At 61.4% G+C, this 230686-nt stretch carries 191 protein-coding genes and 4 tRNA genes (2 of these 195 running past the window's edge); 80 read left to right on the top strand and 115 right to left on the bottom strand.

The features are described 5' to 3' along the window. Positions 1–6017, top strand: partial view of a non-ribosomal peptide synthetase gene (locus FXO12_RS01300; protein ID WP_160049506.1) — the 3' portion only. Its footprint begins 253 nt before the window's first position; only the last 6017 of its 6270 coding nucleotides appear in the window; its start codon lies beyond the left edge, outside the window; the stop codon is at positions 6015–6017. A 289-nt stretch (positions 6018–6306) separates the two neighbouring features. Continuing rightward, positions 6307–6429 (top strand): hypothetical protein, encoded by a 123-nt coding sequence (locus FXO12_RS28860; RefSeq protein WP_254914268.1) that lies wholly within the window; start codon positions 6307–6309, stop codon positions 6427–6429. A 365-nt stretch (positions 6430–6794) separates the two neighbouring features. On the opposite strand, the gene FXO12_RS01310 is transcribed toward FXO12_RS28860, so the two are convergent. From FXO12_RS01310 to FXO12_RS01320, 3 genes are all read right to left on the bottom strand, one after another. Further along, entirely contained in the window at positions 6795–8312 is a 1518-nt protein-coding gene (locus FXO12_RS01310; protein ID WP_057974984.1) for a glycosyltransferase family 39 protein, read from the bottom strand. 28 nt (positions 8313–8340) lie between these two features. Beyond that, on the bottom strand, positions 8341–9996 hold the full coding sequence (gene arnT, locus FXO12_RS01315; protein WP_160049508.1) for a lipid IV(A) 4-amino-4-deoxy-L-arabinosyltransferase: 1656 nt from the start codon (positions 9994–9996) through the stop codon (positions 8341–8343). Between the two features lie 181 nt (positions 9997–10177). Continuing rightward, positions 10178–10858, bottom strand: a complete 681-nt coding sequence (locus FXO12_RS01320; protein WP_034128177.1) for a histidine phosphatase family protein — start codon at positions 10856–10858, stop codon at positions 10178–10180. Positions 10859–11132: 274 nt separating this feature from the next. On the opposite strand from FXO12_RS01320, the gene FXO12_RS01325 reads away from it, so the two are divergent. The 4 genes from FXO12_RS01325 (at position 11133) to FXO12_RS01340 (ending at position 16923) form a co-directional block, all read left to right on the top strand. After that, entirely contained in the window at positions 11133–11801 is a 669-nt protein-coding gene (locus tag FXO12_RS01325; protein WP_020301318.1) for an ABC transporter ATP-binding protein, read from the top strand. A 1-nt stretch (position 11802) separates the two neighbouring features. Continuing rightward, positions 11803–14265, top strand: a complete 2463-nt coding sequence (locus tag FXO12_RS01330) for an FtsX-like permease family protein (RefSeq protein WP_057974982.1) — start codon at positions 11803–11805, stop codon at positions 14263–14265. Then, positions 14255–15319: a lipocalin-like domain-containing protein gene (locus FXO12_RS01335; RefSeq protein ID WP_054897424.1), complete on the top strand. Its 1065-nt coding sequence runs from the start codon at positions 14255–14257 to the stop codon at positions 15317–15319. Before FXO12_RS01330 ends, FXO12_RS01335 begins: the two co-directional genes overlap by 11 nt. Before the next feature lie 167 nt (positions 15320–15486). Then, positions 15487–16923, top strand: a complete 1437-nt coding sequence (locus tag FXO12_RS01340) for a hypothetical protein (protein WP_054897425.1) — start codon at positions 15487–15489, stop codon at positions 16921–16923. 65 nt (positions 16924–16988) lie between these two features. Here the strand turns inward: FXO12_RS01340 and FXO12_RS01345 are convergent, their stop codons facing one another. Beyond that, positions 16989–17660 carry a sterol desaturase family protein gene (locus tag FXO12_RS01345; protein ID WP_057974981.1) on the bottom strand — a complete coding sequence of 224 codons (672 nt, stop codon included), beginning with the start codon at positions 17658–17660 and terminating at the stop codon, positions 16989–16991. A gap of 330 nt (positions 17661–17990) precedes the next feature. Between FXO12_RS01345 and FXO12_RS01350 the strand changes: the two genes are divergently transcribed. The 6 genes from FXO12_RS01350 (at position 17991) to FXO12_RS01375 (ending at position 24948) form a co-directional block, all read left to right on the top strand. After that, complete coding sequence (locus tag FXO12_RS01350; RefSeq protein ID WP_057974980.1) at positions 17991–18914, top strand: substrate-binding domain-containing protein; 924 nt, start codon at positions 17991–17993, stop codon at positions 18912–18914. Positions 18915–18977: 63 nt separating this feature from the next. Continuing rightward, entirely contained in the window at positions 18978–20486 is a 1509-nt protein-coding gene (locus FXO12_RS01355; RefSeq protein ID WP_057974979.1) for a sugar ABC transporter ATP-binding protein, read from the top strand. Further along, positions 20452–21444, top strand: coding sequence for an ABC transporter permease (locus FXO12_RS01360; RefSeq protein ID WP_054897444.1), 993 nt, complete (start codon positions 20452–20454; stop codon positions 21442–21444). Before FXO12_RS01355 ends, FXO12_RS01360 begins: the two co-directional genes overlap by 35 nt. A gap of 25 nt (positions 21445–21469) precedes the next feature. Beyond that, the gene (locus tag FXO12_RS01365) at positions 21470–22549 is read left to right on the top strand and encodes an alcohol dehydrogenase catalytic domain-containing protein (RefSeq protein ID WP_034128169.1); all 1080 of its coding nucleotides are present in this window, start codon (positions 21470–21472) and stop codon (positions 22547–22549) included. 1 nt (position 22550) lies between these two features. Next, the gene (locus tag FXO12_RS01370; RefSeq protein WP_057974978.1) at positions 22551–24083 is read left to right on the top strand and encodes an FGGY-family carbohydrate kinase; all 1533 of its coding nucleotides are present in this window, start codon (positions 22551–22553) and stop codon (positions 24081–24083) included. A 139-nt stretch (positions 24084–24222) separates the two neighbouring features. Then, complete coding sequence (locus FXO12_RS01375; RefSeq protein WP_057974977.1) at positions 24223–24948, top strand: SDR family oxidoreductase; 726 nt, start codon at positions 24223–24225, stop codon at positions 24946–24948. On the opposite strand, the gene FXO12_RS01380 is transcribed toward FXO12_RS01375, so the two are convergent. The 14 genes from FXO12_RS01380 to FXO12_RS01445 all read right to left on the bottom strand — a co-directional run bounded on the left by FXO12_RS01380 (position 24945) and on the right by FXO12_RS01445 (position 41203). Then, positions 24945–25949 (bottom strand): LacI family DNA-binding transcriptional regulator, encoded by a 1005-nt coding sequence (locus FXO12_RS01380; protein ID WP_034128167.1) that lies wholly within the window; start codon positions 25947–25949, stop codon positions 24945–24947. The genes FXO12_RS01375 and FXO12_RS01380 overlap by 4 nt on opposite strands. Positions 25950–26007: 58 nt before the next feature. Beyond that, the gene (locus FXO12_RS01385; protein ID WP_057974976.1) at positions 26008–26871 is read right to left on the bottom strand and encodes a LysR family transcriptional regulator; all 864 of its coding nucleotides are present in this window, start codon (positions 26869–26871) and stop codon (positions 26008–26010) included. Between the two features lie 551 nt (positions 26872–27422). Beyond that, positions 27423–28826, bottom strand: a complete 1404-nt coding sequence (locus tag FXO12_RS01390) for an amidase (RefSeq protein WP_057974975.1) — start codon at positions 28824–28826, stop codon at positions 27423–27425. Further along, a complete protein-coding gene (locus FXO12_RS01395) occupies positions 28823–30091 on the bottom strand; it encodes a Zn-dependent hydrolase (protein ID WP_057974974.1) in 1269 nt (422 codons plus the stop codon). Before FXO12_RS01395 ends, FXO12_RS01390 begins: the two co-directional genes overlap by 4 nt. Before the next feature lie 13 nt (positions 30092–30104). Beyond that, positions 30105–30800, bottom strand: coding sequence for an ABC transporter ATP-binding protein (locus tag FXO12_RS01400; protein ID WP_003192343.1), 696 nt, complete (start codon positions 30798–30800; stop codon positions 30105–30107). Then, positions 30800–31549, bottom strand: a complete 750-nt coding sequence (locus tag FXO12_RS01405; RefSeq protein WP_014719039.1) for an ABC transporter ATP-binding protein — start codon at positions 31547–31549, stop codon at positions 30800–30802. Before FXO12_RS01405 ends, FXO12_RS01400 begins: the two co-directional genes overlap by 1 nt. After that, positions 31546–32556, bottom strand: coding sequence for a branched-chain amino acid ABC transporter permease (locus FXO12_RS01410; protein ID WP_057974973.1), 1011 nt, complete (start codon positions 32554–32556; stop codon positions 31546–31548). Before FXO12_RS01410 ends, FXO12_RS01405 begins: the two co-directional genes overlap by 4 nt. Position 32557: 1 nt before the next feature. Next, positions 32558–33418 (bottom strand): branched-chain amino acid ABC transporter permease, encoded by an 861-nt coding sequence (locus tag FXO12_RS01415; protein ID WP_003192337.1) that lies wholly within the window; start codon positions 33416–33418, stop codon positions 32558–32560. A 57-nt stretch (positions 33419–33475) separates the two neighbouring features. Continuing rightward, positions 33476–34678 carry an ABC transporter substrate-binding protein gene (locus tag FXO12_RS01420; protein ID WP_057974972.1) on the bottom strand — a complete coding sequence of 401 codons (1203 nt, stop codon included), beginning with the start codon at positions 34676–34678 and terminating at the stop codon, positions 33476–33478. 235 nt (positions 34679–34913) lie between these two features. Next, entirely contained in the window at positions 34914–35681 is a 768-nt protein-coding gene (locus FXO12_RS01425) for a FadR/GntR family transcriptional regulator (protein ID WP_034127984.1), read from the bottom strand. Between the two features lie 112 nt (positions 35682–35793). After that, complete coding sequence (locus tag FXO12_RS01430) at positions 35794–36549, bottom strand: hypothetical protein (protein ID WP_057975027.1); 756 nt, start codon at positions 36547–36549, stop codon at positions 35794–35796. A gap of 107 nt (positions 36550–36656) precedes the next feature. Next, positions 36657–38069 (bottom strand): efflux transporter outer membrane subunit, encoded by a 1413-nt coding sequence (locus FXO12_RS01435; RefSeq protein ID WP_057974971.1) that lies wholly within the window; start codon positions 38067–38069, stop codon positions 36657–36659. Then, entirely contained in the window at positions 38062–40032 is a 1971-nt protein-coding gene (locus FXO12_RS01440; RefSeq protein ID WP_057974970.1) for a MacB family efflux pump subunit, read from the bottom strand. The genes FXO12_RS01435 and FXO12_RS01440 overlap by 8 nt, the downstream gene beginning before the upstream one ends. Position 40033: 1 nt before the next feature. After that, a complete protein-coding gene (locus FXO12_RS01445; RefSeq protein WP_057974969.1) occupies positions 40034–41203 on the bottom strand; it encodes an efflux RND transporter periplasmic adaptor subunit in 1170 nt (389 codons plus the stop codon). Positions 41204–41529: 326 nt separating this feature from the next. Here FXO12_RS01445 and FXO12_RS01450 point away from each other — a divergent pair, with 326 nt between their 5' ends. The 4 genes from FXO12_RS01450 (at position 41530) to FXO12_RS01465 (ending at position 45755) form a co-directional block, all read left to right on the top strand. Beyond that, a complete protein-coding gene (locus FXO12_RS01450) occupies positions 41530–42012 on the top strand; it encodes a sigma-70 family RNA polymerase sigma factor (RefSeq protein ID WP_057974968.1) in 483 nt (160 codons plus the stop codon). Positions 42013–42131: 119 nt separating this feature from the next. Next, positions 42132–43469, top strand: a complete 1338-nt coding sequence (locus tag FXO12_RS01455) for a lysine N(6)-hydroxylase/L-ornithine N(5)-oxygenase family protein (protein ID WP_057974967.1) — start codon at positions 42132–42134, stop codon at positions 43467–43469. Between the two features lie 187 nt (positions 43470–43656). Then, the gene (locus FXO12_RS01460) at positions 43657–44877 is read left to right on the top strand and encodes a putative DNA modification/repair radical SAM protein (RefSeq protein WP_014719028.1); all 1221 of its coding nucleotides are present in this window, start codon (positions 43657–43659) and stop codon (positions 44875–44877) included. After that, positions 44874–45755 (top strand): TIGR03915 family putative DNA repair protein, encoded by an 882-nt coding sequence (locus tag FXO12_RS01465; protein ID WP_057974966.1) that lies wholly within the window; start codon positions 44874–44876, stop codon positions 45753–45755. The genes FXO12_RS01460 and FXO12_RS01465 overlap by 4 nt, the downstream gene beginning before the upstream one ends. 126 nt (positions 45756–45881) lie before the next feature. Here FXO12_RS01465 and FXO12_RS01470 read toward each other — a convergent pair whose 3' ends face one another. The 7 genes from FXO12_RS01470 to ctlX all read right to left on the bottom strand — a co-directional run bounded on the left by FXO12_RS01470 (position 45882) and on the right by ctlX (position 51797). Beyond that, a complete protein-coding gene (locus FXO12_RS01470; RefSeq protein WP_003192319.1) occupies positions 45882–46379 on the bottom strand; it encodes an Lrp/AsnC family transcriptional regulator in 498 nt (165 codons plus the stop codon). Between the two features lie 4 nt (positions 46380–46383). Beyond that, positions 46384–47214, bottom strand: a complete 831-nt coding sequence (locus tag FXO12_RS01475) for an ABC transporter ATP-binding protein (RefSeq protein WP_003192318.1) — start codon at positions 47212–47214, stop codon at positions 46384–46386. A 3-nt stretch (positions 47215–47217) separates the two neighbouring features. Then, complete coding sequence (locus FXO12_RS01480) at positions 47218–47931, bottom strand: ABC transporter permease (protein ID WP_014719024.1); 714 nt, start codon at positions 47929–47931, stop codon at positions 47218–47220. Next, a complete protein-coding gene (locus FXO12_RS01485; protein WP_014719023.1) occupies positions 47928–48629 on the bottom strand; it encodes an ABC transporter permease in 702 nt (233 codons plus the stop codon). Before FXO12_RS01485 ends, FXO12_RS01480 begins: the two co-directional genes overlap by 4 nt. A 176-nt stretch (positions 48630–48805) precedes the next feature. Further along, positions 48806–49585, bottom strand: coding sequence for an ABC transporter substrate-binding protein (locus tag FXO12_RS01490; protein WP_032896457.1), 780 nt, complete (start codon positions 49583–49585; stop codon positions 48806–48808). A gap of 227 nt (positions 49586–49812) precedes the next feature. Then, positions 49813–50859, bottom strand: coding sequence for an ornithine cyclodeaminase (locus FXO12_RS01495; RefSeq protein ID WP_054917425.1), 1047 nt, complete (start codon positions 50857–50859; stop codon positions 49813–49815). 11 nt (positions 50860–50870) lie between these two features. Next, the gene (ctlX, locus tag FXO12_RS01500; RefSeq protein WP_057974965.1) at positions 50871–51797 is read right to left on the bottom strand and encodes a citrulline utilization hydrolase CtlX; all 927 of its coding nucleotides are present in this window, start codon (positions 51795–51797) and stop codon (positions 50871–50873) included. Positions 51798–52020: 223 nt separating this feature from the next. On the opposite strand from ctlX, the gene FXO12_RS01505 reads away from it, so the two are divergent. Further along, positions 52021–52914, top strand: a complete 894-nt coding sequence (locus tag FXO12_RS01505) for a GNAT family acetyltransferase (RefSeq protein ID WP_082631481.1) — start codon at positions 52021–52023, stop codon at positions 52912–52914. 271 nt (positions 52915–53185) lie between these two features. Here FXO12_RS01505 and FXO12_RS01510 read toward each other — a convergent pair whose 3' ends face one another. From FXO12_RS01510 to FXO12_RS01530, 5 genes are all read right to left on the bottom strand, one after another. After that, on the bottom strand, positions 53186–54205 hold the full coding sequence (locus FXO12_RS01510) for a branched-chain amino acid aminotransferase (RefSeq protein WP_003192309.1): 1020 nt from the start codon (positions 54203–54205) through the stop codon (positions 53186–53188). A 193-nt stretch (positions 54206–54398) separates the two neighbouring features. Continuing rightward, complete coding sequence (lpdA, locus tag FXO12_RS01515) at positions 54399–55778, bottom strand: dihydrolipoyl dehydrogenase (RefSeq protein ID WP_057974964.1); 1380 nt, start codon at positions 55776–55778, stop codon at positions 54399–54401. Positions 55779–55782: 4 nt separating this feature from the next. Then, positions 55783–57048 (bottom strand): dihydrolipoamide acetyltransferase family protein, encoded by a 1266-nt coding sequence (locus FXO12_RS01520; protein ID WP_034127972.1) that lies wholly within the window; start codon positions 57046–57048, stop codon positions 55783–55785. Continuing rightward, the gene (locus tag FXO12_RS01525; RefSeq protein ID WP_005789444.1) at positions 57049–58107 is read right to left on the bottom strand and encodes an alpha-ketoacid dehydrogenase subunit beta; all 1059 of its coding nucleotides are present in this window, start codon (positions 58105–58107) and stop codon (positions 57049–57051) included. It abuts the gene before it with no gap. Position 58108: 1 nt separating this feature from the next. Next, positions 58109–59344 carry a 3-methyl-2-oxobutanoate dehydrogenase (2-methylpropanoyl-transferring) subunit alpha gene (locus FXO12_RS01530; RefSeq protein ID WP_014719015.1) on the bottom strand — a complete coding sequence of 412 codons (1236 nt, stop codon included), beginning with the start codon at positions 59342–59344 and terminating at the stop codon, positions 58109–58111. Positions 59345–59539: 195 nt separating this feature from the next. On the opposite strand from FXO12_RS01530, the gene bkdR reads away from it, so the two are divergent. Further along, positions 59540–60028, top strand: coding sequence for a Bkd operon transcriptional regulator BkdR (gene bkdR, locus FXO12_RS01535; protein ID WP_003174877.1), 489 nt, complete (start codon positions 59540–59542; stop codon positions 60026–60028). A 147-nt stretch (positions 60029–60175) separates the two neighbouring features. On the opposite strand, the gene FXO12_RS01540 is transcribed toward bkdR, so the two are convergent. Next, a complete protein-coding gene (locus FXO12_RS01540; RefSeq protein ID WP_057974963.1) occupies positions 60176–61039 on the bottom strand; it encodes an MBL fold metallo-hydrolase in 864 nt (287 codons plus the stop codon). A 94-nt stretch (positions 61040–61133) separates the two neighbouring features. On the opposite strand from FXO12_RS01540, the gene FXO12_RS01545 reads away from it, so the two are divergent. From FXO12_RS01545 to FXO12_RS01570, 6 genes are all read left to right on the top strand, one after another. Further along, positions 61134–61469, top strand: a complete 336-nt coding sequence (locus FXO12_RS01545; RefSeq protein WP_057974962.1) for a helix-turn-helix transcriptional regulator — start codon at positions 61134–61136, stop codon at positions 61467–61469. A 51-nt stretch (positions 61470–61520) separates the two neighbouring features. After that, complete coding sequence (locus tag FXO12_RS01550) at positions 61521–62765, top strand: FAD/NAD(P)-binding oxidoreductase (protein WP_057974961.1); 1245 nt, start codon at positions 61521–61523, stop codon at positions 62763–62765. Beyond that, on the top strand, positions 62766–63572 hold the full coding sequence (locus FXO12_RS01555; protein WP_057974960.1) for a sulfite exporter TauE/SafE family protein: 807 nt from the start codon (positions 62766–62768) through the stop codon (positions 63570–63572). It begins immediately after the preceding gene. 137 nt (positions 63573–63709) lie between these two features. Then, complete coding sequence (locus FXO12_RS01560) at positions 63710–68983, top strand: SET domain-containing protein-lysine N-methyltransferase (RefSeq protein ID WP_057974959.1); 5274 nt, start codon at positions 63710–63712, stop codon at positions 68981–68983. Positions 68984–69160: 177 nt separating this feature from the next. Beyond that, complete coding sequence (locus FXO12_RS01565; RefSeq protein WP_034127966.1) at positions 69161–70804, top strand: MFS transporter; 1644 nt, start codon at positions 69161–69163, stop codon at positions 70802–70804. After that, entirely contained in the window at positions 70801–71946 is a 1146-nt protein-coding gene (locus tag FXO12_RS01570) for an HlyD family secretion protein (protein WP_003192298.1), read from the top strand. The genes FXO12_RS01565 and FXO12_RS01570 overlap by 4 nt, the downstream gene beginning before the upstream one ends. Before the next feature lie 121 nt (positions 71947–72067). On the opposite strand, the gene FXO12_RS01575 is transcribed toward FXO12_RS01570, so the two are convergent. From FXO12_RS01575 to copC, 9 genes are all read right to left on the bottom strand, one after another. Further along, positions 72068–72928: an aldose 1-epimerase gene (locus tag FXO12_RS01575; protein ID WP_057974958.1), complete on the bottom strand. Its 861-nt coding sequence runs from the start codon at positions 72926–72928 to the stop codon at positions 72068–72070. A 145-nt stretch (positions 72929–73073) separates the two neighbouring features. Beyond that, positions 73074–74354 (bottom strand): TRAP transporter large permease, encoded by a 1281-nt coding sequence (locus FXO12_RS01580; protein WP_032903436.1) that lies wholly within the window; start codon positions 74352–74354, stop codon positions 73074–73076. A gap of 1 nt (position 74355) precedes the next feature. Next, positions 74356–74883, bottom strand: coding sequence for a TRAP transporter small permease (locus FXO12_RS01585; RefSeq protein ID WP_054898249.1), 528 nt, complete (start codon positions 74881–74883; stop codon positions 74356–74358). 65 nt (positions 74884–74948) lie between these two features. Next, a complete protein-coding gene (locus FXO12_RS01590; RefSeq protein WP_003192291.1) occupies positions 74949–75911 on the bottom strand; it encodes a TRAP transporter substrate-binding protein in 963 nt (320 codons plus the stop codon). Positions 75912–75956: 45 nt separating this feature from the next. Continuing rightward, positions 75957–76832 carry an SMP-30/gluconolactonase/LRE family protein gene (locus tag FXO12_RS01595; RefSeq protein ID WP_057974957.1) on the bottom strand — a complete coding sequence of 292 codons (876 nt, stop codon included), beginning with the start codon at positions 76830–76832 and terminating at the stop codon, positions 75957–75959. 26 nt (positions 76833–76858) lie between these two features. After that, positions 76859–77677: an NAD(P)-dependent oxidoreductase gene (locus FXO12_RS01600; protein ID WP_054898252.1), complete on the bottom strand. Its 819-nt coding sequence runs from the start codon at positions 77675–77677 to the stop codon at positions 76859–76861. A gap of 230 nt (positions 77678–77907) precedes the next feature. Continuing rightward, positions 77908–79170 carry an OprD family porin gene (locus tag FXO12_RS01605; RefSeq protein ID WP_034127961.1) on the bottom strand — a complete coding sequence of 421 codons (1263 nt, stop codon included), beginning with the start codon at positions 79168–79170 and terminating at the stop codon, positions 77908–77910. A 276-nt stretch (positions 79171–79446) separates the two neighbouring features. Beyond that, on the bottom strand, positions 79447–80304 hold the full coding sequence (gene copD, locus FXO12_RS01610; protein ID WP_057974956.1) for a copper homeostasis membrane protein CopD: 858 nt from the start codon (positions 80302–80304) through the stop codon (positions 79447–79449). Between the two features lie 3 nt (positions 80305–80307). After that, a complete protein-coding gene (gene copC / locus FXO12_RS01615; RefSeq protein WP_034127959.1) occupies positions 80308–80673 on the bottom strand; it encodes a copper homeostasis periplasmic binding protein CopC in 366 nt (121 codons plus the stop codon). A 116-nt stretch (positions 80674–80789) separates the two neighbouring features. Here copC and FXO12_RS01620 point away from each other — a divergent pair, with 116 nt between their 5' ends. Next, positions 80790–81410: a TetR/AcrR family transcriptional regulator gene (locus tag FXO12_RS01620; RefSeq protein WP_014719000.1), complete on the top strand. Its 621-nt coding sequence runs from the start codon at positions 80790–80792 to the stop codon at positions 81408–81410. Positions 81411–81534: 124 nt separating this feature from the next. Here the strand turns inward: FXO12_RS01620 and preA are convergent, their stop codons facing one another. The 3 genes from preA to hydA form a co-directional block, all read right to left on the bottom strand. Continuing rightward, on the bottom strand, positions 81535–82809 hold the full coding sequence (preA, locus tag FXO12_RS01625; RefSeq protein ID WP_034127958.1) for an NAD-dependent dihydropyrimidine dehydrogenase subunit PreA: 1275 nt from the start codon (positions 82807–82809) through the stop codon (positions 81535–81537). Then, on the bottom strand, positions 82809–84176 hold the full coding sequence (locus FXO12_RS01630; protein ID WP_057975026.1) for an NAD(P)-dependent oxidoreductase: 1368 nt from the start codon (positions 84174–84176) through the stop codon (positions 82809–82811). The genes preA and FXO12_RS01630 overlap by 1 nt, the downstream gene beginning before the upstream one ends. 105 nt (positions 84177–84281) lie before the next feature. Next, positions 84282–85721, bottom strand: a complete 1440-nt coding sequence (hydA, locus tag FXO12_RS01635; protein ID WP_057974955.1) for a dihydropyrimidinase — start codon at positions 85719–85721, stop codon at positions 84282–84284. A gap of 593 nt (positions 85722–86314) precedes the next feature. Between hydA and FXO12_RS01640 the strand changes: the two genes are divergently transcribed. Next, the gene (locus FXO12_RS01640) at positions 86315–87802 is read left to right on the top strand and encodes an NCS1 family nucleobase:cation symporter-1 (RefSeq protein ID WP_057974954.1); all 1488 of its coding nucleotides are present in this window, start codon (positions 86315–86317) and stop codon (positions 87800–87802) included. Between the two features lie 147 nt (positions 87803–87949). Then, a complete protein-coding gene (locus FXO12_RS01645; protein WP_057974953.1) occupies positions 87950–89233 on the top strand; it encodes a Zn-dependent hydrolase in 1284 nt (427 codons plus the stop codon). 128 nt (positions 89234–89361) lie between these two features. Here FXO12_RS01645 and FXO12_RS01650 read toward each other — a convergent pair whose 3' ends face one another. Genes FXO12_RS01650 through FXO12_RS01660 form a run of 3 tightly spaced genes read right to left on the bottom strand, consistent with a single transcriptional unit; the run spans position 89362 to position 95141 of the window. Further along, positions 89362–90777, bottom strand: a complete 1416-nt coding sequence (locus FXO12_RS01650; RefSeq protein ID WP_057974952.1) for an efflux transporter outer membrane subunit — start codon at positions 90775–90777, stop codon at positions 89362–89364. Beyond that, positions 90761–91930: an efflux RND transporter periplasmic adaptor subunit gene (locus tag FXO12_RS01655; RefSeq protein ID WP_057974951.1), complete on the bottom strand. Its 1170-nt coding sequence runs from the start codon at positions 91928–91930 to the stop codon at positions 90761–90763. Before FXO12_RS01655 ends, FXO12_RS01650 begins: the two co-directional genes overlap by 17 nt. After that, positions 91920–95141: an efflux RND transporter permease subunit gene (locus tag FXO12_RS01660; RefSeq protein WP_057974950.1), complete on the bottom strand. Its 3222-nt coding sequence runs from the start codon at positions 95139–95141 to the stop codon at positions 91920–91922. The genes FXO12_RS01655 and FXO12_RS01660 overlap by 11 nt, the downstream gene beginning before the upstream one ends. 206 nt (positions 95142–95347) lie before the next feature. Between FXO12_RS01660 and FXO12_RS01665 the strand changes: the two genes are divergently transcribed. Beyond that, positions 95348–95758, top strand: coding sequence for a hypothetical protein (locus FXO12_RS01665; protein ID WP_034127951.1), 411 nt, complete (start codon positions 95348–95350; stop codon positions 95756–95758). Here FXO12_RS01665 and FXO12_RS28690 read toward each other — a convergent pair. Continuing rightward, positions 95755–95916, bottom strand: a complete 162-nt coding sequence (locus FXO12_RS28690) for a hypothetical protein (protein ID WP_164919344.1) — start codon at positions 95914–95916, stop codon at positions 95755–95757. The two genes, FXO12_RS01665 and FXO12_RS28690, sit on opposite strands and share 4 nt — an antisense overlap. 212 nt (positions 95917–96128) lie before the next feature. Here FXO12_RS28690 and FXO12_RS01670 point away from each other — a divergent pair, with 212 nt between their 5' ends. Next, positions 96129–96794, top strand: a complete 666-nt coding sequence (locus FXO12_RS01670; RefSeq protein WP_057975025.1) for a peptidase C39 family protein — start codon at positions 96129–96131, stop codon at positions 96792–96794. 113 nt (positions 96795–96907) lie between these two features. On the opposite strand, the gene pbpG is transcribed toward FXO12_RS01670, so the two are convergent. Both pbpG and folD read right to left on the bottom strand, forming a co-directional pair. Then, complete coding sequence (gene pbpG / locus FXO12_RS01675; RefSeq protein WP_057974949.1) at positions 96908–97831, bottom strand: D-alanyl-D-alanine endopeptidase; 924 nt, start codon at positions 97829–97831, stop codon at positions 96908–96910. Between the two features lie 207 nt (positions 97832–98038). Then, on the bottom strand, positions 98039–98893 hold the full coding sequence (gene folD / locus FXO12_RS01680; RefSeq protein ID WP_003192259.1) for a bifunctional methylenetetrahydrofolate dehydrogenase/methenyltetrahydrofolate cyclohydrolase FolD: 855 nt from the start codon (positions 98891–98893) through the stop codon (positions 98039–98041). Between the two features lie 275 nt (positions 98894–99168). Between folD and FXO12_RS01685 the strand changes: the two genes are divergently transcribed. From FXO12_RS01685 to FXO12_RS01730, 10 genes are all read left to right on the top strand, one after another. Further along, positions 99169–99245, top strand: a tRNA-Arg gene (locus tag FXO12_RS01685). Positions 99246–99277: 32 nt separating this feature from the next. Further along, positions 99278–99353 (top strand) — tRNA-His (locus FXO12_RS01690). A 57-nt stretch (positions 99354–99410) separates the two neighbouring features. Beyond that, positions 99411–99495, top strand: a tRNA-Leu gene (locus tag FXO12_RS01695). A gap of 77 nt (positions 99496–99572) precedes the next feature. Then, positions 99573–99648 (top strand) — tRNA-His (locus FXO12_RS01700). A gap of 401 nt (positions 99649–100049) precedes the next feature. After that, positions 100050–101360 carry a trigger factor gene (gene tig / locus FXO12_RS01705; protein ID WP_034127949.1) on the top strand — a complete coding sequence of 437 codons (1311 nt, stop codon included), beginning with the start codon at positions 100050–100052 and terminating at the stop codon, positions 101358–101360. Positions 101361–101451: 91 nt separating this feature from the next. Next, a complete protein-coding gene (gene clpP, locus FXO12_RS01710) occupies positions 101452–102087 on the top strand; it encodes an ATP-dependent Clp endopeptidase proteolytic subunit ClpP (RefSeq protein ID WP_003192255.1) in 636 nt (211 codons plus the stop codon). 112 nt (positions 102088–102199) lie between these two features. Beyond that, positions 102200–103483 carry an ATP-dependent Clp protease ATP-binding subunit ClpX gene (clpX, locus tag FXO12_RS01715; protein ID WP_003192254.1) on the top strand — a complete coding sequence of 428 codons (1284 nt, stop codon included), beginning with the start codon at positions 102200–102202 and terminating at the stop codon, positions 103481–103483. Positions 103484–103671: 188 nt separating this feature from the next. Next, positions 103672–106068 carry an endopeptidase La gene (gene lon, locus FXO12_RS01720; RefSeq protein WP_034127948.1) on the top strand — a complete coding sequence of 799 codons (2397 nt, stop codon included), beginning with the start codon at positions 103672–103674 and terminating at the stop codon, positions 106066–106068. Positions 106069–106217: 149 nt separating this feature from the next. Continuing rightward, positions 106218–106490 (top strand): HU family DNA-binding protein, encoded by a 273-nt coding sequence (locus FXO12_RS01725; RefSeq protein ID WP_003174819.1) that lies wholly within the window; start codon positions 106218–106220, stop codon positions 106488–106490. Positions 106491–106718: 228 nt separating this feature from the next. After that, a complete protein-coding gene (locus tag FXO12_RS01730; protein ID WP_057974948.1) occupies positions 106719–108593 on the top strand; it encodes a SurA N-terminal domain-containing protein in 1875 nt (624 codons plus the stop codon). Between the two features lie 200 nt (positions 108594–108793). Here the strand turns inward: FXO12_RS01730 and nhaA are convergent, their stop codons facing one another. Together nhaA and FXO12_RS01740 are read right to left on the bottom strand one after the other, a co-directional pair. Beyond that, a complete protein-coding gene (gene nhaA, locus FXO12_RS01735; RefSeq protein WP_057974947.1) occupies positions 108794–110137 on the bottom strand; it encodes a Na+/H+ antiporter NhaA in 1344 nt (447 codons plus the stop codon). Positions 110138–110255: 118 nt separating this feature from the next. Then, positions 110256–111437, bottom strand: coding sequence for an MFS transporter (locus tag FXO12_RS01740; RefSeq protein ID WP_054917370.1), 1182 nt, complete (start codon positions 111435–111437; stop codon positions 110256–110258). A gap of 118 nt (positions 111438–111555) precedes the next feature. Here FXO12_RS01740 and FXO12_RS01745 point away from each other — a divergent pair, with 118 nt between their 5' ends. Next, the gene (locus tag FXO12_RS01745) at positions 111556–112455 is read left to right on the top strand and encodes a LysR family transcriptional regulator (RefSeq protein WP_173647455.1); all 900 of its coding nucleotides are present in this window, start codon (positions 111556–111558) and stop codon (positions 112453–112455) included. An 88-nt stretch (positions 112456–112543) separates the two neighbouring features. Further along, complete coding sequence (locus FXO12_RS01750; protein ID WP_034127943.1) at positions 112544–113335, top strand: DUF2242 domain-containing protein; 792 nt, start codon at positions 112544–112546, stop codon at positions 113333–113335. A gap of 366 nt (positions 113336–113701) precedes the next feature. On the opposite strand, the gene FXO12_RS01755 is transcribed toward FXO12_RS01750, so the two are convergent. Both FXO12_RS01755 and FXO12_RS01760 read right to left on the bottom strand, forming a co-directional pair. After that, positions 113702–114736, bottom strand: coding sequence for an AraC family transcriptional regulator (locus FXO12_RS01755; protein WP_019819480.1), 1035 nt, complete (start codon positions 114734–114736; stop codon positions 113702–113704). Positions 114737–114740: 4 nt separating this feature from the next. Next, positions 114741–115871: a carbon-nitrogen hydrolase family protein gene (locus tag FXO12_RS01760; RefSeq protein WP_057974945.1), complete on the bottom strand. Its 1131-nt coding sequence runs from the start codon at positions 115869–115871 to the stop codon at positions 114741–114743. A gap of 211 nt (positions 115872–116082) precedes the next feature. Between FXO12_RS01760 and FXO12_RS01765 the strand changes: the two genes are divergently transcribed. Together FXO12_RS01765 and FXO12_RS01770 are read left to right on the top strand one after the other, a co-directional pair. Beyond that, on the top strand, positions 116083–118122 hold the full coding sequence (locus FXO12_RS01765) for an NADPH-dependent 2,4-dienoyl-CoA reductase (protein ID WP_034127940.1): 2040 nt from the start codon (positions 116083–116085) through the stop codon (positions 118120–118122). A 56-nt stretch (positions 118123–118178) separates the two neighbouring features. After that, positions 118179–119120: a 1-aminocyclopropane-1-carboxylate deaminase/D-cysteine desulfhydrase gene (locus FXO12_RS01770; RefSeq protein WP_057974944.1), complete on the top strand. Its 942-nt coding sequence runs from the start codon at positions 118179–118181 to the stop codon at positions 119118–119120. A gap of 68 nt (positions 119121–119188) precedes the next feature. Here the strand turns inward: FXO12_RS01770 and FXO12_RS01775 are convergent, their stop codons facing one another. From FXO12_RS01775 to FXO12_RS01785, 3 genes are all read right to left on the bottom strand, one after another. Further along, positions 119189–119743, bottom strand: a complete 555-nt coding sequence (locus FXO12_RS01775; RefSeq protein WP_057974943.1) for a cytochrome b — start codon at positions 119741–119743, stop codon at positions 119189–119191. A 114-nt stretch (positions 119744–119857) separates the two neighbouring features. Next, a complete protein-coding gene (phnX, locus tag FXO12_RS01780; protein ID WP_057974942.1) occupies positions 119858–120685 on the bottom strand; it encodes a phosphonoacetaldehyde hydrolase in 828 nt (275 codons plus the stop codon). Positions 120686–120782: 97 nt separating this feature from the next. Beyond that, entirely contained in the window at positions 120783–121907 is a 1125-nt protein-coding gene (locus tag FXO12_RS01785; protein WP_054917360.1) for a 2-aminoethylphosphonate--pyruvate transaminase, read from the bottom strand. Between the two features lie 112 nt (positions 121908–122019). Here FXO12_RS01785 and FXO12_RS01790 point away from each other — a divergent pair, with 112 nt between their 5' ends. Next, positions 122020–122874 (top strand): LysR substrate-binding domain-containing protein, encoded by an 855-nt coding sequence (locus tag FXO12_RS01790; RefSeq protein WP_057974941.1) that lies wholly within the window; start codon positions 122020–122022, stop codon positions 122872–122874. Here the strand turns inward: FXO12_RS01790 and FXO12_RS01795 are convergent. Continuing rightward, positions 122850–123740 (bottom strand): LysR substrate-binding domain-containing protein, encoded by an 891-nt coding sequence (locus tag FXO12_RS01795; protein WP_034127935.1) that lies wholly within the window; start codon positions 123738–123740, stop codon positions 122850–122852. The genes FXO12_RS01790 and FXO12_RS01795 overlap by 25 nt on opposite strands. 258 nt (positions 123741–123998) lie before the next feature. Here FXO12_RS01795 and FXO12_RS01800 point away from each other — a divergent pair, with 258 nt between their 5' ends. Beyond that, positions 123999–125324: an MFS transporter gene (locus FXO12_RS01800; RefSeq protein WP_057974940.1), complete on the top strand. Its 1326-nt coding sequence runs from the start codon at positions 123999–124001 to the stop codon at positions 125322–125324. Positions 125325–125433: 109 nt separating this feature from the next. Beyond that, positions 125434–126138, top strand: a complete 705-nt coding sequence (locus FXO12_RS01805) for a YebC/PmpR family DNA-binding transcriptional regulator (RefSeq protein ID WP_003192227.1) — start codon at positions 125434–125436, stop codon at positions 126136–126138. A 122-nt stretch (positions 126139–126260) separates the two neighbouring features. On the opposite strand, the gene FXO12_RS01810 is transcribed toward FXO12_RS01805, so the two are convergent. Then, positions 126261–127559: a protein kinase gene (locus FXO12_RS01810; protein WP_060773018.1), complete on the bottom strand. Its 1299-nt coding sequence runs from the start codon at positions 127557–127559 to the stop codon at positions 126261–126263. Positions 127560–127596: 37 nt separating this feature from the next. Continuing rightward, on the bottom strand, positions 127597–128691 hold the full coding sequence (gene zapE, locus FXO12_RS01815; RefSeq protein ID WP_057974938.1) for a cell division protein ZapE: 1095 nt from the start codon (positions 128689–128691) through the stop codon (positions 127597–127599). Positions 128692–128881: 190 nt separating this feature from the next. Here zapE and FXO12_RS01820 point away from each other — a divergent pair, with 190 nt between their 5' ends. From FXO12_RS01820 to FXO12_RS01850, 7 genes are all read left to right on the top strand, one after another. Continuing rightward, positions 128882–129373 carry a spore coat U domain-containing protein gene (locus FXO12_RS01820; protein WP_087149522.1) on the top strand — a complete coding sequence of 164 codons (492 nt, stop codon included), beginning with the start codon at positions 128882–128884 and terminating at the stop codon, positions 129371–129373. Beyond that, positions 129367–129912: a spore coat protein U domain-containing protein gene (locus FXO12_RS01825; RefSeq protein WP_034127930.1), complete on the top strand. Its 546-nt coding sequence runs from the start codon at positions 129367–129369 to the stop codon at positions 129910–129912. Before FXO12_RS01820 ends, FXO12_RS01825 begins: the two co-directional genes overlap by 7 nt. Positions 129913–129930: 18 nt before the next feature. Then, the gene (locus FXO12_RS01830) at positions 129931–130473 is read left to right on the top strand and encodes a spore coat protein U domain-containing protein (RefSeq protein WP_003192220.1); all 543 of its coding nucleotides are present in this window, start codon (positions 129931–129933) and stop codon (positions 130471–130473) included. Between the two features lie 2 nt (positions 130474–130475). Continuing rightward, on the top strand, positions 130476–130964 hold the full coding sequence (locus tag FXO12_RS01835; protein WP_014718968.1) for a spore coat U domain-containing protein: 489 nt from the start codon (positions 130476–130478) through the stop codon (positions 130962–130964). A gap of 25 nt (positions 130965–130989) precedes the next feature. Then, positions 130990–131778 carry a molecular chaperone gene (locus tag FXO12_RS01840; RefSeq protein WP_057974936.1) on the top strand — a complete coding sequence of 263 codons (789 nt, stop codon included), beginning with the start codon at positions 130990–130992 and terminating at the stop codon, positions 131776–131778. Between the two features lie 72 nt (positions 131779–131850). Continuing rightward, on the top strand, positions 131851–134199 hold the full coding sequence (locus FXO12_RS01845; RefSeq protein ID WP_057975024.1) for a fimbria/pilus outer membrane usher protein: 2349 nt from the start codon (positions 131851–131853) through the stop codon (positions 134197–134199). Further along, a complete protein-coding gene (locus FXO12_RS01850) occupies positions 134196–135197 on the top strand; it encodes a spore coat U domain-containing protein (protein WP_173647454.1) in 1002 nt (333 codons plus the stop codon). Before FXO12_RS01845 ends, FXO12_RS01850 begins: the two co-directional genes overlap by 4 nt. On the opposite strand, the gene FXO12_RS01855 is transcribed toward FXO12_RS01850, so the two are convergent. Both FXO12_RS01855 and FXO12_RS01860 read right to left on the bottom strand, forming a co-directional pair. Continuing rightward, complete coding sequence (locus FXO12_RS01855) at positions 135194–135931, bottom strand: anti-sigma factor (RefSeq protein WP_057974934.1); 738 nt, start codon at positions 135929–135931, stop codon at positions 135194–135196. The genes FXO12_RS01850 and FXO12_RS01855 overlap by 4 nt on opposite strands. Further along, entirely contained in the window at positions 135928–136434 is a 507-nt protein-coding gene (locus FXO12_RS01860; protein WP_034127925.1) for a sigma-70 family RNA polymerase sigma factor, read from the bottom strand. The genes FXO12_RS01855 and FXO12_RS01860 overlap by 4 nt, the downstream gene beginning before the upstream one ends. Before the next feature lie 167 nt (positions 136435–136601). On the opposite strand from FXO12_RS01860, the gene FXO12_RS01865 reads away from it, so the two are divergent. Together FXO12_RS01865 and FXO12_RS01870 are read left to right on the top strand one after the other, a co-directional pair. Next, on the top strand, positions 136602–137684 hold the full coding sequence (locus FXO12_RS01865; protein ID WP_057974933.1) for a catalase family peroxidase: 1083 nt from the start codon (positions 136602–136604) through the stop codon (positions 137682–137684). Beyond that, a complete protein-coding gene (locus tag FXO12_RS01870; RefSeq protein WP_032896571.1) occupies positions 137681–138220 on the top strand; it encodes a cytochrome b in 540 nt (179 codons plus the stop codon). Before FXO12_RS01865 ends, FXO12_RS01870 begins: the two co-directional genes overlap by 4 nt. Positions 138221–138377: 157 nt before the next feature. On the opposite strand, the gene FXO12_RS01875 is transcribed toward FXO12_RS01870, so the two are convergent. After that, positions 138378–139529, bottom strand: a complete 1152-nt coding sequence (locus tag FXO12_RS01875) for a M14-type cytosolic carboxypeptidase (protein WP_054897275.1) — start codon at positions 139527–139529, stop codon at positions 138378–138380. Positions 139530–139993: 464 nt separating this feature from the next. Then, on the bottom strand, positions 139994–140287 hold the full coding sequence (locus FXO12_RS01880; RefSeq protein WP_054917372.1) for a DUF6124 family protein: 294 nt from the start codon (positions 140285–140287) through the stop codon (positions 139994–139996). 178 nt (positions 140288–140465) lie between these two features. Here FXO12_RS01880 and FXO12_RS01885 point away from each other — a divergent pair, with 178 nt between their 5' ends. Next, positions 140466–141101: a LexA family transcriptional regulator gene (locus FXO12_RS01885; RefSeq protein ID WP_054917332.1), complete on the top strand. Its 636-nt coding sequence runs from the start codon at positions 140466–140468 to the stop codon at positions 141099–141101. Here the strand turns inward: FXO12_RS01885 and FXO12_RS01890 are convergent. From FXO12_RS01890 to FXO12_RS01905, 4 genes are all read right to left on the bottom strand, one after another. After that, positions 141098–143023 (bottom strand): acetyl/propionyl/methylcrotonyl-CoA carboxylase subunit alpha, encoded by a 1926-nt coding sequence (locus FXO12_RS01890; protein ID WP_057974932.1) that lies wholly within the window; start codon positions 143021–143023, stop codon positions 141098–141100. The genes FXO12_RS01885 and FXO12_RS01890 overlap by 4 nt on opposite strands. Then, positions 143020–143826 (bottom strand): gamma-carboxygeranoyl-CoA hydratase, encoded by an 807-nt coding sequence (locus FXO12_RS01895; RefSeq protein WP_034127920.1) that lies wholly within the window; start codon positions 143824–143826, stop codon positions 143020–143022. The genes FXO12_RS01890 and FXO12_RS01895 overlap by 4 nt, the downstream gene beginning before the upstream one ends. Before the next feature lie 161 nt (positions 143827–143987). Then, positions 143988–145592 carry a carboxyl transferase domain-containing protein gene (locus FXO12_RS01900; RefSeq protein WP_160049510.1) on the bottom strand — a complete coding sequence of 535 codons (1605 nt, stop codon included), beginning with the start codon at positions 145590–145592 and terminating at the stop codon, positions 143988–143990. 105 nt (positions 145593–145697) lie between these two features. Continuing rightward, positions 145698–146861, bottom strand: a complete 1164-nt coding sequence (locus FXO12_RS01905) for an isovaleryl-CoA dehydrogenase (RefSeq protein WP_034127918.1) — start codon at positions 146859–146861, stop codon at positions 145698–145700. A 150-nt stretch (positions 146862–147011) separates the two neighbouring features. On the opposite strand from FXO12_RS01905, the gene FXO12_RS01910 reads away from it, so the two are divergent. Continuing rightward, positions 147012–148643, top strand: coding sequence for an AMP-binding protein (locus FXO12_RS01910; protein WP_057974930.1), 1632 nt, complete (start codon positions 147012–147014; stop codon positions 148641–148643). A gap of 642 nt (positions 148644–149285) precedes the next feature. Here the strand turns inward: FXO12_RS01910 and FXO12_RS01915 are convergent. Genes FXO12_RS01915 through FXO12_RS01925 form a run of 3 tightly spaced genes read right to left on the bottom strand, consistent with a single transcriptional unit; the run spans position 149286 to position 151580 of the window. Next, positions 149286–150188: a hydroxymethylglutaryl-CoA lyase gene (locus FXO12_RS01915; protein ID WP_034127916.1), complete on the bottom strand. Its 903-nt coding sequence runs from the start codon at positions 150186–150188 to the stop codon at positions 149286–149288. A 16-nt stretch (positions 150189–150204) separates the two neighbouring features. Beyond that, positions 150205–150597, bottom strand: coding sequence for a MerR family DNA-binding transcriptional regulator (locus tag FXO12_RS01920; RefSeq protein ID WP_003192195.1), 393 nt, complete (start codon positions 150595–150597; stop codon positions 150205–150207). Positions 150598–150650: 53 nt separating this feature from the next. After that, the gene (locus FXO12_RS01925; RefSeq protein ID WP_057974929.1) at positions 150651–151580 is read right to left on the bottom strand and encodes a LysR family transcriptional regulator; all 930 of its coding nucleotides are present in this window, start codon (positions 151578–151580) and stop codon (positions 150651–150653) included. 151 nt (positions 151581–151731) lie between these two features. Between FXO12_RS01925 and FXO12_RS01930 the strand changes: the two genes are divergently transcribed. Beyond that, the gene (locus FXO12_RS01930) at positions 151732–152961 is read left to right on the top strand and encodes an acyl-CoA dehydrogenase (protein ID WP_034127914.1); all 1230 of its coding nucleotides are present in this window, start codon (positions 151732–151734) and stop codon (positions 152959–152961) included. 134 nt (positions 152962–153095) lie between these two features. On the opposite strand, the gene FXO12_RS01940 is transcribed toward FXO12_RS01930, so the two are convergent. Then, positions 153096–154427 (bottom strand): substrate-binding domain-containing protein, encoded by a 1332-nt coding sequence (locus FXO12_RS01940; protein WP_057974928.1) that lies wholly within the window; start codon positions 154425–154427, stop codon positions 153096–153098. Between the two features lie 193 nt (positions 154428–154620). After that, positions 154621–155433 carry an exodeoxyribonuclease III gene (xthA, locus tag FXO12_RS01945; protein WP_057974927.1) on the bottom strand — a complete coding sequence of 271 codons (813 nt, stop codon included), beginning with the start codon at positions 155431–155433 and terminating at the stop codon, positions 154621–154623. Between the two features lie 168 nt (positions 155434–155601). Between xthA and FXO12_RS01950 the strand changes: the two genes are divergently transcribed. From FXO12_RS01950 to FXO12_RS01980, 7 genes are all read left to right on the top strand, one after another. Beyond that, positions 155602–156252 (top strand): N-acetyltransferase, encoded by a 651-nt coding sequence (locus FXO12_RS01950; protein ID WP_034127911.1) that lies wholly within the window; start codon positions 155602–155604, stop codon positions 156250–156252. Positions 156253–156316: 64 nt separating this feature from the next. Further along, positions 156317–158044: an autotransporter assembly complex family protein gene (locus FXO12_RS01955; protein ID WP_057974926.1), complete on the top strand. Its 1728-nt coding sequence runs from the start codon at positions 156317–156319 to the stop codon at positions 158042–158044. Continuing rightward, positions 158044–161730 carry a translocation/assembly module TamB domain-containing protein gene (locus tag FXO12_RS01960; RefSeq protein WP_082631480.1) on the top strand — a complete coding sequence of 1229 codons (3687 nt, stop codon included), beginning with the start codon at positions 158044–158046 and terminating at the stop codon, positions 161728–161730. Before FXO12_RS01955 ends, FXO12_RS01960 begins: the two co-directional genes overlap by 1 nt. Positions 161731–162006: 276 nt before the next feature. Next, positions 162007–162480: a MarR family winged helix-turn-helix transcriptional regulator gene (locus FXO12_RS01965; RefSeq protein ID WP_014718945.1), complete on the top strand. Its 474-nt coding sequence runs from the start codon at positions 162007–162009 to the stop codon at positions 162478–162480. Next, the gene (locus FXO12_RS01970) at positions 162477–163928 is read left to right on the top strand and encodes an efflux transporter outer membrane subunit (protein ID WP_054897284.1); all 1452 of its coding nucleotides are present in this window, start codon (positions 162477–162479) and stop codon (positions 163926–163928) included. Before FXO12_RS01965 ends, FXO12_RS01970 begins: the two co-directional genes overlap by 4 nt. A 15-nt stretch (positions 163929–163943) precedes the next feature. Continuing rightward, positions 163944–165143, top strand: a complete 1200-nt coding sequence (locus tag FXO12_RS01975; protein ID WP_034127907.1) for an efflux RND transporter periplasmic adaptor subunit — start codon at positions 163944–163946, stop codon at positions 165141–165143. Then, entirely contained in the window at positions 165143–166672 is a 1530-nt protein-coding gene (locus FXO12_RS01980; RefSeq protein WP_057974923.1) for a DHA2 family efflux MFS transporter permease subunit, read from the top strand. The genes FXO12_RS01975 and FXO12_RS01980 overlap by 1 nt, the downstream gene beginning before the upstream one ends. A gap of 133 nt (positions 166673–166805) precedes the next feature. On the opposite strand, the gene lpxH is transcribed toward FXO12_RS01980, so the two are convergent. Beyond that, a complete protein-coding gene (gene lpxH / locus FXO12_RS01985; RefSeq protein WP_014718941.1) occupies positions 166806–167555 on the bottom strand; it encodes a UDP-2,3-diacylglucosamine diphosphatase in 750 nt (249 codons plus the stop codon). Next, positions 167552–168055 (bottom strand): peptidylprolyl isomerase, encoded by a 504-nt coding sequence (locus FXO12_RS01990; RefSeq protein WP_003174772.1) that lies wholly within the window; start codon positions 168053–168055, stop codon positions 167552–167554. The genes lpxH and FXO12_RS01990 overlap by 4 nt, the downstream gene beginning before the upstream one ends. A 237-nt stretch (positions 168056–168292) precedes the next feature. On the opposite strand from FXO12_RS01990, the gene FXO12_RS01995 reads away from it, so the two are divergent. Continuing rightward, the gene (locus tag FXO12_RS01995; RefSeq protein ID WP_160049511.1) at positions 168293–169993 is read left to right on the top strand and encodes a glutamine--tRNA ligase/YqeY domain fusion protein; all 1701 of its coding nucleotides are present in this window, start codon (positions 168293–168295) and stop codon (positions 169991–169993) included. 15 nt (positions 169994–170008) lie between these two features. Continuing rightward, a complete protein-coding gene (gene cysS / locus FXO12_RS02000; protein ID WP_034127906.1) occupies positions 170009–171391 on the top strand; it encodes a cysteine--tRNA ligase in 1383 nt (460 codons plus the stop codon). 200 nt (positions 171392–171591) lie between these two features. Here cysS and FXO12_RS02005 read toward each other — a convergent pair whose 3' ends face one another. The 7 genes from FXO12_RS02005 to FXO12_RS02035 all read right to left on the bottom strand — a co-directional run bounded on the left by FXO12_RS02005 (position 171592) and on the right by FXO12_RS02035 (position 179290). Then, positions 171592–171930, bottom strand: a complete 339-nt coding sequence (locus tag FXO12_RS02005; protein WP_057974921.1) for a Na+/H+ antiporter subunit G — start codon at positions 171928–171930, stop codon at positions 171592–171594. Beyond that, positions 171927–172205, bottom strand: a complete 279-nt coding sequence (locus tag FXO12_RS02010; RefSeq protein WP_003192168.1) for a K+/H+ antiporter subunit F — start codon at positions 172203–172205, stop codon at positions 171927–171929. The genes FXO12_RS02005 and FXO12_RS02010 overlap by 4 nt, the downstream gene beginning before the upstream one ends. Further along, the gene (locus FXO12_RS02015) at positions 172202–172690 is read right to left on the bottom strand and encodes a Na+/H+ antiporter subunit E (protein WP_014718934.1); all 489 of its coding nucleotides are present in this window, start codon (positions 172688–172690) and stop codon (positions 172202–172204) included. Before FXO12_RS02015 ends, FXO12_RS02010 begins: the two co-directional genes overlap by 4 nt. Then, positions 172687–174369 carry a monovalent cation/H+ antiporter subunit D gene (locus FXO12_RS02020; RefSeq protein WP_034127904.1) on the bottom strand — a complete coding sequence of 561 codons (1683 nt, stop codon included), beginning with the start codon at positions 174367–174369 and terminating at the stop codon, positions 172687–172689. The genes FXO12_RS02015 and FXO12_RS02020 overlap by 4 nt, the downstream gene beginning before the upstream one ends. Continuing rightward, complete coding sequence (locus FXO12_RS02025) at positions 174366–174710, bottom strand: Na+/H+ antiporter subunit C (RefSeq protein ID WP_003192163.1); 345 nt, start codon at positions 174708–174710, stop codon at positions 174366–174368. Before FXO12_RS02025 ends, FXO12_RS02020 begins: the two co-directional genes overlap by 4 nt. Next, positions 174710–177631, bottom strand: a complete 2922-nt coding sequence (locus FXO12_RS02030; protein ID WP_057974920.1) for a monovalent cation/H+ antiporter subunit A — start codon at positions 177629–177631, stop codon at positions 174710–174712. Before FXO12_RS02030 ends, FXO12_RS02025 begins: the two co-directional genes overlap by 1 nt. A gap of 729 nt (positions 177632–178360) precedes the next feature. Next, positions 178361–179290, bottom strand: coding sequence for a DMT family transporter (locus tag FXO12_RS02035; protein WP_054897286.1), 930 nt, complete (start codon positions 179288–179290; stop codon positions 178361–178363). Between the two features lie 92 nt (positions 179291–179382). Here FXO12_RS02035 and FXO12_RS02040 point away from each other — a divergent pair, with 92 nt between their 5' ends. Both FXO12_RS02040 and FXO12_RS02045 read left to right on the top strand, forming a co-directional pair. Beyond that, a complete protein-coding gene (locus FXO12_RS02040; protein ID WP_057974919.1) occupies positions 179383–179946 on the top strand; it encodes a helix-turn-helix domain-containing protein in 564 nt (187 codons plus the stop codon). A 22-nt stretch (positions 179947–179968) separates the two neighbouring features. Beyond that, positions 179969–181363, top strand: coding sequence for an FAD/NAD(P)-binding protein (locus FXO12_RS02045; RefSeq protein ID WP_057974918.1), 1395 nt, complete (start codon positions 179969–179971; stop codon positions 181361–181363). A 170-nt stretch (positions 181364–181533) separates the two neighbouring features. Here the strand turns inward: FXO12_RS02045 and FXO12_RS02050 are convergent, their stop codons facing one another. The 4 genes from FXO12_RS02050 to FXO12_RS02065 are packed head-to-tail and all read right to left on the bottom strand — an operon-like array spanning position 181534 to position 186160. Beyond that, positions 181534–182796, bottom strand: coding sequence for an efflux RND transporter periplasmic adaptor subunit (locus FXO12_RS02050; protein ID WP_057974917.1), 1263 nt, complete (start codon positions 182794–182796; stop codon positions 181534–181536). After that, positions 182786–184264 (bottom strand): TolC family protein, encoded by a 1479-nt coding sequence (locus tag FXO12_RS02055; RefSeq protein WP_057974916.1) that lies wholly within the window; start codon positions 184262–184264, stop codon positions 182786–182788. Before FXO12_RS02055 ends, FXO12_RS02050 begins: the two co-directional genes overlap by 11 nt. After that, a complete protein-coding gene (locus FXO12_RS02060) occupies positions 184257–185456 on the bottom strand; it encodes an ABC transporter permease (RefSeq protein ID WP_057974915.1) in 1200 nt (399 codons plus the stop codon). Before FXO12_RS02060 ends, FXO12_RS02055 begins: the two co-directional genes overlap by 8 nt. Then, positions 185453–186160, bottom strand: coding sequence for an ABC transporter ATP-binding protein (locus FXO12_RS02065; protein ID WP_034127896.1), 708 nt, complete (start codon positions 186158–186160; stop codon positions 185453–185455). Before FXO12_RS02065 ends, FXO12_RS02060 begins: the two co-directional genes overlap by 4 nt. 355 nt (positions 186161–186515) lie before the next feature. Here FXO12_RS02065 and FXO12_RS02070 point away from each other — a divergent pair, with 355 nt between their 5' ends. Further along, entirely contained in the window at positions 186516–187247 is a 732-nt protein-coding gene (locus FXO12_RS02070) for a TetR/AcrR family transcriptional regulator (RefSeq protein WP_034127895.1), read from the top strand. Positions 187248–187255: 8 nt separating this feature from the next. Continuing rightward, positions 187256–187423 carry a hypothetical protein gene (locus tag FXO12_RS02075; RefSeq protein ID WP_157717986.1) on the top strand — a complete coding sequence of 56 codons (168 nt, stop codon included), beginning with the start codon at positions 187256–187258 and terminating at the stop codon, positions 187421–187423. Positions 187424–187528: 105 nt separating this feature from the next. On the opposite strand, the gene FXO12_RS02080 is transcribed toward FXO12_RS02075, so the two are convergent. Further along, positions 187529–188590, bottom strand: a complete 1062-nt coding sequence (locus tag FXO12_RS02080; RefSeq protein ID WP_057974914.1) for an FUSC family protein — start codon at positions 188588–188590, stop codon at positions 187529–187531. Positions 188591–188753: 163 nt separating this feature from the next. Continuing rightward, positions 188754–190370: an NADP-dependent glyceraldehyde-3-phosphate dehydrogenase gene (locus FXO12_RS02085; RefSeq protein ID WP_034127893.1), complete on the bottom strand. Its 1617-nt coding sequence runs from the start codon at positions 190368–190370 to the stop codon at positions 188754–188756. A gap of 138 nt (positions 190371–190508) precedes the next feature. On the opposite strand from FXO12_RS02085, the gene FXO12_RS02090 reads away from it, so the two are divergent. Further along, positions 190509–191369, top strand: a complete 861-nt coding sequence (locus tag FXO12_RS02090) for a Dyp-type peroxidase (RefSeq protein WP_054898718.1) — start codon at positions 190509–190511, stop codon at positions 191367–191369. Between the two features lie 31 nt (positions 191370–191400). Here the strand turns inward: FXO12_RS02090 and FXO12_RS02095 are convergent, their stop codons facing one another. After that, a complete protein-coding gene (locus FXO12_RS02095) occupies positions 191401–191922 on the bottom strand; it encodes a DUF3087 family protein (RefSeq protein ID WP_057974913.1) in 522 nt (173 codons plus the stop codon). Between the two features lie 114 nt (positions 191923–192036). On the opposite strand from FXO12_RS02095, the gene FXO12_RS02100 reads away from it, so the two are divergent. Next, positions 192037–192216, top strand: a complete 180-nt coding sequence (locus tag FXO12_RS02100; RefSeq protein WP_160049512.1) for a hypothetical protein — start codon at positions 192037–192039, stop codon at positions 192214–192216. 12 nt (positions 192217–192228) lie between these two features. Then, a complete protein-coding gene (locus FXO12_RS02105; RefSeq protein WP_032902837.1) occupies positions 192229–192429 on the top strand; it encodes a DUF6021 family protein in 201 nt (66 codons plus the stop codon). Positions 192430–192459: 30 nt separating this feature from the next. Here the strand turns inward: FXO12_RS02105 and FXO12_RS02110 are convergent, their stop codons facing one another. After that, positions 192460–192696, bottom strand: a complete 237-nt coding sequence (locus tag FXO12_RS02110) for a DUF6555 family protein (RefSeq protein ID WP_003192128.1) — start codon at positions 192694–192696, stop codon at positions 192460–192462. A 120-nt stretch (positions 192697–192816) separates the two neighbouring features. On the opposite strand from FXO12_RS02110, the gene FXO12_RS02115 reads away from it, so the two are divergent. Continuing rightward, positions 192817–193650, top strand: a complete 834-nt coding sequence (locus tag FXO12_RS02115; RefSeq protein WP_060773016.1) for an arylamine N-acetyltransferase — start codon at positions 192817–192819, stop codon at positions 193648–193650. 125 nt (positions 193651–193775) lie between these two features. Next, the gene (locus tag FXO12_RS02120; RefSeq protein ID WP_034127889.1) at positions 193776–194528 is read left to right on the top strand and encodes an outer membrane beta-barrel protein; all 753 of its coding nucleotides are present in this window, start codon (positions 193776–193778) and stop codon (positions 194526–194528) included. A 349-nt stretch (positions 194529–194877) separates the two neighbouring features. On the opposite strand, the gene nuoN is transcribed toward FXO12_RS02120, so the two are convergent. The 22 genes from nuoN to FXO12_RS02230 form a co-directional block, all read right to left on the bottom strand. After that, positions 194878–196341 carry an NADH-quinone oxidoreductase subunit NuoN gene (gene nuoN, locus FXO12_RS02125; RefSeq protein ID WP_003174731.1) on the bottom strand — a complete coding sequence of 488 codons (1464 nt, stop codon included), beginning with the start codon at positions 196339–196341 and terminating at the stop codon, positions 194878–194880. Between the two features lie 7 nt (positions 196342–196348). After that, positions 196349–197881 (bottom strand): NADH-quinone oxidoreductase subunit M, encoded by a 1533-nt coding sequence (gene nuoM, locus FXO12_RS02130; protein WP_014718913.1) that lies wholly within the window; start codon positions 197879–197881, stop codon positions 196349–196351. 55 nt (positions 197882–197936) lie between these two features. After that, a complete protein-coding gene (nuoL, locus tag FXO12_RS02135; RefSeq protein ID WP_014718912.1) occupies positions 197937–199790 on the bottom strand; it encodes an NADH-quinone oxidoreductase subunit L in 1854 nt (617 codons plus the stop codon). After that, complete coding sequence (gene nuoK / locus FXO12_RS02140) at positions 199787–200095, bottom strand: NADH-quinone oxidoreductase subunit NuoK (protein WP_003174727.1); 309 nt, start codon at positions 200093–200095, stop codon at positions 199787–199789. The genes nuoL and nuoK overlap by 4 nt, the downstream gene beginning before the upstream one ends. Before the next feature lie 2 nt (positions 200096–200097). Next, positions 200098–200601, bottom strand: coding sequence for an NADH-quinone oxidoreductase subunit J (nuoJ, locus tag FXO12_RS02145; RefSeq protein WP_003174726.1), 504 nt, complete (start codon positions 200599–200601; stop codon positions 200098–200100). A 9-nt stretch (positions 200602–200610) separates the two neighbouring features. Beyond that, entirely contained in the window at positions 200611–201159 is a 549-nt protein-coding gene (gene nuoI, locus FXO12_RS02150) for an NADH-quinone oxidoreductase subunit NuoI (RefSeq protein WP_003174725.1), read from the bottom strand. 11 nt (positions 201160–201170) lie between these two features. Then, positions 201171–202178 (bottom strand): NADH-quinone oxidoreductase subunit NuoH, encoded by a 1008-nt coding sequence (gene nuoH, locus FXO12_RS02155; protein WP_003174724.1) that lies wholly within the window; start codon positions 202176–202178, stop codon positions 201171–201173. Next, the gene (nuoG, locus tag FXO12_RS02160) at positions 202175–204889 is read right to left on the bottom strand and encodes an NADH-quinone oxidoreductase subunit NuoG (protein ID WP_057974911.1); all 2715 of its coding nucleotides are present in this window, start codon (positions 204887–204889) and stop codon (positions 202175–202177) included. Before nuoG ends, nuoH begins: the two co-directional genes overlap by 4 nt. 136 nt (positions 204890–205025) lie before the next feature. Next, entirely contained in the window at positions 205026–206384 is a 1359-nt protein-coding gene (gene nuoF / locus FXO12_RS02165) for an NADH-quinone oxidoreductase subunit NuoF (protein WP_057974910.1), read from the bottom strand. Next, positions 206381–206878 (bottom strand): NADH-quinone oxidoreductase subunit NuoE, encoded by a 498-nt coding sequence (gene nuoE, locus FXO12_RS02170; RefSeq protein ID WP_003174721.1) that lies wholly within the window; start codon positions 206876–206878, stop codon positions 206381–206383. Before nuoE ends, nuoF begins: the two co-directional genes overlap by 4 nt. 2 nt (positions 206879–206880) lie before the next feature. After that, positions 206881–208665 carry an NADH-quinone oxidoreductase subunit C/D gene (nuoC, locus tag FXO12_RS02175; protein WP_003192111.1) on the bottom strand — a complete coding sequence of 595 codons (1785 nt, stop codon included), beginning with the start codon at positions 208663–208665 and terminating at the stop codon, positions 206881–206883. A gap of 72 nt (positions 208666–208737) precedes the next feature. Further along, positions 208738–209412, bottom strand: coding sequence for an NADH-quinone oxidoreductase subunit B family protein (locus tag FXO12_RS02180; protein ID WP_003174719.1), 675 nt, complete (start codon positions 209410–209412; stop codon positions 208738–208740). A 10-nt stretch (positions 209413–209422) separates the two neighbouring features. Beyond that, positions 209423–209836, bottom strand: coding sequence for an NADH-quinone oxidoreductase subunit A (locus tag FXO12_RS02185; protein WP_003192109.1), 414 nt, complete (start codon positions 209834–209836; stop codon positions 209423–209425). Between the two features lie 643 nt (positions 209837–210479). Next, positions 210480–211805, bottom strand: coding sequence for an isocitrate lyase (gene aceA, locus FXO12_RS02190; protein WP_003174717.1), 1326 nt, complete (start codon positions 211803–211805; stop codon positions 210480–210482). Between the two features lie 493 nt (positions 211806–212298). Continuing rightward, entirely contained in the window at positions 212299–213036 is a 738-nt protein-coding gene (locus FXO12_RS02195; protein ID WP_014718909.1) for a secretin N-terminal domain-containing protein, read from the bottom strand. A gap of 227 nt (positions 213037–213263) precedes the next feature. After that, positions 213264–213686 carry a GNAT family N-acetyltransferase gene (locus FXO12_RS02200; RefSeq protein ID WP_003192105.1) on the bottom strand — a complete coding sequence of 141 codons (423 nt, stop codon included), beginning with the start codon at positions 213684–213686 and terminating at the stop codon, positions 213264–213266. Then, positions 213679–214845: a cupin domain-containing protein gene (locus FXO12_RS02205; RefSeq protein ID WP_014718907.1), complete on the bottom strand. Its 1167-nt coding sequence runs from the start codon at positions 214843–214845 to the stop codon at positions 213679–213681. Before FXO12_RS02205 ends, FXO12_RS02200 begins: the two co-directional genes overlap by 8 nt. Positions 214846–214929: 84 nt before the next feature. Next, complete coding sequence (gene purB, locus FXO12_RS02210; RefSeq protein ID WP_014718906.1) at positions 214930–216300, bottom strand: adenylosuccinate lyase; 1371 nt, start codon at positions 216298–216300, stop codon at positions 214930–214932. Between the two features lie 125 nt (positions 216301–216425). Further along, a complete protein-coding gene (hflD, locus tag FXO12_RS02215) occupies positions 216426–217049 on the bottom strand; it encodes a high frequency lysogenization protein HflD (protein WP_003192101.1) in 624 nt (207 codons plus the stop codon). Beyond that, positions 217046–218170 carry a tRNA 2-thiouridine(34) synthase MnmA gene (mnmA, locus tag FXO12_RS02220; protein ID WP_034127883.1) on the bottom strand — a complete coding sequence of 375 codons (1125 nt, stop codon included), beginning with the start codon at positions 218168–218170 and terminating at the stop codon, positions 217046–217048. Before mnmA ends, hflD begins: the two co-directional genes overlap by 4 nt. Before the next feature lie 59 nt (positions 218171–218229). Continuing rightward, positions 218230–218676, bottom strand: a complete 447-nt coding sequence (locus FXO12_RS02225; protein WP_057974909.1) for an NUDIX hydrolase — start codon at positions 218674–218676, stop codon at positions 218230–218232. Positions 218677–218966: 290 nt separating this feature from the next. After that, on the bottom strand, positions 218967–221192 hold the full coding sequence (locus tag FXO12_RS02230; protein WP_057974908.1) for an NADP-dependent isocitrate dehydrogenase: 2226 nt from the start codon (positions 221190–221192) through the stop codon (positions 218967–218969). A gap of 483 nt (positions 221193–221675) precedes the next feature. Here FXO12_RS02230 and icd point away from each other — a divergent pair, with 483 nt between their 5' ends. Then, positions 221676–222932, top strand: a complete 1257-nt coding sequence (gene icd, locus FXO12_RS02235; RefSeq protein ID WP_160049513.1) for an NADP-dependent isocitrate dehydrogenase — start codon at positions 221676–221678, stop codon at positions 222930–222932. A 63-nt stretch (positions 222933–222995) separates the two neighbouring features. On the opposite strand, the gene cspD is transcribed toward icd, so the two are convergent. Continuing rightward, entirely contained in the window at positions 222996–223280 is a 285-nt protein-coding gene (gene cspD / locus FXO12_RS02240) for a cold shock domain-containing protein CspD (protein WP_054899045.1), read from the bottom strand. A gap of 225 nt (positions 223281–223505) precedes the next feature. Here cspD and clpS point away from each other — a divergent pair, with 225 nt between their 5' ends. Further along, positions 223506–223874 carry an ATP-dependent Clp protease adapter ClpS gene (gene clpS, locus FXO12_RS02245; RefSeq protein WP_005789091.1) on the top strand — a complete coding sequence of 123 codons (369 nt, stop codon included), beginning with the start codon at positions 223506–223508 and terminating at the stop codon, positions 223872–223874. 29 nt (positions 223875–223903) lie between these two features. After that, the gene (gene clpA, locus FXO12_RS02250; RefSeq protein WP_003192090.1) at positions 223904–226174 is read left to right on the top strand and encodes an ATP-dependent Clp protease ATP-binding subunit ClpA; all 2271 of its coding nucleotides are present in this window, start codon (positions 223904–223906) and stop codon (positions 226172–226174) included. Positions 226175–226418: 244 nt separating this feature from the next. Here clpA and infA read toward each other — a convergent pair whose 3' ends face one another. The 3 genes from infA to aat all read right to left on the bottom strand — a co-directional run bounded on the left by infA (position 226419) and on the right by aat (position 228182). Continuing rightward, positions 226419–226637, bottom strand: coding sequence for a translation initiation factor IF-1 (gene infA, locus FXO12_RS02255; protein WP_002553999.1), 219 nt, complete (start codon positions 226635–226637; stop codon positions 226419–226421). A 100-nt stretch (positions 226638–226737) separates the two neighbouring features. Beyond that, positions 226738–227445, bottom strand: a complete 708-nt coding sequence (locus FXO12_RS02260) for an arginyltransferase (protein WP_003192088.1) — start codon at positions 227443–227445, stop codon at positions 226738–226740. A gap of 56 nt (positions 227446–227501) precedes the next feature. Further along, positions 227502–228182 (bottom strand): leucyl/phenylalanyl-tRNA--protein transferase, encoded by a 681-nt coding sequence (aat, locus tag FXO12_RS02265; RefSeq protein WP_034127879.1) that lies wholly within the window; start codon positions 228180–228182, stop codon positions 227502–227504. Between the two features lie 476 nt (positions 228183–228658). On the opposite strand from aat, the gene ftsK reads away from it, so the two are divergent. Next, positions 228659–230686 carry the 5' portion of a DNA translocase FtsK gene (ftsK, locus tag FXO12_RS02270; protein ID WP_032896677.1) on the top strand. The gene runs 381 nt beyond the window's last position, so only the first 2028 of its 2409 coding nucleotides appear in the window; the start codon lies at positions 228659–228661; the stop codon falls past the right edge of the window.

The following is a 230686-nucleotide window of genomic DNA, read 5'->3' on the forward strand; positions in this document are numbered from 1 at the left end:
AGGTGGAAATGGCGCTGCATGATTTCTCCGCGCTGCCCGACCCATCCGCGGCAAGCCAAACCTTGATGCAGGCGCAAATGGCTCGGCCCTACGCCCTGAGCGGCGAGCCACTGTGCCGTTTTTTCCTGGTCAAACTTGATGATGATCACTACCGCCTCGGTACCCAGGCTCATCACCTGATCCTCGACGGCTGGGGCTTCGGCCAGATGCTGCAATCCCTCGCGCAGCTCTACAGCGCCCTGGAGCAGGGGCACGCCACCGAGCCACTGGCGCCTTCCTACATCGACTTTATCGACACCGACCAACGCTACCTGCAATCGGCCCGCTACGCCCGCGACCGTGATTATTGGCTGGGCAAATACCAGGTGCTGCCCGAGCCGCTGCTCACCCCCAGGCACAACACCAAGACGTCGAGCAACACCTGGGTGCAGGGCTTTCCGGTGCAGTTGCTCAACCGCATGGAGCAGGTTGCCAACCACTACCAGGCGTCGGCCTTTCATGTGTTGCTGGCGGCGATGTATGTGTATTTCACCCGCACCAGCCAACGGCAGGAATGGGGAGTAGGCCTGCCGATTCTCAACCGCTCCAACGCGCGTTTTCGCGCCACTGTGGGCCTCTTCACCCAGGTCAGCGCGGTACGTTTTGCGTTCAACGAGGGCGTGTCTTTCGGTGCTCTGGTACGGGGCATCCGTGATCAGCTCAAGCAGGATTTTCGTCATCAGCGCTTCCCGTTGAGTGAGATGAACCGCGAGCTGGGCTTGCGCCGAACAGATCGCGGGCAACTCTTCGACGTGTCGGTATCGTTCGAGCAGGACGACCACGACCTGCGCTTCGGTCAGGTCCAGGCCCGCGCGATCAAGGTCTCCAATCACCATGAAGCGCTACCGCTCGCCCTTCATCTGCGCAGCAACCGTTACCAGGACAATGCGTGGCTGCATTGCGTCTACAACGAGGCGTATTTCCAGGCGCACGATGTGCAGGCGTTGGCCCAGCGTTTCATCGGGCTGCTGGAGCAGGGGTTGGAGGACACTGCGCTGCCCATCGGCGAGTTTTGCATGCTGCTGCCCGAGGAGCAGGCCCGACTGCTGCACTGGAACGCCACCGCGCAGCCCAACGCCACGCCGCAAACCCTGCACCAGCGTATCGAGGCCCAGGCCGCACGCACGCCCCACGCGATTGCGGCGGTGTTTCAGGACCGTTCACTGAGCTACACCCAACTCAACCGCCAGGCCAATGCACTCGCCCATCAACTAGTGGCGCTCGGCGTACAGCCCGATGACCGTGTCGCAATCCTGGCCCGGCGTGGCCTTGACACCCTGGCGGGGCTGTTGGCGATCCTCAAGGCCGGCGCCTGCTACGTGCCGCTTGACCCGGCCCATCCCGGCGAACGCCTGGAGTACCTGCTGCACGACAGCGCGCCCGCGGCCATCCTGACTCAGCGCGATTTACGCCAGCGTCTGCCCGTCTCGACGGTACCGGTGATCGCGCTGGAGCCTGGTAGCGCATCCATCGACAGTAACCCTCAGGTTGCCGTCACGCCGTCGAACCTGGCTTACGTGATTTACACCTCGGGTTCCACCGGGTTGCCCAAGGGTGTGATGGTCGAACATCACAGCGTGTCGAACCTGGTGGACTGGCATTGCCAAGCGTTCGACCTGCATGCGGGCAGCCACACTGCCAGCGTCGCCGGCTTCGGTTTTGATGCCATGGCCTGGGAAGTCTGGCCGGCGTTGTGCGTGGGGGCGACCTTGCACCTGCCACCGGCCCATGAAGGCGCGGAAGATATCGACGCGTTGCTCGGCTGGTGGCGCTCGCAACCATTGGATGTGTGTTTCCTGCCCACGCCTGTGGCCGAATATGCGTTCAGCCAGGGGCTGGGGCATCCTACCTTGCGCACCTTGCTGATCGGCGGCGACCGCCTGCGCACCTTCCCCCAGGCACAGACGTTCGCGGTGGTGAACAACTATGGCCCCACCGAAGCCACCGTTGTGACGACCTCGGGGCGCGTTGAGGTGGGCCAGCCGTTGCATATCGGCGCGCCGGTCGCCAATGCCCGCGTCTACCTGCTGGACGCGCAGCAACGCCCGGTGCCGATTGGCGTGGCGGGGGAGTTGTATGTCGGCGGCAAGGGCGTGGCGCGGGGGTACCTGAACCGTGCCGAGTTGAGTGCCGAACGGTTTATCGACGACCCTTTCAGCGGCGCTCGCATGTACCGCACCGGCGACCTGGCGCGCTGGCTGCCAGACGGCAATCTCGACTACCTGGGGCGCAATGACGACCAGGTAAAAATCCGTGGCGTGCGCATCGAGCTGGGGGAAATCGAGTCGGCCCTGGCCAGCCATCCGGCGCTTCAGGATGCAGTGGTGCAGTTTCGCGACGGGCAATTATGGGCGTGGTTTGTGCCACGTCAGCCTGTGGAAATCGAAGTGCTGCGCACTCACCTGCAAGCCTCGCTGCCGGACTACATGCTGCCGGCGGCTTACGTGTGCCTCGACGCGTTGCCCCTCACCGCCAACGGCAAGCTCGACCGCCGAGCCTTGCCGTCACCGACCCAGGAAGCCTTTATCACCCGCCGCTTCGAAGCGCCCCAAGAGGGCGTGGAGACCACACTGGCGCAGATCTGGGCCGAGTTGCTGCACGTGCAGCCAGTGGGCCGCCATGACCATTTCTTCGAGCTGGGCGGGCATTCGCTGTTGGCGGTGCAACTGGTGCAGCGCATGCGCGAGGCCGGCCTGCGCGCCGATGTGCAAGTGCTGTTCGGCCAGCCCACCCTGGCGGCGCTGGCGGCGGCGTGCGTCGGTCACGAACAGGCGGTGCCGGCCAATCGAATCCCGGCCGGTTGCACCCATATCACCAAGGATTTGCTCGTTCTTGCCGAACTTGACCAAACCAGCCTCGACCGCATCGTCGCCGGCATCCCTGGCGGCGCCGCCAACGTGCAGGATATCTATCCGCTGGCGCCGTTGCAGGAAGGGTTGCTCTACCACCACCTCACCGACGCGCACGACCCGTACCAGCAACAAGCGCTGTTCAGCTTCGCGCGCCGCGAGCAGTTGGATGCCTTCGCCAGTGCCCTGCAACAGGTGATCGATCGCCACGATATTTTGCGCACCAGCCTGGTGTGGGATGCCCTGGAACAACCGATGCAGGTGGTGTGGCGCCAGGCGCAGCTGCGGGTTGAAGTGCTGCGCGAACCGGCGCAACCCCTGGACTTGCGCCAGGCGCCGCTGATGGCCCTGGATTACGCCGAGGAGCCCCAGCACCAGCGCTGGGTCGCCAGGCTGCGCTTTCATCATCTGGTCAACGATGCCACGTCGACCACGCTGCTGGTGGACGAGATTCGTGCCCATCTGCTGGGTCAACAGGCGCAACTGCCTGTGCCCGTGCCTTATCGCAACATGGTCGCGCAGTCCCGCTCAACGGCTCGCCAGGCGGCGCACGAGGCGTTCTTTCGAGAGCGTCTGGCGGATGTCGATGAGCCGACCTTGGCGTTCGGCCTACAGAAGCGTCAGGCCCTGCGTGCCGAGACCGAAGAGGCGCAGCGCTCGCTCAGCGACGCGCTCAATCTGCGCCTGCGCAGCCAGGCCCGAGCCCTGGGGGTCAGTGCCGCGAGCCTTTTTCACCTGGCCTGGGCTCAGGTGCTCAGCCGTGTCGCCGGCCGCGAAGATGTGGTGTTCGGTACCGTGCTGCTCGGCCGCTTGCAAGCCGGCGAGGGGGCCGAGCGGGCCTTGGGCATGTTTATCAACACCTTGCCGCTGCGCCTGCGCCTGGCCGGGAAAAACGTGGCGGATGCGCTGCACGATACTCACGCGCAACTGAGCGCTTTGCTCGCCCATGAACAGGCGTCCCTGGCGTTGGCCCAGCGTCGCAGCGGCGTGCCGGAACTGTTCAACAGTTTGCTCAACTATCGTCACACCTCCGCGGACCCTGGACTGAACCTTGTGCCGGGCATTGCCTTGCTTAGCAGTGAAGACATCCTCAGTTACCCGTTGATGCTTACGGTGGACGACACGGCCAGCGGCTTCCGGCTCAAGGTCATGGCCCCGGACACAGTGGGCGCTGAACCTGTCTTGAGCTACTTCGACACCGCGCTGAACGGCCTGCTGGACGCATTGGAAAGCACGCCGGATATGCCGCTGCGCGGTATGCAGGTGCTGCCCGCGAGCCAGTTGCACACTCTATTGGTGGACTTCAACGCAACCTCCACCGACTACCCACAAACGCTGACCGTGCAAGCGCTGTTTGAAGCCCATGCGCGGCGAAACCCCGATGCCATTGCGGTGCAGGCGGGTCAGCACGCATTGACCTACCGCCAACTCAACGAACGTGCCAACCAACTGGCTTTTCACTTGCGTGAGCACGGCGTACAACCGGACTCGCGGGTGGCGTTGTGCGTGGAGCGTGGGTTGGACTTGGTGGTGGGCTTATTGGGAATTCTCAAGGCGGGCGGCGCCTACGTGCCGCTCGACCCAGGTTACCCACGCGAGCGCCTGGCCTACATGCTCACAGACAGCCAGCCAGTGGCGCTGTTGGTACAAGCTGCCACTCGCGAAGGGGTGGGCGATGTCTCGATCCCGCTGATCGACTTCGACCACTGCACCTGGAATCAGGCGCCAATCGACAATCCAAGCGTGCCAGGCTTGAGCGTCGCCAATCTCGCCTACGTGATGTACACCTCGGGCTCCACCGGCACGCCCAAGGGTGTGATGATCGAGCACCGTGGCCTGGGCAACCTGTTGCATTGGGGCTCGCAACTGTGCCCGAACGCCGAAGGCGGCGCCTTGTTGCAGCGCGCGCCGTTCAGCTTCGATGGTTCTGTGTGGGAGCTGTTCTGGCCGTTGAGCAACGGCATGCGCCTGGTGTTGGCGCGGCCCGATGGGCACCGTGAACCGGCGTACCTGACCCAGGTGATTCGTGAGCAGCAGATCAGGGTGATCCAGTTCGTGCCCGCCATGTTGCAGCAGTTTCTGGACCTGGACGAATCGGCCCTGTGCACCAGCCTCACTGATATAGTGTGCGGCGGCGGCGAACTCACCGCCGTCTTGGCCCGTGGCGTGCAGGCGCGCTTGCCCACGGTGCGCTTGCATAACGTGTACGGCCCCACCGAAGCCACGGTAGACAGCTGCGCCTGGACCCTCGAACCCGACGCGCCGGTGCCCGCCTTGCAACTGCCGATTGGCCGCGCCATCAACAACACCCGCCTGTATGTCCTGGACGCTCATGATGCGCCGGTGCCCATGGGTATCAGCGGCCAACTGCACATCGGCGGCGTCGGCGTTGCCCGTGGTTACCTGGGCTTGGAACAGCTGACCGCCGAACGTTTCATCGAAAGCCCCTTCGTGCCCGGCGACCGCCTGTATCGCACCGGCGACCTGGTGCGCTACCTGCCAGACGGCACTCTTGAATTCCTTGGGCGTAACGACTTCCAAGTCAAGCTGCGCGGTGTGCGCCTGGAGCTGGGAGAGATCGAAGCACACCTGGCCGCCCACCCGGCGCTGCACGAGGTGGCGGTATTGATTCGCGATGAGCGCCTGGTGGCCTACTTCACCCTGCGCGGCCAGGCGCCGAGCCTGCAAGCCTTGCGTGACCATGTGCTGGAGCACCTGCCGGAATACATGGTGCCGGCCGCCTTCGTGCAACTCGACGCACTGCCCCTCAACCCCGCCGGCAAACTCGACCGCAAGGCCCTGCCGGCGCCAGGGCTGGAGGCCGTGCTTAGCCGAGCCTACGAAGCGCCAGTGGGCGAGGTGGAAACCCTGATGGCCGGGATCTGGGCTGACGTGTTGAAGCTCGAACGGGTAGGGCGCCATGACCACTTCTTTGAACTGGGCGGGCACTCCCTGTTGGCAGTGAACCTGGTAGCCCGCCTGCGCAAGGCCGGGCTGGACGTGGACGCACGCACCTTGTTCAGCCAGCCCACGCTGGCACAACTGGCCGCGAAAACGGCGGCGCAGGCCCCGCGCGTGGAAGCTCCCCAAGCCGCCATCCCCCAACTCAACCGCCGTCGACGGATTTAGCTGACTTGTGGTGAGGGGAGCTTGCGGTGGAAGCGGCTTGCTCGCGAAAGCGGCCTGACAGCCGGCATTGATCCAACTGATGCCCTGCGAACCCATGTGGGAGCTGGCTTGCCTGCGATGGCATCGACCCGGTGCGCCTGAACTACCAAGGTATTTGCATCAATACCACTGTAGGCGCGAGCTTGCTCGCGAAACACCTCAACGATAACGCGGGCTTTCTGAATAAACGCGGCGCCTGTGAGTTTTTCGCGAGCACGCTCGCTCCTACAGAGAGCGATCCACCGTAGTCTTGGCAATCGCCTACAAATGCCACACGGCCAGCATCTTCGCCCGCCCTGGGCTATCCAACAACTCGCCACAATCGAGCGCCGTGGCCGAAGCGCTGTCGAGCAAGCTGGCGGTGCAAGCCTGACGCTTGTCAGTTGAGACTGACCCGGTCACTGTGGCGAGGGAGCTTGCTCCCGTGACGGCCTGACAGCCGACATTGAATCAACTGATGCCCTGCCAACCCATGTGAGAGCTGGCTTGCCTGCGATGGCATCGACTCGGTGCGCCTGAACTACCAAGGTATTTGCATCAAAACCACTGTAGGAGCGAGCTTGCTCGCGAAACACCTCAACGATAACGCGGGCTTTCTGAATAAACGCGGCGCCTGTGAGTTTTTCGCGAGCAAGCTCGCTCCTACAGAGAGCGATCTACCGTAGTCTTGGCTATCTCCAACAAGTGCCACACGGCCAGGTTCTTCGCCATGAAAAAAGGCCAGCAAGCAACAGTACCTCAGCGTATCCCCGGAACAAACGCCACACTCCCTCCCTCACGCGCCTTGAACAACCGCTCCCCATTATCCGGTTGCGTCGTCACCACTTGATGATCCACCCCCAGGAACGCCAACGGCGCGGGCTCGTCCTTGGAATACTGCGCGACGATTATCGTGCGTTGCGGATCAAACCCCTGGCCGCTGGTTTTCTCCAGCCAGGCCATGAATGCGGCGCTGTCGCCCTGGCGCGGGAAGTCCTGGCTTTCGCTGACGTAGTAGAAAGGTTTGCCGTGGTTTTGCAGGTACATGGGCAGTTTGTTGTCGACCTCTACCAGCACCAGTTGCCATTGGTTCCAGGGTGCGCTTTTTTCTGCCTGGGCTTGCAGGTCGGCGGCGAAGCGGGTGACGCCGCCGTTGCCGTTGGTCCAGGGGTAGATCACGCCCAGCACCAGCAAGAGCAGGCCTGCGCTGAGGCCAATGCCTGTTTGCCAGCGCGGCCAGCTCGAAGGTTTTTTGTGCAGGCGTTCACTCAGCCACCAGGCGGCGAGCAGTTGGGCGAAGGGCACCAGCGGCAACACGTAGTAGCTGCGGCGGCTGCCGCTGGCGGTGAAGAATACAAACAACAGGCCCAGGCCCCACACTAGCCAGCGTACGTTGGGCGGCGCCCTGCGCCAGTTGCGCACGGCCAGCCACAGGCCAAGTAACCAGCAAGGTGCCCAGGGCAGGGTGTAGACCGGCAGGTAGATCAGGTAGGTGTAGATCGGCCCCATATGGTCGAAGGGGTCGAAGAAGCGCACCACGTTTTCGCGGAACACCAGCTCCAGGCCGCTCTCGCCGTAAGTGGGGGCGCCGTAGCGGTGGGACAGTACAAAGGGAATCGCGTACACGATGCCTGCGATGAGCAGGGCCAGCACCAAGCGCAGGTTGAGGTGGCGTTTGTAGCGGTGTTCGCTGAGCAAGTGTGGCAACAGCACCAGGCCTGGCAGCACCACACCGATCAAGCCCTTGAACAGTGAGGTGGCGGCCAGCAACAGGAAAAACACCGTGTAGCGCCCCAACCGCGTGTCATCCGGCCCACGCCAATACCACCACACCGCTGCCAGCACGCCGCACACGGTGAGGACATCGGCGGTGGCCACGCGGGCCCAGAACAGGAAGTAGAAGGTGGTGGCGAGCATCCACCCGGCAATCAGCCCGGTGCCTTTACGAAACAGGCGTTCACCGATCAGGTACACCAGCCAGATGCTCAACCACGCGGCAATCACCGATGACAGGCGCAGCGACCACGGGCCGAGGCCGCCGAGCAGATGGGCAAACCCGGTGATCAGCCAGTAGGAGGGCAGGGGTTTGTCGTAATACGGCGTGCCTTTGAGGTATGGGTCGAAATAGTCACCGCTTTGCAGCATCTGCAAGGCGATATTCGCCCAGCGCGTTTCCGGCCCCCACAGTTCGCGGCTGCCCAGGCCCAGCAAGAGCAGCAAGGCCGAGGTGCCCAGCAGTAACACCAGGGCGCCGCGTTCGGTTTTCCAGAAACTCATGGGATGTTCCCCGTGGCAGGCGCTGCATTCAAGGTTGTTGGGAGTAAATCGTCAGTACCAGGTTGCCCTTGCGATAGCGTTTGCCGCCGGGCGGCAACTGCCCTTCTTCACGGTGTTCGCTGGTGCTCTTGACCTGCATCAGCACGCCGACCGACCCGTGTTGGCGGGCCTCGGCCAACCAGGCCTGAACACTGTCCGGCGTGACCTTGCGCTGTGCCGCGTCTTCGTAGTTCAAGCCATAGCGCAGCTCTCCCTGGGTGTTATAAAACGCCACATCGGGCCGGCGCAGGCGCCAGGTCAAGGCCGATGCCAGGCCCAGGTCATTGCTCAGCAAAGCACGGGTAGGTTGCAGTTCGTCCAGATGTTCCAGCACGAACTGGTCGGGCATCTCGTTATCTTCGATCAGAGCCGGCATGCCCGCCGGTAGCAATGCCACCAGCAAACCAATGCCCAGGGCAGGCATCGCCCACAACGTCAGCGGGCGCACCGCTTGCAACAGGTTGGCGAGGATCCAGCCCAGCAGCACGATAAACGTCAGGGACAGGTTGAACATCTCAGCATGGCTATTGCTGTACAGCGGGCGGGTGATTTGCAGGTAGATCAGCACCACCATGGCCGTCATGCCAAGCACGAAATTGAGCGCGCCGTTGATGACTAGCGTGCGCGCCTTGCCTTGCTTGATCAGGTCGATCAGACCGTGGCCCATTAACAAGGCCAGGGGCAACAGGCACGGCATGATGTAGGTCGGCAATTTGCCTTTGCTCAGGCTGAAAAAGCCCAGGGGAAGCAGCAGCCACAGGGCGAGAAAGGCAATCGCCGGCTGGCGCTTTTCCTGCCAGGTTTTTAGCAGGGTGCCGGGTAGCAAGGCAGCCCACGGCAGGCACGCCACCACCATGATTGGCAGGAAGAACCACAGCGGCCGAACATGCTGTGCGTTGTCGGCGGCAAAGCGGCGGATATGCTCATGCCAGAAAAAGAAATGCCAGTAATCCGGTTCGCGCAGGTGGATCGCCAGGGCCCATGGCAGGCACACCAGCACGGCAACCAGCACCGCCAGCGGCCCGTAGCGCATCAACTCACCGACGCGCCGCTGCCAGACCAGATAGGGCACGGCGATCAACACCGGCAACAGCCAGGCCAGGAACCCTTTGGTCATGAACCCCATGGCGCAGGCCACGCCCAACACCGCCCAGGCACCCAGGCGTTCCCATGGCGTGCGGCAGTCCAGGGCAAACCACAACGCCACCAGGCTCAGGTTCACCCACAGGGTGAATTGCGGGTCGAGATTGGCATACCCGGCTTGCCCGGCCACCAGGCCAAAACTCAGGTAGAGCAGGGCGCAGGCAAAGCTCTTGCGCGGCTCGTTCCACACGCGACGGGCGAGCAGGTAGGCCAGCACCACACTCAGGCCCGTGCTCAGCACTGAGGCGATGCGCACGCCGAACAGGTTTTCACCGAACACCGCCTGGCCAAGGGCGATCAGCCAATAGCCGGCGGCGGGCTTCTCGAAATAACGCACGCCCATGAAGTGCGGCGCCACCCAGTTACCGCTCATCAGCATTTCCTGGCTGACCTGGGCGTAGCGGGTTTCGTCCGGCGTCCATAAACCGTGAAAGCCCAGGGGCAACAGGAAGAACACGGCAACGCCCAGCAATAGCCAGGACACAGGGTTTATGCGGGGCATGCGCACATCGCTCCATAACGTTCAAGTACGGGCAATGGCGGTATTAACTTAATAGGGCGAAGCATCGTAAGGATCACTAAGTTGTTGTTGGAGAGCATAACTAACAGGCGCGGCTAAACATGCCAGAGTGGGGCTGTCATTTTGCTGAACGTCTCAAGGCTTAATATGTAAACAAGTGTAATTAAAGTTGTTTAAGTGCGGCGGTCCACTCTTCGCTGTTCATGGTGCCCATGGCCTTGAAGGTGCCGTTGGGCAGCACCTTGACGAACAGTGCGCTGCCGTACTCTGCAGCGGCTGCGTGAGGGAAGCCGAGGCTGGTCTGGAAGTCGCTCATGCAGGCGCTGTGGGTGATCAGCATCAGGTTGCGTCCCGGCTGTTTGTGGCCGAGGATTTCACCGCCCATGGCGTCGCCGCAGATGGCCAGCGGGCCGGGGGACAGCTCGGTCTTGCCGAACATGAACAGTGACGTCTGGGCGGTTCGCGTGGTGGGGCTGCTGAGCACGTCGGTCAGAGCCATGCCCAATGAATCAAAGGCTTTGCCCAGTTCAACGGCGCGTTCAGTGCCGTTGATGGTCAGGCCATCGGCAGGGCCGAAGCAGGGGTTGGCCGAGCGGTCGCAGCGCTCCTCATGGCGCACCAGCACCACCAGCTCACCCTCACGCCAACTGGCGAGCACCCCGGAGGTCACCAGGCGATTGCCCACGCCCAGGTCCAGGGGCGAGCTGGGCCAGAATAAAAAACCCGTCAACAACAAGGCGGTAACGCTGATGCCAAGCAGGTGCAGGCGGTATTTTCTCAGGCGTTTTAACCTTGACCTTTTGGGTTGGGGATTGGCCAGGATCATGTCTGCCACGCGGTTCATCCTCGGCACTGTTTATTGTGTTTATAAAAAGGCTGCACGACTGGGCAGTTGCCCTTGGTGAGGCAGGAGACTGTCACAGCACCGCTGTCTTTTTGCTGAACACTTGCATGTTAAGAGTGTCACTTGGATTAACTAATAAGTTGTGGCTTACCACGAGTTGGCGGGCACTTTAAAGTTCGGTGGATGGGCAGACGGTGAAATCCATGTGAAAAATTTGCGTGGGCAGCAGCGTCAGCCGTTATTCTCATTGCTGGTCCTTCAGATGAGCGTTCTTATGTTGCAGGTGCAAGGTGTTGTTAAAAACTACGCGACCCCGCAAGGCCCGCTGACCGTTCTGGCTGGCGTCGACCTGCACCTGGGTGAACGCAGCAGCCTGGCGCTGATGGGCGAATCGGGCAGTGGCAAAAGCACCTTGCTGCACCTGGTGGCTGGGTTGGACCGAGTGGACGCTGGCAGCATCCGCATCGGCGAGCAACGCCTTGACCAACTCAACGAAGGGCAACTGGCCCATTGGCGCCGCACGCAAATCGGTCTGGTCTTCCAGCAGTTCAACCTCATCGGCAGCTTGCGCGTGGAAGACAACCTGGCGTTCCAGGCGCGGCTGGCGGGGCGTTTCGACCCGCACTGGCAAGCGCAATTGGTGGAGCGCCTGGGGCTGGGCGACTTGCTCCGGCGTTACCCCGAGCAACTCTCCGGTGGCCAGCAGCAACGGGTTGCCGTCGGGCGGGCGCTGGCCTCGCGGCCGGGTTTGTTGCTGGCTGACGAACCCACCGGCAACCTCGACGAAGCCACCAGCGATGAAGTGCTGCAACTGCTGTTGGACCTGCTGCGGGACAGCCCCACCAGCCTGCTGATGGTCACCCACAGCCCGCGCCTGGCCGCACGGCTTGACCGGCAAGTGGTGCTGCACCGTGGGCGTGTCGTGCCGATGGACGCTCGCTGAGATGGCGCTGTTTTACTGGACGCTGCGCGCGTTGCTGAGCCACTGGCGGCGTCATCCGGTGCAATTTTTCAGCGTGCTCACCGGCCTGTGGCTGGCCACCGCGCTACTGACCGGCGTGCAGGCCCTCAACAGCCAGGCGCGGGACAGCTACGCACGTGCCAGCCAATTGATCGGTGGCGAACCCCAAGCCAGCCTGGTTGCGCCGGACGCCGCCAGTTTCCCCCAGGCACTGTTTGCCGAGCTGCGCCGCGCCGGCTGGCCGGTATCCCCGGTGGTGCAGGGGCGGGTGGTGCTCCAGGGGCGTGAGCAGCAGCGTCTGCAACTGATGGGCATCGACCCGGTGTCGTTACCCGGCAGCGGCAGCGTGGCGGGGCAACGCTTGAGCCAGGCGCAGATGCTGGCGTTTTTCGAGCCGCCGGGGCGTACCTGGGTCGCTGCGCAAACGTTAGAGGCGCTGGGGTTGCAGGCGGGCGAGCAGCCGCTGACGTCCACCGGGCAACGCCTGCCACCGTTGCAGGTACAGGCCGATATGGCGCCCGGCCTGCTGCTGACCGATATCGGCTTTGCCCAACCCCTGCTTAACATGCCTGGGCGCCTGTCGCGCCTACTGTTGGACAACACCTTCGCCGCCCACCACCCCACGCCACCCGCCGCGTTGCAACTCAAGCAGGGCGAGGACAGCAACCTGTCACGCCTCACCGAAAGCTTTCACCTGAACCTGGATGCGGTGGGTTTTTTATCCTTTGTGGTGGGGCTGTTTATCGTGCATGCGGCCATCGGCCTGGCCCTGGAACAGCGCCGTGGCCTGCTGCGAACCTTGCGCGCTTGTGGAGTCAGCGCACGCATGCTGATCCTGAGCCTGGGCGTCGAATTGGGCGCTTTGGCGGTGTTGAGCGGTGTGCTCGGTATCGCCAGCGGCTACCTGCTGGCCAGCCTGTTGCTGCCGGATGTCGCCGCCAGTTTGCGCGGCCTGTACGGCGCCGAAGTCGCCGGCCAATTGAACTTGAGCCCCTGGTGGTGGCTGGCCGGCCTGGGCGTGAGCCTGCTCGGCGCGTTGCTCGCCGGAGCCAGCAGCCTGTGGCGCGCAGCGCGTTTGCCGTTACTGGCGCTGGCCAACGCCCAAGCCTGGCATCAAGCCCATGGGCGCTGGCTGCGGCGCCAGGGGTGGGTGGCGTCCGCGGCCCTGGCGATCGCGTTATTGGCGCTGTGGCTGGGCGATAGCCTGGCCGCCGGGTTTGTGCTGATGGCGGCCTTGCTGTTGGGCGCGGCGTTGGCATTACCGGTGCTGCTCAACGGGTTATTGAAAGCCGTGCTGGGGCGTAGTCGCTCGGTACTGGGCCAGTGGTTCCTGGCCGATTGCCGCCAGCAACTGCCGGCCTTGAGCCTGGCGCTGATGGCGTTGCTGTTGGCCCTGGCGGCGAATATCGGCGCCGGCTCCATGACCTCGGGCTTTCGCCAGACCTTCACCCATTGGCTGGAGCAACGCCTCACCGCCGAGCTGTACCTCAACCCGCAAAATCCGCAGCAGGCCGAGCAACTGAAGACGTGGTTGACCCGCCAACCCCTGGTGCAGGCCGTATTGCCCGCCTGGCAGGTATCGGTGCAACTGCAAGGCTGGCCCGCCGAGGTGTTCGGCGTGGTCGACAACCCCACTTATCGTCAACACTGGCCGTTGCTGGAGGCAGTGGACGCGCCCTGGGACCGCTTGCTGCAAGACGACAGCCTGATGCTCAGCGAACAACTGGCGCGACGCCTGAAGGTGCAACTGGGCGACACGGTTTCCATCCCCACCCCGCAGGGCACCTGGGCGCCGAAGATCGTCGGCATCTACGCCGACTACGGCAACCCCAAGGGCCATCTGCTGGTCAATGCCCGGCACCTGTTGGCGCATTGGCCGACGCTCTCACCGGCACGCTTCAACCTGCGGGTAGCGCCTGCCGACGTGCCGTCGCTGATCCGTGAAGTGCAGCGTGAGTTCGCCCTGGAAGACAGCCGCATCGTCGACCAACAGCAACTCAAGGGGTGGTCCAGCCAGGTCTTCGAACGCACCTTCGCTGCCACCGCCGCGTTGAACAGCCTGACCCTTGGCGTCGCTGGCGTGGCGCTGTTCATCAGCCTGCTGACCCAGAGCCAAAGCCGACTCGGCCAACTCGCGCCGTTGTGGGCGCTGGGCGTGACTCGCCGACAATTGATGCTGCTCAACCTCGGCCAGACCTGGCTGCTGGCGGTACTCACGTTGATCCTGGCGTTGCCGCTGGGGCTGTTGCTGGCGTGGTGCCTGGATGCGGTGATCAACGTGCAGGCCTTCGGCTGGCGCCTGCCGCTGCAGGTATTCCCCGGGCAGCTTGCGCAATTGCTGGGGCTGGCGATGCTTGCCACCTTGCTCGCGTCGGCCTGGCCCTTATGGCAGTTGTACCGCAGCCGTCCGGCGGATTTGTTGAGGACGTTCGCCCATGAAGATTAAGGCATTGGCGTGCATCGCCTGGTTACTGCTGAGCGGCTGCGACCAGGCGCCCGCACCCGAGGACAGTTTCGCCGGGCTGGGCAGCGATGCGGCGGACTTTGCCCAGGTGGTGCCCGGCAAAGTCTTCAGTTTTCCCGAGGACCACGGGCCCCACGACGGCTTTCGTATCGAATGGTGGTACGTCACGGCCAACCTCAAGGATGCCCAGGGCAATGTCTTCGGCGTGCAATGGACGCTGTTTCGCAACGCATTGAAGGCCGGCCCCGTCCAACCGGGCTGGCGCGATTCAACCGTGTGGCTCGGCCACGCCGCCGTCACCTCCGCCACCCGCCACTACGCCGCCGAACGCCTGGCCCGGGGTGGCGTCGGCCAGGCGGGGGCTCAGGCAGAGCCGTTCAACGCCTGGATCGACGACTGGAACTTCGCCACCCGCCCCGGCGCCGCCAGCCCCCTGGCTGACATGCAACTCAAGGCCAGTGGCGCGCAATTTGCCTACGACCTGCACCTGACTTCCAGCCGCCCGCTGGTGCTGCAAGGCGACCATGGCTACAGCCGCAAATCCGACCAGGGCCAGGCGTCGTACTACTACAGCCAGCCGTTTTTCACCGCCAGCGGCAGCGTCAACCTCGACGGCCACACCTACCAGGTCAGCGGCCCAGCCTGGCTCGACCGCGAATGGAGCAGCCAACCCCTTGCCGCCAGCCAGACCGGCTGGGACTGGTTCTCCCTGCATCTGGACCGCGGCGCGCAGCTGATGCTGTTTCGCGTGCGGCAGAAAGACAGCGACGGTTACCTCACCGGCACCTGGATCGACGCCCAGGGCCACACCGAGACCTTGCACAACAGCGATATCCAACTCACACCGCTGACCACCACGGCCATCGACGGGCGCAACATTCCCACACGCTGGTCGCTGAAAATTCCCGGCAAACAGCTGGACATCACCACCGAGGCCGTCAACCCGAAGGCGTGGATGGACCTGGGTATACCGTACTGGGAAGGGCCGGTGCGGTTTGAGGGTGGGGTGGGGTATTTGGAGATGACGGGGTATTAGGGGGTATAGCAGGGTAGTTTTGCCCTACGACTCGACGGGTAATACTCGTACAGGCTTTTCAAAAAAAATACTGTACATGCATACAGTCTTATCCTACAGTCCATCCCAGGTGACCGGATGTCACCGGTTACCTGAGCTTCAATTTTTTAACTATGGATGGATAAAAAATGAAATCGAAAAAAGCCTTTATGCTAGGCGCGGCCATGATGGCCTCCTGCTTCGTTTCGGCCTTTGCCCTGGCTGATCAAGCGCCTGCGAAACTCAGTGCCGAAGCGGTCAAGCAGGCCGTGAACAAAGCGCTCAAGTCCGGCGGCAAGCTGGACGCCTCGAAGGTTTCGACCGAACTCAAGAAAAAACTGCTGGTGGCCAAGTCTGGTCAGTCCAAGGCCGTGACCCGATCCCTCAAGTCCGAGCCGTTCGACAGCGTGGTGAGTGAGTTGAAAAAGCCGGCGCAAGGCGCGTTGAAAGGTGCGGCTATCGCGGCGTTTGAACCGCTGTTTCCAACCCTGGATATCAACACGCTTTACACCGTCGATGCGGTGCAGGCCGGTAACGAGTTTGCCTACCACTTCAACCTGCCGCAGAACGCACGAGTGCAGGTGCAACTGGTCAACCAGAGTGCAGGCGCGGATATGTCGCTGACCCTGTTTCAGGATGACGGCCAGGGCAACCTGAGTGTGGTCGGTTCGTCGGATGCCGCAGGCAATGCCGATGAATACCTCAACGGTGTGCTGCCGGCAGGCGACTACTACTGGTACATGGTGGCCAAGGTCGCCGATAACGCGCAGTTCAGTTTCGGCGTGGCGGTGGACAGCAACATCGACGCGTTCGAGCCCAACGACAGCGCGCAAACCGCGTTCGTATTGCCCGATTCGATGAACAAGGTCAGCGGCAATCTCGACAGCGCCAACGATGTCGATTACTTCGACTTCACGGCGGTCCGTGGCCAAAGCGTGAGCATGTACCTGGCGGGCGACGAGAACGGCAGCCGAAACCAGTGGATCTTCGACCGCTTTGATGGCGCCAACTGGGTCACCGTGCCGGCCGGTTCTACCTCGACCTACCCGAGCGTCGCGCCGGGCACCACGGTGAAGGTGCGTGTACGGGCCAACCCGGCGGTGGCGCAGGACCCGAGCAAGTATTACCAACTGAGCCTGGGTTCCACACCGCGCTTGAACACCAGCAGTGTCAAAGGTGACAACATCGTGCGGGTGACGGAAGTGTGGCTGGCCACGCAAACCGCTCGGCTGTTGAACTGGTCGACCCAATGGTCGGACTCCACCGGCGCGCCGCTGCTGGGGGTCACGCCGGTATTGCGCGTCGATAACCACTTCGTCGACTTGAACTACCGTTGGGTTGACTACAAAGCGACTACCAACAGCGCGGGTGTATCAGAGGCCACGGCTAATATCGGTACGTGCTTCGGTGACTACACAACGGTGATCAACGACAGCAGCACTGGTGTGCCGTACAAGTGGCGTACCACCTACAACGAGGGTGGCTGGCGCATTGAGCTGGCTGAGTTCCCTGGTGTGGGCGTTGGCGGTGAGAATGTGCAATACGTCAGCCTGGGGCATATCTGCACTCAGGACATCATCCACTGACAGCGTGATGTGAAGTAGAAGGGGCGGCCTCTAGAGGCTGCCCCTTTTTTGTGGCTTTTTCCTGATCATTTCTGGCTATCGTGAGAACGCGGCTCCCAATACAAAGTGCCAAACAGATAGTCCATCAATGGCAGCACGATGTTGAAATTACGCCCCTGCATCAGCTCGCGACGGTGGTGCAAGGCATGCAGGCGGTGCATCTGGCGAATCCATGGCAGGCGTGCCACCGGGTGTTCGGCAGGCAGGTGTTCGCAGGCATGGAACACTTCGTAGAGCAGGTAGCCAAGGATCATGCAGCCTGCAAACAACCCGGCAACGTTGGTGCTCAGTTGGCTGAGCAGCCACCAGGCGGGAAGGGTGATGGCCAGGCTGTGCAGCATGATCAGCCAGGCTGGAAAGAGGATGACGCGCCAGTCCCGGGGGCTGTCGTAAGTCATGTGATCAGGGGTGAAGAAGCTGTGGTGATCGCCGGTGTGGCGTGCGTAGAACAGCCGGGCGAATGCATGTTTGTGATGGCCCAGGTGGCGGTGCACGAGGTAGATGCACAGGTTGAAGAACAGCAGGGTCAGGGGCACGGTCAGCCACTGCAGGGCGGTGATATCGGCGGTGGAGGACCAGGCCAGCGTGATGCAGGCGATGCCGTAGCCAAGCACGAATGCGGCGTGCAGCCAGGGGTTGTAACGCGGGTTGACGCTTGCGCGGTAACGGTCGCGGAAAGTCTCGGTCGGGTGGGGCATGGCCGGCTGCTCGCTGTGTTTTTATTTGAGGCTGAGCTTAGTTGGCGTAAGCGGATGTGCGAGTTTTTACTGACCACCTCATCCCCCCTGTAGGAGCGAGCTTGCTCGCGAAAAATGTCAACGATAACGCGGGCTTCTGAATAAACGCGGCGCCTGTGAGTTTTTCGCGAGCAAGCTCGCTCCTACAACCGGAGGGCAAGCCAGCTCCCACGTTTTTGCCCGAGACCGACCAGTGGAGGCTTGCACAGGTCTGAATTACTTGTTAGCTTCTGGCAAAATGTTAACGATAACATTTGCTCTAAAAATAAAAACAAAACAGAGACCCACGCCATGAAAATGCTCCCGAAAACCCTGTGTTTACTGGTCGCCAGCATCACCCTGGGCAGTGCGACCCCCGCGTTTGCCGACGCTGCCAAGCCCATCCGCATCGGCGCCTCGTTCCAGGAAATCAACAACCCCTATTTCGTCACCATGAAAAACGCCCTGGAAGAAGCCGGCGCGACCATCGGTGCCAAGTTGATCATCACCGACGCCCGCCACGACGTGTCCAAGCAGGTCAGTGATGTCGAAGACATGCTGCAAAAGGGCATCGACATCCTGCTGATCAACCCCACTGATTCCGTCGGTGTGCAATCAGCTGTCAAGTCGGCCCATGCTGCCGGCGTCGTAGTGGTGGCGGTGGATGCCCAGGCAGATGGCCCGTTGGATTCGTTCGTGGGGTCGAAGAACTTCGACGCTGGTTTCCAGGCCTGTGAGTATCTGGCTAAAACCATCGGTGACAAAGGCAATATCGCCATCCTTGACGGCATCGCCGTGGTGCCGATCCTCGAACGTGTACGCGGCTGCAAAGAGGCGGTGGCCAAGCACCCGGACATTAAGATTGTCAGCATCCAGAACGGCAAACAGGAACGCGATCAGGCGCTGACCGTCACCGAAAACATGTTGCAGGCCCAGCCTACCCTCAAGGGCATTTTCAGCGTGAATGACAATGGCTCTCTCGGCGCGCTGTCGGCCATCGAAGCCAGCGGTATGGACGTGAAGCTGGTCAGCGTCGACGGTGCGCCGGAAGCGATCAAGGCGATCCAGAAACCCGGCAGCCATTTCATCGCCACCTCGGCCCAATACCCCCGCGACCAGATCCGCCTAGCACTGGGCATCGCCCTGGCCAAGAAGTGGGGCGCCCAAGTACCGGCCAGCGTGCCGGTGGACATCACCCTGATCGACCAGGCCAAGGCCAAGGACTTCAGCTGGTAACCCCCCCAGGCCCCGCGTAGTTCGTGGGGCCCAGGTCTTCCTTCTGAGTGCGAGGTCGGCGGTATGAGCAGTCTTCTGAAGCTGGAAAACATCTGTAAGCGTTACCCTGGGGTGCAGGCCCTCAAGGCCATCAACCTGCAAGTGGAGCGCGGCGAAATCCACGCCTTGCTCGGGGAAAATGGCGCGGGAAAATCCACCCTGATGAAGATTCTAGGCGGGGTCGAGCATCAGGACGAAGGGCAAATTTTTATCGACGGGCAGGCCCGAAAATTTGCGACCTATCGGGATGCGATTGCCGCCGGGATTGGCATTGTGTTCCAGGAATTCAGCCTGATTCCCTACCTCACGGCGGTAGAAAACATCTTCCTCGGCCATGAGCTGAGCAACCGCTTCGGCCTGTTGCGCAAGCGCGAAATGGCCGAGGCGGCGCATGCGTTGTTCGAGCGCCTCGGGGTCAGCATCGATCTGCACTGCGCGGTCAAGCACCTGAGCGTGGCCGAGCAGCAGTTTGTCGAAATCGCCAAGGCACTGGCTTTGGACGCACGCCTGCTGGTGCTCGATGAGCCAACCGCGACGCTGACCCCCAGTGAGGCCGAGTTGCTGTTTGGCATCATGCGCGAACTCAAGCGCCAGGGCGTGGCGGTGATTTTTATCTCGCACCACCTGGAAGAGATTTTCCAGGTCTGCGACCGCATCAGCGTGCTTCGCGACGGCGGCAATGCGGGCGTCACCGAGGTGGCCGACAGCGACATCGACCGCCTGGTCGAGATGATGGTCGGCCGCCGCCTGGAGTGCAGTTTTCCGCCTAAACCCACTACCGCACGCGGCCCGTTGCTGCTGGAGGTCAAGGATATCCAGCTGGTGCGCAACGGTCCCCACAACCGTTTCAATTTGCATAAAGGCGAGATCCTGGGCTTCGCCGGCCTGGTGGGCTCGGGCCGCACCGAGCTGGCCCTGGGCATGATGGGCGCGCTGCCCACGGTGAGCAAAGACGTGTGGCTGCGCGGAGAAAAAGTCAGCCTCGATGACCCGGCCCAAGCCCTGGCCTGCGGCATCGGCCTGCTCCCCGAAAGCCGCAAGAGCGAAGGGCTGATCACCGCCTTCAGCATTCGCGAAAATATCTCGCTGAACAATTTGCCCAAGTATCAGCACGCCTCGGGCCTGATCGACAAGGTCCGCGAGTGCGCCAGCGTCGAAGCGCTGATGCGCCAGCTGTCGATCAAGGCACCCAGTGGCGAAAGCCTTGTGGTGAACCTCAGCGGCGGCAACCAGCAAAAAGTCGTGATCGCCCGCTGGATCAACCACCACTGCGACGTGCTGGTGTTCGACGAACCCACACGCGGCATCGACGTGGGTGCCAAGGCGCAGATCTACGCGCTGATGCGCAGCCTCACCGAACAGGGCTACGCGATCATCATGATTTCCTCCGAGCTGCCCGAAGTCATCGGCATGTGCGACCGCGTCGCCGTGTTCCACAAGGGCGCCATCGTCAAGGTACTGGAAGCGTCCGCCGTCAATCCTCAAGAGGTCATGCGCCATGCAACAGGGGGCTCAAGTGAATACGTCCATTAACACCGCCGGCACCGGCCGCTTGCGCCTGAACCTGGCGCGGCTGCTGCGTTCGCCGGCGTTTTATCCCTTTGTCGGGCTGGTGGTGGTGACCCTGGTGATGATCCTCGCCAGTGACACCTTCCTCACTGCCAGCAATCTCTCCAACATCGCCCGCCAGGTGTCGATCAACGCAATCATCGCGGTGGGCATGACCTGCGTGATTCTCACCGGTGGCATCGACTTGTCGGTGGGGCCGGTGATGGCGTTGTCCGGCACCTTGACCGCCGGGCTGATGGTCGCCGGGTTGCCGCCGGGCCTGGCGATTGGCGCCGGGCTGCTGGTGGGCGTGGCCTTCGGCATCGGCAACGGGCTGTTCGTGGCGTACCTGCATATGCCGCCGATCATCGTCACCCTGGCGACCATGGGTATCGCCCGCGGGTTCGGGCTGATGTACACCGACGGCTACCCGATTTCCGGCTTGCCAGAGTGGTTCGCGTTCTTCGGTCGCGCCAGTGTGTTTGGCCTGCAGGTGCCGATCCTGATCATGCTGATCACCTACCTGGCGGCCTATGTGCTGCTGCAACACACTCGCATCGGCCGCTACATCTACGCCATCGGCGGCAATGAAGAAGCGGTGCGCTTGTCCGGGGTGCGAGCGGCGCGTTTCAAGCTGCTGGTGTACGGCATCAGCGGCTTCACCGCCGCGATTGCCGGGCTGGTGCTCACCTCGCGCTTGATGAGCGGCCAGCCGAATGCCGGCGTGTCGTTCGAGCTGGATGCGATTGCCGCCGTGGTACTGGGTGGTGCGTCGATTGCCGGCGGCCGCGGAGTGATCATCGGCACCTTGCTCGGCGCCATGCTGCTGGGCGTGTTGAACAACGGTTTGAACATGCTTGGCGTGTCGCCCTACGTCCAGAGCGTGATCAAGGGCGGGATCATCTTGCTGGCGATTTTCATCAGCCGTCAGCGCCATCGTTAATACCTCACTACACAGGACCGAACACATGGACAAGCACACTCACATGCAAGCCGTCGTCTGCCACGGCCCGAAAGACTACCGCCTGGAGCGCATCGGCAAACCCCAGGCGCGTGCCAATGAGCTGGTGATCCGTATCGCCGCCTGCGGCATCTGCGCCAGTGACTGCAAGTGCCACTCGGGCGCTGCGATGTTCTGGGGCGGCGACAACCCCTGGGTCAAGGCGCCGGTAGTACCGGGCCACGAATTTTTCGGCTACGTGGTCGAAGCCGGCGAGGGCGCCGAGGAGCACTTTGAGGTCAAGGTCGGTGACAAGGTCATCGCCGAACAAATCGTGCCGTGTGGCAAGTGCCGCTTCTGCAAATCAGGCAAATACTGGATGTGCGAAGTGCACAACATCTTCGGCTTCCAGCGCGAAGTGGCCGAAGGCGGCATGGCCCAATACATGCGCATTCCCAAGACCGCCATCGTGCACAAGATCCCTGAGTCGGTGTCCCTGGAAGACTCGGCGCTGGTGGAGCCGATGGCCTGCTCGATCCATACCGTCAACCGTGGCGATATCCAGCTCGACGACGTGGTGGTGATTGCCGGCGCGGGCACCCTGGGCCTGTGCATGGTCCAGGTCGCCGCGCTGAAGACCCCGAAGAAGCTGGTGGTGATCGACATGGTCGATGAACGCCTGGAGCTGGCGAAAAAATTCGGCGCCGATGTGGTGATCAACCCCGCCCGTGACAACGCTCGCGAGATCATCAACGGGCTGACGGACAACTACGGCTGCGACGTCTATATCGAAACCACGGGCGTACCGGCCGGCGTCACCCAGGGCCTGGACCTGATCCGCAAGCTCGGGCGCTTTGTCGAGTTCAGCGTGTTTGGCGCCGAGACCAGCGTGGACTGGTCGATCATCGGCGACCGCAAGGAGCTCGACGTGCGCGGCGCGCACCTGGGCCCGTATTGCTACCCGATCGCCATCGACCTGTTCGAGCGTGGCCTGGTCACCTCCCAAGGCATTGTCACCCATGATTTCCCGCTGGACGACTGGGCCGAGGCGTTTGAACTGGCCAATTCGACCAAGTCGATCAAGGTGCTGTTGAAGCCGGTGCTCTGAGATGGACTACGTCATCGGTGTAGACATTGGCACCCAGAGCACCAAGGCGCTGCTGGTGGATGCCCAAGGCACGATCATCGCCCAGCATAGCCAAGGCTACCGGGTGGACACCCCGAAAGTGCGCTGGGCCGAGCAGTGGCCGCAGGTGTGGCTGGATGCTGTCGAAACGTGCGTGGCCCAGTGCATGGCCAAGGCCGGGGTACCGGCGCCGCAGGTCAAGGCGCTGTGCATCAGCAGTTTGTACGGTGGTTCGGGCATTGCCGTGGATGCGCAGATGACGCCGCTGCACCCGTGCCTGATCTGGATGGACCGCCGCGCCGGCGAGCAGGTGGCCTGGGTGCGTGAGCATGTGGACCTGGAGCGCTTGTTCGCCATCACCGGCAATTCGGTGGACAGCTACTACGGCTTCACCAAGATGCTCTGGCTCAAGCAGCACCAGCCTCAGGTGTGGGCGAATACCCGTTACCTGTTGCCGCCCAACAGCTACATCAATTGGTGCCTGACCGGCGAGTTGGCGGTGGACCACAGCAGCGCCGGGAATATCGGCGGTGTCTACGACGTGGCGGCGCGCAACTGGTCAGGCGAGATGCTGGAGGCGTTGGGTATCGCGCAGTCGATGATGCCCGAGCGGTTGCTGTATTCCGGCGAGGTGGTGGGTGGTTTGCTTGCAGACTGGGCCGCACGCCTGGGCTTGCAGGCGGGCACGCCGATCCTCGCTGGGGGCGTGGACGCGGCCATGGCGACCCTGGCGGCGGGTGTCACTCAGCCAGGCAATCATGTGGCGATGATCGGCACCAGCATGTGCTGGGGCTACCTGAACCAGCAGGTGGATGCACGTCACGGTTTGGTGAGCATGCCCCACGTCTACAACGGCCACCGCGACCTGTACATCTTCGGCGGTGCGATCACCGCCGGGGCCTCGGTCAGCTGGTTTCGCGAGCAGTTCTGCCAGGCCGAAGAACAGCAGGCCCAGGCCACGGGGCAAGACAGCCTGGCGCTGCTGGAGCAGAGCGCGATGAAGATTCCGGCAGGCAGCGAAGGCGTGGTGTTTTTGCCTTACTTGATGGGCGAGCGCAGCCCGGTGTGGGATGACCGCGCCAGCGGCAGTTTTGTCGGGCTCAACCTCTACCACAGCCGCTTTCACCTGTACCGCGCGGTGCTGGAGGGCGTGAGTTTTGCCCTGCGCCACAATATCGAAGCGGGCAGCCAGGGCGCGCATTCCCTGGACCCGCGCTTGATTGTGGTGGGCGGGGCGAGCCATTCGGACCTGTGGATGCAGATCATCGCCGACGTCACACGCTACCCGGTGTACACGATCGTGCAGGAGGTAGAAGCAGCCCTGGGCGCGGCGTTGTTGGCGGCGCATACGATGGGGTTGGTGAGTGATGGGCAGATGGACACGGGTTGGGTGCAGTTGCAATTGCGGGCGCAGCCCAAGCGGGAGAATGTCATGAGCTATGACCGGGCGTTTGCCGAGTACCTGAAGCTGTATCCGGCCCTGAAACCGGTCATGCACAACCTGCAAGCCACCTGATTCAACACCGTCCAAAACTGTGGGAGCTGGCTTGCCTGCGATAGCGGTGTATCAGCACCCGATAAGGAGACTGACACTCCGCTATCGCAGGCAAGCCAGCTCCCACAGTGGGTCTTCATTGGTTTTGAGATCTTTATTTATGTCTACCACCTTCGACTTTTCGTACCAGCGCATCCTCGTCACCGGTGCCAGCAGCGGCATCGGTCGCGAAATTGCCCAGCAACTGATCGCCAGCGGCGCCGAAGTCTTCGCTCTCGGTCGCGATGCCCAGGCGTTGGCGGCATTGGGGTGCCGCACCTTGTGCGTGGATATCGCTGACAGCATCGCCCTCGATAAAACCCTGCAAGATTTGCCGCCTCTGCACGGCCTGGTCAACTGCGCCGGTATCTCACGCCTGGAGCCTGCCGCGGCCATCAGCGCCAACGCCTTCGACCAGGTAATGCAAGTCAACGCCCGCGCCGCTGCGCAAGTGGCCAGCCGGGTCGCGGCAAAGATGATCGAGGCGAACATGGCCGGCAGCATCGTCAACGTCTCCAGCCAGGCGTCGTTGGTGGCGCTGGACGATCACCTGAGCTACTGCGCCTCCAAGGCTGCACTGGATGCGATCACCCGCGTGCAATGCGCCGAGTGGGGCCGTTTTGGCATACGCGTCAACAGCGTCAACCCCACCGTGACCTTGACGCCGATGGCGGCCATGGCCTGGTCCGACCCGGCCAAGCGCGACCCGGCGCTGGCAGCGATTCCTTTGGGGCGTTTTGCGCAACCGGCGGAAGTGGCGCTGCCGGTGCTGTTTTTGCTTAGCGACGCGGCGAGCATGATCAGTGGCGTGAGCCTGCCGGTGGACGGCGGCTACACCAGCCGCTAGCCGTTTTCCAACTGCCCGGCGATAACCACTTTGTCCCGTGGCTTGTGCGGGTCTTGCAGGCGATCAAGCAGCAGGCGCACCGCACTGCTGCCGGCCAGGGACGCGTCGTGGGCCACGCAGGCAATCGGCACGCCAAAGATATCGGCGAAGGGCAGGCGGTCGATGCCGCAGATGGTCAGGCTGTCATGGGCGATGTTATGCATGCGCAACGCACGCAGGGCGCCCAGGGTGATCAACTGGTTGAAACCCATGATCGCGTCCGGTGCCGAGTGCGCGGCCAGGTAATCGAGGGTATGCAGGTAAGCCGGCATCAGCGTGTAGTCGCCCGCTTGCACCTCGACCTGAATGTCGGGGTGTGCGGCCAGCACTTCCCGCAGGCCTTTGAGGCGTTCCACGCTGATACGCGAGTGCTCGGGGCCGGTCAGCACCAGCAGGCGCTTGAGGTTCGGGGTTTGGCGTAACAGGTAGTGCGCGGCTTGCAGGCCGCTGTGGTAGTTGTCGAGCACCACGCGGCTGAACGGGCTGTCGTGGATCGTGCGATCGAGCAGCACCACCGGGGTCTTGCCGTTGCCCAGGCGCTCCAGGTAGTCGGGCTGGTAGCTTGGCTCGTCGGAGACCGGCGACAGGATGATCCCCGCCACGCGATAGCCCAGCAGGGTATCGACCGCCTTGCTTTCGAGTTCTTCCAGCTCATCGGTGTCCACCAGCATGATGGTGTAGCCGTGCTTTTTCGCCTCGCGGGAAATCGCCTTGATCATCTCGCTGTAGAACGGGTTGTCTACCGATGCGGTGATGACCCCGATGATCAGGCTTTCACTGCGCTTTAGCCCACGGGCGAAGGCGTTGGGCACGTAGTCCAGCTCGCGTGCCACTTCCAGGATGCGCGCCAGGGTGGCGGGTTTGACCAGGTCGGGTTTGCTCAAAGCGCGGGACACCGTAATGGTGGTCATGCCGACCCGTTTGGCAATGTCGCTGATGGTGACGGACTTTTTCTTGTTCATCGGTAAGACTGCGAGAGTAAACACCAGCAGGCTAGCATGTGCGCAAGCGTAGAGTGATTCAAATCAGCGGATCCCAGCGTTGCGACCAGTCGCCTTCGGCCTTCACCACTTCGCGTAGCAGTTCCAAGGCCTGCTGCAACACCGCTGAATCTCGCGCCCGTGAATACACCAGGTAGGTCGGAAAGCTGAATTCCGGCGCCTTGGCCACGCGCTGCATGACGCCGCTGTCCAGGTAGCTCTGCACCACCCGCGTGCGGAAGTAACCAGCCCCGCCATTCTCCAGGATGTACTGCAACGCCAGCGGCCCCAGGTTGAAACTCAGCGCGGCACGCGCACGGTCGGGCAGGGCGGCGTCGTGTTGCTGGCGAAAACCCTGGCCCCAGTCGATATACACGTAGGGCGAGGGTTTGCTCGCCAGTTGCACCAGAATCAGTTTTTCTTCCAGCACCTGCTCCACCTGCAAGCCGGGCCAGTATTGCGGCTGGAACACCAAGGCGGCGTCGAGCACACCCAGCTCCAGTTGGCGCAGCAGGTACTCGCCTTCACGCACTTCGGTGCGCAGCGCGTGGCCTGGTATGTGCTCGCGCAGCGCCTTGGCCCAGCCGAGCATCAACGGGTTGCACAGGCTGACTTCACCGCCGATATGCAGCACATTGCGATAGCCATCGGGCAATGGCAGGTCACGACGGGCGGCTTCCCAGGTCTGCAGCAACTGGTTGGCATATACCACGAAGGCCTCGCCGTCGGCGGTCAGCCGCGCACCGGCACGATTGCGCACGAACAGCGTGCAGCCGAGCTGGTTCTCGAGGTTTTTGACACGAGCGGTGATGGCGGTCTGGGTGACGTGCAGTTTCTCGGCCGCCGCGGCCAGGCTGCCGCAGCGGGTGATTTCGAGGAAGGTGCGTGCCAGTTCGATGTCCATGAAGCCCCCGGGGATGAATGGGGGACAGTGTAAAGGAATGCGGTCAAACCTGTGGGAGCGGGCTTGCTCGCGAAGGCGGCCTGGCAGTCAACACAGTTGGATGGTGTACATATCCATTGCTGCGGTAACGGCCACTTAGGGTTCCGCCCTGACGGCGGCTCACTTTGCAAAAGCGGCAAAGTAAGCAAAACGCTCTTGCCCCACCACTCGGCACCTCGCTTAGGCTCGGTGTGCCCGTAATCCGCCAGTGATTTGGGGGGCCGCCGCCACGCGCCATCCATGGCGCGGGGCGGCTAAACCGGCATCCCTGCCGGTTTACCCCCCAAATCCCTGTCGAATTCCGGCCAGCGTGGTTTAACGGGGCGCCTGAGATCAAGATCAAAAGCAGATCAAGAGCAAGATCAAGAGCGGCTCGCTTCGCATCGTGGTTACCGTTGGCTGCTACAACCTACAAAATTGTGTAGAAGCTGCGACGGCGGTGTGTCAGGGGCCAATGTGCTGACTGAACCTGTGCTATCGCAGGCAAGCCAGCTCCCACAGTTGTAGGTATTTCAGGTCGGGATTTTCGGTGTGTGCAAGTGCGCTGTGGGGAATGCCTGTGCATACACGTGACACACCCTAAGTACCTGCTCATCGGCAAACCGAGCGCCCACCACATGCAAGCCCACTGGCAAGCCATTTGCCGCCAACCCGCAGGGCACTGACGCCGCCGGTTGTTGGGTGAGGTTGAACGGGTAGGTGAACGGCGTCCATTCCATCCACTCAGTCATTCCCGAATCCGGCGGTACGTTGTGCCCGGCTTCGAACGCGGTGATCGGCATCATCGGTGACACCAGCACATCGTAATGCTCATGGAAAGCTGCCATCCGTGCAACCAGCGCCGCCCGGGCTTCCAGGGCTGCGTTGAAATCATCCAGGCTCAAGCGCTCGCCCCGTTGTGCAATGCGTAGCAACCCGGGGTCGAGCAGTTGCTTTTGCGCTTGGCTCATCGCGCCGGTCAGGCGAGCGGCACCGGCGGCCCACAAGGTGCTGAAGACATCCAACGGGTCGCTGAAGCCAGGGTCGATCTGCTCGACATGGGCGCCCAGTTGCACCAGGCCCTGCACAGCCTGATCCACCACCTGGGCAACTTGCGGGTCGACTTTCACATAGCCGAACGTGGGGCTATAGGCGACACGCAACCCTTTCAAGTCCGTCCCTGGAACGAGCCAGGGCGTGGTTCGCGGCGCGCCGATCAAGCCGTCCCGTGCATCCGGTCGCGCCACGGCTTGCAGCATCAGCACACTGTCTTGCACGGTGCGCGTCATCGGCCCCAGGTGCGACAGGATCGTCATGGAGCTGGCCGGCCATTGCGGCACATAGCCGAACGTCGGCTTGATCCCGAAGGTGCCGGTAAACGCACAGGGAATACGGATCGAGCCGCCGGCGTCGCTGCCCTGGTGCAGCACGCCGAGGTTCAATGCCGCCGCCGCAGCGGCGCCCCCGGACGAGCCACCGGCGGTGGTGCGCGTGTCCCACGGGTTGCGGGTGATGCCGTACAGCGGGTTGTCGGTCACGCCTTTCCAGCCGAATTCCGGGGTGGTGGTCTTGCCCAGCAGCACCGCGCCAGCCTTGCGCATGAAGGCCGAGAAGGGCGCGTCCACGTCCCACGGGCCCTCGGCACTGGAGGTGCGTGAGCCTTTGCGCGTGGGCATACCGACTGTCAGCGTGAGGTCCTTGATCGACGCCGGCACGCCATCCAGGGCGCCGCAAGGTTCGCCCTTGAACCAGCGTTGTTCCGACGCCCGCGCAGCGTCCAGGGCGCCTTGCGGGTCGACATGGCAGTAAGCATTCACCACCGGGTTGTAGCGCTCGATGCGCAGCAACGCGTCTTCGGTGACCTCCACGGGCGACAAGGTCTTGTCACGAAAGTGTTGCAGCAGTTGCACCGCCGTCAATTGGCCGATCTCACTCATGCTTGAACTCCCTGCGCCGCGTTGACCATGGCGCGCAGCAACACCGCGCAGCCTGCGGCCAGATCATCCGGCGCGGCGTTTTCGATTTCGTTATGGCTGATGCCGCCTTCGCACGGCACAAAGATCATCCCGGCCGGGCCCAGTTCAGCGACGAAGATCGCGTCATGCCCGGCGCCGCTGACAATGTCCATATGGCTCAAGCCCAATGCCTGGGCAGCCTCGCGCACGGCATTGACGCAGGCCGGGTGGAAGTCCAGCGGCGGGAAGTCGGCAGTCGGCGTCAGTTCAAACGTCAAGCCGTGGCGGGCGGCCGCGTCTTCGATCACTGCGCGCACTTCATCGACCATGGCTTGCAGCTTGTCGGCGTGCAGGTGACGCAGGTCGATGGTCATGTGCACCTGGCCGGGGATCACGTTGCGCGAGCCAGGGTGCAGGTTAAGGCAGCCGACGGTGCCGCAGGCGTGAGGCTGATGCTGATGGGCGATACGGTTGACCGCGCTGACCACCTCGGCAGCACCCACCAGGGCATCCTTGCGCAGGTGCATGGGTGTAGGGCCCGCATGCGCCTCGACGCCGGTGAGGGTCAGGTCGAACCACTTCTGGCCCAGGCAGCCCATCACAACCCCCAGGGTAATCGCCTGGTCCTCCAACACCGGGCCTTGCTCGATATGCGCCTCGAAATAAGCGCCCACCGGATGGCCCAGCACCACACGCGAACCGGCATAGCCGATGCGCTGCAATTCGCTGCCTACCGACAGGCCCTGGTCGTCGAGTTTGTCGAGAGTCTCCTGCAAGTCGAACTTCCCGGCAAATACCCCGGAGCCCATCATGCACGGCGGGAAGCGCGAGCCTTCTTCGTTGGTCCACACCACCACTTCGATGGGTGCCTGGGTTTCAATCTGCAAGTCATTGAGCGTGCGGATCACTTCCAGCCCGGCCATTACCCCGTAGCAACCGTCGAACTTGCCGCCGGTGGGCTGGGTGTCGATATGGCTGCCGGTCATGACCGGGGGCAGGGCGGGGTTGCGTCCAGGGCGCCGCGCGAAAATATTGCCGATGGCATCCACACTGACGCTGCACCCGGCGGCTTCGCACCACTGCACGAACAGGTCGCGGGCCTGGCGGTCCAGGTCGGTGAGGGCCAGGCGACACACGCCGCCCTTGGCCGTGGCGCCGAGCCGGGCCAGGTCCATCAGTGACTGCCACAAGCGGTCGCGGTTGATCAGCGGGGCATTGCTCTGGAGCGGTTGCGCAAGACTGTTCATCAGGAATCTCCACTCAGGCACTCAAGGCCAGGTAACGGTTTTTGATCGTCGGGTCGGCGCGGAAGTCAGCGGCGCTGCCCTCGTACACCACGCGGCCCTGTTCGAGCACATAATGGCGGTCGGCGAGCTTGTCGCAGACCATCAGGTTCTGTTCCACCAGCAACACCGGCAGGCCCTCGTCCTTGACCTTGCGCAGGATCTTCACCAACTCGTCAACGATCACCGGGGCCAGGCCTTCAGTGGGTTCGTCGAGGATCAGCAGCTTGGGGTCGTTCAGCAGGGCGCGGGCGATGGCGAGCATCTGCTGTTCGCCGCCGGACAACGCATGGCCGGCGTTTTTGCGCCGCTCCTTGAGGCGCGGGAACATGGCGTACACGTCTTCCAGTTGCCAGCGGCTGTGCTTGCGGGCGGCGATGCGCAGGTTTTCCTCCACCGTCAGCAGGCGGAAAATCCCGCGGTTTTCCGGCACCAGCGCCAAGCCCTGGCGCGCAATTTCAAAGATCTTTTGCCCCACCAACGCCTGGCCGTTGAAGTGGATCTGACCCTGGCGCGGGCAGATGATGCCGAGGATGCTGCGCAGGGTGGTGGTCTTGCCGGCACCGTTACGGCCGAGCAGGGTCACCAGTTCGCCGGGGTTGACGCTCAGCGACACGCCTTCAAGCACATGGCTTTTGTCGTAGTAGGAATGGATATTCTCGACGATCAGCATCAGGCAGCCTCCCCAAGATAGGCAGTACGCACACGTTCATCGGCGCGCACGAACTCCGGCGTGCCTTCCACCAGGATCTGCCCATGGCTCATCACCGTGATGCGCTGGCTGATGGACATGACGATGCTCATGTTGTGTTCGATCAACAGCACCGTATGGTCGCGCCCAAGGTCGCTGATCAGTTGGGTCATGATCGGAATATCGTCGATGCCCATGCCCGAGGTGGGCTCGTCGAGCATCAACAGTTTGGGTTTGGAGCAGATCGACATGCCCACCTCCAGCACCCGTTGCTGGCCGTGGGACAACTCACCGGCCAGGGTGTCGGCGCGTGCCGTGAGTTGCAGGCGTTCCAGCACCTGGTCGGCCATCTCCAGGTGTTCGCGCTGGCTGTCCACCCGACGCCAGAAGTTCAAGGCACGCGAGCCATCGCGGCCTTGGGCGGCCAGGCGCAGGTTTTCGCGCACGCTGAGGTTCTGGAACAGGCTGGTGAGTTGGAACGAGCGCGCCATGCCCAGGCCGACGCGGCCGTGGGCGGGCTTGCGCATCAGGTTCTTGCCGTCGAAATGGATCGCCCCGGCGGTGGCCTGGCGTTCACCCGTCAGGCAGTGGAACAGGCTGGTCTTGCCCGCGCCGTTGGGGCCGATGATGGTGTGGATGGTGCCGGCTTCGACCTTGAGGTTGACGCCATTGACCGCATGGAACGCGCCGTAGGCCAGCTCCAGGTTCTGGGTTTCCAGCAAGATACTCATAGCCCGTCCTCCTTGGCGACGACCGCGGGTTTGCGCGCGCCGCGCACCTTCTCGAATAGCGACGCGAGGCCGCCCCACAAACCGCCGCGCATGAAGATCACCACCAGGATCAGGATTACCCCCAGCAGCATCAGCCAGCGCGGCCACAGGTCGGAGAGAAAGTCGCCCAGCAGCACGATGGAGCCGGCGCCCAGCAGCGAGCCGAACAGCGAGCCGGTGCCGCCGACGATGGTCATGATCAGGATGTTCTCGGACATTGCCAGGTCGATATTCGACAGCGGCACAAAGTGCAGCAGCATGGCGTACAGCGCCCCGGCAATCCCGGTGACCGCACCGGACAGCACGAACACCAGGATCTTGAAGTGGCGCGTGTCGTAGCCGATGGCCGAGGCGCGGGTTTCGTTCTCGCGGATCGCCATCAGCGTACTGCCAAACGGCGAAGCGATGACCCGGCGTGCGCCGATGAAGATCAGCAGGAACAGCACCGCGACAAAACCATAGAAGGCACGGGCATCGGCCAGGGACAGCAGCACGGTGTCGCCCACACGAATTTCCGGGCGCGGCACGCTGAGCAGGCCGTTGTCGCCGCCGGTCCAGTCGCTCAGGGTGTAGGCGACGAAGTACGCCATCTGGCTGAACGCCAACGTGAGCATCACGAAGTAAATGCCCGTGCGCCGAATCGCCAGGGCGCCCACCAGCAGCGCCAGGAAACCACCGGCAATCGCCGCGCCGAGCAACGCGGTGAACAGGCCCAGTTGCAGGTGGATCATCAACAGCGCCGCACAATAAGCACCGGCACCAAAGAAGATGCCTTGGCCGAAGGACAGCAGCCCGGTGTAGCCCAGCAGCAGGTTGCAGGCCAGGGCGGCCATGGCAAAGATCAGAATCTCGGTGGCCAGGGTCGCCGAGGGCAACACCAACGGCAGGCCGATCAGCACGGCCAACACCCACAGCAACATGGCTCTGGATTGGGTCTTGGCAAACGGCAGGGGGTTTTTCTCGCTCATGTCAGGCTCTCCCGAACAGGCCGTAAGGGCGTACCAGAATCACCACGGCCATGGCGCCGTAGATCATCAGGCTCGCACCCTGGGGCCAGAGTGTGGTCATCAGGCTTTGCACCACGCCCACCAGCAAACCGCCGACCAGCGCACCGCTGAACGAGCCCATGCCGCCGATCACCACCACCACGAAGGCGATGCCGAGAATCTCCGGGCCGACGAAGGGCTGGGCGCCGCGCAAGGGCGCGAACAACACCCCGGCGACACCGGCCAGGGCGACGCCGAGGGCGAAGGTCATGGAGAACAGGCGGAAAATATTGGTGCCCAGTAGTGACACGGTTTCGGTGCTTTCACTGCCAGCGCGCACCAGAGCACCGAAGCGCGTACGCTCCAGCAGCAGCCACAGGCCCAGGCCCACCAGCCCGGAAAACACGATAAGGAACAGGCGGTAGTAGGGGTAGACGAAATCACCTACCACCAGCACGCCGCGCAACAGTTCCGGCACGGCGACGCTTTTGCCCACCGGCCCCCAGATCATCACGCTGGCTTCCTGGATGATCAGGGCGATCCCCAGGGTCACCAGAATCTGGAACATGTGTGGCAAGTGGTAGATGCGCTGGATGAGCAAGCGCTCGATCACCCAGGCCAGCGCGGCCACCACCAGCGGCGCGATCAGCAGCGCCAGCCAGAAGTTGCCGGTGAGGCTCACCGCGGTGTAGCAGATGTAGGCGCCGAGCAGGAAGAACGCGCCGTGGGCGAAGTTGACGAAGTTGAGCAGGCCGAAAATGATCGTCAGCCCTACCGCGATCAGGAAGTAGATCATCCCCAGCCCAAGGCCGTTGAGAATCTGGAACAGGTACAAATTAAGCATGCAGGCACCCTCCGCAGACGGCCGCTTGCACGGCCCTGCGCGACAAAAGTTAAGCGGTCAGCCGAGCGCGCAGCCCGTCGCCTCGACTGCGGGGAACGATTGGCCAGCGCTGAGCACTTTGGCCAGGTCGTCCTTGTCGGCCATGTCGCCGCTGGCCTTGCCGATCAGTAGGTAGTAATCCTTGATCACCTGGTGGTCGCCGGCGCGGATTGACTCCTTGCCGGTCGGGCCTTCGTAGCTCAAGCCTTGCAGGGCCTTGGCCACGGTCGGGCCGTCGAAGCTGCCGGTGGCAATGATGGTGTCGAGCATGACTTTGGTGCTGATGTAGTCGGCGGCCAGCGGGTAGGTGGGGTTGATGCCGTACTGGGCCTGGGTCAGCTTGACCAGTTCACGGTTGAGCGGGGTGTCGACCTGGTGCCAGTACTGTGCGCCGAGGTACACGCCCTCGAGCACATCGCTGCCCAGTTCCTGGAACTGATCCAGGCCGGCAGACCACACCAGCAGCACCTTCATGCGCTCCTTGATGCCGAAGTTCACGGCCTGGCGCAGGGTGTTGGACGATTGGCTGCCAAAGTTGAGCAGCACCAGCACATCGGGCTTGGTGGAAATGGCGTTGGTCAGGTAGCCGGAGAATTCCTGTTCCTGCAACGAGTGGTAGCTGTTGCCCACGTGTTCCAGGCCATGCTCCTTGAGCACGTTTCTGGCGCCTTCGAGCAAGGCTTCGCCGAACACGTATTGCGGGGTGATGGTGTACCAGCGCTTGGCGTCCGGCAGCAGCTTGATCAGCGGCACCATGGTTTCGCGTATCGCGCCGTAGGTGGGCACCGACCAGCGGAAGGTCGCCTTGTTGCAGTCCTTGCCTGTCACTTCATCGGCGCCCACCGGGGTCATGAACACGCCGCCGACCTTGTCCACTTCCTTGGCCACTGCCAGCGCGGAAGACGACAGCGTGCATCCCTGGAAGAACCGTGCGCCGTCCTGCGCGATGGCCTCCTGCACCTTGCGCACTGCCTTGCCGGCGTTGCCTTCGGTGTCGATGACCTTGTAGTTCAGTGGGCGGCCGAGCAATTCGGGGTGTTGCTGCACCGCCAGGCGCGAACCCATGTCGGCAAATTTGCCATAGCTGGCAAAGGCGCCAGACATGGACTTGAGGCCGTAAAAGGTAAAGGGCTCGGCGGCGAATGCCGAACGCACGCTCAGCGGAAGGCTGAGGGCGGCGGCCGCGGTGAGGCTGGCTTTCAATAACGTACGACGCTGCATGGGGTGACTCCCTGGTTTAGTTATTGGCAGGAGCGGCAAGGGCGATACGGTGGAGCAAGGGCCTGTGGGCAGGCTTGTTATTGGATAACTCGATTTCGCGGGTGAACGGGTCAACTGTGGGAGCTGGCTTGCCTGCGATGGCATCGACTCGGTCCCCTGTAACACCGAGGCGCCCGCATCGCAGGCAAGCCAGCTCCCACATTGATCGGGTTCCCACATTGGATTGTTGGCGTGTTTAAGGGTGGTCGAACTCCAGTAGGAAATGCGGGCTCACCTGGCCTTCCAGCGCGGTCATATGGTGTTCGGCATCGCACATGTGTTCATGCATCAAGCTGCGCACCGCGCTTTCGTCCCCGGCGCGAAAGGCGATCAGCAGTTGCTTGTGATAGTCGAGGTTGGCCGCGTCGAACTGCTTGCGTTTGGGCTTGTAGGCTTTTTTCAGCACCACCAGGTCGCGCAGCAAGTCATTGAGAAACTGCGCCATGAAGCTCAGCAGCGGGTTGGGGCAGGCCCGGGCCAGCAGGTTGTGGAACTCCAGTTCCGCCAGGCGCTGTTCGCGCTGGCCGGCTTCGCTGTCTTCGGGGGCGCTGCAAAAATCCACATTGGCTTGCAGGGCGGTGTAATCGTTTTCGCTCAAACGCCCGAGCACCGACACCGCCAATTCCACTTCGATGACCTTGCGCAGTTGGTAGACCTGCTCGCCGTCAAGGTGCTGGAAGTGCAAGTAATTGCGCAAGGCGCGGCTGGCCGGCTCGGTGCCGGCCTGGTTCAAGTAAGCCCCGCCGCTGGGGCCGGTGCGCGTGCTCACCAGGCCCTCCACTTCCAACGCCTTGAGCGCTTCGCGTGCCGAACCCTTGGAACACTGGAAGCTTTCCATCAGCTCGCGTTCGGTGGGCAGGCGGTCGCCGGGCTTCAAGGCGTCGGTGACGATCGAGCGCTTGACCGACTCGACAATCACATCGGACAGCTTCTGGCGTTTGCGGCGTAGCGGGCGAGTCAACATGGCGGTGATTTATCGTATTAATGCGGATAAATAGCACTTAATAACGATTGGGGAAGTGCGTCAACGCAGGCTGTCGTTTTTGGTGGCAAGAGGTCGTAAATGCGTGGGCTACTTACTCCCAGGCGCTGAGGTCGAGACAGCGCGTGGACGCCGGCGGTTGTCTACCATAAGCGAGAAAATCCCCCAGCCAGCGGTTGACGCAGCCGTCGGCGCCTGCGCGCGCCGACTCCTTGAGCAAGAGTTGCTCGACACCGGTGGCGACTGCTTCGCCAGGCTCGGCATTGATCAGCACCATGCGCCCGACACGCTCGGGAAACAGCGTGCCGTAGCGGCTGCCGAGGCGGGTGGCAGCGGCGTTGCCCAGGTAGTTGAGGCGCGCCTCGTCAAGTTGCCCGCGCACGAACTCCATGTCCCGCGCGGCCTGTTCCACGGCATTGCCCTCGCGCAGGTCGCGGGCGCTCAGCTCGATGACGTCATAACGGTCGACCAGGGTGCGATAGGCCTGGGTGGCAAGCGACTCCCAGCGGCTGGCGAGGTGAAGAACGAAAGGCGCGTCCTTGGCCTGGAGGGGTTCGCCGGCCTGGATGAACACGACACCTTCACGGTTGAGCGGTTGCCGTGCGCCTACCCGTGTCACGCTCAAGCTTAGGCGGCCGCGCTGGGGGGCGGCATGGTCGCGGGGGACGTTGACCAGGCCGCATTGGGTGCGGCCAACCACTTGCGGGTTCAAGTGCGCCGTCGTGGTGAGGGGGCAGTCCAGCAGCCAGTCGATTGCGGTGGGGGCGATCAAGGGCTTGGCCAGCGCCAGGTTCGGTATCAACCAGCAGCCAATGCAGGCCAGGCCTTTTACAACAACGCTGGGTTTCATCATGAGGTCCCGGGCTTCCGTGTGATAACGGCTTTTTTACCAAGGACCTTGAGGTGGAGAATGTAGGGTGAAGAAACAACTCGTGTATGAAATATGAGTTTCGTTTATCAGATGTTGGTTTTCCAGCCACCGCCTAATGCCTTGTACAGGGCGATGCTGGCTTGTAGGCGCGACAGGCGCAGTAGCACGTTCTGGTCCTGGGCGCCGTACAAAGTGCGCTGGGTTTCCAGCACCGTGAGCAGGTCTTCGGCACCGGCTTCGTAGCGGCTCTGGGCAATCTGAAACGCGGTCTGCGCCTGTTGCAGCTCCTCGCTTTGCCACTGGCGTTGCTGGTCAAGGCGGGTGATGCTGCTGAGGGCTTTTTCCACATCGGCAAAGCCATTAATGATCGCCCCGCGGTAGGTTTGCAGCAGTTCATCCTGGCGTGCCCGAGCCTTGTCGCGCTCGGCGCTCAGCCGGCCATTGTTGAAGATTGGCGCCATCAGGCCCGAGGTCAGGGTGTAGAAGGGGCTGCGCAAGACCTCTTGGGCCTTGTATGCGCCAGAGCCGAGGGTCGCGCCCAATGTCACTGAGGGCAGCATCGCTGCACGGGCCACCGTGACGTCGGCACGGGCCGCTGCCAACTGGGCTTCGGCCTGGGCGAGGTCGGGGCGCCGGCGCAATAACTGGCTCGGTACACCGGGCCCGATACTCGGCCAGGTCAATGCCTGGAAGGGTTCAGCGCCCAGGTCCAGGGCCTGTACGGGTTGACCAAGCAAGGCGGCCAAAGTGATTTGCGACTCTTCGACCGATTGCTGGATCAGCGGCAATTGCCGTTGCTGGCTGGCCACCAGGCTCTTCTGTTGTGCCAGTTCCAGGGCTGTGGCGGAACCGGCGTCGTGGCGGGTCTGTACCAGGTTCAGCACATTGCGCGCATTCGCCAGGTTGAGCTCGGCAATCTGCAGGCGCTGGCGTGCGGCCAGGGTTTGCGCGTAGCGGTCGGCGACATTGCTGAGCAGGGTCAGCTCCACGTTGGCCTGATCGAACTCACTGGCGTGCAGGCTCTGCACGGCGCTGTCGCGCGCAGCGGCGCGGCCCCCCCAGAAGTCGATTTCATAGCTGGCGGTGAGGCTGGCGTCATAGCTGTTGACGGTCCGATTGCTTTCGGTGGCGTCCAGGTCCGAGTTGCCGCTGCCGCGCAACAGCCTTTGCCGGCTGGCGGTGAGGTTGAACTTCAGTTCCGGCAGCAGCGGTGCGCCGGCAATCACCGCCGTGGCCTGGGCCTGACGGACCCGCGCCATGGCGGCTGCTACGTCGAAACTGTCACGACGGGCCTGGTCGATCAGGCGGTTCAACGCCGGGCTGCCAAACTGCGTCCACCAGCGCTGGTTGATGGCTTGGGTCGCTTCGCGTTCTGCATAGTGCCAGGTGGCGGGCGTGGCGAGGCCGCTGTCGATGGCCGGCGGGTTAGCGCCACAGGCCGTGAGCAACAGGCACACACTGAACGCTGACAGTTGTGGAGTGAGAGATCGTTTATTCACTGGTCAACGCCTTAACCGGATCGAGCCGGGCAGCTTTACGGGCCGGCATGAAGCCGAATACGACGCCGGTAACCAGCGCACAGCCAAACGCGCCGAGCACCGCCACCAGGGAAAACTGCACCGCCACTTCAGCCAGCACCAGCACGCCGCCCACCAGCAATGCCAGGGCAATACCGAACAGGCCGCCGACCACCGAGAGCATCACCGCCTCGGTGAGGAACTGGCGCAGGATGTCGCGCTGGCGCGCCCCGGTGGCCATACGGATGCCGATTTCACGGGTGCGTTCGCGCACGGTCATCAACATGATATTCATCACGCCGATGCCGCCCACCAGCAGCGAGATCGCCGCAATCGAGCCGAGCATCAGCGACAGGGTGTTCTGGGTGCGGGCTTCGGCCTGAATCATCGCGGCATTGTTGGTCAGCTCGTAGTCGCGCTTGCCGTTGTGCAGCTTCAGCATCAACTGGTCGATGGCGCGTTCGGCTTCATGCACCTTGCGTGCATCGGTGGTGGCAATCGCCACGTATTCGGGGTTGTAGCTGCCGAACAGGCGGACACTGGCGGCGCTGTAGGGAATGGCGACACGGTCGTCACTGTCCTTGTTGCCGGAGCTTGAGCCTTTTTCCGCGAGCACGCCGACCACCTGGAAGGGTACGTTCTCGATCAGGATGTACTGGCCGATAGGGTTGGCCACGTCCTTGAACAATTTTTGGCGGATGCGCGCGCCGATCACGGCGACCGTGGCGGCGGCGCGTTCGTCGGCCTCGGTGAAGTAGCTGCCCTCGACCACCGGCCAGTTGAAGATCTCCGGGAAGTTGGTGTCGTTGCCCCCCACGTAAGCCATGTAGTCGACGTTGCCGAAGCGCACTCCCGCGTCGGTGCCGTTGACCGGCATGATGCGCTTGACCTGAGGCAGCGTCGCCAGGGCCGCGACATCGTTGAGGGACACGATACCCAGCGGCGTACGCGGGTTGGGCGAAGACCCGCTGAGGTAGATGATATTGGAGCCGAACGCGCCCATCTGCGCCATGACCTGGCGCTTGCTACCTTCGCCCACTGCCAGCATCACCACCACCGACGCGACGCCGATGATGATGCCCAACAGTGTCAGCGCCGTGCGAAAACGGTTGATCCACATCACCCGCCAGGCGGCCTGCACGGCATCCAGCAATTCGGCTTTCCAGGCACCATTGTGCTCGGCGCCGTCGACCAGGCGTTGGCGCAGGTCCACGGCGTGCAAGGCGCCGGCCGCCACGCTGGGTGTGGCCGCGCGGGTGTCAGCCGAATCGCTGATGATCTGGCCGTCGCGAATCTCGATGATGCGGTTGGCTCGCGCCGCCACTTCACGGTCGTGGGTAATCAGAATGACCACATGGCCCTGGCTCGCCAGTTCGTCGAGCAAGGCCATGACCTCGGCGCCGCTATGGCTGTCGAGGGCGCCGGTGGGTTCGTCGGCGAGGATGATATGGCCGCCGTTCATCAGGGCGCGGGCGATGGACACCCGTTGCTGTTGCCCACCCGACAGCTGGTGCGGCCGATTGCCGGTGCGCTCGGCCAGGCCCAGGCGGGTGAGCAGGGCGCTGGCGCGGGCATGGCGTTCGGCGGCGCTGATGCCGGCATAGATCGCCGGCATCTCGACGTTTTCCTGGGCGGAGCCTGAGGGAATCAAGTGGTAGCCCTGAAACACAAAACCGAAGGCTTCGCGGCGTAGCCAGGCCAGTTCGTCGCTGCCCAGGTGGGCGACGTTTTCCCCGGCGAACAGGTAGTCGCCCTCGGTGGGGCGGTCGAGGCAGCCGAGGATGTTCATCAGCGTCGATTTACCCGAGCCCGAGGCGCCGACAATGGCGACGAACTCGCCGGCATGGATCGACAGGTCGATGCCGCGCAACACATCGACCTGCGGGCTGTCGCCGCCGCCGTAGGATTTGCGGATGCCTTTGAGTTCAATCAGGGGCGTGGTCATTTCAGCCCCCATGGCTATCAACCGGGCCGATCAACAGGTGGTCGCCCTCGCTCAACCCCTCGAGCACTTCCACCCGCAGGCGGTCGCTGATGCCCAGGCGCACTTCACGGTCTTCGATGGCTCCGTTTTTGGCGACCACCCGGGCGATTTGCGCTGCGGAGCCGGGCACGCTTTGCAAGGCGGCGACGGGTACGGAGAGGGCGTCCTTGACTTGGCTGGCGACGAAAAAGACCTGGGTGGTCATCTCGGCCATCAGCGCGTTGTCGGCGTTGTCCACGTCCAGCAGCACCGTGTACAGCACCACTCGGCCAGTGCCGCTCTTGCTGGTGCTGCTCGGGCTGCCGCTGCCCTGGGTTTCGTTCAAGGGCTTGGGCGGGATCGGCAGGATTTGGCGCACGGTGCTGGTCCAGCGCCGGCTGCCACCGCTCAGGGTGGTGAAATACGCGCTCATGCCGGGTTTGACATGGCCGATGTCGGCTTCGGAGACTTCCGCCCACACCGTCATGGGCGACAGCTTGGCGATGCGCAGGATCAGCGGGGTTTGCTGTTGCGCGTTGAGGGTCTGGCCGACGCGTGCATCCACGGCCACCACGGTACCGGTCATTGGCGCGTAGATGCGCGTGTAGCCCAACTCGGCTTCATCGCTGCGCAGGCTGGCCTGGGCCTGGCGGATCTGTGCCTGGAACATCTGGACCCGCGCCTGGGTCGCGCTGAGTTCCGCCTTGGCGGTCTGCACGTCTTCCTCGCGGGTGGCGTTGCCGGCACTCAGGCGCTGCTGACGCTGGTACTTCTGATGGGCCAGTTGGTGCTGGGCTTTCTGCTCCTGCAACTGGGCCTGCAGGTTTTCGATGGCATAGCGGCTGGCGTCGAGCTTGGCTTTTTGCGTGGCGGGGTCGATCTCCACCAGCAATTGGCCCTCTTGGACCTGGTCACCGGCCTCGACGTGGATCTTGCGGATCTGCCCGGAGGCTTGGGCGCCGACGTCTACGTAACGTCGCGGTTGCAGGGTGCCCAGGGCGGTGACGCTGTTTTCGATGTCGGCGCGGGTCACGGTGACGGTGGCCAGGGCATCGCGGCCCGGCGTCAGGCCCTGCCAGGTGGCAAACGCAACGATGGGAATCAGGCACGCCACCACAAGCAGGGCGCGTCGGGCAGGTCGAGGGCGTTTCATGGGTAGCTTCCAGCCAGGAAAGTTCGGGGCGCAGTCGCGCAGAGCTGACAGGTAAACGAGGAAAATGCTCCGGAATTTAGGCTGTTACATAAGTAGTTACAGCGCGAATTGCGAAAAAAACCGACCGCTGATGAGAGAGTTCTTTAAAAGTAGATGAGAATTACTATAAATTGCACACACTCAAACTGCCATCATCGGTGATGGCAAAACCGCCAATGATTGCGGGCGCATCCAGGTAAGGGGATGCGCTCTTGGGTTTTTCGCGAGCAAGCTCGCTCCTACAGGGGCCGGGTGTCGTTTGTACCAAGGCCGTGGGGTCAGGAGTCATGTTGGAAAACTACTATCGCGAGCTGGTGTGTTTCCTCAACGCCAAGCTGGGCAACCGTCAGGTGGCCGAAGATGTGGTGCATGACGCTTATGTGCGGGTGCTCGAGCGCGCAAGCGACACCCCGATCGAACAGCCCCGCGCCTTCCTGTACCGCACCGCCTTGAACCTGGTGATCGACGGCCATCGGCGCAACGCCGTGCGCCAAACCGAGCCCCTGGAGGTGCTGGACAGCGAAGAGCGCTTCGCCGCCTGTTCCCCCCACGCCAGCCACGATCAGGGCCAGCGCCTGGAGATGCTCGAGCGCGCCTTGGCCGAGCTGCCGGTGGCCTGTCGCGATAGTTTCCTATTGCGCAAGCTCGAAGGCCTGTCCCATGTGCAAATCGCTGAACGCCTGAACATTTCCCGCAGTCTGGTGGAAAAACACATCGTCAATGCGATGAAGCACTGCCGGGTGCGCATGCGCGAGTGGGAAGCGCACTGATCGGCTGTTAGTTAAATTTTATTTCACTGTCCTCGTTTCCTATCAACACACGGCCTGTTGTTCAGGCCATGAAGGTATTCCCGCCCCACCGCCATGGGGCTTATCCAGAGGACACTGGAATGACACAGGCAATTGCTTCGCCCGCGGTTCATGACCTGATCGGGATCGGTTTCGGCCCTTCGAACCTGGCGCTGGCCATCGCCCTGCAGGAGCGTGAAAAGGCCCAGGGCAAGCTGGACGTGCTGTTTCTCGACAAACAAGCCGACTACCGCTGGCACGGCAATACCCTGGTGACCCAGAGTGAACTGCAGATTTCCTTCCTCAAGGACCTGGTGACCCTGCGCAACCCCACCAGCCCGTACTCCTTCGTCAACTACCTCAAGACCCACGACCGCCTGGTGGACTTCATCAACCTGGGCACCTTTTACCCTTGCCGCATGGAGTACAACGACTACCTGCGCTGGGTGGCGGGGCAGTTCCAGGCCCAGGCCAACTACGGTGAAGAAGTGCTGGCCATCGAGCCGATCCTGCATCAGCAACAGGTCGAGGCGTTGCGCGTGATCTCCCGTGATGCCCAGGGCGAGCAGCATGTGCGCACCACCCGTTCGGTGGTGGTCAGCGCCGGCGGCACACCGCGCATCCCCGAGGCATTCAAGGCGCTCAAGGGCGATAGCCGGGTGTTTCACCATTCCCAGTACCTGGAGCGCATGGCCAGCCAGCCGTGCGTAGACGGCAAGCCGATGCGCATCGCCGTGATCGGCGGCGGCCAGAGCGCGGCCGAAGCCTTTATCGACCTCAATGACAGCTTCCCGTCGGTGCAGGTCGATATGATCCTGCGCGGTTCGGCGCTCAAACCGGCCGACGACAGCCCGTTCGTCAACGAAGTGTTCTCGCCGGCCTTTACTGACCTGGTGTTCCAGCAAGTCGGTGCCGAGCGTGAGCGTTTGGTCGCCGAATACCAGAACACCAACTACTCGGTAGTGGACCTGGACCTGATCGAGCGAATCTACGGGATTTTCTACCGCCAGAAAGTCTCCGGCATCGCCCGCCAGGCGTTCCGCACCCTGACCGTAGTCGAGAAGGCCACCCCAGGCCCGCTGGGTATCGAACTGGCCCTGCGCAATAGCGCCACCGGCGAAACCAGCCTCAACCATTACGACGCGGTAATCCTGGCCACCGGCTACGAGCGCCAGATGCACCGTGAACTGCTGGCGCCGCTGCAAGCCTACATGGGCGACTTTGAAGTGGCCCGCGACTACCGCATCGTCACCGACGAGCGCTGCAAGGCTGGCATCTACATCCAGGGCTTCAGCCAGGCCAGCCATGGCTTGAGCGATACCTTGCTGTCGGTGCTGCCGATTCGGGCGGATGAGATTGCGGCGTCGTTGTATGCGCTGGACCATCACCGTGGCAAGGCGCGTTCGGTGCAGGACTTGCTGCTGGCAACCGCCAGCTGACCGATCCCCTTATTGTGGCGAGGGAGCTTGCTCCCGTTCGGGGGCGCAGCGCCCGCAAGCTTTTGGGGCCGCTTCGCAGCCCAGCGGGAGCAAGCTCCCTCGCCACAAGAGCTCGCTCCTACAGACGGCACTTGTGACAAAGTGTGGCTATTGGTACTGTACAAAAAACCAGTATCGGTAGCCCTCCATGCAGTTGATCGAAAAACTCAGCATCCTCGCCGACGCCGCCAAGTACGACGCGTCCTGCGCCAGCAGTGGCGCGCCCAAGCGCAGTTCCGAGGGCAAGGCGGGGCTGGGTTCCACCAATGGCATGGGCATCTGCCACAGCTACACGCCCGATGGCCGTTGCGTGTCGTTGCTCAAGGTGTTGCTCACCAACTTCTGCCTCTACGACTGCCAATACTGCGTCAACCGCCGCTCCAGCGACGTGCCCCGTGCGCGCTTCAGCCCGGAGGAGGTGGTCACCCTGACCCTGGATTTCTACAAGCGCAATTGCGTCAGTGGGCTGTTCCTCAGTTCCGGCATCATCCGTTCGTCGGACTACACCATGGAGCAACTGGTGCGGGTCGCCAAACTGCTGCGCGAAGAGCATGACTTTCGCGGTTATATCCACCTCAAGACCATCCCCGATGCCGACCCGGCCCTGATCGCCGAGGCTGGCCGTTATGCCGATCGCCTCAGCGTAAATATCGAACTGCCCACCGACGCCAGCCTGCAGACCCTGGCGCCCGAGAAGCAGATCGGCTCGATCAAGCAGGCCATGCAGACCATCTACACCGGCGAACAGACGGTGCTCAACGAACCCCGCGCGCCACGTTTCGCTCCGGCCGGGCAGAGCACGCAGATGATCGTCGGTGCCGACGACACCGACGACAGCACCATCCTGCACGGTGCCGAGGCGTTGTACGGTAATTTCAAGCTGCGCCGCGTGTATTACTCGGCGTTCAGCCCCATCCCCAACAGCCCGAAAAGCGTACCCCTGGCCGCGCCGCCCTTGATGCGCGAGCACCGCTTGTACCAGGCTGATTTCCTGCTGCGCAGCTACGGTTTCAGCGCCAATGAGCTGTTCGCCGGCCCCGGTGACCTGGCACTGGATATCGACCCCAAGCTGGCCTGGGCCCTGGAGCATCGCGAGGTGTTCCCCCTGGACCTGAACCGCGCCGAGCCGACCCTGATCGCACGTATCCCCGGCATCGGCCTGCGCACCACCCAGCGCCTGGTCGACCTGCGCCGTGAACGCAAGATCCGCTTCGAAGACCTGGCGCGCATGCGCTGCGTGCTGGCCAAGGCCAAGCCGTTTTTCATCACCAGCGACTACCACCCGCAGCAGGCCGACAGCACCAGTGTGTTGTTGCGCGAACAATTGCGTGACCGTCCGCAGCCGCAACAGATGGGGCTGTGGGGATGATCAGCCTGGAGTGCGACAACCTGTTCAGCACCTGGCGCGAACAGGCCCGCTGGTTGCTCAGCCATCAGGTCGACCCCAGCCAGGTCAGTTGGGGCGAGGTGCAGGCGGCGGACCTGTTCGCTACCGATGAACTGATCCCACCAGGGATGGGGCCGTTTCAGGCGCGCATACCCAAGGCGTTGTTGCAATTGTTGGAGTCCGCTGCCTGTTATCACGGTGATCAGCGCTGGAGCCTGTTGTATGAAGTGCTGTGGCGGGTCAGCCATGGTGATCGCACGGCCATGCTCGCGGGTGACAAGCTGGGCAGCGAATTGCAGCGGCGCATCAAGCAAGTCAGCCGGGAAGCCCACCACTTGCATGCGTTTGTGCGCTTCATCGCGCTGCCGGACGGGGCCGGGCCGGAACTGCCGGAGTACGTGGCCTGGCATGAGCCGGCCCATGACATTCTCAAGAGCGCCAGCGAGCATTTTATCGGGCGCATGGGCCGCCATCGCTGGATGATCGCCACGCCCCTGGACGGGGTGTATTACAACGGCGAGCAATTGATTCATCAGCGCCAGTGCCCCGAGGCCTGGCAGCAACTGGCGCAGAATGTTGAAGATCCCCACAGTGCGATGTGGTTGACCTACTACAGCCACATCTTCAACCCGGCGCGGCTGAATCCCAAGGTGATGGAAGGGCACTTGCCCAGCCGCTTCTGGAAGAATTTGCCGGAGGGCAAGTTGATCCCGGGGCTGATCAGCGAGGCGCGTACGGGCAAGCAGAAGGATGGGCAGGCGAAGCTGGTGGGTGCCAAACCAGGCAAAAGAATTGCAAACCCGGTCAATGTGGGAGCTGGCTTGCCTGCGATAGCGGTCGACCCGTCAGATGTGGGGTGACTGATTGATCGTTCCCACGCTCTGCGTGGAATGCCACCCTGGACGCTCCGCGTCTGCTCTTGAAGTTGTGACGCGGAGCGTCATTGGATGCATTCCCACGCAGAGCGTGGGAACGAGCTAGCTGGTTCAGGCCAGTTCGGTCGCGGTGTTCTTGACCACCGCCAACTCCGGATGCGCCACCAGCTTATCAATGTGCAACTCATCATTGTTCAACCAGGTCTCGGTCAGCACCCGGTAATGTTCCATATCCCGGCAGCGCATGCGCAGGCTGTAGTCGAACGGCCCGCTGATCAACTGGCATTCGAATACCTGCGGGCAGGCTTTCACGCAGGCTTCGAAGGCCTTTTGCGCCGAGCGCCCGCTTTGGTTGGACAGGGCCACCAGCACCAGCAGCGACAGCCCCGGTGAGACCATCTGCACATCGATGATCGCCCCATACCCACGGATCACCCCGCGTCGCTCCAGCTTGCGCACCCGTTCCAGGCAGGGCCTGGGGGTGAGGTGCACCAATGACGAGAGCTTTTCGTAGGTGATACGCCCCTGATGCCTGAGTACGTCGATGATCGCTTCGTCGATGCGATCCAGCGTAGGGGAAGAATGGGGTCCGTTGGCCTTGGTATCCATGAGTTCACTTCAAACGGTTGGAAAGAAATTGCTGCAAGCGTTCGCTGGTGGGATGGTCGAGGATCTCGGCGCCGCCGTGTTCTTCGACTCGGCCCTGGTGCAGGAACAGTACTTGGCTGGACACCTGGCGGGCAAAGCCCATTTCGTGGGTGACCATCAACATGGTACGACCTTCCTCTGCCAACGTCTGTATGACTTTAAGCACTTCTCCTACAAGCTCCGGGTCCAGGGCCGAGGTGGGTTCATCAAACAGGATGATCTCCGGCTCCATCGCCAGCGCCCGCGCAATCGCCACGCGCTGCTGCTGGCCACCGGACAGGAACGCCGGATATTGGTCCGCCACGCGGCTCGGCAGGCCGACCTTGTCCAGGTACAGCCGCGCACGTTTCTCGGCTTCGGCGGCGCTCACGTTCAGCACCCGGCGCGGGGCCATGGTGATGTTCTCCAGCACGGTCATGTGGCTCCACAGGTTGAAGTGCTGGAACACCATGGCCAGGCGCGTGCGCAGGTTTTGCAGTTGCGCCTGGTGTGGCGCGCGGGTGCCGGCGCGGCCTGGTTGCATTTCGATGCTGATGCCGTCCAGGGTGATCACCCCGGCGTCAGGCTGTTCCAGAAAGTTGATGCACCGCAGCATCGTGCTTTTGCCCGAACCGCTGGCGCCGATCAGGCTGATCACGTCGCCCTGGCGTGCGTTGAGGGACACGCCCTTGAGCACTTCGTGTTCGCCGTAGCGTTTATGGATACCTTCGACTTGCAGCTTGATGGCCGCCGTGGCGGTGTTGCCGACGGGTACATCCATTGGATAAGCGGCCAGGGCCTGCGCGGACTGATTCATGGGTTAGCCTCGGGTAGGAACAAGAAAGCGCATCCAGCGACGTTCGGCCAGCCTGAACAGGCCCACCAGTGCAAAGGACAGCAGCATGTAAAGCAGGGCGGCGATGCCGAAAGCCTGGAAGGTCAGGAACGTCTCGGCATTCGCATCGCGGGCGACCTTGAGGATGTCGGCGACGGTGGCGGTGAACGCCAGCGACGTGGCGTGCAGCATCAGGATCATTTCATTGCTGTAGGCCGGCAGGGCGCGACGCAATGCGGCGGGCACGATCACAAACAGGTTCAGCCGCCAGCCGTGCAGGCCATAGGCGCGTGCCGCTTCGATCTCGCCATGGGGAATGTTGCGGATTGCCCCGGCGAAGATTTCCACGGTGTAGGCGCAGGTGTTGAGCACAAACGCCAACAGCGTGCAGTTCAGCGCATTGCGGAAAAACTGGTTGAGCAGGGCGTTGTCCTGCACCACTTCCAGGCTGTACAGCCCGGTGTAGCAAATCAACAGTTGGATATACAGCGGCGTGCCGCGGAACAGGTAGGTGTAGACCTCCACCGGCCAGCGCAGCCAGAAATGTTCTGAGACGCGTGCCAGCGCCAGGGGGATCGACAGGCCAAAGCCCAGTACCACCGAGATAATGAACAGCCACAAGGTCATGGCGACACCGGACAGGCCGCTGCCATCGCTGAACAGGTAGGCCAGGCCGTATTGCTGGAACAATTCGATCATCGCGCCATCCCCTTGATGCCCAGGTTATAGCGCCGTTCCAGGCGCTTGAAGATGCGGTTGGAGAGGGTGGTAATCACCAGGTACACCAGGCCCGCGAGGATCAGGAAGTACAGCGGCTCGCTGGTGGACTTGCCCGCGTTCTGCGCGGCCTTGACCAGGTCTGACAGGCCGATGATCGACACCAGCGCCGTGGACTTGAGCAGCACCAGCCAGTTATTGCCCAGGCCCGGCAGGGCAAAGCGCATCAGTTGCGGGAACAGCACCAGGTGAAAGCGCTGCCAGCGGCTCAGGCCGTAGGCGGTGGCGGCTTCCAGTTGGCCGGCCGGCACACTGAGGATCGCGCCTCGGAAGTTTTCGGTGAAATACGCGCCGTAAATAAAGCCCAGGGTGATCACTCCGGCGGTAAACGGGTCGATTTCAACGTAGTCCCAGCCGAACGCTTCGGTCAGATCGTTGAGCCACAGTTGCAGGCTGTAGAAGATCAGCAGGATCAGCACCAGGTCCGGCACGCTGCGGATCAACGTGGTGTAGAGCGTGGCCGGCACGCGCAGCCATTTGGCGCTGGAGAGTTTGGCGCCCGCGGCGACCAGGCCCAGGGTAAGGCTCAGGGCCAGGGCGAGGAACGCCAGCTTGAGCGTCATCCAGGCACCCTGGGCCAGCATGGGGCCGTAGCCTTGCAGGTTGAGGAGGTCGTTCATGGGGAAGATCTCGAAGGAGTGCACGGATTTACTGTGGGAACTGCTTGTTGTGGCGAGGGAGCTTGCTCCCGTTCGACAGCGCGGCTGGAGCCGGCTTTTTGGGGGCGCTTCGCACCCCAGCGGGAGCAAGCTCCCTCGCCACAACACGCCCGCTCCCACAGGGGCACGGTTGCCGGTTACTCGTTGTAGATGTCCTGATCGCCGAAGTATTTCTTCTGGATCTGGGCGTAGGTGCCATCGGCCTGGACGGCGGCGATGCCCTTGTTGATCAGCTCACGCAACGCCTGGTCGTTCTTGCGCAGGCCCATGGCGATGTCCAGAGGCAGGGTCGGGTCCTTGAAGGCCGGGCCGGTCTTGAAGTCGGCGCCTTCGGGCTTGGACAGGAAGTTGAGCTGGGCTTCGAGCTTGTCCGTCAGGGTGGCGTCGAGGCGGCCGTTTTGCAGGTCGGCGTAGTTCTGTTCCTGAGACTGGTACGCCTTGATCTGTGCACCGAGCTTGGCCAGGTGCGCGCGGGCATAGGCTTCCTGCAACGAGCCTTGCAGCACGCCAACCTGCTTGCCGTTCAGCGATTCTGGGGTGTCACCGAAGGTGGCGTTTTTTCGGGTGATCACCGAGGTGGGGCTGAGGAACAGGCGGTCGGTGAAGTCGATGACTTTCTCGCGGGCCGGGGTCACGGCCATGGAGGACATGATCGCGTCGAACTTGCGCGCACGCAGGGCCGGGATCATGCCGTCGAATTCGTTGTGCACCCAGGTGCATTTCACTTCGAGCTTGGCGCAGATGGCGTTGCCCAGTTCGATATCGAAACCTTGCAGGCTGCCGTCGGCGGCGACGGATTCGAAGGGCGGGTATTCGGGGAACACGCCAAACCGGATTTCTTTCCAGTCCTGGGCGTGGGCAGCAGTGGCGCACAGTGGCAACAGCAACGCAGCGAAGAGTGATCGCAGAGGAGTCATGTGTCGGTCCCTATATTTTGTAATTGATGTCAGGGGCAGTGAATAACTGGGAGCAGAGAATGCTTCATGATGGTGCGTTTTTTGTGTCGTTTACCCCCTGCGCAAAGCGCAAATTGCGCTGTTAAAACAGGCAATGCAGCGGAATCGGCTGTGACACCGGCAAAATCGGCTTTCAACCCACCCGAATCTGGCCTGCCCTGGGCGCAAAGCGGCAAGCCAGAGCGGTTTCAGGCGCGCTTTTTATGCTGTACCACAGGTTGCTGGGCCAGGCGTGCAAACAGGTCTTTCGGGTCGGCCAGGTCTGGCACCAGCTCCAGCTCGCTCCCCACATCCAGGGCCTTGGCCACGTCCAGTACATAGCGCAGGGCCGAGTAGTCTTCGATAGCAAAACCCACCGAGTCGAACAGGGTGATCTGGCGTTCATTCTCGCGGCCCGGCTGTTGGCCGTTGATCACTTGCCACAGCTCGGTGACCGGCGAATCTTCCGGCATGTGCTGGATTTCGCCTTCGATGCGGCTTTGCGGTTCGTACTCGACGATCACCCTGGCGCGCTCGACGATACGGCGGTCCAGCTCGGTCTTGCCCGGGCAGTCACCGCCCACGGCATTGAGGTGCATGCCTGGCTCGATCATCTCGTCAGTCAGGATGGTGGCGTAGGCCTTGTCTGCAGTCACGGTGGTGACAATGTCCGCGCCTTTGACTGCCTCGGCGACGCTGGCGGCCAGGATCACCTTGATCGCCGGGAACGCCTTGAGGTTGGCGGCGAGCTTGGCGGTGGCCTGGGGGTCGATGTCGAACAAGCGGATTTCAGTAATGCCCAGCATGGCGTGGAAGGCCAGTGCCTGGAATTCGCTTTGGCAGCCGTTGCCGATCAGCGCCATGCTGCGGCTGTTGGCGCGGGCCAGGTAGCGGGCGACCAGGGCCGAGGTGGCAGCGGTGCGGATCGCAGTGGTCAGGGTCATCTCCGCTAGCAGCACCGGTTTGCCGGTGTCGACGTCGCCCAAGGCGCCGAATGCCATCACGGTGAGCATGCCGGCCAGGGTGTTTTTCGGGTGGCCGTTGACGTACTTGAAGGCGTACAGCGAAGCGTCGGACACCGGCATCAGCTCGATCACGCCATCCGGTGAGTGGTTGGCCAGGCGCGCGCACTTTTCGAAATCCTGCCAGCGCAGGTAGTCGGCGCGAATGTAGTCGGCCATCTCGGTGATAGAGGTTTGCAGGCCTTTTTGCGATACCAGGTAGCTGAGGTCGTTGACGTCGATATAACGGGTCATGGCAGGACTCCTTATTGAAATGAGGGACGGGCCGGCAGATGCACTTCGGCCAGCATGCAGCGGGCACTGCCGCCGCCGATGCGTTCGATGTTGTCGATATTCACCACCACCGGCCGCGTATGGCGTTCCACATGCTGACGCTGCGCCGGATGCAGGGCGCCCCAGGCACTGGCGGACATCACCAGCAATGGCTGGCCGTCCCGGTCGTGGACCTCCAGCATGTTGCCGGCGAAGGCTTCCAACTGGTCGAAGTCCAGGCTGAGGATGTCCTTGCCGGTGTCACGCAGGGAGCGTTCCAGGGCCAGGCGCTCGCTGTCGTCGGGCAGGGCCTGCAGGCACACCACCGCGAGGTCGCGGCCAACGCTCATCATCACGTTGCTGTGGTAGATGGGGGCCTGGTGACGGTCCAGGGCGTGGAACACACAGAGTTGGTAGTCGAGGCGTTCGGCAAACTGGCGCAGGGCCGCGTGGTGGGTGCGCCCCGAATGGCACGCGTAGCTGATGCGGTGCTGGCGGTCGAGCACCATGCTGCCGGTGCCTTCCAGGAAGATGTTCTGTTGTTCCAGGTGGCTGAGGTCGATGGTGGTGTTGATCGCAAAGCGTTGCTCCAGTACTTGCAGCACGCCCTTGTTGCGCTCCAGTCGGCGGTTCTGGCCTTCCATGGGGTAGAGCACCAGGCTGCCGTCGGCATGGCTGCTCCACCAGTTGTTGGGGAAGATCGAGTCGGGCGTATGAGGCGCCGGCGTGTCCTGCACCACCAGCACCTCCACGCCATGCTGGCGCAGGGTGTCGACATAACCGTCGAACTCCTCCAGCGCTTTGTGCTGTGCACTGAGCGGGTCCAGCGGCGGGCGTTGGAAACGGTTGTTGATCGCGGTATCCGGGTTGAAGGCAAAGCGCGCCGGGCGGATCATCAGGACGGTGTTGGTGGTTTGCATGGGGGCACGGGTCCGTTGGGGATCTTGTGCCGCTATTGTGTGCGTTGCGGGGAAAGGATCCCGGCTGAAACAGCGGGGTGGCTCAGCCAAGAAAGCTGAAAACGGGGGTGGCGCAGCCGAATCGGCTGCCAGATTGAAATACGATCAACCTGTGGGAGCAGGCAAGCCAGCTCCCACATTGGTATTGTGGTGATTGTTATCGTTGTGTCAGCCAGGAGGAACCATGTCTACCGCTGTTCGTCTTGCCCAACCTTCAGATGCCGAGGGCATCAGCCAGGTCATCCTGGCTGCGCTGCACAGCAGCAACGCACGTGATTACCCAGCAGATGTGATTGCGCGGGTTGCCAGCAATTTCACCCCCGACGCGGTAATGGCGTTACTCCAGCGGCGTGTGGTGTTGGTGGCGACTCAGGATCAACTGATCGTTGCTACGGCCGCACTGGACGGCAACGTGGTGCGCTCGTTGTTCGTCAACCCGGCGCTGCAAGGGCAGGGCATTGGCCGATTGTTGATGATCGAGATCGAGCTGCGCGCCCGTGAAGCCGGCGTGACGGTGCTGAGCGTGCCGTCCTCGCTGACGGCGCAAGCCTTCTACGCCAAGCTGGGTTTTCACAACGTGCGTGACGTGTACAACGGCAACGAGCGCACGTTGGTGATGGAAAAGGCGCTGTTGTCCCGCCACCCCATCGGGCCGTATCGCGACCGTCAACACCGTGCCCAGGTGATTGAGTTATGGCAGCAGGCGTTTGGCTATGACACCGCGCATAACCTGCCGAGCCTGGCGATTGATAAGAAACTGGCGGTCAATGACGGGTTGTTCTTCGTTGCCACCGACAACAAAGCCGTGATCGGTACCATCCTCGCCGGCTATGACGGGCATCGTGGCTGGTTGTATTCGGTGGCGGTGCATACCGACTATCGGCGCCATGGCCTGGGGTCGTCGCTGGTGCGCTATGCCGAACAGGCGTTGACAGCGCTGGGTTGCATGAAAATCAACCTGCAGATCACCGGCGGCAATGACCTGGTGGTGGGGTTTTATGAGGCGTTGGGGTATGGGGTGGAGCCGAGGATCAGTATGGGCAAGAAGATTGCCGAGAATATTACGCCACGCTCATGAAGGTGCAGAAACCAGTGTGGGAGCTGGCTTGCCCGCGATAGCGATAGGCCTTTGATCGTTGATCGTTCCCACGCTCTGCGTGGGAATGCCGCCTGGGATGCTCCGCGTCCCGCCGGACAACAGGTGACGCGGAGCGTCAGGGGATGCATTGCATTCCCACGCGGAGCGTGGGAACGATCAAGCGGAGCGTGGGAACGATCAAGCGGAGCGTGGGAACGATCAACCAGCCAGCTCCCACAGGATTTTGTGGTGTCGCTGGTTTTTGTGGCTGTCAGACCTTGACGATCCAACCCGCTGGCGCTTCCACGTCACCGGTCTGCACACCGGTCAGCTCTTTGTAGAGCTTCTGGGTGATCGGGCCGACTTCGGTCTCGCTGTGGAACACATGCAGCTTGCCGTTGTACTGAATGCCGCCGATAGGCGAGATCACCGCTGCGGTACCGCAGGCGCCGGCTTCCTTGAACTGATCCAGCTTGTCGATGAACACTTCGCCCTCGACCACTTCCAGGCCCAGGCGGGTCTGGGCCAGTTCGATCAGCGACAGGCGGGTGATGCCTGGCAATACCGAAGGCGACTTCGGCGTGATGAACTGGTTGTCGTGGGTGATGCCGAAGAAGTTGGCCGAGCCGACTTCTTCGATTTTCGAGTGGGTCATCGGGTCCAGGTAGATCGCGTCGGCGAAGCCGGATTTCTTCGCTTCCGAACCCGGCATCAGGCTGGCGGCGTAGTTGCCACCAACCTTGGCGGCACCGGTGCCTTGCGGCGCGGCGCGGTCGTAGCCGGAGATCTGGAAGTTGTGCGGCACCAGGCCGCCCTTGAAGTAGGCACCGACCGGGATGCAGAACACCGAGAAGATGAATTCCGGCGCGGTACGCACGCCGATGTTGTCACCGGTGCCGATCACGAACGGGCGCAGGTACAGCGCGCCGCCACTGCCGTACGGCGGGATGAAGCGCTCATTGGCCTTGACCACTTGTTTGCAGGCGTCGATGAACGCGTCGGTCGGCACTTGTGGCATCAGCAGGCGGCCACAGCTGCGCTGCATGCGGGCGGCGTTCTGGTCCGGGCGGAACAGGTTGATCGAGCCGTCCTTGCAACGGTAGGCCTTCAGGCCCTCGAAGCATTGCTGGCCATAATGCAGGGCAGTGGAGCCCTCGCTGATGTGCAGCACATTGTCGTCGGTCAGGGTGCCAGCTTGCCATTCGCCGTTCTTCCAGACCTGGAGAAACCGCTTGTCGGTCTTGATGTAGTCAAAACCCAGCTTGTCCCAATTGATGCTCTCGTTACCCATGACACCCTCTATCTCTGGTCAAGTCGGATTTTTTTCTGGATGGGCGAACAATACTGCATTCACAGGGCTGTTCGCATCCCCTGTAGGAGCGAGCTTGCTCGCGAAGAACGCAAGGACGCCGCGTTTAACTGGGTGGCCCGCGTTATCGTTGGCGATTTTCGCGAGCAAGCTCGCTCCTACAGGGGTTGTGTTTTTACAGGTGCAACGCGTGGCCCAACGCCCGCAACGCCGCTTCCTGCACCGCTTCACCCAGGGTCGGATGGGCATGGATGGTGCCGGCCACATCCTCCAGGCGCGCGCCCATTTCCAGGCTCAGGCCAAACGCAGTGGACAGTTCCGACACCCCAGCCCCCACCGCTTGCCAGCCAACAATCAAATGATTGTCACGCCGCGCCACCACCCGCACGAAGCCGGCCTTGGACTCCAGCGTCATGGCCCGGCCATTGGCGGCGAACGGGAAGCTCGACACAATGCAATCCAGGCCAGCAGCCTTGGCCTCGTCCGGGGTCTTGCCGACCACCACCAGTTCCGGGTCGGTAAAGCACACCGCCGGAATTGCCGCTGGGTTGAATTCGCGGGCCTTGCCGCTGATCAGTTCGGCAACCATTTCGCCCTGGACCATGGCCCGGTGCGCCAGCATCGGCTCGCCACTGAGGTCGCCAATGGCGTACACGTTGCGCATGCTGGTCTGGCAGCGGCTGTCGATCTTGATCGCCGCGCCGTTCATGTCCAGGTTCAGCGCTTCGAGGTTCCAGCCTTGGGTGTTGGGTTTGCGCCCCACGGCGACCAGCACCTGGTCGGTGTCCAGCGCCAGGGTGTCGCCATTGGGTGCACGTATTTGCAGCTTGTTGTCGGCAAAGCCGGTGACGCTGTGTTCCAGGTACAGCTTCACGCCGAGTTTCTTCAGGGATTCAGCCACCGGCAGGGTCAGCTCGGCGTCGTAGGCCGGCAGGATGTGCGCCTGGGCCTCGACCACGCTGACGTCGGCACCAAGCTTGCGGTAGGCAATCCCCAGTTCCAGGCCGATATAACCACCGCCCACCACGATCAAACGTTTGGGTACATGGGTCGGTGCCAGGGCTTCGGTGGACGAGATAATCGGCCCGCCAATCGGCAGCATCGGCAGGTTGACGCTTGTCGAGCCGGTGGCCAACAGCAGGTGTTCGCACTGGATGCGTTGCTCGCCCACCTCGACGGTCTTGCCGTCGATGACTTTGGCCCAGCCATGGATCACCTGCACCTTGTGTTTTTTCAGCAGTGCGGCGACGCCGGTGGTCAGGCGGTCAACGATGCCGTCTTTCCATTCCACGCTCTTGCGGATGTCCAAAGTCGGTACATCCACCTCAATGCCCAACTGCGAGCCCTGGCTATGGTGCACGGTTTGCTGGAACTGCTCGGCCACATGGATCAGCGCCTTGGAGGGAATGCAGCCAATGTTCAGGCAGGTGCCGCCCAGTGCTTGGCCTTCCACCAGAATGGTGGGGATGCCCAGTTGGCCTGCGCGAATCGCCGCGACATAACCGCCGGGGCCGCCGCCGATAATCAGCAGCGTGGTGTGCAATGTCTGAGTCATGCCCTTACTCCAGGAACAGGCTGGCGGGTTGTTCGAGCAGGCCGCGAATGGCCTGGATGAATTGCGCCGCGTCCATGCCATCGACCACGCGGTGATCGAAAGAGCTGGAGAGGTTCATCATCTTGCGCACCACGATCTGGCCCTTGATCACCATCGGCCGCTCAACGATGCGGTTGACGCCGACGATGGCCACTTCCGGCAGGTTCAGCACTGGCGTACTGACGATGCCGCCCAGGGCGCCAAGGCTGGTCAGGGTAATGGTCGAACCGGACAGCTCTTCACGGCTGGCCTTGCCTGTACGTGCGGCGTTGGCCAAACGCGCGATTTCTTCGGCAGTGCCCCATAGGCTGCGGGCTTCGGCGTGGCGCACCACCGGCACCATCAGGCCCACGTCGCTCTGGGTGGCGACGCCCACGTGCACGGCACCAAGGCGAGTGATGACCTGGGCTTCGTCGTCGTAACGCGCATTGATCTGCGGGAAGTCGCGCAAGGCTACCACCATGGCCCGCACGATAAACGGCAGCAGGGTCAGCTTGCCGCGTGTCGCACCGTGCTTCTCGTTGAGGTGCACGCGCAACTCGTCGAGGGCGGTGACGTCGATCTCTTCCACGTAGCTGAAATGCGCGGCGCGGCGGGTTGCGTCCTGCATGCGCTGGGCGATCTTGCGGCGCATGCCGATCACCGGGATCTGGTGTTCGTCATTGCGCTCGGCATAAGGGTTGGCGGCACTGGTGCTGGTGGCCGGCCCTTGATGCAAGTAGGCCTCCAGGTCTTCATGCAGAATCCGGCCCGCAGGCCCTGTGCCCTGGACCAGGCGCAGTTGAATCCCGGCATCCAGCGCGTGTTTGCGCACGGCAGGCGAGGCCAACGGGCGTTCGCTGGCTTCACGGGCCACGGGCGCTTGCGGCGCTTTCACTACTGCAGCGGGCTTGCTTTCTACCGGCGCCTGTACCGGTTTGGCTTCGGCCACAGGTGGCGCGGCCTTCGCCGGCTCGGCAACCTCCGGCATATCCTTGGTATTGCCTGCGCCTTCCACTTCAATGCTGATCAAAATGCTGCCCACTGCCATGACCTCACCCGGCTCGCCGCCGAGGGAAATCACCTTGCCGTGGACCGGCGAGGGAATATCCACCATCGCCTTGTCGGTCATCACATCCGCCAGCACCTGGTCTTCAACCACCAGGTCGCCGACCTTTACATGCCATACCGATAATTCAACTTCCGCGATGCCTTCGCCAATGTCCGGCATCTTGATAACGTGCGTGCCCATTCAGACCTCCATGACCCGTTTCAACGCCGCGCCCACTCGGGACGGCCCTGGGAAATACGCCCACTCCTGCGCGTGCGGGTAGGGAGTGTCCCAACCAGTGACGCGTTCGATCGGCGCTTCCAGGTGGTGGAAGCAATGCTCTTGCACCAGCGAGACCAACTCGGCACCAAAGCCGCAGGTGCGCGTGGCCTCATGCACCACCACGCAACGGCCGGTCTTTTTCACCGACTTGACGATGGTCTCCAGGTCCAGCGGCCACAGGCTGCGCAGGTCAATGACCTCGGCGTCGATGCCGGTTTCTTCAGCGGCGACTTGCGACACATACACGGTGGTGCCATAGGTCAGCACGGTCACGGCCGAGCCTGGGCGCACGATGGCGGCTACGTCCAGGGGCACGGTGTAGTAACCGTCCGGCACCTGGGCTTGGGGGTGTTTGGACCACGGCGTTACCGGGCGGTCGTGGTGACCGTCGAACGGGCCGTTGTACAGGCGCTTGGGCTCCAGGAAGATCACCGGGTCATCGTTTTCGATGGAGGCGATCAGCAGGCCCTTGGCGTCATAGGGATTGGACGGCATCACCGTGCGCAGGCCGCAGACCTGGGTGAACACCGCTTCGATACTCTGGCTGTGGGTCTGGCCGCCATAGATGCCGCCGCCGCAGGGCATGCGCATGGTCAAGGGCGCAGTGAACTGGCCGGCCGAGCGATAACGCAGGCGTGCCGCTTCGGAAATGATCTGGTCGGTGGCGGGGTAGACGTAGTCGGCGAACTGGATTTCCGCTACCGGGCGCAGGCCGTAAGCGCCCATGCCCACGGCCACGCCGACGATGCCGCTTTCCGAGATCGGGGCGTCAAACACCCGCGAGCTGCCGTACTTGGTCTGCAAGCCTTCGGTGCAACGGAACACGCCGCCGAAGTAACCGACGTCCTGGCCGAACACCACCACGTTGTCGTCACGCTCAAGCATCACATCCATGGCCGAGCGCAGGGCCTGGATCATGGTCATGGTGGTGGTGGTCATGGCGGTTTCCAGTTCGATACTGTTGTTGTGGTCGTTCATGTCACACCCCCAGCTCTTGACGCTGGCGCTTCAAGTGCTCCGGCATCTCTTTATAGACATCCTCGAACATGGTCGCGGCGCTTGGAATCTGGCCACCGGCCAGGGTGCCGTACTGTTCGGCTTCTTTCTGCGCCTTGACCACTTCGGCTTCAAGTTCTGCACTGACCGCCGCGTGTTCCTCTTCGGACCACTGGCCAATCTTGATCAAGTGCTGCTTGAGGCGGGCAATCGGGTCGCCCAGGGGGAAGTGGCTCCAGTCGTCGGCGGGACGGTACTTGGATGGGTCATCGGAGGTGGAATGCGGGCCGGCGCGGTAGGTGACCCACTCGATCAGGGTGGGCCCCAGGTTACGGCGCGCACGTTCGGCGGCCCAGGCCGAGGCGGCGTACACGGCGATAAAGTCATTGCCGTCCACGCGCAGGGAAGCGATGCCGCACCCGACGCCGCGTCCGGCGAAGGTGGTGGCTTCACCGCCAGCGATGGCCTGGAAGGTGGAAATCGCCCACTGGTTGTTGACCACGTTGAGGATCACTGGCGCGCGGTACACGTGGGCGAAGGTGAGGGCGGTGTGGAAGTCCGATTCAGCAGTGGCGCCGTCGCCGATCCAGGCCGAGGCGATCTTGGTATCGCCCTTGATCGCCGAGGCCATGCCCCAACCCACGCCCTGCACGAATTGGGTGGCAAGGTTGCCGGAAATAGTGAAGAAGCCCGCCTCCTTGACCGAATACATGATCGGCAACTGGCGGCCCTTGAGCGGGTCGCGCTCGTTGGACAGCAGTTGGCAGATCAGGTCCACCAGCGGCACCTCGCGGGCCATCAGGATGCTTTGCTGGCGATAGGTGGGGAAGCACATGTCGTCGATATTCAAGGCCAGGGCCTGGGCGCTGCCGATGGCTTCTTCGCCAAGGCTTTGCATGTAGAACGACATTTTTTTCTGACGCTGGGCGACCACCATACGGTTGTCGAAAATGCGCGTCTTGAGCATGGCGCGCATGCCGCGGCGCATGATCTCGGTGGAGACACCTTCGGCCCACGGGCCCAGTGCCTGGCCCTGATCGTCGAGCACACGGATCAGGCCCTTGGCCAGGTCGGCGGTGTCGGCGGGCTCTACGTCGATGGCGGGTTTGCGTACCAGGCCGGCGTCGGTCAAACGCAAGTAGGTGAAGTCGGTCTTGCAGCCTGGGCGGCCCGAGGGTTCGGGAACGTGCAGGCGCAGCGGTGCATACGGCTGGGTCATGGCTTTCTACGCTCTATCTTGTGAATTTCTTGTAGTGGGCGCGCTAGCTGACAGTCAGTCTTCGGGTAGAAGAAATCTTGTCCTACAACAATCATAGGCGTCGCGTAGAAGAATATTTATCTGTGTTTCATTGCGTCGCCGGCCATTTGCGGATAAAAAAACTGCATAAACATAATAAACAGGTGATTTTGTCTCATGCGCAAACTGGACCGTACCGATATCGGCATTCTCAACGCCCTGCAGGAGAATGCCCGGATCACCAATGCCGACCTGGCCCGCTCGGTCAACCTGTCGCCTACGCCGTGTTTCAACCGGGTCAAGGCGATGGAAGAACTGGGGCTGATTCGTGAGCAGGTTACGCTGCTGGATGCTGATCTGCTGGGGCTGCACGTCAATGTGTTCATCCACGTGAGCCTGGAAAAACAGAACGAGCTGGCGCTGCAGCAATTCGAAGGGGCGATCTCGGATCGGCCTGAGGTGATGGAGTGCTACCTGATGGCCGGCGACCCGGACTATTTGATCCGCGTGTTGGTGCCCACGATCCAGTCCCTGGAGCGCTTCATGATGGACTTTTTGACCAAGGTGCCTGGGGTGGCGAACATTCGCTCCAGTTTTGCCTTGAAGCAAGTGCGCTACAAAACCGCGCTGCCATTGCCGGCCAACGGCATCAGCCTCGGCTCCTGATTCTCTGTAGGAGCGAGCTTGCTCGCGAAGAACTCACAGTCGCCACATGCTTTCAGGCAGCCCGCGTTATCGTTAACGTTCTTCGCGAGCAAGCTCGCTCCTACAGGAGATCGTGGGCGTTTAAATGACTGGCAGGTCCCCTCCGTTTCAAAGTTGGTTTAGGGGGATCTTCAGGTAGGTCACGCCATTCTCTTCCGCTGGCGGCATGTTGCCCGCCCGCACATTCACCTGAATCGCCGGCAACAACAGCGTCGGCATCCCCAATCCGGCATCACGGGTGGTGCGCATCGCTACAAACGCCGCTTCATCCACCCCATCATGCACATGAATATTGCCCGCCCGTTGTTCCGCCACGGTGGTCTGGTACCTGGCCTCACGGCCTTCAGGCGGATAGTCATGACACACATACAGCCTGGTATCGGAGGGGAACGCCAACAGCTTGCGCATCGACGCATACAACTGCCGCGCATCGCCGCCGGGGAAGTCGCAGCGCGCGGTGCCGACGTCGGGCATGAACAGGGTGTCGCCCACCAGGATCAAGCGGCCGTCGATCAAATAGGCCATGTCGGCGGGGGTGTGTCCAGGCACGTGCAACGCCTGGGCCTTCAAGTTGCCGATATGAAAGATTTCATCCGGCGCAAACAGGTGATCGAACTGCGAGCCGTCCACGCGAAATTCCGGCTCGAGGTTGAACAGGTTCTTGAACACGCCCTGCACCTTGCTGATCGATTCGCCTATCGCGATCTTGCCGCCCAAGGTGCGACGCAGGTAGGGCGCGGCGGACAGGTGGTCGGCATGGGCGTGGGTTTCCAGCAGCCACTGCACGTGCAGGCCATGCTCGCGCACAAAGGCAATCACCTTGTCGGCTTGTGCCGTATCGGTGCGCCCCGAAGCCGGGTCGTAATTGAGCACCGAGTCGACGATGGCGCAGGGGCCGCCATCGGCCTCATAGACGATATAGGTGTAGGTCGACGATGCGTCATCCAGAAAGGCTTGAATCAACGCTGGCATGGCGGCTGTCTCTGCTGAAGAAAAAAGTGGTTACAATCAGTTTACGTTTACACATAATGTTTTGAGCTTAAGTGACATAAAGGACCCGAGGCAAATGGAATCTACGTTGAGTGAGGGCGAAGTCGCCCAGTTGCGTGAATCGGCGTCCAAGGCCTGTGCCTTGCTCAAGGCCCTGGCCAACGAAGACCGTTTGTTGATCCTGTGCCAGTTGACCCAGGGCGAGCGCAACGTCGGCGAGCTGGAAGCCCTGACCGGCGTACGCCAGCCCACCCTGTCACAACAGTTGGGCATCCTGCGCGATGAAGGGCTGGTCGCCACCCGTCGGGAAGGCAAATACATTTTCTACGGGTTGGCCAGCCACGAAGTGATTCAAGTGATGAAAACCCTGTCCGGGCTGTATTGCGGCGCGGTCATAAAAAGCTGGGCGTGACGCCATCCGGCAGCGACCCTTGTGTGCATTGACTCAAAAAGGCAGTAGACAATGACCGAACAACACTGGGGACCCACCATCAGTGGCGATATCGTAGTCATCGGCGGCGGCTCGGCAGGCATCGGCCTGCTGGCCAGCCTGCTCAAGCGCGACCCGCAGCTGAACATCACCCTCATCGAACCTAACGACTACCACTGCTACCAACCGGCCTGGACCCTCGTCGGCGGCGGTGCCTACGACCTGCAAAAGACCCGTAGGCCTCTGGCCGAGGTGCTGCCCAACGGTGTGAGCTGGGTACAGGCCGCCGTCAGCGAAGTGCTGCCCGACGAGCAAACCCTGGTGCTCGACAGCGGCCAGCGCGTCACCTGGAAGAACCTTATCGTCTGCCCTGGCCTGCGCCTGGCCTGGGAAAAAATCGAAGGCCTGCAGGACACCCTCGGCCAGCACGGTGTCACGTCCAACTACAGCTACGAGCATGCCGCGTACACCTGGCAGTTGGTGCAGCAGCTCAAGGGTGGCAAGGCGTTGTTCACCCAGCCGGCGATGCCGATCAAATGTGCCGGCGCGCCGCAAAAAGCCCTGTACCTGTCCTGCGACCACTGGCTCAAGCAGGGCGACCTCAAACACATCGACGTCGAGTTCAACCTGGCCGGTGCGGCGTTGTTCGGTGTGCCAACCTTTGTGCCGCCGCTGATGAAGTACGTCGAAAAATACAACGCTCGCCTGGCGTTCAACTCCAACCTGGTGAAAGTCGACGGCCCGGCGCGCAAAGCCTGGTTTGAAGTCAAAGACGCCGAAGGCAACGCGACGGTCGAAGAGAAAACCTTCGACATGCTCCACGTCGTACCGCCGCAGTTGTCCCCGGACTTTATCCGCCAGAGCTCACTGGCCGACGCCGCCGGCTGGTGCGAAGTGAACCCCCATAGCCTGCAACACCTGCGCTACCCGCATATCTTCGGCCTGGGCGATGTGTGCGGCACCACCAACGCCAAGACGGCGGCAGCGGTGCGCAAGCAAATTGTGGTGGTGGCCGAAAACCTGCTGGCCCTGCGCAAGCAGGCACCTTTGCCGCTCAAATATGACGGCTATGGTTCCTGCCCTCTGACGGTGGAGAAGGGCAAGGTGGTGCTTGCCGAGTTTGGCTACGGCGGCACGTTGCTGCCGACCTTTCCCCTCGATCCCACGCAAGCACGCCGTTCGATGTGGTTCCTCAAGGCCACGCTGCTGCCGTGGTTCTACTGGAACGGCATGCTCAAGGGCCGCGAGTGGCTGACCCGTCTGAGCAAGGTGGACTGAATGCTGCTGGCCAGTGTGTTGGGTGTATTGATGGGCCTGGTCATGGGCCTGACTGGCGCGGGCGGCGGCATCCTTGGGGTGCCGGCGCTGGTGCTGGGGCTGGGCTTGACCATGACCCAGGCCGCGCCGGTGTCGTTGCTGGCGGTGGGCGCAGCGGCAGCGGTTGGTGCCATTGATGGCTTGCGTCATGGCTTGGTGCGTTACCGTGCGGCGTTACTGATCGCCTTGCTCGGCGCGCTGTTTTCGCCGTTGGGCGTGTTTGTCGCCCACCAACTGTCGGAACCGGTGCTAATGGGGCTGTTCAGTGCGCTGATGGTGCTGGTGGCCTGGCGCATGCTGCAACGGGAAAAGCGCGAGGCCGGGCCGAGTGACCATGGTGCGGCGTCGTGGGGCCAGAAAAACTGCATGCTCAACCAGCAGACCGGTCGCCTGGCCTGGACCGCCAAATGCAGCGCCACCCTGGCGGCGTTGGGAGCGGTGACCGGCGCCGTTTCAGGTTTGCTGGGCGTGGGCGGCGGCTTCCTGATCGTGCCGGCGTTCAAGCAACTGACCGACGTGCAGATGCGCGGGATCGTCGCCACGTCGTTAATGGTGGTCAGCCTGCTGTCGCTGATCGGCGTGGCCGGTGCGTTTCATGCGGGCGTGAGCATCGAGCCGGTGGGCTGGGTGTTTATTGGTGCGAGCGTCGTCGGCATGTTGGTGGGAAGGCGGTTGTGTTCGGTGATCCCCGCGCGGGTGTTGCAAGTGGGGTTCGCCAGCCTGTGTGGGTTGGTGGCGATTGGGATGCTAGCCAGCGCGTTGCTCTGACGCTGTACCTGTGCGCTGTCACGAAATCTTGTACTTGGTCAGGAACCTCCTCATTGAGCGCTGACACTCAGTGAACGGCCGCAAGCGCCGAAACGCGCTTTTGCCTGGATGATTCTTCGACTATGCACAGGCGCTTTATGACAATTACCGCAGCACACACGCATTTTTCGCTTCCCTTGGCAGCAGCTGAAAAACGGCCACCGCTTGTGGCCGATGACCTTGAACCGTCGTTGACGCCCCAGCGTCCCAGCCAGAATTTGCCATTACCCAACAGTCCTGTCTTCTCACTGGGCCATTTGGGCGGGGCATTATCCTGGCCAAATCCCTTGAGTGCAGACGAGCAGCGGCGCTTGCGCCTTGCGACGATGAATTACGCACACCCTCTGGGCGACCAACCGCTGGTGATGCAAACCAAGGGTGGCGTACTGGAGTTTCTGCGGTATCGCCAGCCGCTGCCGGCAGAAGTGGGGAGCGACCCGGCCAAAATACTCGAAGCGCTGGTCAATTCCCCGCAAGGGCAACGGATGGGCAACGCGCTGCAGCAAACAATGCAGGGCATTGACAGCGAAAGCAGCGCGAGCGATTACCTACTGGCCGCTATCGCACTGCAGATGGACCCTGAGTCGATCACCGCACCCGATTGCAACAGCGTCGCCGGGTTTGATCTGGGCGGTGACACGCATGGGGGACACCACGCAGCCACGGTGGTGGCTGGCTTGGCCGAACATTTGAGTCGTACTGGCAAAACCAGCGCTGCACTCGCAAGTGTCGGCGCGTACCTGTTGCTGGCCAAGTCGGCGCCGCAGTTTCTGATCAAAGACATTCCTGCGACGGTGAAAGTCGGCAGCCAGGCATGGGCCAGCCTGGCGATTGCTGCGATGACGATTGAGGCGCAGACGCCGGGCAAAGTCCCCGGCATGACGTTTGCCCAGGTCATGAGCGAGGCGCAAGAAGCACGGCGGGTTGACCCAGGAGTTACCCAAGCGGCAGAGACGGTGGCATTGCTGGACTGGGCCGTGGCCAGTGGCGTTCTTACAAAAAGACAGAATGGCGACTATCCACCCGCGCAACTTGAATCAGCAAGGGCCGCATTCAACGCCCAGCTGGACACCCGGCTCACTGCCTCCCATGCACTGGATAAGGCATTGCCCACGCGAAAAGAGATCGCCCTGACCAAGCTCAAGGAGCGATTTGGCGACCTTGGCGCGTTTTTCGAGGCGAAAGTATTTGCTGTCGATCAGCACTACGTGAAGATTGAAGGGGGAGGTATTTCACTCTTGGATGTCGCCATGGACGACTGGCTGGAGTCCCGGCCTTTCAAGGCGCACGAACCCAGCAGCTCACTCAAGGGCAACGACCTGCAAAGGGTACTAACGAGTTTGAACGCCAATCGGCAATTTGGCGTGCCGGCAGAATTCGAACGGCAGTTCAGCCGTGCAATGGAGGAAAAAAAGGCCGCCGTCAATACAACGGTCAGGCACATGATCTCGCAACTGCCCTTACAGGATCGCAAGCATTTCGAGTTTGGAAAGGTCAGTTTTTTCCAGGAAGGCTCATACGTCATGGATGGGCATTTCAATAATACGTATGCTCAAAATGAACCGGGGCTGCTGGTCAAAACCGAGCTGCAAGGCACGTCGCACGCCTACGTCATCGACTTCAATAAAGGCACGATTGAAAAGACGAGCCTTTACAGTACAAAGGTTAAGGAAGACAGGGATGGCAACAAGGTTTCGACGACCAAAGTATTCACGCCCAGCCATACAGCCGATGATCTGGGACGTGAGCGACCGCTGAATAACGCGCCTTGGGATAGCTTTACCAGCGCTCGATCCCATGGGATTGCCACGGCGTTTGTCGAACACTTGGACCTCGACGATCCCGCTATCAAACAGCAGGCCCGTGGGCAAACCGCCTTGGACAAGGCGAACGCACAGCTGAGCGAGTTTTTGTTGAACCTGATCCCGTTCAGGTCCGCCATTGTCAATTTTCAGAACGGGCAGTATGGCGCGGGTGCTTTTGACCTCTTGCTGGATGTATTCGGTTTTCTTACCGCCGGCACCGCCACCGCAGGAAAGTTGCTCAAGGTCGGCCGTTCTGCGTTGTCTGCCGGGGCCAAGGCATTGCGGGCGGTCAAGGTCATCGGCGTGGCGGCCATTGACGTACTCAACCCCGTCGGCGGGGTGGGCGATTTGCCCAGGTTGGTGGGTAGCGCTGGTCTCTATGTATTGTCCAAAGGCGTCAAGGCCGTCAACAAGCTCAGGGGCGCCACCGGCAGTTATGACGTGTTGAAGGCGATCAGCAAACAGTACGAGGCCGCCGCAACCGGCACCGTGAAGGTGGCAGGCCAGACGGTGGAGGGGGCCGCGGTGCTCAAGGGTGGCAAGTGGTATGCATTCGATGCCGACGCGATGCGGCCTTATGGCGGCCCGCTCGATGAGTTCAAGGCCGCAACCCAGGCTGTCGACGGTGAGGTGGACACTGCAAGCTTCGATGGGCCAAGTGAGTTGAGCCATGAGCTGTTCGGGCACTTCAAAGTGCCTGAATCCAAAATCGCAGGGCTCACACGCAACAGCCAGGGCGTATATGTAGCAGCCGATGGGCACTCCTCGCACATACGCCATACCGACAGCAACGGTGACACAGCGGTGTATGAGGTGCGCCAGGTGTCTCGCACGGAAGACGGCACCGTGCAGGCCCGGGTTTATCACAACAACCGGCAAACCGAGTTGTTGGTCCAGCATGTACAGGGCGACGAATGGCAACGCCTGGGGGCACCCGGCGGCGGGCAGCTCACTGTTGAGCACTTGAAGGCCTGGGAGGCTTTGTCGCCGCAGGAGCAGATAAGGCTGACCCGAAAGGGCTTTGCCAAGCAGAATAAACTCACACAGAAAACCTTTGAGTTTTTCGTAAAGCCAGACGGTCAGTTAACCGATAGCGGCGTGCTCGTGCGTGATCGCCCTGCCAACGCATTCACCGCAAAGGTGACCGAAACGCATGTGCGTGAGTGGAAAAACATGACCCAGGCGCAGCGTGACGAAATGACCCAGGAGGGGTTTGCTGTTCTTCATAACCTTCGGCCGGGTACGTTCAAAACGTATGCGCGCAAGGACGGTACCCTGATGACCCGCGGGGAAACGCTGATCAACTCCTCTGTTCCCACCAAAAGTAACCAGATTACCGATGATCATTTACGCCAGTGGGATGAGCTTTTCAGGCAACCAGGCAACTCATTGACGTCAGCGCAGTTCGTGAGCCAGCACGGGCTCAGCCAACGTAGCTGGGCGCAGTACGTCAACGCGGACGGCTCGTTGAAGGGGGCGGGCGCGCAGCGTCTGGAACGCGCACTGCAAAGCGCCGCACGGGCGTCCGCTGTTCAGGCCCAGACCCCCATGGCCGATCATTTGCGCGCTTGGCAGGCGTTATCATTGGAGCAGCAGCAAAGCCTTACCCCCGCAGGCTTCGCCCGGCAGCAACATCTGCACCCGAAAGTGTTCAATCGCTATGTAAAACCAGATGGTCAGTTGACCGCTATCGGCGTGGCGGTGCGCGACCGTGCACCCAATACGCCATTTTATACCGTGACTGAAACCCATATCCGTGATTGGCAAGACATGCCACAGACGGAGCGTGACGAAATGACGCTCGAGGGGTTTGCCGAGCTTTATCACGTTAATCCAGGCTCGTTCAAAACCCATGTGCGGCGAGACGGTACATTGGGGCCGGTCGGTAGAGAACTGATGGACAGGGTGGTCGGTATTGCCCCTAACAAGATTACCGACGACCACCTTCGCCAGTGGAAAGCCTATTTCGAGGACCCGAATAATGCGATCACGCAAGCGCAGTTCACAAGCGACAACGGGCTCCATCCAGCCACTTGGAGAGACTGGGTCAACGCTGATGGTTCCTTGAAAAAGACCGCCAGCGAACGCCTTGAGCGCGCCGCACTGGGCCCGATCACCCATGTTCCCAGGGCGCGCATGGAGTTGATCACGGCTGGGCATTTGCGCGAGTGGGAGGCGTTGCCGCCCGCGCAGCAACGAAGCCTTACACGCAGGGGCTTTGCTCGCCAGAAACATCTATCCCCGAGAACCTTTGAGTATTACGTGCAGCCTGACGGCAAACTGAGCCCTGCCGGTGTGACGGTGCGCGACCGCTCTGCCAACATGGCGGCGGGCAGGGTGACCGAAACGCATATCGATAGGTGGCAAAAGCTGACGCAGCAGGCGCGTGAGACCATGACCATGGAGGGGTTCGCCGTTCAGCATAACCTGAGTGTGCATTCGTTCAGAGCGTATGTCCGTCCTGATGGTGGCCTGTCGGCGGCCGGCGAAGCCCTGATGAAGAATGTAACCGATGGCGCCTATCGCAGGATTACCGGTGACCTTTTGCGCCAGTGGCAAGCGCTTGCCGAGAGCGCAGACAACTCCGTCACGCAGGCGCAGTTTGTGCAACAGCACAGGCTTAGTCCAGACCTCTGGAGTAAGTACGTGAGAGCGGACGGCTCGTTTACAGCGAACGCCTCGCAACGTCTGGGACGGTTACAGCAAGGCACTGGGCCGCGCCCCGTTCCTGGGCAATCGGTTACGGATACCCCACGAAAACGCCCCGCATCAGAGCCCTTGGACCCGCCACCATCAAAGGTCGGCGCCGGCACAACGCAAGGCCTGGAGGCCCCAGCCCCCGCTTCGACAGTCCCGCCCGTGGTGATCAAGGTTGAACCCAGCGATTTCCCAACATTGCCTCGTCATCAGATCGACAACACGCTGCCGATTCTGCAGGACCCGGTGAACCCCAGAATCAGCTTGACCCAATCACTCGAAGGCCCGATCGATGACATCCGCATCTCCCACTGGAATGGCGTGCTCGATGGGCTTGATAGCCCGACTAAGGCGAGGGTTTCAGCACAGATCAAGGCGTCGATCAAAGACTGGCTGCGCACCGAAGGCCAGCATCAGACCCGATTTGACGATGCGCTGGAGGTGGTCACGCCGTTGGACGATGGGGGGCCGGCTCGCGGCGCTTCGGTATGGGCGCGGCGCGATATCCCCCAATTTGAAGTGCTTGGCCCTTATGCAGGCAAATACCATGCAGACGAAGCGTCACTGTTCGAGGAGCAGCGCAAGCAAGGTTCCCGGGCTGTAATGACTTACCTGTTCGGTACGCGCTCGGGTACGCGGACGGTGAGCGGCCTGCACACTGGCAACACCCTGAGCCTGATCAATACCTCGCAACTGGGCGAGGGGCCTGCGTGGATGTCCAACAATGTCGTGTCCATCGCGGTCGGGAAAAACCTGACGTTCTATGTGGCGCTCAAGGACATCAAGAGAGGCGAGGAGCTACTGCTGGACTATGGACCGTTCTATAAGCCGGTGCCTGATATAGCGATCAAGCCGGACCCTGATCGCTGAGTTCAAGCGCTGGGCGAAGGGGCAAGACAAATGATGCCGGGCAGTGGGCGCCATTTGACTGTGCCCCATTGACGATCAATTGCGTCCTCAAGATGGCAACATGAACGCCTCTCAGGTTACTGTTCCTCTGTGTAACGGATTCACCGGCCTTGCACCCCGGCTTACCAAGGTCACCGAATGGATAAATACACCCCCCACACCTGGCAACCCCACGAGCGGCCGAGCCTGCCTGGCTCGCCGTCGACGCCGCTGCACCCTACGCGTAAGCGCTGGCTTTTCGCGCTGGTCGGCGTGCTGGTGGCAATCACCGGCGGCTTGGGTAACGCCCTGGTCATCGCCAACCTGCAATACCTGCAAGGCGCCCTGGGCGCGACCACCGCGGAAATGGCCTGGCTGCCCGCCGCCTATGTAATGACCAACGTGTGCATGAACCTGCTGCTGGTAAAGTTTCGCCAGCAGTTCGGCCTGCGCGCGTTTACCGAGGTGTTCCTGGTGCTCTACGCGCTGGTGACCTTCGGCCACTTGTTCGTCAATGACCTCAGTTCGGCGATTGCGGTACGGGCCGCCCATGGCATGGTGGGTGCGGCGCTGAGTTCGTTGGGCTTGTACTACATGATCCAGGCATTCCCGGCCAAGTGGCGGTTGAAAGCTTTGGTGTTGGGGCTGGGTACCGCACAATTGGCGCTGCCCCTGGCGCGGCTGTTCTCCGAAGACTTGCTGCAAATCGCTGAATGGCGCGGGCTGTATTTGTTCGAACTGGGCCTGGCGCTGATCTGCCTGGGCTGCGTGTTCCTGCTCAAGCTGCCGCCGGGCGATCGCTTCAAGACCTTTGAAAAACTCGACTTCCTCACCTTCGCCATCCTCGCCAGCGGCGTGGCGTTGCTCTGTGCGGTGCTGTCCCTGGGGCGTATTGACTGGTGGCTGGAAGCGCCGTGGATCGGCGTGGCCTCGGCCTGTTCCCTGGTGCTGATCATGGCGGGGCTCGCCATCGAGCATAACCGCAGCAACCCGATGCTGATGACGCGCTGGCTGGGCAGCGGCGTGATGATCCGCCTGGCGTTGGCGGTGGTGCTGATTCGCATGGTGCTGTCCGAGCAATCCACCGGTGCGGTGGGGTTCATGCAGATGTTGAACATGAGCTACCAGCAGATGCACACCCTGTACGTGGTGATGCTGGCCGGGGCGATTGCCGGGCTGGTGGTCAGCGCGCTGACGATCAACCCGGCGCATTTGCTGATGCCGCTGATCATTTCCCTGGCGCTGATGGCGACCGGTTCGGTGATGGACAGTTTTTCCAGCAACCTGACCCGCCCGCAGAACCTCTATATCAGCCAGTTCCTGCTAGGCTTCGGCGGTACGTTCTTCCTGGGGCCAACCATGGTGCTGGGCACCAAAAACGTACTGACCAACCCGCGCAACCTGGTGAGCTTCTCGGTGATGTTCGGGATCTGCCAGAACCTCGGCGGCCTGATCGGTGCGGCGTTGCTGGGCACTTTCCAGATCGTGCGCGAGAAGTACCATTCGAGCATGATCGTCGAGCACCTGACCCTGATTGACCCGCTTGTGGCGGCGCGGGTGCAGAGTGGTGGGGCGGCCTATGGCAAGATCGTCGCTGACCCGGAACTGCGTAACCTCATGGGCATCCGCAGCCTGGCCACGGCGGCCACCCGCGAGGCGAACGTCATGGCTTACAACGATGTCTTCATGCTGATCGCGATTATCGCGATCCTGACCATGCTGTGGATCTTCACCCGCAGTCTGTGGTTGATGAGCACCACCAAGGCAATTCCTCCTGTTCAACCCAGCGGCGCAACTTCATGACTGAACCTTCAACCACCACCACGACCGCCATCGCCGCCACGCCGGAAGGCAGCACGCCCCCGGGCGCAGTGCCTACCCAATTGCGGCCCTTGCGCGTGCGCATCATCTCGTCCCTGGGCTTTGCCGCCATCGCCATCATCGGTGTGCTGATCGTGCTGTACGCCTGGCAACTGCCGCCGTTCAGCAGTGCGGTGGAAACCACCGAGAACGCTTTGGTGCGTGGGCAGGTGACGATTATCGGCCCGCAGCTCAGCGGCTATGTGTTCGAAGTGCCGGTGCAGGACTTCCAGTACGTCAAGACCGGCGACCTGCTGGTGCGCCTGGATGACCGTATCTACAAGCAACGCCTCGACCAGGCCCTGGCGCAACTGGCGGTGCAGAAGGCCTCGTTGGCCAACGTGGTGCAGCAACGCAACAGCGCCGAAGCGACCATCAAGCTGCGCCAGGCCGCGCTGGTCGACAGTCAGGCCCAGGCACGCAAGAGCACTGCGGATTTGCGCCGCAATGAAGAACTGATCAGCGATGGTTCGGTGTCCAAACGCGAACTGGACGTGACCCGTGCGGCCAACGCACAGACCATCGCTGCCGTGGCCCAGGCCCAGGCCAGCCTGGAAATCGCCCGCCAGGATTTGCAGACGGTAATCGTCAACCGCGGCTCCCTGGAGGCAGCTGTCGCGAGTGCCGAGGCGGCGGTGGAGTTGGCGCGCATTGACCTGTCCAATACACGCATCACGGCGCCACGGGATGGTCAGCTCGGGCAGATCGGCGTGCGCCTGGGCGCCTACGTCAATTCCGGCGCGCAACTGATGGCGCTGGTGCCCAAGCAGTTGTGGGTGATTGCCAATATGAAAGAAACCCAGATGGACAATGTGCAGGTCGGCCAGCCGGTGACGTTCACCGTGGATGCGCTGAACCACCGCAAATTCCATGGCACGGTGCAGCATATTTCCCCGGCCACCGGTTCCGAGTTCAGCCTGTTGCAGGCGGACAACGCCACCGGCAACTTCGTCAAGATCGCCCAGCGGGTGCCCGTGCGCATCACCGTGGACCCGGACCAGGCCGAGAGTGAGCGCTTGCGGCCGGGGTTGTCGGTGGTGGTGAGTATCGATACAGCAGGGCGCCTGAAAAACAGCCCACCCTGACGTTGACGCATCCTCTGACTGTAGGAGCGAGCTTGCTCGCGAAAAACGTCAACAATAACGCGTGTTTTCTGAATGAACGCGGCGCCTGTGAGTTTTTCGCGAGCAAGCTCGCTCCTACAGTTCAGGCATTTGGAGTGCATTTCAGGTTGAATGCCAGGTGGGTTGACTGCCCTTGCTCCAGCAGCTTCAGGCCAGGCTTGCCCGCCAGGTGATGGGCATTCACCGGATGGCTCACCGGCTCGATGCAGAAAAACTCCAACCCCGGCGGGCAGTACAGCAGGAAGTAATCGGCGCCGCTGGCCTGGCATTCGAGGCAGTAGCCAAGCTCCGGTTGTTCGATCACGCAGTGCCCATCCCAGCCGCAAAAGCCGTTGTCCACCAGCCCCTCTGGCAATCCTTTGAGTTGCCGGAAATCCCAGGCTTCGGGAACAGGTTCCAGCCTCGTGGGCAGCTTGGCCGCGTCACTCATCCACACTTGCCTAGCCTTGGCCTGCAGCCGCGTACCCGGCCGGCGCGGCAAGTACGGATGCAAGCCCAGCCCATGCCACGCGGGTTGCTCGGCCAGGTGAGTCACACACAATTGGATATTCAACTCACCGTTGTTCAAGCGAAACCGCTGGCGGGCGTGATAGGCGAAGGGCGTTTCGCAGCGCAGCTCCAACACCACTTCATGTTCTGACTGGCTTGTCACCTGCCATGCCTGCTGCCAGGCCGAACCGTGAATCGGAAAAGGGTCAGTGAGGCTATTGGGTGCCAGTGCCAGCCAGCCCCCGGGGTTGTCGAAGCCGCCGTGGGCGATGCGGTTGGACCAGGGCGCTAATGGATAGCAGCCCAGCTTGCCCGGCAGCCCGGTATTGATCGCGTGCTTGTCGCTGTGCCGCAATAGCGGTTGCCCGGTGTCGCGTACCGTCCAGTTGACGAGGCTGCCGCCGATGGCGGGGGCGAGCACCAGATGGGTGAATTGATCTGTAAGCTCAATCACGATTGACCTGCCTAGTGAAGTCAAAACAAACACTGAGGATTCAACTGTGGGAGCTGGCTTGCCTGCGATAGCGGTGTATTAGTCACGAATGCGTTGACTGACAGATCGCTATCGCAGGCAAGCCAGCTCCCACATTGGTTTGCCTTTACAGCACCAAATGGGGCAACCACAGCGACAACGCCGGAACGTAGGTCACCGCAATCAGCACCAAGAACAACACCGCATAAAACGGCAGCAGGGCCTTTACGGTTTTCTCGATGCTGGTCTTGCCCACCGCCGCGCCGACAAACAGCACCGCGCCCACCGGCGGGGTAATCAGGCCGATACCCAGGTTCACCAGCATGATCATGCCGAAGTGGACCGGGTCGACGCCGATGCCCAGGATCACCGGCATCAGGATAGGCGTGAGGATCAGAATCAGCGGCGCCATGTCCATCACCGTGCCGAGCAACAACAGCATGACGTTGATGCACATCAGGATCACGTAGCGGTTGTCCGACAGGGTCAGGAACAGCGTGGTGATCTTCGCCGGGATCTGCATCAGGGTCATGATGTAGCCGAAGCTGGCGGCGAAGGCGATCAGGATCATCACGATGGAAATGGTGCGCACCGTGCGATGCATCAGCTTGGGCAGCTCGCGCCATTTGTAGTCGCGGTAGATGAACATGGTCACGAAGAATGCCCACAACACCGCAATCGCCGCCGACTCGGTGGCGGTGAAGATGCCCGAGAGGATGCCGCCGAGGATGATCACCATGGCCATCAAGCCCCAGAGCGCATCGGCGGCGATCTTCAGCGCCTGCTTCAAGGGGATGACTTCGCCTTTGGGGTAGTCGCGCTTTTTCGCGAAGATCAGGCAGAGCACCATCAGGCACGCGCTCATTAACAGGCCCGGCACCACACCGGCCATGAACAGCGAGGCGATGGAGACGGTACCGCCTGCCGCCAGGGAGTACAGCACCGAGTTATGGCTGGGCGGCGTCAGCAGCGCCTGCACCGAACCGCTGACGGTCACGGCGGTGGCGAATTCGCGCGGATAACCCCGCCGTTCCATTTCCGGAATCAGCACCGAGCCGACCGAGGCGGTATCGGCCACGGATGAGCCGGAAATCGCGCCAAAAAACGTCGAAGCCATGATGTTGACCAGGGACAACCCGCCACGCACAAAGCCCACCAGCACCCCGGCAAAGGCCACCAGGCGCCGCGACATACCGCCCTCGGCCATGATCGCCCCGGCCAGCACGAAGAACGGAATCGCCATCAGCGAAAACTTGTTCACCCCACCGGCAATCTGAATCATCAGGGCCTGGAACGGGATGTCGATCCACCACGCGCCAATCAGCGCCGACAGCCCCAATGCATAGGCCACCGGCATGCCGATCAGAATCAATACAACAAAGCTGCCCAACAGAATCAATGCGTCCATATCAGGCGGCCCCTTCGTTTTCTTCAACCAGGTCGAAACGCACCACCTTGCGGTTGCTCTGATCACCGAGCAGCAGCTTTTCGACCACGAACACCAGGGTCAGCACGCCGCCAATCGGGATCGGCATATAGGTGATGCCTACGCGCAGGGTAGGGATGGCGCTCATGAATTGGTTCCAGGTGGACAGGCACAGCTTGGTGCCCCAAATCGTCATGAACACGCAGATGGTGCCCATCAGCAGTTGCGAGAGGATGCCGACGAGGCGGCGTTGGACAGGCGGCAAGCGGTCAGTGATCATCGCTACCGACATGTGCGCACCGGCACGATAACTGGCAGCGGCGCCGATAAAGGTGAACACCAGCATCAGCAGGATGGCGGTGGGCTCCGGCCAGCTGGAACCGGTGCCGAGGGCGTAGCGGGTGAAGATACCCCAGGGAATGATCAAGGCGACCCCCAGGACGGAAAGACCGGCTACCCAGATGCAGGTCATGTAAAGGCGGTCATTGAAGCGCAGCAGTAAAGTCTTCATGGCGTTCACCGTGACCGGGCGCGTCGATGCCGACCGCGCCGGGCCTTATGCAGGGGCAGGGGAGGTTATTGAACCGCGTCGATGCGCTTGATCATGTCCGCATACGGCGCACCGTATTTGGCACGCACCGCCGCAGTGGCCTCATAGAAGGGCTTTTTGTCGACAGTGATGAACTCCACGCCGGCCTTCTTGAGTTTCTCTTCACTGCTGGCGGACTTGGCGTCCCAGAGCACGCGCTCATCAGCCTGGGCGGCCTTGGCGGCGGCCTTGACCATGTCCTGCTGGGCGGGGTCGAGCTTGTTCCAGGTGATTTTCGACATCACGATGGGTTCAGGCAGGATCAGGTGTTCGGTGAGGGTGTAGTACTTGGCGTTCTGGAAGTGGTTGTGTTCCAGCAAGGTCGGCGGGTTGTTTTCCGCGCCGTCGATGACCCCGGTCTGCAGGGCGCTGAAGATCTCGCCGGTGTCCATGGCAATGCCGTTGGCGCCCATGGCGTTGAAGGCTTCGATGAAAATCGGGTTGCCTTGCACGCGGATCTTCATGCCCTTGAGGTCTTCGATCTTGCGCACCGGTTTCTTGGTATAGAGATTGCGCGTGCCGCCATCCATCCAGGCCAGGGCCACCAGGCCGAACTCGGAGTTGGTGATCTTGGCGAGGATCTCGTCGCCAATCTCGCCATCGATGACCTTGCGCATATGCGCCTGGTCGCGGAATACGAACGGCAGGTTGAACACGTTCACGTCCGGCACCACCGGGCCGACGATGCCGAGGCTGACGCGGGTCATTTGCACGGCGCCGACCTGGGCCTGTTCGACCACTTCCTTCTCGGAGCCCAGCACACCGCCGGGGAAATACTTGAAGGTCAGCTCGCCGTTGCTCGCCTTGGTCAGGGCCTTGCCCATGTTTTCTTCTGCGACAACGGTGGGGTAGCCAGCGGGGTGGATGTCGGCGAACTTGATTTCCAGCGCGTGGGCTGCGCTGCTGAGGGTGAAGATTGCAGCGGCGAGCAAGGTGCGTTTGAAGTCCATGGAAGTCACTCCTGTCTTGTTATTGTTGTATTCAAGGCACAGCGATTAAACGATGAAGCGGGGTTCGGGCAGTCCTTGGACGCCGGGGTTGAGGGCGAACACGCCACCAGACAGCGACTGTTCACTCGGGTCGTCGCGGATGGAGGTGACGTACAGAGTGTCCAGGCGGCTGCCACCGAAGGCGCACATGGTGGGTTTTTTCACGGGCACGCTCAGGGAGCGGTCCAGGCGACCGTCGGGGGTGAAACGGTGAACCAACCCGGCGTCGTTGGCGCAGATCCAGTAACCGCCCTCGGCGTCCACCGCTGCACCGTCGGGACGTCCGGGGAAGTCGTTCATATCAATGAATAGGCGGCGATTGGACGGCGTGCCGGTCTCGATGTCGTAGTCGAACGCCCAGACCTTTTGTACCTTCGGGTGCGAATCGGAAGCGTACATCGTGCGACCATCGGGGCTGAAGGCCAGGCCGTTGAGGGTGATGAACCCCTCCAGTAGCGCGTGGGGCGCAGCCCCGGACCCATAGCGATAAAGGACGCCTTCGGCGGCATTCAAGCCCATGTCCAGCACCATGCTGCCGGCCCAGAAACGGCCCTGGCGATCGCAGCGGCCATCGTTCAAACGCATGTCCTTGCGCGAATGCTCGATGCTGGCCAGCGGCAGGGTGTCGAGGCTGCCGTCGTGGTGGGGCGTGAGTTGGAAGAAGCCGGTTTGCATGCCAGCGACCCAATTGCCTGCCTGGGTGCGCGCAATACAGGCGAGCATCTCTGGGGCTTTCCACGCCGCCAGATGGCCGGTGGCGGCGTTCCAGCGTTGCAGGCCGCCGTTGGGGATATCTACCCAATACAGGGCGTTTTCTTCGGGCACCCACACCGGGCATTCGCCCACCGCATTGCGGGCATCGACAATCAATTCAGCAGGCATAGTCATTCCCTTGGGTTGCTGGGCACTCAGTCACCGAACGGCCCCGCCGCGCAGAACGCACCGCCCTGGTAGACCTTGGCCGGGTCATCGGCGGCCACGGGCGGCTGGGCTTCGACCTGGGCGCGGAACACTTCGGAGCTGTCCTTGGGGGCAAAGCCCAGGTGCGCGGCGTAGCGGTTGTCCCACCAGGTATCGAGGTTGGCCGACATGCCGTACACCACGGTATGGCCGACGTTGGGCGTGTACAGCGCCCGTTCGAGCAGTTGGGTCAGGTCGTCGAAACTCAGCCAGGTGTGCATCATCCGGCGGTTCTGCGGTTGCGGGAACGAGGAGCCGATACGGATGCTCACGGTCTCGATGCCGTAGCGGTCGAAGTAGAAACTGGCCATGTCTTCGCCGTAGGACTTGGACAGGCCGTAGTAACTGTCAGGGCGGCGCGGGGAATGGGCGTCAAGTTGCTCGCCCTGTTTGTAGAAACCGATCACGTGATTGGAGCTGGCGAAGATCACCCGCTTGACCCCGTGGCGGCGGGCGGCTTCGTAGATATGGAAAATGCCGCTGATGTTCGCGCCCAGTACCTCTTCGAACGAGCGCTCCACCGAAACGCCGCCAAAGTGCAGGATGGCGTCGACGCCCTCTACCAACTGATGCACGGCGTGTTTGTCGGCCAGGTCGCAGGTATGTACCTCTTCGCGAGCGTCGGTGGCGGGGGCCATTTCAGCGATATCCGAAAGGCGCAGCACCTGGGCATAAGGACGCATGCGTTCACGCAGGACTTTGCCCAGGCCGCCGGCGGCACCAGTGAGCAACAGACGGTTGAAGGGAGCGGGTGTGGTGGTGGTCATGGGCCTTCCAGATTTTTGTTGTAGGTTGTCGTATGACTATGGGGAAATAGTGTTAGGGATTCCTGGTGTTGTCAACGTCCTTCCAGGCACATGAGATCAAAGGTGGGAGCTGGCTTGCCTGCGATAGCGGTGAGTCTGAAAAGGATGTGGTAACTGACCCACCGCTATCGCAGGCAAGCCAGCTCCCACATGGATAGGTGGCACCTTAGAGATCGGATTTGCCTTTGGAACTACAACAACGAAATCGGATAGCTGATAAAAATCCGGTTCTCATCGAACTCGTTATTGCTGAAATCCCGACGCATGGTCGAGTTGCGCCACTTCACATTGAGGTTCTTCAGCGCACCGCTCTGCACCGTGTAGGCCAACTCCGACTCACGCCCCCACTCCTTGCCGTCGGTGATCGCCCCGGTGTGTACATTGCTGCCGCTGATATAGCGGTTCATCAGGGTCAGCCCCGGAACGCCGAGCACCACAAAGTTGAAGTCGTGGCGCACCTGCCAGGACTTTTCCTTGGCGTTGTCGTAGCTGGCGTTGTAGCTGTCGTTGGCCAGAGTGCCGCCGCTGGTGCCGTTGATGCGCATCCAGGCGCTGTCGCCGCTGAGTTTTTGCAGGCCAACATAAAAGGTATGGCCGTTGTATCTGGCCGAGAGCAGGGCGAACAGGGTCTTGTTATCGAGGTCGCCGGCCAGGGCGCTGCCGTCTTCCTTGCCGTTGAAGAACCCGAGGTTGGCGCCCAGGGTCCAGTCTCCCAGCGGCTGGCTGTGGGTGAGGTTGAGGTACTGCTGTTGGTAGATATCAGTCAGTTCGGCGTACCACAGGCCGACCTGGGTACGTTTGTCGTTGAAAGTGTATTCGCCGCCGCCGAAGTTGAAACGGTCCGAAGTGAACGCGGCTTTGCCGTTCATGAACATGTCTTCCATGCTCGCGTCGTTGCGTGGGCTGTTGCCGCGAAACTGGCCACCGTAGAGCGTCAGGCCGGCGATTTCATTGGAGGTGACCTGGCCGCCACGAAAGGTCTGGGGCAGGGAGCGGCCATCATCGGAACGCAAGATCGGCAGCACTGGCATCCATTCGCCAACCTTCAACTCGGTCTTCGACAGCCTGGTTTTCAGCGCGACACCCAGACGCCCGAAATTGTCGGCGGGGCGGCCATCGTCATGCACCGGCAACAGTTGGGTACCGGCGGTGCCTTTGCCGCCATCAAGCTTTTGCGAATACAGGCCCAGCACGTCAATCCCGAAACCGACCGTGCCCTGGGTAAAGCCGGACTTGGCATCAAGGATAAAATTCTGCGTCCACTCTTCGGCCTTGCCCTGGGGGTTGGTCGGGTTGGTGAAGTTGCGATTGAAGTAGGCATTACGCAGGTTGAGCGTGGCCTTGGCGTCGTCGATAAAGCCTTCGGCGTTGGCACCCAGCGGCAGGGTGACGGCCAGGCTGCCGAGACCGAGAAGGCCCAGGCGAGTGCAGGAATGACGGGCGGATTGACTCACAGTGAGGCTCCCTTTGTTTTGTTGTTTTTATTATTTGTCATACGTTGTCGTACAACATTGAGCGCGATATTTGCGAGGTTTTGAGGGCATGTCAAGCAGAAGTTATACGATGACTTGGGTGAAACGATTCAACGCAGCGGCACGGTCGCCCCCTGTAGGAGCGAGCTTGCTCGCGAAAAACGTCAACGATAACGCGTGCTTCCTGAATGAACGCGGCGCCTGTGAGTTTTTCGCGAGCAAGCTCGCTCCTACATTGATTGCATTGCAACGCAGGTTTCAGCCAGCCATGACCATCGGCGGCAGGGTGCCGAGCAGGGAAACCGCAGCCACTGCCGCAATGCCCAACAGCCACTCCATCATCACACTGGCTCTCAAACTGCCCAGGCGTTGTTCGCAGCGCTTGATACGCAACCGGTTCAACAGCGCCAACCCCAGCATGCCCAGCACCAGCCCCACCTTGATCAGCAGGATCAAGGCGAAGCCCTCGAACAGCGGCGTGGGCCACAGTTGCCCGGTGAGCACGCGCACGTTGATCAGACCGGTTACCAGCAGGCCGCCGACCAAGCCATATCCCACACCACTGAAGCGACGCAGAATCGGCTCCAGGTGGTGGTCTTGCGCCTGCCGGAGGATCAGCACCAACACCAGCAACCCACCGAGCCAGGCCCCAACGCACAGCAGGTGCACTACCTGGTTAAGGATCAGCAACCGCCCACTCAGCCCATCGAGCATGGCGCCATGGCCTACGGGGGCCAGGGTCGCCAGCAACAGGGCGAGCAGCGGCAAGCGCAAGGCCGGCCAGGGCTTGATCAGCACGATCACCAGCAGCAGGTTCAGCAGCAGATGCCAGGCCCATACCTGGCCAAAAAAGGTCTTGCCCAGCACCAACTGCACCGTGGCCGGTTGCAGCGCCGACTCCCAACTGCCGGCCATGCTGGCGGTGATCAACAGCAACCACACAACCCCGGTGAGCAGCCCCAAGCCGGCCAGGCCACGGGTGATGCGCAGTAATTGCCGGTCCAGTGTCGGCTGCACATGAGCGCCGAGCAGCCAGGGCCTGAATACCCACGCCCCGAACATTAGCAACACGACGCAAAAGTGCAGGAAGCGGCACAGCACCAGCAGGGTTGCCATGGGTTATTGGCCGACCTTGAAGCTGTAAGTGCCTTCGCTTTTGTGAGTGTCGACGGACACTGCATGCCATTCGACTTTATAGGTGCCGTTTGCCAGCGCAGCGGCAGGCGTGACCACCAGTGTCTTCTTGTCGGCGTCCGGAGTTTCCAGGCCCTTGATGGCGATTTCGGTGCCGTCCTTGCTCAGGGAGACCTTGGTGAAGGTGGCTTCGACGCCTTCGCTGAAGGTCAGGCGCAGGTCTTTGGGTGCGGCGACTTTGCTGTCAGCCGCAGGCTCCGCGCTCTTGAGGTGGGCGTGGGCAAACGCCGTGGAGGCGCCCAGCAGGGCAGTGAACAGGACAGCAGCGGTCAGGGACTTCTTGAGCAACATTGTTCAATACCGATCAGAGGATAGGAGCCGGCAGTGTACGAAGTTTCGGCTTGGCCTGTCGCCCCGATCTAGAGCCGGTGGTAGTCTTTAGGCCGTGTTGTTGTCAGGGAGCCCTTATGGGCAATCACAAGATTGGAATTCGTCGGGTCAACGTCGAGAAAATCCTGCTGGCGGCGGAGAAGGTCTTCGCCAACAAAGGCTATGGCAGCACCGCCATGGCCGACATCGCCGAAGAAGCGCAACTGCCGCGCTCCAACCTGCATTACTACTTCACCACCAAAAGCGAGCTGTACAGCGCGGTGCTGTTCGACCTGCTGGAGTTGTGGAAGCAGGACGCCCTGAGCTTTGAAACCTTCGACGACCCTCGGGTGGTGCTCAGCAGCTACATCCGCGCCAAGATGCAGCGCTCGCGCACGCGCCCGTATGGCTCCAAGGTCTGGGCCAATGAAATCATCCACGGCGCGCCCACACTCGGCGAGGCCCTGGATGAAAGCCTGTACGACTGGGCCAAGATGAAGGAAGCGAAGATTCGCCAATGGGTGCAAGACAAACGCATCCTGCCGGTGGAGCCCTCGAGCTTGCTGTACATGATCTGGGCCTCGACCCAGCACTACGCCGACTTCGACCACCAGGTGAAGATTCTGAATGATCACCAGCCGTTGTCGGACAGGCAGTTCGAGAAGGCCATTCAGACCGTGACCGGTGTGATTTTGCGCGGGATTGGGTTGGAGCCTTGAGCTGATGGTTCCCACGCTCCGCGTGTGAATGCCACCCTGGACGCTTCGCGTCCGCTCTTGCCAGCGTGACGCGGAGCGTCACAGGATGCGTTCCCACGCGGAGCGTGGGAACGAGGGGCTAGGGTTACACCGCCTCCCGGTAAGGATTGCGCGGGTCCTGCGTCCAGTTCAAAAACGGCTTGCCGGTATCGATCGGCACCATCTCGATGCAGTCGGCCACCGGGCAGGTAATCTGGCACAGGTTGCAGCCCACGCACTCATCGTCGATCACCTCATACAGATGCGTGCCATCGGCCTGCTTCAAGCTGGCAATGGCCTGGTGCGAGGTGTCCTCGCAGGCAATATGGCAACGACCACAGCCAATGCACGCCTCTTGGTCTATCTTGGCGATGACCTGATAGTTGATGTCCAGGTACTTCCAATCCGTGGTGTTGCCCACCGCCCGCCCGGAAAACGCCTGCAGGTTGGCATGGCCTTGGCTGTCCATCCAGCGCGACAAGCCATCCTTCATTTCTTCAACGATGCGAAACCCATGCAGCATCGCCGCCGTGCACACCTGCACCGCGCCGCAGCCCAGGGCGACGAATTCCGCGGCGTCGCGCCAGGTGCCGATACCGCCGATGCCGCAGATCGGCAGGCCGTTGGTCTGTGGGTCACGGGCGATTTCGGCGACCATGTTCAACGCAATCGGCTTGACCGCCGAGCCGCAGTAACCGCCATGGGTGCTCTGGGTACCGACCACTGGCAGGGCGACCATGCGCTCCAGGTCCACGCTGGTGATGGAGTTGATGGTGTTGATCAGCGACACCGCATCGGCGCCGCCGCGATAGGCCGCCCGCGCCGCCACGCGGATGTCGGTGATGTTCGGCGTGAGCTTGACGATCACCGGCAGCGAACAATACGTCTTGCACCAGCGCGTCACTTGCTCCACGTACTCCGGCACCTGGCCGACGGCGGCGCCCATGCCCCGTTCGGGCATGCCATGAGGGCAGCCGAAGTTCAGTTCGATGCCGTCGCAGCCGGTCGCCTCCACCAAGGGCAGGATGTTTTTCCAGGACGCTTCGACACAAGGCACCATGAGCGAGACGATCAGTGCGCGGTCCGGCCAGTCCTTTTTCACCTGGGTGATTTCCCGCAGGTTGATCTCCAGGGAACGGTCGGTGATCAGTTCGATATTGTTGATGCCCAGCACTTCGCGGTTGGCGCCATAGTGCGCGGAGTAACGCGACGACACGTTCACCGCCGCCGGGTCTTCCCCCAGGGTTTTCCACACGACGCCACCCCAGCCGGCCTCGAAGGCGCGCACCACGTTGTAGGCTTTGTCGGTAGGCGGCGCGGAGGCCAGCCAGAACGGATTGGGCGCTTTGATACCGGCGAATACAATCGAGAGATCGGCCATTACGCAGCCTCCACAGTCAGCATGAGTTGGGCATGCATGGCTTCGGCGGCCCGCTTGCCATGTTGTACCGCCTGAACGGTGAGGTCCTGGCCGAGGCTGACGCAATCGCCGCCGGCATACACCCCTGGGATGCTGGTGCGCAGTTGCTCATCGACGAAGATGCGCTCGCCGACGCGATGCAGTTGCTGGGCCAGCGGATCGTGCAGGGCGTCGTTGTCGAAGCCTTGCCCGATCGCCTTGAAGATCGCGTCGGCGGCCAGTTCGAAGGTTTCCCCGGTAGGCAGCAGGCGACCGTTTTCCAGGCAGGTGCGGGCAAAGCGCATGCCGCGTACGCGGCCTTGGTCATCGAGCAGGACCTCGTCGGGTTGGGCCCAGGTCAACAGCCGTACTTGATTGGCCTTGGCGATGTCCTGTTCGTGGTGGGTTGCGCCCATGTCGGCCAGGCCACGGCGGTATACCAGGTTGACATCGCGGGCACCGAGGCGGGCCATCTGCACGGCCATGTCGATGGCGGTGTTGCCGGCGCCGAGCACGATGCAGCGGTCGGCCAGGGGCAGTTGGCTGAGGTCATCGGCCTGGCGCAGTTCGCGGATATAGTCGGTGGCGGCGAGCAGGCCGGGGGCGTCCTCAAAGGGCAGGCCCAGCTGTTTGCTGGCAGCGAGACCCAGGCCGAGGAACACCGAATCGAATTGCTGGTGCAGTTCGCTCAAGGTCAGGTTGTCGCCCAGGCGTTGGCCGTGGCGAACCTCGATGCCGCCAATCTGCAGGAGGAAATCCAGTTCCTTCTGGGCGAAGTCGTCCACCAGTTTGTATTTGGCGATTCCGTATTCATTCAGGCCGCCGGCTTTTTCCCGCGCTTCGAAAATCACCACGTCATGACCGTGCAAGGCGGCGCGGTGAGCGCAGGCCAAACCGGCAGGCCCGGCACCGACCACGGCGATGCGCTTGCCAGTGGGCGCGGCGCGTTGGAACGGGTGTTCGCTGAAGTGCGCGTTGTCGATGGCATAGCGTTGCAACAGGCCGATCAGCACGGGGGCGCATTCTTCGGCGTTATTGCGTACGCAGGCTTGCTGGCAGAGGATTTCCGTCGGGCACACCCGTGCGCAACTGCCACCGAGGATGTTGGCCGAGAGGATTTTCTGCGCGGCCCCTTGCACGTTCTCGGTGTGGATATTGCGGATGAATGAAGGGATGTCGATCTCGCTGGGGCACGCATTCACACAAGGCGCGTCGTAGCAGTACAGGCAGCGCGAGGCTTCCAGTTGGGCCTGGCGGGCGTTGAGGGGCGGTGCCAGGTCGGTGAACTGGCTGGCGAGGGTGGCCCCATCTTCGCGGGGGTGGGGGAGGTGGGTCAGGGTCTGGATCACGGTGTTGGCCTCACGGTTATTGAGGTGCTGCCTCTGATGGGCGATCGTTCCCACGCTCTGCGTGGGAAAGCCTCACTGGACGCTCCGCGTCCGCTTTTTTTGGACTCAGCGCTTCACGGCCACTGGCTTGCAAAGCGCTGCCCGCTTGCTCAACTGCTCGAACACCGAGGGATACGCCGGCCGCTGCACATACCGCCCGGCTCCTCGCTCGGCGCGCAGGTCACCATCGGCCCACACCAGCTTGCCCTGGCTGATGGTGTGGCTGGGCACGCCGCGCACGGTCTTGCCTTCGAAGATGTTGAAGTCCACCTGCTGATGGTGGGTCTTGGCGGAAATGGTCCGCGTGCCCTCGGGGTCCCATAGCACCAGGTCGGCATCGGCGCCTACGCGTATCGCGCCTTTGCGTGGGTAGAGGTTGAAGATCTTCGCGGTGTTGGTGGAGGTCAGCGCGACAAATTCCTGCATCGACAGACGCCCGGTATTGACGCCTTCGTGCCACAGCAGCGCCATGCGGTCTTCAATGCCGGCGGTACCGTTGGGGATCTTGCTGAAGTCGTCACGCCCGGCGGCTTTTTGCTCGGCGCAGAAACAGCAGTGGTCGGTGGCGGTGGTGTGCAGGTTGCCCGCTTGCAGGCCGTGCCACAGCGCCTCTTGGTGCCCGCGTGGGCGGAATGGCGGGCTCATCACATAGCCGGCGGCGGTCTGCCAGTCGGGGTGCTGGTACACGCTGTCATCGAGCAACAGGTGGCCGGCGAGTACTTCACCGTACACCGCCTGGCCTTTGCCTCGGGCATAGGTGATTTCATCCAGGGCTTCCTTCGTCGACACATGCACCAGGTACAGCGGCGTGCCGATGGTCTCGGCAATTCGGATGGCACGGCTGGCCGCTTCGCCTTCCACCTGGGACGGGCGCGACAGCGGATGGGCCTCCGGCCCGGTGATACCCTGGGCCATCAGCTTGCGTTGCAGGTGGTACACCAGCTCGCCATTTTCGGCATGCACCGTGGGCACCGCGCCGAGTTCCAGGCAGCGTTCGAAACTGGCGACCAAGGTGTCATCGGCAGCCATGATCGCGTTCTTGTAGGCCATGAAATGCTTGAAGCTGTTGATGCCGTGATGGCTGACCAGCTCGGCCATTTCCTCGCGTACCTGCTCGCTCCACCAAGTGATCGCTACATGAAACCCGTAGTCGGCGGCAGACTTTTCGGCCCAGCCGCGCCACTGGTGGAAAGCTTCCATCAGCGATTGCTGTGGGTTGGGAATCACGAAGTCGATGATCGACGTGGTACCACCGGCCAAGCCTGCCGCCGTGCCACTGAAAAAGTCTTCACTGGCCACGGTGCCCATGAAGGGCAGTTGCATATGGGTATGGGGGTCAATGCCGCCTGGCATCAAGTATTGGCCGCTGCCATCGAGTATTTCGCAGCCTGCGGGAATATCCAGATTCGTGCCAATGGCGCGAATTAGACCCTCTGCGCATAACACATCGGCGCGGTAACTTTCATCATGGGTAATAACGGTGGCGCCACGGATCAACAGCGACATGTCGAGTTCCTCACAGGCTTGACCGGCTTGTGCCAGTTCTAAGTGTTGTAATGCTGCGTACCGAGGGTCGGTTAATTCCTGTCATCGGTGACAGGAATAGAAACTAGCCCGAGTTTTTCGAATGAGCAAGAAGATTTTTATCAAGCCTTTAATGTTTTTATCTAATTGATTTATAAGGTAAAAATACTATTTTCACCAAAATGAAGCACGCCCACCCTGTTTTGACGCACTTGACAGGTTTTTGATCTGTTCAATATTTCTTATTGCAAATCAGGCGCTTGAGATATGCCGCTTGACGGCGTCGAGAAATAAAAATAATTGTGATGCACCAGTTTGAGACCTGCAGGTTCTGGCAACTTGCGTATTGTTTAGCCTGACGCGTGCGGCAAGTAGCGCAGGCTCAATTGGAAAGCTGATAAACATCAGCAAGTTATACAAGCGGTGCGGGTTCAGAGGCGGTTGTCGGCACGGTTATTGAGTGCACGGGCAGTTGGCCGGAACCCTGGATGTCATGTTGTTGATGCGGTACTCCGGCCACCTGAACCTAGCGTGCAGGTGAGCAACAATAATTTTAAAAAAACCGTGGAGCGGCCATGCAACAGAACAGATCGCAAGTCATCGAGCGCAACGGCCTGTACGAACTCGACGCCGGCCCCGACGTCCTCGACAGCCCTCGCTACAACCACGATATGGCACCTACCAAAGTGCACGAGCGCACCTGGAACAAATGGCACATCACTGCGCTGTGGGTCGGCATGTCAATCTGCGTGCCCACCTACACGCTGGGTGGGGTGCTCACGGCGTATTTCGGGCTGTCGGTGGGGGAGGCGCTGATGGCGATCCTGCTGGCCAATATCGTGGTGTTGATCCCGCTGACCCTCAACGCGTTTCCCGGCACCAAGTACGGCATTCCGTTTCCGGTGCTGTTGCGTTCGTCCTTTGGCATCCTCGGCTCCAACGTACCGTGCCTGATCCGCGCGCTGGTGGCCTGCGGCTGGTTTGGTATCCAGACGATGTTCGGCGGGCTGGCGATCCACCTGTTCCTGGGCTCGATTTTCGACGGCTGGAAAGCCCTCGGCGGTACCGGAGAGGTGATCGGTTTCATGCTGTTCTGGTGCTTGAACCTGTGGGTGGTGCTGCGTGGCGCCGAGTCGATCAAGCGCCTGGAAACCTTGTCGGCGCCGTTGTTGGTGGCGGTGGGGGTTGGGCTGCTGGTATGGGCGATGCCCAACGTGTCCCTCAGCGAGTTGATGGCGATCCCACCCAAGCGCCCCGAAGGCGCCAGCCTCACCGGTTACTTCATGGCGGGGCTCACGGCGATGGTGGGTTTCTGGGCCACATTGTCATTGAACATTCCAGATTTCAGCCGCTACGCCAAGAGCCAGAAAGACCAGATTCTGGGGCAGATTTTCGGCTTGCCGCTGACCATGTTCCTGTTCGCTGCCCTCGGCGTGGTGATGACCGCCGCCTCGGTGAAACTGGTGGGGGTCAGCGTCTCCGACCCGGTGAGTCTGATCGGGCATATTCAGAGCCCGGTGTGGGTGGCCATCGCCATGGCGCTGATCATCGTCGCCACCTTGTCCACCAACACTGCGGCGAACATCGTCTCGCCCACCAACGACTTCCAGAACATCGCGCCCAAGCTGATCAACCGCACCACGGCGGTGATCCTCACCGGCCTGGTAGGGCTGGCGCTGATGGCCCATGAACTGCTGAAAAAACTCGGGCTGATCGTCTCGGACGTGAGTCTTGAAACCGTGTATTCCAATTGGCTGCTGGGTTATTCGAGCCTACTGGGGCCGATTGCCGGGATCATGGTGGTGGACTATTTCATCACCCGCAGACAGCAGTTGGACCTGGCCGGCCTGTACCGCGATGACGTGTACCCGGCCTGGAACTGGAGCGGCTTTGTCGCCTTTGGCGTACCGGTGGTGCTGACGCTGCTGTCGCTGGGCAGCGATGCGTTCAGCTGGTTCTACAGCTACGGCTGGTTCACCGGCTCGGCGTTGGGCGGGGTGTTGTATTACGGCTTGAACGCCAAGCGCGGGGCGAGCCCGATCACCGCCAAGGCGCCGTTGTAAACCACGGTCGAGGTGGGAGCTGGCTTGCCTGCGATAGCGGACTATCAGTTAAAGCCGTGTCGCCTGACACACCGCCATCGCAGGCAAGCCAGCTACCACAGTTGACCGCGTCAATTCATAAGAACCTGTAGCTTGAGGAGACCCCCCATGAACGCTGCCCTCGACGTTCTGCAATCGACCCATCAGCACATCAACCGCGACCGTCTGTGGCAGTCGCTGATGGACCTGGCCAAACTCGGCGCCACCCCCAAAGGCGGAGTGTGTCGCCTGGCCCTTACCGACCTCGACCGCAAGGCTCGCGATCTCTTCGTGCAGTGGTGTGAAGCGGCGGGTTGCACCGTGACCATCGACGGCATCGGCAATATCTTTGCGCGCCGTCCCGGCCGCAATCCCGACCTGCCACCGGTGATGACCGGCAGCCATATCGACACCCAGCCCACCGGCGGCAAGTTCGACGGTTGCTTCGGCGTGCTGGCCGGTGTGGAAGTGCTGCGCACCCTTAACGACCTGAATGTGGAAACCGAGGCGCCGCTGGAAGTGGTGGTATGGACCAACGAAGAAGGCTCGCGTTTCCCGCCGTGCATGATGGGCTCAGGGGTGTTTGCCGAGAAGTTCACCCTGGCCGATACTCTGGCCAAGGTCGATACGGACGGCGTCAGCGTGGGGGAGGCGTTGAACGCGATTGGTTATGCCGGAACACGGCCGGTCAGCGGGCATAAGGTCGGCGCGTATTTCGAGGCCCATATCGAACAAGGGCCGATTCTGGAGGATGAACACAAAACCATCGGCGTGGTGCTCGGCGCCCTCGGGCAAAAGTGGTTTGACCTGAAGCTGCGCGGTGTTGAAGCCCATGCCGGCCCTACACCCATGCACTTGCGCAAGGATGCCCTGGTAGGCGCGGCAGCGGTGGTGGCCGCGGTGAACGCGGCGGCGTTGGCGCACCAGCCCCATGCATGCGGCACGGTGGGGTGCCTGCAAGCGTATCCGGGATCGCGCAACGTGATTCCCGGTGAGGTGCGCATGACCCTGGATTTTCGTCATCTGGAACCGGCACGGCTGGACTCGATGATTGCCCAGGTGCGTCAGGTGATCGAGGACACCTGCGCCAAACATGGCTTGAGTTTCGACATGCAGCCCACGGCGGACTTCCCGCCGCTGTACTTCGACAAAGGCTGCGTGGAGGCGGTGCGCGATGCCGCCAATGGCTTGGGCTTGTCGAACATGGACATCGTCAGCGGGGCAGGGCACGACGCGATCTTCGTCGCTGAGCTGGGCCCGGCGGGGATGATCTTTGTACCGTGTGAAGGCGGCATCAGCCACAACGAAATCGAAAATGCTGCGCCGGATGACCTGGCGGCAGGGTGTGCGGTGTTGTTGCGCGCCATGGTAGCCGCTTCAGCGGCCATTGCCAGCGGCAAGTTAGCCGCCTGAACTGATCGTTCCCACGCTCCGCGTGGGAACGCCGCTCAGGACGCTCTGCGTCCGCCCTTAAAATCGTGACGCGGAGCGTCACAGGGTGCATTCCCACGCAGAGCGTGGGAACGATCATTAGCAGGCTATTAACCCGGCTGCCAGCCGCCGCCGAGTGCGGTCAAAAGTCCCACGCTCGCCTGCAACTGCCGGGTCTGCACCGCCTGCAACGTTCTCTGTGCCTGCAACGCGGCGGTTTGGGCGGTGACCACGTCCAGGTAACTCACTGCCCCGGCCTGATAGCTGTTCATCGCCAAGGCCTGGGTATGTTGCGCCGCCTCTGCGGCCGCTTGTTCGTCCTCGGCTTGCTGCTGCAAATCCCGCAGTTGCGCGAGGTTATCTTCCACCTCACGCACGGCTTTCAATACGTGGCTACGGTACTGTGCCGAGGCTTCCTCGAATTCGGCCTTGGCCTGGCGCTCGTTGGCGCTCAAGCGTCCGCCATCGAAGATCGGCAGGTTCATCAGCGGCCCCAGTGCCCAATACCGGTTGCCGGCGGACAGCAGGTTGCCAACGCCTTGGGTCTGTCCGCCCAGCACACCGGTCAAACTGAAATCCGGGAACCACGCCGCCTTGGCCACGCCGATCGTTGCGTTGGCCGCAAACACACGACGTTCAGCTGCGGCAATGTCTGGACGACGCTGCAGCAAGTGGCTGGGCAACTGCGCCGGAATGCTTGGCAACGCCATTAGCTGCGGGCTGGGCGGCAATGAAAAATCACTGGCCGTCACGCCCACCAATTCGCCGATGGCATGCTCGGCGAGGTTGCGCTGGCCACGCACTTCGTCCAGCTGCGCCTTGGCTTCGGCCAGTTGGTTTTGCGCGCGGGTCAGGTCCAGTTCCGACGCAATCTGGCCTTCATAACGGCTGCGGGTCAGTTGCAACGCTTGGCTGAAGTCCTGCAACGACGTGTTGAGGATTCGGCCCTGTGCATCCAGCCCATTGAGCTGCACATACAGGCTCGCCAACTGCTGTTGCAGGCTCAGGCGCACCACCGCCAGATCATCAAAGGACGCTTGCGCCTGGGCATCGCCCGCAGCGACCTGGTTGCGGATTCTGCCCCACAGGTCGAGGTCGTAACCCAGGGAGAACCCAGCGGTATTGCTGTTGTACACCGACGGCTGTGTAGTGCCGCGTAGCGGTCGTGAATCCGATTGACGTTGGCGCAGCGGTTGCGCGCTGGCGGTGATTTGCGGGAAAAGGCCCGCGTGCAGTTGACTGGCGTAGGCCTGGGACGCATCGAAATGCGCCAGCGCCGCGGCCAGGTCCGGGTTGGCCTTGAGCAGTTGCTGTTGCAGCGCGTTCAGGCGCGAATCGTTGTAAAGCTGCCACCACTGGGGCGCCAGTTGATCCGACGGTTGCGCGCTGTGCCAGGGGCCATCGCTGGTTTGTTCGCGGTAGTGGGCGGGCAGGTCAATCGATGGCACCGTATAGGTGGGCGCCATCGAGCAACCCTGCAACGCCAGCACCATCAGTGCCGCCAGCGGCTTAAGCCTTGGGCGCATGCGTACCTCCCGAGGCGTCGGCCTGTTGCACCGGGTCGCCTTCGCGCAGGGCGTCGGGCGGGTTGTCGATGATGCGGTCAGCAGGCTTCAGGCCTTGGTCGATCACCAGGCGCTCGCCGAGGTCCAGGCCAATATGAATGTCTTGCAGGTGCACATGGTTGCGACCGTCCAGTACCGCAACCTGGGTGCCCTGGGCGCGGAAGATCAAGGCGCTGGCCGGGATGCTCACGCCATGGGTATCGGCCGGAATCGGCAGGGTGACTTCGGCGTAATCGCCTGGCAGCAGTTCGCCGTTGGGGTTGTCGGCAACGAACTGGGCGAGCAGGGTGCCAGAGCGGCGGTCGATGGCAGTGGAGTCACCGATCAGGCGTGCCTTGAAGTGCTCGCCGGGGTGCTCGGGAACGGTCAGTTCGGCCTCAAGGCCCGTATGAATGACCGCTGCATAGTTCTGCGGCACCGGCACGTACAAGCGCAATTGGTGGGTGTCGGCAATGTTGAACAGTTCCGGATCGCTGGCGTTATCGGCCTTGATCAACTGGCCGATGTCCGTGTTGCGGGCAGTGATGGTGCCAGCGAATGGCGCTCGAAGGGTCTTGTAGCTTTCCAGGGCGCACAGCCGTGCGTAGTCCGCTGCCGCGGCTTCGGTGTTGGCCTTGGCGGCTGCGGCGTTGGAGGTTTTCTCATCGGCGTCCTGGCGCGATACCGAATGGCTGGCCAGCAGGTTTTGCCAGCGGGTCGCCGTGGTGGCTGCCAGGCGTGCATTGGCTTGTTGCTGGATCAGGCGGGCATGGGCCTGGGCCAGTTGTTGGTCGAGGTCTGGGCTGTCGATTTCGGCGAGGATTTGCCCGGCCTTGACCTGGGCACCGATGTCGACTTTCCAGTCCTTCAAGTAGCCGCTGACCCGCGCATGGATCGCCGCTTTGCTCCATGCGTCCAGGTGGGCTGGCAGGCGCAGGGTGTCACCGCCGGCGTTTGGCTTGGGTTGGAACACCATTACCTGGGGGACGGCGGCGGCTTCGGTCCAGGCGGTGACCGACTGCTCGTGCAACGTACGCGCGTGCAGGCCGCTGGCGACTAACAGGGCAGCCAACGTCAGGCCACCGACACCCAGGAGCATCAGACGCTTGCGCGAGGGTTTTTGATCAGGCGACATGGGGCGTTTCTCCAGCAGTTGCGCGAGTAGGATGACGACCGTGGACCAGGCTGAAGACCACGGGAACAAACAACAAAGTGGCGATGGTGGCGAAGACCAGGCCACCGATGACCGCCCGGCCGAGCGGGGCGTTCTGCTCCTCGGAAATGGCCAGGGGCAACATGCCGATGATCATTGCCAGGGCAGTCATGCACACCGGGCGAAAGCGCGTATAGCCGGCTTCCAGCGCGGCTTTCAACGCATCGCCATGTTCGGCCAGGCGCTCACGGCAGAAGCTCACCACCAGGATCGAGTTGGCGGTGGCCACGCCCATGCACAAGATGGCGCCGGTGAGTGCTGGCACCGACAACGAGGTGCCACTGAGAAACAGCATCCACACGATGCCCGCCAATGCTGCCGGCAACGCCGTGATGATCACAAAAGGGTCGGCCCATGATTGGAAGTTGACCACGATCAGCAAGTAGATCAGCACCACCGCGCCGAGCAGTCCGAAGCTCAAACCACTGAACGCCTCATGCAGCGCATCGATCTGCCCGTGCAGGCTGATGGTCGCGCCTTTGGGGCGCATGGACGCTGTGTCATCCAGTACCTTTTGCACATCGCGGGCCACACCGCCGAGGTCGCGACCTTGCACGTTGGCGTACAGGTCCAGGGTCGGTTCGATGTTGTAGTGGGTCACCACGGCCGGGCTTTGTACCCGGGAAATAGTCGCCACGCCGCCGAGGATTTGCGCCTGGCCATTGGCACCGGTCACCGGCAGCGCTTCAAGGGACGGCAGGCTGTCGAGACGGTATTGCGGGGTGGCAGCGACGATGGAATAAGACACGCCATTGGCCGGGTTGAGCCAGAAGGTCGGCGCGGTTTGCGAGCTGCCGGCGAGGGAGGCGACCATGCTGTTGGTGACGTCACGCTCGGTGATGCCCAGGCCATTGGCGCGCATACGGTCCACGTTTACTTGCAGCGAGGGGTAGCCGGTGGACTGCTGGATCCGCAGGTCGGCAATCCCCGGTACATGTTGCAAGCGCCGTTCAAGCTCGACGGCATAGGCGCGGTTTTCCGCGTCATTGCGCCCGGAGATTTTGACGTCCAGAGGGGCGGGAGCGCCGAAGTTGAGGATCTGGCTGCTGATGTCGGCGGGCAGGAACGCAAAGTGGCTGCCGGGGAAACTTTGCGGCAGGGCTTCACGCAGTTTTTTCACATAGTCGGCGGTGGGCGCGTGGTGCGTTTTCAAGCTGACCTGGATGTCACCGTCCTGCGGGCCGATGGTGCCGCTGCTGCTGTAGGCCATGTCGATGCCGCTGAGCGGAATGCCAATATTGTCGACGATGGTGTCCAGTTCTTCGGCGGGGATGACCTCGCGGATCCGTGCTTCGATGCGATCGAACGCCGCGGCACTTTCTTCGATGCGCGTGCCCAGTGGCAAGCGCACATGCAGGGCCAAGGCACCCGCATCGGTGGCCGGGAAAAAGTCCTGGCCCAGGCTCGGCAACAGCAGGAACGACGCGAGTACGCAGGCCAGGAACCCGGCAATGAAGCGCTTGCGTGCGCCCAGCGCCAGCGTCAGCAGGCCATGGTAGGTGTCGCGGATATTGGAAAAGTGCCGTTCGAATCCCTGTTGAAAATTCAGCACCGATTGCAGCAACGCATTGCGCGGCCTCAAGTGCTGTTCACCCTCGTGGTGATTGATGAATGCATCTTCCGGATGATGCCCCGCGCCTGCCTCCGGCCTATGTGGTTTGAGCAAATACATCGCCAGCGTCGGCACCAGGGTACGCGAGAGAATGAACGAACTGGCCATGGCAAAGATCACCGCCAGCGCCATTGGCCGGAACAGGTAACCGGCGATGCCTTGCAGCAAAAACATCGGCACGAACACGATGCAGATGCACAACAGCGAGACGAACGCCGGGCCGACGATTTGCGCGGCGCCGTCGAGAATCGCGGCCTTCACCGCCTTGCCTTGCTCCAGGTGCCAGTTGATGTTTTCGATGGTCACCGTGGCGTCGTCCACCAGGATGCCCACCGCCAACGCCAGCCCGCCCAACGTCATCACGTTGAGGGTTTGCCCACTGACGGCCAACAGCGCGATGGCCGACAGCACTGCCAGCGGAATCGACGCGGCGATGATCAAGGTCGAGCGCCAACTGCCGAGAAACAGCAGGATCATCACACTGGTGAGCAGTGCGGCAATGATGCCTTCCTGGGCCACGCTGCCCACCGACTGCTTGACGAACACCGAGGCATCGCCCAGCAGCGAGGTTTTCAGTGACGGTGGCAAGGTTTCGTTGATGCGCGGCAGCATCTGCCGGATACCGTCGATGATCGAAAGCGTGGAAATGCTGCCGTTTTTCAGCGCCGGCATCAGCACGGCGCGATGGCCGTCGACCCGCACGATATTCGTTTGCGGTGGTGAACCGTCGCGCACATGGGCCACTTGGCCGATGGTGATCAGCGCACCGTCGACGGTCTTGATCGGCAAGTCGTTGAGCTCATCAATCGCCTTGGGGCTGTTGTTGAGCAGGATCGTGTATTCGTTGGGGCCGAGCTTGGCGGTGCCCACCGGGATGATCTGGTTCTGCAGCGCCAGGGCGTTGCCCACGTCCTGGGCCGACAAGCCTTTGGCGGCCAGGGCTTGAGGGTCGAGGTCGAGGGTTATCTGCCGTTGCTTGCCACCCATTGGCGTGGGCATGGCCAGGCCGGGCAGGGCGCTCAAGGGCAGGCGGATATTGTTCTGCACCAGGTCGCGAATTTTGGCTTCCGAAAGGCTGGGGCTGGAGAACGCCATTTGCAGGATCGGCACCGTGGAAGCGCTGTAGTTGAGGATCAGCGGCGGGGTGATGCCCGGTGGCATTTGCTTGAGCACGGTTTGTGACACCGCCGTGACCTGGGCATTGGCGGTACGGATATCGACGCCAGGCTGGAAGAAGATCTTGACGATGCCCATGCCGGGCAACGATTGCGACTCGATATGTTCGATGTCGTTGACGGTGGTGCTCAGGGAGCGTTCGTAGGTGTAGATCACCCGGCCGGCCATGGCGTCCGGAGACAGGCCGTTGTACTGCCACACCACGGCGACCACGGGAATGCCGATATCGGGAAAAACATCCGTGGGCGTACGCAGGGCCGCCATCGGCCCGATGATGCAGATGAATATAGCCAGCACGATGAAGGTGTACGGCTTGTGCAGTGCGGTCTTTACCAGCCCGAGCATGCGTGAGTCTCCGAGAAGAGCAGGATTGCAAACCCCGGCAGTCTTGACCGACCCACCTAACACGCACCTTTCAGCCAGGTGAAGGAAGTTTTAGTCAAGGGCTGAAGATACTTTCATAGGGATTCATTTGTTCCAGGAAGGGCGGCTCATCAAGCTTGTCAGCCATCGGATACGAACTTTTCATTCATGCCCTTTGGAGCCCTGTCATGTCACTCAAACCACTGTTGTTAGTTCCCGTCCTAGGCTTTGTCTGTTTACTGTCGGCCTGCGCCGGCCCGATCCCCAAGGCGGATCCCAGCGAAGCCTGGATCGGCTTGCAGGAAGAAGCGCCGAATGACCTGATGGCCGAGCGTGTCGATGGCAAGCGGGTGGACGATGGGCGCTATTTTGAGGTGACCCCGGGTGACCATCGCCTGGACGTGACTTTATTTGAAGACGAGCCGGGTGATGATAACCAGCAGGATTGCCAGGGCCGCATCGAGTACAAGCATTTCAAGGCAGGTGAGCACTACACCCTGGTGGAGTCGAGCCTGGGCACCACGGTGCGCGCGTCTCTTGAGGACGGCCACGGCAAGGAAATTGCCGCGACCCAGGACTTCAATTGCATGCCTGGCTAGGCGTGATGCGCCGTCGCCTTGTGCGGTTCTGCAGGTGCAGCAGGTTTGACGTGGGGGTGATGATGCCGGCGCGTCACGCGCATGACTCCCCACAGCATGGCGGCGGCGACGGCCAGCCAACCACAGATCAACAGGAAAATCGTTGTCGCAAGGCTCATTCGGGCCTCCTTTCGCCCACTTGGGGCACACACAGTCTTCTCAATGGACAGTCTAGTCAGCTGGCGGTTGCCTGCTATTGACCAATGGTCGAGTCGGTCCAACTTCTTTGCTCTATCAGCGCCGCTTTACTGAGCCAGTGGGCTATACCGGCGGGGCGGGGCGCCCTATGATCGGAGGCCTTTACCGGCAGTTGATCAAGAGAGTGAAAAAATTGCGCTTACGGTCGAACCTTAAAACCTCCTTGCTGCTCGCCGCTGCCCTTGGGCTGGCGGCCTGTGCCAGCAGCACACCGTCGAAACTGCCAGGCTTGCCGGAGCGCGTTGAACTCACTGGCGTGCCGACCTTTCGCAGCGAGGCTTATCAGAGCGGTCCTACGGCACTTGCCAGCATGCTGTCGCAACAAGGCATTGTCATGACACCGGGTTTGCTTGATAAACCGCTGCACCTGCCCGGCGCCGAGGCGGACCTTGAGCGCAACATGCAAGTGTTGGCACGTGAATACGGGCTGATGGTGTATCCACTGGAGGCCAAGCTGACCGCCGTGCTGGCGCAGGTGGCGGCGGGTTACCCAGTGATGGCGCGGATCAACGCCAGTTATTGGTCCGGGGCGCGCTATGTCGTGGTGGTGGGGTTCAACCAACAGAAGAGTACGGTGCTGTTGCGCTCTGGCAACGAGCGCCGGCTGATCATGCGCTTCAGCGACTTCGAGTCGGCGTGGGCGAGCGCGGGCCATTGGGCCATTCTGACCCAGCGCCCGAGCCAGTTGCCGGCCAATGTGGACGTGCAGCGCTGGCGCGAAGCGGCCAATGCCACGGCGCAGGCGGGGCAGGAGCAAGCGGCGGCCCAAGCGCTCAAGGTGTTGGCAGAGAAGAAGTGAAGCTCAAATAATGTGGGAGCGGGCTTGCTCGCGAATGCGGTGGGTCAGCCATGAATGTAGCGACTGACACCCCGCATTCGCGAGCAAGCCCGCTCCCACACTAAAACCGTTGCTTATCGACGTACTTCCGTAGCGGTCGCTCGGTTCTTGAGGTTTTTATCGGCCTTGTAACGCAGCGCTACATCAGGCACTGCGCCGCCTTTGCCGGTCTCGACCCAGCTACGAATACGGCTGGCATCGGCAAAATGGGTGAACTTGCCAAAGGCATCCAGAATCACCAGCGACACCGGGCGATTGCCCATGCTCGTCACCAACACCAGGCAATGGCCGGCCTGGTTGGTGAAACCGGTCTTGGTCAGCTTGATATCCCAGTTGGCGCGGTTGATCAGGTGATCGGTGTTGGAGAAGCCCAAGGTGTAATTAGGCTTGCGGAACGACACGGTCTTTTCCTTGGTGGTGCTCAACTGGCTCAGCATCGGAAACTTGCGCGCATAGGCCAGCAGCTTGCTCAGGTCGCGGGCGGTCGACACGTTATGGATCGACAGGCCGGTGGGCTCTACGTAGTGGGTGCTGGTCATGCCCAGGGACTTGGCCTTGGCGTTCATCGCGGCAATGAAGGCCGCGTAACCGCCTGGATAGTGGTGGGCGAGGCTGGCGGCGGCGCGGTTTTCCGAAGACATCAGCGCGATCAGCAGCATTTCCTTGCGTGGCATCTGGCTGCCGATCTTCACCCGGGAGAACACGCCTTTCATCTCGGGCGTGTCGGTGATGTTGATGTCGATGTATTCGTCCATGTTCTGCTTGGCTTCGAGTACGATCAGGCCAGTCATCAGCTTGCTCACCGAGGCGATAGGTACCACCACGTCAGGGTTGCTGGAATAAATGACTTTATTGGTCTGCAAGTCGACCAGCATGGCGCTGCCGGAGGCGATCTGCAGCTTGGAGGCGTCACGCGGGGCCAGGGTGGATTCGGCGGCGTGGGCGAAGGTGCCTGTTAACGCAAAAAACAGGCTGACAATAGAAAGACGAATTTTCACGCGGATGAACTCGCTAAAAAGTAAGGAAATGCCGTTGTAGAACGGGTCTTAAGACAAATGACGTTACATTTTAGGAGTATGGATGAAGAACTGTCGAATGTTCTTCTAGAACCAGACGAAAGTGCTTAAAAACTAAGAAAAAACGGTTTTTTTACGCGTAATAAAAAGCCCTGCGCTAAGGCAGGGCTTTTTCATTACGTCTGGTTATTAACCGTGCAGCGTTTCCGCTGCATATAAGGTGTTTTCCAGCAAGCAGGCCCGGGTCATCGGCCCGACACCGCCGGGGACCGGCGTGATCCAGCCTGCTCGGGGCAGGGCGGTTTCATACACCACGTCGCCCACCAACTTGCCGTCTTCCTGGCGGTTGATACCCACGTCAATAACGATGGCGCCTTCCTTGATCCACTCACCCTTGACCAGGCCCGGCTTGCCGGCGGCGACTACCACCAGGTCGGCACGGCCGACGTGGCCGGCGAGGTCCTTGGTGAAGCGATGGGTGACGGTCACGGTGCAGCCGGCCAGCAGCAGCTCCATGGCCATCGGGCGACCGACGATGTTCGATGCGCCCACCACCACAGCGTCAAGGCCGTACAGGTCGACACCGGTGCTTTCCAGCAGCGTCATGATGCCTTTAGGCGTGCATGGGCGCAGCAGGGGAATGCGTTGGGCCAGGCGGCCGACGTTATAAGGGTGGAAACCGTCGACGTCCTTGTCCGGGCGGATGCGCTCCAGCAGCTTGGAGGCGTCCAGGTGCTCAGGCAGCGGCAGCTGCAGCAGGATGCCGTCCATGCCCGGGTCATCGTTGAGGCTGTCAATCAGGTCGGTCAGGGCCTGTTGAGTGGTGTCCGAAGGCAAGTCGTAGGCCTTGGAAATAAAGCCGACCTCTTCACAGTCTTTACGCTTGTGCGAGACATAAACCTGAGAGGCAGGATCGCTGCCGACCAGGATCACCGCGAGGCCAGGCGTGCGCAGGCCTTGCTGGCTGCGCTCGGTGACTCGTTTGGCGATCTGCTGGCGCAGGCTGGCGGCGATTGATTTGCCGTCGATAAGTTGTGCAGTCATTACGCGTGATTAACCATCGAGAGGGGGAAGAAAAGTGCGCGCATTCTCGCATGCCAAAGCGCGAGGGCAAAGGCGCTTGGTCTGCAAATTGCCCTAACCCCTTAAATAAAATCAGTTTTTTTCAAAAAAGATTTGACGAGTTTCCAGGGCGTCTATACTATTCGTCGCACTTGTCGGGCACAGCCTAGCACTGGTTAAGAAGGTCGAGCAGAATAGTTGTACTGCAAGGCTGGAAGCACTTAGTTTGTAATCCTCCAAGAGTACAGATTAATAAGGCGCCCGTAGCTCAGCTGGATAGAGCATCCGCCTTCTAAGCGGATGGTCGCAGGTTCGAGTCCTGCCGGGTGCGCCATTAGGCAGCTTTGGCACAAGTAGCGCTATATGGTGGGCGTAGCTCAGTTGGTAGAGCACGGGATTGTGACTCCCGTTGTCGAGGGTTCGATCCCCTTCGTCCACCCCATATTCTGAAAGGCGCCAGATTTAACAGTCTGGCGCCTTTGCTTTAAGAGCTTCAAGCGCGGATGTGGTGGAATTGGTAGACACACTGGATTTAGGTTCCAGCGCCGCGAGGCGTAAGAGTTCGAGTCTCTTCATCCGCACCAATTAAAGCTTTTCCCGGTCATCAGGCGGGGCAGGGCTCAACAAAGAAGTGGTTTGGTTTCTTTGTTAACGCAATATGGTGGGCGTAGCTCAGTTGGTAGAGCACGGGATTGTGACTCCCGTTGTCGAGGGTTCGATCCCCTTCGTCCACCCCATATTCGAAAGGCGCCAGATTTAACAGTCTGGCGCCTTTTTTGGTTTTGGCGGTTTGATATTGGGTGGTTGCAGGTGCTGGGCTGCCCCGGCAGGGCGTGTCGTCGTATTTATGTATCTCGATGATGCCGCGTTGCTTGCTCGCCTTGTTCGCAGGGCGGGCCGTCAGGGAGATGAATGGTTGTTCCTTCTATATATAGAGAGGGGCGGCGCAGAGCCCTGGCGCAATTTGGCTGTATTTGTCACCGGGGCGAGGTACTTCAGTGCTTTCGTACCGATAAATTGCCGGCTGTTTTTCGCGGTGTTTTCAGTAGGGTGACTTCTTGAGTTTGACCCACTAGAATGCATGCCCTTGATTGGGGTCGGAAATGGCCGGCTAATGTCTGTGCAACGAGGAATATCCATGCAAGTTTCTGTTGAAAATACTACTGCTCTCGAGCGCCGCCTGAGCATCACCGTGCCGGCAGAGCGTATCGAGACTGCGGTCAACAAGCGTCTGCAGCAGACTGCCCAAAAGGCCAAGATCGCTGGTTTCCGTCCAGGCAAAGTGCCTATGAGCGAAATCAAGCGTCGTTTTGGTGCCGATGCGCGCCAGGAAGCTGTAGGTGACGTGATCCAGGCTTCCTTCTACGAAGCCGTTGTCGAGCAGAAGCTGAACCCTGCTGGCTCGCCTTCGATCGAGCCCAAGTCCCTGGAAGCGGGCAAGGACCTGGAATACGTTGCCGTATTCGAAGTGTTCCCGGAATTTGAAGTGGCCGGTTTCGAAGGTATCGAAATCGAGCGTCTGAGCGCCGAAGTGGCTGATTCGGACCTGGACAACATGCTGGAAATCCTGCGCAAGCAGAATACTCGTTTCGAAGTGGCCGACCGTGCCGCCCAGAACGAAGACCAACTGAACATCGATTTCGTTGGCAAGGTTGACGGCGAAGTCTTCGCTGGCGGCTCCTCCAAGGGCACTCAGCTGGTGCTGGGTTCCAACCGCATGATCCCTGGTTTCGAAGACGGCCTGGTTGGCGCCAAAGCCGGCGAAGAGCGCGTTCTGAACCTGACTTTCCCTGCTGACTACCAGAACCTGGACCTGGCTGGCAAAGCCGCCGAGTTCACCGTTACCGTCAACAGCGTTTCCGAGCCTAAGCTGCCAGAGCTGAACGAAGAGTTCTTCGCCCAGTTCGGCATCAAGGAAACCGGCATCGAAGGCTTCCGCACCGAAGTTCGCAAGAACATGGAGCGTGAGCTGCGCCAGGCTATCAAGTCCAAGGTCAAGAATCAGGTCATGGACGGTCTGCTGGCCGCCAACCCGATCGAAGTGCCTAAGGCCCTGCTGTCCAACGAAGTGGATCGCCTGCGCGTTCAAGCGGTTCAGCAATTTGGTGGCAACATCAAGCCTGACCAACTGCCGGCCGAGCTGTTCGAAGAGCAAGCCAAGCGCCGCGTTGTGCTGGGCCTGATCGTGGCCGAAGTGGTCAAGCAGTTCGACCTCAAGCCTGACGAAGACCGCGTTCGCGAAATGATCCAGGAAATGGCTTCGGCCTACCAGGAGCCTGAGCAGGTCGTGGCTTGGTACTACAAGAACGAGCAGCAGATGAACGAAGTACGTTCGGTTGTGCTGGAAGAACAAGTTGTGGATACTGTTCTGCAGAAGGCTAAGGTGACCGATAAAGCGGTCTCTTACGAAGAAGCAGTCAAACCGGCGGAAGCAGCACAAGCCGACTGATTGTCCAACTCGTTGGAAATTCAACCATAAGCCAGCCTCGCGCTGGCTTATGCGTTTTCAAGACATGACTATTTGGGAGTAACTGCAGAGCATGTTCCGTAATTCCTATATTCAGCAGAACTCTGATATCCAGGCCGCAGGCGGCCTGGTCCCGATGGTTGTCGAGCAGTCCGCTCGTGGCGAACGCGCCTACGACATCTACTCGCGCCTGCTCAAGGAGCGAGTGATCTTTCTGGTTGGCCCGGTAGAGGACTACATGGCCAACCTGATTTGTGCGCAATTGCTGTTCCTTGAAGCGGAAAACCCGGACAAGGACATCCATCTCTACATCAACTCACCGGGCGGTTCGGTGACTGCGGGCATGTCGATCTACGACACCATGCAGTTCATCAAGCCAAACGTGTCGACCACCTGTATTGGCCAGGCGTGCAGCATGGGCGCCTTCCTGCTGACCGCGGGTGCCGAAGGCAAGCGTTTCTGCCTGCCGAACTCGCGTGTGATGATTCACCAGCCTCTGGGCGGTTTCCAGGGCCAGGCGTCGGATATCGAAATCCACGCCAAGGAAATCCTCTTCATTCGTGAGCGTCTCAACACGCTGATGGCCAAGCACAGCGGGCGCACCCTGGAAGAAATCGAGCGCGATACCAACCGTGACAATTTCATGAGCGCTGAAGCCGCCAAGGAATACGGGTTGATCGACGCAGTGATCGACAAGCGCCCCGCTTAATATAAGCCGCTCAAAATAGGGCTGGTCGGCATGTCCGACCACTGGCGGGCTTGAAAAAGCCCGCATAAGCCTTCATCTTGTGTTGCAAGCCTATCGGATTTGGATCGAACGAATGACTGACACCCGCAACGGCGAGGACAACGGCAAGCTGCTCTATTGCTCCTTCTGTGGCAAAAGCCAGCATGAAGTACGCAAATTGATTGCCGGCCCCTCGGTGTTTATCTGCGACGAATGCGTCGACCTGTGCAATGACATCATCCGTGAGGAGGTGCAGGAAGCCCAGGCCGAGAGCAGTGCGCATAAATTACCTTCGCCTAAAGAAATCAGCGGCATCCTTGACCAGTACGTCATTGGTCAAGAGCGTGCAAAGAAGGTTCTGGCCGTAGCGGTGTACAACCACTACAAGCGCTTGAACCAGCGTGACAAGAAAGGTGACGAGGTTGAACTTGGCAAGAGCAACATCTTGCTGATCGGTCCTACAGGCTCGGGTAAAACCCTGCTTGCAGAAACCCTCGCTCGCCTGTTGAACGTTCCGTTCACCATCGCCGACGCCACCACCCTCACCGAGGCTGGCTACGTGGGTGAAGATGTCGAGAACATCATTCAGAAACTGCTGCAGAAGTGCGACTACGACGTAGAGAAGGCCCAGATGGGTATTGTCTACATCGACGAGATCGACAAGATCTCGCGCAAGTCGGACAACCCGTCGATCACCCGGGACGTTTCCGGTGAAGGCGTGCAGCAGGCCCTGTTGAAACTGATCGAAGGCACGGTTGCTTCCGTTCCGCCACAAGGCGGCCGCAAGCACCCGCAGCAGGAATTCCTTCAGGTTGATACGCGCAACATCCTGTTCATTTGTGGCGGTGCGTTCTCCGGTCTGGAGAAGGTGATTCAGCAGCGTTCCACCCGTGGCGGCATTGGTTTCAGTGCGGAAGTGCGTAGCAAGGAAGAAGGCAAGAAGGTGGGCGAGTCCCTGCGTGAAGTCGAGCCTGACGATCTGGTCAAGTTCGGTCTGATCCCGGAATTCGTTGGCCGTCTGCCGGTCCTGGCGACGTTGGACGAGTTGGATGAGGCGGCTTTGATCCAGATCCTCACCGAGCCGAAAAACGCCCTGACCAAGCAATACGGCAAATTGTTCGAGATGGAAGGTGTAGACCTCGAGTTCCGTACCGATGCGCTGAAATCGGTGGCCAAGCGGGCACTGGAGCGCAAGACCGGTGCACGTGGCCTGCGTTCTATTCTCGAAGGCGTGTTGCTCGACACCATGTACGAAATCCCCTCGCAGTCCGAGGTGAGTAAAGTGGTGATCGACGAAAGCGTGATCGAAGGCAAATCCAAGCCACTGTATATCTACGAAAACAGTGAGCCGGCTGCCAAGGCTGCACCCGACGCGTAAGCGTTCAGCAGTTGCGGTACAAGCAAGGGGCCTCTAGGGGCCCCTTGTTTTTTGGGGGCTTTTCTCGGAGCGGTGGTTAAATTCGCGTGTATTCATGCGTTTAACTACTGGCATTGAGCTTGTTTTTTTTGCATGTAACCCCCATCTTGGTTTCAAGCTTATTTTTGAACTGTCATAGAGGCGAAATCATGAAGACAACCATCGAATTGCCTCTCCTGCCGTTGCGTGATGTCGTCGTCTATCCGCACATGGTTATCCCGCTGTTCGTGGGGCGCGAGAAGTCTATCGAAGCCCTCGAGGCCGCGATGACGGGCGACAAGCAAATCCTGCTGTTGGCCCAGAAGAATCCTGCTGATGATGATCCAGGTGAAGATGCCCTGTATCGCGTCGGCACCATTGCCACTGTCCTGCAATTGCTCAAACTGCCCGATGGCACCGTCAAGGTGTTAGTCGAAGGTGAGCAGCGCGGCGCCGTAGAGCGTTTCATGGAGGTGGATGGCCACCTGCGTGCAGAAGTGGCGCTGATCGACGAAGTCGAAGCCCCGGAGCGTGAGTCCGAGGTGTTCGTGCGCAGCCTGCTCTCGCAGTTCGAGCAGTATGTCCAACTGGGCAAGAAAGTTCCGGCTGAAGTCCTGTCGTCCCTCAACAGCATTGATGAGCCAAGCCGCCTGGTCGACACCATGGCCGCCCACATGGCGCTGAAGATCGAGCAGAAGCAAGACATCCTCGAAATCATCGACCTGTCGGCCCGTGTCGAACACGTGCTGGCGTTGCTGGATGGCGAAATCGACCTGCTGCAGGTTGAGAAACGCATCCGTGGTCGTGTGAAGAAGCAGATGGAGCGTAGCCAGCGCGAGTACTATCTGAATGAGCAGATGAAGGCCATTCAGAAAGAACTCGGTGACGGCGAGGAGGGCCACAACGAAATCGAAGAGCTGAAAAAGCGTATCGATGCCGCTGGCCTGCCCAAAGACGCCCTGACCAAGGCCACCGCGGAGCTGAACAAGCTCAAGCAGATGTCGCCGATGTCGGCCGAAGCCACCGTGGTGCGCTCGTACATCGACTGGTTGGTGCAAGTGCCGTGGAAGGCCCAGACCAAGGTGCGCCTGGACCTGGCCCGTGCTGAAGAGATCCTCGACGCTGACCATTACGGCCTGGAAGAGGTCAAGGAGCGCATCCTTGAGTACCTCGCCGTGCAAAAGCGTGTGAAAAAAATCCGCGGGCCGGTGTTGTGCCTGGTCGGGCCTCCAGGTGTGGGTAAAACATCCCTGGCGGAATCGATTGCCAGCGCGACTAACCGCAAGTTCGTGCGCATGGCCTTGGGTGGCGTGCGTGACGAAGCGGAAATCCGTGGTCATCGCCGTACCTACATCGGTTCGATGCCAGGAAGATTGATTCAAAAGATGACAAAGGTGGGTGTACGCAACCCGCTGTTCCTGCTCGATGAAATCGACAAAATGGGCAGCGATATGCGTGGCGATCCGGCGTCGGCCTTGCTCGAAGTGCTTGATCCCGAGCAGAACCATAATTTCAACGACCATTACCTGGAAGTCGACTACGACTTGTCTGACGTAATGTTCTTGTGCACCTCCAACTCCATGAACATTCCGCCAGCCTTGCTGGATCGGATGGAGGTGATTCGTCTGCCGGGCTACACCGAAGACGAGAAGATCAACATCGCAGTCAAGTACCTGGCGCCCAAGCAGATTTCGGCCAACGGCCTGAAGAAGGGCGAGATCGAATTCGAGGTCGAGGCGATCCGTGACATCGTGCGCTACTACACCCGCGAGGCCGGTGTACGGGGCCTTGAGCGCCAGATCGCGAAGATCTGCCGCAAGGCGGTGAAGGAGCATGCGCTGGAAAAACGCTTCTCTGTGAAGGTAGTTGCCGATTCCCTGGAACACTTCCTGGGCGTGAAGAAATTCCGCTACGGCCTGGCCGAGCAACAGGATCAGGTCGGCCAGGTGACTGGTTTGGCGTGGACCCAGGTAGGTGGCGAATTGCTCACCATCGAAGCTGCGGTGATTCCGGGCAAAGGCCAATTGATCAAGACCGGCTCCCTGGGTGACGTGATGGTCGAATCCATTACCGCCGCGCAGACCGTGGTGCGCAGCCGCGCCCGCAGCCTGGGCATCCCGCTGGACTTCCACGAGAAGCACGACACCCATATCCACATGCCGGAAGGGGCAACCCCCAAAGACGGCCCTAGCGCTGGCGTAGGCATGTGCACGGCGCTGGTATCAGCGTTGACCGGCATTCCTGTGCGCGCCGATGTGGCGATGACCGGGGAAATTACCCTGCGTGGTCAGGTATTGGCGATCGGTGGTCTGAAAGAGAAATTACTCGCTGCGCACCGGGGTGGAATCAAGACCGTGATCATTCCTGAAGAGAATGTTCGCGACTTGAAGGAAATTCCTGACAATATCAAGCAGGATCTTCAGATTAAACCGGTTAAATGGATTGACGAGGTCCTGCAAATTGCGCTGCAATACGCGCCGGAGCCCTTGCCGGATGTGGTCCCGGAGATAGTCGCGAAGGACGAAAAACGCGAGTCCGATTCCAAGGAAAGAATTAGCACGCATTAATGTGTTGGAGCCTGGGGGGCTTCCTTGACAGCTTTTTAGAGCCCTTGTTATAAAGCGGCTCTTAAGTGTCTGTAGGCCATTCAGCACTGGTTTTGCTTTTTACCAAAAAACTTAGAATCATACTCAATAGATATATAAGGGGACTTAGAGTGAACAAGTCGGAACTGATTGATGCTATCGCTGCATCCGCTGATATCCCGAAAGCTGCTGCTGGCCGTGCGCTGGACGCAGTAATCGAATCCGTCACTGGCGCTCTGAAGGCCGGCGACTCCGTGGTACTGGTAGGCTTCGGTACTTTCTCTGTGACTGACCGCCCAGCTCGCACTGGCCGTAACCCACAGACCGGCAAAGCACTGCAAATCGCTGCTGCCAAGAAACCAGGTTTCAAAGCCGGTAAAGCCCTGAAAGAAGCCGTTAACTAAGCTTCGTTCAAGCCTTTGCTTACCCGGGTCGGACTCAGGTCTGGCCTGGCAGCGGAGCGGTAGCTGACCCACGTATCGGGTCGCCACGCCGGGGGTGCAGATTCGAACCCCCGTCCGCTCCGCCAGTTACGAGAAGGCGCATCCTCGGATGCGCCTTTCTTCTATCCGGACTCTACCCACGCTCCACGGTTGCCTAATTTTTGAAGTTCAACCGTTTCTGGGGGACGCATGCTGCAAAATATCAGGGACAATTCACAAGGCTGGATTGCCAAGACCATTATCGGGATCATCGTCGCTTTGATGGCGTTCACCGGTATCGAAGCCATTTTCCAGGCTTCGGGTAATAACAAGCAGGACGTGGCCAAGGTCAATGGTGAAGAAATCACCCAGACCGAACTGAGCCAGGCCGTCGACATGCAACGTCGCCAGCTGATGCAACAGTTGGGCAAGGATTTCGATGCTTCCCTGCTGGACGAAAAACTGCTGCGCGGTGCTGCCCTCAAGGGCCTGATCGACCGCAAGCTGCTGCTGCAAGGTGCTGCCGATTCCAAGTTCGGCTTCTCGGAAGCGGCGCTGGACCAGGTGATCCTGCAGACGCCGGAATTCCAGGTGGACGGCAAGTTCAACGCCGAACGCTTTGACCAGGTGATCCGTCAGTTGGGCTATAGCCGCATGCAATTCCGTCAGATGCTGACCCAGGAAATGCTGATCGGCCAGGTTCGCGCAGGCATCGCCGGCAGCGGTTTTGTGACCGACGCCGAGGTGCTGGCATTTGCCCGTCTGGAAAAACAGACCCGCGACTTCGCTACCGTCAACATCAAGGCTGACCCTGCGGCGGTGAAACTCACCGACGACGAGGTCAAGGCCTACTACGACCAGCACGCCAAAGAGTTCATGACCCCGGACCAGGTGGTCATCGACTATCTGGAGTTGAAGAAGTCTTCCTTCTTCGACCAGGTCAGCGTCAAGGACGATGAGCTGCAGGCTGCCTACGAGAAGGAAACCGCCAACCTCGCTGAACAGCGTCGTGCCGCGCATATCCTGATTGAAGTCAACGACAAGGTCACCGAGGCGCAAGCCAAGGCCAAGATCGAAGACATCCAGGCGCGCCTGGCCAAGGGTGAGAAGTTCGAAGCCCTGGCCAAGGAGTTCTCCCAGGACCCAGGTTCGGCCAACAATGGCGGTGACCTCGGCTTTGCGGGCCCTGGCGTTTATGACCCGGACTTTGAAACCGCGCTGTACGGCTTGAAGCAAGACCAGGTGTCGGCGCCAGTGCGCACTACCTTCGGTTGGCATCTGATCAAGTTGCTGGGCGTTGAAGCGCCTGAGGTGCCATCGTTCGCCAGCCTGAAAGACAAGCTGACCCGCGAGCTCAAGGCACAGCAGGTTGAACAGCGTTTTGTCGAAGCGACCAAGCAATTGGAAGATGCGGCATTCGAAGCCTCTGACCTGGCCCAGCCGGCGTCTGACCTGAAGCTGACCGTCCACACTTCCGCGCCGTTTGGCCGTGAAGGTGGTGAAGGTGTTGCGGCCAACCGTGCCGTGGTCACTGCAGCCTTCAGCCCGGAAGTGCTGGATGAAGGTGCAAACAGTAGCGCTATCGAGCTGGACCCGGAAACCATCATCGTGCTGCGTGCCAAAGAGCATCTCAAGCCGGCCCAGTTGCCGCTGGAGAACGTCGCTGCGGCCATTCGCACCCAGATGACCAAGGAGCGCGCGAGCGCTGCCGCCAAAGCCCATGCCGACGAGTTGATCGCCAGCCTGCGTGATGGCAAGACCGCGCTGGACCAGCCGGTTGATGGCCAGGCCTGGAAGGTGACTGAGGCAGCTACCCGTGGTCAGGACTCCATCGACCCGGCCGTGCTGCAAGCCTTGTTCCGCATGCCCAAGCCTGCGGCCAAGGACAAGCCGACCTTCACCACCGTGACCCTGCGCGATGGCAGCCTGGTGATCGTGCGCTTGAACGGCGTGAACGAAGCAGCGGCCCCTACGGACGAAGAAAAAGCGCAATATCGCCGCTTCCTCGCTTCCCGTATTGGCCAGCAGGACTTCGCGGCCTACCGCAAGCAGCTGGAAACCCAGGCAGACATCAAGAAGTATTGATGCCGGCCTGAATAAAAAGACCCCGACCTGAAAAGGCCGGGGTCTTTTTTTGCCCTTGATAAAGCGGCTACTCAGTTAAATGGGACTGTCACTGTGGCGAGGGAGCTTGCTCCCGTTGACTGCGCAGCAGTCCCGGCTTTTTAGGGCCGCTTCGCGACCCAGCGGGAGCAAGCTCCCTCGCCACAGGTTGGTGCTCTGCCTCAGATAGGCTTGGCAGCAAACTTGAGCTTGCCCCATGTCAACCCGATCACCGCCGCCAGGGTTGAAGCCGCCAATACGCTCAGCTTCGCAGCCGACAGCAGGGCCGGGTCGGAAAATGCCAGGGAAGAGATAAAGATCGACATGGTGAAACCGATCCCCGCCAGCAGGCCGACGAGGCCAACGCCCGTCCAGGTCACACCGTCCGGCAGCTTGCAGATGTTGAGCTTGACCAGCGCCAGGCTCGCCAGCATCACGCCCAGAGGCTTGCCGAGCACCAGGGCGAAGATGACGCCCATGAACACACCGTGGGCCAGCGGGTCATCCAGATTGAAACCGTCCAGGCTCACACCGGCGTTGGCCAATGCAAACAGCGGCATCACGCCGAACGCTACCCAGGGGTGCAGCGCCGATTGAACACGCTGCACCGGCGGCAGTATTTCCCGTTGAGCTTCGCGCAATTGCTTGAGGGGCGTGGCGACTTGCTGGGTCCCTTCGGCTGGCTGCGAGAACCGGTCCATCAGCTCGTTGAAGGTGCGTTCGATGGTTTCCAGCGGGCGTTCCCGGGTGGGCTTGGAATTGACGGGGGTCATCAAGCCAAGGATCACCCCGGCGAGCGTTGGGTGCACGCCGGTCTTGAGCAGGCCAAACCACACGATAGCGCCTGGCAGCAGGTAGATCGCCGCCTTGCTGATGCCCATGCGTTGGAACACCAACACCAGGGCCAGCCCGCCGGCAGCAATCACCAAGCCCATGTAGTCGAGGCTGGCGGTGAAAAAGATCGCGATGATCAGGATCGCCACGATGTCATCGATGATCGCCAAGGCCAACAGCAGGATGCGTACGCCACTGGGAATCGATTTGCCCAGCAGCGCAAGCACACCCACGGCAAAGGCGATGTCGGTCGCGGTGGGGACTGCCCAGCCACTCGCGGCGGCGGTGTCGTGGTTGAGCAGGGTGTAGATGAGTGCGGGCATCAGCACACCGCCCAACGCCGCGCCCAAGGGCAGCGTGGCCAGCTTCAGGTTGGCGAGGGCGCCGTCTTTGATTTCCTGGCGGATCTCGGCACCGACCACCAGAAAGAAAATGGTCATCAGCCCGTCATTCACCAGAAAATGCAGGGAGCGCGACACGCTGTAATCGCCCTGCCCGAGGGTGATGGGCGTGTTCCAGAAATGCTCGTAGGTCGCGGCGGCGGGGCTGTTGGCCCACACCAGCGCGACGATGGCGGCCAGCAGCAGCACGATACCGCTGACGGCTTCGATGTGTGAAAAGCGCTCAAGGGCGGACAGCGCGCCCTCAGTCAAGCGCTGGGGGCGGGGGATGGCGGGGTGTTTATCAGGCACGACAAATCTCCATTGGCGGCCCGACCAATGCTTGGCTTTTAACCTGCGCCGTGCTTTATGCAACAACGCACCCAGGGGCGATGATAGGAAGGTGAGGAATAAGTTGTAAACAAACTTGTCATCGCGCGGGCAGCGCTTTACCCCGGATTGCGCCCAGCGCCAACACGATCAATCCTAGAACTGCCCATGGAAATGCCACGACGCCCCAACGTTCGAGCAAGAGCCCGCCCACTAATCCACCTCCGGCGATGCCCAGGTTCCATACCGTGACCAACATCGATTGGGCGGCATCGGCCGAGTTGCCAGCCGACTTGGCCAGCGCAGTTTGCAAGAGTGCGGGGAGGCCACCGAAGGCGAGCCCCCACAACGCCACGCTGACGTAAATGGCAACTACGCAGTTGAACCATAGTCCGAGCAGCAGGGCCGCAACGGCGAACATCGCGCAACTGATGAGGGTCAGTAGCCTCAGGTGCCGGTCAATCCAGACGCCTACCAGCCAGATACTCAGCAGGGCCATCAGGCCGAACACCAGCAGCACGCGATCAATCTCGCGGCCGATACCGGCGGGCACCAGCAAAGGGGCGATGTAGGTATAGAGAATGTTATGCGCGAGCACGTAGGTAAAGGTCACCCAGAGCACCGGCCGTATGCCTGGCAACGCCAGTACCTGACGTAAGCCGAGGCGTTTGCTTGGCGGTTCACCGGCAAAATCCGGCAGTTGCCAACGCGCCCATACCAGCAGTAACAGGGTCAGGCCAGTCATGATGGCAAAACTGGCGCGCCATCCGACCAGCGTACCCAGCAGGGTGCCGGCGGGCACGCCGAGGGACAAGGCCAGCGGCGCACCCAGCATGGCCACGGCAATCGCCCGGCCCTGCAGATGAGGTGCGACCATACGGCTGGCGTAACCCGCCAGCAAGGCCCACAGCAAGCCCGCGAACACACCGGCGAAAAATCGTGCAGCCAAGGTCAAGCCATAGTGGCTGGAAAAGGCGGTGACACTGTTAACCACTGCAAAGCCGCCGATGGCGATCAACAGCAACGGCCGCCGGCGCCAACCCCGGGTCAGCAATGTCAGCGGGATAGCGGCGAGCAACGAGCCGAGCGCATAGAGCGTTACCAGTTGCCCGACCAGAGCCTGGGAGACCCCGAGCCCAGCACCGATTTGCGGTAACAAACCGGCGGGCATTGCCTCGGTGAGGATGGTGATAAAGCCGGCGCAGGCCAACGCCAGCAAACCGGCCAGTGGCAGCGGTTCAGCGTGGGGGGCTGTATCGATCAATTGGGGGCTGTCGTTCATCGGGGCTCTCCTTGAAAGGGTCAAGGAGCCAAGGGTAGGGGGCTGCGAGGCGCGGAAAAACAGGCTAAGGTTCCGAACTTATCGGACGTTGATGTCCGCAATCGGCAAAGGCATCACCATGGACAATCTGGGCAGCCTCTCGGTTTTTGTGCAGGTCGCGCAAACGCTTAGCTTCACCGCTGCGGGCCGCGCACTGGGCGTGTCATCGTCGGCGGTGGGTAAAAGCATTGCGCGGATGGAAGAGCGCCTGGGCGTCAGGTTGTTTCATCGCAGCACCCGCAGCATCACTCTGACCAGCGAGGGCGCGCTGTTCCTGGAACGTTCGCGGCGCATCCTGGCGGAGCTGGAAGCGGCCGAACAGGAATTGACTGAGGTCACTGCCAAGCCTCGCGGCAAGCTGCGGATCAGTGTGCCCCAAGTGCGTGGTTTGTTGATGCCGGTGATCAGCGATTTTATGCGTGCCTACCCGGACATCGAGTTGGATGTGGATTTTTCCGATCGCATGGTGGATGTGATAGAGGAGGGCTTCGACGCGGTGATTCGCACCGGTAAGCCAGAAGATTCGCGCTTGATGATGCGCCATCTAGGGCATTACCAGTTGGTCCTCGTCGGTACGCCCGGCTACTTCGACCAGCACGGCACCCCCCATCGGCCACAGGACCTGAATCATCACGCCTGCCTGCGGCACAAATTCTGCGCCACCGGCAAGCTGGAGCCTTGGCCGCTGCGTCATGTCCCGGGGGCTTCCGAACTGAACCTGCGCGCACCGCTGGTCAGCACCACCATCGAGTCCCTCAATCATGTGGTGCAAGAAGGACTGGGCATTGCGTGCCTGCCGGACTACATGGTCAACCAGGCCGTACAGCATGGGCGTTTGCGACGGGTGCTGGATGAGCACCTCGAACATCGCGGCAGTTTCTGGTTGCTGTGGCCGGCCAGTCGCCATGCTTCGGCCAAGCTGCGGGCCTTTATCGATCATATGTGCGCCGGGCTTTTTCCTACTGACGCCGCTGTCTGAGCTTGAGATGTTTTACCGACAGGAATCGCGCTTCAATGTCGCGTTCTGTTGCACAATACCGTCCGGACCGTTTTCTTCAGGATTTTCAATGTCGACATCATTTCACTTGCGCAATCTCGGGTTGGCGCTGGTGCTGGCGGGCGCCGCGGGCTGCTCGTCACCCAAGACCGCTATCTATGAACATGAGAATTTCGACGATTCCGGTACGTTTTCCCGCGATTACCCGGTCAGCGATGTGGCGGCCTGTGAAGCTGCGCGCCGTGCCCTGCTGAGCCAGGGCTACATCATCACCAGCAGCGATCCGAAGTTGGTGGCCGGCAACAAGAGCTTCCAGCAGACCGGCGAGACCCATCTGCAGATCAGTTTCAATGTGGTGTGCGCTGCTGATGGCAAGGGCAGCAATCACTCGACGATGTTTGCCAACGCCTTGCAGGACCGCTATGCGCTGAAGAAGGTCAACAACTCCGCGAGCCTCGGTGTGGGCGTGCTGGGCTCGGTGTCGATGCCGATTGGCTCCACCGACGACTCGATGGTGAAGGTGGCAAGCGAGACCGTCTCGGCACCGAAGTTCTACGAGCGTTACTTTGCGTTGGTGGACGTGTTCCTGCCGCAGGAAGTAAAGCAGGCCGAGCATATCCCCGAGCAGCCCAAGGCCGACCTCGGCGTGCCCGAGCCCAAGACCGCTCCGGCAGCCGAGAAGGTCGAAGCGCCGAAGGATGTGCCTGTAGCGCCTGCCGCTGCAGAGCCGCTTGCGCCGCCACCTGAGGCTGCACCGATTGCACCGGTGACAGAGCCTGCTCCGGTTGCACCGGCGCCGACTGATCCGTCCCTGCCGGCGCCGACGGAAGCGATTCCACCGCTTCCGATGCCTGCGCAGTAACGCAATGCTGTTCTGATGTGGGAGCGGGCTTGCTCGCGAATACGGTGTAACAGTCGCCAAGTGTGTTCAATGACCCACCGCTTTCGCGAGCAAACCCGCTCCCACATTTTGATCGAGGTTGCGGTTGAGTTAAATCCAGTGATCGCCGCTACGTTTAATCCTGAAGAGCAGGAATGTCACGACGTCGACATTTTTTCGTCATGACGGCACTTTAGGCTGGGTTCGCAGGTCATTAATCTGCAACCGCTTTCAACACGAAAAGGAGTCCACCATGGACGATTATCAGGAAGAGCTGCTGGAGTATCAGGCATTCGAGCTAGACCCACTGGATCCCGCCGACGATGCCACCGAGCTGTAGCACCGACTTCAGGCGGAGTGGCGCTGACTGCGGCGAAATTCCCCTGGGGTCTGGTTGTTCCAACGCCTGAAGGCCCTTTGGAAGGCTTGGGCCGAAGCAAAACCGAGCAAGTAGGCGATCTCGCCGAACGCCAGTTCCGTATCGCGAATGTAGGTCATGGCCAGGTCGCGACGGGTGTCATTGAGGATCGCGCGAAACTGCGTGCCTTCCTCGGCCAGTTTGCGCCGCAATGTCCAGGTTGGCAGCTTCAAGCGTGCCGCCACTTCCTCCAGGTCGGGTTCCCGGCCGCCATTGAGCATCGGCCCGAGCAACCGGGTAATGCGCTCGCGCAGGCTGCGGGTGCGGGTCAACTGCTCTAGTTCCCTTTCACACAGCTGTAGCAACAGGTGCCAGGTGCTTGGGCAATGCTGGGGGTTGCGCAGCGCCAGGGTGGGTTGGCTGAGGCGCAGTTGATTGACCTCGGCGCCGAAGTGGACCACGCCCTCTCCCAGCACCCTGTAGTGGTCGTGGTAGTCCGGCGCGTCGAATTCGATTTCAATGCGCTGGGCCTGCACCGGCTGTTGGGCCAGGCCAGACAATTGCTGCAGCCAGCCGGCGATGATCGAATCCACCACAAAGCGGTTATAGGCGTTGTAGGGGCTGATGGAATAAAACCTCAGCCACGCGCCTTCGGCGTCTTCATGAAAGCTTGATTGCCCGCGATAGTTGGAGCCGTACAGTGCTTCAAAGCGTGTGAGCGTGCGTGCCGCTTCGCGCACGGTGGGCGCTTGGGCGGCAGTAACGCCGGCAAGACCAGCCTGGCTCAAGCGGCTGAGCTGGCCCATACGCAGGCCCAGGCCGGGGTTGCCGGTCAGTTGGATGGCCGCGTGGCCCAGGCGCATGTAGCGCGGGATCGACAAGCGTGCGCCGGCCTCAGCCAGGCGAGCTGGATCGAGGCCGTATTGCAGCAGCAGGGGCTGTGGGTCCAGGCCGTGGCTGTGGATGGCGTCGGCCAGGGTGTGCACGAAGCCCACCGACAGATCCCCCAGGCGCACCGGCTTCACGGCGCTACAGCCAGATATTCAGCAGGCGCGCACCACGGGCGTCGCCATCGGCGAAGACTTGCCCATTGTGGCTGAGAAAACTCTGGCCGGCGCTGCCCAGGTCCCAGAATTGCCCCCGCAGAAAGACGCTCATGCCCGCGGTGGCTTCGCTGACAGGCGGCTGGCTGATCAGGGTAAGGCGACGCCAGGCCGCGCCCTCACTGGTTTCTTCAGGCTTGAGGCTCACTTCTGAGGGCGTAGACACACTCTTGAAACCGCGCCACGGACGGTCCCAGGTATCGCGGCCGGTGACAAAAGCGGGTACCGCGATCAATTGCGCGCCTTGCTCGTTGAGCTTGCGGTAGTTGTCCGGGTACCAGCTGTCGCTGCCGACCAGAATGCCCAGGCGCCCGGCGGGGGTATCGACAACGTTGACGACATGCTCATCGCCAGGTTCTATAAAGCCACGTTCATCGTAGATCGGGTAAAGCTGGCGCTGCGGCTGGCCCAGCGGCAAGCCGTCGGCGGCGAACACCACGCTGGCGTTGTACAGCGCGCCGTGGCCGATCTCCAGTTGCCCCTGGATCACGCTCGGGTTGGGCAGGGCGATGGAACCGGCCACCAGGGTCACGCCAAATTCTTTGGCGAGGCCGCCAAACAACACTTGATAGTCGCGGGCCATGGCGGGGGCTTTCATGCGCAGGTACGCATCGTCCATGCGGTTGTCGCCAGTGGCGCTGATCCAGGCTTTGGCAAATTGCAGCGGGTTGCTGATCGACAGCCAGTTCATGGCGTCCTTGAGGTGAGCGGCCTGGTACAGCTCATTCTTTTCTCCGCCGAGCATCAGCCAAGTGCCGATATGTTCCGGCAGCACCACAACGGTCTTGGCATTGATCAACCCAAGGTCCCGGGCATTTTGCAGGTAGGCCGACAGCTTCAGGTGCAGGCGTTCCAGGCTCTGGTAATCGGCAGGGAACAGTTCCGGCTGGATACCTAGCAGGTTGCCCCGGTCGGCTGGTTCGCCCTCGTTGACGGCGAGGGTGATGCGCAGGTCGGACAGGTAATGCGCCACGGGGCGCTCCTGGGTCCAGACCAGATACGCGGCGAGTGAGGCAACCAGGGCCATGATGACGGTGAACGCTAGAAGTTTACGCATGGGGCAACAGACAACAGACCAGGTGCAGGGTTCGCGACTAGGGTAGGGCCCATGGCGTGGCTTGCCAAGGGGCGCTGTGCATTTGGATCAATAACTTGTCAGTTTCAGTCATTGAGCCGTGGTCCACCGCCTCTTAGTCTGTGGGACATAAACCGATGGCACGCCGTTCGAGTGCGCCACGTCCCGTGATGATCCGTTGTGGAGCTGTACCATGACCGCTGCTGCCTACCCGCACCTGCTGGCCCCGTTGGACCTGGGTTTCACCACCTTGCGCAACCGTACCCTGATGGGTTCGATGCACACCGGCCTGGAAGAAAAGCCCGGCGGTTTCGAGCGTATGGCGGCCTATTTTGCCGAGCGCGCCCGTGGCGGCGTAGGCCTGATGGTCACTGGCGGCATTGGCCCCAATGATGAAGGCGGCGTGTACGCCGGTGCAGCCAAGCTGACCACCGAAGAAGAGGCGAGCAAGCACAAGATCGTTACCCAAGCCGTGCACGACGCGGGTGGCAAGATCTGCATGCAGATCCTCCACGCCGGGCGTTACGCCTACAGCCCCAAGCAGGTGGCACCGAGCGCTATCCAGGCGCCGATCAACCCGTTCAAGCCCAAGGAACTGGATGAAGAGGGCATCGAAAAGCAGATCCAGGATTTTGTCACCTGCTCGCTGCTGGCCCAGGTCGCCGAGTATGACGGCGTCGAAATCATGGGTTCCGAAGGCTACTTCATTAACCAGTTCCTCGCTGCCCATACCAACCATCGCACCGACCGTTGGGGCGGCAGCTTTGAAAATCGCATGCGTCTGGCGGTGGAAATCGTGCGCCGCGTACGCGAAGCCGTAGGCCCGAACTTCATTATCATCTTCCGCCTGTCGATGCTCGACCTGGTGGAAGGCGGCAGTGTCTGGGAAGAAATCGTGCAGTTGGCCAAGGCCATCGAACAGGCCGGCGCGACGATCATCAACACCGGTATCGGCTGGCACGAAGCACGTATCCCGACCATCGCCACCAAGGTACCCCGTGGTGCGTTCAGTAAAGTCACGGCCAAATTGCGCGGTTCGGTACAGATTCCGCTGATCACCACCAACCGCATCAACACCCCGGAAATTGCTGAGCAGATCCTGGCCGAAGGCGACGCCGATATGGTCTCGATGGCGCGGCCGTTTCTCGCCGACCCCGAGTTCGTCAACAAGGCCGCCGCCGGGCGCGCCGATGAGATCAATACCTGTATCGGCTGCAACCAGGCATGCCTGGACCATACCTTTGGCGGCAAGCTCACCACCTGCCTGGTCAACCCGCGGGCGTGCTACGAAACCGAACTCAATTACTTGCCGGTCAAGCAGATCAAAAAGGTCGCGGTCGTCGGCGCAGGCCCTGCGGGTTTGGCCGCGGCTACCGTGGCCGCAGAGCGTGGGCATCAGGTGACCTTGTTCGACTCCGCCAGCGAGATCGGCGGCCAGTTCAATATCGCCAAGCGCGTGCCGGGCAAGGAAGAGTTCTTCGAGACCCTGCGTTATTTCAAACGCAAATTGCAGACCACCCACGTCGAGCTGTGCCTCAACACCCGTGTCGACGTTGCGCAACTGGTAGCGGGCGGTTATGACGAAGTGATCCTGGCCACCGGCATCGCACCGCGTACCCCGGCGATTCCCGGTGTCGACAACGCCAAGGTCCTGAGTTACCTGGACGTGATCCTCGAGCGCAAGCCGGTGGGCAAGCGCGTGGCGGTGATCGGCGCCGGCGGCATCGGTTTTGACGTGTCTGAATTTCTCGTCCACCAAGGCGTATCCACCAGCCTGGATCGTGAGGCGTTCTGGAAAGAATGGGGCATCGACACTCAACTGCAAGCCCGTGGTGGCGTGGCCGGGATCAAACCCGAGCGCCACGCGCCGGCCCGTGAAGTGTTCCTGCTGCAACGCAAGGCTTCCAAAGTGGGCGATGGCCTGGGCAAGACCACCGGCTGGATCCACCGCACCGGTTTGAAGAACAAGCAGGTGCAGATGCTCAACAGCGTCGAGTACTTGAAGATCGACGATGAAGGCTTGCATATCCGCATCGGCGCCGAGGGCGAGCCGCAAGTCCTGGCGGTGGACAATATCGTCATCTGTGCCGGCCAGGACCCGCTGCGCGAATTGCACGACGGCCTGGTCGCCGCCGGCCAGAACGTGCACCTGATCGGCGGCGCTGATGTGGCGGCCGAACTGGACGCCAAGCGCGCCATCAACCAGGGCTCGCGCCTGGCTGCAGAGCTGTAAGGCGCCAAGAGGGGCGGTGTTAGACTACCGCCCTCTTTTCATTCAGATACCTGCCGATGGGCCCTTTCGACTGGCTTCCTCACGCGCCCCTTGAACCCTTGCACCTGGACTGGCTGAACGGAGTCGAGTTGGCCGTGCTGCGCCTGGACTGTATCGACCCGCTGATCAGTGGCAACAAGTGGTTCAAGCTCACCGAGCACCTGGCCCAGGCCCGACACGCTGGAGCCACCGGGGTGATGAGTCTCGGCGGTGCGTACTCCAACCATTTGCATGCGCTGGCGGCGGCGGGCAAGCGCTTTGGTTTCTCCACGGTCGGCCTGCTGCGGGGCCATCCTCAAGACACCCCCACGGTTCTCGACTTCAAAGCGTTTGGCATGCAACTGCATTGGCTCGGTTATGGCGGTTATAGGGCGCGGCATGAAGCGGGTTTCTGGTTGCCTTGGCGCGAGCAGTATCCTGGCTTTCATCCGATACCCGAAGGCGGCGGTGGGCTGGCCGGTGCGCAGGGCTGTGGCGTGTTGGTCGAGCAGGCGCGGGCGCAACTGGACAGCCTCGGTTGGAGCGATTACGACGCCTGGTGGTTGGCGGCGGGTACCGGCACGACACTGGCCGGGCTGGCACTGGCGGAGGCGGGCGCGCATCCGGTATATGGCGCCATGGCGGTGCCGGATGACCACGGTGTGGCGCAGAACGTGAGTGCCATCGTGCAGGACGGTTATACATTGCTGGACGCCAGTCGCGGCGGCTTTGCCAAAGCCGATCCACTGTTGCTCGACTTCATTCAGCGCACCGAACAAGCGTGCGGTCTACCGCTGGAACCGCTTTACACCGGCAAGGCGCTGCTGGCGTTGAAACAGCAGATCGAGGCCGGACGCTTTGCCCCCGGCATGCGCCTGATCTTCATCCATACCGGCGGCCTGCAAGGCCGCCGAGGCTTCAGCGACTGGCGCAAACCTCTTGTGGGAGCTGGCTTGCCTGCGAAAGCGGTCTTGCAGTAAGAGGCACTGTGACTGACACACCGCCTTCGCGGGCAAGCCCGCTCCCACAGGGGAGCTAATTGGCTGGGTTAAAGCCTCCTCCCACCCGGCATCATTCGCAGCGCCGTGTTATCGCGCATCACGTAATGATGAAAGATGCCCGCCAACGCGTGCAGCCCGATCAGCCAATAACCGATCTGCCCAAACAGCACATGCCAGCCTTCAATCTCCTTGGCCAGTGCCTTGTTTTCCCCAATCAACGGCGGCAACTCCATCCCATAGAACATCACCGAGTGCCCTTCGGCGCTGACGATCAACCAGCCGGCAATCGGCATGCCGATCATCAACGCGTACAACGCAGCGTGCATCAGTTTCGCCAGCAGGCTTTGCCATTGCGGCGGCGCCGGCAGGATCTTCGGTGCCACCCCCAGGCTGCGTGCAAACAGGCGTAGCCATACCAGTACAAACACGGTAAGGCCGAGCATGAAGTGCATTTCAACAATCAAGGTGCGCGCACCGCTGCCTTTGGGGAATTGGCCGCGCAGTTCAATGCAGGCGTAGACCACCGCCAGCAGCACCACCATCAACCAGTGCAACGCAATCGACATGGTGCTGTAGCGTGTATCGGAATTTTTCCACGGCATCGCTGTGTTCCTCACTCATCAGGGCATACCTCCATTCTTTCGCGATGGAGTGCATTAACTCTATGCCTGTTTTGAGCGCTGCGCTTGTTGCCAATGCCGTTGTCTTGACCTCGGTCAGTAGGCCTGCGGCATTTCCCCGCGGGCCAGGCGCTGGTTGATGTCACTGATGACCCGTGGCAGATCGGTGATGGTGTCAATCAGGTAGTGTGGGCGTGAAGCTTCGAACATCGCTTCGATGCGCTGGCGTTCGCTGGCCAGTGTGTCGGTGTCCAGGGCGCGGAACTGCTCGTAGGTCAGGCCCAGCGCGTTGCCCGAGCAGGTCAGGGCCACGGTCCACATGCCGGCACGGCGACCTTCGAGAATGCCCGGCACGGTGTCGTCGACCTTCACGCAGGCCGCCACATCATCAATGCCCAGGGCTATCACGTTGGCCAACGCCTGGGCCGGCCATGGTCGGCCGTTGGGCACTTCGTCAGTGGCCACGACATGGTCGGCGACGTAGCCATTGGTGGCGGCCAGGGCCACGACCTTGTCCATCACCTGCTTGGGGTAGCCGGAGCAGGAGCCGATCTTGATGCCTTGGCCGCGCAGGGCGGCGATGGTGTCGAGGGCGCCGGGGATCAGGGCCGAGTGCTCGGCGATTTTCTCGATCTGCAGCGGCATGAAGCGCTGGTAGATGGCGGTCACGTCGTCGTCGGTGGGCGTGCGGCCGAACGCCTTGCGGTAGCGTTCGGCAACCTGCGGCTGGTCGCAGAGCGTACGGATATGGTCCCACTTGCCCATGCCCATCGGGCCACGGGCTTCCTCGATCGACACCTGCACGTCGAACTCGGCGAAGGCCTCGACAAAAATCTGCGTGGGGGCGAAGGAGCCGAAATCGACCACGGTGCCAGCCCAGTCGAGGATAACGGCCTGGAGGGTGTTGGGGTTTTGATAGTTCATGGTTCAGATCCTGTGGGGTAATAACATTCATCTATGTAGGAGCTTGCTCGCGAAAAACATCCAGGCGCCGCGTTAACTCAGGATGCCCGCGTTTTCGTTAACACTCTTCGCGAGCAAGCTCGCTCCTGCACATTTCTTGCAGCACCTCGGCGATGGCCTTGACGGCTGCGCGCATGTCGGCTGCGTCGACATGACCGATGCAGCCCACGCGAAAGGTTTCCACCTGGGTCAATTTGCCCGGGTACAGAATGAAACCCTTGGCCTTGACCCGTTCGTAGAACGCTTTGAACTGATAGCGAGGATCGTCGGGGGCGTGGAAGGTGGCAATGATCGGCGCCTGGATAGCCGCCGGTAGAAAACTGCGCACCCCCAGTTCGGCCATGCCGTCCAGCAAGGCCTGGCAGTTATTCGCATAGCGCTGGTGACGGGCGGGCAGGCCGCCTTCCTCGGCGTACTGCAACAGCGCTTCATGCAGGGCGGCGACCACGTGGGTCGGCGGGGTGAAGCGCCACTGGCCGGTTTTGGTCATGTAGCTGTGCTGGTCGAACAGGTCCATCGCCAGGGAATGGCAGTTGCCCTGTGCCGCGGCCAGTGCGTGTTTTTCCGCAAAGACAAAGCCCATGCCCGGTACGCCTTCCAGGCATTTGCCCGAGGCGGCGATCAGCGCCTCGAACGGCACTTCACGGGCATCGATCGGTAGCGCGCCGAAGGAACTCATGGCGTCGATGACCAGGCGCTTGCCGTGGCGTTTGACCACCTCGGCGATCTGCGGCAACGGGTTGAGAATGCCGGTGCTGGTTTCACAATGAATCAGCGCGACGTGGGTGATGGCGCTGTCAGCGTGCAGCAGGCGATCCACATCGGCGGCAGTGGTGGGCTCGTCTTCGGCGGTTTCAAAGGTGCTGAATTCGCGGCCAAGCACCTCGCAGATTTTCGCCAGGCGTTTGCCGTAGGCGCCGTTGATGAGCACCAGCACCTTGCCATTGCGGGGGACCAGGGTGCCGATCGCGGCTTCGACGGCGAAGGTGCCGCTGCCTTGCAACGGCACGCAGTGGTGGCTGTCGGCGCCGTTGAGGATCGCCAGCAACTGGCTGCACACACTGGCTGTGAGCTGGTTGAAGCGGTCGTCCCACGAGCCCCAGTCCGTCATCATCGCTTGGCGGGTGCGGTTCGAGGTGGTCAGGGGGCCGGGGGTCAACAGGATCGGCGCGGCAGTGGGCATGTCAAATCCTCGCAAGGTGTTGGGGTTCAAGCTACGGCGCCTAAATTGCAGTTTGGCTTGTCATCAATCAAATTGTTTGTTGTTATGCGAGCTATCAGTGAGGCCGATAGCTATGAATCTGTTCCAACTGCGTGCATTCGATGCCGTGGCCCGTGAGGGCAGTTTTACCCGCGCGGCGGCTCGGCTGTTTATCAGCCAGCCGGCGGTGACCGGGCATATCAAGGCGCTTGAGGAGCACTACCAGATCCCGCTGTTGCGCCGCACCGCACGTCGGGTGGAATTGACCGAGGAGGGCGCACGCCTGGCGGCCATCACGCGGGCTATCTTCGGGTTGGTCGACGAGGCGCAAACCCTGCTGGAGGCCAACCGCCAGTTGCTCACCGGGCGCCTGGAAGTGGCGGCGGATGGCCCCCACCTGGTGATGCCGATGATCGCCAGCCTGCGTGCGCGCTACCCCGGCATTACCGTGAACCTGCGTTTGGGCAATGCCCAGGAAACCCTGGCGGCGTTGCTGTCCGAACATGCGGATGTGGCGGTGCTCACCGAGGTGGAACCGCGCAATGGCCTGCACTTGCAACCCCTGGACCAGTCACGGATTTGCGCCTTGGTGCCGGCCGCACACCCGTGGTCCAAGCAGCCCGACGGTATTGAACTGGCGCAGTTGCATGAGGTGATCATGGTGCTGCGCGAGCCCAGTTCCACCACCCGCCGCACCTTTGACGACGCCTGCCTGGCGGCGAATGTGCAGCCCAAAGTGCTGCTGGAACTGGACAGTCGGGAAGCTGTGAGCGAGGCGGTGGCGGCAGAGTTGGGCGTGGGCGTGGTGTCGTCGATGGAGGTCAGCCCGGACCCGCGTGTGCAGGCGGTGCCGATCCTCGGCGATGGCCTGCTGAATCGGCATATGCTCGGCTGCATGGAGCGCCGTCGCTCGCTGCGCTTGATTCAGGCGTTCTTCGAGTTGGCGTGAAGGCTTTCACGCACGATCTCCAGAAAGGTCGCGACCACACGGCGTGAACTCTGCTCTTTCAGGCACACCAGGGTTTCTTTCATGCGTTGGGTGCAATCGCGGATCGGCATGGCGTACACCCGTGCATCGGCACCGAACTCTGCCGCCGACACCACGCCCACGCCAATCCCTACCACCACGGCTTCACGGGCGGCCTCGCGGCCTTCCACCTGGATCGCCGGACGAATGCGCAGGCCGGCCTGGCGCATTTCCTGCTCCAGGGTCTGACGGGTGACCGAGCCGGTTTCCCGCAGTACCAGCGGGGTGTCATCGAGGTCGGCCAGGCAGATCGACTCGCGCCCGGCCCAGGCATGGTCCCGTGCGACAAAAGCCAGCAGTTGGTCGTCGGGCAGCGGCACTGACAACAGGCGCACATCATCGACATCGCGCCCCAACAGCGCCAGGTCGGCCTGGTAGTTGTAGAGGCGCGACAGCGACTCATCGGTATTGCCGGTTTCGATTTTTACGCTGATCCCAGGGTAGCGCTGGCAGAAGCGCGCAATCTGCGGCAGGACGTGCACGGGCGCATCCACTGCCAAGGTGAGAGTACCGGTGAGCAGAGCGCGCGAATCCTGCAGCAACTCTTCGGCTTCGGCCTCGATCACAAACAGGCGCTGGGTGATACCCAGCAGGCGTTCACCCAGATCGGTCAGGCGCACCGAACGCTTGTTGCGGTGAAACAGCAATACGCCGAAGCGCTCTTCAAGTTTGCGCACCTGGTCGGAAATCGCAGGCTGGGTCAGGAACAGCCGTTCTGCAGCCCCGGTAAAACTGCCGTGAATGGCCACCGCATGGAAGGCTTTGAGCTGGGCATGGGAAACCGACATGGTACGTCCTCTTAAAACCTGAGCTTATATTTGAAATACGATAAATCGATTTTACCTATGAGTCAGCCATTGTTTTGATGCACCTCAGCCGCCGTAGGTTGAGTCCTACAACCACGGCGGCCATGGGCGCAGGCACATCGCACCCATCTGACCAATACCGCGCTATCCAAGGCCCGGCATTGCAGTGCTCAACCATAAGAACAACAGGCGTTTTCTTTCGATTCTGCCGGCACACTCACACCTGAGGTCAGAACCACCATGAATATCCCTATGGGTAGTATCAAGCGTTGGCGCGTGCAGATTTTCGCCATTACCTGGCTGGCGTACGCCGCGTTCTATTTCACCCGCAAAGCCTTTTCGGTGGCAAAGCTGGGGATTGGCGACGACCCGAGTTTCCCCCTCGACAAAATGACGATGGCTAACCTGGATGGCCTCTATCTCGCAGCGTATGCGGTGGGCCAGTTCACCTGGGGCATGCTTGCAGACCGCTTCGGGCCACGGGTAGTGGTGCTCGGTGGCTTGTTGATTTCCGCAGGCGCGGCGCTGGTGATGGGCACCTTTGCCACTTTGCCGATTTTTGTCACCTGCATGTTGGTACAGGGCTTGGCCCAGTCCACTGGCTGGTCGGGGTTGTGCAAGAACCTCGGTAGTTTCTTCCCGGCCCAGCAGCGGGGGCGGGTGCTGGGGCTGTGGAGTTCGTGTTATGCATTTGGCGGGTTGGTCGCGTCACCGTTTGCCGGTTGGTGGGCTTATACGCTGATCGGCAGCTGGCATGCGGCGTTTATTTCCAGCGCCGCAGTGGTCGCGGTGGTGGCCGTGCTCTTCTTTATGTTCCAGCGCAATACCCCGCAGGATGTGGGCTTGCCGGCAGTCGAGCCCGAGCCGGTGCTGAGCGCCGAGCAGTTGGCCGCCGAACAGCGCGTGAGCGTACTCGAACCCCTGCGCGCGATCCTGCGCAACCGTACGGTGTTGACCCTGGGGCTGGCTTACTTCCTGCTCAAGCCGGCGCGCTACGCGATTCTGTTGTGGGGGCCGGTGATCGTCTACGAGCAGATGCCGTCGGTGGGCAAGGTCGGTGCCGCCATCGTGCCCACCGCGTTTGAGCTGGCCGGTTTATTGGGGCCGGTGTTGATCGGCCTGGCCTCCGACAAACTGTTCGGTGCTCGGCGCATGCCCGCCTGCGTGCTCAGCCTGTTGGCGCTGACGGTTGCCCTGGCGTTGTTTATGGGCGCGCTGCACACCGGCAGTGTGGTGCTGGTGATGACGTTGCTGTTTGTCATGGGGCTGACGCTGTATGGGCCGGACTCGATGATCAGCAGCACGGCGGCCATCGACTTCGGCACCGCCAAGGCCGGCGCTACCGCTGCGGGCTTTGTCAACGGCTGCGGTTCGGTGGGAGCGATCCTGGGTGGTTTGCTGCCAGGCTATTTCGATACCGTTACGGCATTTATTGTGTTTGCCGGTGCGGCACTGTTTTCGTCGCTGGTGCTGATGCCCTACTGGAATGCCAGGCCCGCCGTACTGGCCCAGGCCGGGGATTTTGTGCCGGACCGCAATGCGGTGATCAAACCCTTGCGCACCTGAGTACCCTGGCCGGTTTTTTGGTGGAACGAAGCGTTCTCGCGCTATAAACTCTGCCCCCAAAGCGCCGGCCAGTAGACGTTTCGGCGCGATGGAAATAAGAGAGTGAGTCATGGGCGCACAGTGGAAAGTCAAACATAAAGAAGCGGCAGCCAATGCCAAGGGCAAGATTTTCGGCAAGCTGGTGAAAGAAATCACCATCGCCGCCCGCAACGGCGCCGATACCGCGACCAACGCGCACCTGCGCCTGGTGGTGGAGCAGGCCAAAAAGGCCTCGATGCCCAAGGAAACCCTGGACCGCGCGATCAAAAAGGGCGCCGGTCTGCTCGGTGAGACCGTGCAATACCACCGCGTGACCTACGAAGGTTTCGCGCCGCACCAGGTGCCTTTGATCGTCGAGTGCGTGACCGACAACATCAACCGCACCGTGGCGGAAATCCGCGTGGCCTTCCGCAAGGGCCAACTGGGCGCTTCCGGTTCGGTGGCCTGGGATTTCAACCATGTGGGCCTGATCGAAGCATCGCCGGACACGCCAGACGCCGATCCAGAAATGGCCGCCATCGAAGCCGGCGCCCAGGACTTTGAAGAGGGTGAAGAAGGCGCCACCTTGTTCATTACCGAAACCACCGACCTGGATGCCGTGCAGAAAGCCTTGCCGGAGCAGGGCTTTACCGTGCTGTCGGCCAAGCTGGGCTATATCTCCAAGAACCCGGTCAGCGGTTTGACCGATGAGCAGATGGCTGAAGTCGAGGCGTTCCTGGAAGGCCTGGACAACCATGATGATGTGCAGGATATGTTTGTCGGCCTGGCGGGCTGATGTTTATCTGAGTACACGCGGTCAACCTGTGGGAGCGGGCTTGCTCGCGAATGCGGTGTGACAGTCAACAGATGTATTGGCTGTTCCACCGCATTCGCGAGCAAGCCCGCTCCCACATTGGTTTAGTGGTGTTGCATAGATTCGAGCAAGACCTCAATTTCTTCAAAGCCCGGCCGCGCCAGCACATCCGGCTGGCAGCAGCGTTGTTGCAGTGCCTGCAAGCCTTCGTCACTGGCCTCAACCCGCTCCAACAATTCCCCCAGCAACACTCCGAACGCGCGCACTTCAATACGCTGCAGCGCACGGGTTTCCAACGTGTCCGCCGTGGCATGGAAGGAGGCCGCGCCAAAGTCTCCCAGCAAGCAATCACCTTCTGCGTTCCACAAAATATTGTGACCATACAGGTCACCATGGGTAATGCCGTGCCGATGCAGGTGCGCCGCCACCGAAGCAATGCCCCGCGCCATGCGCAGTGCCACGTCCAGGCTGAAACGGGTGGTGGGTGCGTAGACATCCCGCGTGCACGACGCCAGGCTCGGCAGGGCTGCGAGGTTGCGGTAACTCGGGTCGATCAGCTCCATCACCAGGGCGGCCTGGTTATCGGGATGGCCGACGACGCGTCCTTCAACCTTGATCAGGCTGGGATGCAGGCCGGCAGCGATGCAGGCTTGCATTTCATGCAGCGGTGAACCGTCGCTGGTGATGGTGCCCTTGTACAGCTTGACCGCGACTGGCAACGCCCGGGGTTTCCACAGCGCCTTGCGAATAATCCCCGAAGCGCCTTCGCCAAGGACTTCGCCCATGTCCAGTTCCTGCCAGGCGATGTTCGGCGTCGCCTCATCACTGCTCACCTGCACGGCCATTTCCACCGGGTTGCCGGCGTAGGCCAGCCAGGTCAGGCTCGGCAGGGTCAGCAGCCACTGCGGTAGCTGGGTGAGGCGGTTGGAGGCGATACGGATCAACTCCAGGTTTTGGCACTGGGCCAGGCTTGGCGGCAGGTCGGTCAACTGGTTACCGGCCAACATCAACTTTTGCAGTAACGGGCGCTGACCCAGTTCATCGGGCAATTGGCTGATGCAGTTGTCGGTGAGGATTAGCCAGCGCAACTGTGGCGGCAGGGCGGCAGCGGCTACCTGGCTGATCTGGTTGGCCTTGAAGCCGATCATGCTCAGTTTTGCGCACTGGCCCAGGCATTGCGGCAGTTCGGTAAAGGCGTTGTCCGAACAGAACAGCACGCGCAGGTTCGTCAGGCGGTGCAGGTCGTCGGGCAGGCTGCTCAGGGCGTTGCCGGTGAGGTTGAGGATTTCCAGCGAGTCGGCAAGTTCGAAGATTTCCCGGGGAAACTCGGTCAGCCCGCAGGCCAGGTCCAGGCGTGTAGCGCCGGCCAATTGGCCAGTCTTGAGTTGGGCGAGGGTATTCATGCAGGGCGCGGTGCTCGGAAGGGGGCGTAAAAGGCGCTCATGATAGCGGCTCGGGCGCGGGTTGCGGGCACAGCGTGTGCAATTGGCGCAGGCGGCTGGCGGTGCGGGCGAGGTCGATGGCCTGGCCTTCCAGGCATTTATCCAGGGGCTGGTGACCGATAAGTGTCAGTTGCTTGTCCTGGTCGTAGAGCACGTCTACCAGGTTGATAAAGCGCTGTTGCACGGCGATGGGGCATTCGGCCAACTGCGGTAGGCCGTCGATGATCCAGTGGTCGAAGTCCTGGCACAACAACAGGTAATCCATGACCGCCGTGAGCTGTTCGCACAGGTCGTTGAAGGTAAATGCGATGGTTCGTGCCTGATGGCCTCGGCACTGTAACTGCCGAGTGCCGACCTTCAGGGTTTGCACCGGGCAATCTGTGGCAGGCAGGCCCAGGCTTTCACGCTGGCCTGTTGTACCTGGCCATACATACTGGCCGCCCGTGAAGCGTTGTTGGGCGTGGGCCTGGGCCAGGCTGCGAAAGTCCTGAGGCGCACTGACTTCCAGCACCTCCATGCGCGCGGCGATCAGCTCGATCACCGGCTTGAAGCGTTCGTGGTACAGCGGGTTGGGCAGCAATCCTTCGGGTGGGTAGTTGGAGGTCACCAGCACCAGCACGCCGCGCTGGAACAGGGCCTTGAACAGGCGGCTGATGAGCATCGCATCGCCGATATCGTGCACATGGAATTCGTCGAAACACAGCACTCGGCAGCCGGTCAGCAGCTCGTCCAGAGTGGCGCCCAAGGCATCGTCATGCTCGCGGTGCAGGAACATGCCCTGGTGCAGCCGGGCGAAGAAGGTGTGGAAATGCACGCGCTGCTTCTCGGCGATGGGCAACGCCTGGAAAAATCCGTCCAACAGCCAGCTTTTGCCACGCCCCACCGGGCCGTGCAGGTACAGGCTGCGCGTGACCTGGCCGTTGAGCAGGTGCTGGGCCTCGCGATTCAGGGCGGTAATCGCCCGGATTTGCCCATCACTGAGGGTATAGCCCTGTTGTACGGCTTTTTTTTGAAAATACGCCGGGATAGGCGAGGCGTCCGAGGCGTCGGTTTTTTTACCCAGCAGGCGCTGGAGCAGGGCAAGCACGGCCAAGAATAATCACTCTGTATTGCGGTGGTCGTTCACTGTAGGACGCTCGATGCCGTTTGACCAATAGGAAAGGGCCCCAAGCCATGCAAACTGGCACTTTCGTGTTAACTGGCTAACCTCATACACAGTTGTCACCCCTGTATAAGGAATTGGGGCTGTGAAGGGACCGGCGGTATTGGCTGTCATGGGCACGATGCTCTGCAACACGGTGTTTGCTGCGCAACTCCAGGTGGAGGTGCGCATCGACGTGCAGCGGGGTTGCCAGTTGGTGGGCACCACCCGCAATGCGGGCATTGAGCAACTTGGCGTATTGGATTTCGGCAGCGGCCCGCGTCTGGATGACCCGGCCGGCCCCCTGAGTGCGGCCCTGATCAGCCAACGCCAGCCGCGCCTGGAATGTAACCCCGACACGCCTTACCAAGTGCGCGTTGACGGCGGCCTGCATGGCGGCGTCGGCGAAGTACGTTATCTCGCCAATCCGGCGCCCTCCAGTCGGCCCATCCCCTATCGAATCTATGCCGACGCCGCGCGGCTGATCCCCTTGCCGGTGGACGTGCCGATCAGCGGCCGCGTGCCGGACACCGGCTCTGTCGACCTGCCGCTGTATGGCCGCATCGAACCGCTCAAAGGCATTCCCGCTGTCGGCCGTTATTCCGACCTGCTCAAGGTCACGGTCACATGGTAAGCCGCTACCTGGCTGTGACGGCCCTGGGTGGCCTGCTGTTGCTGGCGGATGACGCGCAGGCGGCGGTGGTCAACGGCCAGGTCCACGCGCGTTTGGTGATCACCGCCAGTTGCGAAGTGAGCAAAGACGTGGAAACCGCGCCGGTCACGCCTGAGGGCGGCACGGCGCTAATGGATTTCGGCAGCCAGGGGCCGACCTGGAGCAACACGCTGGGCGCGTCGATTTCCGATGCTGACAAGGCGCCGCTGTCGGTGTCCTGCAACCCCTCGGTGGTCAGCAGTTTCACGGTGACCATCGACGGCGGCGCTAATGGCGACGGCACCACGCGGCGCCTGAGCAATGGCCGCCAGACCATTCCTTATCGACTGTCGGCGGATCCCCAGGGGCGCAGTGCCTACAGGATCGGCCAGCAACGCAATTTCGTCGTGACCCAGGGCACCCAGGTACCGATCCCGGTATTCGGTTCCGTGGTGGCGAATACCAGGGCCCTACCGGCCGGCATCTACACAGACACCCTGACGGTGACTCTGGATTGGTAAACCACGAGGATGGATATCATGCATGTACTTGTATCGCGAATCGGCCTCTGTGCCCTGGGCCTGGGGCTGGCGTCCAGCCTGAACGCGGCGACCACGGTGACCGGGCAGATCAGTTCCAGCCTGACCTTGATCGCCAGTTGCCAGGTCAACGGCTCCGGGGCGGCCACCGGGCTGAATTTCGGTAGCTTGAACTTCGGTACCACCAACAGCCTGTTTACCAATGCCGACGCCCAGTTACTCGGCGGCACCGGTACCGGCGGCGCGTTGTCGATCCTGTGTTCGGCTGGCACCGCGCCAACAATCAAGGTGCGTGCCGGCGCCCACGATGGTGCTTCCCCCGGTGGCACTCGTGCGCTGGCCGATGGCGTGGGTAACTTCGTGCCCTACGATTTCTACACTGACAGCGGGCGTTCAGCGCTGTTGGCGATTGACGGCGTGGTGACCCTCGCCACCAGTACCGGCGTGGCGCAGACCGTCAACCTTTACGGCCGGGCGGTGGGCAAGGCGGGACTGCCGGCGGGCACCTACACCGACACCGTGGCCGTGGAACTGACGTTCTAACGATGTGGCCCAGGGTGTTGCTCGCCATCGGCCTGGCGATACCGTTGCCGCTGTCCGCGGTGGTCAACCAGAGCTTCCAGGTGAGTGCGACCATCACGCCGGGCTGTCTGATCGTGGGCGGCGGCGCCAACTACGGCACCTTGGCCTACGGCAGCTATTCGGCCCTGGCCACCAGCACGGTCACAGCGGCTCTCACTGGCGGGGTAACCCTGCAATGCACGCCGGGCGTGGCCCTGAGCATGAGCGTGGATGGCGGCCTGTACAGCAGCACCGGACGCAATTTGCAGCTCAACAGTGGCAGCGCGCGGGTGGCTTACCAATTGTTTCGCGATGCGGCATTCAGCCAGAGCCTGGGCATCAACCAGAGCGTCAGCGTGACCTACAGCGATGCGAGCAATATCAGCCTGCCGATTTACGGGCGGGTGGTTTTACCGGGCAATCAGCCTGGGGGGACGTACAGCGACACGCTGCAGGTGCAGCTGACGTGGTAGGGCTAACGGTTTAAGGAGGGGTGTCATGGGTTGTGCTTTGCGACGGTTATGGACCGCGGGTTTCGCCTTGGGGGCGTTGTGCTCGGCGGGGTTTGTACAGGCGGCCAGTTCGGTGCTGATCTGGCCCATCGACCCGGTATTGGAGGCTGACCAACAGGCCAGCGCGCTGTGGCTGGAGAACCGTGGCACCGAGACCGCCAACCTGCAGATCCGCGTGTTTGCCTGGAGCCAGAACGGTTTCGACGAGCAGTACCAGAACCAGCGCGATGTGATCGGCAGCCCGCCGGTGGCCAGGATCGAGCCGGGCCAGAAGCAACTGGTGCGCCTGACCCGCACCCGGGAGGTACCGCCGGGGCAGGAGTTGGCCTATCGCATCATCATTGACGAAATCCCCTCGGCGCTGCAGGTGCCAGCACCGCCGGAGGGCAAGAACACGGCAGCGGCGATTCGCTTCCAGATGCGTTATTCGGTGCCGCTGTTTGCCTATGGCGCCGGCCTGTGGAGCAAGGACGACGCTACCCGCCAGCGCGACCCCAAGGGCGCGGGCAAGCCGCAGTTGAGTTGGCAAAAGGTCAACGTGGCAGGGCGCAACTACATCGAGGTGCGCAACCAGGGCGCCGTGCATGCGCGGCTTACCGATGCGTCATTCAAACAGGGCGGGCAGACCCGGCCGTTGGTGGACGGTTTGCTCGGCTATGTGCTGCCGGGCGCGAGCATGCGCTGGCCGGTGCCGGATGCCGTATCGGCCGACCAGCCGTTGCAGGTACGCGTCAACGGCGCGCCGCAACTGGAGAGCCTGGCGCCCACGCGATAGCCGTTATGTAGCGCAACGGGCACACGCCCGGGTTTTAACAGGATGGAGATGTCCATTGAAGGACACAACGCCATGGTGAGTCGTGGTTGGGCTCGGGTTTTATGGCCGTCGGTGGCAGTGGCAAGCGGGCTGTGGGGCGCAGCGATGGCGGGCGACCTGCCGCCGCCGCCCGGCAGCATGGAGGCAGTTGCCGATGCACAGCTGTTTCTGGAACTGGTGGTCAACCAGATGGACACCGGCCGCGTCATCGCGGTCGAGCAGCGCGCCGGCCAGCTGTTTGTGCCGGCCAGCGCGTTGCAGGACGTGGGCATGAAACTGCCCGGTGAGCCCGTCGGCAGTGTGGCCCTGGACCAGGTGCCGGGCCTGCACAGCGACTACGACAGCAACGGCCAGCGCCTGCTGCTGGATGTGCCGCCCTCCTGGCTGCAGGAACAGTTCATCGGCAACCGCAATACCTATCCGCGTACCCAGGCCATGAGCAGCTTCGGCGCCTTGCTCAACTATGACGTGTATTTCAATGACACCGACGATGGCGGCAGTTACCTCGCGGCCTGGAACGAAGTACGGCTGTTCGACACCTGGGGCACCTTGTCCAACACCGGGCAACTGCGCCAGACCCTGTCCGATGGAATCAGCGGCGGCACCCTCAACAATGGTTACCGCCGTTACGACACCACCTGGCGTTTTTCCGACGATGAGCGCCTGCTGACCTACGAGGCCGGCGACGTGATCAGTGGCGCGCTGCCCTGGAGTAGCTCGGTGCGCCTGGGCGGGGTGCAACTTTCCCGGGATTTTGCCGTGCGCCCCGACCTGGTCACGTACCCCTTGCCGCAGTTTGCCGGTGAGGCGGCGGTGCCCTCGTCGGTGGACCTGTTTATCAACGGCTACAAATCCGACAGCGCGCGACTGCAACCCGGCCCCTACACCCTGACCAACATCCCATTCATCAACGGTGCCGGCGAGGCCGTGGTGGTCACCACCGATGCCCTGGGCCGCCAAGTGTCGACCACGGTACCGTTCTACGTCACCAGCACCTTGCTGCAACAAGGCTTGACGGACTTTTCGCTGGCCGCCGGTACCTTGCGCCGTGACTACACCCTACGGGACTTCGGCTACGGACCGGGCGTGGCCAGTGGCACGTTCCGCTATGGCTATTCCGATAACCTGACTCTGGAGAGCCACGCTGAAGCCTCCAGCGACCTGACCCTCGGCGGGCTCGGTGGCAACCTGCGCCTGGGCAACTTCGGCGTGCTCAATACCGCCCTCAGCCAGAGCCAGTTCGACAGCCGCACGGGCCAGCAACTGAGCCTCGGTTACCAGTACAACAGCACGCGCTACAGCTTTATGTACCAACGGGTGGAACGTCGCGACGACTACGCCGACCTGACTCTGGTCGATACCCCATACGCCAGTCTCAGCAAGCGCAGCGAGCAGGTGACCCTGAGCCTCAACCTCCAACGTTTCGGCAGCCTGGGCCTGGGCTATTTCGACGTGCAGGCGGCGGACGACTCGCGCACGCGCCTGCTCAACCTGAGCTGGAGCAAGCCGTTGTGGCGCAACACCAGCTTTTATCTGTCAGCCAACCGCGAAATCGGTGACAGCAACTGGGCCATGCAGGCGCAACTGGTCATCCCGTTCGACCTCAACGGCAGCTTGGCCTTGAGCACCGAGCGCAGCAAGGACGGCGCCAGTCGCCAGCGCATCAACTACAGCCGCGCGGTGCCCAGCGAAGGCGGGGTGGGCTACAACCTCGGCTATGCCCAGGGCGATGCCCCCAGCTATCGACAGGCCGACCTGACCTGGCGCTTGCAGTCGGTGCAGTTGCAGGCCGGCGTGTACGGCAGCAGTGAGGCCATGACGCGCTGGGCCGATGCCAGCGGCTCGCTGGTGTGGATGGGCGGCGAAACCTTTGCCGCCAACCGCATCAATGACGCCTTTGTGGTAGTGAGCACCCAAGGCTTTGCCGGGATTCCGGTGCGCTACGAAAACCAGCTGGTGGGCCAGACCGACCGCAACGGCCATTTGCTGGTGCCGTGGAGCAGTGCCTATTACCGCGGCAAATACGAGATCGACCCCTTGAACCTGCCGGCGAATGTGCAAAGCCCCAATGTTGAGCAGCGCGTATCGGTACGCCGTGGCAGCGGTTACTTGCTGGAATTCCCCCTGCGTCGGGTGCTCGCTGCAAGCATCACTCTGGTGGACCGCCAGCATCAGGAGTTGCCGCTGGGCAGCCTGGTAGTGCACGAACAAAGCAACACCCAGGCGGTGGTCGGCTGGGATGGCCTGGTGTATCTGGAAAACCTCAGCGCCCACAACACCTTGCAGGTCACCCTCGGTGAGGGCCGCACCTGCCAGGCGACATTCGATATTGATGAGCAGCAACAGGACGTGCCCTTGATCGGGCCATTAGTGTGCCAATGAGGCATCGAACAGGGAGTGTTCAGGTGAGGGGCAGCGTAGGGTTATATGGCGTAGGTTTGTTGTTTTGCGGACAGGCCATGGCGGCGTGTTCGGTGGTGTCCACCGTGCCAGCCAGTTTCGGCTCGATCAGCTCGATGACGGTGCGCACCGCTGCGCAAACCAGCTCTACGACTAATTCAGGGTTGAGTTGCACCTCGGCGCTGATATCGCTGCTGGTGTCCACCGACCACTTTTACGCCACGATCACCTCGCCCCAGAGCGGCATGGTCGGGCCGACCGGTGATGTGATCAGCTACACGATTTATGGCAACAACAGCACCAGCTATCCCATCACCCGTGGCAGCCAATTCGATTTCGGCGGCGCTGGCGGCATCGCCCAGAGCATTGGCCTGATCGCAGGGCCCGGCGCGAAAACCGTACCGCTGTACCTGAGCAGCATCACCGGCAGCAACGTCGCCGCCGGGGTGTACACCGAGACACTGAGCATCGCCTGGGTGTGGAATTATTGCTCGGGGATCGGCCTTGGCGGCATTTGCCTGGGACGTGACACCGGCAGTGGCACGGCGTCCCTGACCGTCAGCATGACAGTGACCAACGACTGCCAGATCACCGCCCCGAATATCAGCTTCGGCAGCGCGCCGGTGGTCAGTGGTTTTACCGCGGTGAGCGGGCAGACCATCAACATCGCCTGCACCAAGGGCAGCGCCTATACCGTGGGCTTGAGCGATGGCCAGAACCCGGTGAGTGTCGGCGGCCGGCGACGTATGGTTTCCGGCGGCAATTACCTGGCCTATGACATTTTCAAAAGTGCCGGCACCACGCGCTGGGGCAGTGTCGGCGCGGCGCGGCGGGCCAGCTCCACGGCCGAGGTCAACCCCGGCAACGGCTTGGGCGTCGGTAGCCAGGTGTACAACTACAACGCCAAGGTCTACACCGATCAGCCCACCCCACCGGCCGGCACCTACCTGGATAACGTGGTGCTGGACGTCGGTTTCTAGAAGGGCGTCTGCAGCACGGCGGCCTGATCCACCGGGCTGACCATCGCATAGTTGTAGCCGCCGCCCGACCAGTAGTCGGCCTGCAAGCCATCGGCACTGCGGCTGCCGCGAGGCAGGAAACCGTTGTTCGGGCCCGGCGGGCGGATGTAGAAGCTGATGCGCCGGCCTTGGGCGTCCTGGTACAGCACCATGGCTGCCGCGCCTTGGTCGGTGGTGAGCAGGCGCCCGCTGACCGGCTTGAAACCGGCTTGGCTCAGGTCGGGCAGTCGATGGGCCTGGTTGAAATAACGGTCGAGCCAGGCCTGCATGGTGCCGCGGTCCTGGGCGTTGTAGTCGGCGGGCATGATGCCGTCCTGGGCAAACAGGCGATAGGCCTGCATGGCGTCGGTCATCGGCAACAGCGGCGGCTGGGTGGCTTCACGGGCGTGCCAACCGCCAACCCCGCCGAGGCTCACGGCGATCAGCAACAACGCCGCCGTGGCCAGGTGCCGACGGGACTGTTTCTTGATGCGCTGGCGAATCAGCGCCGGGTCCAGTGCCGGGTTGTGCGGCTGTTGCAGGGCGCCGCTCAATGACGCACGCAGCAGCTGCGCATCCTGTTGCCAGGCCTGTACCTGGGCCGCCACTTCGGGGTGGCTGGCCAGCCAGGTTTCAAGCACACGGCGATCAGTGTCGAGCAATTGGTGATCGACGTAGGCATGTAAATCGCGTTCGCTGGGGGGCAGGCTGATCATTTGAGTCTCCGCAGGGCAGGGCCGGTCATTTCGCCATCGCTGAGTTGACGCAGCGCTTGGCGTGCGCGGGACAGGCGTGACATCACGGTGCCGATGGGCACCTTGAGGATCTCGGCCACTTCCTTGTAGCTCAAGCCCTCGACGGACACCCACAGCAACAGGGCGCGCTGTTCGGTGTTCAGTTGGTCGAAGGCTTGCAGGGTGGATTGGGCCAGCACCGTGCGTTCCACCGAAGGTTGCACGTCATCGCGGCCGGTGAAGAATTCGAGCATGCGTGCATAGCGGCGGTTGCGGCGGTGGGCGTCGAGGAACTGGCGGTAGAGGATCGAAAACAGCCAGGCGCGCAAATCGCCCTCGATACGTTTATCGGCCCAGGCGACGATGGCGCGCTCCAGGGTCGATTGCACCAGGTCATCGGCGCTGCTGCTGTTGCGCGTCAGGGACACGGCAAAACGCCGCAACCTGGGAATGAGTTCACGTAACTGTTCGTCGAGTTCATGCATGGGCGTCTGGCTGGTCACTACGCTGGGACTAGAGAGACGTCCGGCGTTGAAGGTTATTCCCCGTCCCGCAAAATAAATCCAGGGCCTGGGAATAGAGCCAATCGGCGTTCGTCTTAATACTCCGACCTTATGTTTCAGCCTGAGGCCTCTGGCCCTGGAGTTCCTGCATGGTAGATCACTCATCACCCCCCCGTCCTCCATTGAGCACTGCGAGCCTGATCGCACGACTTGCCGGCATCGGTGCCGTGGTTGCGGTTGTTGCCGGGGCATTTGCCTACGTCAATGGCACGCTCGACCCACAACGCCTGCGGCCAAAAACCTTGGTCAATGCCCTGGAAATCAATAACGGCGTGCATCCGGGCTTTCGCCGTAACCATGCCAAGGGCGTATGCGTGGCGGGTTATTTCGAGAGCAGTACCGAGGCCCGTGCCTATTCCAACGCCCAGGTGTTCAGCGAGGCCAAGACTCCGATCATCGGCCGCTTTGCCTTGCCCAGCGGCAACCCCTACGCGCCGGACAGCAGTGTGCCGATTCGCAGTTTCGCCGTGCAGTTCAGCCAGGCCAACGGCCAGCAATGGCGGACGGGGATGAACAGCATGCCGGTGTTCCCAGTGGGCACGCCCGAGGCGTTTTACCAGTTGCTCAAGGCCGGCGCGCCAGACCCGGCCACCGGCAAGCCGAACCCGTCAAGCATGCCGGCGTTTTTTGCCGCACACCCCGAGACAGCGCCATTCCTGGCCTGGGTCAAGACCGCCAAGCCATCGGCCAGTTATGCGACTGAAACCTATAACGGCATCAACGCGTTTTACCTGGTGGCTGCCGATGGTACGCGCCAGGCCGTGCGCTGGGAGGTGGTGCCCCAGAGCCAGGACGCGGCGGGTGATACCGCACCTGCTGGCAGTGACTTCCTCGAGCAGGACTTGGTGCGACGCCTGGCCGCCGTGCCACTGCGTTGGCAGTTGAACATGACCCTGGCCAACCCCGGCGACCCGCTGGACGACGCAAGCAAGACCTGGACCGGCGCGCACAAGGTCCTCAACGCCGGCACGTTGGTGCTGCAAAGCAGCCAGCCCCAGGCAGACGGTGATTGCCGCGATATCAACTTTGACCCGCTGATTCTGCCCAGTGGTATCCAAGCCTCCAACGACCCCTTGCTGGCCGCCCGTTCGGCCGCGTATGCCAGTTCGTACCTGCGCCGCGCCGGTGAAGTCAGCCCGTTGCACAGCGCCCCTCAGGAGTCGAAGCCATGAATGCTCAACCACGGTTCTTTGCGCCCCTGGCGCGCGTGTTGCACTGGCTGATGGCGTTGATGATCATCGCCATGCTGTTTATCGGCGCGGGTCTGGCGGCGTCGGTGTCGGAGCGCCATGAGTGGCTGATCCACCTGCACAAGCCGCTGGGCATTGCGATTCTGGCGCTGGTGATCGTGCGCCTGGCGGTGCGTTTCTCGACGCGCCAACCGCCGTTGCCAGCGGATTTACCGGTGTGGCAAAGGCTCGCAGCCAAGGCCTCCCATGTGCTGTTGTACGCCTTGATGCTGGTGTTGCCGCTGCTGGGTTGGGCGATGATTTCAGCGGCTGGCGACCCGGTGATGCTCAGCAGTAACCTGCAACTGCCCGCGCTGGTGGGGGCGAATGCGCCGTTGTTCGCGCTGTTGCGCAAGGCTCACGGCTACCTGGCCTATCTGCTGTTTCTCACCGTGCTGGTGCATCTGGCGGCCGCGTTGTTCCACGGTTTGATCCGCCGCGACGGTGTCTTGCAAAGCATGACCGGCAGCAAGGATTGACCGCTCTTGTGGCGAGCGAGCTTGCTCGCGCTGGGCTGCGAAGCAGCCCCAAAACAGCCTGCTCGGTGTGTCAGGTGATCCGGCAGTGATTTTCATGGGGCCGCTATGCGGCCCAGCGCGAGCAAGCTCGCTCGCCACAAAGAGCTCGCCTCGGGGGTTAGCGCAAACGCCCGACGATATCAGCGACGCTGCTCAATACGTCCTTGCCCAACTGTTTCGAACGATCGCCTGACCAGCCAGTTCGCAGGTTGGGCGCGTCGTCGTTGTCCTTGAAGGGCATTTCCAGGGTCAGGGACAGGCAGTCGTATTTTTCTCCTACCGCGTTGCAGGCCAGGGTCATGTTGGCTTGGCCGGGCAGGTCGCGGGTGTAGCCGTGGGTGGTCTGGAAGTCTCGTGTCAGATGGCTCAAATGGCTGCGGAAGTGTTTTTCCAGGGCTTCGATACGCGGGGTGTAGCCAGGGTTGCCTTCGCAGCCGGCGGTGAACACGTAGGGGATTTCTTCATCGCCGTGGATGTCGAGGAACATATCCACGCCGTACTTTTCCATCTGTTGCTGGACGAACAGGACCTCGGGGCTGAGTTCCTGGCTGGCGCTTTGCCAGGCGCGGTTCAGGTCCTGGCCCATGGCGTTGGTGCGCAGGTGGCCGTGGAAGGCGCCATCCGGGTTCATGTTTGGTACCAGGTACAGATCGGCAACGGCCAGCAGTTTTTTCAGTTCGTCGTCGCCGTCCTTTTGCAGGCGCTCAATCACGCCCTCCATAAACCATTCGGCCATGTGCTCACCGGGGTGCTGCTGGGCGATGATCCACACCTTGCGCCGGCCCTCGATTCCTTTGCCTCGGCGCAGCAGTTGAATATCGCGGCCTTCAGCGCTCTTGCCGGTGGCCAGCAGGGTGACCCCGGCGTACTTCAGGGCTTGCTCGATCAGCCAGTCATGGCGCTCACGGCTATAGGGCTCGAAGTAGGCAAACCAGGCGTGCTTTTCCCGGGTCTGGAGGTTGATGTGCAGGATCTCGCCATCAAAGCGCGTCGGTACCCGGAACCAGTTGATATGGTCGTAGGACGCCACGGCGTTGTAGCCGCTCCAGGCATGCTTGTAGGACGAGCGCCCTGCGTTGCTCAAGCGAAAGGTATGGGTGTGCCCCACGTGCATGCCTTCGGCCTTGAAGTGGAACCATTGGTAGTGATCGCTGCGGGTGTCGGGTTTGATTGCCAGCAACAACTGATAAGCGTCGCTGGCATCCAGGACCTGAATGTTGCCGCTGTCGAAGTCGGTGCTGATCTTGATGGAGGTCAAGGCCACGGTCATAGTCTGGTTGCCTGAATATGAGTGATGTGGCGGCTATCTTACACAGGCGTTCGGTAAAACCTGGATGCAAAAATTGTTGCAGGGGAGGGGGCGTCATCCGTGACGCCGCCGCAGCTTAGAGTCTATGAGATTGATTCTCAAGCGCTAATTCGCAGAGATACGCGCTAGAGCACTCGGACGACTTTCTTTGGGCGATAGTCTTTTGCTACCATGCGCGCCATCAAGCAACACACAGTCTTCATTAGCCTGAAGCCATGCCAGGAAAACTGGCAAAAAAAAGACCCGGCCAAAGAGCCGGGTCAAAAACCGTGATTAGCCTGATGAGGAGATATTCCAAGAGTCCGACCTAAGGTCTCTTGGTCTATCGACTGATCTCGCGATCAGCTGAGCCCAATAATAATCATTATCATTTGCAAGTCAAATGTTTTTATCCGTGGGATAGAAATATTTTTCTTTCATACCTGCTAAGCGTTTGCCGCCGCTCCTGGTGCTTGCAACGACCGCTCCACCATCGCCTTCGCCATATCGATCAAATACACCACCGAAAACGCCAGGTCGCGCTGGTTGCCCTGATGGCTGCACGCCGACTCGTAGGCGGTAGCCGCTGCACTGCGCAACAGGTCCGAGGCGTGTATCAGGGCCTCCTCCTGGCTGACTTCGGGTTTGATCGCGAACATGGCCCCGTCCGAATCCGGCGTCGACCGATTTTCTTTCAAGTAGTAGTCCAGTGCGCGCTGGGCCGCGCCACTGTTGCACATGTCGTTTACTTCAGTCAGTTCGGGCGTTGGGTGCGTGCGGGTCGTCATAAGCGGCAATACTCCGGTGGGTGTCGAAATCCTTGGGCTTGATGATAGTACGTATCGTATTCCTGTCGTTTTATGGATTACTACAAACTGTTTATTGCCCGCAAAAATGGGCGCCGTATTGTGATGCACCATGGATAACTGGATAGCGTTGGTCAAAGCCAACATGAAAGACCGCAAGGTCACGCAGGATGAACTGGCGCGGCGCCTGGGCATGTCCCAGGGCGGCGTCGGCCATTGGCTCAATAAACGCCGTGTGCCGAGCCTGGCGGACATGAACCGTGTGCTCGCCGAACTGGGGTTGGGGTATTTGGAGGTGGCGCTGGAGATTCGTGAACGGGCCGCGCAAGTGCCGGAACTGGGCCCCCACTACAATCCGTATTTCCGCTACCCGGTCAGCGACTGGAAGCAGGCCTGCGAGCTGCGTGAGGAGCGTGCGCCTTATAGAACCGAGCGCTACGAATTGACCGATTACCACGCCCGAGGCGAGGCATTCTGGTTGCCGGTGACGGGAGACGCCATGACCGCCCCCACGGGTATGAGTATTGCGGCTGGCATGATGATCCTGGTTGACCCGGCCATCGCACCCGAGCCCGGCAGGCTGGTGGTGGCCCAATGGGCCGGTAACCCCCAGGCCACCTTTCGCCAATTGCAGGAAGAAAGCGGCCAGCACTACCTGGTGCCGCTCAACCCCACTTACCCCAAGGTGCTGCTCAGCGACGGCTGCCGCCTCCTGGGTGTGGTGGTGCAAGCCACGGCGAAGTTCTAGTCGGCCGTTTCAAGCTCCACCAGCGCGCTGCCTTCGGCTACCATTTCACCTTCCTGGCAGAACAGCGCCTTGACCACCCCGGCGTGGGGCGCACGGATGCTGTGCTCCATCTTCATGGCTTCGAGCACCACCAGTTGAGTACCAGCCTCAACGGTTTGGCCCACCTCCACGAGCACCCGCACGATGCTGCCGTTCATGGGGGCGGTGAGGCCGCCCTGATGGGATTGATTGGCCTCGACCGCCGCAATCGGGTCGAACAGGCTGACGGCATGCATCTCGCCGTCCCAACGCAGGTACAGGCTGCCTTCACTGCGCACCGCCAGATGAGCACGGCGCACGCCCTGATGTTCAGTCAGCAACTGTTCGCCGCATAACTGAGACGGTTGCCCGGTCAGTGTCACCAACCGATCCTGCCCATTGCAGCTCAGGTGCAGCGACACCTCGGCAGGCAGGCCCGCGCGAAAGCCCTGGTGACTTGCCCAAGGCCCGTCACCCACCGGCAAGCTCTGCATAAACGCCGAGCCCGCCGCTTGCCAGAACTCATCGCTCAAGGCTCCTGGCGTCGGCAACAGCTCACCCTGATAGCGCGGGATAAACCCGGTATCCAACTCGGCCGCGGCAAACGCAGGGTGCCCGATGATGCGCCGCAAAAAGCCCAGGTTGGTCTTGAGCCCGCCGACCGCAAACTCATCCAGCATGCTTAATAAGCGCAGGCGCGCCTGTTCGCGGTCTTCACCCCAGGCAATCAACTTGCCGAGCATCGGGTCGTAGAAGGGCGACACGCTGTCGCCTTGCTCGACGCCGCTATCCACCCGGCGTCCAGGGCCCGGGCTGGACTCGCGGTACAGCGCCAGGTGCCCGGTGGCCGGCAGAAAGTCATTGGCCGGGTCTTCGGCATACAGCCGCACTTCAATTGCATGACCGTTCAACGCGACCTGCTCTTGCGTGATCGGCAGCGCCTCGCCCTGGGCAACCCGGATCTGCCAGGCCACCAGGTCGAGGCCGGTAATCGCTTCGGTCACCGGATGCTCCACCTGCAGCCGCGTGTTCATCTCCATGAAGAAAAACTCGCCACGGGCATCCAGCAAAAACTCCACCGTACCTGCGCCGACATACCCGATGGCCTGGGCAGCGCGCACGGCCGCTTCGCCCATGGCCCGGCGCTGCTCGACACTCAAGCCGGGTGCCGGGGCTTCTTCCACGACCTTTTGATGACGACGCTGGATCGAGCAGTCGCGTTCATTGAGGTACAAGCAATGACCCTGCTGGTCGGCAAACACTTGGATCTCGACATGCCGCGGCTTGAGCAGGTATTTCTCCACCAGCATCTGCCCGTTGCCGAACGACGACAGCGCCTCACGCTGGGCGGAAGCCAGGGCTTCGGCCAGTTGGCTGACGTCCTCGACCACTTTCATGCCCTTGCCACCGCCACCCGCCGTGGCCTTGAGCAGCACCGGGTAGCCGATACGCTCACAGGCGGCGCGGAAGGTCTCCAGGTCCTGGGCCTCGCCGTGATAACCCGGCACAAGGGGTACGCCAGCCGTTTCCATCAAGGCCTTGGCCGCGGATTTGCTGCCCATGGCGTCGATTGCCGAGGCGGGCGGGCCGAGGAAGATCAAGCCTGCCGCCTCGATGGCCCGGGCGAAGCCGGCGTTTTCCGAGAGGAAGCCGTAGCCGGGGTGAATCGCCTGGGCGCCGCTGGCGTGGGCGGCGGCAATCAGCTTGTCGATTTGCAGGTAACTATCGGTGGCCTTGCTGCCGCCCAGGTCGACGCGGATATCGGCTTCACGGCTATGGCGGGCATCGCGGTCGATGGCGCTGTGCACAGCCACGGTGGTCAACCCCATGGCCTTGGCGGTACGCATGACCCGGCAGGCGATTTCGCCACGGTTGGCCACCAGAACGGTGTTGAGTGTGCTCATGAACGCGGCTCCTGGGTTTGCCAACTTGGCGCACGTTTTTGCAGAAATGCACGCAAACCTTCCTGGCCCTCGGCGCTCACCCGGATGCGCGCAATGGCGTTTTCGCAATAGCGGCGCAGCGCGGGGGTGAGGGCACCGTTGCCCACTTCGCGCAGCAAATCCTTACTGGCACGCATGGCCGCCGGGCTGTTTTGCAGCAGGTTGGTGACCCACTGGTCCACCTGTTGATCCAGGCTCTCGGCAGGATAACTTTCCGCCAGCAAGCCGATCTCCCGTGCGCGTTGGCCGCCGAACCGCTCGGCTGTGAGTGCATAACGACGGGCAGCGCGTTCGCCGATGGCCTGCACCACGAACGGGCTGATCACCGCCGGCGCCAGGCCGATACGCACTTCCGACAGGCAGAACTGCGCGTCGTCGGCACCGATGGCCATGTCACAGCAACTGATCAGGCCCAGCGCGCCCCCGTAGGCCGCACCTTGCACCACCGCCAGCGTGGGGATTTTCAGTTTGGACAGGTTGTACATCAGCTCTGCCAGTTCCCGGGCGTCGTCCAGGTTGGTGTGGTAGTCCAGCTCGGCCGATTGCTGCATCCAGGCCAGGTCGGCACCGGCGCTGAAGTGCTTGCCACGCCCGCGCAGTACCAGGAAGCGCAGGGACGGGTCGCCTTGTACGCGGTCAAGAGCCAGGATCAATTCGCGGATCATCTCGGCGTTGAACGCGTTGTTCTTGGCTTCGCGGCTGAGCCACAGCGTGGCAAAGCCACGGCGGTCAGTGATCAGTTCGAGGGTGTTGAAGTCGCTCATGCAAGGAGCTCCATGATAATGAGAGGCCTCCTGTAGGAGCGAGCTTGTTGTGGCGAGCAAGCTTGCTTGCGCTGGGGTGCGCAGCGCCCCCAAAAAAGCCGGGACTGCTGCGCAGTCAGCGGGAGCAAGCTCCCTCGCCACAACAGGCGCGCTCCTACAGGTTACATGCGGAACACGCCGAAGCGGCTCGGCTCGATGGGGGCGTTCAGTGCGGCGGACAAGGCCAGGGCCAGCACGTCACGGGTCTGCAGCGGGTCGATCACGCCGTCATCCCACAAGCGCGCGCTGGAGTAGTAGGGATGGCCCTGGGTTTCATACTGGTCGAGGATCGGCTGCTTGATCGCGGCTTCCTCCTCGGCACTGAAACCGTTGCCGGCGCGCTCAGCCTGTTCGCGCTTGACCTGCGCCAACACCCCGGCGGCCTGTTCGGCCCCCATCACGCCAATGCGTGCGTTGGGCCACATCCACAAAAAGCGCGGGTCGTAGGCGCGGCCACACATCCCATAGTTACCCGCACCAAAGCTGCCACCGATGATCACGGTGAATTTCGGCACCTTGGCGCACGCCACGGCGGTGACCAGCTTGGCGCCGTGCTTGGCAATGCCGCCGGCTTCGTACTTCTGGCCGACCATGAAGCCGTTGATGTTTTGCAGGAACAGCAGCGGAATCCCGCGCTGGCAGGCCAGTTCGATAAAGTGCGCGCCTTTTTGCGCGGCTTCGGCGAAGAGGATGCCGTTGTTGGCCAGGATCGCTATCGGGTAGCCATGCAAGTGCGCAAAGCCGCACACCAGGGTCGTGCCGAACAGGGCCTTGAACTCATCGAACACCGAGCCGTCCACCAGCCGTGCGATGACTTCGCGCACATCAAAGGGTTGCTTGGCATCCGCCGGGATCACGCCGTACAACTCTTCGCTGCTGTACAGCGGCGCCACCGGCGAGCGTTGCAGCAGCTCACCCTGCTTGCGCCAATTGAGGTTGGCCACGCTGCGCCGCGCCAGCGCCAGGGCGTGCTCATCGCTGTCGGCATAGTGGTCGGCCACGCCCGAGACCTTGCAGTGCACATCGGCGCCACCCAGCTCTTCGGCGCTCACCACTTCACCGGTGGCGGCCTTCACCAGCGGCGGGCCGGCAAGGAAGATGGTGGCTTGCTGGCGCACCATGATCGCTTCGTCGGCCATGGCCGGCACGTAGGCGCCGCCGGCGGTGCACGAGCCCATCACCACGGCAATCTGAGGAATGCCCTGGGCGCTCATATTGGCCTGGTTGAAGAAGATCCGCCCGAAATGCTCACGGTCGGGGAACACCTCGTCCTGGCGCGGCAGGTTGGCGCCGCCGGAGTCCACCAGGTAGATACACGGCAGGCGGTTTTGCTCGGCGATGGTCTGGGCGCGCAGGTGTTTTTTAACGGTCAGCGGGTAATAGGAGCCGCCTTTGACCGTGGCATCGTTGGCCACAATCATGCATTCGACGCCTTCCACCCGGCCGATGCCGGCAATCACCCCGGCAGCCGGGACGTCTTCGCCATACACCTGGTGGGCGGCCAGTTGGCTCAGCTCGAGAAACGGCGAACCCGGATCGAGCAGACGGTTGATACGCTCGCGGGGCAACAGCTTGCCGCGTGACGTGTGGCGTTCCTGGGCCTTGGCGCCGCCACCTTGATGGACGTGGGCTAGCAGGCTGTGCAGGGCGTCGACCTGTTCAAGCATCGCCGCGTGGTTGGCGGCGAATTCCGCCGAGCGCGGGTTGAGCTGGGTGTGTAAGAGCATGGCTTACTCCGTAAGCGCGGCAAGCTACAAGCTACAAGTTTCAAGCTGTAAGAGAACGACGCTCTTTACTTGCGGCTTGTAGCTTGCCCCTTGCAGCTGCGAAATTTATTTCGTTTCGTTGAACAGTTCGCGACCGATCAACATCCGCCGAATCTCACTGGTGCCCGCACCAATTTCGTAGAGCTTGGCGTCACGCAGCAGGCGCCCGGCGGGGAATTCATTGATATAGCCATTGCCGCCCAGAATCTGGATTGCATCCAGGGCCATTTGCGTGGCGCGCTCGGCGCTGTAGAGGATCACGCCCGCAGCGTCCTTGCGCGTGGTCTCGCCGCGTTCACACGCCTGGGCCACCGCGTAGAGGTAAGCGCGGCTGGCGTTGAGCTGGGTGTACATATCGGCGACCTTGCCCTGGATCAACTGGAATTCGCCGATGCTCTGGCCGAACTGCTTGCGGTCGTGGATGTAGGGCACGATCAAGTCCATGCATGCCTGCATGATCCCGGTAGGGCCACCGGAAAGCACCACGCGCTCGTAGTCCAGGCCGCTCATCAACACTTTCACGCCGCCATTGAGCACGCCGAGGATGTTTTCTTCGGGCACCTCGACGTCGTCGAAAAACAGCTCGCAGGTGTTGGAGCCGCGCATGCCCAGCTTGTCGAATTTATTGCTGCGGCTGAAGCCTTTCCAGTCGCGCTCGACGATGAAGGCGGTGATGCCGTGAGGGCCTTTTTCCAGGTCGGTCTTGGCGTAGATCACATAGGTGTTGGCGTCCGGGCCGTTGGTGATCCAGGTCTTGCTGCCATTGAGTACGTAATGGTCGTCGCGCTTGTCGGCGCGCAGTTTCATCGACACCACGTCGGAACCGGCATTCGGCTCGCTCATGGCCAGGGCGCCGATGTGCTCGCCGCTGATCAGCTTGGGCAGGTACTTGAGTTTTTGTGCGTGGTTGCCGTTGCGGTTGATCTGGTTGACGCACAGGTTGGAATGCGCCCCGTAGGACAACGCCACCGAGGCTGAGCCACGGCTGATTTCTTCCATGCTCACCACATGGGCCAGGTAACCGAGGCCGGCACCGCCGTATTCCTCGGGCACAGTGATGCCCAGCAGGCCCATGTCGCCGAACTTGCGCCACAGGTCGGCGGGGAACAGGTTGTCGATGTCGATCTGGGCCGCGCGCGGTGCGATCTCCTTGGCCACGAAGGACTGCACCTGGTCGCGCAGCATGTCGATGGTCTCGCCGAGGGCGAAGTTCAGGGACGGGTAACTCATGGACAGGCACCTTAATGTGAGCTTTGTTGTTGTGTGGGCAGGGCGCGGGAGGAGGGCGCTCACCTTTACGTTAACGTAAGCTTGCGTTGCGGCGCTGTCAATCGTAGTTTACGTATACGTCAACCTACAAAAAAGATAACAGGGGTCGTTATGGATCAACCGAACCAGAGTTACAGCCGTGGCTCCCAGGACAAGGCCTTGCTGGCCATGACCATTGGCCAGGCATTCGATCGCACCGTCGCTCAGCATCCAGATGGCGAAGCCTTGGTGGTGCGTCACCAGCAGCAGCGCTACACCTGGCGGCAGCTGGCCGAGACAGTTGAGCTGCACGCCCGCGCATTCATCGCCCTAGGCATGCAAACCGGCGACCGCCTGGGTATCTGGGCGCCTAACTGTGCCGAGTGGCTGATCTGCCAGGTGGCGAGCGCCAAGCTCGGGGTGATCCTGGTCAATATCAACCCGGCCTATCGCAGCAGCGAGTTGGACTACGTGCTCAAACAATCCGGCTGCCACTGGCTGGTATGCGCCGGTTCGTTCAAAAGCTCCGATTACCACGCCATGCTCCAGGCGTTGAAACCCGAGCTGCGCGGCCTCATCAGCCTAGACCCCAGCCCGCCGCCGGAATTCATGCCCTGGTCGCAGTTGGCGGCGCTTGGCGCAGGCGTGCCGCCCGAGCACCTGCACAGCCGCCAGGCCAGCCTGCATTTCGATCAACCCGTGAATATCCAGTACACCTCCGGCACCACCGGCTTCCCCAAGGGCGCCACCCTCAGTCACCACAACATCCTCAATAACGGTTACATGGTCGGTGAAAGCCTGGGCCTGACGGCAGGGGACCGCCTGGTGATCCCGGTGCCGCTGTATCACTGCTTCGGCATGGTCATGGGGAACCTCGGTTGTATCACCCACGGCACCACCATGATCTACCCCAATGACGGCTTCGACCCGTTGCTGACGCTGAACGCCGTCGCCGAAGAACAAGCCACCGGCTTATATGGCGTGCCGACCATGTTTATCGCGCTGCTCGATCACCCACGCCGAGCCGAGTTCGACTTGTCCAGCCTGCGCACCGGGATCATGGCCGGGGCGACATGCCCGATCGAGGTGATGCGTCGGGTCATCCATGAGCTGCACATGGGAGAGGTGCAGATTGCCTATGGCATGACTGAAACCAGCCCGGTGTCGCTGCAGACCGGCGCGGATGACGATATCGAGCGGCGTGTTACCACGGTGGGCCGCACCCAACCGCAACTGGAAACCAAGATTGTCGACGAGGCCGGTAACACCGTGGCCCGGGGCGTGATCGGTGAACTGTGTACACGCGGCTACAGCGTGATGCTCGGTTACTGGAACAACCCCGACGGCACTCGCGAGTCCATCGATGAGGCCGGCTGGATGCACACCGGCGACCTGGCGACCATGGATGAGCAGGGTTACGTGTGCATCGCCGGGCGTAACAAGGACATGATCATTCGCGGTGGCGAGAACGTTTACCCGCGGGAGCTGGAAGAGTTTTTCTTTACTCATCCGGCCGTGGCGGACGTGCAGATCGTTGGCATCCCGGATGAACGTTATGGCGAAGAGATTGTTGCCTGGATCAAGTTTCATCCCGGTCAAGTGGCCAACGAGCTGGAGTTGTTGAGCTGGTGCAAGGACCGCATCGCCCATTTCAAGACGCCCAGGCATTTCAAATTCGTGGATGAGTTTCCGATGACAGTCACGGGCAAGATCCAGAAGTTTCGCATGCGCGAGATTTCCATCCAGGAGATGCAAGCGCGCTGACAACGTCAAACCCCCTGTGGGAGCTGGCTTGCCTGCGATGGCGGCCTGGCTGCCGGCCCACATCTACCTGATACCCCGCGAACCTGCTGTGCCACCAAAATAGTGAAACCCAGAAAGCACAAAGGGGACCCGAAGGTCCCCTTTAATTTGTCGTTGCGTGCTCTTTTCTTATTATTGAGGGGCGGCCTGTTGTTGTTTTTGGTAGCCGTGGCCCATACCGCTTTTTTGGCGACCCCCATCCGGGGTCAAGAGCAAACGTATTTTTTTGAACGCTGACCTGCTTCTTCGTAAACGATCCAACCAGTGGGTAGCTACCTAAGGTAGTTTTATTTTTCTCTATCCGGTTGCGGGTTGCGGCATGCCGTACCCTGGGAAGCACATCTTCTCCAAAAAAATCTGTTAGCTGCGTCTCTGCCGTGTTGTTTTTGTTATGTCAGAGTCGTTTCGTCTTATTTTTATTAGGTTTGGCGCTTTTTATTCTTGTTATGCCATAGAGATAGCAGAAGGCGTGCCAACTTTTTAAAAGTCTTTAAAATCAATGAGTTGTATTTTTGGTCAATATTTTCTTTCAGTCGGTGCGGCGGATTTTGTTCCCGCGTTACCCGTTATGCCGGTGTGCGGTAACACATTGTCACAGCTGTGCTACTCACCTGCGTTACGCACCTTCGCCACGCGGGAACCCGTAGGCCGTCCCAGCACCTGGCTGATCTGCTGGCCGGCGCCAATCAAGCGTTCCAGGTCGATACCCGTGTCGATACCCAGGCCGTTGAGCAGGTACAGCACATCCTCGGTGGCGACGTTACCGCTGGCGCCCTTGGCGTAGGGGCAGCCGCCCAGGCCTGCGATAGAGCTGTCGAACACCGTGATGCCCTCCAGCAGGCTGGCATAGATGTTGGCGATGGCCTGCCCGTAGGTGTCGTGGAAGTGCCCGGCCAGCTTGTCCCGTGGCACTTGCGCGCCGACCACTTCGAACAGGCGCCGGGTAGCGCCCGCCGTGCCGGTACCGATCGTGTCGCCCAAGGACACTTCATAGCAGCCCATGGCATACAGCTCGCGGGCGACGGCCGCCACTTGCTCCGGGGCGATATCGCCTTCATAGGGGCAACCCAGTACACAGGACACATAGCCGCGCACGCTGACGCCGTGCTGCTTGGCGGCGGCCATGATCGGTGCGAAGCGCTCCAGGCTCTCGCTGATGGAACAATTGATATTGCGCTGGGAGAACGCCTCGGACGCCGCCGCGAACACCGCGACTTCCTTGACCCCGGCCGCCAGCGCATCCTCGAACCCGCGCAGGTTCGGTGCCAGTGCGCCATAGGTCACGCCGGGCTTGCGCTGGATCTGCGCAAACACTTCGGCTGAACCTGCCATTTGCGGCACCCATTTGGGCGAGACAAAACTACCGACTTCGATATAGCTCAAGCCAGCGGCGCTCAAGGCGTCTACCAATCGGACTTTATCCGCCACGCTGATGGGCTGGGCTTCGTTCTGCAAACCGTCGCGCGGGCCGACTTCAACCAGGCGTACGTGGGAGGGGAGGGACATGGCAGTTACCTTCTGGTCAATGGCCGGCTTGGCTGATGGTCTGCGCCAGGGCCTGGGTGCAACGCTCTTCAGCGGTGTCCAGTTCCAGCTTCATCTGTTCGATATCCAGCAGTTGCTGTTCCAACTGTTCACGGCGCTCGGCGATCTTGGCCAGCATGCTGTTGAGTTGGATCTGGTTGCCGCCGGTGGGGTCGTAGAGTTCGATCAGTTCGCGGCATTCGGCCAGGGAGAAGCCGATGCGCTTGCCACGCAGGATCAGCTTGAGGCTGACCTTGTCCCGCGCCGAGTAAATGCGCTCCTGGCCCCGACGTTCGGGGGCCAGCAGGCCTTGTTCTTCATAGAAACGAATGGCGCGGGTGGTGATGTCGAGCTCGCGGGCGAGGTCGGAGATGCTGTAGGTGGTGCTCATGGCGGTGCTCAAGGAAGTCTTGGCGCTAAGCTAATTGCAGGTTGACGTAAACGTCAAGGCTGCAGGACTTTCTTTTCCTGGGCCGTCACCTGCTGGCACAACTCAATCATCTGTTCACGCATCCAGCGGTTCGCCGGGTCCTGGTCGGTGCTTTCGTGCCAGTACAAATGGGTTTCCACCGGCGGCACGTTGTTGACCGGCAAATGGAACCAGTGCAGTTCATGACGGCGAGCGAAACGCTCGGGCACGGTCATCACCATGTCGGTCTGTTGCAGCACCTGGGAGGCCATCAGGTAATGCTGGGAACGCAGGGCGATCTTGCGCTGAATGCCCATCTTGCCCAAGGCCAGGTCCACATAGCCCAAACCGTTGCGGCGGCTGGAGATATGGATATGGGTCAGCGACAGGTAATCATCCAGGGTGAATTTATCCTTGCCCGCCATCGGGTGGCCCTTGCGCATGGCACACACGTAGCGGTCTTCCATCAGCTTGACGTGACGCACCTGCGGGTCGGTGTTGAGCGGCGCATCCACGGCAAAATCCAGGCGCCCGGCGGCCAGTTCCTTGGTGGTTTCGCGGCGTTTGGACAGGAAACTCTCGATCACCACGGTCGGCGCCAGGCGACGCAGGCGCTGGAACAGCAGCGGCAGGATCACGGCCTCGGTCAGGTCGGTCATGCTGATACGGTAGGTCTTGGCCGCCTGCTGCGGGTTGAAGATGCGGCTTTCCTGCACGGACACGCGCAGCAACGATAACGCATTGCGCACCGGGCCGATGATGTTCTGCGCCATGGGCGTGGGCACCATGCCTTGGGCGGTACGCACGAACAGCGGGTCGTTGAAGGTCTCGCGCAACCGCGCCAGGGCGTTGGACACCGCCGGCTGGGTGATACCCACGATCTGGCCGGCGCGGGTCAGGTTGGCTTCGGTGTAAATCGCGTCGAAGACAATAAAGAGGTTGAGGTCGACCTTGCTCAGATTCATTTCGTTGCGCTCTTATTGTGAGGTGCTCATACGCCGATCATATATCGGTGATGAATGTTAATACACGGCGAGAATAGGCTAGGTAAATTATCAGCGCTGTTCTAGCATCGAATGCATGACCTAAACAACCTCTCAGAGAAGGGAGCTGCTCATGGATTTCGCCTATTCGCCCAAGGTTCAGGAACTGCGTGAACGCGTCACTGCGTTCATGGACGCTTATGTCTACCCGGCCGAACCGGTGTTCGAACGCCAAGTCAGCGAAGGTGATCGCTGGCAGCCCACGGCGATCATGGAAGAACTCAAGGCCAAGGCGAAGGCCGAGGGCTTGTGGAACCTGTTTCTGCCGGAATCCGAACTGGGCGCTGGCCTGACCAACCTTGAATACGCACCCTTGGCGGAAATCATGGGCCGCTCGTTGCTCGGCCCGGAGCCATTCAACTGCTCCGCTCCCGACACCGGCAATATGGAAGTGCTGGTGCGCTACGCCAACGAAGAACAGAAACAGCGCTGGCTCGAACCCTTGCTGCGCGGCGAGATTCGCTCGGCTTTTGCCATGACCGAACCGGATGTGGCGTCCTCGGACGCCACCAACATGGCCGCCCGCGCCGAACGCCAGGGCGACGAGTGGGTGATCAACGGCAAGAAGTGGTGGACCTCCGGCGCCTGCGACCCGCGCTGCAAGATCCTGATCTTCATGGGCCTGAGCAACCCCGATGCGCCGCGTCACCAGCAGCACTCGATGATCCTGGTGCCGGTCGACACCCCAGGCGTGAAAATCCTGCGGCCGCTGCCGGTATTCGGCTACGACGATGCGCCCCACGGCCATGCCGAAGTGCTGTTCGACAATGTGCGTGTGCCTTATGAAAACGTGTTGCTGGGCGAAGGCCGTGGCTTCGAGATCGCCCAGGGCCGCCTTGGCCCTGGCCGCATTCACCACTGCATGCGTTCGGTCGGCATGGCCGAACGCGCATTGGAGTTGATGTGCAAACGCTCGGTCAGCCGCACTGCCTTCGGCAAGCCTTTGGCGCGGTTGGGCGGCAATATCGACAAGATCGCCGACTCACGCATGGAAATTGACATGGCCCGCCTGCTGACCTTGAAAGCGGCGTACATGATGGACACCGTGGGTAACAAAGTGGCGAAAAGCGAAATCGCCCAGATCAAGGTGGTGGCACCGAATGTGGCCTTGAAAGTCATCGACCGCGCGATCCAGATGCACGGCGGTGCCGGGGTGTCCAACGACTTCCCGCTGGCCTATATGTACGCCATGCAACGCACCCTGCGCCTGGCCGACGGCCCGGACGAAGTGCACCGTGCGGCGATTGGCAAGTTCGAGATTGGCAAATATGTGCCTCGGGAATTGATGCGCGGCGGGCAGTAACACTGATGATGATCGTTCCCACGCTCTGCGTGGGAACGCCTCCCGTGACGCTCTGCGTCACCCTCTCAAGAGCGGACGCGGAGCGTCCAGAGCGGCATTCCCACGCGGAGCGTGGGAACGATCTTCAACGATCTTCAGTACACCCAAACCTCCACTCGCCGATTCTTGATCCGGCCTTCATCCGCAGTATTGGCCGCCACCGGCATCTGCGCGCCAAACCCGCGAATATCCTTGAGCACCACGCCGCTCTTGACCAGCTCTCGGCGCACTGCCATCGCCCGCAACTTCGATAGCAGCGCCGCACGTTGCGGATCATTCTTGGTGTCGCCAAACCCCACCAGCGTCACCTGTTTATTCAGCTTGCCGTGGCTTCTGATATAGGCGACCACCCGCTGCACATCCTGGCGCGCCTTATTGTCGAGGCTGGCGCTGCCCTCGTCGAAGCGAAAATTCACCGTCAGGCGCTGAGCGTCTCGGGCGATGGCCTGGTAATCGTCGGGCATCGACGGGCGCGGCGCCACACCGATCGCTTGCACCTGCTGGGCGATGAAGCCATTGGCAGCCACAATCGCCTGGCCCTTGCTGCCTTGGGAAAACTCCACCATCGCCTTGGCCCATGGGTTGCGGGAAGAGGGCGGCAAGTAGAAGAACAGCCGACGTGACAGCGGGTAATCCTCGGTGGCGATCAGGCTGGTCAGCGGCAACATCGGTTGCGAGTCGCCGTCGACAATCGCCACCGCCTTGGCCTGGCGCACAGAGGGCAGGCCGATAAAACCGATGCCCTGGGGGTCCTGGCTCACCGCATCGGAAAGCTGTTCGCTGGATTCAAAGCGCTTGGCCAACGGCGCGAGCGGTTGGCCGCGGCGGCTCAGCACCAGTTCCCGGAAAGTGTCGAAGGTGCCGGATTGATCATCCCGGGCATATAAATGAATGGTCCCGCCTGTACCTCCCAGTGCCTCCCAGGTGCTGACCTCGCCGTTGAAGATTTGCGCCAATTGCTCGGTGTTGAGGCTATTGAGCGGGTTGCGCGGGTTGACGATGATTGCCAGGCCATCAATGGCGATCACATGCTCGGCGCCTGGGGTTTTCAAGTCCCCCAGGATATCGAGGTCCACCAACTCGCTGTCTTTGATCGGGCGGGACGCTGCGGCGAGGTCGGCGCGGTTGTTTTTCAGCGCCGCAAAGCCGGTGCTGGAACCGTGGGCCGCCACCTCGATGGTGACCGTCTGGCCTTGGCGTGTCTTGCCAACCACGCGCTGCTCATTCACCCCGGCACCCGGTTCAGCACGCACATCCTGCAAGCCCTGATACTCCATCAAGCCTTTGACCAGCGCCGGGCCGAGTGCCGCGCCGATGGTGTTGGAGCCCTGGATGCGCAGGGCCGGGCCTTGGTCGGGAATGGACAGAGGGGCCGCCACGGCGGGGAGTGCGATTGCAAAACACAGGAACAGAACGCGCAGCATCATGCCGGCACCTTCTCAGCCAAGGGAGTGCCGGGAGATTAAGTCAGTCGGATTGCAGTCATATGACCGACACGGGGCTGGCACCCCTGATCTCCTGTAGGAGCGAGCTTGCTCGCGAAAAACGTCAACGATAACGCGGGCTTCCTGAATAAACGCGGCGCCCTCAAGTTCTTCGCGAGCAAGCTCGCTCCTACAATCAGCTCAGTTCCAACCAGATCGGCGCATGGTCCGACGGTTTCTCCAGCCCACGCAAATCATAATCCACCCCCGCGTCCTTCACCCGAGGCACCAACCCGGTGGACGCCATGATTACGTCGATGCGCAGCCCGCGCTTGGGCTCGTCCTCAAAGCCACGGCTGCGGTAATCGAACCAGCTGAAGCGGTCGGTCACGTCCGGGTTGAGGTGGCGGAAGCTGTCCACCAGGCCCCAGTTCTTCAAGCGTGCCATCCACTCGCGTTCTTCCGGCAGGAAGCTGCACTTGCCGGTTTTCAGCCAGCGCTTGGCGTTGTCGGCGCCGATGCCGATGTCGCAGTCCTCTGGGGAAATGTTCACGTCGCCCATCACCACCAGCGCCTGGTCATTGCTGAACTGGCTTTCCAGCAATTGCTGCAAGTCTTCATAGAAGCGCTGCTTGGCCGGGAACTTGGTTGGGTGGTCGCGGCTTTCGCCCTGGGGGAAGTAGCCGTTCATGATGGTCACTGGGTGGCCGTTTTCGTCGGCGAAGGTGCCCCAGATAAACCGGCGCTGGGCGTCTTCTTCATCGCTGGCAAAGCCTTTGTGCACGCTCAACGCTTCTTTGCGCGAAAGCAGGGCCACGCCGTAGTGGCCTTTCTGCCCGTGGTAGTACACGTGATAACCCAGGGCCTGCACTTCGGCCAACGGGAACTGATCATCGTGGACCTTGGTTTCCTGCAAACCGATCACGTCCGGTTGATGCTTTTCAATCAGCGCCGCCAACTGATGAGGGCGAGCACGCAGCCCGTTGATATTGAAGGAGACGATTTTCATGGTCGGCAGTCCAGTCTGGCAAAAGGGCGATGCTAGCCGACAAGTCGGATGGGGGCCAGCGTGGCGGCCGGATGAATGCGCTGCTAATGTCTGGGAACGACTGGAGCTGTGCAGGTTCGTACCCATAAGAACGCCATGTTTGAGTGGCGCCCAGGGAGATTGACTGTTATGCCAGACACTTCGACGGCCACTGCCGAAATCCGCCTGCTCAATAGCGGTTACTCCCGCGAAGCGCGATCCCTGCTGTACCAGGCGTATCGCCATGAGCCGACCTTTGCCTATATCTTCGAAGCCGAGCGGGCGGGCTATGAGCAGCGAGTACGTGCCACTGTGCGCGAACTGGTCAAGCAGCATTTTTTCCAGAAACTCCCGGCCATCGGCCTGTTCGTCAACGACCGGCTGATCGGCATTGCCCTGATTGCACCGCCCCAGCGGCGCCTGGGCATCACCGAAAGCTGGGCCTGGCAAATCCGCATGTGGCTGAGCACCGGCGTGCGCGGTACGCGGCGTTACCTGGAATACCATCATGCCGTCATGGCGTGCCTGCCCAACACGTCTGTGCATGTGCTGCCGCTGCTGGGCATTCACCCGCAGTTCCAGGGCAAGCACCATGGTGAGCAGTTGCTGGAAGCGGTACACAATTGGTGTGCCGACGACCCGCATTCATCCGGCGTGGTGCTCGACACCGGTAACTCCCGTTATTTGGATTTCTACAAGCGACAGGGCTATGAGGAAATCGGCGAAGTCGCCGTAGGGCCGGTGCGCGAGCATGTGTTTTTCCATCCCAATCCCCAGGCGTTACATCCTGCAACGGCTTGAGACAGAATTATTCAGAAGAATCCGGGTTCATAGTTCCTCTCTCGCTCGTGTAGCATCCGCGCCTATGAAGTTTCCAGGAAGATTTACCAGCGGCTTGATTCTGCTGTTCACGAGCTGCGGCGCATTGGCGCAAAGCGAACTGGACGTGCGGATCAAACCCTCGAACGACGCGCTGAAAGCCAACATCGAAGGCTATATCGGCGGTGTGGGCGATCGTGATGAAGAAGCCTTGCTGCGGTTCAGCCGTGGCGCCGAGGAGCAGGCGCGCAAAGCCGCGCAGGCCCTGGGCTACTATCAGCCACAGATCAACAGCGAGGTGAAGGGCGGCAAGAACCCGCGCCTGACCCTCACCATCGACCCCGGCGAACCGGTGCACTTGCGCGACGTCACCATAAGGGTCGATGGCCAGGCTGCGAGCCTCAAGGCGTTTCGCGTGCCCGCCAGCGACGACCTCAAGCCCGGCGCCGTGCTCAATCACGGCCATTACGAAGACGCCAAGCGCCTGATCCAGAACCAGGCCTCGCGCTACGGGTTTTTCAGCGGGCGCTTCACCAGCCAGAAACTTGCCATAGACCCTCAAGCGGGCGTGGCCGACATCGAACTCATTTACGACAGCGGCCCACGCTACAGCATGGGCAAGGTCAGCTTCACCGGCGACACGCCCTTTGATGAAGAGCTGTTGCAGCGCATGGTGCCGTTCAAGCCCGGCACACCCTATGACTCCGAACTGGTCGCCGAACTCAACCAGAACCTGCAAGCCAGTGGCTTCTTCGAAGGCGTGCGCGTCGACGCCAGCCCCACCGCCGCCACCGATGATGTGATCCCGGTGGCGGTGCAACTGGACACCCGCAAGCCGCGCACCATGGGCCTGGGCCTGGGTTATTCCACTGACGTCGGCCCACGGGGCAAAGCCAACTGGACGCGCCATTGGGTCAACCCACAGGGCCACAGTTATGGCTGGGAAGCTGAACTGTCGGCGCCACGGCAGAACGTCGGGTTGTGGTACGACATCCCGCTCGACCCGCCGCTCACTGACAAATTGCGCTTTGCTGGCGGCTACCAGAATGAAGAGATCGCTAACACTGACACCCTGAGCAAGCTGCTCACCATCGGCCCCGAATGGCACAGCAAGTTGCCCAGTGGCTGGACGCGGGTGATCTCCCTCAAGTACCAGCGCGAAGAATATCGCCTGGGCAATGACTCGGGCCTGAGTAACCTGCTGATGCCTGGCGTGAGTTATTCCTACCTGCGCAGTGACAACCGCATCGACCCGCACCATGGCTACCGCCTGATGTTCGACACCAAGGTCGCCAAAGAGGGCCTTGGGTCCGACACCAACTTGCTTTACGGCACAGCGACGGTCAAGGGCTTGACCACCTTGTGGGACAACCACCGCTTCCTGGGCCGTGCGCAATTTGGCGGCAGTGCCACCAATGGCTACAAATCCGTGCCTCCTTCCTTGCGCTTCTTCGCCGGTGGTGACCAGAGTGTGCGCGGCTACGAGTACCAGACGCTATCGCCCGAGAACGATCGCGGCGACCGCATCGGCGGCCGCTACATGGTGGCCCTGAGCGCTGAGTATCAATATTCCATCACCGATAAATGGCGTATCGCGACCTTTGTCGACCAGGGCAACTCCTTCAACAACCTGGACTTGCCCAGCCTGAAAACCGGCGTGGGTGTCGGCGTGCGCTGGGTGTCGCCGGTGGGGCCGATTCGCCTCGACCTGGCCCATGCCCTCGAAGATCCGGGCGGCGTTCGCTTGCACTTTTCCATGGGGCCTGAGCTGTGATGCGTGGTTTGAAAATAGCGGGGCTGGCGTTGGTTGCCATCCTCGTCTTGCTGTTGTTGGCGCTGTGGTCAGTGCTTGGCACCCAGGCGGGCAGTCGTTGGGCCTTGGCCCAGGTGCCAGGTTTGAGCGTGGAAAATTTCCAGGGGCGCCTGGGCGGGCAGTGGAGTGCCGATCATTTGCTGTGGCAGCAGGATGGCAGCCGCGTCGAGCTGAATGCACCGACGTTTGACTGGACGCCCGGCTGCCTGCTGCGCATGACCCTGTGCATCAACCGACTGGATGTGGAACAGGTCAGCCTGGAATTCGCCCCCAGTGCCGAAGAGAGCGACAGCGGGCCGATTCAACTGCCCGACCTGAAGCTGCCGGTTTCGCTCCAGTTGGGCGATGTTCGCATTGGCAGCCTGCTGTTCAACGGCAATGAAGAACTCAAGGGCCTGCAACTGGTGGCGCACTGGACTACCGCCGGCCTGCAGATCGACTCGGTGCATCTGCAGCGCGACGATCTGGTACTGGACCTCGCCGGTCTGCTGCAACCCAGCGGCGATTGGCCGTTGAATGCCACCGGTAACCTGAGCTTGCCCTATGCGCCGGGCGGCGCGCCCTGGAGCGTTGCTCTCAAGCTCGACGGCGACTTGCTCAAGACCCTCAAGCTCGACGCCGACAGCAGCGGCTATCTGCCGGCCAAGCTCACTGGCGAGCTGCAACCCCTGGTGGAAAACCTGCCGGCGCAGGTGCACATCACCTCCGAGTCGTTCAAACCCAGCGCAGACCTGCCCGATACCCTGCAACTCAATCAACTGGACTTGAACGCTAAAGGCGACCTGAGCAATGGCTACCAGTTGCTGGGCAAGGCCGTGCTACCGGCCGAAAACGGCCCGGTGGATTTACTGCTCAAGGGCAAGGTTGACGCCAAGGGCGCACAGATTGCTGGCCTGGACCTGACGGCCGGCGACAAGCAAAGCCTCAAGCTCAGTGCCAACCTGGACTGGCAACAAGGCTTCAGCGCGGACGCCAAGATCGACTGGCTGGACTTCCCCTGGCATCGCCTCTATCCGGTCATTGACGAACCGCAAGTGGCCTTGCGCACCTTCAACGGTGAAATCTCCTATAAAGACGGCAACTACCTGGGCAATCTCAAGGCCGACCTCGACGGCCCGGCGGGCAAGTTCAATGTGGTCACCCCCTTCAGTGGCGACCTCAAGCAGGTCTTCCTGCCTGAGCTGAAACTGAGTGCCGGCCAGGGCAAGGCCGAAGGCCACCTGAACCTGCAATTTGCCGACGGCATTGCCTGGGACACTGCGCTGGATCTGTCGGCGCTGAACCCTGCCTACTGGGTCGCAGAGTTGCCCGGCACCCTGGCCGGGCCGCTGCGCAGCAAAGGTGAGTTCAAGAACGAACAACTCAAGTTCAACGCTGACCTCGACCTCAAGGGCCGCCTGCGCGGGCAAACCGCTGTGCTGGCGGCCAAGGCCGAAGGCGCCGGCGAACAATGGACCCTCGCCAACCTGGACATCCGCCTGGGCGACAACCGCATCAACGGCAGCGGCAGCCTGCAACAGCGTCTGGCCGGGCAGATCGACATCAAGCTGGCGCGCCTGGCCCAGCTCTGGCCGCAACTGCGTGGGCAAGTCAACGGGCGTGTCGAAGTGGCTGGCACCTTGAAAGCCCCTCAAGGCAAGCTCGACCTCAAGGGTCAGCAACTGGCCTTTGCCGACAACCGTCTGCAAACCCTCAACCTGGACGCCAACCTCGATAGCGTCCAGCGCGCCAAGCTCGACCTCAAGGCCAACGGCATTCAAAGCGGCGAGACGCAAGTCGGCAACCTCACCGCCAGCGCCCAGGGCGATATCAAGAACCAGAAAGTCCAGCTGGCGCTGACTGGCCCGCTGGTCAAACTGGCCCTGGCCCTGGATGGTAGCCTTGACAAAGACAACTGGCGCGGGCGCCTGGCCAGTGGCGACGTGCAAGCCGGTGGCCAGGATTGGCGGTTGCAAGCCCCGGCGAAGATCGAACGCCTGGCCGATGGCAAGCTGACCTTCGGTGCGCACTGCTGGGTCTCCGGTGGCGCCAGCCTGTGTGGGGAAGACCAGCGCCTGATGCCCGAGCCGAAGTTGCGTTACCACCTCAAGCAATTCCCTCTCGACAGCCTCGCGGGGTTCTTGCCCAAAGACTTCGCCTGGCAGGGCAGGCTCAACGCCGATGTGCAACTCGACTTGCCCCAGAGCGGCCCAAAAGGTGTGGTCGCGGTGGACGCCAGTGGCGGCACCTTGCGCGTGCGCGACAAGGGCCAGTGGCTGGATTTCCCCTACGACACCCTGAAGCTGGAAACCACCCTCAATCCCAAGCGCATCGACACCCAGCTGAATTTCCGTGGCGGCAAGCTTGGCCAATTGTTGTTGCAGGCGCAGATCAATCCGCTGCCGAGCAACAAGCCGATCACCGGCAATTTCAGCCTTACGGGTCTGGACCTCGCCGTAGCGCGGCCCTTTGTACCCATGGTGGAAAAACTCAGCGGCAAACTCAACGGCAATGGCCGCATCTCCGGCGGCTTGCTCGCGCCCCTGGTCAACGGCAACCTGAACCTTGTGGACGGCGAAATCTCCGGGCCGGAACTGCCCATCAGCCTCGAGGGCCTGAACCTGCAGGCGCAAATCGCCGGCGAAAGCGTGCAGCTCAACGGCGGCTGGCACAGCGGCAAAGCCGGGCAGGGCAGCCTCAAGGGCCAGATCGACTGGGGCCGCGCCCTGGTGGTCGACCTCAGCCTCAAAGGCTCGCAACTGCCGGTCACCGTGGAACCCTACGCCAAGCTGGAGGTAGCACCCGACCTGAAGATCAGCCTAAAGAACGACAAACTGGCGATTGCCGGCAAAGTCCACATCCCCCGTGGCGATATCACCGTGCGCGAACTGCCGCCTTCGACGGTCAAGGTGTCCGACGACACCGTGATCATCGGCAGCCAGACCGAAGAGGGCAAAGCGCCGATGGCCATGGCCATGGATATCGACGTGGAGGTGGGCGAGGACCAGCTCAACTTCGCCGGCTTCGGCCTCACCGCCAAGGTCCAGGGCCACGTGCATATCGGCGACAACATGGACACCCGTGGCGAGCTGTGGCTCAACGACGGCCGCTACCGCGCCTACGGCCAGCGCCTCAACGTGCGCCGTGCACGCCTGTTGTTTGCCGGGCCGCTGGACCAACCGTTTCTGGATATCGAGGCGGTGCGCGTGGTGGTCGAATCGTCCCGCACCGTGACCGCCGGTATTCGCCTGAGCGGCAGCGCCGAACAGCCCACCACGCAGATCTTTTCCGAGCCGGCCATGGCCCAGGAAGATGCGTTGTCATACCTGGTGCTGGGCCGTTCGCGCACCAACACCGGCGAAGACAACAACATGCTCGCCGAAGCCGCCCTGGGTCTGGGTTTGATGGGCAGCGCGGGGGTGACCTCGGATATTGCCAACAAGCTGGGGATTCAGGATTTTGATCTGGACACCCAGGGTACGGGTAACAGCACCGCCGTGGTGGCCAGCGGCAAGATCAACGAGAAGCTCAGCTTGCGTTATGGGGTAGGGGTGTTCGAACCGGCTAACACCATTGCCTTGCGCTACCTGCTGAGCAAGAAGGTGTACTTGGAAGTGGCCACGGGCGTAGCGAGTTCCCTGGATATCTTCTACAAGCGCGATTTCTAAACCTTGCCCGATCAAAAAATGTAGGAGCGAGCTTGCTCGCGAAAAACGTCAACGATAACGCGTGCATCCTGAATGCACGCGGTGCCCGTGAGTTTTTTCGCGAGCAAGCTCGCTCCTACAAAAAGCCTTAACTGGACTCTCGCTGATTTGATTGCTGTCCAAGGCTCTAAGTTACTCAACTACCAAGCAACCTAATTATTCCATTTGACATTCGCTGCCTAAGCAGTAACATCTCGTCACACATTCACTGCCTAGGCAGTAATAAGGTGACTTTCAATGCCTCACTTCACCCCTGACAACTTTCACAACTGCCACCTCGGGCTGTTGCTGGGCCGCGCCGCGATCCTCAAGGACCGCATCATCGACACCCATATGGAACCCCACGGCATCACCGCCGCGCAGTTCAAGGTGTTGATCATCATGGCCCAGTTCGGCGTCGATACCCCGGCGGAGTTGTGCCGCAACCTGTCCCTGGACAGCGGTTCGATGACGCGCATGCTCGACCGACTGGAGCAAAAAGACCTGCTCAGCCGCAAGCGTTCCGAGCTGGACCGGCGCCAGGTGCAGTTGGTGCTGACCGCCGAGGGCCAGCGCCTGGCGGACATGCTGCCGCACATCGGCGCCAAGGCTCTCAACCAGTTGGCCGGTGTGCTTGAGCCGGGCGAGCTGGAAACCCTGGAGCGGATCCTGAAGAAAATGCTGATCGCTGCGGGTGACCCCATCACGATCCAGCGGGTAGGTAGATCATGAACACACGCGCATTCAGCCTGGTGCTGGCGGCGATGACGTTGGCCGGTTGCGCCAATTACAGCGGCCTCGACACCCAGGGCCAGCGCCTCGACGCCAATACCTTGCACACCGGTAAATCCCTCAGCGGCGTGACGCTGTCGAGCGCCGCCTGGCCGGCCGCTGACTGGTGGAAAAGCCTGGGCGACCCACAGCTCGATGGCCTGATCCAGGAGGCCCTGCAAAACAGCCCCGACATGCAAGTGGCCGATGCCCGCGCCCATCAGGCCGAAGCCGCCGCCTATGCCGCCAACGCCGCCCGTATGCCGACCCTGGATGCCAGCGCCGGCGTGAGCCGTTCGCGCCTGGCCAAGGACCAGGACCCACGCGGGCAGGGCGATGCCTATTCGACGGTGCGCAACATCGGCGCCAGCTTCAATTACAACTTCGACCTGTGGGGCGGCCAGCGCGCCGCCTGGGAAGCGGCGTTGGGCGAGGCCCGTGCTGCCGAAGTCGACCAGCAGGCCGCGCGCCTGACACTGGCCGCGAACGTGGCCAAGGCCTACAGCGACCTGGGCCAGGCCCATATCGTGCGTGACCTGGCCGTCGATGACCTCAAGCGTACCCGCCAGATGCTCGACCTGAGCAAGCGCCGCCTGAGTTCCGGTATCGACAGCGAGTACCAGTTCCAGCAGACCGAGAGCCTGGAAGCCAGCTCTCAGTCGCAACTGATTGACGCGGAAAAACAACTGCAAAGCGCCAAGATCGCGTTGGCTGTGTTGCTCGGCAAAGGCCCGGACCGCGGTGACGAGTTGGCGCGCCCAGCGGTGCTCAAACCCAGCGCCGTGGCCGTGCCGGCGGTGTTGCCTGCCGAGTTGCTTGGCCGTCGCCCGGACTTGGTCGCCGCACGTTGGCGCGTAGAGGCCGCGAGCAAGAACATCGCTGCCAGCAAGACCCGCTTCTACCCCAACCTCAACCTGAGCGCGAGCGCAGGTGCCGAGTCGTTGCTGGGCGATGCGATGTTCGGTTCGGCCAGCCGCTTCTTCAACATTGCGCCGACGATTTCGCTGCCGATCTTTGACGGCGGCCGTCTGCGTGCTGATCTCGATGCCCGCGACGCCGACTACGACCTGGCCGTGGCCCAGTACAACAAAACCCTGGTGCAAGCCTTGGGCGATATCGGCAACAGCCTGTCCCAACTGCGCGACACCGGGCGGCAGATCCAGGCCCAGCAACATGCCGCCGACATCGCGCAGCAGTCCTACGACACCGGGGTGCAACGCTACAGCTCAGGCATCGGTAACTACCTGGATGTGCTCAGCATCGAGCAGCAATTGCTGCAGGCCCAGCGTCAGCTGGCCACCCTGAATGCGGCGCAGATCGACCTGTCGATTCAATTGATGCAGGCCCTGGGTGGCGGGTACCACGTCAACAGCGTGGCCGCGACCACCCCAGCTACACGCACGGAATAATTTGAGGTATTTGTCATGGCCACTGCCGACAGCAACAACGCAACCGAACAACCCAAAGACACCAACCCCCGCAAACGCAAAGTGATGCTGATCGGCCTGGCGCTGATCGTCATCCTGAGTGTGGTGGGCGTGTGGGCCTGGTATGAGTTCTACGGGCGCTTCAATGAAAGCACCGACGACGCCTATGTGAACGGCAACGTGGTGGAAATCACCCCGCTGGTCACCGGCACCGTGGTCAGCATTGGCGCCGACGATGGCGACCTGGTCCATGAAGGCCAGGTGCTGATCAACTTCGACCCCAACGACGCCGCCGTCGGCCTGCAGAGTGCCCAGGCCAACCTGGCCCGCACCGTGCGCCAAGTACGCGGCCTGTACAGCAACGTCGATGGCATGAAAGCCCAGGTCAATGCGCAGAAAGCCGATGTGCAAACCGCCCAGGACAACTACAACCGCCGCAAGACCCTGGCCCAGGGCGGCGCGATTTCCCAGGAAGAACTGTCTCACGCTCGCGACAGCCTGACCGCCGCCAAGAACGCCTTGACCAACCTTGAGCAACAACTGAAAACCACCAATGCCCTGGTGGATGACACCGTGATTTCGTCCCACCCCGATGTGCAAGCGGCCGCCGCGCAACTGCGCCAGGCGTACCTGACCAATGCGCGCAGCACCTTGATCGCGCCGGTCACCGGCTATGTGGCCAAGCGCACCGTGCAACTGGGCCAGCGCGTCCAACCGGGCACCGCGCTGATGGCGGTGATCCCGCTGGACCAGCTGTGGATCGACGCCAACTTCAAGGAAACCCAACTGCGGGATATGCGCATCGGCCAGCCGGTGGATATCGAGTCGGACATCTACGGCAGCGACGTCAAGTACAGCGGCACCGTCGACAGCCTTGGCGCCGGCACGGGCAGCGCGTTCGCCTTGCTGCCCGCGCAGAACGCCACCGGCAACTGGATCAAGATCGTGCAGCGGGTACCGGTGCGCATCCATATCAACGCCGAAGAGCTGGCCAAACACCCGCTGCGAGTGGGCTTGAGCACCGTGGTCAACGTAGACCTGCACGACCAGAGCGGCCCGGTGCTGGCGCAACAGGCGCCGCAAAAAGCCTCGTTCACCACCAACGTGTATGACCGCCAATTGGCCGAGGCCGATGCCATGATCAACCAGTTGATCCATGACAACAGCGTCGCCGCTCCCAAGGCTGCGCAACGCTGATGAGCAATAACGCCTCGTTCACGCCACCCAGCCTGTTGATGGCCACTATTGGCCTGTCGCTGGCGACCTTCATGCAGGTGCTCGACACCACCATCGCCAACGTGGCGTTGCCGACTATCTCCGGCAACCTGGGGGTGAGTTCGGAGCAGGGCACCTGGGTGATCACCTCGTTTGCGGTGAGCAACGCCATCGCCTTGCCGCTCACCGGTTGGTTGAGCCGGCGCTTTGGCGAGGTGAAGCTGTTTTTGTGGGCGACCCTGCTGTTTGTGCTGGCGTCGTTCCTGTGCGGTATTTCCACCTCGATGCCTGAGTTGATCGGCTTTCGGGTTCTGCAAGGTTTGGTGGCAGGGCCGCTGTACCCGATGACCCAGACCTTGCTGATTGCGGTCTACCCACCGGCCAAGCGCGGCATGGCCCTGGCGTTATTGGCGATGGTCACGGTGGTCGCGCCGATTGCCGGGCCCATCCTCGGCGGCTGGATCACCGACAGCTACAGTTGGCCGTGGATCTTTTTCATCAACGTGCCCATCGGTATCTTTGCGGTGATGGTGGTGCGTTCGCAGTTGAAGAAGCGTCCGGTGGTCACCAGTTATCAGCCGATGGATTACGTTGGGCTGCTGAGCCTGATCGTCGGCGTGGGCGCCTTGCAGATCATCCTCGACAAGGGCAATGACCTGGACTGGTTCGAGTCCAACTTCATCATCATGGGTGCGGCCATTTCGGTGATTGCCCTGGCGGTGTTCGTGATCTGGGAGATGACCGACAAGCACCCGGTGGTCAACCTGCGGCTGTTCGCGCACCGTAACTTCCGGATCGGCACCATCGTGTTGATCCTGGGTTATGCGGGCTTTTTCGGCATCAACCTGATCCTGCCGCAGTGGCTGCAAACCCAGATGGGCTACACCGCCACCTGGGCCGGGCTGGCGGTGGCACCGATCGGCATTTTGCCGGTGCTGATGTCGCCGTTCGTGGGCAAGTACGCGCACAAGTTCGACCTGCGCCTGCTGGCGGGCCTGGCGTTCCTGGCGATTGGCTTGAGCTGCTTCATGCGCGCCGGTTTCACCAACGAAGTGGACTTCACCCACATCGCCATGGTGCAGCTGTTCATGGGCATCGGCGTGGCGCTGTTCTTCATGCCTACCTTGAGCATCCTCATGTCCGACCTGCCGCCGCACCAGATTGCCGACGGCGCGGGGCTTGCGACCTTCCTGCGCACCTTGGGCGGCAGCTTCGCGGCCTCGCTGACAACCTGGATCTGGATTCGCCGGGCCGACCAGCACCATGCCTACATGAGCGAGAACATGACCGTCTACGACTCGACCACCCGCGATGCGTTGCAGGCGCTGGGTGGGGCAGGGCAGAAGGCCTATACCCAACTGGACCAGATTCTCACCAGCCAGGCGTACATGATGTCCACCGTGGATTACTTCACGTTGCTGGGGTGGATGTTCATGGGCTTGATGTTGCTGGTGTGGCTGGCCAAGCCACCGTTCACGGCGAAGGCCGGGCCTGCGGCTTCGGGGCACTGATTGTAAGGTCAGCGCGGTCCCTGTGGGAGCTGGCTTGCCTGCGATAGCATCACCTCGGTGCATCTGATACACCGAGGTGTCTGCATCGCAGGCAAGCCAGCTCCCACAGGTTGAACGGTGTTGTGTCAGAGGTTCAGGCGCCAGGCAACGCCAACTGCGGGTTGACGAAGTCAAACGCCGCCAGCTGAAACCCTTGCTCATCCACCTGCAGCGCCCACCCTTGCTTGTCCCAGTCCCCCAGCACAATGCGCTTGGCCGCCTGGTCGCCGATCTGCAACTTATGGATGGCGGGGCGGTGGGTATGGCCGTGGACCAGGGTGCGCACGCCGAACTGCTGCATCACCCGTGGCACTTCTTCAGGGGTGACATCGACAATGTCGTTGGCCTTCATGCGCACTTGAGCACTGCTCTCACTGCGCAACTTGCGCGCCAGTTTGTGACGCGTGCCCAAGGGCAGGTGGCGCAGGATAAACAGTACAACCGGGTTACGCAGGATGCGCCGCAGCTTCATATAGCCGAGGTCGCGGGTGCAGAGGCTGTCGCCGTGCATCAACAGCACTGGCTCGCCATACAACTGCACGACCGTCGGGTCCTTGAGCAAGGTAGCGCCTGCCGCTTTGCAGAACGCCTTGCCGATCAGGAAATCACGGTTGCCGTGCATGATGAAAATCGGGGTGCCGCTGTCGCTCAGCTCGCGCAGAGCCGCGCAGATGGAACGCTGGAAGGGGGTCATGCCATCGTCGCCAATCCAGGCTTCGAAGAAGTCCCCCAGAATGTACAACGCCTGGGCGCCACGGGCGCGGCCGTGGAGCAGATCCAGAAACGCCCGGGTGATGTCCGGGCGCTCCTCTTCCAGATGCAAATCTGAAATCAGCAATATCACCCAACGATCTCGGCTTTCTCGACGATCACGTCTTCGGCTGGAACGTCCTGGTGACCGGCCTTGGAGGTGGTCGATACGCCTTTGATCTTGTCGACAACGTCAGTGCCTTCGGTGACTTTACCGAACACCGCGTAGCCCCAACCCTGCACGTTCTTGCCGCTGTGGTTCAGGAAGGCGTTGTCGGCGACGTTGATGAAGAACTGCGCGGAGGCCGAATGCGGCTCCATGGTACGGGCCATGGCGACGGTGTACTTGTCGTTGGAAAGGCCGTTGTCCGCTTCGTTCTGGATGCTTGGGCGCTTGTCTTTCTTCTCTTTCATGCCCGGCTCGAAACCGCCGCCCTGGATCATGAAGTTACCGATGACACGGTGGAAAACAGTGTTTTCGTAGTGGCCGGCTTTGACGTATTCGATGAAGTTGGCGACGGTGATCGGCGCTTTCTCGGCGTTCAGCTCGATAACGATGTCACCGTGGTTGGTGGTCAGTTTGACTTGAGTCATGTTCGCTACTCTTTTCAGGGAATTCGTGGGTGTGGGCGCCTGGGCACCTTACCTGTCTGGCTAAACGACGGCCAAGGCGCGCAGTTTAGCGTGCCCTGCGGGAATTTCGAGGTGGTTTTTTACCGCCCGGGCAATTAATTGGCCGCGCTCTGTATGTGTCTTGACTGCTTCGGCTATTATGAGCCCTTTGTTTTATCTGGCCCCACCTGGCCACGCACCTGTCTGTTCAAGGATCCTATGAGCAAGCCCACTGTCGACCCTACCTCGAATACCAAGGCCGGACCTGCCGTCCCGGTCAATTTCCTGCGCCCGATCATCCAGGCGGACCTGGATTCGGGCAAGCACACGCAGATCGTCACCCGTTTCCCACCTGAGCCCAACGGCTACCTGCACATCGGCCACGCCAAGTCGATCTGTGTGAACTTCGGCCTGGCCCAGGAGTTCGGTGGCGTCACGCACCTGCGTTTCGACGACACCAACCCGGCCAAGGAAGACCAGGAATACATCGACGCCATCGAAAGCGACATCAAGTGGCTGGGCTTCGAATGGTCCGGTGAAGTGCGCTATGCCTCCAAGTATTTCGACCAGTTGTTCGACTGGGCTGTCGAGCTGATCAAGGCCGGCAAGGCCTATGTGGACGACCTGACCCCCGAGCAGGCCAAGGAGTACCGTGGCACGCTGACCGAGCCGGGCAAGAACAGCCCGTTCCGCGACCGTTCGGTGGAAGAGAACCTGGACTGGTTCAACCGTATGCGCGCCGGCGAGTTCCCGGACGGCGCCCGCGTGCTGCGCGCCAAGATCGACATGGCCTCGCCGAACATGAACCTGCGCGACCCGATCATGTACCGCATCCGCCATGCCCATCACCACCAGACCGGTGACAAGTGGTGCATCTACCCCAACTACGACTTCACCCACGGTCAGTCGGACGCCATCGAAGGCATCACCCACTCCATCTGCACCCTGGAGTTCGAAAGCCATCGCCCGCTGTACGAATGGTTCCTGGACAGCCTGCCGGTCCCGGCGCACCCACGTCAGTACGAGTTCAGCCGCCTGAACCTGAACTACACCATCACCAGCAAGCGCAAGCTCAAGCAACTGGTCGATGAAAAACACGTGCATGGCTGGGACGACCCGCGCATGTCCACGCTGTCGGGCTTCCGCCGCCGTGGCTACACCCCGGCGTCGATCCGCAATTTCTGCGACATGGTCGGCACCAACCGTTCCGACGGCGTAGTCGATTTCGGTATGCTGGAATTCAGCATCCGTCAGGACCTCGACGCCAACGCCCCGCGCGCCATGTGCGTGCTGCGCCCGTTGAAAGTCGTGATTACCAACTACCCGGAAGGCCAGGTCGAGAACCTCCAACTGCCGCGTCATCCGCAGAAAGAAGAGCTGGGCGTGCGCAAGTTGCCATTCGCCCGCGAGATCTACATCGACCGTGACGACTTCATGGAAGAGCCGCCAAAAGGCTACAAGCGCCTGGAGCCGAACGGCGAAGTGCGCCTGCGCGGCAGTTACGTGATCCGTGCGGACGAAGCGATCAAGGACGCCGACGGCAACATCGTCGAACTGCGTTGCTCGTACGATCCGGACACCCTGGGCAAGAACCCTGAAGGCCGCAAGGTCAAGGGTGTGGTCCACTGGGTGCCGGCCGCTGCCAGCATCGAATGCGAAGTGCGCCTGTACGATCGTCTGTTCCGCTCGCCAAACCCTGAGAAGGCTGAAGACAGCGCGAGTTTCCTCGACAACATCAACCCTGATTCCCTGCAAGTACTCACTGGTTGTCGTGCCGAGCCATCGCTTGGCGACGCACAGCCGGAAGACCGTTTCCAGTTCGAGCGCGAAGGCTACTTCTGCGCGGATATCAAGGACTCGAAACCTGGTGCTCCGGTATTCAACCGTACCGTGACCTTGCGAGATTCGTGGGGCCAGTGATTTAAGGGAAACATCGTGCTAACGATCTACAACACGCTCAGCAAGACCAAAGAAGTCTTCAAGCCGCTGGACGGCAACAAGGTGCGCATGTACGTGTGCGGCATGACCGTGTACGACTACTGCCACATCGGCCACGGCCGCAGCATGGTTGCCTTCGACCTGGTGACCCGCTGGTTGCGTTTCAGCGGCTATGACTTGACGTACGTGCGCAACATCACCGACATCGACGACAAGATCATCAACCGTGCCAACGAAAACGGCGAGTCGTTCGACGCGCTGACCGAGCGCATGATCGCCGCCATGCACGAGGACGAGGCACGCCTCAACATTCTCAAGCCGGACATGGAGCCGCGTGCCACGGACCACATCCCGGGCATGCACGCGATGATCCAGACCTTGATCGACAAGGGCTACGCCTACGCCCCAGGCAACGGCGACGTGTACTACCGCGTCGCCAAGTTCATGGGCTACGGCAAGCTGTCGCGTAAAAAGATCGAAGACCTGCGCATCGGCGCGCGTATCGAAGTCGACGAAGCCAAGCAGGACCCGCTCGACTTCGTACTGTGGAAAGCCACCAAGCCGGGCGAGCCGAGCTGGGAGTCGCCCTGGGGCGCCGGGCGTCCGGGCTGGCACATCGAATGCTCGGTGATGTCCACCTGCTGCCTGGGCGAGACCTTCGACATTCATGGCGGCGGCAGCGACCTTGAGTTCCCGCACCACGAAAACGAAATCGCCCAGAGCGAAGCCGCCACAGGCAAGACCTACGCCAACGCCTGGATGCACTGCGGCATGATCCGCATCAATGGCGAGAAGATGTCCAAGTCCTTGAACAACTTCTTCACCATCCGCGACGTGCTGGAAAAGTACCACCCGGAAGTGGTGCGTTACCTGCTGGTGTCGAGCCACTACCGCAGCGCCATCAACTACTCGGAAGACAACCTCAAGGACGCCAAGGGCGCCCTGGAGCGTTTCTACCATGCGTTGAAAGGTTTGCCTGCGGTGGCGCCGGCAGGCGGCGAAGCCTTCGTGGCACGCTTCACCGAAGTGATGAACGACGACTTCGGTACCCCGGAAGCCTGCGCCGTGCTGTTCGAGATGGTGCGCGAGATCAACCGCTTGCGCGAGACCGATATCGACGCAGCGGCGGGCCTGGCGGCGCGTCTGAAAGAACTGGCCAGCGTGCTGGGCGTGTTGCAAATGGAGGCCGATGACTTCCTGCAAGCCGGCGCTGAAGGGCGTGTGGATGCCGCTGAGGTAGATGCACTGATCCAGGCGCGTCTGGCGGCTCGCACCAATAAAGACTGGGCGGAATCCGACCGTATCCGCGACCAACTGACCGCGATGGGTGTGGTGTTGGAAGACGGCAAGGGTGGGACGACGTGGCGGTTGGCTGACTGACCGTTGATAGCTGCACGCTGAATAAAAAAACGCCCCGACTGGTTCGGGGCATTTTTTTGCACTCTCGTTCCCACGCTCTGCGTGGGAATGCATACCGAGACGCTCCGCCTCGCCCGCTCGCCCGAGTGGGGCGGACGCGGAGCGTCCTGGGCGGCGTTACCACGCAGAGCGTGGGAACGATCTGCGCTCCTACAAAAACATCAGCGGCGGCTGCTGACTTCGGCGGGGACGTCATCACCGGCCATGCGTTTGCGGAACAGCGCGGTTCGCGCCAGCAGCAGTGTGGTGACTGGCACGGTGATCGCGAGCAAAATCGGAATCAACCAGCCATGCAACACCGGCCAGGACTTGAGCACCGAAAAGTAGATGATCGACGCCAACGCCACGCTCCACGCCCCCAACGTCGAGGCTAGTGCTGGCGGGTGCATGCGTTGGAAAAATTCTTTCATTCGCAGCAAGCCAATCGCGCCAATCAAGGCAAACAGGCCGCTGAGCAACAGCAACGCCGCCACGATAATTTCAACCCATAACGGCATCATTCAATCACCTCGCCACGCAGCAGGAATTTGGCCAGGGCGAACGAGCCGACGAAGCCGAACAGCGCGATCAATAGCGCCGCTTCAAAGTAAGTGTCGCTGGCATAGCGAATACCCAGGGTCAGCATCATCAGCATCGCCAGGATGTACAAGTAGTCCAGCGCCAGTACCCGGTCCTGGGCCGAGGGGCCTTTGAACAGCCGCACCAGGGTCAGCACCATGGCCAGGGAGAACAGGAACAGGCTGAACAGGATCGCATTGGCGAGCAGGGCGCTCATTCGAAGATCTCCATCAGGGGCCGTTCGTAGGCGTGCTTGAATTGCTGGATAAACGAGGCTTCGTCATCCAGGTCGAAAACGTGCAGCAGCAGGATGCTGCGGTCCAGGGCCAGCTCCGACCAGACGGTGCCGGGGGTCACGCTGGTGATCATCGCCAGCACAGCCAGACCGTTGGCGTCGCGCAGGTCCAGGGGGATCTTGATAAAGCGCGAGCGCGGTGGGCGGGAGCCGCAGGTGAGTACGCCCCATGCCACGTGCAGGTTGGAGATGATCACATCGAGGCCGACCCGGAAAAACAGGCGGATGATCACCCCAGGGCGGCGGATGCGGATCGGCAGCGGGCGCAGCGGCGCCATCATCAGCGGCGCAAGAAAGCCCAACAGTGCGCCCAGCAGCAGGTTGCCGGGGCTGATCGACAAGTTCAGCACCAGCCACAATACCCACAACGCCAACGACAGCCAGGGAGCCGGGAACAGACGCTTCATGGCTGCACCTCCAGGGCGGCGGCCTTGGCTTCAGGGCTCGGCACTGGCCGGGTCGCGAGCACTGCCATCACGTAGTGTTCCGGGTTGTTCAGGCTTTCGGCAGTGGCCTGGGTGTAGCGCATCAGCGCCTCGGCCTTGAAGGTCAGCGCGATGCTCAACCCCAGCAGCAGGAAGATCGGCACACACTCGTAGCGGCGCAGCAGCGGTGATGGGCGTTCTTCCGGGGTCCAGAAGCGCTGGATGCCGAGGCGGGCGAAAGCGATGAGCGAGGCCAGGCCAGAGAGAATCAGCAGCGCCACCAGGCCCCAGGCCGCCGGGCGGATGGACTCGTCCACGGCGTTGCCCAAGCCCAGTGGGTTGATCAGCGCGCTCAACAGGCTGAGCTTGCCGATAAACCCGGACAGCGGCGGCATGCCGATAATCAGCAGCGCGCAGGCGATAAAGCTCAGGCCCAGGAAGGCCATGGTCCAAGGGATGACCTGGCCGATCACTGCTTTTTGCTCATCGTCCAGGTTCACGCCCGGGCGCGGATGCAGCGATTCCATGGCTTTGGGCAGCGCATCAATCTCCTCATCCAGCGGCAGGTCGTTGGCCGAACGCGAACGCTCGATCAACTCCGCCAGCAAAAACAGCGCACTCAATGCCAGGGTGGAACTGACCAGATAGAACAGCGCCCCCGCGGTCAGGCTCGGCTGGGCAAACCCTACCGCTGACAGCAGGATACCCGCCGACACCAGGATACTCAGGCTGGCCATGCGCTCCAGACGCTGCGCCGCCACCATCGCCAGTGCCGCGCAAATGATGGTCGCCATGCCGCCATACACCAGCCAATCGCCGCCAAACAGTGCCGAAGCCCCGGCCTGGCCGGAGAACAACAGGGTCCACAGGCGCAGCACGGTGTACACGCCGACCTTGGTCATGATCGCGAACATTGCCGCCACCGGCGCGCTGGCGGAGGAATAGGCGGGTGCCAGCCAGAAGTTCAGCGGCCACATGCCGGCCTTGGCCAGGAACGCCGTAGCCAGGATCGCTGCACCAGCATGCAACAGGCCGCGATCAGCCTCCGGCACCAGCGGGATCTTCAACGCCAGGTCGGCAAAGTTCAGCGTGCCGGTGACGCCGTAGATCATCGCCGCGCCAATCAGGAACAGCGACGACGCCAGCAGGTTGATCGCAATGTAATGCAGCCCCGACGATACCCGCGCACGGCCGGAACCGTGCAGCATCAGGCCGTAGGAGGCGGCCAGCAGCACTTCGAAGAACACGAACAGGTTGAACAGGTCGGCGGTGAGGAAGGCGCCATACAGCCCCATCAGTTGGATCTGGAACAGGGCATGGAAGCTGGTGCCCGCACGGTCCCAGCGGGCCATGGCGAACAGCAGCGCGCTGACGCCGATAACCCCGGTCAGCACCAGCATCATCGCCGACAGTTGGTCCACCACCAGGACGATGCCGAACGGCACCTGCCAGTTGCCCGGCAGATACACACCAATCGAGCCGGGGCCGCCTTGTTGCGTCCAGTACAACAGCAGCACGGCAACGCCCAGTCCGGCGATGCTGGAGCACAGATTGATCTGGGCTTTGAGTGGGCGGCGTTTCTCGCCCAGCATCAGCATCAGCCCGGCGGTGAGCAGCGGCAGCAGGATCGGCGCGACGATCAGTTGATTCATCCACGTCATTCCTTGGGCTCCCGGCCGTCTACATGGTCAGTGCCCGTGAGGCCCCGGGATGCCAGCAGCACCACCAGAAACAACGCGGTCATGGCGAAGCTGATCACGATGGCCGTGAGCACCAGGGCCTGGGGCAGTGGATCGGTGTAGTTGAGCAGGTCTTGGGGCACGCCGTCCTTGATGATCGGCTCCTTGCCGATAAACAGGCTGCCCATGCTGAAGATGAACAGGTTGACGCCGTAGGACAGCAGGCACAAACCCATGACCACCTGGAACGTCCGTGGCCGCAGGATCAACCAGACGCCGGAGGCCGCCAGGACCCCAATGGCTATTGCGATGACTTCTTCCATCAGGCGGCTCCTTCGGTTGCAGCAACCACTTTGGGCTGGTTGCTCGGTTTATGCGCGCGCACCGACTGGTGGCCGAGGGCGGTGAGCATCAACAGGGTCGAGCCCACGACCATGGCGTACACGCCGACGTCAAAGAACAGCGCACTGGCGATATGAATATCGCCCAGTAACGGCAGGCTGAAATGCCAGGTATGCGTAGTGAGGAACGGGTACCCGGCGAACAGCGCGCCCAGCCCGGTCAAGGTGGCCGACAGCAGGCCGAAGCCCATCCAGCGCATGGGCCGCAGGCTCATCTGCGCCTCGACCCACTGGGTACCGGCGACCATGTATTGCAGGATAAACGCCACCGACATCACCAGCCCGGCGACGAAACCACCCCCAGGTTGGTTGTGGCCACGCATGAACAGATAAAACGACACCACCAGCGCAATCGGCAGCAGCAGGCGCACCAGCACCGCCGGCACCATCATAAAGCCCAGGGCGGTGTCGCTGGCCTGGCGCGGGTTGACCAGGTCGGTGGCCACGTCCGGTGCCAGTTGGCGCTGTTGGGGTGGCAACTCCATGCTTTCCTTGGACGGGCGGAAGCGGCGCAGCAAGGCGTACACGGTCAAGGCCACGGCGCCGAGTACGGTGATTTCGCCCAGGGTGTCGAAGCCACGGAAGTCCACCAGCATCACGTTCACCACATTGCTGCCACCGCCTTCGGGCAAGGCACGGCTTAAGTAGAACGAGGAGATATCGTTGGGCGTCTGGCGGGTCAGCATCGCGTAGGACAACAGCGCCATGCCGCCGCCCACCACAGTGGAGAGCAGCAAGTCACGCAGGCGGCGGATACGCGCCTTGCGCAGCGAGCTGGGCAGGGGTGAGACCTCTTCGATCCGCCTTGGCAGCCAGCGCAGGCCGAGCAGGATCAGCACGGTGGTGACCACTTCCACCACCAATTGGGTGAGGGCCAGGTCCGGCGCCGAGAACCACACGAAGGTGACGCAGGTCATCAGGCCGCACACGCTGACCATGGTCAGGGCCGCCAGCCGGTGGTACTTGGCTTGCCAGGCGGCGCCGAGGGCGCAGGCAATCGCCAGCAACCACAGGGTGACGAAGACGATGGAACCCGGGATTTTCGGGCGGTCGCCCCAGCTGAGGCCACTGTTGATCATCGGGATCATCGCGCCGATCACTGCCAGCAGCACCAACAGGAACAACTGGGTTTGCAGGCGCTTGGTGCTGATGCGTTTCTCGATCCGGCGCACGCCGCGCATCATCACCACCAGGCAGCGCTCGAAACCGCGCTTGCCGTTGAAGTAGCCGATCAGCGGTGGGTATTCGAAGCGGCCACGCTTGAGTTGCTTGCGCAGCATCAGGTACAGCACCACGCCGCCGGTCATTGCCACCAGGCTCATGATCATCGGCGCGTTCCAGCCGTGCCAGATCGCCAGGCTATATTCCGGTAGCGTACCGCCCACCACCGGCAGGGCGGCAGCGGCGAGAATCGAGCCGACCACCTGGGCCGGAAAAATCCCCACCAGCAGACAGGTGAACACCAACAGCTCGACGGGTGCGCGCATCCAGCGCGGCGGCTCGTGGGGCGTGTGCGGCAAGTCGGTGGCGGGCGGGCCGAAGAACACGTCCACGGTAAAACGCAGGGCATAGGCCACGCTGAATGTACCGGCAATGGTCGCGATCACCGGCAGGGCGATTTCCACCCATTGGGTCGACGAGATAAACACGGTTTCGGCAAAGAACATCTCTTTGGACAGGAAGCCATTGAGCAACGGCACCCCGGCCATGGACGCGCTGGCGACCATCGCCAGGGTCGCGGTAAACGGGATCAGGCGCACCAGCCCACTGAGCTTGCGGATATCCCGCGTGCCGCTTTCGTGGTCGATGATGCCCGCCGCCATGAACAGCGAAGCCTTGAAGGTGGCGTGGTTGAGAATGTGGAATACTGCGGCAACTGCGGCCAGTGGGCTGTTGAGGCCCAGCAGCAGGGTGATCAGCCCGAGGTGGCTGATGGTGGAATAGGCCAGCAGGCCCTTGAGATCGTTTTGAAACATGGCGCAGTAAGCGCCGAGGAGGAGAGTGAGGGCGCCGGCACCGCCGACGATCCAGAACCATTCTTCGCTGCCGGACAGCGACGGCCACAGGCGGGCCAGCAGGAACACGCCGGCCTTCACCATCGTCGCCGAGTGCAGGTAAGCCGAAACCGGGGTGGGCGCCGCCATGGCATGGGGCAGCCAGAAATGGAAGGGGAACTGCGCGCTTTTGCTCAAGGCGCCGATCAGCACCAGGGCGAGCATGACCGGGTACAGCGAATGCGCGCGAATCTGATCGCCCGCCGCCAGCACCTGGTCCAGGTCATAGCTGCCGACGATATGCCCCAGCAGCATCACTCCCGCCAACAGGCACAGCCCACCTGCGCCAGTGACCATCAGCGCCATATACGCCCCGCGTCGCGCATCTGCACGGTGGTGCCAATAGCCGATCAACAGGAACGAGAACAGGCTGGTCAGTTCCCAGAAGAATACGATCTGGATCAGGTTGCCGGAGATCACCAAACCCAGCATTGCGCCCATGAACGCCAGGAAAAATGCAAAGAAACGCGGCACCGGGTCGTCCGGCGACATGTAGTAGCGCGCATACAGCGACACCAGCGTGCCGATGCCCAGCACCAGCATCGAGAACAGCCAGGCAAACCCATCCATGCGCAACACGAAGTTGAGCCCCAGGCTGGGCAACCACATGAATTCTTCGCGGATCACGCCACCGTGGGCGATCTGAGGGTAGAGCAGGGCGACTTGAATAGTACCGACCAGTGCCAAAAGGCCGGCCAACAGCGATTCGGTGTTACGTGCGTTATGCGGCAGCAAGGCCGCCAGACAGCTGCCGATAAAAGGCAGAAGCAGTAGAACTATCAGGGACATAGGCTTCTAATCTGCGGGAGTTTGGGATGCATCATACGTGCCGCTTTCACGATCACCAAACGGCAAGATGTGGCAGGATCCTACAAGGTAGGCTGAAACCTCCCATTTGGCACTGTTTCAACCTGCCCTTGAATTAAAATGCAGACCTCTGTGGGAGCCGTTATCTGCAGCGACGCCGTACCTGTGGCGAGGGAGCTTGCTCCCGTGACGGGCTGACAGTCGACGCTTATCTCCCTGACACCCCACGATCCAATTGTGGGAGCTGGCTTGCCTGCGAAGACGGCCTGACAGCCGACACCTATCTCCCTGACACCCCGCGATCAAACTGTGGGAGAGGGCTTGCTCCCGAAGGCGGTCTGGCAGTCTAGACGGTTGGATTGTGTACATATCCATTGCTGCGGTAACGGCTACTTAGGGTTCCGCCTGACGGCGGGTCACTTTGGAAAAGAGCCGGAATGCCGGCCCAGCCCAAAGTAACCAAAGGGCTCTTGCCCCACCACTCGGCACCTCGCCTAGGCTCGGTGTGCCCGAACACAGTCTTGAATCCGTGGGCCGCCGCCATGCGCCATCCATGGCGCGGGGCGGCTAACCCGGCGTCCTGTCGGGTTACCCACGAATTCAAGCCTGCGTTCGGCCAGCGTGGTTTAACGGGGCGCCTGAGATCAAGATCACAAGCAGATCAAGATCAAGAGCGGCTCGCTTCGCATCGTGGTTACCGTTGATCGCAAACTACCCCTGCCGCTCCTCCTCCAACGCCTCTGCCAACTCAACGGCCTTCTGCCCCTTGGTCTTCAATTCACTCACAATCACCGCCACCACAATCAGCACCGCGCCCAGCATCGCGATCGGTGGGAACCGCTCCCCGGCGATTCGCCCCACAACGCCTGCCCACACCGGCTCACCGGCATAAATCAACGTCGCCCGCGTTGGCGAGACACTCTGCTGGGCCCAGTTCATCGCCACTTGGATCACCGCACTGGTCAAGCCCAGGCCCACGGCACTGAACAGCAACAGCCAGGAAAAGCCCGGCAACGCCTCGCCCATGGGCACCACCATCATGAAGGACAGCACCGAAGCGGTGGCCAGTTGCACCACGGTCACCCGACGAATATCCACCTGGCCGGCAAATGCGCTGATCAAGATGATCTCGGCCGCTATGGCCACTGCACCGATCAAGGTGGCGATTTCACCCGCGCTGAAATTCAGCGAGGCCCCCGCCGGGCCGGTCAACAGCATCAACCCCGCAAACGCCAACATGATGCCGATGCTGGGCATCAAGCCGGGGCGACGGCCAAGCACCAGCCACTGCAACAGCGGTACGAACGGCACATACAAGGCGGTGATAAACGCCGATTGGCTGCTCAAGATGGTTTGCAGGCCAATGGTCTGCAAACCGTAGCCGAACATGATCGCCACCCCGATAAACACCCCGGCCTTCAATTCGAACAGGGTCAGGTCGCGCAGGGTGCGCAAGGAAAAGAACCCCACCACAATCGTCGCTGCCGCGAAGCGCAGCCCCACAAAAAACATCGGCCCGCTGACCGCCATGGCGTGCTGCACCAGCAAAAAGGTGCCGCCCCAGATCATGGTGATCACCACCAGGATGCATTCGGCTTTACTGAAACGGTTGAAACGCGAAGGGGAGTTCGGGGCGGTCATGGCGGCTCGGTCTTGCAAGGGGAAATCACGGACCGCACAATGCGCCGCACGCTGGGCAGTATACTGCGCACACCCACCTATTGAGCAATATAGTGCACAAAGAAAATCCGCAACGGGCTTCGGTCCTGCAGCACGTCAGCCAGAACGTTCGTCGCCTGCGCCATGCCGCCGACTTGAGCCAGACCGCGCTCTCGGAAAAATCCGGTGTCAGCCGGCGCATGCTGGTGGCGATAGAAGCGGGAGAGAAGAACGTCAGCCTGTCGACCCTGGACCGTGTCGCCGAAGCGTTGGGCGTGGCGTTCAGTGATCTGATTCAGGCGCCGGATGTGCGCGACCACAGCCGTATCAATGAGCTGGCCTGGGCGGGCGAGATTGTCGGCAGTAAGGCGGTGTTGCTGGCCAAGGCTACGGCACGGCGTGAGGTCGAATTATGGGAGTGGCGGCTGGAGCCCGGTGACCGTTATTGCCCGGACCCTGACTTGGAAGGGTGGAGCGAACAACTGTTTGTGTTCGAGGGCAGCCTGACGCTGGTGATAGGTGATCAGGAAAATCTCATCGAGGCTGGAGAGTTCTTTATGTTCGCCAGCCACCAGCCCCATGCTTATCGCAATGATGGGAATGCGGCGGTACGGTTTGTTCGAAATGTGGTGATTTGAGCAACAATAAGGGCGAACTGGCATGAGTGAATCCACCCGCGTTGCAGATGTACTGATCATCGGCGGTGGCCTGAGCGGCACGATGCTGGCCGTGCAACTGCTTCGCCTGCCGGGCACGCGGCGTATCCTGATAGTCGAACCCCGTGCTGAGTTGGGGCGCGGCGAAGCCTACAGCGCGGTCGAACTGGGCCATACGCTGAACGGCAATGCGGCGCGTATGAGCGTTGACCCGGACAATGCCGACGACCTGACCCAATGGCTCACCGACTACATCAGCGCCGGCGGATGGCCCGAGTCGAACCAACAGCATGTGCCTATCAGCGAGCTGTTCCCGCCACGGGGGCTTTTCGGCTTGTACGCGCAGCAGCGTCTGGCACAAGCCAAGGCGCTTTCTACATCGAGCGTCGAGCACATCCGCGCCGAAGGGGTAGACCTGCAAGTCGATGCCACCTCGGTGTTGTTGACCCTCGATACTGGCGAGCAACTGCGCGGCGCCTGTGCGGTATTGGCCACCGGCATGTTCCCTGCTGCGCGCACTCCGCAGACCGAGTCCACAGGATTGAATGCCGCCGCGTTGGACCCTTGGGATGTACCCGCGATGACCCGGCTCGACCCACAATCGACCGTGCTGATCATCGGCTCGGGCCTGACCATGGTCGATGCCGTGGTCTCCCTGGAGCAGGCCGGGCATCGCGGACCTATCGAGGTTTTTTCGCGGCACGGCCTGTTGCCCCATGTACGCCGGCAACCGCCGAACTGGGACGACTTCCTCGCCGCCGACCACAGCCTGAGCAGCCCCCGACAATTGCTGCGTGAGGTGCGACGCCAATGCCAGCTCGCGCTGGCGCAAGGCACAGACTGGCAGGCGCCGCTGGACACGGTGCGCGGGCATATCGCGCGGCTGTGGAGCCAGGCCAGTGAGGCCCAGAAGCGCCAGTTCGTTCGGCATGTACGGCCTTGGTGGGAAAGCCATCACCACCGTTCTCCGCCCTTGAGTGCGCAGTTGGTAGCGCGGTTGCAGGGGCAAGGGCGGTTGCGGATTCAGGCGGCGTCGTTCAAGGGCTTGGTGCCGTCGCAGAAGGGGGTTGCCATTGCGGTGCGCTACCGTGGCGAGGATGTGATCACCCAGGTGTTGGGCGCTGCGCTGATCAATTCCAGCGGCATCGAATACGACTGGCGCCGGGTGGCCCGACCTTTACCGCGGCAACTGCTCAAGCGCGGGTTGATCCATCCTGGGCCGCTGGCGCTGGGGATTGCGGCGGATGCGACGGGGGCGGTGCGGGATGCTCGCGGCGAGGTCAGCCAGCGACTGTTCGCCATGGGGCCTCCGTTGCGGGGCATGTGGTGGGAGAGCACGGCGGTGACCGATGTGGCGCTGCAGGCCAAGGCACTGGCCGCCAGGCTGGCACGGCGCTGAATGTTGGAGCTGGCATTGATTGCCCCAATGCAAGTAACCGGTAATCTTGTGGCGAGGGAGCTTGCTCCCGCTGGAGTGCGAAGCGCTCCCAGGATCTTGGGGCCGCTGCGCAGCCCAGCGGGAGCAAGCTCCCTCGCCACAGTGCAGCGTTCCCACATCTGGATCGAGGATCAGTGATTGATTCCCCCGACCCTCACCAACCCCGCTTCAAGCCCAAACACCTCAACCCCCTGCGGCGTCGATTGCCCGGTGGTGACTTTTACCCGCTGCACCGGTTTATCCATCGCCGTCCGATACTCCACCGTCATGTCCGCCTGGATCGCCTGGCTGGGAATCACGATCGCCTGGTCATTGTTATAAGTGACAATCGTCAACCTCGCACTCATGCCCAGGCGCACCCGTTGTAACTGCTGGGGCGTCAGGGTGGGGATCGACAAGGTCACCGGAAACTGCGCACTGCCCTGGCTGTCGCTGGCGATGGCCAGGCCGCTGACCACGCTGACTGAACCTGTCAGCCGCTCGCCATCAAAGCCATCGCCCATGACTTCAACGGTCTGGCCCTGACGCAGCTGGTTGATATCCAGCTCTGAGACCTTGGCCACGATTTTCAAGCGTTCGATATTGGCCAGCCCGAACAGCACCTGGCCCTGGCTGACCTTGCTGCCGGCCTGCACCGGCGCGTTGTTAGTCCCGCCACCTTGAGCGGTACTGGTGCTGCCGGGCGCCGGTACCACGATGCCGGAGAAGGGCGCCTTGACCTCCTTGCCTTCGAGCAGTGTTTGCAAGGCTTCGTACTTCACCGTGGCATTGGTCAGCTCCATTTCGGCGATCTGCCGGTATTCGCCCTGGCCTTGGTCCAGGGCTTGTTGCAGCTCACTGCGCGCCGCCACCAAGTCCAATTGCTGTTGCTGGGTTTGCTGTTTGAGGTCATCCAGTTCGTTGCGCGGGATGATGCCGCGCTTGAACAGGTTTTCGCTCTCGGTGAGTTTGCGTTGGGTGTTGCCCGCGGTCATTTCAGCGGTGCGTAAACTGCGACGGGCGCGGCTGACGGTGGGGCTGCTGCCCCAGTCCTGCATTTCCTGCACGGTGCGTCGGGCCTTGAGTTGCGCGGAGAGGGCGTCGCGCAGCTGTACTTCAAGCGTCGCCGGGTCCATGCGCAACAGGACTTGGCCGGCCTCAACGCGCTGGCCTTGTTCGACCAGGTTGGCCAGCACATTGCCGTCGAATGGCGCCGTCAGGACGACGGTGGTGTCAGGCTCGATCTTGCCCACCAGCCCGATCTGGTGCACCAACGGGTCGGGCTTTACGGCCAGCCACTGTTCGCCTGTACCCGCCTGCTCAGCCCCGCTGCGTTGACTGAGCAGGGCGGCGGCCGCGCCGGCCAACAGCAGGAACAAGGCAACGGCCAGCAGGGATTTTTTATTAGTAGTCATTAAGGGCAATTTCCCAACTTTCCAGCGTCATGCCCAGGGTCAGGTCAAGCTGAGTCTGGGCGTTCAAATAAGCGATCAGCGCATTGAGCTGGGCGTTTTCGGCGTTGCGCAGGTCGGTCTCGAAGCTCAGCACCTGAAAGTTGGTGGAGCGCCCGGCGCTGAGCTTTTCCCGCTCGATCTCGATCTTGCGCCGCGACAACTCCACGGCGCGCTTGGATATTTCATATTGGCGCCAGCGGGTGCCAAGGTCACGCACCACATTGTTGACGTTGCGCTCCAGCTCCTGGCGGGCGTCGGTAATGCGGATTTCCTGGTCTTCTACATTTACCCGTGCACGCACTTCGGCCTGGCGCGTGCTGATATCGCCGATAGGGATCTGCACTTGCACCCCGGCGTAACTGTCCCAGGTGCGGTTATTGTTATGGCCGTTGTCGTTATCGGTGGCGGCGCGTATTTGGTTGGCGCCGGCGACCAGGTCCACCTGCCAGCGCCCGGAATCCTTGGCGATCACCAGGTCGAGGTCGGCCTGTTGGCTACCGAGCAGGGCAGCGAGGTATTCCGGTTGCTGGTTTTGCGCGAGGTTGAAGGCCTGGCGTTTGTCGATCTCCATGGGGGTGGCTTCCAGGGCCTCGGTGGCGCGCACCGGTGTCGACAAGTCCAGGGCCAGCAGGCGCAGCAACGCCAGGCGGCTGGTGTCGAGTTGGTTGCGCGCTTCTTCCACGCCTAATTGCTGGGTGGCGATATCGGCTTCGGTCTGCACGATCTCGAATTCGGCCATGCGCCCGGCGCTGATCAGCGCTTTGTTCACCTCCAGTAAAGTATTGGAGCGTTTGAGCGCTTCCTGGACGATCACCAACTGTTCCTGGGCGCGCAACAATTCGCGGTAGGTGGCGATGATCTGGCTGATGGTCTGCGCCACGGTGGCCTTGAGGTTCAGGCGGTTGGCCTGCTCGGCCAGGCGCGACAGGCGCAGCGGTGCGGTGGTGGCATCCCAGCCGGCCCCGCGCATCAGCGGTTGGATGATCGCAAGGTCCAGGCCGTCGCTGCGGTAGCGGCCGGCGCGGTTGGCGTTGTTCAACTGCTGGGTCCAGGCCATGCTCAAGCGCGTGCCGTATTCGCCGAGCAGGCTGCTGGTGGGCGCGACGTTGGCGTTGCGCGCATTGTCTTGGGAGCCGCGGGTGCTGCGGTAATAGCTGTTGAGGGTGAGTTTGGGGTTGAACACGTCTTCGGCCACGCGCAGGTCGAATTTCTGCGCCACCCGTTGCAGGTAGGCGCTGCGGATCGCCGGGTTATTACGCAGGCCCAGGTACACCGCGTCCCCCAGGGTCATGGTGGTGGCCTGGGCATTCAGCGAGACGCTACGCTCGTAGCCGCTGCGGGTGGTGCTGGGTGCCTGAGGGTTGATCACCACGTCGGCGGCCATGCCCGGCAGGCTGATCAGCATGAGCAGCGGTAGGTACTTATTCATCGCGCAGGGCCTCGACCGGCTGCAAGCGTGAGGCCGACACCGCCGGGTAGATGCCAAAAAACAAACCCACCAGCAACGTACTGCCCACGCCCAGGGGCAGGGCAGCCACTGCCAACGCAAAGGCCCAGCCCGACAGCCACGCATACAGCCAGGCAGCGGTCATGCCCAGGACTGCGCCGCACAGCGCACCCAAGGCGGTGAGGGTGACCGCTTCGAGCAAAAACAGATTACGGATGTCCCGCTGGCGCGCGCCCAGGGCCATGCGGATGCCGATCTCACGGCGGCGTTCCGAGACGTTCATCAGCATCACGTTCATCACCCCGACACCGCCGCCCACCAGGGAGATCGCGCCGAGGGCCAGCAGCAGATAGGCGAAGGTGCGGCTTTGTCGGGTCATGCCATCGATCATTTGCTGGGGCACTGTGATGTCGACGCTATGGTCGGTGAGCTGGGGTTGCAGCGCGGCGGCGGCGTCCCTGGCTATGCGTTCCATGTCCTGCCCCGGCGCCGCGCGGATGAGCACGTTGTTGATCTGCGGGTTGGCATAGATGCGGCGCATGCCCTCGGCGGGAATAAACAGCGATTCGTTGGCCTGCACCGGCATCAGCATGGCCCGGGGTTGGTTGTGCAGGATGCCCACCACCAGAAACAGGTAATCGTTGATACGCACACGGTCACCCAGCTGCAGCGGGTCACCTGGCGCGCCGAGGGCCTGGGCGAGCTGGTCGCCGATCACCGCGTAGGTTTCGTTGGCATCGAAGGGTGACAGGAAGCGCCCCTCACGCAGCGCCAGGCGCATGGCGTCCTGGATACCGGCAGTACTGCCGACAAAGTTGGCATTGGCGGTCCGCCCATGAAACACAATGGGCCCGCTGAACAGGCTGAGTGCGCCGATATGAGCGATGCCCGGCACTGCCCGGCGTACCGCATCCAGGTCGAGCTGGGTGCGCATCGGCACATTGCTGCTGCCCTTGGACGGGAACTGGGCGATGAGGGTGTCGGTACCCATGTCCTTGAAAATCATCGCCGCATCCACCGCCGCGTTGTGGCCGATATTGATCAGCGCCACCACCGAGGAACTGCCGATGACGATCCCCAAGAGCGCCAGGATCGAACGCTTGCCCAGGGTACGCAGGCTGATAAAGGCTTCGTGCAGCAACTGGCTGAGGCTCTGCTCGACCCGCAGGCTCATGGGCGCCCGGCCTCATGCACCACGCCGTTGCACACCAGGATCTTGCGCTCCAGACGCTCGGCAATGTGGGGGTCGTGGGTGACGATGATCAGCGTCACCTGTTGGTCACGGTTGAGGTTCAACAGCAGGTCCATGATCTCTTGGGCGGTAGTGCTGTCGAGGTTGCCGGTGGGTTCGTCGGCCAGGATCACCGAGGGTTTGCCGACCAAGGCGCGGGCAATGGCCACACGTTGGCGCTGCCCACCGGAGAGGTCGGCGGGGCGATGGTGGGCGCGTTCGGCGAGGCCGACTTGTGCGAGCATGCGCTGGGCGTGTTCCACCGATTCATGCCGCGACACGCCGCGATAACTCAAGGGCAGTGCGACGTTGTCCAGGGCACTTAGGCGTGGCAGCAGGTTGAAGCTCTGGAACACGAAACCGATCTGCTGGTTGCGGATCGCCGCCAGCTCATCGGGGGTGGCGTTGAAAATATCGTGGCCGGCAAAGTGGTACTGGCCGCAGTTGGGCAGGTCCAGCAGGCCGAGGATATTGAGCAGGGTGCTTTTGCCGGAGCCAGAGGCACCGAGAATGCCGCAGCTGTCACCGCTGGCGATAGACAGGCACACGTCATTGAGAATGCTCAATTCTTGCCCGGCGAGCTGATAGCGCTTACCGATGCCTTGCAGGGAAATCAAGCCGGGTTGCGCGGGGGTCTGTGTCATCATGACTACGCCTGCAGTCTCGACGGTACCGCCTTGCTCCCCGAAACTCCTTGTAACAAGTTCAGAAGCTGCCTGTAGCCGTCACGGACTGGTTTTATTTCTTGTTTTTAAAATATTGTTTGAATAGTAACTGCCTTCCTGACGCTTCGCCAGCCGTCGAGGTAGAGCGGTTTTACCGGTTGAAACGATTTTATCAGCGGGTATCAGAGGTGGGTAAAACCCCTACGATTTGCCTCAAAAGCCCGGATATAAGGGCTTTGCATGATATGGCGGAGTGTCACTACTTGCTTTCGACGGGCCGCCCCGGTATAAAAAATCAAATTATTTTTTAAAACAATATTTCCGCCGTGGAACCCATATGGTCGCGAAGAAACTCAGCGCTCCAAACGTTACCAAGACTCGATTGCTGGATGCGACAGAGGCTCTTTTCATCAAGTACGGCTATGACGCCGTGTTGCTACGGCAGATAACCGAGCGTGCCCAGGTCAACCTGGCGGCGGTGAACTACCACTTCGGGGACAAGGACTCCCTGATGAAAACCTTGCTGATGCAGCGCCTGGAGCCCCTCAACGAGCAACGCCTGGAACTGCTGGCGCGCTGTGAAGCCGAATCCGATGGCCCGCTCGATTGCGACACACTCCTGGGCGTGCTGTTTGCCCCGGCCATGGGCCTGGAGCGCAGCGACCCGGCCAGCGGGGAAGGGCGTTCGTTCATTCGCTTCCTGGGCCGGGTCTACAGCGACACCTCGCCGTTTATCCAGGAATACCTCAAGGTCCATTACCAGCCGGTGTTCCAGCGCTTCTTCGAAGCCTTCGCCCTGGCCCTGCCGGATTTGCCACGTAATGAACTGGGGGTGCGCCTGCAGTTTGCCCTCAAGGCCATTTCGGGCGTCATGGCAGGCACCGAACTGCGCCTGCTGATGAACTCCATGAGCCTGGGCCGCCCGGCCACGGATGCCGAGGTGATGGCCAAGCTGATCACGCTGGTGTCGGCGGCGATTCGGGTGCCGCAGCAAAGCCAGGAAGCCGAAACGGCACTGGCCAAGGTGCTGGAAACCCAGCGCGCCCTACGCGAACACCACGCCCTGTAGGAGCGAGCTTGCTCGCGAAAAACATCAACGATAACGCGAGCATTCTGGCTAACCGCGGCGTCATTGCGTTGTTCGCGAGCAAGCTCGCTGCTACAGAGGTTGGCCCTTTTTCGGAGCCAAAAAACAGGCAAAAAAAAGCCCGCTGGGGCGGCGGGCTTGATATGCAACGTTTGTAACGGATGAGGCTTCACACTACGTCTCGGCTTGTGAATAAAACGTGAAAAATATGTAAGAGAAAGTGTGAATGTGTCGATGTACGTAAAGCTGCTCTCCAGCTGTCGCTAAATCTTCCAGCGTGCGGCACTTTTGCCAAGCCGTTGACGCATCTGATCGACGTTCGCCGCCAGTTGCAGGGTCAACAGGCGATACCCATCCAGCGCGCTGTAAACCGGTGCATCAAGCGCAGGCTCGCTGGCATGGGCGTGACCGGTACGCTCCAATCGCTCCGTCACCCCCGATTTCAACGCGCGTGCCATCCCCACCAACTGCACCCGAATTTGCCGATGCTCGGCTTTCAACATGACTTGCATCCGAGCCGTGGCCTGCTCATCACGCGGGTCTGGCCGGGTATTGCCCAGAATCTCCAGGGTGCTGATGCACAGGCGCAGGTGACGCTGGATCGCGTCCAGTTCAGTCATGGAAATCCGCACTTCCTTGGACACCGACGGCATCAACGAACGCAGTTGCACCATCGCCCCGTTCAAACGGTTGAGCAGCTTGAGGTGTTCATCGTCAGTCACGGACTGGCCATTGATGATCCGGTTATAAATCTGCGCGCAGTCACGCAGGGCGCTGGCCAGGTTGTAGCGCCACGAATACACGGCGTACAACGGCAAGGCAAAGGAAAACGCCAGGGCCAGCACAATGCCGATGAGGATATCGACGGTGCGCCACAGGCCATCGGAGATCGGGTTGTCGCCATGGCCGGCGACGATAAACACCGTGATCGCCGACAGCAGCGCGATATAACCGCCCTTGCCGATGGCGTGATAGGAAAAGAATCCGCACACCACGGACATCAACAGATAGGTGAGCAACGGCAGGCCGAAGTAAGCCTGTTGTACCACCAGCAGCAAGCCGACGCTGGCGCCGATCAAGGTGCCGTAGGCGCGTTCGACGGCTTTCTTGCCGATATTGCCGTGGTGCTGCAACCCGCCGATGACGATCAGCATGGTCACCGACGCCCATTCACCGTGGGGCAGGTTGAGGCCGGTGGTCAGCAGGATGGTTGCCAGCAAACCCACCGATACGCGCGCGGCGTGGATCAGCTTGGCATGGCGAAAGCGGCGGTAGGGGTCGAGCAAGGGGCGCAGCAGGCGCCGGGCAAAGAAGGGCAGGTTCATCAGTCTTAAAATGGCCTCAAATGTATGAATGTGCTTGATCAAATGTGGGAGCTGGCTTGCCTGCGATAGCATCACCGCGACCTGACTGAAAGACCGAGGAGCTGGCATCGCAGGCAAGCCAGCTCCCACACTGACCTGTCTGCACATTGGAACGGGGTTGGCTTCAGAAGATGTAGTCGGTGGTCAGGAAACTCGAATCGCGGTTGCGCAAAATATCGCTGACCAACGCCTTGTTACTCTCCTGGAACTTGGTCGCCACCAAGGTGCGGATCGAGAACACGCGCAAGGCGTCATGCACCGACAACGTGCCCTCGGCCGAGTTCTTGCGCCCGTTGAAGGGGAATGTGTCCGGACCGCGCTGGCATTGGGCATTGATATTGATACGGCCCACCTGGTTGGCGAAGGTGTCCACCAGGCGTCCGACTGCCACGGGGTCGGTGCCGAAGAGGCTCAACTGCTGGCCGAAATCCGAGTCCAGCACGTAGTCGATCACGGTCTCCAGGTCACGATAGGGCACGATCGGCACCACCGGGCCGAATTGCTCTTCGTGGTAGACGCGCATCTGCGGGTTTACCGGGTACAGCACCGCCGGGTAGAAGAACGAACCACGGCTGCTGCCGCCCTCGGGGTTCATGACCTTGGCGCCATGGCGCGCCGCATCGGCCACCAGTTCGCTGAGGTAATCGACCTTGCCCACTTCCGGCAGTGGCGTCAGCGCCACGCCATCCTCCCACGGCATGCCGGGCTTGAGCGTCGCCAGCTTGGCGTTGAATTTCTCGATAAAGCGCTCGACCACGTCTTCATGCACGAACAGGATCTTCAACGCGGTGCAACGCTGGCCGTTGAACGACAGCGAACCGGTGACGGCTTCGTTCACCGCATTGTCCAGGTCCACTTCGGGCAGCACGATCCCCGGGTTTTTGGCATCCAGGCCCAGCGCAGCACGCAAACGGTGCGGCTTGGGGTGCAGCTTTTTCAGATCACTGGCGGCCTTGTTGGTGCCGATAAACGCAAAGATGTCGATCTTGCCGCTGGCCATCAGCGCGCTCACGGTCTCGCGGCCGCTGCCGTAGATCACGTTGATCACCCCGGCCGGGAAGCTGTCGCGGAAGGCTTCCAGCAAAGGGCGGATCAACAGCACACCCAGCTTGGCCGGCTTGAACACCACGGTATTGCCCATGATCAAGGCCGGGATCAGCGTGGTGAAGGTCTCGTTCAACGGGTAGTTGTAAGGCCCCATGCACAACGCCACGCCCAGGGGCACGCGGCGGATCTGGCCGAGGGTGTCCTGCTCCAGTTCAAAACGACTGCTGCGGCGGTCGAGTTCCTTGAGGGCATTGATGGTGTCGGTGATGTAGTCGCAGGTACGGTCGAATTCTTTCTGCGAGTCCTTGAGGTTCTTGCCGATCTCCCACATCAGCAGCTTGACCACCGCATCGCGCTGTTCGCGCATGCGCCTCAAAAACGCTTCGACGTGCTGGATACGCTCGACCACGCGCATCGTCGGCCATGCACCCTGGCCACGGTCGTAGGCGCGCACGGCAGCATCCAGGGCGGTGAGGGCGGTGTCGGCATCCAGCAACGGCGTGCTGCCGATGTGTACACGCTCATCACCCAGTTGCACGGGGCTTTGCACGCGGGCGAGCGGGCCGTTCCACACCTGCAACTGGCCATCGACCAGGTATTCACGTTGTTCAATGGGCGCCGCCAGGCGAAATTGCTCGGGAATCTGCGCGGTGGAGGTGGGAAACAGCTGGGCGAGCAGGTTGCTGGTGGTCATGTCGCTACCCCTGGAATAGTTGCAAAACATGACTAGAGAGTCACCCAACAAGCGGCTCTAACGCAAGGCTTGCGCGCATTCTTGTTCGCAGGGTGGTGTACGCCGGGTAAACTGCGCGGCTTTTCAGAAGGAGTTCACATGAGTCAGTACCAGCCGGGCATTCTTGCCGCACCGGTGCCTTTGCAGGCCCGCCATCTGTTTTTTGCCCTGGATTCGTTGCAAGCCGTGCCCGCTGCGCTGGACGCGCTGGTGCAGTTGACGGATGCGGCGGCCGTGGTGGGGTTCGGTGAGCCGCTGGTAAAAGCGCTGGGTGCCCCGATCCCAGGGCTGCGCTCATTCCCGGCCGTTAGCGGCCCTGGCGCGCACAACCCGTCGACTCAGCAGGCGCTGTGGGTATGGTTGCATGGGGTGGATCGCGGTGAGTTGTTGCTGCGCAGCCGTGCCGTGGAAAAAGCGCTGGCTCCGGCGTTTCGACTGGTGCAATCGACTGAAGGTTTCCGCTACAAGACCGGCTTTGACCTGACCGACTACGAAGACGGCACCGAAAACCCCCACGACGATGCCGCCGTGCAAGCCGCGCTGACCGACACCGGCGCCAGCTTCGCCGCGATCCAGCAATGGCAGCACGACCTCGACGGTTTCGCCGCATTGCCTGCCCAGGAGCGTGACCACATCATTGGCCGCCGCCATGGCGACAACGAAGAACTCGACGACGCCCCGGAATCGGCCCATACCAAGCGCACTGCCCAGGAAAGCTTTACCCCGGAAGCCTTCGTGGTACGTCGTTCGATGCCCTGGGCCGAGAATGGTCAGGCGGGGTTGATGTTCCTCGCGTTTGGTCATTCATTCGATGCGTTTGAAGCGCAGTTACGACGCATGAGTGGGTTGGAAGATGGGATTGTCGATGGCCTGTATCGCATCAGCAAGCCGCTGACCGGAGGCTATTACTGGTGCCCGCCGGTGAGGGAAGGGCGCCTGGACCTGAGTCTGGTTTTTTAACCGCCTTAATGCCTGCTTCCTGAGGTACGCTTCAAGCGCTTTTGAGCGCTTCCAGCCACGCGGGATCGAGCCGGGTTTGTTCGGTGTCGATCCCCGCTGCGTGCATCCTCGCCTTGTGTGCTTCGATTTCGCCGACCAGTTGCGCCTGGGCGCTGGAGTTGGCGTCCAGCTCGTGCATCTGCGTCAGCCCCAAGTGATAGAAACGCAACAGCTTGATGGCAGTGGGGTCGTTGGCTTGCACCCGCTCGGTGACCTTGTGCATCACATTGGTCACGCTCATCAGGCTGCGCTTGAGTTGCCAGCCATACACCGCCGGCGCCAACCAGGCCTGGCTCCAGAACGGGCCACGCACCAGCGCGACCGTGATCAACACCCCGGCGAAGACGCCACCGACATTGAAGCGAAAATTGTCACCGCCAGGCTCACCGAACAGCATCACCGCCAGGCTCGACAGCAGCATGGCCAAGGCCAGGAACAGCGCCGCGACGATCAACGTGCTACGGCGGGTCTGTTGGCGATAGGCAGTGGGGTCGCAGGGTTTGAGTTCGAACATCCGGGGCAGGTCTCCAAAAAGGGCGGTCATCTTCTCACGCCTGGCGCAATGAAGTTGAACGATGGCGCGGGGCGGTTTCTCTAAAATGGTGAACCCCTCATGAGGTCAGTCATCATGTCTGAACACAAGCAGCCACCCCCAGGTACACCGGATGCGAACCGTACGCCGGGTGAGGAGGAGCGTGATAACGATGCGTTGCGCCCCAACGATCCCAAAGAGCGCAGTCCGGACAACGATGTCGAGCGCGTCGAAGAAGACCTGGAAAACCTCCACGACAGAGCCCGCCCGCTTTAGCAGGAGAATATGATGAACAAACCTACCGATGGTCCCTCTTCCAACGAACACGCCAGTGGCAAGGATGAACTGGGCTTCGACCCGGATTCGCCGGATGTAGCCGACCCACAGGTCGATCCCATCGGCCCGGCTATTGCGCCGTTGGACAAAAAGGACGACGAGACAGCGAAAAAAAAGCCGCCCTACGATCCGTTGGGCGACTTGAAGCAATGAACCGAGCCCCGCCGTTATGCGGGGCTTTGTTTACCTAGGCGGCGACCAGCTGACGTCGCTGATACCGTATTTTTCCGCCCAGGGCCGGGTGGTCTTTTTCACCTGTTCGTGACCTACGCGGCCGATGCGGCTGACATGGGCAATGTCGGCATCGACGGCCGCCCAATGCCAGGCCTCGGCGTTGTTCATCACTTCGGCGCGCACCACGAAAGACTTGGGTTTACCGTGTAGCTGATAGTGGACGGTGTAGATTTTTGCGGTACTCATGCTGCCTCCCAATCTTGTTATAGATGGATAGGCCGGCGCTCCAAAAGGTTCATTCAAAATGACAACGCACGCAGAGGCGCGGCATAGTGACGCTCTTGCCCCGCGCCCAAGGACCGTGCCATGCACACACTCACCGATAGCCGCCTGTACCTGCAACGCCTGGGCTATGCCTCGCCACCGCCGCCCACCCTGCAAACCCTGCGGGACTTGCAACTGCGCCATGTGTGCAGCTTTGCCTTTGAAAGTCTGTCGACGTTGATGCATGCACCGGTACCGATCGACCTGCCCAGCGTTGAGCGCAAGGTGCTGCACGAGGGGCGCGGCGGCTATTGCTACGAGTTGAACCAGCTGTTCCTGGCACTCTTGCAGGAGTTGGGCTTCGAAGCCCGTGGCATCACCGGGCGTGTGGTGATCGGCGGCCCACCAGACGCCCACACTGGGCGCACCCATCGCTTGAGCCTGGTGACCCTCGACGGCGTGCGCTATATCACCGATGTCGGTTTTGGCGGCATGGTGCCCAGCAGCCCGTTGCAACTGGACAACGACGCACCCCAGGCCACCGCTCATGAGCCTTATCGCCTGACGCTCAAAAACGCCAGCTACACGCTGTGGGCGCAGGTGGGCGAGGAGTGGCGTGGCCTGTACGTGTTCGATCTGCAAACCCAGGCCGACATCGACTATGAAATCGGCAACTGGTACGTCTCCACGCACCCAGGCTCCCCGTTTGTAGGGCAGTTGAAAGCCGCGTTGCTTGCGCCTGGCAGGCGCCATACGTTGGCCAACGCCCGCTATGCGGTTCATTACCTGGATCGGCCCAGCGAGAAGCGCAAGCTGGAGAGTGCTGATGAGTTGCTGACGTTATTGCGCGACACCTTCGGCATTTGTTTGCCGGCTCAGCCGCAACTTCGCGAAGCGGTTGAGCACCTGATCAGGGCCGATCTCGAAGAGTATTGAGATAGAGCCTTCGCTGAACCGTTTTTTCTCCATTTTGGTGCAAATCAGTTCGAACTTTTTGCAAACGCCAAGGTTCGAACCGATTCCTGAATACTTTGCCCACCTTAAAATGGAGATGTAAAACGATGTCCAAACTATTCGGAAAATTCCTCAAGAACACCTCGTTGCTGGCCCTGGTGGCTGCGCCTGGCGTGGTGTTCGCAGCACCGTCCACCGACCCGATTTCCACGTTCGGGATCATGGGCAGCTACAACGACTTCAAACTTGAAGGCGGCAGCGAAAGCGACAAGGACCACATGCCCGAAGCCGGCCTGTTCTACAACTTCGGCAACAAGCTCACCGCCGAGTCGGGTTTTATCTACCAGGCCGGTATCGAAGCCAAGTACGGCGAAAAAAGCGATAACAAACTCAAGGAAGGCCAGGCCGACCTCGACCTCGGCTGGCGTGCCGCGCTGGATGCGCGCAACTTCGTCGATGTGATCGTGGGCGGTGGCTACACCTGGACCCGCTACGAGCCGGACACCAATGGCTACGACATGAAACTCACCAACAAGTCGCCGTTTGCCAAGGCCGCTCTGGGCTACAACCACCAGTTCGATGACATGACCCTGCGCGTTGAAGCCGGCGCCCGTCACACCATCGACGGCCGCGCCAAGCTCAAGGTGGACGGCGTTGGCAGCGACAGCGTGGACCTCAAGGACCGCACCAACCCTTACGCCGAAGTCAGCCTGCTGATGAACCAGAAGGGCGACCTGCCAGTGATGGCGGGCCTGTACTACACCCGCACCGAGTACAAGCTCGATAACGACTCCTATGTGGCCGACAACACCAAGCTCAAGCGTGATGAGTATGGTTTCAAGGTGGGTATCGCGTTCTAAGGTTATCGCCCGGGCAAACCGCAAGTTTGAACACAAACGCCTCGATGTGAATCGAGGCGTTTTTATATCTGTAGCCACAATATGGGCAAAGAGGGCCAGTATATTGAGGGCATGTAGGAGCGAGCTTGCTCGCGAAAAACTCACAGGCGCCGCGTTTATTCAGGAAGCACGCATTATCGTCGACGTTTTTCGCGAGCAAGCTCGCTCCTACAGGGGAACGCATTCCAAATGTGGGAGCGGGCTTGCCCGCGAAGGCGATGATGAATGCACCGCCTCTCTAATACCTCGCCCCTGAAACGCAAAACGGCGCCCAAAGGCGCCGTTCTGTTTAGTGCATCAACCTAAGCGATCAAACGCCCAGCACCGCGTGCTGCACCAGGGTGAGCAACGGTTGTGGGTACACGCCCAGGAAGAACGCGAGCAGGGCGATGGCCAGCAGCATGACGCCGCCTGCCTTCTGTTCCCAATGCAGCTCGGCATCCACACGGCGCAGGTTTGGCTCGATCAGGTACAGGGTGACCATCACGCGCAGGTAGTAGAACACGCCGATGGCGCTGCCCAGTACCAGCGAGGCAACCAGCCACCATTCGTGGGCTTCGACACCGGTCGCGACAATGTAGAACTTGCCGATAAAGCCCGCCGTCAGCGGAATGCCGGCCAACGACAGCATCATCACGGTGAGCACGGCGGTCAGGTACGGACGGCGCCAGAACAGGCCGCGGTATTCGTACAGGGCGTCGGCGTCACGGCCTTTATACGGCGACGACATCAAGGTGATGACGCCGAACGCACCCAAGCTGGTGATCACGTAGGTGACGAGGTACACGCCAATGGCTTCCACGGCCAGGCCTTTGCTCGCCACCAGGGCGATCAGCAGGTAGCCGAAGTGGGCGATGGACGAATAACCCAGTAGACGCTTGAGGTTGTTCTGGGTCAGCGCCAGCAGGTTACCGAACAGGATCGACGCAATGGCGATCACGGTCAGCACGTTGCTCAGCACGCCGGTGTTGGCGGCAGGGGAGATCTGGAACAGACGCACCATCACTGCAAACACGGCCACTTTCGACGCGGTCGCCAGGAACGCGGCCACCGGCGCCGGGGCGCCTTCGTACACGTCGGGGGTCCACAGATGGAACGGCACCAGCGACAGCTTGAATGCCAGGCCGATCAGCATCATCGCCAGGCCCAACTGGGCAATCGGCGCCGGGCTGTTGGTGGCGGCCAGCGCGTGGCCGATACCGGTGAAGCTCAGGCTGCCGGCTTCGGCGTAGAGCAGGGCCATACCGAACAACAGGAACGCGGAACCGGCGGCCGACAGCACCATGTACTTGATGCCGGCTTCCAGGGAGCGCTTGTTGAAGAAGGCGTAGGCCACCAGGCCGTAGGTCGGGATCGACAGCAGTTCCAGGCCGATGAACAGGCCCGCCAGGTGCTGCGCGCTGACCAGCACGATACCGCCGGCCGCAGCCAGCAGGATCAGCAGGTACAGCTCTTCGCGGTTGCCCGGGTAGCCGGTGCCGCCTTCGCCGAGGTAGGCGTGGGCGAGGGTGACGCAGGCCAGGGTCGCCACCAGGATCAGGGCGATGTACAGCAGCGCGAAGTCATCGACCATCATCAATGGCGTGACTGCCAGTGGCGCGACCTTGAGGGCCGGGATGATCGACAGCAGGGCCAGGTTCAACCCGGCGCAGGACAGCAGGAACGTTTGCGAGTGATTGCGGCGCCAGGCGATTGCCAGCATCACCACCACGATGGTGAGGCTGGTAATCAGCAGCGGCGCAAGCGCGATAAAGTGTTGGATCGTGAATTCCATAGCGCTCTTACCGGGCCGAAGCGAGTTGAGAGAAGGCGGTGCCGAACCACTGCTGCACGCCATGCATCGTTGCGGCAGAAGTGTCCAGGAACGGTTGCGGGTACACGCCGATGAAGATCAGCAACACCGCAAGGCCGAGCACCATGATCAGTTCGCGCGCATCCATCCCTTGCAGGACGGTGTCGGACTTGGCCGGGCCGAAATAGGCGCGGTGGATCATGATCAGCGAGTAGACCGAACCGAACACCAGGCCGGAGGTGGCGATGGCGCTGATCCACGGCGTCTGCACAAAGGCACCCATCAGGATCAGGAACTCGCCGATGAAGTTACCGGTACCCGGCAAGCCCAGCGACGCGGCGGCAAAGAACAGGCTGATCGCCGGCAGGTAAGCGATGCGCGACCACACGCCACCCATTTCACGCATGTCACGGGTGTGCAGGCGCTCGTACAGCTGACCACTGAGGATAAAGAGGGCAGCGGCCGAAACACCGTGGGCCAACATCTGGATCACCGCACCCTGCAGCGCCAGTTGGCTGCCGGAGTAGATACCGATCAGTACGAAACCCATGTGGGAAACGGACGAGAAGGCAATCAGACGCTTGATGTCGGTTTGCGCGAAAGCCAGGAACGCACCGTAGAAGATCCCGATCAGACCCAGGGTCATGGCAATCGGCGCGAATTCGGCCGAAGCATTCGGGAACAGCGGCAGGGCGAAACGCAGCAGGCCGTAGGCAGCGGTCTTCAACAGGATACCGGCCAGGTCCACGGAACCGGCAGTCGGCGCCTGGGCGTGAGCGTCAGGCAACCAGGAGTGGAACGGCACCACCGGCAGCTTCACCGCGAAGGCGATGAAGAAGCCCAGCATCAGCACGTACTCGGTGGTCAGCGACATCTTGGTTTTCAACAGGTCGGCGTAGTTGAAGGTAATCACGCCGGTGTTGTTGAAGTTGACCAGGACCAGACCCAGGATCGCCACCAACATGATCAGGCCGGAAGCCTGGGTGAAGATGAAGAACTTGGTCGCTGCGTAGATCCGGGTTTTCTTGCCGTCCGAAGAGCTGTGACCCCAGAGCGCGATGAGGAAGTACATCGGCACCAGCATCATTTCCCAGAAGAAGAAGAACATGAACAGGTCGAGGGCGAGGAACACGCCGACAACGCCGCCCAGGATCCACATCAGGTTCAGGTGGAAGAAGCCCACGTGACGCTGGATCTCTTTCCAGGAGCAGAGTACCGAGAGGATACCCAGCAGGCCGGTCAGCAGGATCATCAACAGCGACAGGCCGTCGAGGGCCAGGTGCACATTGATGCCGAAGCGCTGGATCCACACGTGCTTGAATTCAAGCGCGAAGGTGGGATCGACACCCGGTGCCGGAGCGAATGAATAGTCACCGTGGGCCCACAGCCAGAGGCCGAGCGCGAGTTCCAGGGACATGGTCAGCAACGCAATCCAGCGGGGGAGGGTGGCGCCGAAGCGTTCACCCATCCAGCAGAGCAGGCCGCCGATAAAGGGGATCAGGATTAGCCAGGGCAGAATCATGACGGGCTCGTTTCCTTTCGCAAGTTCGCAAAGTACGCAGTGCACTTAAACATAGTCAGACCGCTACCACGACGATGGCGCCGATCACCAGAACGGCACCCGCCGCCATGGACGCTGCATACCAACGCAATTGGCCGGTCTCGCTGCGGCTCAGGGCGGTGTGACCGGCCTTGGCGGCACGCGGGATCAAACCGATGGTCTGGTCGAGCGGGTCTTTGCGCAGCACGTGGCTGATCGCAAGGTAAGGTTTGACGAACAGTTTGTCGTAGATCCAATCGAAGCCCCAGGCAGCGAACCACCAGGCCGACAGGAAGCGACCAATGCCACTGTTGGCCACGGCAGTCACGAAGCGACGCTTGCCGAGGAACAGCAGAGCCGCCAGCAGGATACCGGCGATGGCGATGGCGCCCGAGGCGATTTCCAGGCTGTGCTGGGCTTCGCCGCCGGCATGGCCGACGCTTTGTGGCAATACACCGTGCAGTGGCGGGGTGATCATCGCACCGACGAAGGTCGACAGGATGATCAGCACCGACAGTGGCAACCAATGGGAGATGCCGTGGCCTGCGTGCGCTTCGGTCTTGGCTTCACCGTGGAAGGTGATGAAGATCAGGCGGAAGGTGTACAGCGAGGTCATGAACGCACCTACCAGGCCTGCGTACAGCAGGTTCTGGTTACCGCTGGCGAAAGCTTCCCAGAGGATTTCGTCCTTGGAGTAGAAGCCTGCGGTTACCAGCGGCAGGGCCGCCAGGGCGGCACCACCGACGATGAAGCTGGCGTAGGCCAGTGGCAGTTTCTTCCACAGGCCGCCCATCTTGAAGATGTTCTGCTCGTGGTGGCAGGCCACGATCACCGCACCGGAGGCGAGGAACAGCAGGGCCTTGAAGAACGCGTGGGTCATCAGGTGGAAGATCGCCGCGTCCCAGGCGCCGACGCCCAGGGCCAGGAACATGTAGCCGATCTGGCTCATGGTCGAGTAGGCGAGGATACGCTTGATGTCGGTCTGCACCAGCGCGGCGAAGCCGGCCAGTACCAGGGTCACGCCGCCGACGATACCCACCAGGTGCAGGATGTCCGGCGCCAGGGTGAACAGGCCGTGGGTACGGGCGATCAGGTAGACACCGGCGGTTACCATGGTGGCGGCGTGGATCAGTGCCGATACCGGGGTAGGACCGGCCATTGCATCCGCCAGCCAGGTTTGCAGCGGCAGTTGCGCAGATTTACCCACGGCGCCACCCAGCAGCATCAGGGTAGCCAGGGTGATCCAGAAGTCGCCGACCTGGAATTTCTGCGGTGCCAGCACCAGCAGTTCCTGGATGTTCAGCGTGCCCACCTGTTGGAACAGGATGAACAGGCCGATGGCCATGAACACGTCGCCGATGCGGGTGACGATAAACGCCTTGAGTGCTGCGTTACCGTTGTTGCGGTTGCTGTAGTAGAAACCGATCAACAGGTACGAGCACAGGCCCACGCCTTCCCAGCCGAAGTACAGGAACAACAGGTTATCGCCCAGCACCAGGAACAACATGCTGGCGATAAACAGGTTGGTGTACGAGAAGAAACGCGAGTAGCCCGCTTCACCGCGCATGTACCAGGACGCGAACAGGTGGATCAGGAAACCCACACCCACCACTACGCCGAGCATGGTGATCGACAGGCCGTCGATGTAGAGGGCGAAGTTGGGCTTGAAGCCCTCGACCGCCATCCACTGCCACAGCACCAGGGTGTAGTGACCGCCTTCTGGCGGCGCCACGTTGAATTGCCAGATGACATAGGCGGCCACGATGGCCGACAGGCCGATGGAGCCCACGCCGATCAGGGCCGAGAGGTTTTCCGACCAGCGTCCGCGAGAGAACGACAGCAGCAGGAAACCGATCAGGGGGAATACGAAAGTCAGAAAGATCATGTTCATCCGCGCATCTCACTGGCAGCGTCGATATCAAGCGTGTGGAAGCGACGATACAGCTGCAGCAGGATCGCCAGGCCAATACTGGCTTCGGCGGCTGCCAGGCTGATCACCAGGATGAACATGACTTGTCCATCCGGCTGGCCCCAACGTGCGCCTGCCACGATGAACGCCAGTGCTGCGGCGTTCATCATGATTTCCAGGCTCATCAACACGAACAGAATGTTACGGCGAACCATCAGGCCGACCAGGCCAAGGCAGAACAGGATGCCGGCGACCGCCAGACCATGCTCCAAAGGGATAGCAGGCATCGTCATTGCTCCTTGGCTTCGTTGCGGCCCAAGTGGAAGGCAGTGATGGCTGCGGCGAGCAGCAGCATCGAAGCCAGTTCGACCACCAGCAGGTACGGGCCGAACAGGCTGATGCCCACGGCTTTCGCGTCTACGGTGGTGTGGCCGATGGCCTGGCCGCTCTGGTGAGCGAACAGCACATACAGCAGTTCACCCAGCAGCAGGGCTGCGAGGACAACCGGGCCGAGCCAGATGCCGGGCTTGAGCCAGACGCGCTCCTGGGCGACCGAAGCCGGCCCCAGGTTGAGCATCATCACCACAAACACGAACAGCACCATGATGGCGCCGGCATAGGCGATCACTTCCAGCACACCGGCGAACGGTGCGCCGAGGCTGAAGAAGGTCATGGCCACGGCGATCAGCGAAATGATCAGGTAGAGCAGGGCGTGCACGGGGTTAGTGTTGGTGATCACGCGAAGCGTGGACACCACTGCAATACCCGATGCGAAATAGAAAGCGAATTCCATCTTTCTTCCTTAAGGCAGCAAGCTCTTCACGTTGATCGGCTCGGCTTCGTTTTGTGCGGCGCCTTTTGGCTTACCGGCAACGGCCATACCTGCAACACGATAGAAGTTGTAATCAGGGTTTTTACCGGGACCAGAGATCAAAAGATCTTCTTTCTCGTACACCAGGTCCTGACGTTTGAACTCGGCCATCTCGAAATCCGGTGTGAGCTGGATCGCGGTGGTCGGGCAAGCTTCCTCGCAGAGGCCGCAGAAAATGCAGCGCGAGAAGTTGATGCGGAAGAAGTCCGGGTACCAGCGACCGTCTTCGGTTTCAGCTTTCTGCAGGGAAATGCAACCCACCGGGCACGCCACGGCGCACAGGTTGCAGGCTACGCAACGCTCTTCGCCGTCGGGGTCGCGGGTCAGTACGATGCGGCCGCGATAGCGCGGCGGCAGGTACACCGCTTCTTCGGGGTATTGCAGGGTGTCGCGTTTGCGAAAGCCGTGACCGAACACCATCACCAGGCTTCGCAACTGGGTACCGGTACCCTTAACGATGTCGCCAATATATTTGAACATGGGTCAAATCCTCACTGAACCGCGGCAGCTGGCGTGTTCAACAACACGACGGCAGCCGTCACCAGCAAATTGATCAGGGTCAGCGGCAGGCAGAATCTCCAGCTGAAATCCATCACCTGGTCATAGCGCGGGCGCGGAATCGAGGCGCGCAGCAGGATGAACAGCATGATGAAGAACGCGGTCTTCAGGAAGAACCAGAAGAAGGCCAACTGCGGCAGGATGCCGAACGGACCGTGCCAGCCGCCGAAGAACAGCGTGACCAGCAGGGCCGAGATCAAGATGATGCCGATGTACTCACCGACGAAGAACATGCCCCACTTCATGCCGGCATATTCAATGTGGTAACCGTCGGCCAGTTCCTGTTCCGCTTCCGGCTGGTCGAAGGGGTGACGGTGAGTCACGGCCACGCCAGCGATGAAGAAGGTGCAGAAGCCGAAGAACTGCGGAATGATGAACCACAGGTTCTGCGCCTGGTACTCGACGATGTCGCGCATGTTGAACGAGCCAACCTGCACCACGATGCCCATCAGTGCCAACCCCATGAACACTTCATAGGATACGGTTTGGGCCGAGGCACGCAAGCTGCCCAGCAGGGCGAACTTGTTGTTGCTCGACCAACCGGCGAACAGCACCGCGTATACCGACAAACCGGCCATGGCGAAGAAGAACAGCAAGCCGATGTTCAGGTCCGCCACGCCCCAGGTCGGGGTGATCGGGATGATTGCAAACGCAATCAGCAATGCGCTCATGGCTACCACCGGTGCCAGGGTGAAGATCACCTTGTCGGCAAACGGCGGGGTCCAGTCTTCCTTGAAGAACATTTTCAGCATGTCGGCAGCGATCTGGAACATGCCGAACGGGCCAACGCGGTTCGGACCGTAACGGTCCTGCCACCAGCCCAGCAGGCGACGTTCGACGAAGCTGAGCAGGGCGCCCGCGACGACCACGGCCAACAGGATCACGATGGCCTTGACCACCGAGATGATCACGTCAATTACTTCCGGCGTGAACCAAGTCATTGCGCTGCCTCCTGCAGACCGTCAACGGTTTTGCCGAAAATGGCAGGCGGAATACCGGCGATGCCTTTAGGCAGTGCAACCAGGCCGGCACCCAACTCATCGTTGATACGCAGCGGCAGACGCAAGGTCTGGCCGGCCACGTTGAGGCTGAGCAGGGCACCGTCGTTGACGCCCAGGCGGTCGGCTTCGGACTTGGCCACGGACACATAGGCGGCAGGAATGCGCTCTTGAACCGGCGCGGCCTTGGAAGAAGTTTCTTCGCTGCCGAACAGGTGGAAGAACGGCACGACTTGCCAAGTGCCCGGCGCCGGGTTGAACGGACGCGGTACCGCAGCGAACCAGTTCAGCGAGTCACCGCTGGTTTCGATCAGGCGAGTGCCCGGGTCGCCAGCGCGGATGTGACCACCGACTTCGTCCTGGAACTTGTTCCAGGCCTGCGGCGAGTTCCAGCCCGGCGACCAGGCAAATGGCACCTGCTGACGCGGTTCGGCCGAACCCGAATAACCTTCCATGGAGAAGGCAAACGCGGTGTCGTTGTCTTGCGGGGTACGTGGCTCGTGCACGCTGATGTCAGCACGCATGGCGGTACGACCGGAGTAACGCAGCGGCTCACGTGCCAGTTTCAGGCCCTTGATGCGGAACGCGGCAGAAGGCGCGGCATCCACGATACGAGCAAGCTGCGGCGCGCTGGCGGCGGTGGCAGCAGTCACGTGGTCGAGTTGGGTCCAGTCGATCGGCTGGTTCAGCAGGGTGGCGCGCAGGGCATGCAGCCAGCGCCAGCCTTCGTGCACCAGGATGTTGGCGTCCATGTACTTCGGATCGAACACCTGGAAGAAGCGCTGGGCGCGGCCTTCCTGGCTGACCAGTGTGCCGTCGCCTTCGGCGAAGGTGGCGGCTGGCAGCACCAGGTCGGCGCGGTCGCTGGTGGCGGTCTTCTGGTGGTCGGCGACGATCAGCACTTTGGCCGCGTCCAGTGCAGCGTCAACCTTGGCGGCAGCGGTGCGGGTGTACAGGTCGTTTTCCAGCACCACGATGGCGTCGGCGTTGCCGTCGATCACCGCTTGCAGCGCCGCGTCCACGGACTCGCCACCGAGCATTGCCAGGCCCAGGCTGTTGGCTTCCGGCACCACCAGGCTGATGGAGCCATTTTTGTCGCGCAGCTTAAGGGCCTTGGCGATGTTGGCGGCGGCTTCGATCAGCGCCTTGGAACCCAACGAGGTACCGGCAATGATCAGCGGGCGCTTGGCCGCCAGCAGGGCGTCGGCAATGCGCTGAGCCAACTCGACAGCTTCAGCGTCCAGGCCTTCAACGGCGGGTGCGCTGGCGTCGAGGGCGTGGGCCACGGCGAAACCGAGGCGCGCCAGGTCGTCCGGCGCGGCGTGTACGCATTCTTCAGCGATGTCGTCGAGCTTGGTTTCAGCCAGGGAAGCGATAAACAGCGGGTTCAGCGCGTGCTGGCCGATGTTCTTCACGGCGGCGTCAAGCCAAGGCTGTACGCGCATGGCGTCGGCCATTTCTTCGGCCTTGCCTTTGACCGACTGACGCAGTGACAGCGCGATGCGCGCAGCGGTCTGGGTCAGGTCTTCACCGAGTACGAAGATCGCATCGTGGTCTTCGATGTCGCGCATGTTCGGCACTGGCAGCGGGCTGTCGTTCAGCACTTGCAGGACCAGGCGGATGCGCTCCAGTTCACCGGCTTCGATGCCGCTGTAGAAATGCTCTGCACCCACCAGTTCACGCAAGGCGAAGTTGCTTTCGAGGCTGGCGCGTGGCGAACCGATACCGACGATAGTGCGCCCGCGCAACAGGTCGGCGGCTTTATCCAGCGCGGCGTCCAGGCTCAGCTTGGCGCCATCGGCCAGCAGGGGCTGGCGTGGGCGGTCTTCGCGGTTGACGTAGCCGTAGCCGAAACGGCCACGGTCGCACAGGAAGTACTGGTTGACCGAACCATTGAAGCGGTTTTCGATACGACGCAGTTCGCCGTAGCGCTCGCCCGGGGAGATGTTGCAACCGCTGGAGCAGCCATGGCAGATGCTCGGCGCAAATTGCATGTCCCACTTGCGGTTGTAGCGCTCGGAGTGGGTCTTGTCGGTGAACACACCGGTCGGGCAGACCTCGGTGAGGTTGCCGGAGAATTCGCTTTCGAGCACGCCGTCTTCAACGCGACCGAAGTACACGTTGTCGTGGGCGCCGAATACGCCGAGGTCGGTGCCGCCGGCGTAGTCCTTATAGAAGCGCACGCAGCGGTAGCAGGCGATGCAGCGGTTCATTTCGTGGGAAATGAACGGGCCGAGGTCCTGGTTCTGGTGGGTACGCTTGGTGAAGCGATAACGGCGCTCGTTGTGGCCAGTCATCACCGTCATGTCTTGCAGGTGGCAGTGACCGCCTTCCTCACAGACCGGGCAGTCGTGGGGGTGGTTGGTCATCAGCCATTCGACAACGCTGGCGCGGAACGCCTTGGATTCTTCATCGTCGATGGAGATCCAGGTGTTGTCGGTGGCTGGGGTCATGCAGGACATGACGATACGACCACGGGTGTCGTTTTCGTCTGTGTATTGCTTGACCGCACACTGGCGACAGGCACCGACGCTACCGAGAGCGGGGTGCCAGCAGAAATACGGGATGTCGAGGCCGAGTGACAGACATGCCTGTAACAGGTTGTCCGCCCCATCGACTTCGAGCGCTTTGCCGTCTACGTGGATAGTGGCCATGGTTCAAAGTTCTTCGTTGGCCCGTTGTCAGCGGGCGTGGCTAATGGAATCTTGTTATTCATGTGCATCTACACAGCCTTTGCGGCGTCAGCACATGAGAAAAGCGAAGGGCACGGACCCTTCGCTTCTTTAAGCTCTACGCACCGACCATGGTCGGTGATACCACCTGAGTGAGTTCGCCCGCGCGTGTTGGCGCGATGCCGGCCTCGAATTCAGGGCGGAAGTATTTGATTGCGCTGCCCAATGGCTCCACGGCGCCCGGTGCGTGAGCACAGAAAGTCTTGCCTGGGCCGAGGAAGCCGACCAGGCCGAGCAGGGTTTCGATGTCACCCTCGCGGCCTTCGCCATTTTCCAAAGCCATCAGCAGCTTGACGCTCCACGGCAAACCGTCGCGGCAGGGGGTGCAGAAACCGCAGGACTCGCGGGCAAAGAACTGCTCCATGTTGCGCAGCAACGAGACCATGTTCACCGTATTGTCCACCGCCATCGCCAGGCCAGTACCCATCCGGGTGCCCACCTTGCCGATGCCGCCGGCATACATCTGTGCGTCGAGGTGCTCGGGCAGCAGGAAACCGGTGCCGGCGCCACCTGGCTGCCAAGCTTTCAAGGTGTAGCCGTCGCGCATGCCGCCGGCGTAGTCCTCGAACAGCTCGCGAGCGGTCACGCCGAACGGAAGCTCCCACAGGCCAGGGTTCTTGACCTTGCCGGAGAAACCCATGAGCTTGGTGCCCATGTCTTCGCTGCCCTCGCGAGCCAAGGATTTGTACCAGTCCACGCCGTCGGCGATGATCGCCGGCACGTTGCACAGGGTCTCGACGTTGTTCACGCAAGTCGGCTTGCCCCACACGCCCACGGCGGCGGGGAAGGGCGGCTTGGAGCGTGGGTTGGCGCGGCGGCCTTCGAGGGAGTTGATCAGTGCGGTTTCTTCACCGCAGATATAACGCCCGGCGCCGGTGTGCACGAACAGTTCGAAGTCGAAACCGGAGCCGAGGATGTTCTTGCCCAGCAGGCCGGCGGCCTTGGCTTCTTCCACGGCACGGTTGAGGTGCTTGGCGGCGGTGGTGTACTCGCCACGCAGGAAGATATAGCCACGGTAGGTCTTGAGCGCACGGGCGCTGATCAACATGCCTTCGATCAGCAGATGGGGCAGTTGCTCCATCAACATGCGGTCTTTCCAGGTGTTGGGCTCCATCTCATCCGCGTTGCACAGCAGGTAGCGGATGTTGATGGATTCGTCTTTGGGCATCAGGCCCCATTTCACGCCGGTGGGGAAACCCGCACCGCCGCGACCTTTGAGGCCGGCGTCCTTCACGGTCTGGACGATATCGTCCTGGGCCATGTCGGCGAAGGCTTTGCGCGCTGCGGCGTAACCGTTCTTGGCCTGGTATTCGTCAAGCCATACCGGCTCGCCGTCGTCACGCAGGCGCCAAGTCAGCGGGTGAGTCTCGGCCGAACGCTTGATCAGGTTGGCCGGGCCGAAGGAAGTCAGGGTCATGGGTAGCCCTCGAGCAATTGGGTGACGCCAGCGGGCTGCACGTCACCGAATGTGTCGTCGTCGATCATCAACGCCGGCGCCTTATCGCAGTTGCCCAGGCAGCACACCGGCAGCAGCGTGAAGCGGCCGTCCGGGGTGGTCTGGCCGAGGCCAATGCCCAGCTTGTTCTGGATCTCGCTGACCACCGACTCATGGCCACCGATGTAGCAGACCATGCTGTCGCACACGCGAATGATGTGGCGGCCAACCGGCTGGCGGAAGATCTGGCTGTAGAACGTCGCCACGCCTTCAACGTCGCTGGCGGGGATGCCAAGGATCTCGCCAATGGCGTAGAGGGCGCCGTCGGGCACCCAGCCACGTTCCTTCTGGACGATCTTCAAGGCTTCGATCGACGCCGCGCGCGGGTCTTCGTAGTGATGCAGCTCGTGCTCGATGGCCGAGCGCTCGGTTTCACTCAAGGTGAAACGGTCTGTCTGGATAAGCGTGCTGTTCATGCTTAGCGGTCCACGTCGGCCATAACGAAATCGATACTACCCAGGTACGCAATCAAGTCCGCGACCATCTCGCCTTTGATCACCGAAGGGATCTGCTGCAAGTGGGCAAAACTTGGGGTACGAATCCGGGTGCGGTAGCTCATGGTGCCGCCATCGCTCGTCAGGTAATAACTGTTGATACCCTTGGTCGCTTCGATCATCTGGAAGGATTCGTTGGCCGGCATCACCGGGCCCCACGAAACCTGCAGGAAGTGCGTGATCAGGGTTTCGATGTGCTGCAGCGTGCGCTCTTTGGGCGGCGGCGTGGTCAGCGGGTGATCCGCCTTGTACGGGCCGGCCGGCATGTTGCGCATGCACTGCTCGATGATCTTCAGGCTCTGGCGCATTTCTTCGACGCGCACGATGCAACGGTCGTAGGCATCGCCATTGGCCGCCAGCGGTACTTCGAACTCGAAGTTCTCGTATCCGGAGTACGGGCGCGCTTTACGCAGGTCGAAGTCGCAACCGGTGGAACGCAGGCCGGCACCGGTGACGCCCCATTCCAGGGCCTCTTTGGTGTTGTACTGCGCGACGCCGATGGTGCGGCCCTTGAGGATGCTGTTGTCGAGGGCGGCTTTCTGGTACTCGTCCAGGCGCTTGGGCATCCAGTCGATGAATTCCTTGACCAGGCGTTCCCAGCCGTTCGGCAGGTCGTGGGCCACGCCGCCGATGCGGTACCAGGCCGGGTGCAGGCGGAAACCGGTGATGGCTTCGATGACCTTGTAGGCGCGCTGACGGTCGGTGAAGGTGAAGAACACCGGGGTCATGGCGCCGACGTCCTGGATATAGGTACCCAGGAACAGCAGGTGGCTGGTGATGCGGAAGAACTCGGCCATCATGATGCGGATGGTGTCGACGCGGTCCGGCACCTTGATGCCGGCCAGCTTCTCGACCGAGAGCACGTACGGCAGGTTGTTCATCACGCCGCCGAGGTAGTCGATACGGTCGGTGTACGGGATGAAGCTGTGCCAGGACTGGCGCTCGGCCATCTTCTCGGCGCCACGGTGGTGGTAGCCGATGTCCGGGACGCAGTCGACGATCTCTTCGCCGTCCAGTTGCAGGATGATACGGAAGGCACCGTGAGCCGAAGGGTGGTTCGGGCCCAGGTTGAGGAACATGTAGTCCTCGTTGGTGCCGGAACGCTTCATGCCCCAGTCTTCGGGGCGGAAGCGCGCCGCCTCTTCTTCTAGCTGCTGCTTGGCCAGGTTGAGGCTGAACGGGTCGAATTCGGTGGCGCGGGCAGGGAAGTCCTTGCGCAGCGGGTGACCTTCCCAGGTCGGCGGCATCATGATGCGCGTCAGGTGCGGGTGGCCCGGGAAGTCGATACCGAACATGTCCCAGACTTCACGCTCGTACCAGCTGGCGTTCGGCCAGATACCGGTGACGGTCGGGATGCTCAGGTCGCTCTCGCTCAGCGCGACCTTGATCATCACGTCGCTGTTACGTTCCAGCGACATCAGGTGGTAGAACACGGTGAAATCGGCGCCGCTCGGCAGGCCCTGGCGCTTGGTGCGCAGACGCTCGTCCACGCCATGCAGGTCATAGAGCATGACGTACGGCTTGGGCAGGTTGCGCAGGAAGGTCAGGACTTCGACGAGCCTGGCACGCGCCACCCACAGCACCGGCATACCGGTGCGTGTGGCCTGGGCGGTGAAGGCGTCAGGGCCAAAACGGTTATTGAGTTCGACAACCACATCCTGGTCGTCTGCCTTGTAAGGCGGGATGTACAGAGCACTGCCTGTAGTCATGGTTTTTTATCGCTTTCGGTCAACGTAAAGAATGAAGCCAGGTTTTCGTTCTATAAAAGAAGCGGTGCTGGATCAGACTTCGTCGGGGCTGCGCAGGTTGGTGACTGCGATTCGCTGTTCGCGGCGCTGTTCCTTTTGAGACGGCATCTCGGCGCGATAAACGCCTTGATCACCGACCACCCAGGACAGTGGGCGACGCTCCTTGCCAATCGATTCCTGCAACAGCATCAAGCCTTGCAGGAACGCTTCGGGACGGGGCGGGCAGCCAGGCACGTAGACGTCCACGGGCAGGAACTTGTCCACGCCTTGAACGACCGAGTAGATGTCGTACATGCCACCGGAGTTGGCGCACGAACCCATGGAGATAACCCATTTCGGCTCGAGCATTTGCTCATAGAGACGCTGGATGATCGGCGCCATCTTGATGAAGCAGGTCCCGGCGATAACCATGAAATCCGCCTGGCGCGGCGAGGCCCGGATAACTTCGGCGCCGAAGCGTGCGATGTCGTGGGGCGCCGTGAAGGCGGTGGTCATTTCCACGTAGCAGCACGAAAGGCCGAAGTTGTACGGCCACAGGGAGTTTTTACGCCCCCAGTTGACCGCGCCACTCAGCACGTCTTCCAGCTTGCCCATGTAGATGTTTTTGTGGACTTGGTCTTCTAACGGGTCGGAAACGGTTTCTCGTTCGCCGATGGGGTACTGCTCGTTAGGAGCATCCGGGTCGATCCTGGTGAGATTGTATTGCATTGCCAAAGCCTCATTGTTTCAGCTTCGCTTGCCGCTTGCGACGAGCTTCCGGAGCCCAGTCAAGGGCGCCCACTCGGAACAGGTAGACAAGACCTGCCAACAGAATTGCTATGAAAACGAGAGCTTCGACGAATCCGGTCCAGCCGCTTTCGCGGACGGACACAGACCATGCAAAGAGAAAGAGGGCTTCGATATCGAAGATCACGAACAACATCGCGACCAGATAGAATTTGGCTGAGAGCCGCAAGCGGGCGCCACCTGTAGGCAGCATGCCGGATTCGAACGGTTCGTTTTTGCTGCGGCCCCAGGCTTTTGACCCAAGGAGGCTGGACACGCCGAGCATGAAGGCGCAAAGGCCTACAACACCGAGAAGGAAAATGGCAAAGCCCCAGTTGTGGGCCATGAGTCCTGTCGCGTCGGTCATGCTGGAAATCCTTAACAGAGAGCAAAGGTCTCTGAGCTCGAAAAAGTAACGATGCAGTGACGATATGTCGCACTGCAATCAATCGCGGTGATTTTATGGCTAAACACCGGGCAAGTAAAATTCCCAGGGCGAAATTATTCGGTGGAATAAGCACATAGTGCACCTTCTTGGGGCTGTAGCCCTTGTGGTGTGGGCATTAGCGGGCTTTTCATCAATTATGTTTTGTTTAAGCTGTAACGAAGTTTTCGGGTGCCAAATGATAATGAATATTGTTTGCGAGGGGTGTAAGCGAGTGTTTCTCATGTGGCGCGGGAAGTTACCGTTACTTGCTTGAGTGTCGCTTAGTTGTCGCAACGGTTCTTTTAACCGATCGGATGTGCGCGGATACCGCTCTGGATCAATGTTTTTAGCAAAAAACTATGGATTGGGCGTGGTCAATGTGGGAGCTGGCTTGCCTGCGATGGCGGCGGATCAGCTGAAACACCTGCCTCTGACCCACCGCCATCGCAGGCAAGCCAGCTCCCACCATTGATTTTCGGTGATTCCTAGGCAAAAAAAACGCCCCGAACCAGTCGGGGCGTGATTGTTGCGCGGCACTGCGGTTAGGTCTTCCGTGGGGCCGCAGTGGCCGTGTACGCGGTACTTAGTGGAACTGCTCTTCTTCGGTCGAACCGGTCAGCGCGGTCACGGACGAGGTGCCGCCCTGGATCACGGTGGTCATGTCGTCGAAGTAACCGGTGCCCACTTCCTGCTGGTGCGCCACGAAGGTGTAGCCTTTGGCGGCGTCAGCGAATTCCTGCTCCTGCAGCTTCACGTAGGCTGTCATGTCGTTGCGGGCGTAGTCGTGCGCCAGGTTGAACATGCTGTGCCACATGTTGTGAATGCCGGCCAGGGTGATGAACTGGTGCTTGTAGCCCATTGCCGACAGTTCGCGCTGGAACTTGGCGATGGTCGCGTCGTCCAGGTTCTTCTTCCAGTTGAAGGAAGGCGAGCAGTTGTAGGACAGCAGTTGGTCCGGGTATTCCTTCTTGATCGCTTCGGCGAAGCGACGGGCTTCGTCCAGGTCCGGCTTGGCGGTTTCGCACCAGATCAGGTCGGCGTACGGCGCGTAGGCCAGGCCGCGGGCGATTGCCTGGTCGAGGCCGGCGCGCACTTTATAGAAGCCTTCCTGGGTACGCTCGCCGGTAACGAATGGTTGGTCGTACGGGTCGCAGTCCGAGGTCAGCAAGTCTGCCGCGTTGGCGTCGGTACGGGCCAGGATGATGGTCGGTGTGCCGGCAACGTCAGCGGCCAGGCGGGCAGCGGTCAGCTTCTGCACGGCTTCCTGGGTCGGTACCAGTACCTTGCCGCCCATGTGGCCGCATTTCTTCACTGACGCAAGCTGGTCTTCGAAGTGCACGCCGGCAGCGCCTGCTTCGATCATGCTCTTCATCAGCTCGTAGGCGTTGAGTACGCCGCCGAAACCGGCCTCGGCATCAGCCACGATTGGCGCGAAGTAGTCGATGTAGCCTTCATCGCCTGGGTTCTTGCCGGCTTTCCACTGGATCTGGTCGGCACGACGGAACGAGTTGTTGATGCGCTTGACCACGGTTGGCACCGAGTCCACCGGATACAGCGATTGGTCGGGGTACATGGATTCAGCGGAGTTGTTGTCCGCTGCCACTTGCCAACCGGACAGGTAGATCGCCTGGATACCGGCTTTTACCTGCTGGACTGCCTGGCCGCCAGTGAGGGCGCCCATGCAGTTGACGAAATCTTTGTCGGGACGGAAAGAAGGCTTGGCACCCTGAGTGACCAGGTTCCACAGCTTCTCGGCGCCGAGTTTTGCAAAGGTGTGCTCAGGTTGGACCGAGCCACGCAGGCGGACGACGTCAGCAGCGGAATAAGCGCGGGTCACGCCTTTCCAGCGTGGGTTTTCAGCCCAGTCTTTTTCAAGGGCTGCAATTTGCTGTTCGCGTGTCAGTGCCATGGGGAAAAACCTCGTCGCGTCTTGTTTGAAGTATCCGTTTGCCAGCCCGGCATTCGTTGCCTGGGTAGGGTTGCTCGCTGACCAGAAGCTTTGGTGTTCAAGTCAAATCTGACGGAGGTAGGCGACGGTATGAACGATGGGGCTCAAGGGGGAGTTGAGCAGGTAAGGGCAAACTGCGAACGGTCTTCGGGCGTCGTGGGCCTTTGTACGATCCATCAGTGTGTAGCCGGGTTACCTGGTTGGCTTCCGTCCCTCGGGACAACTTCGTTCCAGTCGCAACCAACGTCAAACACACCTTGTGGGCGGTACAGACACGAATCGGCTCAGGTGGGTAGCTTAGAGCGGCGATCCGAAGGCCCTTGCCAGGGCCCCTGATTAGCGGGAGCGAGGCCATCATGCCCATGCTTTTTTGGCTCGTCAAATGTTTTGTAGTGCTTTTTTTTAGGCACTACATCTTTAGTCTAATGCGACTTGCCAGTCAGTTTTTGGTGCCTCAGTTCAGGGTGTCGACCTTGACCCGCAAAGTCAGGTCATCGCGGCCCTGAGTAGAGTAGCTGCGGGTTGTAGAGGATTTGTCCGCCTGGGTTTCACGATTGATGCCGGCCAGGGGGATCCATTCGCCCAGGCGGCCGCTGACGGTTGTGTCGGTGCTTTGCACGTTCACTACATCGGGACGTTCCTGGCTCATGCGGTCACGGTTGGTACTGATGGCCAAGTGGACGGTCTCGCCGGTGACGCTGGCGGTCACGTAAAAACCCTGGGTGACGTTGCGATACTGGGTCTGGTTTTGCAGGCGGCCATAGCTATCCTGTTGCGTGGTGGTCAGCGGTACACTCTGGCCGACCTGGATCAGCGCGGGCACGCCTTCGCTGGCCTGGATCTGCTGCACGCCACCGTCGCGGCTGGCAGTGCCGTAGCTGATGATGCGGGTCTGGCTGTCACCGCTGTTCTGTTGGTTGTTCTCGTTGGTATCGACGGTGATTAGCAGGCGTTTGGCCGGTGTATCCAATTGGCCGAGCAGTGCGCGCAAGCCCTCGATCCTGGCGGGCTCAGCGTTAACGATAAGCTGGTTGCCGTAGGCGCTGACGGTGCCGTCCTTGCCAATGAAGTTCTGCGCCACGGGCAGCAGGTCGGCGCTGGTGCGGTTGTTCAGGTTGACGACTTCAGTGGCGGCCATGGCGCAAGCGCTGACGGTCATCACGAGGGCGGTGAGCAGGGTGCGTAGGGACATGTCCGTTATCTCTGCGAGTCATTTGCTTGATAGTGCCAGTTTGTCGGCCTGGTGGGTCGCAAGTTGAATCGTAGACGGCAAAATGCCCTGGCAGGCAGGGCATTTTGTGGTGTTGTTGAAATAGCTATCGCAGGCAAGCCAGCTCCCACACTTGAGCGTATTCCAGGGATGTGCTCGGTCAGCTGTGGGGGCTGGCTTGCCTGCGATAAAGGCGATGCGGGCTTGAATCAGCCCTCGCGCACCATATCCACATGCGGAATCCCGACCTCAAGAAACTCATCGCTGACGATCTTGAAACCCAGTCGCTCATAGAACGGTGCCGCATACACCTGCGCACTCAGGAATTGCCTGGTCTGGCCGCGTTTCACGGCCTCGCCAATTACTGCTTCCATCAGCTTGTCGCCGACTTTCAGTCCGCGCCAGTCCTTGAGCACCGATACCCGACCGATCTCGCCGCTGGGCAGCAATCGAGCGGTGCCAATCGGGAAGTCGCCTTCGTATGCAAGAAAATGCATGGCGCCGGCATCGTCCGCGTCCCACTCCAATTCAGGCGGGACCGATTGTTCAGCGATGAATACCGCTTCACGAATGCGCCGAATCTCGTCGATATCCTTTCGCCAGTCCGCGACACTTACGTGAATTTTATTCATCCGCGAACCCCAGGCTGCCTTGCTTGACCAGTTCGCACAGTAGGTCGCGACCGTCTTCGTCGGCCAGCCACTCGCCCAGGTTTTCGCTGTGCAGTGCATCGGCCGAGCACACCAGCTTCAACAGTTCACGCAGTTTGCCCGGCAGGTAACGGCTCTGGCCGCTGGCGAACAGCAGTACGTCGTCATCCACTTCGGACCAGGCCAGGCGTGCGCTCGGGTTGCGCACCAGGATCGCGCCGTCTTGCAGGCTGTTGATGAAGTCTTCTTCGCCCAACTCTTCACCGGCCACCAGTTCCGGGTAGCGTGGCTCGGTCATGAACTGGCCGAACCAGGTCAGCAGCATGCGCTCATCGCTCATGTGCTCGGCGAGCAGGCCCTTGAGGCGGTCCAGTGCGTCGCCCTGGATCTGGTGTGGGTCGCTGACCGGCTGGGCGTCGGCGTCGGTGTAGCGCTCTTCGTCGGTCAGGTACTGGCTGAGGAAGTCGGTGAAGTGGGTCAGCACTTCAGCGGCGCTCGGTGCACGGAAACCTACGGAATAGGTCATGCAGTCGTCTTCGGCAATACCGAAATGGGCCAGGCGCGGGGGCAGGTAGAGCATGTCGCCCGGTTCGAGCACCCATTCGGCGCTTTCTTCGAATTCGGCGAGGATGCGCAGGTCGGCGTGTTGCAGTAACGGGCTTTCGGAATTGCACATCTGGCCGATCTTCCAGTTGCGCTTGCCCTGGGCTTGCAGCAGGAACACATCGTAGTTATCGAAATGCGGACCGACGCTGCCACCCGGCGCGGCGAAGCTGATCATCACATCATCGATACGCCAGCTCGGCAGGAAGCGGAAGTGCTCCAGCAGCTCAGCCACCTCCGGCACGAACTGGTCGACTGCCTGCACCAGCAGGGTCCACTCGCGCTCGGGCAGGGTGCTGAAAGCGTCTTCGGCGAACGGGCCGCGACGCAGTTCCCACGGGCGCTCGCCGTGTTCGATCACCAGGCGCGACTCGACTTCTTCTTCCAGGGCCAGGCCTGCCAGTTCGTCGGCGTCGATCGGGCTTTCGAAGTCAGGGATGGCCTGGCGGATCAGCAGCGGTTTTTTCTGCCAGTAGTCGCGCAGGAATTCCCGTGCCGTGATGCCGCCCAGAAGTTGAAGAGGGATATCAGGATTCATGTGTAACCTATTGAAAAAAAGCACTTTTAAGACAGGAATAAAAACGCCCGGCGCGGCCGGGCGTCTCAAAGGAGCTTGCTTGGATCAGATGCGCTTGGCTTGTTCTACAGCGTTGCCGATGTAGTTGGCCGGGGTGAGCAGTTTCAGCTCGGCCTTGGCTGCGGCTGGCATGTCCAGGCCGTCGATGAAAGTTTGCAGCGCTTCGGGGCTGATGCCCTTGCCGCGCGTCAATTCTTTCAGCTTCTCGTAGGGGTTTTCGATGTTGTAGCGGCGCATTACGGTCTGGATCGGCTCGGCCAATACTTCCCAGCACGCGTCCAGGTCAGCGGCAATTTTCTGCTCGTTGAGCTCCAGCTTGCTGATGCCTTTGAGGCTGGCTTCGTACGCGATCACGCTGTGGGCAAATCCGACACCGAGGTTGCGCAGTACGGTGGAGTCGGTCAGGTCGCGCTGCCAGCGGGAGATCGGCAACTTGCTGGCCAGGTGCTGGAACAGGGCGTTGGCGATACCCAGGTTGCCTTCGGAGTTTTCGAAGTCGATCGGGTTGACCTTGTGCGGCATGGTCGACGAACCGATTTCGCCTGCAATGGTGCGCTGCTTGAAGTAGCCCAGGGAGATGTAGCCCCAGATATCGCGATCGAAATCGATCAAGATGGTGTTGAAGCGTGCAATCGCGTCGAACAGCTCGGCGATGTAGTCGTGGGGTTCGATCTGCGTGGTGTAGGGGTTGAAGCCCAGGCCCAATTCGTCTTCGATGAAGGCGCGGGCGTTGGCTTCCCAGTCGATCTCAGGGTAGGCCGACAGGTGGGCGTTGTAGTTGCCTACGGCGCCGTTGATCTTGCCCAGCAATGGCACGGCGGCGACTTGGGCGATCTGACGCTCCAGGCGGTACACCACGTTGGCCAGTTCTTTGCCCAGGGTGGTCGGCGAGGCCGGTTGGCCGTGGGTGCGCGACAGCATCGGCACGGCGGCGAAACGGATCGCCAGCTCGCGGATGGCTTCGGCGGTCTGGCGCATCAGCGGCAGCATCACGTCATCACGGCCTTCGCGCAGCATCAAGGCGTGGGACAGGTTGTTGATGTCCTCGCTGGTGCAGGCAAAGTGGATGAACTCGCTGACCTGGGCCAGTTCCGGCAGTTGGGCCGCTTGCTCTTTGAGCAGGTATTCGATGGCTTTGACGTCGTGGTTGGTGGTGCGCTCGATCTCTTTCACACGCTCGGCGTGCTCCAGGGAGAAGTTTTCCGCCAGGGTGTTCAATACAGCGTTGGCCTCGGCGGAAAACGCCGGCACTTCGCTGATGGCGGGGTGAGCGGCCAGGCGCTGGAGCCAGCGCACTTCAACCAGGACACGGGCACGGATCAGGCCGTACTCGCTGAAAATAGGGCGCAGGGCCTGGGTTTTGCCGGCGTAGCGGCCGTCAACAGGGGAAACCGCAGTGAGCGAAGAGAGCTGCATGGGGTGTTCTCGGACAGTCGGGCAACGAAATGGGGCGCGTATCATACATGAAAAAATCCGCCGGTCCGTCGCCAACTGACCGGCGTATTACGCGTAATGGCTTGAAAACAGCCTGCTGGTGCGACTTATTCGTTGCGCATCAACGGGTAAAGCTCTTTGAGCAATTTGCGTCGGCTGATCACCAACTGCCAGCGATGACCGCCCAGTTGGCGCCACAAGCGTGCCGAACGAATACCGGCCAGGAGCAGGGCGCGGATTTTCGACGCGTTGTTGGGTTGCTGCAGGTTACGCATGTCGCCATGCACCTGGATGCGCTGGCGCAGGGTGCTCAAGGTGTCCTGGTACAGCGCACCACAGGCGGCGATCACGTTTTCGTGGGCCGGGCCGAAGTGTTCTACCTGGGACTGGATCTGCGGCAGGCGCTTGCCGATGGTGTCCAGCAGGTCGTCGCGCTTGGCCAACTGGCGCTCAAGGCCGAGCATCGACAGGGCATAACGTAGCGGCTCGCGCTGCAAAGTACTGGGGTCGCGCTCCAGGGCGCCGATCAGGGCGCGATAGCCTTCACGCAGGGCCAGGTCGTCGCCGCCGTAAACCTCAAGGGTGTCCTTGGGGTCGCGGATCAGCAGGCTGCCGAGCATGCAGGTCAGGCCGGCTTCAGTGACCTGGCCGGTCTTGGCGATCTTGTCCACCAGTACCGCAGCGAGAAAGACACCGCCAAGGGCTGTCAACTGCTCCTGGGTCGGGCTCATGCCGGGTTGCTCCAGGCTTGCGCAACTTCAATCACGCCGCCGCCCAGGCAGATTTCGCCGTCATAGAACACCACGGACTGGCCAGGGGTGACCGCGCGTTGCGGATCATCGAAGGTGGCACGGTAGCCGGTGGCGGTCTTTTCCAGGGTGCAGGGCTGGTCGCTCTGGCGATAACGCACTTTGGCGGTCAGGCGGCGCGGGGTGCTCAAGTCGATAGGGTTGACCCAATAAATCTCGGAAGCGAGCAGGGCGCCGGAGAACAGTAGCGGATGCTCGTTGCCCTGGCCGACCACCAGCACGTTGTTCTCCAGGTCTTTGACCAGTACGTACCACGGCTCTTCACCGGCGTCCTTCAAACCGCCGATGCCCAAGCCCTGGCGTTGACCGATGGTGTGGTACATCAAGCCATGGTGGCGGCCGATCACTTCACCCTCGGTGGTCTTGATCTCGCCCGGTTGCGCCGGCAGGTATTGCTTGAGGAAATCGCTGAAGCGCCGCTCGCCGATAAAGCAAATGCCGGTGGAGTCTTTCTTCTTGGCGGTGGCCAGGCCGTGCTTCTCGGCAATCTTGCGCACTTCGGGTTTTTCCAGCTCGCCGACCGGGAACAGAGTCTTGGCGATCTGTTCACCGCCCACGGCGTGCAGGAAGTAGCTCTGGTCCTTGTTCGGGTCCAGGCCCTTGAGCAGTTCGGTGCGGCCATCGATATCGCGACGGCGCACGTAGTGGCCGGTAGCTATCAGGTCGGCGCCGAGCATCATAGCGTAGTCGAGGAAGGCCTTGAACTTGATTTCGCGGTTACACAGGATGTCCGGGTTCGGCGTGCGGCCGGCCTTGTATTCGGCCAGGAAGTGCTCGAACACGTTGTCCCAGTACTCGGCGGCGAAGTTGGCGGTGTGCAGCTTGATGCCGATCTTGTCGCACACGGCCTGCGCGTCCGCCAGGTCGTCCATGGCGGTGCAGTATTCGGTTCCATCGTCTTCTTCCCAGTTCTTCATGAACAGGCCTTCCACCTCATAACCCTGCTCCATGAGCAGAACGGCGGAAACGGAAGAATCCACGCCGCCGGACATGCCGACGATGACGCGCTTCTTTTGTGTGTCAGAAGGGGCTGGATCACGCATAGGGTTTCAACGGGTGTCTTGAAAAAGGACGCGATTCTATCAGGCCCGAGCCGCTAAGGCTAAAGAGAAGGGCGGATCAATTCGAGACTGTGCCTGTGGCCGGCCAGATAATCATCGATGCAGCGGATGATCAGCTCGCTGCGCCAGTCGTCGCGCACGGCCATCAGCTCGTCACGGGTCAACCAGCGGGCGCGCAGGATGCCTTCGTCAAGTTGATAATCCGGGTGGTGTTTAAGCGCCTTGGCGATAAAGCACACGCGCTGATAGGTCACGCCATTGCTCGGCGCGGTGTACAGGTAGATGCCGACAATGCCGGTGGCTTCTACGTCCCAACCGGTTTCTTCAAGGGTTTCGCGCACGGCGGCTTCGGTCAGGGTTTCGTTCGGGTCCAGGTGGCCGGCGGGCTGGTTGAGCACGGCGCGGCCGCCCTTGAGTTCTTCGACCATCAGGAACTTGCCGTTGTCTTCGACGATGGTGGCGACGGTGATGTGGGGGAGCCAGGTCATTGCAAGCCTCGGTATCGGGAAGGTGACTCGGTCAATGTGGGAGCTGGCTTGCCTTAATGCCAGTCAATTAAGGCTTTTCTGTAGGAGCGAGCTTGCTCGCGAAAAACGTCAACGATAACGCGTGTTTGCTGAATGAACGCGGCGCCTTTGAGTTTTTCGCGAGCAAGCTCGCTCCTACAGGCTGTAATCGCAGGCAAGCCAGCTCCCACATTTGATTGGGTTTCTTCAATGAAGTCCCTACAAACAGAAACCCCGGCACTTGGCCGGGGCGTCTTTGCATCCTTACAACCTTACTTCAACTTGGCAATCGCCGCATTGAGGGTGTTGCTCGGGCGCATGGCTTTGCTGGTCAGCTCAGGGTTCGGCGCGTAGTAGCCGCCGATGTCCACTGGCTTGCCCTGTACGGCGTTGAGTTCGGCAACGATGGTTGCTTCGTTCTCGGCCAGGGTTTTGGCCAGTTCGCCAAACTGCGCTTGCAGTGCAGTGTCTTCTGTCTGGGCGGCCAGGGCTTGTGCCCAGTACAGCGCCAGGTAGAAGTGGCTGCCGCGGTTGTCGATGTTGCCGACTTTGCGCGATGGCGACTTGTTGTTGTCCAGGAACTGGCCGGTGGCCTGGTCCAGGGTCTTGGACAGTACCAGGGCTTTCGGGTTGTTGTACGTCACACCCAAATGCTCAAGGGACGCAGCCAGGGCCAGGAACTCGCCCAGGGAATCCCAGCGCAGGAAGTTTTCTTCCAGCAGTTGCTGCACGTGCTTGGGAGCCGAACCGCCAGCGCCGGTTTCGAACAGGCCACCGCCATTCATCAGCGGCACGATCGACAGCATCTTGGCGCTGGTGCCCAGTTCCATGATCGGGAACAGGTCGGTCAGGTAGTCGCGCAGTACGTTGCCGGTCACCGAGATGGTGTCCAGGCCCTTGCGGGTGCGCTCCAGGGTGAACTTCATCGCATCGACCGGGGCCATGATGCGGATGTCCAGGCCTTCGGTGTTGTGGTCTTTCAGGTAAGCCTGAACTTTCTCGACCACTACGCCATCGTGGGCGCGCTGGGGGTCCAGCCAGAAGATGGCTGGGGTGTTGCTGGCGCGGGCACGGTTGACGGCGAGCTTGACCCAGTCCTGGATCGGAGCGTCTTTGGTCTGGCACATGCGGAAGATGTCGCCAGCTTCGACGTTCTGTTCCATCAGCAGGTTGCCCTGGCTGTCGGTGACGCGGACAACGCCGTCAGCCTTGATCTGGAAGGTCTTGTCGTGGGAACCGTACTCTTCGGCTTTCTTGGCCATCAGGCCAACGTTTGGCACGCTGCCCATGGTGGTCGGGTCGAAGGCGCCATTGGCCTTGCAGTCTTCGATGACCGCCTGGTAGATGGTGGCGTAGCAGCGATCCGGGATCACGGCCTTGGTGTCGTGCAACTGGCCGTCGGTGCCCCACATCTTGCCGGAGTCACGGATCATCGCTGGCATCGAGGCGTCGACGATGACGTCGCTTGGCACGTGCAGGTTGGTGATGCCTTTGTCGGAGTTGACCATCGCCAGGGCAGGGCGAACGGCGTAGACCGCCTGGATGTCGGCTTCGATCTGCGCTTGCTGGTCGGCCGGCAGGGCCTTGATGCGAGCGTACAAGTCGCCGATGCCGTTGTTCAGGTTGAAGCCGATCTGTTCCAGCACGGTCGCGTGCTTGGCCAGGGCATCTTTATAGAACTCAGCAACGATCTGGCCGAACATGATTGGGTCGGAGACCTTCATCATGGTGGCTTTCAAGTGAACCGACAGCAGCACGCCTTGCTTCTTGGCGTCTTCGATTTCAGCGGCGATGAAGCTGCGCAGGGCTTTCTTGCTCAGCACGGCGGTGTCGATGATTTCGCCGGCCTGAACGCTGGTCTTTTCCTTCAGGACGGTGGTGGTGCCGTCCTTTGCAACCAGCGCAATTTTGACCGCGTCAGCGGTTTCGATCTGCACGGCTTTTTCGCTGCCGTAGAAGTCGCCGTTGTTCATGTGGGCAATGTGCGACTTGGAGTCGGCAGCCCAGGCGCCCATCTTGTGCGGGTGCTTGCGTGCGTAGTTCTTGACCGACAGCGGTGCGCGACGGTCGGAGTTGCCTTCGCGCAGTACCGGGTTCACGGCGCTGCCCTTGACCTTGTCGTAACGTGCACGGGTTTCTTTTTCCGCGTCGGTGGTTACGGTTTCAGGGTAGTCCGGCAGGGCGTAGCCCTGGGCCTGCAGTTCCTTGATCGCGGCTTGCAGCTGCGGGGTCGAGGCGCTGATGTTGGGAAGCTTGATGATGTTGGCTTCAGGCGTAACGGCCAGGTCGCCCAGTTCGGCGAGGTGGTCCGGGATGGCCTTGGTGCCCAGTTGCTCGGGAAAGCTTGCGAGGATGCGCCCGGCGAGGGAAATGTCGCGGGTTTCCACGGCAATATCAGCGGAAGCGGTGAAGGCCTCTACGATAGGCAGCAGTGAATAGGTGGCGAGGGCTGGGGCTTCGTCGGTGAAGGTGTAGATGATCTTCGAGCGGGTGGGCATATTCGGATTAACTCTCTTCTTTGCTGAAAGCGTGCGCAGAAACTCGAGATGCGCCGGGTAGAGCGCGTTCGTTCAAAGTCATCCATGAGCGAAATGTCGAAGTTTCTTCGCGGTGATGTTGGTTTGCATCAGTCGAGCGTCAAGCGGGTGGGCTATGGTAATAGTCCGGCTTTCTGGCGAAAGGCTACGTTCTAGAGCGGTCCGCCGTCGTGACTCTTTGGTCAGCGGCGGCATTATACATAGGTCGCTATGCTTACGCTGAGCCTTCATACAAAAGGGGGCTCGTCCATTGGTCTAAAGGTCGCAGGTGCGTGGGGTGGTGAGATGTGCTCAAGATTGGCGCTTTTCCCTTTGCTTTCAGGCTTGTAGGCCACCAAATGTGCTGTTTTCGATGCAAATGAGCATGGCGTGAGGTTTCAGTCGCCATTTATCTGGAGTAGGCTCGAACGCAGCCAGATGTTCAATCCATAGATGGAGTTCAGCATGGGATACAAGAAGATTCAGGTTCCGGCAGTCGGCGACAAAATCACCGTCAATGCAGACCATTCTCTCAATGTTCCTGACCAACCGATCATCCCCTACATCGAAGGAGACGGTATTGGCGTCGACATCAGCCCGGTGATGATCAAGGTGGTCGATGCCGCTGTTGAAAAGGCTTACGACGGCAAGCGCAAAATCTCCTGGATGGAGGTGTACGCTGGTGAAAAGGCCACTCAAGTCTACGACCAGGACACCTGGCTGCCCCAGGAAACCCTGGATGCGGTCAAGGATTACGTGGTGTCCATCAAGGGCCCGCTGACAACGCCGGTCGGTGGCGGTATCCGTTCGCTGAACGTGGCGCTGCGCCAGCAGCTCGACCTGTATGTGTGCCTGCGCCCGGTGCGCTGGTTCGAAGGCGTGCCCAGCCCGGTGAAAAAGCCAGGCGACGTGGACATGACCATCTTCCGTGAGAACTCCGAGGATATTTACGCGGGCATCGAGTGGAAGGCCGGTTCGCCGGAAGCGATCAAGGTGATCAAGTTCCTCAAGGAAGAAATGGGCGTTACCAAGATCCGTTTCGACCAGGATTGCGGGATTGGCGTCAAGCCGGTCTCCAAAGAGGGTACCAAGCGCCTGGCGCGCAAGGCCCTGCAATATGTGGTGGATAACGACCGCGACTCGCTGACCATCGTGCACAAAGGCAACATCATGAAGTTCACCGAGGGTGCCTTCAAGGAGTGGGCCTATGAGGTGGCGGCGGAAGAGTTCGGTGCGACCTTGCTCGATGGCGGGCCGTGGATGCAGTTCAAGAACCCCAAGACCGGCAAGAATGTGGTGGTCAAAGATGCTATTGCCGACGCCATGCTCCAGCAGATCCTGCTGCGCCCGGCCGAATATGACGTGATCGCGACCCTCAATCTCAATGGCGATTACCTGTCCGACGCCCTGGCGGCTGAAGTGGGCGGTATTGGTATTGCGCCGGGAGCCAACCTGTCGGACACCGTGGCAATGTTTGAAGCCACCCACGGCACTGCGCCTAAATATGCGGGCAAGGATCAGGTCAACCCTGGTTCATTGATCCTGTCGGCAGAAATGATGCTGCGGCATATGGGTTGGGTCGAGGCGGCGGATCTGATCATCAAGGGCACCAATGGCGCGATTTCGGCCAAGACCGTGACCTATGACTTCGAGCGTCTGATGGATGGCGCTACGTTGGTGTCGTCGTCGGGCTTTGGTGACGCGTTGATCAAGCATATGTAAACAGGTAGATAAAACCGGCCGCCCTGATGATTCGGGGCGGCCGGTTTGCTTTCAGTGCTTTGTTCAGAAGCTGGTCAGGCCTGCTTGCTTTTCTTGTCTTGATTTGTGACCGTGCGCCGCGCCGTTTTCTACAGCAGGCGTGGTGGTGATGCCTTTGATATTCACCGCGTGCAAGCCCTTTGGGCCCTGGGTAATGTCAAAGGATACCGGTTGACCCGCCTTCAGCGTTTTGTACCCATCCGCCTGGATCGCTGAGAAATGCGCAAAAAGGTCTTCTTGCTTGCCGTCTTCATTAATGAAGCCGTAACCCTTGGCATTGTTGAACCACTTGACCTTACCACTAGCCATTCCCTTATCCCTCTGCACCAGACTCCATCACTGGAGTATCATCCTGTCTATCCGTCCTAACCCGAATAAATAAGGTTGACTGCGCGGACCTTTTTTACCCACTGTGGGCTCTATTTGTTGTAACACCGTTTCGCCGATAGTCAAGGTGACCCAAGGGTCAGAGTTGAAATTCTGACAGGCCGCCCCCACCACTGTAATTGAACCACTGACGAACCTTTCTTTCCCATGCATGCAAACAGCCAGATTCGACTAACATTCAATCAGGATCGCCCGGATCAGGAACATGACGACGACGGTTCTGCAGGCATTGCTGTCCAGGAGGCCAAGCCTGCTTTACAGGCGCCGCCGATGTACAAGGTGGTTTTGTTCAATGATGACTACACACCGATGGATTTCGTCGTCGAAGTGCTCGAGGTGTTTTTTAACCTGAACCGCGAGTTGGCGACCAAGGTAATGCTGGCCGTTCACACAGAAGGACGGGCAGTATGTGGAGTGTTTACCCGCGACATCGCCGAGACAAAGGCCATGCAGGTCAACCAGTACGCCAGGGAAAGCCAGCATCCGCTACTCTGTGAAATCGAGAAGGACGGTTAACGCCGACCACTTGGGTATGAGGTGAAGCTATGTTAAACCGCGAGCTCGAAGTCACCCTCAATCTTGCCTTCAAGGAGGCTCGTTCGAAGCGTCATGAATTCATGACCGTCGAACACCTGCTGCTGGCACTTTTGGATAACGAAGCTGCCGCCACCGTTCTACGTGCGTGCGGCGCCAACCTCGACAAGCTCAAGCACGACCTGCAGGAGTTTATCGACTCCACCACGCCACTGATCCCCGTGCATGACGAGGACCGCGAAACCCAGCCAACCCTGGGGTTCCAGCGGGTATTGCAGCGTGCTGTGTTCCACGTACAGAGCTCCGGTAAGCGTGAAGTCACGGGCGCGAACGTGCTTGTGGCAATTTTCAGCGAACAGGAAAGCCAGGCCGTGTTCCTGCTCAAGCAGCAGAGCGTTGCCCGTATTGATGTAGTCAATTACATCGCCCACGGTATCTCTAAAGTGCCTGGGCACGGCGATCATTCCGAGGGTGAGCAGGATATGCAGGACGAGGAGGGCGGTGAGTCTTCTTCTTCGAGCAATCCGCTGGATGCCTATGCCAGCAACCTCAATGAAATGGCGCGCCAGGGGCGGATCGATCCGCTGGTGGGGCGTGAGCATGAGGTTGAGCGTGTAGCGCAGATCCTTGCGCGTCGTCGCAAGAACAACCCGTTGCTGGTGGGCGAGGCGGGCGTGGGTAAGACCGCGATTGCCGAAGGCCTGGCCAAGCGCATTGTCGACAACCAGGTGCCAGACCTGCTGGCCAGCAGTGTCGTCTATTCCCTTGACCTGGGCGCGTTGCTCGCCGGGACCAAGTACCGTGGCGATTTCGAGAAACGCTTCAAGGCGTTGCTCGGTGAGTTGAAAAAGCGTCCACAGGCCATCCTGTTCATCGACGAGATCCATACCATCATTGGCGCCGGTGCAGCCTCCGGTGGGGTGATGGACGCTTCCAACCTGCTCAAGCCACTGCTGTCCTCGGGTGATATCCGTTGTATTGGTTCGACCACGTTCCAGGAATTCCGCGGCATCTTCGAAAAAGACCGTGCCCTGGCGCGTCGCTTCCAGAAAGTCGACGTGTCCGAGCCGTCGGTTGAAGACACCATCGGTATCCTGCGCGGGCTCAAGGGGCGTTTTGAAGCGCACCATGGCATCGAATACACCGATGAGGCCTTGCGTGCGGCGGCTGAGCTGGCGTCGCGATACATCAATGACCGGCATATGCCTGACAAGGCCATCGATGTGATCGACGAAGCGGGTGCCTACCAGCGCCTGCAGCCGGTCGAGAAGCGCGTGAAGCGCATCGACGTGCCTCAAGTCGAGGACATCGTGGCCAAGATCGCGCGGATTCCGCCAAAACACGTCACCAGCTCCGACAAGGAGTTGCTGCGTAACCTGGAGCGCGACCTCAAGCTCACTGTGTTTGGCCAGGATGCGGCCATCGACTCGCTGTCCACGGCGATCAAGTTGTCGCGTGCTGGCCTCAAGTCGCCGGACAAGCCAGTCGGTTCGTTCCTGTTCGCAGGCCCGACCGGCGTCGGCAAGACCGAGGCGGCTCGCCAGCTGGCCAAGGCCATGGGCATCGAACTGGTCCGTTTCGACATGTCCGAGTACATGGAGCGCCACACTGTGTCGCGCTTGATCGGTGCGCCTCCGGGCTATGTCGGCTTCGACCAGGGCGGCCTGTTGACCGAGGCGATCACCAAGCAGCCACATTGCGTATTGCTGCTCGATGAAATCGAAAAGGCTCACCCGGAAGTCTTCAACCTGCTATTGCAGGTCATGGACCACGGGACCCTGACCGATAACAACGGGCGCAAGGCGGACTTCCGCAACGTGATCGTGATCATGACCACCAACGCTGGTGCCGAAACCGCGGCGCGGGCTTCGATCGGCTTTACGCATCAGGATCACTCCTCCGATGCCATGGAAGTGATCAAGAAGAGCTTCACGCCGGAGTTCCGCAACCGCCTGGACACCATTATCCAGTTTGGTCGCCTCAGCCATGAGGTCATCAAAAGCGTGGTGGACAAGTTCCTCACCGAGCTTCAAGCGCAGTTGGAAGACAAGCGCGTGCAGCTGGATGTGACGGAAGCGGCCCGCAGTTGGATCGCAGAGGGCGGCTACGATGCGGCAATGGGCGCACGCCCAATGGCGCGTCTGATCCAGGACAAGATCAAGCGGCCACTGGCCGAAGAGATCCTGTTCGGCGAACTTTCCGACCATGGTGGGGTGGTACACATCGACCTGAAGGACGGCGAGCTGACCTTCGAGTTCGAGACCACGGCTGAAATGGCCTGATCGTTAGCTGCAACATTGCAAAAGGCGCCGAAAGGCGCCTTTTTGCTGCCTGAAATACGATTACGAGACAATGACGGTCAACTGTGGGAGCTGGCTTGCCTGCGATGACGGTCCTTCAGTCGCACATCGTTAACTGGCCCACCGCTATCGCAGGCAAGCCAGCTCCCACAGGGTCAAGTGGCGACTGTTAAATCCTGCGCACACAAAAACGCCCGGCATAACCGGGCGTTTTGTATTGACTTGCTTAGCGAGCGCGGTAAGTGATGCGCCCTTTGCTCAAGTCATAGGGCGTCAGCTCGACGCGCACTTTGTCACCGGTAAGAATACGAATGTAGTTCTTGCGCATCTTGCCGGAGATATGCGCGGTTACGACGTGCCCATTTTCCAACTCCACACGAAACATGGTGTTGGGCAGGGTGTCGACGACAGTGCCTTCCATTTCGAAGCTGTCTTCTTTCGACATGCAGTAAAGCCCTCGGTATCCAGTGAATGGCCCGGTGCAACTGCGCCAGGCAAAAGCGGCGTGCATTGTGCCCGAAAAAGGGTGTTCAAGCCAAGGGGTTCTAGTTAAGCGTGACCCATCTTTGATTAATCAGCAGCTCAATGGGCCTATATTGGGTCTTGTAGTTCATCTTTTTGCAGTTCTTGATCCAGTATCCGAGGTACACCGCTTCCAGCTCCAGGCGCAGCGCTTCGCCTATTTGCCAGAGGATGGCGAAGCGCCCGAGGCTGCGGCGTTCTTCGGTCGGTTCATAGAAGGTGTACACCGCTGAGAGGCCGTTGGGCAGTAGGTCGGTCACCGCTACGGCCAGCAGGCGGCCGTCGAGGCGGAACTCGTAGAAGCGCGAAAAAGGCAAGTCACGCACCAGGAATGTGGAAAACTGGTCGCGGCTGGGCGGATACATATCGCCGTCGGCATGACGCTGCTCGATATAGCGTTGGTAGAGATCGAAATATTCTTCGCTGTATTGGGGTTTGGTGGCGTGTACTGTCAGGTCAGCGTTGCGCTTGAGAATGCGTTTCTGATTACGGTCGGGCGAAAACTGCGCAACCGGGATACGCGCAGGCACGCACGCGTTGCAGTTCTGGCAATGGGGGCGATACAGGTGATCGCCGCTGCGCCGGAAGCCCATCTCGGACAGGTCGGCATACACATGCACGTCCATGGGCTGGCTGGGATCGAGGAACAGCGTGGTGGCCTGCTCGTCGGGCAGATAGCTGCATGAGTGGGCTTGAGTGGCATAGAACTTCAAGCGCGCCAGCTCGGTCATGATCAACCCTCGGGATAAGCTTTGAAATAAGTGTAAGCCACGTGCGCGAAAGTCGCCTAGGAAACCCACGGCCCAGCGTTGGGTTGGTCCAGATGTTTATGCAGGAAGTCAGCGAAGACGCTGCGGGGTATGCCGCGGGCACCCAGGCTGTGCAGGTGATCGTTGGGCATCTGGCAATCGATCAGCACAAATCCCCAGGCTTGCAGTTGCCGGGTCAACGTGGCGAAGCCGAATTTGGAGGCGTTGTCGGCGCGGCTGAACATGGACTCGCCAAAAAACAACTGGCCCATCGCGAGGCCATACAGGCCACCTACCAGTTCGCCCTGGTCCCAGACCTCGACGGAATGCGCATAGCCGCGTTGGTGCAGCTCCAGATAAGCCTTCTGGATACCTTCGGTGATCCAGGTGCCATCGGCGTAGGCACGGGGCGCGGCGCAGGCTTGGATGACGGCGGCGAAATCCTGGTCGAAGGTCACGGTATAGCGCTGCTGGCGCAATAATTTGCCCAGGCTACGGGAAACATGCAGCTCGTCGGGGAAAATCACCGTGCGCGGGTCTGGCGACCACCAGAGGATAGGCTGGCCTTCGGAGAACCAGGGGAAGCAGCCATGGCGGTAGGCCTGGATCAGTCGTTCGGCCGACAGGTCGCCACCGGCGGCGAGCAGGCCGTTGGGTTCGCGCATGGCCTTGGCCAAGGGAGGGAACGTCAGGGTGTCGCGTTGTAACCAGGTCAGCATGGCATCCAGGCTTAGGGAAGGGGAGGGGAGTGGCAGGTCATGCACCTGCACCGCAAGCGTTGATTATTGACGACCCTGCGCCATGGGGCCAGCCCGAATAGGCGATTGACGAGGATTAGCATGAACGGGTGTTTCTGCAACTCTGTACACAGGGTGTGGTCGTAATCGGGTCTGGCGCATGCCGGCCATTTGCCAAGCTTGCCTGGATTGCTAAATACAGCTCATAAGCCTTTGTCAGCAAAGGCAATGCATGCTCAAATTGTCCGTGCAGTCAGGTGAAGGGCAAGTGTGTGGCATCGCGCACGCAAACCCGTACAATGCGGCCATTGTGGCGTTATCGCCATTTCACCTATCCGTCACCGGGTGTTAAAAGTAGATTCAGCAACATTCGTTCATTTTTCAACTGCTCCGGATAGAGCAGTCGTGTGTAGTCATTCAACAGATGGACGCGCTAAAGGCGCAGGAATAGACCCGTTTTGAAGAAATCCGCCGCAGCACCTAAAGCAGCAGTCGTACCGGCCTGGCGCCAGCACCTGCATTACCGACTCAAGGAAGGCGCACTGATTGCCATCGGTGCGCTGTGCCTGTTCCTGATGATGGCCTTGCTGACCTATGGCAAGGACGATCCGGGCTGGAGCCATAACAGCAAGATCGATGACGTGCAGAATTTCGGCGGCCCTGTAGGTTCCTACAGCGCCGATATCCTCTTCATGATCCTGGGTTACTTTGCCTACATTTTCCCGCTGTTGCTGGCGATCAAGACCTGGCAGATCTTCCGCCAGCGTCACGAGCCGTGGCAGTGGAGCGGCTGGCTGTTCTCCTGGCGCCTGATCGGCCTGGTGTTCCTGGTGCTGTCGGGCGCTGCGCTGGCGCATATCCACTTCCATGCCCCGACCGGTCTGCCGGCGGGCGCGGGCGGGGCCCTGGGTGAAAGCCTTGGCGACCTGGCGCGCAGGACCCTGAATATCCAGGGCAGCACCCTGATGTTCATCGCGCTGTTCCTGTTCGGCCTCACGGTATTCACCGACCTGTCATGGTTCAAGGTGATGGACGTGACCGGCAAGATCACCCTCGACCTGTTCGAATTGTTCCAGGGCGCCGCCAACCGCTGGTGGGCCGCCCGTGTCGAGCGCAAGCAAATGGTGGCGCAGCTGCGTGAGGTCGACACCCGTGTCAACGAGGTGGTGGCCCCAAGCACGCCGGATCGGCGCGAGCAAGCCAAGGTCAAGGAGCGCTTGATCGAGCGCGAGCAGGCCCTGAGCAAGCACATGTCGGACCGTGAAAAGCAGGTGCCGCCCGTGATCGCCCCGGCACCGCCCAAGGCGCCGGAGCCCAGCCATCGCGTGCAAAAAGAGAAGCAGGCACCGCTGTTCATCGACAGCGCCGTCGAAGGCACCTTGCCGCCGATCTCGATTCTGGACCCGGCCGAAAAGAAACAACTCAACTATTCCCCCGAATCCCTGGCGGCCGTCGGCCACCTGCTGGAAATCAAGCTCAAGGAATTCGGCGTCGAAGTGTCGGTGGACTCGATCCATCCGGGCCCGGTGATCACCCGTTACGAAATCCAACCGGCCGCCGGGGTAAAAGTCAGCCGCATTTCCAACCTGGCCAAAGACTTGGCACGTTCCCTGGCCGTGACCAGCGTGCGCGTGGTGGAAGTGATCCCGGGCAAGACCACCGTGGGTATCGAGATTCCCAACGAAGACCGCCAGATCGTGCGCTTCTCCGAAGTGCTGTCGACGCCGGAATACGACAACTTCAAATCGCCGGTCACCCTGGCGCTCGGCCATGACATCGGCGGCAAGCCGGTGATTACCGACCTGGCGAAAATGCCGCACCTGCTGGTAGCCGGTACCACTGGTTCCGGTAAGTCGGTGGGTGTGAACGCCATGATCCTGTCGATCCTGTTCAAGTCCGGGCCGGATGACGCCAAGCTGATCATGATCGACCCGAAGATGCTGGAACTGTCGATCTACGAAGGCATCCCGCACCTGCTGTGCCCGGTGGTCACCGACATGAAGGACGCCGCCAACGCCCTGCGCTGGAGCGTTGCCGAGATGGAGCGCCGCTACAAGCTGATGGCGAAGATGGGCGTGCGGAACCTGTCGGGCTTCAATGCCAAGGTCAAGGAAGCCCAGGACGCCGGCACACCGCTGACTGACCCGCTGTACAAGCGCGAAAGCATTCACGATGAAGCACCACTGCTGACCAAGCTGCCGACCATCGTGGTGGTGGTCGATGAATTTGCCGACATGATGATGATCGTCGGCAAGAAGGTTGAAGAGCTGATCGCCCGTATCGCCCAGAAGGCGCGGGCGGCGGGTATCCACTTGATCCTCGCGACACAGCGGCCGTCGGTGGACGTGATCACCGGCCTGATCAAGGCCAACATTCCGACGCGCATGGCGTTCCAGGTCTCCAGCAAGATCGACTCGCGCACCATCATTGACCAGGGTGGCGCCGAGCAACTGCTGGGCCACGGTGACATGCTCTACATGCCGCCG

The organism is Pseudomonas sp. J380 (genome assembly GCF_009827115.1).
GTDB classification, from domain to species: Bacteria; Pseudomonadota; Gammaproteobacteria; order Pseudomonadales; family Pseudomonadaceae; genus Aquipseudomonas; species Aquipseudomonas paracarnis.

Excerpts from the sequence above, each read along its gene's own strand:
- FXO12_RS01865 (WP_057974933.1), top strand. The coding sequence starts at position 136,602 with ATGGTAGATCACTCATCACCCCCCCGTCCTCCATTGAGCACTGCGAGC.
- FXO12_RS01795 (WP_034127935.1), bottom strand. The coding sequence starts at position 123,740 with ATGTCGGTTTCCCATGCCCAGCTCAAAGCCTTCCATGCGGTGGCCATT.
- FXO12_RS02025 (WP_003192163.1), bottom strand. The coding sequence starts at position 174,710 with ATGGAAGAAGTCATCGCAATAGCCATTGGGGTCCTGGCGGCCTCCGGC.
- FXO12_RS01925 (WP_057974929.1), bottom strand. The coding sequence starts at position 151,580 with ATGAATCTGAGCAAGGTCGACCTCAACCTCTTTATTGTCTTCGACGCG.
- FXO12_RS01340 (WP_054897425.1), top strand. The coding sequence starts at position 15,487 with ATGAAATCGAAAAAAGCCTTTATGCTAGGCGCGGCCATGATGGCCTCC.
- FXO12_RS01620 (WP_014719000.1), top strand. The coding sequence starts at position 80,790 with ATGGGCAATCACAAGATTGGAATTCGTCGGGTCAACGTCGAGAAAATC.
- copC (WP_034127959.1), bottom strand. The coding sequence starts at position 80,673 with ATGTTGCTCAAGAAGTCCCTGACCGCTGCTGTCCTGTTCACTGCCCTG.
- ctlX (WP_057974965.1), bottom strand. The coding sequence starts at position 51,797 with ATGCAAACCACCAACACCGTCCTGATGATCCGCCCGGCGCGCTTTGCC.
- FXO12_RS01465 (WP_057974966.1), top strand. The coding sequence starts at position 44,874 with ATGATCAGCCTGGAGTGCGACAACCTGTTCAGCACCTGGCGCGAACAG.
- FXO12_RS01825 (WP_034127930.1), top strand. The coding sequence starts at position 129,367 with ATGGTAAGCCGCTACCTGGCTGTGACGGCCCTGGGTGGCCTGCTGTTG.
- FXO12_RS01785 (WP_054917360.1), bottom strand. The coding sequence starts at position 121,907 with ATGCCCACTGCCGCGCCGATCCTGTTGACCCCCGGCCCCCTGACCACC.
- nuoL (WP_014718912.1), bottom strand. The coding sequence starts at position 199,790 with ATGAACATGATCTTTCTGACTTTCGTATTCCCCCTGATCGGTTTCCTG.
- purB (WP_014718906.1), bottom strand. The coding sequence starts at position 216,300 with ATGCAGCTCTCTTCGCTCACTGCGGTTTCCCCTGTTGACGGCCGCTAC.
- FXO12_RS01565 (WP_034127966.1), top strand. The coding sequence starts at position 69,161 with ATGGATAAATACACCCCCCACACCTGGCAACCCCACGAGCGGCCGAGC.
- FXO12_RS02085 (WP_034127893.1), bottom strand. The coding sequence starts at position 190,370 with ATGACCACCAGCAACCTGCTCGCCCAGCTGTTTCCCACCTCCACCGCG.
- FXO12_RS01475 (WP_003192318.1), bottom strand. The coding sequence starts at position 47,214 with ATGAATCAGTCCGCGCAGGCCCTGGCCGCTTATCCAATGGATGTACCC.
- FXO12_RS01415 (WP_003192337.1), bottom strand. The coding sequence starts at position 33,418 with ATGCTTAATTTGTACCTGTTCCAGATTCTCAACGGCCTTGGGCTGGGG.
- FXO12_RS01875 (WP_054897275.1), bottom strand. The coding sequence starts at position 139,529 with ATGACCGTGGCCTTGACCTCCATCAAGATCAGCACCGACTTCGACAGC.
- FXO12_RS01840 (WP_057974936.1), top strand. The coding sequence starts at position 130,990 with ATGGGTTGTGCTTTGCGACGGTTATGGACCGCGGGTTTCGCCTTGGGG.
- FXO12_RS02195 (WP_014718909.1), bottom strand. The coding sequence starts at position 213,036 with ATGTCCCTACGCACCCTGCTCACCGCCCTCGTGATGACCGTCAGCGCT.
- FXO12_RS02070 (WP_034127895.1), top strand. The coding sequence starts at position 186,516 with ATGGTCGCGAAGAAACTCAGCGCTCCAAACGTTACCAAGACTCGATTG.
- FXO12_RS01440 (WP_057974970.1), bottom strand. The coding sequence starts at position 40,032 with ATGACCACGCCCCTGATTGAACTCAAAGGCATCCGCAAATCCTACGGC.
- FXO12_RS02055 (WP_057974916.1), bottom strand. The coding sequence starts at position 184,264 with ATGAATAAGTACCTACCGCTGCTCATGCTGATCAGCCTGCCGGGCATG.
- FXO12_RS01550 (WP_057974961.1), top strand. The coding sequence starts at position 61,521 with ATGACCGAACAACACTGGGGACCCACCATCAGTGGCGATATCGTAGTC.
- FXO12_RS01835 (WP_014718968.1), top strand. The coding sequence starts at position 130,476 with ATGTGGCCCAGGGTGTTGCTCGCCATCGGCCTGGCGATACCGTTGCCG.
- FXO12_RS01585 (WP_054898249.1), bottom strand. The coding sequence starts at position 74,883 with ATGAAGACTTTACTGCTGCGCTTCAATGACCGCCTTTACATGACCTGC.
- FXO12_RS02115 (WP_060773016.1), top strand. The coding sequence starts at position 192,817 with ATGCACACACTCACCGATAGCCGCCTGTACCTGCAACGCCTGGGCTAT.
- aceA (WP_003174717.1), bottom strand. The coding sequence starts at position 211,805 with ATGGCACTGACACGCGAACAGCAAATTGCAGCCCTTGAAAAAGACTGG.
- FXO12_RS01960 (WP_082631480.1), top strand. The coding sequence starts at position 158,044 with ATGCGTGGTTTGAAAATAGCGGGGCTGGCGTTGGTTGCCATCCTCGTC.
- FXO12_RS01800 (WP_057974940.1), top strand. The coding sequence starts at position 123,999 with ATGAATATCCCTATGGGTAGTATCAAGCGTTGGCGCGTGCAGATTTTC.
- clpA (WP_003192090.1), top strand. The coding sequence starts at position 223,904 with ATGTTAAACCGCGAGCTCGAAGTCACCCTCAATCTTGCCTTCAAGGAG.
- lon (WP_034127948.1), top strand. The coding sequence starts at position 103,672 with ATGAAGACAACCATCGAATTGCCTCTCCTGCCGTTGCGTGATGTCGTC.
- FXO12_RS02060 (WP_057974915.1), bottom strand. The coding sequence starts at position 185,456 with ATGAGCCTGCGGGTCGAGCAGAGCCTCAGCCAGTTGCTGCACGAAGCC.
- nuoH (WP_003174724.1), bottom strand. The coding sequence starts at position 202,178 with ATGACTTGGTTCACGCCGGAAGTAATTGACGTGATCATCTCGGTGGTC.
- aat (WP_034127879.1), bottom strand. The coding sequence starts at position 228,182 with ATGCTGACCTGGTTACAACGCGACACCCTGACGTTCCCTCCCTTGGCC.
- FXO12_RS02225 (WP_057974909.1), bottom strand. The coding sequence starts at position 218,676 with ATGACCTGGCTCCCCCACATCACCGTCGCCACCATCGTCGAAGACAAC.
- FXO12_RS01930 (WP_034127914.1), top strand. The coding sequence starts at position 151,732 with ATGGATTTCGCCTATTCGCCCAAGGTTCAGGAACTGCGTGAACGCGTC.
- FXO12_RS01650 (WP_057974952.1), bottom strand. The coding sequence starts at position 90,777 with ATGCGCCCAAGGCTTAAGCCGCTGGCGGCACTGATGGTGCTGGCGTTG.
- mnmA (WP_034127883.1), bottom strand. The coding sequence starts at position 218,170 with ATGCGTGATCCAGCCCCTTCTGACACACAAAAGAAGCGCGTCATCGTC.
- FXO12_RS01380 (WP_034128167.1), bottom strand. The coding sequence starts at position 25,949 with ATGAACAAGAAAAAGTCCGTCACCATCAGCGACATTGCCAAACGGGTC.
- FXO12_RS01600 (WP_054898252.1), bottom strand. The coding sequence starts at position 77,677 with ATGACCACCACCACACCCGCTCCCTTCAACCGTCTGTTGCTCACTGGT.
- nuoM (WP_014718913.1), bottom strand. The coding sequence starts at position 197,881 with ATGATTCTGCCCTGGCTAATCCTGATCCCCTTTATCGGCGGCCTGCTC.
- hflD (WP_003192101.1), bottom strand. The coding sequence starts at position 217,049 with ATGAGCCCGACCCAGGAGCAGTTGACAGCCCTTGGCGGTGTCTTTCTC.
- FXO12_RS01665 (WP_034127951.1), top strand. The coding sequence starts at position 95,348 with ATGTCACTCAAACCACTGTTGTTAGTTCCCGTCCTAGGCTTTGTCTGT.
- FXO12_RS01980 (WP_057974923.1), top strand. The coding sequence starts at position 165,143 with ATGAGCAATAACGCCTCGTTCACGCCACCCAGCCTGTTGATGGCCACT.
- FXO12_RS02050 (WP_057974917.1), bottom strand. The coding sequence starts at position 182,796 with ATGACTACTAATAAAAAATCCCTGCTGGCCGTTGCCTTGTTCCTGCTG.
- nuoJ (WP_003174726.1), bottom strand. The coding sequence starts at position 200,601 with ATGGAATTCGCTTTCTATTTCGCATCGGGTATTGCAGTGGTGTCCACG.
- FXO12_RS01445 (WP_057974969.1), bottom strand. The coding sequence starts at position 41,203 with ATGAAACGCCCTCGACCTGCCCGACGCGCCCTGCTTGTGGTGGCGTGC.
- FXO12_RS01900 (WP_160049510.1), bottom strand. The coding sequence starts at position 145,592 with ATGCTCTTACACACCCAGCTCAACCCGCGCTCGGCGGAATTCGCCGCC.
- FXO12_RS01940 (WP_057974928.1), bottom strand. The coding sequence starts at position 154,427 with ATGATGCTGCGCGTTCTGTTCCTGTGTTTTGCAATCGCACTCCCCGCC.
- nuoK (WP_003174727.1), bottom strand. The coding sequence starts at position 200,095 with ATGCCTGCTATCCCTTTGGAGCATGGTCTGGCGGTCGCCGGCATCCTG.
- FXO12_RS01770 (WP_057974944.1), top strand. The coding sequence starts at position 118,179 with ATGGGCCCTTTCGACTGGCTTCCTCACGCGCCCCTTGAACCCTTGCAC.
- FXO12_RS01335 (WP_054897424.1), top strand. The coding sequence starts at position 14,255 with ATGAAGATTAAGGCATTGGCGTGCATCGCCTGGTTACTGCTGAGCGGC.
- bkdR (WP_003174877.1), top strand. The coding sequence starts at position 59,540 with ATGCGCAAACTGGACCGTACCGATATCGGCATTCTCAACGCCCTGCAG.
- FXO12_RS01885 (WP_054917332.1), top strand. The coding sequence starts at position 140,466 with ATGGATAACTGGATAGCGTTGGTCAAAGCCAACATGAAAGACCGCAAG.
- FXO12_RS01510 (WP_003192309.1), bottom strand. The coding sequence starts at position 54,205 with ATGGGTAACGAGAGCATCAATTGGGACAAGCTGGGTTTTGACTACATC.
- FXO12_RS02005 (WP_057974921.1), bottom strand. The coding sequence starts at position 171,930 with ATGATGCCGTTATGGGTTGAAATTATCGTGGCGGCGTTGCTGTTGCTC.
- FXO12_RS01760 (WP_057974945.1), bottom strand. The coding sequence starts at position 115,871 with ATGCGTAAACTTCTAGCGTTCACCGTCATCATGGCCCTGGTTGCCTCA.
- FXO12_RS02120 (WP_034127889.1), top strand. The coding sequence starts at position 193,776 with ATGTCCAAACTATTCGGAAAATTCCTCAAGAACACCTCGTTGCTGGCC.
- FXO12_RS01745 (WP_173647455.1), top strand. The coding sequence starts at position 111,556 with ATGGACAATCTGGGCAGCCTCTCGGTTTTTGTGCAGGTCGCGCAAACG.
- nuoF (WP_057974910.1), bottom strand. The coding sequence starts at position 206,384 with ATGACCCTGACTTCCTTCGGCCCGGCCAACCTGATCAAGCGTTCGGCC.
- FXO12_RS01645 (WP_057974953.1), top strand. The coding sequence starts at position 87,950 with ATGAACGCTGCCCTCGACGTTCTGCAATCGACCCATCAGCACATCAAC.
- folD (WP_003192259.1), bottom strand. The coding sequence starts at position 98,893 with ATGACTGCACAACTTATCGACGGCAAATCAATCGCCGCCAGCCTGCGC.
- FXO12_RS01530 (WP_014719015.1), bottom strand. The coding sequence starts at position 59,344 with ATGACCCAGCCGTATGCACCGCTGCGCCTGCACGTTCCCGAACCCTCG.
- FXO12_RS01830 (WP_003192220.1), top strand. The coding sequence starts at position 129,931 with ATGCATGTACTTGTATCGCGAATCGGCCTCTGTGCCCTGGGCCTGGGG.
- nuoE (WP_003174721.1), bottom strand. The coding sequence starts at position 206,878 with ATGAACAGCACGCTTATCCAGACAGACCGTTTCACCTTGAGTGAAACC.
- FXO12_RS01450 (WP_057974968.1), top strand. The coding sequence starts at position 41,530 with ATGTTGGAAAACTACTATCGCGAGCTGGTGTGTTTCCTCAACGCCAAG.
- FXO12_RS01555 (WP_057974960.1), top strand. The coding sequence starts at position 62,766 with ATGCTGCTGGCCAGTGTGTTGGGTGTATTGATGGGCCTGGTCATGGGC.
- FXO12_RS01405 (WP_014719039.1), bottom strand. The coding sequence starts at position 31,549 with ATGAGTATCTTGCTGGAAACCCAGAACCTGGAGCTGGCCTACGGCGCG.
- FXO12_RS02200 (WP_003192105.1), bottom strand. The coding sequence starts at position 213,686 with ATGAATAAAATTCACGTAAGTGTCGCGGACTGGCGAAAGGATATCGAC.
- FXO12_RS01480 (WP_014719024.1), bottom strand. The coding sequence starts at position 47,931 with ATGATCGAATTGTTCCAGCAATACGGCCTGGCCTACCTGTTCAGCGAT.
- FXO12_RS02100 (WP_160049512.1), top strand. The coding sequence starts at position 192,037 with ATGTCTGAACACAAGCAGCCACCCCCAGGTACACCGGATGCGAACCGT.
- FXO12_RS02105 (WP_032902837.1), top strand. The coding sequence starts at position 192,229 with ATGAACAAACCTACCGATGGTCCCTCTTCCAACGAACACGCCAGTGGC.
- FXO12_RS01430 (WP_057975027.1), bottom strand. The coding sequence starts at position 36,549 with ATGAAACCCAGCGTTGTTGTAAAAGGCCTGGCCTGCATTGGCTGCTGG.
- FXO12_RS02010 (WP_003192168.1), bottom strand. The coding sequence starts at position 172,205 with ATGAGCGCCCTGCTCGCCAATGCGATCCTGTTCAGCCTGTTCCTGTTC.
- FXO12_RS01570 (WP_003192298.1), top strand. The coding sequence starts at position 70,801 with ATGACTGAACCTTCAACCACCACCACGACCGCCATCGCCGCCACGCCG.
- FXO12_RS01580 (WP_032903436.1), bottom strand. The coding sequence starts at position 74,354 with ATGGACGCATTGATTCTGTTGGGCAGCTTTGTTGTATTGATTCTGATC.
- FXO12_RS01950 (WP_034127911.1), top strand. The coding sequence starts at position 155,602 with ATGCCAGACACTTCGACGGCCACTGCCGAAATCCGCCTGCTCAATAGC.
- FXO12_RS01490 (WP_032896457.1), bottom strand. The coding sequence starts at position 49,585 with ATGACTCCTCTGCGATCACTCTTCGCTGCGTTGCTGTTGCCACTGTGC.
- FXO12_RS01750 (WP_034127943.1), top strand. The coding sequence starts at position 112,544 with ATGTCGACATCATTTCACTTGCGCAATCTCGGGTTGGCGCTGGTGCTG.
- copD (WP_057974956.1), bottom strand. The coding sequence starts at position 80,304 with ATGGCAACCCTGCTGGTGCTGTGCCGCTTCCTGCACTTTTGCGTCGTG.
- FXO12_RS01590 (WP_003192291.1), bottom strand. The coding sequence starts at position 75,911 with ATGGACTTCAAACGCACCTTGCTCGCCGCTGCAATCTTCACCCTCAGC.
- FXO12_RS02045 (WP_057974918.1), top strand. The coding sequence starts at position 179,969 with ATGAGTGAATCCACCCGCGTTGCAGATGTACTGATCATCGGCGGTGGC.
- phnX (WP_057974942.1), bottom strand. The coding sequence starts at position 120,685 with ATGAACTATCAAAACCCCAACACCCTCCAGGCCGTTATCCTCGACTGG.
- FXO12_RS01870 (WP_032896571.1), top strand. The coding sequence starts at position 137,681 with ATGAATGCTCAACCACGGTTCTTTGCGCCCCTGGCGCGCGTGTTGCAC.
- FXO12_RS01955 (WP_057974926.1), top strand. The coding sequence starts at position 156,317 with ATGAAGTTTCCAGGAAGATTTACCAGCGGCTTGATTCTGCTGTTCACG.
- FXO12_RS01370 (WP_057974978.1), top strand. The coding sequence starts at position 22,551 with ATGGACTACGTCATCGGTGTAGACATTGGCACCCAGAGCACCAAGGCG.
- FXO12_RS02205 (WP_014718907.1), bottom strand. The coding sequence starts at position 214,845 with ATGAATCCTGATATCCCTCTTCAACTTCTGGGCGGCATCACGGCACGG.
- FXO12_RS02090 (WP_054898718.1), top strand. The coding sequence starts at position 190,509 with ATGAGTCAGTACCAGCCGGGCATTCTTGCCGCACCGGTGCCTTTGCAG.
- FXO12_RS01890 (WP_057974932.1), bottom strand. The coding sequence starts at position 143,023 with ATGAGCACACTCAACACCGTTCTGGTGGCCAACCGTGGCGAAATCGCC.
- nuoN (WP_003174731.1), bottom strand. The coding sequence starts at position 196,341 with ATGGAATTCACGATCCAACACTTTATCGCGCTTGCGCCGCTGCTGATT.
- FXO12_RS01860 (WP_034127925.1), bottom strand. The coding sequence starts at position 136,434 with ATGCATGAACTCGACGAACAGTTACGTGAACTCATTCCCAGGTTGCGG.
- FXO12_RS02180 (WP_003174719.1), bottom strand. The coding sequence starts at position 209,412 with ATGCAATACAATCTCACCAGGATCGACCCGGATGCTCCTAACGAGCAG.
- lpdA (WP_057974964.1), bottom strand. The coding sequence starts at position 55,778 with ATGACTCAGACATTGCACACCACGCTGCTGATTATCGGCGGCGGCCCC.
- FXO12_RS02095 (WP_057974913.1), bottom strand. The coding sequence starts at position 191,922 with ATGTTCGAACTCAAACCCTGCGACCCCACTGCCTATCGCCAACAGACC.
- clpP (WP_003192255.1), top strand. The coding sequence starts at position 101,452 with ATGTTCCGTAATTCCTATATTCAGCAGAACTCTGATATCCAGGCCGCA.
- FXO12_RS01910 (WP_057974930.1), top strand. The coding sequence starts at position 147,012 with ATGGATCAACCGAACCAGAGTTACAGCCGTGGCTCCCAGGACAAGGCC.
- FXO12_RS01790 (WP_057974941.1), top strand. The coding sequence starts at position 122,020 with ATGAATCTGTTCCAACTGCGTGCATTCGATGCCGTGGCCCGTGAGGGC.
- tig (WP_034127949.1), top strand. The coding sequence starts at position 100,050 with ATGCAAGTTTCTGTTGAAAATACTACTGCTCTCGAGCGCCGCCTGAGC.
- FXO12_RS02020 (WP_034127904.1), bottom strand. The coding sequence starts at position 174,369 with ATGACGTGGATGAATCAACTGATCGTCGCGCCGATCCTGCTGCCGCTG.
- FXO12_RS01895 (WP_034127920.1), bottom strand. The coding sequence starts at position 143,826 with ATGAGCGACTTCAACACCCTCGAACTGATCACTGACCGCCGTGGCTTT.
- FXO12_RS02030 (WP_057974920.1), bottom strand. The coding sequence starts at position 177,631 with ATGTCCCTGATAGTTCTACTGCTTCTGCCTTTTATCGGCAGCTGTCTG.
- FXO12_RS01855 (WP_057974934.1), bottom strand. The coding sequence starts at position 135,931 with ATGATCAGCCTGCCCCCCAGCGAACGCGATTTACATGCCTACGTCGAT.
- FXO12_RS02110 (WP_003192128.1), bottom strand. The coding sequence starts at position 192,696 with ATGAGTACCGCAAAAATCTACACCGTCCACTATCAGCTACACGGTAAA.
- FXO12_RS01520 (WP_034127972.1), bottom strand. The coding sequence starts at position 57,048 with ATGGGCACGCACGTTATCAAGATGCCGGACATTGGCGAAGGCATCGCG.
- nuoC (WP_003192111.1), bottom strand. The coding sequence starts at position 208,665 with ATGACTACAGGCAGTGCTCTGTACATCCCGCCTTACAAGGCAGACGAC.
- FXO12_RS01345 (WP_057974981.1), bottom strand. The coding sequence starts at position 17,660 with ATGCCCCACCCGACCGAGACTTTCCGCGACCGTTACCGCGCAAGCGTC.
- FXO12_RS01525 (WP_005789444.1), bottom strand. The coding sequence starts at position 58,107 with ATGAACGACCACAACAACAGTATCGAACTGGAAACCGCCATGACCACC.
- FXO12_RS01975 (WP_034127907.1), top strand. The coding sequence starts at position 163,944 with ATGGCCACTGCCGACAGCAACAACGCAACCGAACAACCCAAAGACACC.
- FXO12_RS01765 (WP_034127940.1), top strand. The coding sequence starts at position 116,083 with ATGACCGCTGCTGCCTACCCGCACCTGCTGGCCCCGTTGGACCTGGGT.
- FXO12_RS01470 (WP_003192319.1), bottom strand. The coding sequence starts at position 46,379 with ATGGATACCAAGGCCAACGGACCCCATTCTTCCCCTACGCTGGATCGC.
- FXO12_RS01730 (WP_057974948.1), top strand. The coding sequence starts at position 106,719 with ATGCTGCAAAATATCAGGGACAATTCACAAGGCTGGATTGCCAAGACC.
- FXO12_RS01540 (WP_057974963.1), bottom strand. The coding sequence starts at position 61,039 with ATGCCAGCGTTGATTCAAGCCTTTCTGGATGACGCATCGTCGACCTAC.
- FXO12_RS01990 (WP_003174772.1), bottom strand. The coding sequence starts at position 168,055 with ATGACTCAAGTCAAACTGACCACCAACCACGGTGACATCGTTATCGAG.
- nuoG (WP_057974911.1), bottom strand. The coding sequence starts at position 204,889 with ATGGCCACTATCCACGTAGACGGCAAAGCGCTCGAAGTCGATGGGGCG.
- FXO12_RS01905 (WP_034127918.1), bottom strand. The coding sequence starts at position 146,861 with ATGAGTTACCCGTCCCTGAACTTCGCCCTCGGCGAGACCATCGACATG.
- FXO12_RS01410 (WP_057974973.1), bottom strand. The coding sequence starts at position 32,556 with ATGAGCGAGAAAAACCCCCTGCCGTTTGCCAAGACCCAATCCAGAGCC.
- FXO12_RS01350 (WP_057974980.1), top strand. The coding sequence starts at position 17,991 with ATGAAAATGCTCCCGAAAACCCTGTGTTTACTGGTCGCCAGCATCACC.
- FXO12_RS01965 (WP_014718945.1), top strand. The coding sequence starts at position 162,007 with ATGCCTCACTTCACCCCTGACAACTTTCACAACTGCCACCTCGGGCTG.
- FXO12_RS02185 (WP_003192109.1), bottom strand. The coding sequence starts at position 209,836 with ATGACCGACGCGACAGGACTCATGGCCCACAACTGGGGCTTTGCCATT.
- FXO12_RS02230 (WP_057974908.1), bottom strand. The coding sequence starts at position 221,192 with ATGCCCACCCGCTCGAAGATCATCTACACCTTCACCGACGAAGCCCCA.
- FXO12_RS01640 (WP_057974954.1), top strand. The coding sequence starts at position 86,315 with ATGCAACAGAACAGATCGCAAGTCATCGAGCGCAACGGCCTGTACGAA.
- FXO12_RS01355 (WP_057974979.1), top strand. The coding sequence starts at position 18,978 with ATGAGCAGTCTTCTGAAGCTGGAAAACATCTGTAAGCGTTACCCTGGG.
- FXO12_RS01330 (WP_057974982.1), top strand. The coding sequence starts at position 11,803 with ATGGCGCTGTTTTACTGGACGCTGCGCGCGTTGCTGAGCCACTGGCGG.
- FXO12_RS01360 (WP_054897444.1), top strand. The coding sequence starts at position 20,452 with ATGCAACAGGGGGCTCAAGTGAATACGTCCATTAACACCGCCGGCACC.
- FXO12_RS01915 (WP_034127916.1), bottom strand. The coding sequence starts at position 150,188 with ATGTCCCTCCCCTCCCACGTACGCCTGGTTGAAGTCGGCCCGCGCGAC.
- FXO12_RS01655 (WP_057974951.1), bottom strand. The coding sequence starts at position 91,930 with ATGTCGCCTGATCAAAAACCCTCGCGCAAGCGTCTGATGCTCCTGGGT.
- FXO12_RS01920 (WP_003192195.1), bottom strand. The coding sequence starts at position 150,597 with ATGAGCACCACCTACAGCATCTCCGACCTCGCCCGCGAGCTCGACATC.
- FXO12_RS01375 (WP_057974977.1), top strand. The coding sequence starts at position 24,223 with ATGTCTACCACCTTCGACTTTTCGTACCAGCGCATCCTCGTCACCGGT.
- FXO12_RS01505 (WP_082631481.1), top strand. The coding sequence starts at position 52,021 with ATGTCTACCGCTGTTCGTCTTGCCCAACCTTCAGATGCCGAGGGCATC.
- arnT (WP_160049508.1), bottom strand. The coding sequence starts at position 9,996 with ATGCCCCGCATAAACCCTGTGTCCTGGCTATTGCTGGGCGTTGCCGTG.
- FXO12_RS01395 (WP_057974974.1), bottom strand. The coding sequence starts at position 30,091 with ATGAACAGTCTTGCGCAACCGCTCCAGAGCAATGCCCCGCTGATCAAC.
- cspD (WP_054899045.1), bottom strand. The coding sequence starts at position 223,280 with ATGGCTAGTGGTAAGGTCAAGTGGTTCAACAATGCCAAGGGTTACGGC.
- FXO12_RS01845 (WP_057975024.1), top strand. The coding sequence starts at position 131,851 with ATGGTGAGTCGTGGTTGGGCTCGGGTTTTATGGCCGTCGGTGGCAGTG.
- FXO12_RS01400 (WP_003192343.1), bottom strand. The coding sequence starts at position 30,800 with ATGCTGATCGTCGAGAATATCCATTCCTACTACGACAAAAGCCATGTG.
- FXO12_RS01740 (WP_054917370.1), bottom strand. The coding sequence starts at position 111,437 with ATGAACGACAGCCCCCAATTGATCGATACAGCCCCCCACGCTGAACCG.
- hydA (WP_057974955.1), bottom strand. The coding sequence starts at position 85,721 with ATGTCGCTGTTGATCCGTGGCGCCACCGTTATTACCCATGATGAAAGT.
- FXO12_RS01455 (WP_057974967.1), top strand. The coding sequence starts at position 42,132 with ATGACACAGGCAATTGCTTCGCCCGCGGTTCATGACCTGATCGGGATC.
- FXO12_RS01310 (WP_057974984.1), bottom strand. The coding sequence starts at position 8,312 with ATGAGTTTCTGGAAAACCGAACGCGGCGCCCTGGTGTTACTGCTGGGC.
- clpS (WP_005789091.1), top strand. The coding sequence starts at position 223,506 with ATGCATGCAAACAGCCAGATTCGACTAACATTCAATCAGGATCGCCCG.
- FXO12_RS01595 (WP_057974957.1), bottom strand. The coding sequence starts at position 76,832 with ATGCCTGCTGAATTGATTGTCGATGCCCGCAATGCGGTGGGCGAATGC.
- FXO12_RS01775 (WP_057974943.1), bottom strand. The coding sequence starts at position 119,743 with ATGCCGTGGAAAAATTCCGATACACGCTACAGCACCATGTCGATTGCG.
- xthA (WP_057974927.1), bottom strand. The coding sequence starts at position 155,433 with ATGAAAATCGTCTCCTTCAATATCAACGGGCTGCGTGCTCGCCCTCAT.
- FXO12_RS01850 (WP_173647454.1), top strand. The coding sequence starts at position 134,196 with ATGAGGCATCGAACAGGGAGTGTTCAGGTGAGGGGCAGCGTAGGGTTA.
- FXO12_RS02080 (WP_057974914.1), bottom strand. The coding sequence starts at position 188,590 with ATGAACCTGCCCTTCTTTGCCCGGCGCCTGCTGCGCCCCTTGCTCGAC.
- FXO12_RS01880 (WP_054917372.1), bottom strand. The coding sequence starts at position 140,287 with ATGTGCAACAGTGGCGCGGCCCAGCGCGCACTGGACTACTACTTGAAA.
- FXO12_RS01365 (WP_034128169.1), top strand. The coding sequence starts at position 21,470 with ATGGACAAGCACACTCACATGCAAGCCGTCGTCTGCCACGGCCCGAAA.
- FXO12_RS01560 (WP_057974959.1), top strand. The coding sequence starts at position 63,710 with ATGACAATTACCGCAGCACACACGCATTTTTCGCTTCCCTTGGCAGCA.
- FXO12_RS01660 (WP_057974950.1), bottom strand. The coding sequence starts at position 95,141 with ATGCTCGGGCTGGTAAAGACCGCACTGCACAAGCCGTACACCTTCATC.
- FXO12_RS02035 (WP_054897286.1), bottom strand. The coding sequence starts at position 179,290 with ATGACCGCCCCGAACTCCCCTTCGCGTTTCAACCGTTTCAGTAAAGCC.
- FXO12_RS01420 (WP_057974972.1), bottom strand. The coding sequence starts at position 34,678 with ATGCAGCGTCGTACGTTATTGAAAGCCAGCCTCACCGCGGCCGCCGCC.
- FXO12_RS01325 (WP_020301318.1), top strand. The coding sequence starts at position 11,133 with ATGTTGCAGGTGCAAGGTGTTGTTAAAAACTACGCGACCCCGCAAGGC.
- FXO12_RS02065 (WP_034127896.1), bottom strand. The coding sequence starts at position 186,160 with ATGATGACACAGACCCCCGCGCAACCCGGCTTGATTTCCCTGCAAGGC.
- FXO12_RS02260 (WP_003192088.1), bottom strand. The coding sequence starts at position 227,445 with ATGACCGAGCTGGCGCGCTTGAAGTTCTATGCCACTCAAGCCCACTCA.
- FXO12_RS01805 (WP_003192227.1), top strand. The coding sequence starts at position 125,434 with ATGGGCGCACAGTGGAAAGTCAAACATAAAGAAGCGGCAGCCAATGCC.
- FXO12_RS01995 (WP_160049511.1), top strand. The coding sequence starts at position 168,293 with ATGAGCAAGCCCACTGTCGACCCTACCTCGAATACCAAGGCCGGACCT.
- FXO12_RS01460 (WP_014719028.1), top strand. The coding sequence starts at position 43,657 with ATGCAGTTGATCGAAAAACTCAGCATCCTCGCCGACGCCGCCAAGTAC.
- FXO12_RS01385 (WP_057974976.1), bottom strand. The coding sequence starts at position 26,871 with ATGGACATCGAACTGGCACGCACCTTCCTCGAAATCACCCGCTGCGGC.
- infA (WP_002553999.1), bottom strand. The coding sequence starts at position 226,637 with ATGTCGAAAGAAGACAGCTTCGAAATGGAAGGCACTGTCGTCGACACC.
- FXO12_RS01970 (WP_054897284.1), top strand. The coding sequence starts at position 162,477 with ATGAACACACGCGCATTCAGCCTGGTGCTGGCGGCGATGACGTTGGCC.
- FXO12_RS01425 (WP_034127984.1), bottom strand. The coding sequence starts at position 35,681 with ATGTTGACTCGCCCGCTACGCCGCAAACGCCAGAAGCTGTCCGATGTG.
- preA (WP_034127958.1), bottom strand. The coding sequence starts at position 82,809 with ATGGCCGATCTCTCGATTGTATTCGCCGGTATCAAAGCGCCCAATCCG.
- FXO12_RS01495 (WP_054917425.1), bottom strand. The coding sequence starts at position 50,859 with ATGACCCGTTATATCGACGTCAACGACCTCAGCTACCTGGTATCGCAA.
- FXO12_RS01485 (WP_014719023.1), bottom strand. The coding sequence starts at position 48,629 with ATGAACGACCTCCTCAACCTGCAAGGCTACGGCCCCATGCTGGCCCAG.
- FXO12_RS01820 (WP_087149522.1), top strand. The coding sequence starts at position 128,882 with ATGCTCTGCAACACGGTGTTTGCTGCGCAACTCCAGGTGGAGGTGCGC.
- FXO12_RS01545 (WP_057974962.1), top strand. The coding sequence starts at position 61,134 with ATGGAATCTACGTTGAGTGAGGGCGAAGTCGCCCAGTTGCGTGAATCG.
- FXO12_RS01810 (WP_060773018.1), bottom strand. The coding sequence starts at position 127,559 with ATGAATACCCTCGCCCAACTCAAGACTGGCCAATTGGCCGGCGCTACA.
- icd (WP_160049513.1), top strand. The coding sequence starts at position 221,676 with ATGGGATACAAGAAGATTCAGGTTCCGGCAGTCGGCGACAAAATCACC.
- FXO12_RS28690 (WP_164919344.1), bottom strand. The coding sequence starts at position 95,916 with ATGAGCCTTGCGACAACGATTTTCCTGTTGATCTGTGGTTGGCTGGCC.
- FXO12_RS01390 (WP_057974975.1), bottom strand. The coding sequence starts at position 28,826 with ATGAGTGAGATCGGCCAATTGACGGCGGTGCAACTGCTGCAACACTTT.
- FXO12_RS01320 (WP_034128177.1), bottom strand. The coding sequence starts at position 10,858 with ATGAACCGCGTGGCAGACATGATCCTGGCCAATCCCCAACCCAAAAGG.
- nuoI (WP_003174725.1), bottom strand. The coding sequence starts at position 201,159 with ATGTTCAAATATATTGGCGACATCGTTAAGGGTACCGGTACCCAGTTG.
- FXO12_RS02015 (WP_014718934.1), bottom strand. The coding sequence starts at position 172,690 with ATGAAGCGTCTGTTCCCGGCTCCCTGGCTGTCGTTGGCGTTGTGGGTA.
- clpX (WP_003192254.1), top strand. The coding sequence starts at position 102,200 with ATGACTGACACCCGCAACGGCGAGGACAACGGCAAGCTGCTCTATTGC.